This is a genomic window from Bacillus mycoides (genome assembly GCF_001757995.1).
In the GTDB taxonomy this organism is placed as follows: domain Bacteria; phylum Bacillota; class Bacilli; order Bacillales; family Bacillaceae_G; genus Bacillus_A; species Bacillus_A mycoides_B.
The window spans coordinates 1-230,686 of sequence record NZ_LXLV01000023.1; the positions used below are offsets into that span (position 1 = coordinate 1).

Below are 230,686 nucleotides of genomic sequence, written 5' to 3' on the forward strand. Positions count from 1 at the left end.
AATTCTTCTGAATATGTAATAAATATTGAACCTTTTTTAGTCATGAAAAATCCCCTCCAAGTAATAGTGTAACATCCATGTATGTACATGGTCTTTTTACACTGTCTACTTAAAGGGGATAATATCATAGGCAGTCTCTTTTTGTTAAGAATTAGTAACGAGTAACGCATGGGGATGCTGCGTTTTATATTCATCTTTCCACGGAATATTTAGTTGTTCCCACGTTTCGCCGCTATCTACAGATTGGAAGATGCCGTTGTTATTTAAAGTGTAAAATGTATGTGGCTCTGCTGGATTTGTCGCAAACATCGAAATGACTGTACCGATTGCAGATGGTAGTCCTTGCTGTACTTGCTGGAAAGGAGTATCTTTCGTTTTTCTATAAATATAAGATTCATAAGGAATACGGTGATGAGCGAGATCAGCACTCGGTGCGGCAGAAACGAGAATCGTATTACAATCAGCTGGATCGATAGCCATGCTGTATAAATAATGATGTTCAAGTCCTTCACTACATGAGATCCAGCTGTTTCCACTGTTATAACTTTCAAGATATGCACGATCAGGTCCGCCCATAAACCCATCACCGCATGATGCATAAAGGCGATTTGGGGCATCAGGGTGCATAAGTAACTGATGGGCGTCGATAGGAGCACCGAATTTTTTATCAATCCATGTATGCCCTTTATCGTTACTTTGAATAACAGCACCAGCTTCGATTGAAACGTGAATTGTACGTTGATTGTTTGGATCAACTGTAATCCAGCGCACGTGATGGGTAAAAGGTCTAGGCGGAAAGGCCCACGTATAGGAAGATAATAATGATTTCATATTTTTAAGTTCAGTCCACGTTTCTCCGCCATTTTCTGAACGGAATAAAGCACTAGGTTCTGTGCCTGCATAAACGACGCCATATCCGTTAACTTGTTCATTAGAGCTTACCGTTATGGAAGTGATAGAAGAATGTAAAATGCCATCTTCTTTCGGGAAATCAAAATAACGATAAGAGTCCCCAATTGGTCGCCATGAATCCCCACCATCATCGCTTAACCATAAACCTCGTCCAAATGTCCCGCAATATACACGATTCTTTTGAAATGGATCAACTGCAATACAGGTAGGTTGCATATTTTGTAAGTGATATGTGGTTTCATAGTTACCATGTTGTTCTTTTACTACAACAAGTTCACGTTCCATACAGAGGAATAATCTTTTCAATTTAGTACCCTCCTTAAAATTTCTTTCAATAGTAAACAATATGAAAATAGAAAAGAAGTAGTCTTGTTTTTTGTTGAGAAAAAGGAATTGCTGAAAAAGTAGCGAAGGTTGTGTATAGAAGGAAGCGGGATAAAAATGGGGAATTTGTTGCATACTAACATACAGATATTGCACTTAAAGGAGTATAAGTATGGGACATTCACATGATCACGGTCATTCAAAAAATAAAAAGGCGTTACTAATTGCCTTCCTATTAACGACAAGCTTTATGATTGCTGAAGTTATTGGCGGATTTGTAACGAATAGTTTAGCACTATTATCTGACGCGGGGCATATGTTAAGTGATGCAGTATCTCTCGCTTTAAGCTTACTTGCCTTCAAGCTTGGAGAGAAAACAGCAACGGCTGCAAAAACATACGGGTATAAGCGTGTCGAAATGTTAGCGGCATTATGTAACGGTGTCGTTCTTATTGTCATTTCAGTATACATTTTTATTGAAGCAATTCGTCGTTTTAAAGAGCCAGTGGAGATTGCTAGTAATGGGATGCTCATTATCGCTGTACTTGGTTTGCTTATTAATATTCTATCCGCTTGGATATTAATGAGAGGCGGAGATGTGAAAGGTAATTTGAATTTAAGAAGTGCTTTTTTACATGTACTCGGTGATTTATTAGGTTCTGTAGGAGCGATAATTGCAGCACTGCTTATTAAATTTTTCGGATGGACTGCTGCAGATGCGATTGCTAGTATTCTTGTGTCAATTTTAGTCATTATAAGTGGATGGCGTGTAACACGTGATACAGTTCACATATTAATGGAAGGTGCACCGCAGCACATAGATGCTGAAGAGGTGAAAAATACATTATTAAATATTACTATTGTAAAAGAAGTTCATGATTTACATATATGGTCTGTAACATCAGATTTTCAAGTACTAACTTGTCATCTTATTATCGAAGGTAATGAAACGCAAAGTGTATTGAAAGAAGCAACGGATGTATTAAAGGAAAAATTTCATGTAGAACATGTCACCATTCAAGTTGAAATAGAAGATGAATTTAACCATAGTGAGACAACTTGCAAAGTATGAAAGAAAAAAGGTATGAAAAAGTGTCATAACATTTTTCACGTGGCATACATATATATAATGTGGCCACAAATACTTTGTAAGGTAAATATTTCATAAGGTTACTTTACTTATTAAGAATCATCTTTTATAATCAAAAGTGGTAATTGATAAGGATTATCATTTTCAATGATCGTAGAAAGGAGTTTTTTAAAAGATGAGTAGTCAACTCCGTTTTGCTGTTGAAAATCGTAAGAGGCACTTAATTGATGAGTTAATTGGAGCAGGGGTGTTTAAAGTTCGTGATCAGCAATTATACGAGCTTTCTTTAGAGGAATTGGAAAAAGAGTACGAGCATATTGAAGAATTTGCAGACATTCAGGCATAGCCATATAGAGTAGTAAAGAAAGAGCATGTTACATAAAAGTGTAACATGCTCTTTTTTGATTATAGAAAAATATTGTAGAGCGGTTGGTGTTAAAATGCTAGCAGGATTTTTAATTTGATTTTTTTAAGCTGCAGGTAATGCCGCAATCCATTCACCAGCACCTTGTATTGTAATAAATGATGTGTGTTCTTTTGGATAAGGGGAAATATAGTACTACATATGAGCTGAGAACAGCAGTGGAAATTTTTGTTGTGGCAAATATTAAAAAGTTATTATTAGATAATTTTTTCAAAAGAAATAAAAATATAACATTTTTTATATTTTTCATTGCGAAAAGCACAATCTACTTTTACAATAGAAAGGGTTGTGAATATATTATACTGAAAAAATAAATCGAAATAATATGAAAATTTTGTTTTGTCTTCGCAAATTGTATACTACATACACGTAAGACGACATACATCATGTTATCGACTTGTAAGGAGAGAAAAAAATGAAAAGTGTAAGATTACCCTCGATGCTAGAAATCATCATTCTTTTATTCCTATTTCTTGCTGTCGTCTTTTCCTTCCAAACGATTTTTGATCTCCCAATTCAATTAGCGCTATTTATTTCATGGTTTTTAGTTATTGCGCTTGGATTAAGGTTAGGATTTCGTTATCAAGAATTGCAAGATGCAATTACAAAAGGGATTTCTAATGGATTAGAAGCAATTCTTATTTTAGTTGCAGTTGGAGCTTTAATTGGAACATGGATTGCTGGTGGGGTTGTACCTACATTAATTTATTATGGATTAGAATTCATTCACCCTAGCATATTCTTATTGGCAACTTTAATTATTTGTTCAATAACTTCTATTGCGACAGGAACATCATGGGGAACAGTTGGAACAGCTGGTATTGCTATGATGGCGATTGGTGAAGGGCTTGGATTACCACTGCCGCTTGTTGCAGGTGCAGTTCTTTCAGGAGCTTACTTTGGAGACAAATTATCACCACTTTCTGATAGCACAGTTCTTGCAGCTTCTATGGCGAAAGTAGATGTTATTGCCCACGTTCGAGCTATGCTCGTATTAGACGTTCCGGCTTATATTATTACCAGCATTATGTTTACTGTTGCTGGTTGGATGTATGGCGGAGATAATGTAGATTTAAATAGAGTAGAGTTTTTAAAAGAGGCTTTATTAAAGGAATTTGATATTAAAATATGGATGCTTGTTCCTGCTGTAATGGTTATTGTGCTATTGGCGCTGAAGAAACCTTCTATGCCAACAATTGCTATGGGAGCTTTAATTGGTGCAATTTGGGCAACTCTTTTCCAAGGGATGCACTTTGGAGAGGCAATTGGAACAGCATATAACGGATTCTCAATTCAATCTGGTGTCGAGTTTGTCGATAAGTTATTAAACCGTGGTGGAATTAACGGTATGCTTGGTTCAGTAGCCGTTATTATTTTCGGCTTAGGTTTTGGTGGACTACTTGAAAAGCTAGGTGTTTTAAAAGTAATCGTATCAAAATTTGAGAAGAAATTAAATTCTGCAGGTAATGTAACAGTGTCTACATTAATCGTGGCATTCTTAGCTAATATATTTGGTTGTGCGATGTACGTATCACTTATTTTAACACCGAAAATTATGGAAGATAGCTATGATAAATTAAAAATAGACCGCCGTGTATTAGCGCGTAACTCAGAAGTAGGTGGAACGTTAACTTCTGGTATGGTTCCGTGGTCGGATAATGGTATTTTTATGGCTGGTATTTTAGGTGTAGCAACGTTCTCATACGTTCCGTTTATGTGGTTAAGCTTTGTTTCATTAATTTTGGCAGTTATTTACGGATATACAGGAAAATTCATTTGGTATGTAGATGACGTTGAAAAAGGAAAGCAAGCATCATAAAAAAATACCTTCTGCGATGGCGGAAGGTATTTTTTTTATATATACGAGTGAGAATTCTTATCATTTGGATGAAAGTCTGTTAAAATGAGAAATGTAGGTATTTTATTTTCAAGGGGATGAAAAAATGGAGTACAGAATTGAAAGAGATACATTAGGAGAAATGAAAGTTCCAGCTGATAAATTATGGGCAGCACAAACACAGCGTAGTAAGGAAAACTTTCCGATTGGAACAGAGCATATGCCGCTTGAAATTGTAAAAGCATTTGCGATTTTAAAGAAGAGTGCAGCGATTAGCAATCAAAAATTAGGAAAGTTATCAGAAGAAAAAGCACAAGCAATTGTGGAAGCTGCTGATGAAGTTATCACAGAAAAATGGAATGAACATTTTCCGCTTGTCGTATGGCAAACAGGTAGTGGTACACAATCGAATATGAATGTAAATGAAGTAATTGCAAACCGCGGTAATCAAATTTTGAAAGAAAAGGGATCTGACGTTCATATTCATCCGAATGATGACGTGAACATGTCTCAAAGTTCAAATGATACGTTCCCAACAGCACTTCATGTAGCGTGTGTAATTGCGGTAGAAAATCATGTATTGCCAGCTATTACGAAATTAAAAGAAACATTAGCAGAAAAAGTAACTGCATTTGAACATATTATTAAAATCGGTCGTACACATTTACAAGATGCAACACCGTTAACGTTAGGACAAGAAATTAGCGGATGGCACCGTATGCTTGAAAAAACAGAGCGTATGATTGCAGATAGCAATACATATATGAAAGAATTAGCAATTGGTGGTACTGCGGTTGGAACTGGAATTAATGCGCACCCTAAATTTGGTGAGATGGTAGCAGAAGAAATTAGTCTGTTTACAGGTAAACAATTTGTTTCTGCACCAAATAAATTCCATGCGTTAACGAGCCATGATGAAGTTGTATTTGCACACGGAGCATTAAAAGCATTAGCTGCGGATTTAATGAAGATAGCTAACGATGTGCGCTGGCTTGCAAGTGGTCCGCGTAGTGGTCTTGGAGAAATTATTATTCCTGCAAATGAACCAGGAAGCTCTATTATGCCAGGGAAAGTAAATCCAACGCAAAGCGAAGCACTAACAATGGTTGTAGCACAAGTTATGGGGAATGACACAACAATCGGATTTGCTGCGAGCCAAGGTAATTTTGAGCTAAACGTATTCAAACCAGTTATTGCTTACAACTTCCTGCAATCTGCTCACTTATTAGCTGATGCAACCGTTTCATTTAATGATAAATGTGCAGTTGGTATTGAAGCAGATGAAGAAGTAATTAATGAAAATGTAAATCGTTCATTAATGCTTGTAACAGCGCTAAACCCACATATCGGGTATGAAAATGCCGCGAAAATTGCGAAGCATGCCCATAAAGAAGGGTTAACTTTAAAAGAAGCAGCATTGCAATCGGGATTACTAACAGAAGAGCAATTTGATGAAATTGTAGACCCGAAAAAAATGATTGCTCCGAAAGAATAATAGAAGAGGCCAAGGTTCTTACTTTAGAATCTTGGCTTTTTTATTGCATATTAATTTTTAATTCCTTGTAGAAAAGTAAATACACATAAAGGGTCATATTTTTTATTGATTTTTCTTAATTTGTTCGCGTGTGTCCCGTAATAAGCGTTCATATAATCTTTCAAATTGCTGTATGGGAAATTGACGAATGAGCCTTCTGTTATGGATTCTATATAGTCAAATCGTTTTTCTAACCATTGGGAATTATCCTTTTTAAAAATCGGATCTTCCCATATAGTTTGGATGCCTAGAATATAATGTGAATCGCGGTAATAAAAAGCGGTCGCATCTTTATCTACATCCTGAATTTTCCCTCCAAGGGGATAGAGACTTATTGCTGCAAAAATACTGCCGGAAGCCTTATCTTTAAGAAGACTAATAATCTTATCGATTTCTTCTTCGTTATACTGTCTCTGAACGAACCGGCCTGTAGATTTAAATTGTTCAGACGGTGGATATGAAGATTGTACAATGGTCATTGCTTCAAGAAAATCGATATATTGTAAATTCATCTTCACACCGTTTATATGGAGTAAATCTTGTAAAATGAATGCTGAGTCTTCAGGGGTACCGTAATACAAACCTCGTCCAAATATTGCTAGTCCTTCCTCGGCGGAGTTGTATACGCTTGCGCCGATTGTCATTTTACTATTCAAATTTACTAACCATTTTTGCCATGTATGAAGAAATTTCTTTTGGATGTCTACTGAAGTGTTAGGCCAATATAGTTCAACTAAAGTAACTTTATCAACTTTTGGAGGAAGCTTAAAAGTTAGTGAAACGACGATACCAAAGTTTCCACCACCTGCCCCGCGACAAGCCCAAAATAAATCTTTATGGCAAGTTTCATTAGCTGTAATTATTTTACCTTAACTCTATTAAATTGTCGTAACCAAGGCCGAAATACCTACTAGAATAGCCCCAACCGCCGCCTAAAGTGTATCCACTTACTCCAACAGTTGGACAAGTTCCTCCTGGAAATGGATAACCTTTTGAAGAGATAAAGTCATAGATTTGTTTGTTTTGAGCACCACCTTGAATTACTAATGTGTTTTTATGTTCATTAAGCTGCATAGAGTTCATTTTACTTATATCAATTACGAGGACGTTGTTTCCGACAGAATATCCTTCGTAATGGTGTCCACCAGAACGAATGCGAATAGTAATTTCATTTTTTCTTGCCCAAATAATTGCATTACTAACATCCCATTTCGTAAAACAATAAATGATAGATAAGGGAAACTTTTGAATAGCCCGATTCCATTCTTGTCTAGCTTCTTCATACTCACAATCATATCTTGTAATAATTTCACTTGTTAATCCTTCATAACTTAACTCATACATAATAAGCACCTTTCATTCATTTTGTGTAGTAGTTTGTTTTTCTAGAAATAGTGTATGTTCGTATCGTTTGTTTGTGATGGAGGGGTAGTATCTTTATGTAATAAAAAATAGACTAACTATTGAGTAGTTAGTCTGAGGGGAGAATAACTATGTAAACGGCGGTTTTGCTTGGGGAGGATATTCAATTCTTATATAGTTATCCTAATAGCACCTCAAACAAAATTATTCATTTGAGGTGCTATTGATTATTTTCACATTTGGCCAGTTTTCTTTTAAGAGTGAAATAAATTTTTCCTCTTCCTGTGGTACAAAAGTTGTTACTGAATCAAATAAATTATAATGAATTTCTAATTGCTGTCTTGTCCATTTTTCTGAATGAAGTTTTTTGCCTGTGTATTTTATGTGGCGTAAATCTTTAAATGGAATTTCCGTTTGGAGTATGAAACCATGTTTCACAACAAGAGACGATTCCGTTATTTTGTAATGAGAAAAATAGAAAGAAGAAAGATTCACGATGTTTAGGAGCATCATGAAAGTGAAAAAAATAGAATTCTCATTTTGTAAGAATAGTGAAATGAAAAAAATAATTATAAATAATGTAATGAAAATGACGTGAAATGGATTTTTTTTCGCTTTAAATTTCAAGTTAGTCACCTCGGTATACGTGTTCTTTAAATAAATTAAATCACAACATCGTAATAAACCGAAAGAATATGCAACATTACATATTTTTGTGTGTCATTATTCGTGTAAACTTTTTTTGATGGGGTAAATTTAAATGAAGTTTTTCAAAAGTGGAGTTGCATAAAATGATTTGCAGAAAAAGCATTAAAGTAATAGTCCTAATTAATTGTATGATGATGATTAGTGGTTGTTCAAATAGATTCGTTGAGGATGGAAATCGAAAACATGTATTTGTACAAGCAAGTAAAGTTTTAGTAGAGGTTGTTTATAAAATATATAAAAGGTAAAAGGTGTTTCCATATATGGAAACACCTTTTTTGTAGTTAAAATTGAATGCTGGAAGGATCTTGAATAGTAGTCATGTTTTGTTTCACATCCCATAATAATTAGTTTGTTAAAATACATTCGCTTTTCGGTGTGATAAGTCCTATTTATTATATTTAGACAAACATTTTTATAAAGGTTTATAAAATAGGTAAACGAAACATTGAAATGTTTGCTTTATTTATGTTAAGATGGTGAGGTCATAATAAACGAAAATATAATTTGTTTGTATTTAAAATAAACTTTTTGGAGGAATGTTTAGTATGAGTGATATTTCAGAGAAGTTTTGGGATGCGTCGGTAGAGGAATTAAAGAAAGGGTATGTATTTGACGAGGCAGCAGAGGAGTATATTTGTTTAGCTTGTGGAGAAACGTTTATTAAAGGGGTTATTTATCAAGAAAATCAAGTTTTGTATGAAGCAGAGAAGTTTGTACAGTTGCATATTCAAAATGAACATACGTCTATGTTTGAATATTTATTAAATCTTGATAAGAAGTTTACAGGTTTAACTGATTTGCAAAAGAAAATGGTTCAGTTTTTCCATATGGGACTTAACGATAAAGAGATTGTAAAAGAAATGGATGGCGGGAGCACGTCGACGATTCGCAATCATCGATTTACATTACGAGAGAAAATGAAGCAAGCGAAAGTATTTTTAGCGTTAATGGAATTGTCAGAAGAAAAATCCAAAGTTCAAACTAAATTTGTACCGATTCATAGAACAGCTACGATGGTGGATGATCGATACAATATTACAGAGGAAGAAAATGCTGAAGTTTTAACAGCGCATTTTACAGAAGGTTTGGATGGACCGCTTTCTAAATTTCCGAAAAAGCAAAAGCGTAAATTAATTATATTGCGTCATTTAGTGAAGAAATTTGATAGCAATGAAAAGTATACGGAAAAAGAAGTAAATACAGTTTTAGAAAATGTATATCCGGATTTTGTAACTTTAAGAAGATATTTAATCGAGTATGGTTTTTTAGATAGAACAGCTGATGGAAGCCAATATTGGGTGAAGTTATAAGTGCTAAGCAAAGAAAATGAATAGAAGCACAGAATAAAAACAACTATACAAAGAGATAGGGATTGAAATATGTAGCGCATTATAAATACAAAAAAATGTATGATGAACTTGAAGCATCAGAGGTCTCAAAAAGAAAGGGACTGGGCATTTCAATATCGAAAGTAGAATTGGAAAAGTTGGAACAGTACGGAGCGCACAGATATAACCGTGCAGAAATTAATAAAAGGAGAAATGAAATTTGAAACCACCTACAGATAACAATAAAGAGGGTGTAGAGTCACAGAAGTCAGAAGCGGATCATAAACCGATATGGAAATCGATGTCCATGTTTTTAGTGCCGTTACTTTTAAGTAATGTATTACAATCGGTTGGACAGTTATTTGGAATGGTAGTAGTAGGGAGATGGCTAGGCGTAAATGATTTAGCAGCTATATCAGCGTTCTTTCCATTATTTTTCCTACTCGTTTCATTTGTAATTGGAATTGGTTCTGGTAGTTCAATTTTAATTGGTCAGGCATTTGGTGCTAAAAATGAAGAGCGCTTAAAAGCTATCGTTGGTACGACGCTTACGTTTACTTTTATTATCGGAGTCGTGTTGGCGATAATAGGCAGTATTTTTGCGATGGATATTATGCGCCTTATGGGAACGCCCGAAAATATTATTGAAATAAGTGTGCATTACGCAAGAATTTTATTTATATCTATGCCAGTATTATTTTTATATTTTGCATACACAACATTTATGAGAGGTACAGGAGATTCTAAAACGCCATTTTACTTTTTAATCGTAAGTACAGCGCTAAATATGATCTTATTACCAATTCTTATTTTTGGCTGGTTAGGAGCTCCGAAATTAGATGTTTACGGAGCAGCCTATGCTTCAGTTATATCTACAGTTATTACGTTTATTGTCATGCTAGTGTATTTAAAGAAGAAAAATCATCCACTGCAATTAGACGCTACAGTAAGAAAATATCTTCGTATGGACTGGGAGTTATTAAAGTTATTGTTACGGCTTGGTATCCCAGCGAGTATTAATATGATATTAGTTTCATTATCAGAAATTGCGGTAATCGCATTTGTGAATCGTTACGGTTCGGATGCAACAGCGGCGTATGGTGTTGTGAACCAAGTTGCAAGTTATGTACAAATGCCAGCAGTTAGCCTCGGCATTACCGTATCAATTTTTGCAGCGCAATCAATTGGTGCAAACCAATTTGATCGATTACAGAAAGTTGTTAAGGCCGGAATTATCATGAATTATATCATTGGTGGTGTATTAATATCGCTTATTTACTTATTCTCAAGAGATATTTTAGCACTATTTTTGACAAGTCAAACTACAATTGAAATTGCTCATAGTTTAGTAATGATTACTTTATGGAGTTACTTAATTTTCGGTCATGCACAAATTATTAGTGCGACAATGCGAGCAAGTGGTACGGTACTTTGGCCAACTGTGATTGGTGTTGTATCAATCTGGCTTGTTGAAGTACCTGTGGCGTATTACCTGTCTTATCATACGAGCCTTGGTATAGAAGGAATATGGATTGGGTATCCAGCGGCATTCATCGTCAGCTTAATATTACAGTATGCATATTATAAGCTTTCATGGCAGAAGAAACGAATTACACGATTAGTGAGTTAAAAGATAAAAATGTCCCTAAGTCATTATACTTAGGGACATTTTTCGTTAATGAATGCTTATAAATAACTTTTTAAAGTTATGTCAAAATGTTGTCTAATGAGTTTTCCATTATTCATATAAAACTCCCAAGCTGTATCTGGCTCACCGATAATTTCAAATGAACCTTCTGTAATATATAAAGCGCAATTATCTTCTAATGCAATGCCCTCTATATTACCTTGGTGAGTTTGTAAAAACGTATGGAAGGCATTCATTCTATTTAATTGATTGTAATGGGGGCAAAATCTTTTGTTAACAATACTCCAGCCACTACTTTCTATATAACCGGAACCTTCATAATCTGAACGTAGGCTAGATGTGAACCAGCACATAGCGCCGGCACTATATCCTGCAATAAGTGTTCCACGTTTTAAAGCAAATAGTAACTTTTCATCTAGTTTATGTTCTTTCCATTGTTCAAGCATGTGAACGTAATTTCCACCGCCAAGATAAATTAAATCGGCAGAATGAATCATCTCATCTATTTCATATTTAGTAGGTGTTTCGGTTATAATGCGTAAAATTTGAACCTCACAATGTAATTGCTTTTCAAACGTTTCTAAAAATAACTTTATATATCCTTCATCATCACGACTAGCTGTTGGAATGAATAATACTTTTGGGTATTGTTTATTTGTTAATTCTATAAGTCGTTCATTAATATGCAAGTGATTTGGATCTTGTAAATCACCGCCACCAATGACAGCTAATTTCATAGTAAAGCACCACCTAATAATATTTGTTATGTAAAAATTCGATAGCGGGGAGTTACATTCCTTCTGTGATTTAATGACTAAGGGGAAATAAAGTGAACAATATATTGGAATAGCATAAGGAGTCGGTAGCTGTGGATAGAAAGGAATTAGAAGCAGTTTATTGATATATAATACTGGATAATATTGTTTTAAAGTACGGAAACAATATGTTTAAATGAATATAACGACGTACTAATTAATATTGAAAGAGTGTTTATATTTAAAAAGTGCTGGAGTACCAGAGGTTTTACAATAGTGAATTTTACTTTTTATAGGAAGTTATTTTATAATATGGTTAAATTATATTAATATATTTATTAGCGTAGACTGAAAAGAGGGAGCGTGAAAGAGTGGATTTTCGATTTGAGTTCGCAGCGAAGGTGAAAGAATATTTAGATGATGAAAAAGATGAAAAAATAATAAAAGATGGACACAGAGATATAATTTATAAATATTTATATCCGTTGGAGAGTGAAATTGGAATTTTTAAAAATCCTAACTTTACTTTTTTTGCATCAGGAAGACGTTCACATATAGTATTAGAAAATATTGAATTTAAAACAGAAGTAAACGTAGAAAGTAATATAATTGAAATTACAAAAATAGTGGATAATGTGGTGATTCCATTAGATACTATCGTAGCTAAAGATCGGGAATTATTTGCACTCGGGCGTAATGAGAAGTTTAGTGTGCAAATATTAGAGTATTATCTCTTTGATACATTTGGAGAGAAGTTAGGCTTACAATGAATCGAACGCGGTACAGATAACTAATTAGTGGAGATTAGGATCCATTTAAGTATCAGTTAATATCATTCATGTTTGACCTTCTATATATTTTATACTACAATCTGTAGTGTGAAAGGGGCCATACGATGTTTACTCAAAACTATAAGTTAAATGAGCAAGGGTTAAATCACTTTTTCGGACCGCTTGAAGCGAAAATAATGGAAATTGTTTGGGCTACTGAGGGTATTACCATTAAAGATGTGCAACAGAAATTAAGTGAAGAATCCCCGGTGAATTTTAATACTGTAATGACAGTTATGAACAGATTAGTAGAGAAAGCACATTTAGAAAAGCATATCGTGAAAAGAAGTGGTATGTATCGTACTACACAAACGAAAGAAGAATTTTTATCTAATCAAACGAAGAAAATGACAAAGGAATTAATGGGTGAATTTGGAGATCTTGTTGTGAACCATATGATAGATGAGTTAGAACAAGCTGATCCATCTTTAATAAAAAAATTAGAAGCGAAATTAAGTCAGCTAAAAAAAGAGGACCGATAAAATGAAGTGGCAAATGCGTAAAATCGTTTTGTTAGCAGTGACTATTAGTGTTCTTTTTTTTAGTATGTTAGTATACTACGTCACATACCCATTTCTTTTTCAAAATAAAGCATTTTTTCTTTCACAATTTTGTTTATTTGAATTGCAACAACATATGAGAGAACTGTCAACACTCCGCATTATGATAGCAGGATTACTGTTGTTTACTGTAATCATTATAAGTAAAAGAATTTGGAAGCAGTTTTTTTATAGTAAAAAATTGAAAAGAAATCTCGTGTCTATTACTAGAAAAGGAAAGCAAGTGTACGTATTATCAACGTTACAGATTACGGCATTTACAATTGGATTATTTCGACCGAAAATTGTTATTTCAGAAGGAATGTTTCAGGCGTTTTCAGAGGAAGAAATTGATGCGATTGTATTACATGAGGAATATCATCAAAAAAATCGAGATCCATTAAAGTTATTTTTCTTTACATTGTTAGCTGAAGGAATGATGTACATTCCTATATTAAAAGGAATGCTGCAGCGTTATCATGTGTATCAGGAGCTAGCAGCTGATAAATATGCGATGCAAAAAATGAAATCTTCATTTGAGCTAGGTAGTGCATTATTAAAATTAATTAAAATAAAGACGATGGAAAATCAATGTATTACAGCTTCGTTTGCGAAAACTGCAATTAATTTACGGATTGAGCAAGTGTTAAATGAGAAAGTTGTTAAGCTGAATATACCATTACATACGAATTCAGTATATGTAACGTTAGGGCTATTTTGTATGTCGATTGTACTTATTGTTGGAGAGTGCATATAGCCTCTTTTTTTAATAGTTAACACTACGCATTGTAGTGTTTTTAGGAGGAATAAAATGAATGCGGCGGATTTAACAATTTGGCTAGTAGTAGGGGCGGGGATACTTTCATTTATATCACCATGTTCTTTACCGCTATATCCATCTTATTTATCATATATTACAGGTGTGTCTATTCAAGATTTAAAAGAAAATCGTGGAATTATGCAAAAGTCAGCGATTATACATACAGTATTTTTTATGATCGGTTTTTCGGTTATTTTTTATGCGTTAGGTTTATCAGTAAGCTGGATTGGGATCACTTTTTCATCTAATCAAAGGCTGATTCAGCAAATTGGTGGGATATTTATTATTTTGATGGGGCTATTTATGACTGGATTGATTCAGCCTAAGTGGCTTATGGCAGAGAAAAAAGTACAATATAGAAGTAAATCGACAGGATATATTCGCTCAGTTTTGGTCGGCATGACATATGCAGCAGGATGGACACCGTGTGTTGGACCGATATTTTCTGCAGTGCTTATGCTCGGTGCGACCAATCCTGAAAGTGCGCTTCTGTATATTACAGCATACACCCTTGGATTTGCAGTTCCGTTTTTCGTGATGGCATTTTTTATCGGAAAGGTAAAATGGATTGTTACATATGCCAATGTCATGATGAAAATTGGCGGTGGAATTATGATTGTAACAGGGGTTTTATTATATACAAATCAAATGACGAAAATTACAGCGTTCTTTATTCGTATATTTGGTGGATTTACAGGATTTTAGAAATGAGGGGGAAGAAAAGTGAAGAAACTAATTGCTATTATACTGGTCGGGGCACTAATTTGGGCAGGGGTTAACTTTTATAATACAAAGAAAGAAGAAAAAGAAAGAAAAGCGAAACAAGCGGAGCTACAAGAGAAAGAAGTATTACCACAAGTGGGATTTAAAGCGCCGAACATAACATTAAAAGGATTGGACGGGAAGCTTTATTCGTTAAATGATGCAAAGGGAAAACCATATATTATTAATTTTTGGGCATCATGGTGTGGCCCATGTGAAATGGAGGCTCCTGACTTAGTTCGTTTGTATGATAAATATAAAAAGGATGTTGAAATCTTTGCGGTAAATGCAACAATTGGGGATCCAGTACAAGAAGCGAGCGCATTTGCAGATCGTCACGGATTTAAATTTCCTGTTCTATTAGATATGGATGGAGTAGCTGGAATAGATTATAAAGTATTCTCTTTACCAACGACATTTTTTGTTAATAAAGATGGAATTATTGTAGATCATGCACGAGGTGTATTACCTCCAGATCAATTAGAAGAGAAGTTTAAGAAAATAATTGAGAATTAAGAGGGGATTTCATAGTGATGGAGTGGATGGTGAGGTTACAACCAGTTTCTCTTATAATAGGAAGTCTATTTGGATTTACTCTGATGAAACTAAGGATGAAAAAGCAAAATATTCAATATGAAAAAATGATGGATGCAGTAACGAATGGTCTTCTCATCATTGTATTCATATGGAAATTCGCACCAGCAATTTTAAATCCGGTATGGGCCATTGGGGCGCCAATGCAAGCATTATTAGCTGTAGGAAGTATCCAGCATATTATAGTAGGTTTTATTATGGCTAGTATATACATTGTTTGGAAAAGTAAAAAAGAGCAATTTTCGCTTTGTATTTTACTTGATGCATTACCTTTTGGATTGTGTGTGAGTATCATCTTTTATTTTCTATTCCATCAAGAGGTAGGCATACAAACGGCACTGCCATGGGGGATGAAAATATATGAATCTAAATTTTCATATCATCCTATTTTCGTGTATGAGATTATACTTGCACTCGGTATAATTGGCTCGTTATGGATTAAAAATGAAAGATTAGGAAATGGAAAGAATATAAGTGTTTTTCTAATTTGCGAAGGAATTGCTCATATCATTATTTCGCTTATTAGTGAACAAAATTCAGTTCTATTTGGTCTTTCAATACAGCAAATACTCAGTTTTTTTGTTATTAGTTTAGGGATTTTGTTAGTACCAAAAAAATAAAAATAACCATGTACGGAGAGCATCCATGCATGGTTATTTTTTTATCATCACATGAATTAAAAAATCGGCGGAGTAACAGAAAATAAAACAATTGCATTTTTCTCGAAGTAATTCACCCATTTATGCTTTAAATAAGCTGGTATTTTTACACTATCACCAGTTTCTAATATGTATTCTTCTTCATTTAAATACAATGTAATTTTCCCGTCTAATACAAATGCTAATTCTTCTCCTTTATGCTCTAGAAGATTTTCTGATGAAGAAGTATTTGGAGGAACAGTCATAATTGCTGTTGCTAAATTTCCTGTGAAATCAGGTGATAACAATTCATATGATAAATTATCGATAATCATTTTTTTTCGTTTATTAGAACGCACAATTAAATCGTCTGTATTTGTTTCGTCGAGCAAAAAACTAAATGTTGGAACATCGAGAGCTTTTGCGAGTACCTTTAATGTTTGAATGGAAGGGTTAGCAGAACCACGTTCAATTTGACTTAACATAGATGGTGTAATTTCAGCCATCTTTGCTAGTTCTTTACTAGTTAAACCTTTTTCTTTTCTTTGTTTTTCAATTTTTTTACCAATATCTATATTTTCCATAGAACATTCTCCTTAATAATTATTAAATTATATTTAAATAAATTAAATTAAAATTAACTAAAACTAAAATGTATGTTAAACTGTATTAAAATTAATTCAATTATAATTTATTGTATGGCTAGCTACAAGGATATGAGGAGGAAGAGGAATGAAGGAGATAGAGGTATTAAAAGAACGATTTCCATTAGTAAACAACCTTATTGCAACGGAAGAAGTATTTTGGGTAAATCCGAATATAGAAAAGTACGAAACAGCAATAAAAGGTTCACCACTTAATGAAGAAAATGTAAAAGACGCGGAAGAGAGATTAAAGCGCTTTGCACCATATATTTCGAAAGTTTTTCCTGAAACAAAAGAAATGAGTGGCATTATAGAATCACCTTTAGTGAAAATACCTTCTATGAAACAATCTTTAGAGAAAAATTACGGACAGCCAATATTGGGAGAACTATTATTAAAGTGTGATAGTCAACTTCCGATATCAGGTTCAATAAAAGCTAGGGGCGGCATATATGAAGTGTTGAAACATGCTGAGCAATTGGCACTTCAGCACGGAATGTTAACGGAGGAAGACGATTACTCCATTTTAGATAGCGATACATGTAGAGAGTTTTTTGCAACATATTCTATTGCGGTAGGTTCGACAGGGAACTTAGGACTAAGCATCGGGATTATGAGTGCGAAACTAGGTTTTAATGTGACTGTTCATATGTCAGCAGACGCGAAACAATGGAAAAAAGATTTATTAAGAAGTAAAGGTGTAAACGTTATTGAATATGAGGCTGATTATAGTAAAGCAGTAGAAGAAGGACGAAGACAAGCTGATGCTGATCCTAGCTGTTATTTTGTAGATGATGAAAACTCACATGATTTATTTTTAGGATACGCAGTAGCAGCATCACGTTTACAAAAGCAATTAGAAGAGTTAGAGATTGTAGTAGATGAAGAACATCCTTTATTCGTTTATTTACCATGTGGTGTCGGGGGAGGACCTGGAGGAGTAGCATTTGGCTTAAAGTTATTGTATAAAGACAACGTAAACTGTTTCTTTGCGGAGCCTACGCACTCTCCATGTATGTTACTCGGTTTAATGACAGGACTTCATGACAAGATTGCCGTTCAAGATATTGGTATTGATAATGTAACAGATGCGGATGGACTTGCGGTAGGAAGACCATCTGGGTTTGTTGGGAAAACGATGGAACCATTTTTGAGCGGGAATTACACAGTAAGTGATGAAGAGTTGTATAGATTGTTAAAGGAACTGGTTGATACTGAAAATATTTATTTAGAGCCTTCTGCATTAGCGGGTATGATAGGTCCGCTGAATGTATGTAAAGCTGAAAATGAGTATTTACAAAAACAACAGTTAACAGAGAAGGTGAAGAAAGGTACTCATATTGTGTGGGGAACTGGTGGGAGTATGGTTCCAGAAGACGTGATGAATGGGTATTATAAAACAGGTGTGGAATTAATGTTAAAATAAAAATGAGGCTATTTACAGCCTCATTTTTTTCATGTACATAAAATTCTTTGTTATTTTCGCACTAGTTCTTTATAGTATAGTTATAAAGGATTGCTAATATCGAATAAATATAACAAAAAAGCTTTATTTTACATAATTAAGAGGATGTGTGTATACGATGTCATTACAGACAAAATATATAGCGGGTATTTCGCTTGGGGTTATGGGCGTAGGTTTTGCGGCTTCAATCCCTTTTCAAGGAACGGTAGCTGGGGAGATTATTCAAGGGGGATTTGAAGCTGGGTTAGTTGGTGGACTTGCGGATTGGTTTGCGGTTACAGCTTTATTCCGTCATCCGTTGGGAATCCCAATTCCACATACAGCATTATTACCAAAAAATCGTAAGCGGGTAACAAAGGGGCTCGTTTCTACGTTAGAAAATGAATGGCTGACGAAAGACAGCATTACAAGTAAAGTAAAAGAAATGCAGCTAGCACAAATGATACTGCAAATTGCTGAGAAAGAGTTACAGTCTGATGCTGTGAAAAAAGGAATTGTAACAATTGCTGAGAAAGCGATTCTTCAAATAGATACGGAAAAATTAGCAGTTATAATTGAAAAAGAATTAAAAACGTATTTGCATACAATTAACACAAGTAACATATTACAAGTTCTCGTTGATCAATTAGTAGTGCAAGAATATGATGAAAAAACACTTGATTACATATTAGTAAAAGTGAAAGATTGGACAGCGCAAGATGAAGCTCGTTACCAGCTCGGAAGCTTAGGTATGAAGGCAATGGAGAATATAAAAGTAGATGGATTCCTACAGTTTACTTTGAAATCGTTTATGAATATTGTTGATGAAGATAAAATTGGCGGCATTTTGCAGAAGTTTATTATTAGCAATATTAACAGCTTGCAAGATGCTGATAATAGCACAAGACAACTTATATTAGCGAAAATTCGTCAAGAAATTATAAATGTAAAAGAAAATGAATCTTTATTACAGGAATTAGAGAATTGGAAAGAAAAATGGATTGCCAACTGGAATGCTACTGACAAAATAAAAGAAATGCTAGAGCAAGTACAACAAAGGGCAGTTACCTTTGTGAAGAATGAAGAATTTGCCGATAAATATGTTGTTCCATTCTTACAAACACAAATGAATAAAATAAAAGAAGATGAACTGACTGTTCAAAAAATAGAAGATTGGTTACAAAAACAAGTTGTTACTATTGTTGAAAAAAATCATTCAAAAATTGGAAAGCTCGTGCAAGAAAACCTTGATAAGTTAGATGATAAAACATTAATCGAAATGATTGAAAATAATGTCGGTAAAGATTTGCAGTGGATTCGTGTGAACGGGGCTGTTTGTGGCTTTATGATCGGATTAGTTTTAGAAGGAATAAAAGCGATTATATGAGAAAAACCTTCCACAATTGTGGAAGGTTTTTTATTTTTCAATAATACTCATATTTATATTATAAGCTTTCTCAATATTTAACTTGTACGTCCCATTTCCTGTTTTAATCGAGTTTTTATACCAATGTTCTTGCCCGTTGAATTCTGGATTTTCTTCTGAAGTATTATCTTCTTTTTTCGTTAAATCTTCAACTTGTTCCCAAGGTGTGTTTCCGTGCGCTTCTTTTTTGTTTGTTATGGCGATTAAAGATACATCGCTTTCTTTTGTTAAATGGACAGATACATTTGAACTTTCTTGTACAAACCAATTATTTTGTAATTGACCTGGATAAAGGGATAGTTCGTTATTTGAAGCACGAACTTCTACATTTTTATTTTGAGGAAGAACGAGTGTTGGTTTTACCTGTGGTGCTGAATTCCATAACGTATGTTGAACTGGTAATGGTTTTAATGTGATATACATCGTTTCCCCAGCTGTTTGAACTGAAAGGAAATCCTCTTGTTTTAAATTGAGTTTTTCATTATCTTTCGTTGTCATTTCATATGTTCCAAGAAGGTGAATTTGATTTGTATTATTACCCTCTATCGTTAGAGGGTAATGCCCTGCATCCACTACAATTTTTTTGATAGATTCAGGTATATCAAGTTGTCCACTTGGAATATTACTCGTTTGCCGAGTGGTATTAATAGAATGACGAACTTCATCTAGTAATCCAGTTGATAATAAACAGTAAAAAGCAATTCCGACGCTTCCTAAAACGCCGATAAAGAAAATACTAAAAATATCATATTTAATAAATGATTGTTCCTTCTTAGAAAATAGAAGGTATAGTAAAATTTCCACGCCAAGAATAATAAGTAAAACCGGCCACCATGCTGTTAATGTATCCAATACTTGAGTGCCTTTAATGACTGAAAATAGTAAGAAACAACCTAATGTAATAATGGAAAGCCCCATTGAAAATGTTCCAACGCGCCATGTTCTCATTCTTTTGTACCACCTTTGTTTTCTTTATTTCCAAGTAACAATTTAAAGCCGCCACCAATTAGAAGGAGAGCAACGATAGATGTTTGGAAATAACGATAATATAGTTCGCTAAGATGAATATTAAATATAGTTGCAAAATAATCATTCAAAATAGGAAGGACTGTTTGATTTAATAAATAATAACCACCTAATGCAATTAATCCGATACCGATCCATCTTTGATGATTTATGAAATAATCGATAATTGGTTCGTCATTTACGCGTTCTTTTCCATATTTTGCTGTTTGTTGTAACGCATCAAAAAAGCTATAAAACCAAATGATTGGTACTAAAAATAAAAACGCAGAAAGTCTTAATAAGTCGAGTAAATAAATTGATAGTAAAAAGGCTGCCATAAGCTGAAGACCACGGCGCTGTAAGCCTAAATACATATGTCCTGCTCCAGGAAACATTGCTAAAATGGAAGCGAATGTTTTATTTTTCTTTCCTTGTTCACGGTGCTCTTCAAAGTCTTCAAAAATAGTACGATCAATTAGTTGCTCACCACGTTCTTTTTTCTGGAGTTGTTGAACAACATCGAAGAAATTATAAATCCATAAAACAGGTAGCGTAATAAGGAAGATAAGGAAACTCTCTTGAGATGTTAAGAGTGCAACGAATATAATCATACTCCCGATTCCTGTGCAAGCTACTAAAAATGTAAGGCCACGCTGCATAAGTCCTAATTGGAAATGACCAAGTCCAGGGATGATTGATAAGAGAATGATATAAAATCGTTCGCTTTCTTTAGCAGATTCTTGATCTTCCCCAGTTTTCGGCTTCTGTGATTGCTTCATTATTGTAATGATTAAGTCTATTATATTTATCACCCATAGTACTGTTAATAGAAATAAGGGGAGAAAAATAATTTGGTGATTTCCTAGAACGGTAAACCCTACTGCTGCAATAAATAGTAATAAAGCCCCTCCGCTATATAAAATAAACCGTCCTATCTTTTTTAAATATAAATGTCCAAGCCCAGGAATTAGCCCTAACACAAGTGCTAAAAAGGGATTTTTATTCATGCTTCAAACCTCCGTCCTTTTTGGATGTGTGAATCGTTTTGTTTACAAGTTGTTGTGATATAGAAGTCTCATTGTATTTCGAAGATTTTTCGAAATTTGATGTCGCTGTAAAAATATAATGGAATAAACCACTTACCATAAAAATAATTGTAGCCGCCGTCGCAATTATGTAGTGAATAATCGTACGCTTTAGTTGGTTTGTTTTTATATTTTCATTAGAGTCTAGCGTTTCAAAATTAATTTGCGCTATAACTTCGTTCGTAAATGAATCATCAATTATCATTGGAAGGTTTTCATGTTGTTCATCAATATTTTCCATATAAAGTGCTAAACAATGATCACATTTATAAAGGTGTTCTTCCATAAATTCACGTTCATTGCTTGCTATAACATCTAATGTATACTTGTGCCAATCTTCTTTTGAATAATGCATCATAGAAACTCTTCCTCCTTCCAATGTTTTTTAATCCATTTTCTTGCCCGATACAGTTTCATTTCGACCGTTTTCACTTCGATGTTTTCCTGGAAAGCAATTTCTTGATAGCTTTTTTCTTCTAAGTAATGTGCGAGAACAACATCACGGTAATTTTCCGGCAGTTCTCTTAGTTTTTGAGCAATGAGTAATTTTTGCTCTTTCGTCAATAGTAAAGCTTCAATGTTATGAGAGGATTTTATACTTTCCTCAGTTTCTTTACATAAGGAGAGTTCTTCGTTTTCTCTAGCTTTCTTCCTCTTATAATCAATAGCGTGATTGGTAGCAATACGTGCCATCCACGTTTTTAATCCGCGAAATTGATAATTAGGGAGAGAGGTGTGAATTTTTACGAATACTTCTTGTGTAACATCTTTAGCATCTTCTTCATGTCTTAAAATAGAAAAGATAACTTGAAAAATATAATGACGATATGTTTGTACAAGGATACGAAAAGCATGTTCGCTTCCTTGCTGTGCTTTTTCAATTAATTGTTTTTCCTCAATCGGTCTCTCCCTCCTTTTTGACGCATTCTATTATATAGACGTCAGAAACGATAAGTCACCCTACACATGTTGTAAAAAAAGAATAATATATTTTTAGCAGGAGGGCTATATGAAAAAGGTGTGAAAAAATGGTAGAGAGAAGTATATAATGAGCAAAGAGGAAATGCTACATGGAGAAAGGATGTGAATGTTAGTAGGGGGATGTCCATACTAACAAACATGAAAATTAAAATATTAATAGCCGATGATAATTCATTTATAAGAGAAGGCATGAAAATAATTCTAAATACATACGAAGAGTTCGAAGTATTAGATACTGTAAATGATGGGAAAGAGGCTGTAGCGTATTGTAAAAAGCATGAAGTAGATATTGCACTTTTAGATGTTCGTATGCCAAACATGAACGGGGTAGAGGCGACGAAAATAATTTGTGAAGAGACAAAAACGAAGCCGCTCATTTTAACGACATTTGATGATGATGAATATATTTTAGACGCAGTAAAAAACGGAGCAAAAGGTTATTTATTAAAAAATAATGATCCAGAGCGTATTCGTGATGCAATAAAAGGAGTGTATAATGGTCAAACTGTTATGCAAGATGTCGTTCTTGATAAAATTAAGTCTAATTTAATGGAAAGTAAAGAGGAAGAATCTAAAATAGATAAGAGTCTTTTTACAGAAAGGGAGCTTAGTATTATCGCGTTAATTGCAAAAGGGTTCTCAAATAAAGAAATTTCAAAGCAACTTTTCATATCAGAAGGAACCATAGCAAATTATATTACATCAGTTTTAGGGAAAACTGGACTAGAACATCGCACGCAAATTGCGATTTATTACTTAACAGGGAAAGTAGATTAATGTTATGGAATTTTGGTTAACTGTAAGTAAATTAATTGTATTTATATATATTGTGTGTAGTTACATTCACTCAAATATTGCAAACTTATCGTGGGTTATATTTACTTTGCTTTTGTATCTTTCTGTAAACGTGCTGATCTCTATATTTAAAAAAGATTTATACAAAAAAATATTAATCTGCGTGTCAATTGGCGTAGTTATGTTATTTACATGGAAGGTTCATCCATTTTTTATTTTGTTTTTACCTTTGAATTTATATGAAATTGCAAATTATTATATAGAAAAGAAATGGTTAATCTTTTTCATTATGATCCTTCCTATTATTTTTATAGGTGAAGGTATTCAAATGACGTATGGACTTATTAGTGCATTTTGTTTTTTTTCCTTAACGATAGCCCACCGCTATATAGCACGATTATTAAAACTCGAAATGCAAAATGATAAAATGAGAAAAGACATACAAAGACTTACGAAAAGCTTAAATGAAAATAAAGAGTACATAAGACAATCTGAATACACATTCAAGTTAGAGGAAAGGAATCGATTATCTCAAGAAATTCATGATAAAATTGGTCACTCGATGACAGGTGCACTAATTCAAATGGAAGCAGCAAAGAGATTAATGGAAATAGATAAAGAAAAATCTGCGGAGTTATTGCAAAATGCCATTCATATTTCAAAAGATGGAATTGAAAGTATTCGTATTACATTAAAAAATATGAAGCCACCAACAGAGCAAATTGGCATCCATCGTATGAAATTATTCATAGAGGAATTTGCTAGTAAGCATGATGTGAATATTCCTTTCGTCTATAAAGGGAACTTAGATATGATTTCTCCCATTCAGTGGAAAATTATCGGTGAAAATGTTACAGAGGCACTTACAAATACGCTGAAATACGCTGATGCTACAGTCATTTCAATAGATATTCATGTACTTAATAAGATGATTAAAGTACAAGTGAAAGATAATGGAAAAGGTGCAGCTCTTGTTAAGAAAGGTCTTGGTATTATGGGGATGGAGGAGCGAACAGCATCTGTAAACGGAAAAATTATTGTAGATGGGACAAGTGGTTTTTCAGTGACAATGTTGTTGCCGATATAAGGAAATGGGACGAGGATGAATCATCTCATATGAAAAAAGTGAATAATCTCATGTGAAAAGAATGAACTTCTGCACTGAGCAGGTTCATTCTTTTTGTTTATAATAAAGTGAAACTTCAATCAGTGGGGGGGGTGTTCATCCCACACTGATTGTTAGTTGAACCAATCGGGCATTTACGGGCAGCCCGACTCCCGCCTAACTTCTTCGCTTCAGCTGAATTTTGAGGCGGGAGTCTTACTGACCGCAAATAGCGGGATAACAGCAGAGAAACCGAAATAGGGGTGAAATGATGAATACATTAGAAATTAAAAATTTAACGAAAAAATTTGGTGACTTCATTGCAGTAGATAATATGTCTTTATCTATTAAAGAAGGAGAAATATTTGGATTTTTAGGATCGAATGGTGCTGGTAAGAGTACAACGATAAATATGATTGCTGGGTTGTTAAGAAGTAATGAAGGTGAAATCAGCATACTAGGAAAAAATATAAAGAAACATAATCGATTTGCGAAGATGAATATCGGTATCGTTCCGCAAGATATTGCGATTTATGAAGAGTTAACTGCCTATGAAAATGTGAAATTCTTTGCCGGATTGTACGGATTAAGAGGCGCTGAACTAAAAGCGAGAGTAGAGGAAGCCCTTCAATTTGTAGGGCTTAGTGATAAGCATAAAAGTTATCCGAAAAACTTTTCTGGCGGGATGAAAAGAAGATTGAATATAGCTTGTGCAATTGCACATAGACCGAAATTAATTATTATGGATGAGCCGACAGTTGGAATTGATCCGCAGTCAAGAAACTATATTCTCCAGTCTGTCCGGAAATTAAATGAAATGGGAAGCACAATCATTTATACAAGTCACTACATGGAAGAAGTAGAAGAGATTTGTACGAAAATAGCAATTGTAGATCATGGTAAAGTGATTGCAGAAGGAACGAAAGAACAGTTAAAAGCGATTATTACAGATACGAAAGATATTTGGATTGAAGTGAAGTCAGTAGAAAATTTAGACGTAGAAAAATTAAAAGAGATAAACGGTGTGAAAGCTGTTCAAATTGAAGAGAGCGTAATTAAAGTGAATTCTGATGCAGGATTAAATAATTTAAATAAAATTATTCAACACTTTATTAATCATGACATTGAAATTCGTTCGTTAGAGGAGCAGGCTCCGAACTTAGAAACTGTATTCCTTACGTTGACTGGAAGAAACTTACGAGATAAATAAAAGGTAAATGAAGAAAAGGTAAAGGGAGGTTCATCAATTGAACATCTTTAATATTGCAGTGATGCACATTAAAAGAGATTTCAGGGACGTAAGAACTTTAGTTTTTATGTTAGCATTTCCGATTGTGCTTATGCTTGTGTTAGGAACAGCGTTAAGTAATGCTTTTAATAGCGATAGTCAATCGATTAAGGATATACAAGTGCTCTACAAAGATGAAGCAAGTAGCGCATTTTCTAAATCATTTGAAGCATTTACGAAAGAAGTTGATAAAGCAGGCATTCATTTTCAGAAAGCTTCCGAAGGTATAGATGGGAAAGAGGAAGTGAAGCAAGATAAATATGCTGCATATGTAGAATTGAGTAAAGATGGTGCGAAATTTTACGGAAGTGACAGAAGTAGTATTGAAGGAAGTATTGTTGAAGGAATGCTTACGACATTTGTTGATAAGTACAATGTAGCGACCGAAGTTGCAAAAGTAGATCCAAGTAAGGTTAGCGCAGTTATTTCAAATGGAAATCATAATAATTATATTAAAGAAACATCTTTACAAGCTGCTAAAAAACCAGGTTCTATGGATTACTATGCGGTTGTAATGACGACAATGATTGCACTGTATGCTGCAATGGGGGCGAGTTTTTTAATTCGAGGAGAACGAATACGTAAAACAGGAGATCGTTTAATTGCAGCACCTATAAGTAAGGCAGAAATTTTCATTGGGAAAGTGCTCGGTAGTCTTGTAGCAAATGCACTTTGTCTATTACTCGTTGTTTTATTTAGTAAATTTGTTTTTCAAGCGAATTGGGGCGACCATCTTGGAATCATATTTATTATTTTACTAACAGAAGTCTTTCTAGCAATTAGCTTCGGTTTAGGGATCGGATATATTACAAAGACAGGTGAGGCATCTAGAGCAATTATTATGGTTGTTGTGCAATTAGCTTCTATTTTTGGCGGTGCTTATTTCGTAGTGGAAGAAAATGTCGTTACGAATTTATCGCCATTAACGTGGGCCAACACAGCCATTATGAAAATTATTTATGCAAATGACATAGGGGCGGCGCTTCCGGTAATATCTTTAAACCTAGGAATTTCAGCACTCTTTTTATTAATTGCGATTATTGCATTACGTAGACGGGAGGGGCTATAGTATGAAAGATATTTTATGGCTCATACAAAAAACGTTATCTGTACTTCTGAAAAATAAAAAAGGGTTACTCATTATTATTAGCTTGCCGATAATAGGAACACTCATCTCCTTTTCGATATACGGAAATGTAGGGCAAGGAACGTTAAATATCGGGGTTATAAATAAAGAAAATCAGCCAATAGCAAATGATACAGTGAAATTTTTAGAAGGATTAAATCATGTAAATGTAAGTAAAGTGAAGGAGTCTGAAGTAGAAGATAAACTTACTTCAAAAAAACTTGATGGTGTTATTACATTAGAGTCCGGTTTTTCGGAAAGTGTTCGAGAAGGGAAACCGAGTCATATTGAAATTTCATCGATTAAAGGCGATCAAGTAACGGGGTTTATAAAATCATATTTATATAACTATGTTGATAATATTGCCGCAATTAGTAAAGTGGCAGGGACGGATCAAAGTACGTTTGATAACATGTATGCAGGGTATCAAAAAAGTTCATTTAAAGTAAAGGCTGAGACACTTGAAGATACTTCGAAAAATAAGGATATGACAAACCAAACTATGGGTTACCTTATCATGTTTATGCTATTTTCAGCAGTGAACTTATCAGGATTTATTTTAAAAGAAAAAGAGAATAGAACGTATTTTAGATTATTATCAACACCGATAGATGGAAAGAAATTTATATTATCTAATGTTGCAGTAAATATGATGATATTAACAGTGCAAATTGTCATTGCAGTATTATTTATGACGAATGTTTTTCACACAAATATAAATATGCCTTTCATAGTGATGATTGGTGTGCTTATGATATTCGCTTTAATCGCAATTGGTTTATCATTAGTCATTGTGTCCTTTTCAAAAAGTTCAGCTGCTTCAAATGCGATGCAAAATATAGTGATAGTACCAACATGTCTACTTGCTGGATGTTATTTTCCATATGACATTATGCCAAAAGCGGTACAAAAAGTAGCTGATTTCCTTCCGCAGCGCTGGTTACTAGACACGATTTCAAAACTACAGCAAGGAATTCCATTTTCAGAGTTGTATTTAAACATTTTAATCTTATTCGCCTTTGCGATAGCGTTCTTCTTAATTGCTATTTATAAGTTTGGAAGAAATAATGATGCGAGGAACTTCATTTAATGAAAAAAAGTGTGGCGTAATGCCACACTTTTTTTGTTTATAATTTAGAGTAGCTTTTGAAGTATCTTATATCAAGATTAAACAGCTATATTTTTAACCCCGTCCTATATTTAGAGCGGGGTTTTGCTTGTTTGAGCTTTTATAATTAAATAACTTTATTGTCCTTTTATAAAAATATCAAACTTTTTTATAAAAGGATGCTTCAATTGAATATAGCAAAAGCGTGTTTTGATCAATCTTTTTTCAAAACACGCTTTTGCTATTTGCTATTTTATTAAGGTTTATTAAGTTAATTTAATTAAACTTTATTCCAAGGCTACAGTAGATAGGTAGGTTTCTTGTTTATATTTATCATATCTGTCAGGATATTTTTTTCAGATTAGCCCCTCATAATCAGAATCGTTTCTATGCTCCTTATTGATTTACTGCTTTTGCTACAAGGGCAGCATATGCTTCTGCACCTGCTTTCGTTAAATGTACGCCATCTGGTTCAAAGTATGCTTGATTTCCGGCACTTGCTGCATACCAATCGACTAACACCACATTATTGTAAGCTGATGCTGCTTCTTTTAACTTCTCATTCACCAACGATTCCCACGGACGTGGTACTCTCGTATTAATTAATATAATTTTTCTTTCATTCCCAATCACTTTTATTAATTCTGCTAATTGCTCCTTGGTAAAGGCTCCATTTGTACCTAATCCAATAATGACATGACTTCCTAAATTCCCCTCATTCTTTAGCTGTTCCACGGCAGGGATTGCTTTTGACATTTGCCGCCCTATTTTTGCATCAATTCTAATATTAGGAAAAGTATTTTTTAAATACGGAGCAATATCAATCATGATTGAATCGCCTACAGCTGTAACTGTTATAGGATCTTTAGGTTGTGCGGAATTCGCTTCTTTTTGTTCTTTTTTATTTTGAGGTGGTTCACCGTCTGGTTTTTCCCAAACTGCAACTGGATGTTTAGCCGGCTCTTCTTGCACTGCTTCCACCTTATCTTTTTGAGGATTCTCCTTTGCTTTACTAGCTGTTGTTAATCCAAAAGTAGCTATCGAAGAAATAAATACTGCACATATTAAAGCTAACTTACCACTTACAGTTAAGTTTCTTATTTTCAAGTTCTTAATCTGAATATTCTTCAATGCGCCTTTTCGTATTGGATTTTCAATAAACTTCCACGAAATTTGTGCAACAATTATAATTAGGAGAAATTGAAGAATTGCTCTTGTAATCGAAAACTCCCCAGCATTTACCTTCGGAGTCGTCAATGTAATAATCGGATAATGCCAGAGATATATTCCATATGATCGTACACCCATCCAACGTAGTGGTCTAAATCTCAAAAATTGTGCGATTCTGCTCGCCGGATGCGCAAGGTTAGCGACTAATAAGGCTGTAGCAAGTGATAAAAGGACCATTCCCCCACGATATAGAAACGGCTCATATTGATTCGTCTTCCAAAACATAATGAGAATGATGCTAAGAGCAATTCCCCCAATAACATCAAGAATAAGACGTGCTTGCGGAATAATTTTTTTCGCAAGCCTACTGCTTGGCCAAATTAAGGCAAGTGCCGCCCCAATTAATAAAGAAAAAGCCCGTGTATCAGTACCGTAATAAATTCTACTTGGGTCAGAGCCTGGTTCATATAGAATTGCCATTGCTAAAGCGGATACAATTGCTCCTATACAAATAAACAAGATCATGCGTGATTGTTTTTTTATGTAATAAAATCCTAAACTAATGACGAACGGCCAAACCACATAAAATTGTTCCTCAACAGCTAACGACCAAAAATGATTTAGCGGAGAGGGCTGACCAAAGCTATCAAAATAAGATAATTTATGATAAATATACCACCAATTACTAACATATAATAAAGCGGCTAATGAGTCTCCTCGCATCTTTACAAGTAAAGAACTATGAAAGATTGTAATCCATGCTATGATGACGATGAGCATGATCAGCATTCCGGGAAGTAATCTCCTTGCCCTACTGATCCAGAATTTCTTTAAGTCAATTCTCTTATTATTCTTCCATTCTATAGCTAGAATATCTGTAATTAAATAACCGGAAAGTACAAAAAATACGGTGACACCTAAAAATCCACCGGGCATCCAATTAAAATTGATATGATATAAAATAACACCTAGTATGGCTAGGCCCCTTAGACTGTCCAATCCAACCATATAGCGACTATTTTTCTTTAATGGTTCGGGCATTCACAGTCACCCCCTATGTTTCTCTAAAAATCCGGTAAATACTTGTACTATAAAAATCTATTCATTTCACATCATTTGAAAATTATGAATTATTCATGAAATAAAAATATTGCAAAAATATTACAAAACTCATTAACAAAGACACTTATTTTTTTGATTACAAACACAGTAACTAGCATTTTATCACGTTATCTAGTTTCATAAAATAGATTTCACTAGGAAACGTTTCGCCCTCCCCAAGTATTTGCACCAGAACCTGTCTAATAAGGTATCTACACTGTACATTTAATGGTTGACTAGAACTTGTACGCATTTGAAACTTGATCTCATCAGAACTCAATGCAATACCAGTGCACAAAACACCTTCCATACTAGCTCTTCCTGTTCTTTTATTAACAGAACCATCTAGTATTGTGATTTTTTCTGTTGTGATACTAGTTTTTGCATATGAGAAAATTTTTTTTTTATAAAATCTACAACTACCTCCTGTTCAACTCTTGAACGCATAGTGTTTGCAGTATAAGGGATAAATTCACGTAAATCATCTTCGAATTGAATTATATTACCCGTTTGAGTATCCTTCATAGGTTCTCAGTCCAAGACATTTGAATAAATATACTTACTTTAATTTTAACAATGTGAATCATTGAAATACTATATTGCGTATAGTACAATGAGCTTCGTGCAAAGTCAACCTGATTGACTTTATTCAAGGAGGTTTTATACATGAATAAACGAGAATTTAGTGATTTAGATCTTACATCACTTTTTTCATTATCCTTTCGTACGGTGATTGATGAACTACATGACAGATTGAATGAATTGGGGTTTGGAGATATTAGACCTGCACATGGTTTTATGTTTAAATGTATCACCCCTGATGGAGCAACCGGTATAGAATTGGCGGAATACTTAGGAATTACAAAACAAGCTGTAAGTAAAATGGTGGATTATCTTGAGAAAAGTGGTTATGTAATGCGCCAAACTCATCCCACTGATAAAAGAGGGAAGATTATCGTTTTGACCGAACGAGGTTGGTTAGTATTGAAGGCAAAAGAAGAAATACTAACTGATATTGAGAGGCGCTGGATTGAAAATATAGGTGCTGAGCGCATGCAAATGCTCAAAGAAGATTTAACAAAATTAGTTTATGAAACAAATGAAGGTAAAATGTCATTGAGGTCTAGACCGGTTTGGTAAATATAGCGTGTCTCAAAATATTAGATTAAAGGGTTTACGGTGAGGAAACTACCATTATCCAGTTCGTTACATATTTCTTGAACCAACATTTTGAAGCGTTCTTCTACTTTTGTGTTTAGAAAAATCTTTCTTCTGTATCGTGGACAAAACACAAAATGATAGTTAATGAATGATACGGTTGTTTTAGTTCTTCTATAATCATTTATCATAGTTACGTTGTATCAGTTTCTTTACTAGACTGATACAAAAAGGATGAAAAATAAAAGATACCAACACTTTGGATACTTTAAGTACCACAAATCTTCCGATTTTTAGTGATACTCCGTATCTAACCTCACTTTCATCCCATGCCTAAAGGCGATAGGCTTTCTCGTTCGGAAAGGGCTGTAACAGACTCCATTAGGAATCATCCATTATTCTTTTTCAATTTATTATCTTTTTGAATCAGAATCACTATTTTTGTAATCCGATAAAAAATGTCGAAAAATAGCTATAATTGTCTAATTTTGATTGCTATAAGACCTGTTCGATGTTAAGTGAACTAGCAATAATACGTCGAAATAAAATCTTGGATTTTGGTGCGGAAAATTCAGCTGACTCGAAAATAATCTCTAAAACATAGACATACTGATACTATCAATCTAGAAAAGAGATGGTGTTCAGTGTGAAGAAGAAAAACTCATTCAAAATGAGCTTGATATTAAGGGAAATGGAAACCAAAATATACTTCTATTAAGGATATTATCGCTACAGCATGGAAATGGCATCAAAGTCATTCAGAAGGGTATTAAAACATTCGAAAAAGAACTGCACTAAAGGAGGTGAAACTTCTAGTGCAGTTTTATCTTTTTATAAATAATACTCAAATATTTTTGCAACCTTTTCCTTCATTTTTTCTTTTATAGATAATTGATTGACGTCAGAGGATGTTACTCGCTTTGAATTTTGTAAGTCTGCATTAATGACAGGCTTTATTTTTGAAATATAGACAGGGTCATGGATATAACAGTTTATTTCTTCATTTAAGTGAAACGAACGTGAATCAAAATTTACGGTCCCAACCATCAATACGCGTTCATCAATTAAGAATGATTTAGCGTGTAGCACTCCCTTTTTATAACCATATACTTCTATTCCCTGTTTTAATGCTTTTCGGATATATGGATACGCTGCTTCTTTAACTAACAGTGCATCTGAATGAGGTGAGAACAGAATTTTGACACGAACTCCTCTCTTTCTTGCAGCTACTAATGCGTTCCAAATAGTTCTATCTTTTGGTATAAAATAAGGTGTTAATATAATGATGGACTCTTTTGCTTGTTGAAACAGCATTGCATAATCTTGCCCAAGTTTTTCTCCGCTATAATATGCAGTAAATCGATGCGAGGTTGCTCCCTTTTCCTTTACCGAACTGTGTATCGGAATCGGTTTTTCTGAATTTTTCTTCCAGTCTAATACAAATTGGTGTTCTAGATCTTGAACTCCTTCTCCTCGTATTTGAAGATGATAATCTCTCCAGTAACCAAGTTTTTCTTTTTCTCCTAAATACTTTTTGCCAATGTTAAATCCGCCAATGTACCCAATCTTTCCATCAATAACTGAAATACGGCGATGATTCCGATGATCCAAAGAAGAAAAAAGATAAGGGAAAGCAGGTTTATTGTAATACGTAAAATGCACGCCTTTTTTAACTAATAATTCTCTTTCCTTTTTCTTTAGTAAAATTCCACCTAGCCTGTCCAATGCATAGTATACTTCTACACCTTCTTGACTTTTTTGTCTCAATAACTCTAGAAACTGATGACTTACTTTATCATCAGCAATAGAGAAAAAGTTAATATGTACATAATCTTTTGCTTTCTTTATATCTGAGAATAATTGATTGTTTAACTGTTTCCCGTCTGCATACATAGTAATATCACTTTGACGAATAGGGTATTGGCTAGACTGCTGGATAAATCCCCCGTTTTTTCCAGCTGTTGTTCTTTCGATTTCACCCCAAACAAGCAAAACAAGAAATACGCCGATAAATACAAAGAGGAGTACTCGGAAAATTTCCCCTATCTTTTTCAGCATATTTAATCTCCTTTATATATTATCGTTTTCTTTCTGTTAGTTTTTGTTATCGGGAAAAAAATATTCCATAGCCATTCATGAAGTTAATCTTTACCATAGGATATATAAATAAACTACGTTCTTAAAGGGTAGATTTTTCTTATGAATACTCTATTTACATCAAGTTAACATAACACCACTTAACGGTATTCCATGTATCTATTAGCTAAAAAAAATCATCCTCGAATAATTAACTGTAAAATTTCTCATTCACATAACCCTAAAATTGGAAATCGTACTGTGATAACAAAATAGGCATTCTATATTTTGAAGTACTTTTACAGGGAGGAAATACTACATGACAGTAAGCACTAAACTTAAACAAACTATCGCTGGTTTAAAGGGTGCTCAAGCATGCCTAGAAGGATTTGTTCTTGATACTGATAATCAGCAAGCAAAACAATTATATAAAGATGCAGCACAACAAACTCAAGAAATTATTGAATCTTTGAATCCTCGTCTTCAGCAAATTGAACAAGAAGAACCTCAGTACAAGTAATAACACATAATACCTTTCACATAGAATGCCGTCCACATGGAAGGGTGTTCAGCTTAGATAGCGATTATCAAAATGATGATTACAATTAAAGCGTCTCACCACATCACTATCAAAATAAGAAAAGCAAGTATCCCAAAACAAAAAAATGTTCATTTTTTTGTTTTGGGGCATTTTGAACTACTCACCATTTAATATCCTCATGGACTGTTTGAAGTGAAGTCTACAAATGAGATAAATAGATTTGATTTAAAGAACATCGCATAGCATCATCAGAATCGTTTCCGTACCCCAATTTTTCTCTTGACTTAGAGTATACTCTAATCGTTATAATCAACTCATAGTTCAACCAAGAAAGATACGGAAAAAATGCGATTTAGATAGTGAAGGAGATTTAAAATCATGGATAAATTTCAAGCAAATCAAGCGTTTAGCGAGGCAATAGTAAAATCATTAAGAGGAGAACGAGGACATCTTCCCATCAAGAATGCTTTGTCGGATATAGACTTGGCGCTTGCGGGAAAGCGTAGAGAGGAACTGCCTTATTCTATTTATCAATTAGTGAAACACATGACCTACTGGCAAGATTTTCTCTTATTATCCGCTCAGGGCAAGAAGCCAGCATTGCCTGCCCATGTGAGTGAGAGCTGGCCAGAAGAAGAATGTCCTGGCAGTGAGGAAGAATGGAAACAGACTATTCAGTATTTTCTTCAGGGGATCGATCAGGCATGCACGATTGCCCAAAATATTCAATTGGACATACCATTGGAGAGTTGGCCTGGTGAAACCCCAGGTGGTGTGCTACGCAATATTGCATCTCACAACTCCTACCATTTAGGAGAAATTGTACTGATTCGCAGATTATTTAGTGCTTGGCCACCGCCAACAGGCGGATATCCGGTCTAAACAAGGTTATGGATTGACCCCTTTCTTCTGAATTGATTCAATAGGTGACTACCCAGTTCCATTGTCCCCCTCTTTAGGTGGTAGTGATGCTCTAAGTTGCCAAATAGATTTGTTAGAATATATACAGTAACTGACGAATTTTATACTACAAATGTGAGAGAGACGTTTATCTATTTTTAAAATGGATTTGCAAGTGTAGTGGATAATCTGGATAATGATGAGAAATTTGATATATACATATCAAATTTCTCATCATTATTAGTAGGAGCCGTAGGTTTAAAAACGCTTCTTCATGTTGGACTAGCTCATATAGCTAACCACAAATATGTTAAATTAAGATTGAATTATTATAAAATTAGTATAATGAATATAATTACATTTTTGAAAGAAGGTATTCCCTTGAAGAAGATTCACGTTATTCATGAAAACACAGAGTGGATAAGACATCTAACGAAAAGATTAGAAGAACTCGATCTTCCTTATGAAGAATGGCATTTGGACAAAGGAAATGTTGATCTTTCGTCTGTTCCGCCGCAGGGCGTATTTTATAACCGTATGAGCGCTTCTTCTCACACAAGAAATCATCGCTTTGCATCAGAGTTTACGGGTGCTGTCCTTGCTTGGTTAGAGATGCATAATCAAAAAGTGTTCAACGGAAGCAGAGCATTGCAGCTTGAAGTAAGTAAAGTTACGCAATATATGGCACTGAATGCAGAAGGAATCCGGACACCTAAGACAATTGCAGCTGTTGGTAAGGATCATATTATAGAAGCGGCAACGCAATTTGAAGGACGCCTGTTCATTACGAAGCATAACCGTGCTGGAAAAGGACTAGGTGTTCAACTGTTTCAGTCTGTTGCTTCTTTACAAGAATACGTAGAAAGTGCAGCATTTGAAGAACCAGTAGATGGTATTACATTAATTCAAGAATACATTCAATCTCCTGAGCCTTACATTACACGTTGTGAGTTTGTAGGCGGGAAATTTGTTTATGCAGTTCAAGTCGATACATCCAAAGGCTTTGAATTGTGCCCAGCTGATGCTTGTCAAATTGGCGATTTGTTCTGTCCTGTTGGAGAGAAAGCCCCTGAAAAACCGAAGTTTCAAATTATTGAGGGCTTTGATGACCCAATTATTAAAAAATATGAGGCTGTTTTGGCTACAAATGATATCGCCATAGCGGGCATTGAGTTTATTCGAAATGCCGATGGTGAAATTTTTACTTATGATATTAATACAAACACGAACTACAATGCTGACGCCGAAGCAGTTGTTGGGAAATACGGTATGCTAGAGATTGCGAAGGTTCTTGGTAGTGAATTAGAGAAAATATAATAGATAGGAAGAAGGCTGCTGATGAAGCAGTTTTTTTTTGTATGTTCAATTTGAACACAAATTGTTAATTTTATATATAAAACTACATAAAGGGAGGACCATACATGTGTAAAATAAATTGCACCACATCATTTTCATATTCTTCACTTTGAACGTAAGAACGTGCAAGAAGTCCACCCATCCTATGACAAACTAAATTTAGTTTGTCGCACCCTGTAAATTTTTTAACATAGGCAATTGTTTTTAATAAATATTTTTGAGTGGAAAAAGCAATACGCTGACGCCAGTCATAAAAACAGATAAACAAGTTTTTATTTCGTTCATAGCCGATACTTTCTAACATTATAATGAATGGTTCATAAATAAACGAAGAAAGCCCAAAGTTCCAATTACCGGTACCAGGAATAATAATATTACTCATTGAACCGAAAAGACCTGGTATAAAAATAATAGGAGTTTTTGCTCTTTTCATAGTCTGCTCTCCTTTAAGTTTTTAACATCCGACAAAAAGTAAGAAAGACATTTCGTATGAAAAAATAATTTAATGAAACACTACGAAATAGTAAGTAATATGAGCGGAAGGAAATCAAAATGATTAAAAAGATATTGCGAGTTACTTCTATTATTATTGCTATTTTCGTTTTTATTTTAATTTGGATGCATATCGATGTTACTGTAGGCAGGAAAATGGAAGCTGGGAAAAATATGCCGACAGAGTATGCACCTCACTATAGTGACTTTCAATTATATGTAGAAGGGAAGTCGTTTTATAAACAGTTATTTACTGATATAAGAGAAGCGAAAAATTCCATTTACACGTATTTTTTTATTTTGTCGGATGATAAAAGTAGCCACACTTTTTTAAACTTATTAAAAGAGAAGGCGAAAGAAGGAGTAAACGTATATTTATCGGTTGATTTAATTAATGATTTATCATTTGAAAGAAAGATGAAAAAAGAATTACAGGAAAGCGGTGTTCATTTTACATATAGTAGAAAACAAGAATTGCTATTCGGATTTTATTCCCTTCATCATCGTAATCATCGACGCATTACGGCAATAGATGGAGAGATTGGGTATACGGGTGGCTTTAATATAGGGGATGAGTATTTAGGAAAGGATAAGCGGTTTGGATATTGGCGTGACTATCATGTGCGGTTAAGAGGAGAAGGAGCAAAAGATTTAGAAGAACAGTTCGCTTTAGATTGGAAACGAGACACGAAAGAAGATATAAAAAGAAGTACAAATAAGGCTAGTAAAGGGAATACATTACATACTATGGCCAGTTACAATGGGCATCATGTTGCTGAAAAATATATAGAGTTAATAAAACAAGCGAAGCATTCGATTGTCATTACAACACCATATTTTATAGCGAAAAATAAAGAATTAATGAAAGCTTTAATTGGAGCGCAAAAACGCGGTGTCACAGTAAAAATACTTTGGTCATATAAACCAGATATTCCTCTTATTAAAGAGGCGGCATATCCTTACATCCGTCAAGCTGTTAAAAACGGGATTACTGTGTATGGTTATAAAAAAGGGATGTTTCATGGAAAGTTAATGCTGATTGATAATGAATTAACTGTTATCGGTACAACAAACTTTACTGCACGTAGCTTTTATATAAATGATGAGATGAATTTGTATATTCACGGTGGACCTATTATAGCGCAAGTGAATGAGGCGTTAACGCAAGACATTGATGATTCGAAAGAAATGACAGAAGCATTTTTTGACAACTTATCTTTCTGGGAGCGTTGTAAGGAGAAAGTAGTTGGATTAATTGATTTTTATTTGTGATGATTAACGAAGAAAGGGTGTCTATAAAAGACACCCTTTTGTTAATGAGAAATAACTATTTTTCATGCACAAGCATCGACGCATCGTCATTAATCAATGTCCCAACATGCTCACCTAAACAAATTCTTTTCATCACTCCAGGTTCATCAAAGTTAAAGACGTGTGCCGGTAAATTATAGTCCCTGGCAAGTAATAAAGCCGCTTGATCCATTACTTGTATGTTTTGCCTAACAATATCGTTATAGTTCAGTTTACTGTACATTTTCGCTGATTTGTTATGTTTCGGATCACTTGTAAAGACGCCGTCGACCCCTTGTTTTGCGACTAAAATGGCGTCGCTATTCATTTCAATTGCTCTTTGTACACTTGGGTAATCTGTTGTAACGAATGGTTGCCCGTTACCACCACCGAATATGACAACATAACCGTTATCTAAATGATGTACTGCACGTAGGCGAATATAAGGTTCAGCTACCGCATTAAATGGGATAGAAGTCATTACGCGTACTTCTTTATTTGTTTTACTTGTTAGAACGCCGCGAAGCATTAAGCTGTTAATAATTGTACCTAACGTACCGATATTATCAGCTTCTACACGATCAATTCCCCATTCCTCAGCTAGATGACCTCTGAAAATGTTACCGCCTCCGATGACGATGGATACCTCGATATCTAAATCAACAATGGATAAAATTTCGTTTGCGATATGTTCTAATCGTTTAGAGTTGAAGCTATTTCCTGATTGATCGGCAAGTGCGCCACCGCTTAGCTTAATTAAAACGCGTTTATATGGTTTCATAACAATTCCCCCTATATAGATCGCAATAAAAAAGGAACAAAGGCGAATGCCTTTGTTCCTTCGTAAGAAAATGAAATAGAAAAGAAATAGATATGATGAACTTCTTCGCATGATTTTTCATAACATCCACTCCTTTTCATCCCCATTTATTTTGAATACGTATATCTTTTTGATTATACGAAATAATCTGATGTTTTATCAAGTTTATTTTATTTCTTTTTTTAGAAAAGGTGTCAATGAATAAGGTGAGAAAAATTTTCGAATTTTTTGTGACAAACTTGTAGGTTTTTGTATGATTTTGTAGGTTCGCTTATATGATGTGTGAGTAAGCTTTTATAAATACGAAATGAAAGCGTTCGCATAAAGGGGATGAACATAAATGAAAAAATTCGGATTGGCAACACAAATTTTTGTCGCACTTGTTTTAGGGATTGTAGTAGGGGCAATCTTTTATGGCAATAAAACGGCGATTTCTTATATCACACCAGTTGGGGATATATTTATTCATTTAATTAAGATGATTGTAGTACCGATTGTTATTTCAGCATTAATTGTTGCGGTAGCTGGTGTAGGTGATATGAAAAAGCTTGGGAAACTGGGCGGTAAGACAATTCTCTATTTCGAAATTATTACGACGATTGCTATTTTAATGGGATTACTTGCAGCGAATATATTCCAACCAGGTACTGGCGTTGATATGAGTAATTTACAGCAAAGTGATATTTCTTCTTATAAACAAACTGCAGATGCAACAGAGAAGAAAGGGTTTGCTGAAACGATTGTTCATATCGTACCGAAAAACGTATTTGAATCTATCTCACAAGGTGACTTATTACCGATTATATTCTTCTCAGTACTATTCGGTTTAGGAGTTGCAGCAATCGGTGAAAAGGGAAAGCCTGTTTTTAACTTTTTCGAAGGTGTACTCGAAGCAATGTTCTGGGTCACAAATCAAGTTATGAAGTTTGCACCATTTGGTGTATTCGCATTAATTGCTGTTACGGTTGCAAAATTTGGTGTAGGCACACTACTTCCTTTAGGAAAACTAGTGCTAGCTGTATACGTAACTGTTATACTATTCGTTGTGATTGTATTAGGTATTAATGCACGAATGGTCGGAGTAAACATTTTTACATTAATGAAAATTTTAAAAGAAGAACTTATTCTTTCATTTACGACAGCAAGTTCAGAAGCTGTTTTACCTAATATAATGAGAAAGATGGAAGAGTTCGGTTGTCCAAAGGCAGTTGCCTCTTTCGTAATTCCGACAGGTTATACATTTAACTTGACTGGATCAGCTATTTATCAGGCGTTAGCGGCATTGTTTGTTGCACAAATGTACGGTGTTCACATGTCACTGACGGAGCAAATAACGCTATTATTCGTTCTCATGTTAACATCCAAAGGTATGGCGGGAGTTCCGGGTGCATCATTCGTTGTTGTATTAGCAACGTTAGGATCAATGGGATTACCGTTAGAAGGCATCGCATTAATTGCGGGAATTGACCGTATTTTAGATATGATTCGCTCATCTGTCAATGTATTAGGAAATGCATTAGCTGCCATTGTTATGTCGAAGTGGGAAGGCGAATTCGATGATGAGAAAGCAAAACAATATGTAGAAACAGTCAAACAAACAAAAGCAGCATAAGAAATCGTTTAGGAGTGAAAAGTCATGGCAACATTAACTGAAGTTAAAAATGGAGTGCGAATTGAAAAAGATTTTTTAGGTGAAAAAGAAGTGCCAAATTATGCGTACTACGGCGTACAAACAATGCGTGCAGTAGAGAATTTCCCAATTACAGGATACAAAGTCCATGAAGGCTTGATTAAAGCGTTCGCAATTGTTAAAAAAGCAGCAGCACTTGCTAATACAGATGTAGGAAGATTGGAATTGAAAAAGGGTGGTGCTATCGCAGAAGCATCACAAGAAATTCTTGATGGGAAATGGCATGATCATTTCATCGTCGATCCAATCCAAGGCGGTGCAGGTACTTCAATGAATATGAACGCAAATGAAGTCATTGCCAATCGTGCCCTTGAATTATTAGGAATGGAAAAGGGAGACTATCATTATATTAGTCCAAACAGTCATGTGAATATGGCGCAATCAACAAACGATGCATTCCCAACAGCTATTCATATTGCAACATTAAATGCATTAGAAGGCTTATTACAAACGATGGGTTATATGCATGATGTATTTGAATTAAAAGCAGAACAGTTCGACCATGTTATTAAAATGGGTCGTACGCATTTACAAGATGCTGTGCCAATTCGTCTTGGACAAGAATTCAAAGCATACTCTCGCGTACTTGAGCGTGATATGAAACGAATTCAGCAGTCTCGTCAACATTTATATGAAGTAAACATGGGAGCAACTGCAGTTGGTACAGGCTTAAATGCAGACCCAGAGTATATTGAAGCAGTTGTAAAACATTTAGCTACAATTAGTGGATTACCGCTTGTTGGTGCTGAAGATTTAGTAGATGCAACGCAAAATACTGATGCGTACACTGAAGTATCTGCAGCGTTAAAAGTATGTATGATGAACATGTCTAAAATTGCGAACGACCTTCGATTAATGGCATCAGGTCCACGTGTTGGATTAGCAGAAATTATGCTACCAGCTCGTCAACCAGGTTCATCTATTATGCCAGGTAAAGTAAACCCTGTTATGCCAGAAGTAATTAATCAAATTGCGTTCCAAGTAATTGGTAACGACCATACAATTTGCCTTGCTTCAGAAGCAGGACAATTAGAATTAAATGTTATGGAACCAGTACTTGTTTTCAACTTACTTCAATCTATTAGCATTATGAATAACGGTTTCCGTGCCTTTACAGATAATTGCTTAAAAGGAATTGAAGCGAATGAAGATCGCTTAAAAGAGTATGTTGAGAAAAGTGTAGGAATTATTACAGCCGTGAACCCCCATATCGGTTATGAAGCAGCAGCTCGTGTTGCAAAAGAAGCAATTGCAACAGGTCAATCCGTTCGAGAACTTTGTGTGAAAAATGGTGTATTGTCACAAGAAGACTTAGAGTTAATTCTAGATCCATTCGAAATGACACATCCAGGGATTGCAGGAGCAACTCTTTTAAAGAAAAATTAAAAGAAGAGGGGGACAATCCCCTCTTTTTTGTTTACAATATAGAAATGCTATATATGAATAGAGGTAGGGATGTTATGAGTAAGTTTACAGTGGCTTCTAATGGTTCATTAGAAACAACATTAAGAGGAGTAGAAGTATTATCAACACCACTTTTAAATAAAGGGGTAGCTTTCACACAAGAAGAAAGAGAAGAGTTAGGCTTAAAAGGGTTATTACCGCCAGCGGTTTTAACGTTAGAAGAACAAGCGCGCCGAGCATACGAACAATTTTGTTCTCAGCCGGATGATTTATTAAAGAATGTATACTTAACAGCGTTACATGATCGAAATGAAGTATTATTTTATCGTATATTAACAGATCATTTACGTGAAATGTTACCGGTAGTATATACACCAACTGTAGGTGTAGCAATTCAAAGATATAGTCATGAATACCGTAAACCGCGTGGGGTTTATTTATCAATTAACGATCCATCAGGTATTGAAGAAGCATTTGCAAATATCGGTGCAACAGCTGAAAACATTGATTTAGTCGTTGTAACAGATGGAGAAGGTATATTAGGAATTGGTGACTGGGGTGTTGGTGGAATTAACATCGCGATCGGGAAATTAGCTGTATATACGGCCGCAGTTGGAATCGATCCTAGCCGTGTATTACCGGTAATTTTAGATGTAGGTACAAATCGTGAGGAGCTATTAAACAATCCATTTTATATTGGAAATCGTCACCCTCGTATAACAGGTGAATCTTACGATGAATTTATTGATACATTTGTCCAAGCGGTAAATAAACAATTCCCGAAAGCACTTTTACATTGGGAAGACTTCAGTTCTCGAAATGCACGAAAAATTTTAGATAAATACCGTCATGACGTTTGTACATTTAATGATGATATTCAAGGTACAGGTGCAGTTTCACTTGCTGCAGTATTATCGGCAGTAAAAGTTTCTGGTGTACCGTTAAGTGAACACCGTGTCGTTGTGTTTGGTGCTGGTACGGCTGGAATCGGTATCGCAGATCAAGTAAGAGATGCAATGGTTCGCGTCGGATTATCAGACGAAGAATCTCATAATCGTTTCTGGTGTATTGACCGTAATGGATTAGTTACAGATAATATGGAAGATCTTCTTGATTTCCAAATTCCATATGCAAGAAAAGAAGCTGAAGTAAGTGAGTGGAAACAAAATGATGTGATCGGACTTGCTGAAGTTGTGAAACATGTAAAACCGACAATTTTAATTGGTACATCTACTGTTGCGGGTGCATTTAAAGAGGAAATTATTAAAGAAATGGCTTCTCACGTAGAAAGACCAATCATATTACCGATGTCGAATCCAACGCCACTTGCTGAAGCGAAACCAGCAGATTTAATCGAGTGGACAGAAGGAAGAGTGTTAGTTGCAACAGGAAGTCCGTTTGAACCGGTTACATATAACGGTGTAACGTATGTGATTGGACAGTCAAATAACGCACTTATCTTCCCAGGACTAGGTCTTGGTACAATTGTTGTTCGTGCAAGCGTAATGACAGACGGTATGTTTGCGGCAGCAGCTGAAGCAGTTGCAAGTATGGTAGATACAAGTCAGCCAGGAGCACCTATTTTGCCAGAAGTTGAAGAGTTACGTAATATTTCTGAAATGGTTGCAATTGAAGTAGCGAAAGTTGCAGTTGCAGAAGGTGTTGCTAGAGAGAACTTAAGTGATAACGATATTAAGATTGCAGTAAAAGAAGCAATATGGGAACCGGAGTATCGCCAAATAAAAGCGGTAGAAAAGGTTAGAATATAGAAAAAAAGCCCGTTTATAATAATAAGCGGGCTTTCCTTGTTTATTTTTGAAAAAATACATAGGAAGTGGCAGCTTTGAATTGGAATCAATTATGGAAGAAAGATATGTCTCTTTTAATTATTTTAATGGTTGTTGTTCCGATTGCTGGAGAGCTGAATTTTCATCCTTTTAATGATACGTTTCGCGTTAGCTTCGGGACACCGCTTTTCTTCTTTTTGTTATTATTTTTAAGAAAAATACCAGCAGCTGCTGCAGGTATTCTTGTCGGTATATCTGTAGTCTTATTCCGTGTATCTCTTGATTGGATCATGCAAGGTTCATTTCATATGACAGAATCATTTTATTTGCGCTATCCTGTGTTCTTTTATTATTTTATTTATGGAAGTCTTTTTTCGCTTTGTAGGGTGAATAAGTTTCATCAGAAGCCAATCGTTATTGGTTGCCTTGGGATTACAATTGAAATTATCGCAAGTATGTCAGAACTTGCGTTTTATCATATGTTAGTGCTCGGTACAACAATAACCGATTCTGAAGTGAATAAACTCATCATTATTGCTATTTTTCGTAGTTTCTTTGCGCTTGGTTTTTTAAATATGATGAATTTGTATGAAACGAAATTAAAAGAATCACAAGTGCGAAAAGAAAATGAAAAAATGTTGATGCACCTTTCTAATTTATATGTAGAATCTGTTCATTTGAAAAAAACGTTACAAAATGCGGAGTTAATTACACAAGAAGCGTATCAATTATATCGTAATTTACAAGCGAACGATGATTCGAGCAGTAAAACAGCATTGAAAATAGCGGGGGAAGTACACGAAATAAAAAAGGATAATCAAAGGATTTTTGCAGGATTATCTAAATTGTTATTAGATAAAAATGTGGCTGAGTATGTAGAAGGTCATGAGCTTGCGGAAATGATTGTGAGAATAAATGAGAAGTACGCTGAAATGTTAGAAAAAGATATACGTTTTTCTGAACATATAGAAGGTGAGCATGCAGAATATCATGTGTATACGGTCTTATCCATTTTTAATAATTTAGTTGCCAATGCAGTCGAAGCAATTGAGAATAGTGGGGCTATTATTATTAAGCTATATAAACTTGATAAACATATATTCTTTGAAGTAATTGATGATGGCCCTGGTATTGCGCAAAAATATAAGAAATTAGTATTTAAACCGGGATTTACTTCAAAGTATGATCAAACGGGAACACCATCAACTGGAATTGGACTTTCTTACATAAACGAAATGGTAACAGAACTCGGAGGAGAAGTAAGATTAGAAGACCGAGAAACTGGCAGAGGGTGTAAGTTTGTCGTTTGTTTACCGGAGTGCAGTTTAAAGCGGGAAGGGGAATAAAGTTGTTTTATTATATCGTAGATGATGATGAAGTTTTCCGCTCTATGCTTTCGCAAATTATTGAAGATGGCGATCTTGGGGAAGTAATTGGAGAATCGGAAGACGGAGCTTTTATTGAAGCAGATCAATTGAATTTTAAAAAAGTAGATATTTTATTTATTGATTTATTAATGCCAATGCGAGACGGGATTGAAACAGTTCGCCATATTGCGTCCTCCTTTACAGGGAAAATTATTATGATTTCTCAAGTTGAATCGAAACAGCTTATTGGTGAGGCGTATACACTTGGAGTGGAATATTATATTACAAAACCATTAAATAAAATTGAGGTTGTATCTGTTGTAAGAAAAGTAATGGAACGTATTCGTTTAGAGCGGTCTATACATGATATTCAAAAATCATTGAATAACGTTTTCAAGTGGGAACAGCCGCAAGTTCGAAATGAGCCAATGCAAGAAGGGAAAAAAATAGCGGATTCAGGACGCTATTTATTATCAGAACTTGGTATTGCGGGAGAGAATGGAAGTAAAGACTTACTTAGTATGCTGGAATATTTATATGGGCAAGAAAAAGAGCAAACGTTTGAATTTGGATTTCCTGCGCTAAAAGATATTTTTCATCATATTACGATAAGGAAATTAGGGGCTATAGCTTTAGATACGGATATAGATAAAGAGAAAAAAGCATCTGAGCAAAGGGTACGTAGAGCGATTTATCAATCGTTAAATCATTTAGCTTCCTTAGGATTAACGGACTTTTCGAATCCGAAATTTGAAAGCTATGCTCCGAAATTTTTTGATTTCACTGTAGTTAGAAAACGGATGACAGAAATGACAAAGGAAGAAGTAGCAACTTCTGGACATACACGCATTAATACGAAAAAGTTTATTCAAGTATTGTATTTTGAGGCGAAACGGTTGATGGAGATAGAGTGAAAAAAGGTGCTTATAAATGAGCATCTTTTTTTATTAAATCTACATTTTATATTTTCTCGTAGAGCATGTAAAATGTTAGTTAAGAGAAACTGGTTTTAAATTAAGGAAGTGTCAAAACAATGGGTTTTACATTAAATAAATCGATTATTAAAGAAGTATGTGGAGAGACCTCATATAAAAGAGGCGAAGCTTATTATAAATCAAATAAAGTGATAGTAAATCATTATGATGAAAATAAAGAAATTTGCGAGGCGACGGTAAAAGGGAATGAAGATTTTCATGTTACAGTAGAAAAAGCTAAAAAAGGTGATGTTGTTGCGAAATGTAGTTGTCCTTCATTAGCTTCTTTTCAAACGTACTGTCAACATGTTGCGGCAGTATTGATACAAATAAATTATAATCAGCAAACCGGTGGAATGTTGCCTGTTAGTAGCGGAAACATGAGCAAAAATGAACAATTAACAAGCGGGATGTTTCAGTTGTTTGCAGAACAACCACTGAGGCCAAAAAGTAAAAAACACCGTTTTGATACACGTGAAATACTTGATATTGAGTTTAATTGTACACCAGTAGTTACGAAAAATGGTGGGGCACTTCTAGGAATTCAGTTGAAACTTGCCAAAACGTATTTCGTAAATCATATTAGAGAATTTCTTTCTAAAGTGGAGAAAAGAGAGTCTTTTAATTGTTCGAATGAATTTACATATACACCGGATGTACATAGCTTCAGGCAAGAAACGGATGCGATTATTCAGCAACTAATTAAAATTTATCATAACGAAAAAATGTATGAAGATACGCTGGAAGTACACGCAAAACAAGATGATAGTATGATTTTAATACCGCCAGCTTCATGGACGGATATGCTTTCTTTACTTTCTAAAGTTGAGTGTGTGAGACTTAATCAAGGTGGACAATCGTTCCATGGTTTGCATATTTCAAAAGGACTACTTCCTTTGCATTTTGAGTTTAATAAAGGCAGTAACAGTGGATTTACACTTTATATTGATGGGTTACAACAAGTTGAGGTAATGGATACGTATGGCTATGCTCTATTCGAAGGGAAACTGTATCAGTTGAACGCCGAGGATTGCAAGCGGCTTATTGAATTACAAAAAATGATGAATCGTTCTAGTAGTAATCAATTGTATATTCCGGCGGATAAGATGGAGCACTTTGTAGCGAAAGTTGTTCCAGGTTTAATGAAGCTTGGAACTGTGCGAATAGATGAGATAATATCCGATCGTGTTGAAACGCCCGCACTAAAAGCGAAATTATATTTAGATCGAGTGAAAAATCGTTTATTAGCAGGTCTTGAATTTCACTATGGAAACGTCATAATTAACCCGTTAGAAGAGGATGGACAACCATCTGTTTTTAATCGTGATGAGAAAAAGGAAAAAGAGATTTTAGACATTATGAACGATAGCGCCTTTGCAAAGACTGAAGGTGGTTATTTTATGCATAATGAAGATGCTGAATATAACTTTTTATATCACGCTGTTCCAACGTTAAAAGGTTTAGTTGATATTTATGCGACGACAGCCATCAAATTACGAATTCATAAAGGGGACACTGTTCCTCTTATAAGAGTTAGAAGGAAAGAAAGAATTGATTGGTTATCATTCCGCTTTGATATAAAAGGTATTCCAGAGGCAGAAATTAAAGGGGTATTAGTCGCGCTTGAAGAGAAGCGTAAATATTACCGACTAGCAAATGGTTCTTTATTATCACTTGAGAGTAAAGAGTTTAATGACATTAATCAGTTTATAAAAGAGTCGAGTATTCGAAAAGAATTTCTAAAAGGTGAAGAAATTGATGTCCCTCTTATTCGTAGTGTGAAATGGATGAATTCATTGCAAGAAGGAAATGTTTTAAGTTTAGATGAATCCGTTCAAGAATTGGTAGAGAACATTCAAAACCCTAAAAAGCTGAAGTTTGCGGTGCCAAGTGGCTTAGATGCGATAATGAGAGAGTATCAAACATACGGATTTCAGTGGATGAAAACACTCGCTTATTACCGTTTTGGTGGTATTTTAGCAGATGATATGGGACTTGGGAAAACGCTGCAAAGTATTGCTTTTATAGACTCTGTTTTGCCGGAAATTCAAGAGAAGAAATTGCCTATATTAGTTGTTTCTCCGTCTTCCCTTGTTTACAACTGGCTTAGCGAGTTAAAAAAATTCACTCCGCATATTAGAGCTGTTATTGCAGATGGAAATCAAGAAGAGCGCCGAAAAATTTTAAAAGATGTAACGAAATTTGATGTAGTAATTACGTCATATCCTTTACTGAGAAGAGATATAAGGTTATATGCGCAGCCATTTCATACGCTATTTCTTGATGAAGCACAAGCATTTAAAAATCATACGACGCAAACTGCAAGAGCGGTAAAAACAGTTCAGGCGGAGTACCGTTTTGGATTAACAGGAACACCTGTAGAAAATTCATTAGAAGAGCTATGGTCTATCTTCCACGTCGTCTTCCCAGAATTATTACCAGGAAGAAAAGAGTTTGGCGATTTAAGACGTGAAGATATTGCGAAGCGGGTAAAACCTTTCGTGTTAAGAAGGTTAAAGGAAGATGTATTACAGGAGCTACCAGAAAAAATTGAGCACTTACAATCATCAGAACTATTACCGGACCAAAAAAGGCTCTATGCCGCTTATTTAGCAAAGTTAAGAGAAGAAACGTTAAAACATTTGGATAAAGATACGTTACGTAAAAATAAAATTCGGGTTTTAGCTGGTTTAACGAGGCTTCGGCAAGTTTGTTGTCATCCTGCTTTATTTGTTGACGATTACAAAGGAAGTTCAGCTAAATTTGAACAACTTCTAGAAATTTTGGAGGAATGTAGAAGTACAGGAAAGAGAATTCTTATCTTTTCTCAATTTACGAAGATGCTTTCAATAATCGGACGAGAATTAAACCGTCAAGCCATTCCGTACTTTTATTTAGACGGGAGTACACCAGCGCAAGAACGTGTAGAGTTATGCAATCGTTTTAACGAAGGAGAAGGGGATTTATTTCTTATCTCGTTAAAAGCTGGTGGTACCGGTTTGAATTTAACAGGTGCAGATACGGTAATATTGTATGATTTATGGTGGAATCCAGCTGTTGAACAACAAGCAGCGGATAGGGCGTATCGAATGGGACAAAAAAATACAGTGCAAGTTATTAAGTTAGTAGCCCACGGAACAATTGAAGAAAAAATGCACGAGTTACAAGAGAGTAAGAAAAACTTAATCGCTGAAATTATCGAGCCAGGAGAAGAGAAGTTATCTTCTATTACGGAGGAAGAAATCCGTGATATTCTTATGATTTAATATGGAAAAAGCTATGCTTTCACAGAGATGAAAGCATAGCTTTTTTGTTGTAATAATTATATTTTGTTTTGTACAAAGTAAAGAGATAAAGTGAAACTTTAATCAGTGGGAGTTGTTCATCTCCCACTATTTATTTTATTTCTTTGTACCTTTACTTTTGTATGGTTTTGCAGCTTTCTTTTTCGCACTTGATTGCCAACGGTTCCATCCTTTACTTCCTGTACCTTGTCCTACACCTTTTTTCGGTTTTGCTTTCGTTTTACTCATATGATCACTCCGTTATATAAAAAATCTGATTTGATAATAGCCAATGTTTTAGAAAAATACTATCGATAAATGACTATGCTTGCTTTAAGTAAAAACAAACTGCTTGAATGCTATAGTATATCATGAAATTGCGGGTAAACTGAAAGGAATTACAAATAAAATGAAAATAATAAGAAATACTGCGGATTCTATTTTTCGAACAATCACACTAGTTGTTGTATATATGTTAGTTTCAATTAGTGAAATGTTTTTTGGATTGAAGAGACAAAGGAAATAAAAATGTTATATTAAGAACAGTCGGTAAAGGCATAAAATAAAGAATTGAAAAATATTTTAAAACTTTTTGTTGACTTTATCTATTTTTTGTATAGAATAATCATTAATAAAATGTTTCAGAGATGTGACAACAAAACGACTATGAAAGGACGAGTAGTAGTAGGATGTAGTTTAAGCGAGTCAGGGACGGTGTGAGCCTGATACGAAGCCTATTATGAAGAACCTCCTGGAGTCGCTAACCGAAATCCTTTATAGGAAAGTAGACTTAGCCGGGAACTTCGCCGTTACAAGAAGAACAGTATCGAGATTTTTTAATCTCCGTACTGTATAAGTGAGCAACCTCTGTTGCTAATTTGGGTGGTACCGCGGAACCAAAGTCTTTCGTCCCAGTTTTTTGGGAAAGAAGGGCTTTTTTTGTTGGCTTCTTTTCACAACATCCAAACATTTTAGGAGGAAACCACCATGTATCAATCATTAATGACAGTAAGAGAGACTCAAATCGCAATTAAGGAAGTTAAAACATTTTTCGAGGACCAATTAGCAAAACGCCTTGAACTATTCCGCGTATCTGCACCATTATTCGTAACGAAGAAATCAGGATTAAACGATCACTTAAACGGTGTAGAACGTCCAATTGAATTTGATATGTTACATTCAGGAGAAGAATTAGAAATTGTGCATTCACTAGCGAAGTGGAAAAGATTCGCATTACATGAATACGGATATGAAGCTGGTGAAGGTTTATATACAAACATGAACGCGATTCGTCGTGATGAAGAGCTTGATGCAACACATTCCATTTACGTTGACCAATGGGATTGGGAAAAAATCGTTCAAAAAGAATGGCGCACTGTAGATTACTTACAAGAAACAGTACGAACAATTTATGGAATATTCAAAGAGTTAGAGGATCACTTATTTGAAAAATATCCGTTCCTTGGAAAATATTTACCAGAAGAGGTTGTTTTCATTACTTCCCAAGAACTAGAAGACAAATATCCAGAGTTAACACCGAAAGATCGTGAACACGCAATTGCGAAAGAACATGGTGCAGTCTTTATTATTGGAATTGGTGATGCACTCCGTTCAGGTGAAAAGCACGATGGACGCGCAGCTGATTACGATGATTGGAAATTAAACGGTGACATTTTATTCTGGCACCCAGTACTACAAGCTTCATTCGAATTATCATCAATGGGAATTCGTGTTGATAGTAAATCACTTGATGAACAGTTAACGAAAACTGGTGATGACTTCAAACGTGAGTATGATTTCCATAAAGGTATATTAGAAGACGTACTACCATTAACAATTGGCGGTGGTATTGGACAATCAAGAATGTGCATGTACTTCTTACGTAAAGCACATATCGGTGAAGTTCAATCTTCTGTATGGCCTAACGATTTACGTGAAGCTTGCAAGAAAGAAAACATTCATTTGTTTTAATAGAAGTGAGAGTAGCTCAAACACGGAGCTTCTCTCACTTTTTTGTTGTGTAAACGAATAGTTTACAGTGAGTTTTACCAATGGTTACTTTCTTTTCTTGCTCCTTTTATGTAATAATTTGTTAAAGGAGGGAACGTTATGAGCGTAGGGCAACAACTAAAAAAATTACGAGAATCAAAAGGGTTTTCACAAGAAGATGTCGCTAAGAAAATCGGTGTAACGAGGCAGGCTGTGTACAAGTGGGAAAATGATAAGAGTTTCCCTGATATTGATAATTTAATTTTACTGAGCGAAATGTTTAATATTACGCTTGATGAGTTAATAAAAGGTAATCAAAACTTTAAAGAGAAAATACATATTGATGAAGAAGATGAAGATTTTGAGAAAGAGAATGAGTTTGGTTTTTATATTGGCTTTGGTTTGCTAATTATGAGTGCTTTCATTGATTATGAAGGAATTCAAGAGGTTTTATTAGGAATTGCACTATTCATGATGGTTTTTTACTCTGATGTGAAGAAAGTTATTTTGAATGAATTCAGGTCGTTTTTTCAAGGGAAAGAGCGAAAGGATATATGTGATAAGAAGTAAGAAGAGTCATTTATATTTCCTAGGAAAGGGTATAATGAATATTTCAATTGTTTTATAATGATTTTTGGATATTGATAACAAGATAAAAAGCTGTCTGCATAGAGTTTTAAAATTCTATGTAGACAGCTTTCTATTTATATAGGAAGGAATTAGATTAATATAATTTATTGTAAATTTCACCAGCGGAAATTAAATCATTTGCACTAAAGGCTCAATTTTCGCCATAAATGATTGATGTAGTGCTTCAACACCATCTACTAAGTGAATACGGTCAATTACAACTGACACTTTAATTTCAGATGTACTTACCATTTTAATATGAATACCGCCTTCTTTTAAAGTAGTGAACATATTCGCAGCGACACCCGGGTTAGATACCATACCAGATCCTACAATTGATACTTTTGCTAAATGATTTTCATGTTCTACAGATTCATAGTGAAGTGCTTCTTGATTTTGTTCTAACACTTCTAATGTTTCTCTTAAATCATTAGAATGGATCGAGAAGGAGAGGTGAACAGTTCCTTCATTTGTAATACTTTGAATAATAATATCTACATTAATATGTGCTGCTGCTAATGTAGAGAAAACTGTTGAAAGTGCACCTTGTTCTAATCCTTTAATTGTGACGCGTGTAATATTATCCTCAAATGCAATACCTTTAACGATTGATTGTTGTTCCATGTTACATTCTCCTTTTACAATTGTTCCGTTTTTTTGTTCCATGCTTGATCGTACTTCTAAAACTACATTATGATTTTTAGCAAACTCAACAGCGCGTGGGTGTAATACGCCAGCACCGAGGTTGGCAAGCTCTAACATTTCATCGTAAGAAATTTCATCTAATTTATAGGCATCTTGTACTATGCGTGGATCGGTCGTATATACGCCTGTCACATCTGTATAAATATCACATTTTTTCGCTTTTAGTGCAGCGGCTAGTGCGACAGCAGTTGTATCGGAACCACCACGGCCAAGAGTTGTAATTTCATTTTCTTCACTTATTCCTTGGAAGCCAGCTAATATAACAATCGTGCCATCAGCAAGATAGGATTGGATACGGCTTGTGTTAATGTCAGTAATCCGTGCACTACTATGTACAGATTCAGTCGTAATACCAGCTTGCCATCCTGTTAATGAAATTGCGTTATAACCTTTTGTTTGTAGTGCCATCGTTAATAAAGAAATCGTTACTTGCTCTCCTGTTGTTAGAAGCATATCCATTTCACGTTTACTTGGATTTTCTGTAATAGCATTGGCGAGTGCTACAAGTTCATCTGTATTTTTTCCCATTGCTGAAACGACAGAGACAATACTATGTCCTCGTTCATATTCTTCAATAATTAAATTTGCTACATGTTGAATGCGTTCAATACTTCCGACAGAAGTACCACCAAATTTTTGTACAATTGTTTCCATTACGAATTCCTTCTTTCGTCCATTTTTAAGAATAGGTTAGGACATATATAAATCCCAATATTCCTGTAGTTACCAGAGAGAAAAACAAAAAACACCATCTCAAATAAGTGAGGATGGTGCTGTTACAGGAAAAGGGAAACAGAAAACGGAGCTAATAAAAAAACCGCCAAAAAAGGAATATCATAAAAATGATATCTCTTTTTTGTAGATAGCTCTTCATACGTACACGTCTGTACATATGACAGTTCTGTTTCTATTCGAAAACAGCCCCAATCGATAAATGCAGAGAAATTTATCGATTTCGGCAACACTTCCTTTCCTCTAAGATCATAGACATCTCTGTGTCTCCTTTAGAATACTTATAAGCGTTGCAACCTCTATCTCACGTTTTAGGCGAGAGTGTATGATTTATGAAGTTGTTGGTAACATTTGTTTTATAATAATTTAAATTTTTCAGGGAATCAAGTGTTTTGTATATATTTTTAAAATACTATCTTTTATTCAGATTAGTTTGTGAAAAATGTAGCAAAATCAATTCATTGCATGTACATTAAAAATATAGCGCTTGGGAGGTGGAAGGATGGAGAAGAAAAAGCCTATTTATGTAGCAACAGAAATGAACACAACAATGGAAAAACTGTGGGAATATACACAAGAGCCTGATATACATACAGAGTGGGATGCTCGTTTTACGGAAATTTCGTATTTAGAGAAAAAAGAAGGAGAACCACAGAAGTTTTTATATAAAACAAAGATTGGATTTGGGCTTGAAATATCCGGAGAAGGAGAATCGATAGGTGAAATAAGAAAAGAAACTGGAGAACGCATTTCCTCATTGAAATTTTGGACAGACAATAAGTTATCACTTATACAAATAGGACGAGGTTATTGGAAGTATACACCGAATGGAGAACATATTCATTTTGAAACGCAATATGATTATGATACAAGGTTTGGTCTCATAGGGAATGTGATAGATTCATATGTTTTTCGGCCTTTATTAGGTTGGGCGACAGCATGGAGTTTTGATGCTTTAAAATTATGGTTAGAAAAGGGACTTCATCCTAAGTTGCTAATTAGAAGAACGATGACGTATTGGCTCGTTTGCTTTTTATTTGCCTTCGTATGGTTATATCAAGGGATTGTACCGAAATTGATGTTTACTCATTCAGAAGAAGTAAAGATGCTTTCTGCACTAATCGGATCGAATGAAAGTAGTATTTTTATACTTAAAATAGTTGGATTTTTAGAAATAATATGGGGTGTTATGTGGCTATTGCCACTTCAAAAGCGAAAGTTGTTTATAGTACATATTGTTATGTTAATAGGCTTAACTATAGTGGCAGGAGTTACGAATATTACAAGTTTTACGCAACCGTTTAATCCGATTACATTAAATTTTCTTCTAATAGGGTTATCGATTGTCGGTTATATGAATAGCACTAATTTGCCGAGCGCAAAAAATTGTAAGAGGACGAGAAAGGGATAAGTATATGGTTAATATTTATGAAAGATTATTAGGGGATTCTTATAAAAGGCTTCATCCAAAATTGCAGGAACGATATGCGATAACAAAGGAAAATAGCTTTATTGGGGAAGGGGAAATGGATGAAATTTACGGTGGCTCTTTTTTCGTTAAATTGATTTTGAAAATTGCATCGAAGTTTCGAATGTTTTTCTCTGAGCGAGGAAAGAAAGTGCCATTTACGATACATAATACCGCTGAGCGAGATGAACAGGGGAAAGAATTTGTACGGTGGAATCGTACTTTTTATTTTCATAATAAGAAAAGATATTTTAACGCCGTTATGCAGTTGGATGAAGAGAATAATGAAATTGTAGATTATTTTGGTGAGCCACATTTACTCGTTTCTACATTGAATTTTTATATTGATGAAAAAGGCGGGATGCATATTTCTTCAAAGAAACAATGGTTTTTTATGTTTGGAAGAAAAATACCGTTACCTAGATTTTTATACGGAGATGCAAAAATTGTAGAAAGTTATGATGAAACACTACAATGTTTTCGAATTCATGTACAAGTACGAAATCCGTTAATTGGTTCATTATTTTCATATAAGGGAACATTTGTGGAAAGGGAATAAACGAGATGAAAAATATAATATTTGGACTTGCTTGCTATACTATTTTTCTAATATGTGAGTGGTCAAATGTAAACCCAGTTGAAGCAATTATTTTATTATCTATTTTGTTATTTATACCGATGTCTTTTTGTATGATTGACAAGAAAAAAAGAAATGGATCGTATGTATTATTTTATAAATTTGTATCGTTTTTATATCCAATCGCAGCAATCAGTGCAATGCTAGCTTTCGTAACAAATCACTATTTCTTTGCGCTACTTTGGTTTGCATATACAGGAATCATTGCGTTATTTGGTGTAAGTAGATTGTTAGAAAGAGGATGGAAACCGATAGAAGAGACGGCTATCGATAGTGCGTTTATTTATTTGTTTTTAGGTGGTTTTTGGTTTTTTGCTTCATTAGCAAAGGTTTCAATTATGCACTTTAGTTCTGACATTGTTTTACTTACAGCGGCACACTTTCATTATTCGGCGTTTTTATTACCATTATCAGCGGGTTTAATAGGGAGGAAAAGAGAAAAGAGAAGTAAAGTATATGATGCTATTATGTTTATCATAGTTATTTCACCTATGACAGTTGCGATAGGAATTACATACTCAAGGATATTTGAATTTTTTGTAGTGTTCATATATTTATGTGCGATTTATGGATATGGAGTTTACATGTGGAGAACGAAATTCAATACTATAAGTGCGAAGGTACTTTTAGTTCTTTCTTCTAGCACACTTATGGTAACAATAATGTTTTCACTCATATATTCATACGGAAATTTCAAACAAGTAATGACGATTACAATTGCACAAATGGTTTGGATTCACGGTGTTGTAAATGGAATTGGAGTAGCGTTACCAGCTTTTCTCGGTTGGATGATTGAAAAGAGTACTCCGAAATATAAGTATTATGGGAAAACAATGAGTAAATTAAGAGGGAATGTAACAGTCGGAGAGCGTTTTTTACATAGCCGAGGATTAGTAGATAGTAAGGAATATAGTGGACTAGTTGATAAAATGAGTAATTTTCATAGTGATACCTTTGATGAAACGAAAATACCTTTAAGTATTATTCACTTTTATGAGCATACGAAAGAGTATCATTTACAAGCAAACATTAACTGGGCTCGTTGGTTTCGGCCATTTGCATTTTGTTATGCAAAAATGAGTAAGCGTGTAGGGCAAATACATTTAGGGATGGGTGGTAAGTGGGAAGCAATGCAAGGGTCTATCGTTAGTGTAAAAGATGAAAGCGATGGTAGGGAAAACGTGAGGGCATGGCTAAGAAAGAATGAAGAGGGACAAATAATTTTTGTAGCCCTCTATTCAAAGCATGCATACAAAAACGAGACATATATGAATATCGCATTGCCTTTACCATACTCGAATATGACTGGTATTTTGAAGTTGTGCAATGATACGAACCAGTTAATAATTACAAGTAAGCTAAGAAAGAGTCGTAAGGGAGATGAAGGGATTTACTTACATACTCGCTTCTTTACAATATGCTTACCATTAGCAGAGACTTTTATCATCAAAGAGGGAACGGATCAAATGTTAACAGCTAACCATAGAATGTGGATATTTGGAGTTAAGTTTTTAGAAATTGATTATGAGATTAAGAAAATAGAGGGAAAGTAAGAAAAGCTTGGAGAGATTCCAAGCTTTTTTACGTATGGGTAATTGTCATAGCAACTTGTTTATCCAAGTCTCGGTCCCAAACACGTTGAATTTCAAACTTACCTTTTTCAAAAAATAATGGGAATCTCTCTTTAAACCAATCTTGCATAGGAAGATTGAGTGCTGTATCAATTGGCACCCATAATAATTCGCCTTCAGGAGGATTCAAAAGGAGTTCACCTTCAAATGAATCTGTCCAATAGTTAAATACCATATATCGAACATTTTCTTTCGGATTTACGTATTCATCTAATCCCTTAAAAGTTAAATTTGAAACAAGTAATCCAGTTTCTTCTTTTACTTCTCTTATAGCGGCTTGAACGATACTTTCTGGGAAATCTACTTTTCCGCCCGGAGCGATGTAACCAGGGAAGCCTAGATGATCGGGGCGCTGTATTAGCAATACTTCGTTATTCCGCTGAATCATACACATTGTATAAATACGGTGTTCTATATTTTTCCAATTCTTTCTCATACGAATCTCTCCTCTTATAAAGTGAAACTTTAATCAGTGGGGGGTTCTTCATCTCCCACTGATTATTAGTTGAACCAATCGGGCTTTTACGGGCAGTTGATCACCCACCTAACTTCTTTGCATTCGCTGAATTTTGAGGTGGGGGTCTTACTGCCCGTTAATGCGGGATATAATAAGAATCTTATAGTTTTTAACTATAGATATTTGTTCCAAAAAATACAATAATAAGACAAAATTATACAAAATAAAATTGACTATTACTAATTTTCAGAACTATAATTACTCTGTTATATAAAAACTTGTACTTGAGAGGGGAATATATTCTATGAAAAATAGAATAATCGCAGCAGGAGTAATAGCAGCTAGTATATTATCTTATTCATCTAGTAGTTTCGCACAAACAAAAACGTTTCCAGATGTCCCAGCAGGGCACTGGGCAGAAGATTCTATTAACTACTTAGCAGAAAAAGGCGCAGTTACAGGTAACGAGAAAGGAATGTTCGAGCCTGGAAAAGAGATCACTCGTGCAGAAGCAGCTACAATGATGGCTAAAATCTTAAACTTACCATTCGATAAAGATGCTAAACCATCTTTCGGTGACTCTCAAAACGGATGGTATACCCCATACATCGCAGCTGTAGAAAAAGCTGGTGTTGTTAAAGGGAAAGGCCCAGGCGTATTTGATCCAACTGGGAAAATTGACCGAGTTTCAATGGCCTCTCTTATTGTAGAAGCTTACAAATTAGATTCTAAAGTAAATGGTACTCCAGCAACTAAATTCAGTGATTTAGAAAAAAGCTGGGGTAAAGCAAAAGCTAACATCCTAGTTGAATTAGGGATTTCTGTTGGTACTGGTGATAAATAGGAGCCTGAAAAAATTCTAACTAAAGCAGAGGCAGCTCAATTTATTAAAAAGGCAGATTCTCTTAAAATAGGTAACCCTTTAGTAGAAAAGGTAGTTATTATTGATCCTGGTCATGGAGGATTTGATCCAGGGAATCCAGGACAAGGTGTAGAGGAAAGTGAAATTGTATTTGATACATCTTTAAGATTACAGAAGTTGTTAGAGAAAAATACACCTTTAAGAGCTTTGTTAACACGTGAAGAGAACGGAAATCCAGGAAGTAACAAAAATGAATCTCTTGCGAATCGAGTGAAATTTGGTCAAGAGAACAATGGAGATATATTTGTAAGCATTCATGCAAATGCTTCTGAAAATCATGATGGTTATGGAACAGAAACGTATTATTATAAAAAATCCAAGCGTGGAGAAGAGACACAGATTGAAAAGGATAGCGAAGTATTAGCGAAGAAAATTCAAAAACGAGTAGTAGAAGCACTACATACAAGAGATAGAAATATAAAAGACAATCATTCACTTTATGTAGTAAATAATAATACAGTACCAGCAGTTTTAACAGAGCTTGCTTTTATTGATAATAATATAGATAATGGTAAATTAGCTACTGAATCAGGAAGACAAATTGCTGCAGAGGCAGTTTATGCTGGGATTTTAGATTATTATGAGTGGAAAGGTTTCGATGTTTCAAAATATCGTTTAGCTAAATAAAAAATATTAATTGTTAAGTCCATCATCTATATAGAGATGATGGACTTTTTATATGAGTTTATATAATTTTGTATCGAAATAAAAAGATATATCGTATTATGCTGATTATAAATAAAATAATGGTAGATTAGTTTATTTGTATCACGTATACTTTTACTGTTGACTAATTAAGAGTTTGTTAGTTTGATAGGGAAAATTTTATTATAAAGGGAGGCAAGTTAACACGGGACAAGCATATACATAACGTGTTAAAAAAATATGAAAAAAGTTATTTCTAATGTGTTAGCAGTGACAGTCGCACTTCAAGTAGTGATGGCTCCAGCAACTGCATTTGCAGCTGAAAAAGAATTTCCAGACGTTCCGAAAGATCATTGGTCGTATAAAGCAATTACTAATTTAACGTCAAAAGAAATTATTGCAGGATATGATAATGGTAAGTTTGGATTCGGGGATGTTGTAAATCGTGAGCAAGTAGCCGCATTAATATATCGTGCATTAAAGCCAGAAGCGAAAAGCGAATATAAAAATCCCTACTCTGATATTAAAGAAGGGACAACAATGTTCCAAAATGAAATTTTAACTTTAACAGATATGGGGATTTTCGTAGGTGATGGTAAAGGAACATTTAGACCGAAAGAATCTTTAACTCGTGCTGAAATGGCTGTAATTTTACAGAAAGCCTTTAAACTAAAAGTAAAAGCTAATCATACATTTAATGATGTTCCGAAAGATCATTGGGCAAATGATGCGATTAGTGCATTAGAGTCTAACGGCGTTGCTGCTGGTAATGGAGCAGGTGCATTTAATCCAACTAGTGTTTTAACACGTGAAGAATATGCACAATTTTTATTTAATGCTATGGCATCATATATCGATTTAGATGTAACATTACCTTCTAATGTAACAGCTCAAGAGATTGATAATTATATTAAAAGATATCATCCCGATAGTCCGCTTGTTGGAGTTGGACAAGACTTTATTAAAGCGCAAAACGAGTATGGCGTGAACTCTTTATATTTAGCAGCACATGCAATCTTAGAGTCTGGATACGGGAAATCAGAAATTGCATATCGTAAACATAATTTATTTGGACTACGAGCGTATGATTGGGACCCATTCGCACATGCAAAATATTTACCATCTTATGGATTAAGTATTTCATACAATGCTGATTATGTGAGAAAGAATTACTTAGAACAAGGTGCTAAGTATTTCAAAGGTTACACATTACCTGCGATGAATGTAATGTATTCAACTGATAAAGAATGGGCTGGCAAAATTGCTAATATTATGGAGCGTATTAAGCCTTTCAATAACAAAGATTATCAAAATGTAAAACGATTACCGAAAAACCCTAATACATTAAATGTAGATGCATTAGGCGAAACAATTCCATATAAAGATTACGCAAAAGATGCGAAAGCTACTGTTCAATCAGTAGGATCTTACTATCAAGTTCCATTCCCGTTTAACAACCCAATTAAGAGTGTACCAAACGTTACACAAAATGAAGTTGGAAAATTAGAAAATGGTACAAAAGTAAATGTATATCGTGAAGATCCAAATGGCTGGGTAGAATTCTCACTTGAAAATGCTCCAGAAAAATATTGGACATTGAAGAAGAACTTAAAATTATAAAGTGGAAAGGTGTTTTCATATATGAAAACACCTTTTTAATTTATATTCAACGTGTAATATTTGTAGATTCATTATAAATTTCTTTTTTATATTTTTACCAATAATTTAACAGTTTCATATATAATTAAAGGTATAAAAGATTGAATTTTCTGTTTTTGTCACCGGATATTAACTTAATTTGAAAAGAGGAGAGAGCTATGCAAGGAGAAATACCAACAGAGAAAAATTTAGGTTATGTCGGTAAATTATTATTACCAGTTAAAGTATCACCACACTTTAAGTTTTTATGGATCGGACAATTACTCTCGACATTAGGCAGTTCAATAACGATGGTTATTCTGCCTATCGTTGTTTATTCATTAACTGGTTCAACAGTTGTAATGGGAATGACTATGGCAATGTACATGCTTCCTAATATTCTTGCGTTACCGTTTGCTGGATTAGTCGTAGATCGAATTGACCGGGTGAAATTGATGTTATTTACAGATATAATCCGCTGCATATTAATGCTATTACTTGCTATATTTATATTTATGGATTTGTTAACGATTACGCTATTATATGTACTTGTTGCATTATATGGACTTATGGAAGGGATATTTCAGCCGGCGTATGCGGCTGTAAGAGCAAAAGTATTTGTACCGGAAATTCGAAATGCAGCTAACGCATTAACGCAAATGAGTAATCAAGGCATACGATTAATTGGCCCAGCGCTTGGAGGATTAATCGTTTCAGTTACATCCGCCGGAATAGGATTTGGATTGGATGCAGTAACATATTTGCTATCATTTTTATGTTTATTATTTTTAAAAGAAATAAAGTTTAATAAAGTACAGAAATTTGAAAGAAATAAAGTCAATTACAAAAAAGATTTTATGGAAGGGATTCTTGTTCTAAAAAGTCATCCGTGGTTGTGGATTACTATTCTAGTCTTTTCTTTCGTTAATATTTGTTATGCAGGCATTATCGTTGTATTAATTCCATGGTTGTTTAATGTTCATCATCATTTTGAAGCTTACGTGTATGGATTGGGTATGGCTTCTTCTGGTGCTGGAGCTGTAATTGCAGCACTAATTTTTGGTGGGAGGCAGCAGTGGCATAAGAGAGGATTATTTGCGTATGGTGGTGTTTTAATTAGTGGAATGGCGTTATTAATTAAGCCTTTCGTTTCTTGGGCGCCTGCCTTAATAGCTTTAATGGCAATTGAAGGATTCGGTATTATGATATTTGGGCTCATTTGGGAAACAAGTTTACAAGATCTTGTACCAGAAGAAGCATTTGGAAGAGTGGCAAGCCTTGATATGTTAGGTTCATTTGCTTTATTACCATTAGGATATGTGGTTGTAGGCTGGTTAGCTACTGTAATAGGTGGAAAGATAACAATTATAATGCTAGCTATTTTAGTACTCATAACAATTGGAATGGCATTGTCTGTACCAAGTATTCGGCGATTCGATTGATTATGTAGGCTAAAAGGGGGATATGGTATATGACTATAGAAAACCTAAATGATTTAGTAGTAGCAGAGTTGAGATGTAAATACGTTTTGGAAGAAAAGGTATTTGAAGCAAAGAATTTTACGGTGTATATTGCTACTCCTATAGAAAATAAAATGACATATAATCGATTCATCTTAATTAAGCATTTGTCTAATGAAGAGTCTTCCGTACACGTTTGGGACAAAAAAATCTGTGTAGACGCTACAAAAATACATATTGCAAAAGAAGTGACAGAAGCAATTCAATCGGGTTTTGTAAATAAAGAGTAAGCCCTAATCAAATTAGGACTTACTCTTCATTAAACACAAATGTTTGCTTCATTTTTTTACCCTCATTTACTGGATGACCGTTGTAAGAGAAATTCTTTTCTTCCCAAGTAATGACAACTTTGAAATTATGGCTATTAAAGTCTAATGGGAATACCATGTAGTCAAAGCTTGTATGACTTTTTGAAACGTTGTTATTTATTGTAGTAGGATTAAAAGTAGCTTTAGATGTAGGGTTATTATCAAGTATTTCCACTGATACATTTGAGACATCATTACCGATGTTTTTTACGAATAAACTATATGTATCATATACACCGTGTTTTGGTTGCGCCGCTTGCTTGTTTGAGTTATGAGATTTGTCAATTTCGATATACCACTGTTTAGACTTTGACGCAATTGGTAGTGAGTGAAATGTGTATGCGCTAGCTTGCATTGGTAGTGCTAAACATATAAGCGTAAAGAAAGTTATTATTTTTCGTTTCATTTTTTGAGAGCTCCCATTCTTTAATGGATTTAATTGTTATTATCTTCTCTTTTTGAGATAATATACCACGCGATTTAAGGGGAAGGTATATTGAAAGAACTAGTAAGTATGGGAAACGGCATTTTTCTACAACTGTTATTTTTGTATATATTTATTTCTGGTGTATTATTGGAGCTCAATCCATGGTGTGCGGTAGTGGTTTATGTGGCTAATGCTATAATAAGTCTTCTTCTAGGAATATACTTGATGTTTTTTTCTATGAAGAGAAGATCGAATACTATTTTTCTAACACTACCAGGTGGAATTGGAATAACATTATTTTCAATATTAATTATTGGATTTACAGTGTTTGCTTACTTTTTACCAGAAGGAGGTATTCCGCCTGTCATTCGTTTGTAGTATAAGTAACTCGATAGAGCCCCTATTTTTTCGTTATTAATCTTCCTAAGTATGCCACACGCACATAAAAACAAAACAAGGAAACTGTGTAGAGATTTTTCGGCATAGTTTCCTTGTTTTGTGATTAATAATAAGTGCTTGCTAATGGATACTAAAAAGCATATCAGGAGGATTAATTTATCAATATAAAGAAGAGAGTCCAACTTACAAAGGATAGATACAGGTGGAGAGGTACGAGTATTAATCAAAAGGAATGTGAATATGAAAAAATTTCCAATAAGTATGTTAAAATAACATTGTCATATAATAAGGGGGATTTATTTTATGAAAAAAGAGCATCTTGCTAAAGTAGATTTAACGAAAAGAATTGATTCGAAATCTAAGTACAATAAGAAACTTGAAAAATATCAAATGCGTTTATTAGCACTACAGCAAATTTTAAAAGAAGAAAAAATCGCGGTTATGCTCGTTATGGAAGGTTGGGATGCAGCAGGTAAAGGCGGAGCGATTAAGCGAGTGACTGAACATCTTGATCCGCGTGGATTCCAAGTGAATCCAATTGGCGCGCCTGCGCTTCATGAAAAACGTTATCATTATTTGCAACGTTTTTGGCGGAAAATTCCTCAGTACGGGCAAATTACTATATTCGATCGTTCATGGTACGGCCGTGTATTAGTTGAACGTGTAGAAGGTTTTGCTACAAACGAAGAGTGGACGAGAGCGTATGGTGAAATTAATGATTTCGAAAAATTATTAACAGATGATCATTACATAATAGGGAAGTTTTTCTATCATATTAGTAAAGACGAACAGTTGAAGAGATTTAAAGAAAGAGAGAATAATCCTCTTAAAAGATGGAAAATTACAGATGAAGACTGGCGTAATCGGGAAAAATGGGATGAGTACGTAGAAGCAATGGAAGACATGTTTGAAGAAACAAATAAGCCGAATGCAAAATGGCATATTATTGCGAGTAATGATAAATTATACGCTCGTTTGAAAACATTGAAAGTGATTATTTCATTAATTGAGGATTATTTCTTAGAACATAATATAGAATTACCTTCGTATTATTATGAAATAAAAGAAGGTAAGAAAAAGGAAATTGAATCTGTGCAAGATGCAGGAGTCAAATAGTAAAAAGGTTTGTATAGGAAATATGAAGGGAAGCTGTCTTGTAATTTGATTTTACCAAATTACAAGACAGCTTTTTAGTTGGAAGTATTTTATATATTTATATAAAGCGAGTGTACCGATTATTTTAGTTTGTGCTTTAGTAAGTTTGTTGTTTTGGGAAGGGGAAGCTTTAAGAAAGAGAAGAGGGGAAAGAGTAGTAGGGGAATTGTAAGGGGAATAGGCTAAATATGAATCGCATTTTAATTATGGAACGTTAGCTGTCAAAAAAATTTATAGAGTTATTTTGGGAACTCCTCGGTAATGGGCGAAACGTAAACCGTGGAGTTCTTTATTTTGTGATTATAGGCATATGTATCACTGTCATTAAGTATTTGCTTTCATTCATTATCCGTCAAGATCAAGTTTTCGAAGTTTAGAAAGATAAACTGAATAATATTAATAAGTTGTATAATTGTTTTTTACATGTCATGAATGGGCACGTATCAAGTTCAAATAACGGATGCATAATATTATTTTCATAGGATTTTAAACATATTTTTCAAAGGGGTGTTCTTTAAATGTTTATAAAACCTATAAATTTAACGATTCGATTTTTTCTAGAATTATGTGCTCTTGCATCACTATGTTATTGGGGCTTTCAATTTTGGGAAAGTGTATATGTGAAATTTATTTTTTGCATTGGCTCACCACTACTTTTTGCGACAATATGGGGGATTTTCATTGCACCTAAAGCATCATTAAAACTGCCAGAACCATATAGGTTTATGTTGGAAATCATATTGTTTGGAGTTACCTCAGTTGCTCTATATGTTGTTGATCAAATAACCTTAGCTATTATTCTTGGAATGGTATTTATAATAAATCGCACTTTAATCATTATTTGGAAACAATAATTTTTTTGCTAAGTTTCTTCACGAAAGGAACTTAGTATTATTTAAGGTGTAGGAGTAACGAAATATGGATAAATTTAAGCGCTTTAAATTTTGGGATTTTGTTGTTTTATAGTACATTAACAAGAGATATTAGTTTCATAGGGAGGGTGAGGAAATGATAGATACAGCAGATACTTCAATAAATAACCATATGTATACAGAAGAAGAGCAACAAAAATTATATAAACGAACGTTAATAATCGTAAGTATTTCACAAATGTTTGGCGGGGCGGGGTTAGCTGCTGGAATTACAGTAGGTGCACTTCTTGCACAGCAAATGCTTGGGACAGATGCATATGCAGGATTACCGGCTGCTATGTTTACAATGGGATCTGCGGTAGCGGCTTTCTTTGTAGGGAAGTTATCGCAAAAATATGGTCGCCGAATAGGACTTGCAACAGGGTTTATAGTAGGGGGACTAGGGGCTATTGGAGTTGTATTGGCTGCGTTAACAAATAGTATTATTCTATTACTAGTTTCTTTACTCATATACGGTGCAGGTACAGCGACGAATCTACAAGCTCGTTATGCTGGTACCGATTTAGCAGATAAGAAGCAGCGAGCAACTGCTATTAGTATTACGATGGTTATGACGACTTTTGGTGCGGTAGCTGGTCCGAATTTAGTAGGCGTAATGGGAGATTTTGCCGATTCAATTGGAATTCCTAACCTTGCTGGTCCGTTCATATTATCAGCAGCGGCATTTATACTTGCGGGTCTTGTCCTTTTTATTATGCTTCGTCCAGATCCGTTAATTATTGCTAACATAATAGAAAGATATAAACAGGAACATACATATAAAGGGCAACCAGTAACAGAAGAAATGATAGAAAATAAGCGTGGTGTTATTGTTGGAGCAATCGTTATGATACTTACTCAAATAGTGATGGTTGCGATTATGACGATGACGCCAGTTCATATGGGACACCACGGTCATGGTTTAAGTGCAGTAGGCCTTGTGATCGGTTTTCATGTAGGTGCAATGTATCTTCCATCTCTCGTTACGGGAATGTTAATTGATAAAATTGGCCGAACTACGATGAGTATAGCTGGTGGGGTGATTTTACTTGCAGCGGGTGTAATAGCTGCGATAGCACCAAGTGATTCTTTACTATTATTAATTGTTGCTCTTTCTTTACTTGGATTAGGATGGAACCTCGGTTTAATAAGTGGAACAGCACAAATCGTTGATTCCACAACTCCTTCTACACGTGCTAAAACACAAGGGAAAATAGATGTTTTTATTGCGTTAGCCGGAGCTTCAGGTGGAGCGATGTCAGGAATGGTAGTAGCTAATTCCAGTTATGCCGCATTATCATTAGCGGGAGGAGTGTTAGCATTATTGCTAATCCCTGTTGTGATATGGTCCCGGACAGGTAAATAAAATTTAGATAAAAGAAGCGGCGTTCAAAGGGAGATAATCAATCTTTGAATGCCGCTTCTTTGTGATTAACTAATAGTCTAACTGGAATCGTTGATATATTATGAGTTGTGATAGATATATTCGAAAAAACATTAATATGATTTCATTTACCGTAATGTTAGTTGTATAAAAGGAAATTTTAGTTTAAATCCCGCTCTACAATAAGCCCTAAATGCGAAAATCCATCGCCAAATCCGTACAGTAAAAGTGTATCTCCATTATTTAATTTCCCTTCCCTTCCTTTCTAAATCGTTATTAGACAATATTTGATCTGGAACATAAGTACCAATTGCAGTAATGAGAGATTGAGAATTCATAAGAACATCTCCTGTATTTTTTGTAATCTGATACTAATATTAGATTATGAAAATGTCGATAAGAATTTTTACTGTATTGAAACGATAATGTTTAATTCACTATGGAGGAATTTGGCGAATGACGTAAAAATAATATACGAAAAGCTTCTAAAATTGATAATGAAGGAGTTTGAGATTCTTGAAAAGAATCGTATATGTATTGTCTCTTGTTTTAATTTGTAGCTTTACTTATTTTATTTTACCAGAGAAGTCTTATGCTTGTGATTGTACTAAAGCATCACCAGAAGAGAGGTTACAAAAAAATGATGTAGTGTTTGAAGGTAAGGTATTAGAAGTTCAAGAGAAAGATGGAGAAATGAAAACATTATTTGAAGTGAAGAAAATTTGGAAAGGGACAAGCTCTTCGCAAGTTATTATATATACAAGTTTTAGTAGCTGTGCATTTCGTTTTGCAGAGGGAGGAGAGTATCTAGTCTTTTCTTCTTATAGAGGAGAGAAAAAGTTAGAGACATCTATCTGCAGTGGAACGAAGAGATTAGATGAGGCAGAGATGGAGAGAAATACTTTAAGTCATATTGCGAAGGAAGCTATTCCGACGAAGAAAGTCGATTTGAAAGATGAAATGGTGAGCGGTTTAAGTTGGTGGCAAATGACTATCATTTCTATAGGTGTGTTATTAATAATTGTTGTTGTTGTTATTTTCATTGTGAGAAGAACTCGCGAAAAATGACGATTAAAGTAAAAATACAAAGATTTTCTTTCTGTTTCTATAGGTGGTTTAATCTTGTGAAAGCGAATTACTTATGCTACACTTTATGTAACTTAAAATGAACGGAGGGGCTTCCTTTGATCTTAATCAGATTACGTCTCAATACTTTGTGCCGATAATTGAATAGCGCTCAAAGACTCTGTCTGTGTACAGAGTGAACGGGATTGGTCTGCCTATTTTAAAGGAACCCTTTTTATTAAGCTTATATGTGAAAAAGAGGGAGGGACGAATACGCCCTCTTTTTGTTTTGCCTTTATAAATAGAACGGGATAGTATAGGCGAACACTTGTTGGATACGTATACTATCTTGGGACTTTTTGACCATGTTATAGGACGAAAGCACTGCTTTCTTCTATTTCTTTGGTGAACCCTTATCCGTTTACGAAAACACAGGCAGTGACCTGTGTTTTTTATTTTGCGTAATCGAAATGGAGGAATAAATATATGGAAGAATTATTACAAAGAGCAATATTAGTTGGAGTAAATTTAGGTAATGAAGCTGATTTTGCATATTCGATGGAAGAGTTAGCAAATCTTACGGAAGCTTGTGATGTGGAAGTAATCGGTCAAGTGACGCAAAATTTACAGCGAGTAAATCCGTCGCATTATATTGGAAAAGGGAAGATTGAAGAAGTAGCAGCGTATGTGAAAGAAACAGATGCAAATATGGTCATCTTTAATGATGAATTATCTCCTTCACAAATTCGAAATTTAGAAGAGGATTTAGATTGTAAAGTAATTGATCGTACTATTTTAATTTTGGATATTTTTGCGCAACGTGCGAAAACGAAAGAAGCGCAGTTGCAAGTAGAAGTGGCACATCTTCAGTACATGATGCCTCGTTTAATCGGTCTTCGTGAATCTTTAGGAAGACAGAGCGGGGGAGTTGGCACGAAAAATAAAGGTGTCGGTGAGAAGAAGTTGGAATTAGATCGTCGTAAAATTGAAGAACAAATTGCAGCTCTAAATAAAGAATTAGAGGCACTTGTTGCACAGCGTCAAACGCAGCGTAAACAACGAAAGAAAAATGAAATTCCAGTTGTGTCATTAGTAGGATATACGAATGCAGGTAAATCAACAATAATGAATACAATGCTTGAAATTTTTAATGGTACTGTAGAAAAACAAGTATTTGAAAAAGATATGTTATTTGCTACGTTAGAGACATCTGTACGAAATATTGATTTACCAGATAATAAATCATTTTTATTAACGGATACAGTTGGATTTGTAAGTAAATTACCGCATCATCTTGTGAAAGCATTCCGTTCAACGCTAGAGGAAGTGGCGGAAGCAGATTTACTCATTCACGTCGTAGATTACTCAAATCCCAATTATGAGCAATTAATTGATATTACAAATGAAACGTTAAAGAAAATTGGCGTGGAAAATATCCCAACGATTTATGCATATAACAAATCAGATATGGTAGATGTTGAAATTCCGAAAGTGCAAGAAGATCGCGTTTATCTATCTGCGAAGAAACATGTTGGAATTGAAGAGCTTGTAGAAATGGTTCGCTCACACATTTATAAAGAGTATACGAAGTGTGAAATGTTAATTCCATATGATCAAGGGCAGGTAGTTTCGTATTTCAACAATCATGCACACGTTTTATCTACGAGTTATGAAAATGAAGGTACGAAAATGGCACTAGAATGTAAGACGAGTGATTATGAGAAGTATAAGCGTTTTTCTATTTAATAAAAAAAGACGATCCTAATATGTTTTAGGATCGTCTTTTTCTTCATAGTTGCAAGCCTTCCTTTCGTCCTGTCCCAGTATAAAAGAAAATACAAAGAGTTCATATAAATAAATCCGACAAAGCATATAGAAAAAATATATTTTTTTTAGAAGTTGAATTTCTGGAAATAGAAACGAAACCAGTATAGAATAGAAATGTTTCAAAACTCAGAATTTATTACACTTACTGTAATAAAAATATATTTTGTACAGGAAGGAGAGATTCGTATATGCAGGCGGTTTCAAAAAAAAGTGCAGTGGAAACACCGACGATATATCGAATATTATTTGCGATTAGTTTCGGACATTTTTTGAACGATTCGATGCAAGCAGTTGTGCCAGCATTGTTTCCTATTTTGGAAAAAACGATGAATTTATCCTACATGCAAGTAGGGTGGATAGCGTTCGCGTTAAATATGACGTCATCGATTATGCAACCGGTTTTTGGTATGTATTCAGATAAGAAGCCGTCACCATTTTTATTACCACTTGGTATGTTTTCGAGCATGCTTGGGATGATTGGGCTCGCGTTTGCCCCGAATTTTATTATTGTTATTATTTCTGTTTTATTTATTGGATTAGGTTCCGCAGTCTTTCATCCAGAAGGTGCCCGAGTTGCTTATATGGCGGCAGGTGCCAAACGTGGTTTAGCACAAGCGATTTATCAAGTGGGAGGAAATACAGGGAATTCGCTAGCACCAATTTTTACAGCGCTCATTTTCGTTCCGCTAGGTCAAATTGGTTCTCTAGGTTTTACTGCTTTCGCAGCGATAGGGATTGTATTGTTATTTTTTGTTTCAAATTGGTATAAAAATGAATTAGCGACTGGTGCTGTAAGAAGGAAAAAGAGGGCTGCACTTGAGGCTGAAAATGCGATTGTAAGTACGCACATTAAATTTGTTATTATACTTCTTGTTTTTCTAACATTCGTACGTTCTTGGTACGGTGCTGGTATCGGGAATTTCTATCAATTTTATTTAATAGAGCATTACGGCTTATCTATAAAAAACGCACAGTATTTCGTCTTCGCTTTTATGATTGCTGGTGTATTAGGTACTTTCTTTGGTGGTCCGTTAGCAGATAAATTCGGTAAGAAAAAGATAATTGTATTTTCAATGCTCGGTTCAGCGCCGCTAGCACTATTGTTACCTCACGTTTCTCTTATGTGGGTTGTACCGTTATTTTTATGCATTGGATTTATTAGCTCTAGTAGTTTTAGTGTAATCGTTGTATATGCACAAGAACTTGTTCCAGGGAAAGTTGGAATGGTGTCTGGTTTAATTGTCGGCCTTGCGTTTGGACTTGGAGCATTAGGTGCTGTAGTCCTTGGGAAATTGGCTGATATGTATAGTCTTCAGTTTATTATGCTATTATGTAGTTGTTTACCATTAATTGGACTGACTTCATGGTTACTGCCAAATGACAAGAAAACGATAGAATAGGGGATGTGCTATGAAAGTATGTGAAAACGTTACAGAATTAATAGGAGATACACCTGTCGTTCGATTATCTAAATTTATTCCAGAAGACGCAGCTGATGTGTATGTAAAACTGGAAATGTTTAATCCATCTCGCAGTGTGAAAGATCGTGCTGCTTATAATTTAATTCATATTGCTGAGGAACACGGTCTCATTAAGCCGGGTGATACAATTATTGAACCGACGAGCGGAAATACAGGAATTGGTTTAGCGATGAATGCAGCTGCTAAAGGATATAAAGCTATTTTAATTATGCCAGACAATATGTCCAAAGAGCGCATTAATTTATTGAAAGCATACGGAGCAGAAGTAGTTTTAACACCAGCGGAACAAAGAATGCCAGGAGCAATTGCGAAGGCGATAGAATTACAAAAAGAAATTCCAAATAGTTTTATTCCGCAGCAATTTGAAAACCCAGCAAATCCGAATGTTCATCGTTATACGACTGCGCTTGAAATTTATGAGCAAATGGATGGAGAGCTTGATGCATTTGTAGCAACCGCAGGAACAGGTGGAACAATTACAGGGACAGGTGAAACGTTAAAAGAGAGACTACCAAACTTATATATTGCAGTAGTAGAACCGAAAGGATCACCAGTGTTATCTGGTGGTGTTCCAGGCCCTCATAAACTAGTAGGAACAAGTCCTGGTTTTATTCCAAAAAACTTAAATACAGAAGTGTATAACGAAATTATTCAAATTGCGGATGAAGAAGCGTTAACTACAATGAGAAACTTAGCAAAACAAGAAGGCTTATTAGTAGGGCCATCTTCAGGAGCTTCTGTTTACGCAGCAATTATGATAGCGAAGCGTCTAGGTGCTGGTAAAAAGGTTTTATGTATTGCACCTGATACAGGGGAACGTTATTTAAGTATGGGGCTATTTGAATAAAAGTGATAGAAGCACCTTAATAGTAGGATGAAAATCCGCTATTAAGGTGTTTCTTTTAGAAAAATAGAGAATGGGTGAGTGGAGAGAATGACAATGAAACTATTGAAACCAACATATGAATATAGCGAACAAATTATGGAGTATCGGCAGGCATTTTTAAATTCAGGAGAACAACCGCACGGTAGTTGTTCTATACAAAATTTTGATTCTCTTGATGAATGGTTTGAAAAAGTGAGTATACAAGAAGCAGGCGAAAACTTACCATTTAATCGAGTGCCGTCTAGTCAGTTTTTAAGTTTGGAGAAAGGAAAATTAATAGGTTTTGTGAATATTCGACATCGGTTAAATCCAGAATTATTGCTGGAAAGTGGTCATATTGGTTATAGTGTCCATCCGAATAAGCGTCGCCAAAGTTACGCTACGAAGCAACTGCAACTTTCATTGGCTGAGGCGCAAAAATTAGGATTGAAGAAAGTTTTAATAACTTGTGATAAAGCAAATATTGGTTCGGCTAAAACAATCCAAAAGGTTGGCGGTGTGTTAGAAAATGAAGTAGTTTCTTCTAATTCTGGCGAAATTGTTCAGCGTTATTGGGTAGAAATTTGATTAAGTGAATTTCAAAAAAGTGAAAGTGGTCAAGGGAATACAAGATGCAATATCGAAATAAATAAATGTAAATAAAGGAGAAGGGTATAGTTATAGGGGGAAATGAAATGGGATTAAAAGAGAAAGCGATAAAAATGTCGGAGATTTATAGGCAAAACCCGAAAGTCGAAGCTATTATTTTAGCAGGATCTGTAGCAAGAAAGTTAGAAGATGAACATTCAGATATTGAATTACATATTTTATGGTCAGCACCACCAGAGGATGAAGATCGTCTAGGTCCGATTAACAATATTGGTGGAACAATTTTGTCATATCATCCATACGAGGAAGAAGAATGGTCGGAAACGTATTTGACGAAAGAAGGAATTAAACTAGAAATTAGTAATTTTTTAACAGTGACAGTAGAAAAGGTTATTTCAGAAGTTGTAGAGCAGTATGATATAAATTATGAGAAACAATGTATTGTATCATCGGTTCATGATGGTATGAGTTTGTATGGAGAAGTGAAAGTACATGCTCTAAAAGATAGGGTTGAAGCATATCCAGAAGAACTGGCGAAAAGGATGATCTCAGAAAATCTTTGGTTTAGTAATCGTTGGCATAATCGAGCGGCGCTTTTAAAACGGAAAGATTGGCTTATGCTATATGATGTCATTTGTGAAGTGCAAAGGGATTTATTCGGTGTTTTATTCGGTTTGAACCGAATGTACGTGCATCATCCTGCATTTAAATGGATGCCATATAATGTGGAACGAATGAGTATTAAGCCTGAAAATTTATATGAGCGTATGGCGAATACGTTAATAGGGAAACCGGAGTATAGTGTACAGGAGTTAGAAGTGTTAATCGAAGAGGTATTACATTTAGTAGAACAATATGCTCCGGAGTTAAATATTGCTGAACAACAAAAGCGTATTCAATATGCGAAGTGAAAAAACAAGAGATGTAACAACGAGTTACATCTCTTGTTTTTTTATTTTACTAACTTTCCTAATACAGGCAAACGTTGAATACGATTACCGAGAATATGCGAAGCAAGTCCACTCGTTAATACGAATAAAAGATAAACAAGTCCTCCTGCTGATGCGCATATAAACACAATAACCAGTGATTCTATATAAGATTGGCCAGGAATAATCCAGCTTATAAATGCTCTTAATGCGATTACAACAGCAGACATTGCCGCGGAGTAAACCGTAATAAGAAATACTGTTTTTGCTGTTTCGCCAATGTTAAATTTCGCAAATTTAACGATGCAGTACAACATAATAATGTTTGAAACGAGGTATCCAAGAATTGTTCCAAGCACAGCGCCATGTCCACCGAATAAGTGTAAAAGTGGTGTGTTCAACAGAATTTTAACGAGAATACCGACTGAGAATGCAATCATTGTTTTTCTTTGATAATCAATTCCTTGTAATATAGCTGCTGAAACGGTGAAAATCGCACTTAATATAGCAGACGGTGCAAATGAAATTAAATATTGTGATCCATCAAGTGCAATTTCAGGATTTACATAAACCATGCGGAATGCATCGTAAGCGATACTAGCTAAACCGAATGCTGCTGGGATGGTGAAGAATAGCAATACTTGAAATATCTTTGAAATTTGTCCTTGTAATTCATCTAGCTTCCCGCTTGTATAAGATTTCGTAATAGCTGGAATTATCGTTAATGAGAATCCAGTTGCAAGTGAAGCCGGAATCATAATTAACTTTTGTGCATAGTTCGTTATATAAGCGAAAACGGCATTCGCGGTTTCTAAAGGCTCACCCATTGCTCTAAGGACATCAGCAACGGTATATTGATCTACTAACGTATAGAGAGGGATTGCAATGCCTACAAATACAATCGGAATTGCATAACGCAGTAATTCCATATAAATACTTCTTAACGGAATGTTTGATGATCTTGTTTTTAGCTCACCTTCAGGAGGTTTTAATCCATTATATTTTTTCCAGTACATCATTAAAATAGAGATGCTTGCAAGTGCCCCGATAACAGCACCAAACGTAGCAACTGCAACAGAAGAAGCTACTGAACCTCCTAATAGTTTTGAGACGATAAAACTACCAACTAAAATGAAAACAACGCGTGCGATTTGTTCTACAACTTGAGAAACAGCACTTGGTTTCATATGTTGAAAACCTTGGAAATAACCACGTGTAACACTCATAGCTGGTACGATAATAAGCGCGAAACTTAATGCTCGCATCGTAAGTGTTACGTCGGCGATAAATTGTGGATCTGGCGTTTTCGAGCGAATAATAAATTGTGATATGTACGGTGCTCCAATAAATAAAGTTAAAAATCCTAAAAAGCCCATAAACAACATCAATTTTACGCTCGAGTTATACAATTTTTTACTTGTACTATAATCACCAAGCGCATTATGTTTTGCAACAAATTTTGAGACGGCAATGGGAATACCAGCTGTTGAAAAGCTTAATAAAATACCGTACCAAGAGTATGCATATCCGTATAAAGCGACTCCTTGCGTTCCAACTAATAATTGAAAGGGGAAAAAGTATATAAAACCTAAAATTCGTGAAATCATTGTTGCACCGCTTAATAAAGCAGTACCTTTTAAAACTTTTGAAGTAGACAAAATTCTTTCCTCCTACTCGTGCTGCCTTGCATTTATCGTATACTACTATAAACCTGTTAGAGAAGTTAATACAGTATAAACCATAAATGTTCTAATACTATTCATTTAAAAGTCATATTTTGAATTTTAAAATAGAATGTAATACATAAAAATTCAAAATATAAGTTGACACTATTTTTAATGTATGATAAAAATGATAGTAATCAATTCGGAAAATAATATTTGAGCAATGAAAGGGTATAGTAGTGAAAATCTCCCTATTTCAGAGAGCTGATGGTTGGTGTGAATCAGTATATAGATTATTCATGAAGTTCGTCCTGGAGCATCTTTCATAAATTTCACATTGTGAGGAAATGAAAGACGGTAGTTCATACCGTTATCAAATAAAGTGGTGAAGATTTTTTCACAACTAGGGTGGTACCGCGATATATATCGTCCCTACGTATTTTACGTAGGGACGTTTTTTATTTAGGTCCTAACTTTGTTGTGGCTTCATAACTAGGGTGGTACCGCGATATTTTATCGTCCCTACGTATTTACGTAGGGGCGTTTTTTATTTAGGTCTTACTTTTGTTGTATCTTCATAACTAGGGTGGTACCGCGATATTTTTTGTCGTCCCTACGTATTTGCGTAGGGGCGTTTTTTATTTGAGAGGAAGTGGTTGGATTAGAACGGGCTAGTAATAGAACAATATGAACATAGAGCGAATTATAGTGAAAAGAAATAGAAAAAGAGAGGAGATAAAAAGATGAATTCACAGCAATGGACATCGAAATTAGGTTTCGTATTAGCTGCAGCAGGTTCAGCGATTGGTCTTGGAGCGATTTGGAAGTTTCCGTATATGGCCGGAATTGGAGGGGGCGGCGCGTTCTTCCTTATTTTCATCGGTTTCACATTATTAATTGGTTTACCGCTATTATTAGCTGAATTCGTTATCGGAAGAAGTACACAAAAAGAGGCTGTTGATGCGTATAGAGAGATTGCTCCTAAAACGTTATGGCCGTGGTTAGGTAAATTAGGGATTGTAACATGTTTCATATTACTTTCTTTCTACAGTGTTGTAGGGGGATGGATATTATTATACTTATGGAATGCAATTACAGGTAGACTATGGGAAGGAACTGGAGCATACGAAGCTACGTTTGGTGAAATCATTTCCAATCCGTATTTAGCAGTTGGATCACAGCTATTATTCATCCTTATTACTATTTTTATCGTAAGTAAAGGTGTACAAAATGGTGTTGAAAAAGTAAATAAATATTTCATGCCAGCACTATTCGTTTTATTCTTCGTATTAATTGTTCGTGCACTTACGTTAGACGGTGCTGGAGAAGGAGTTCGATTCTTCTTACAACCTGATTTCTCAAACGTAACATCAGAAATCATTTTATATGCAATGGGGCAATCGTTCTTCTCGCTATCTGTCGGTGTAGCCGTTATGGTAACGTATAGCTCATACTTACCGAAAGAAGAAAGTTTACCGCGTTCAGCATTTTCTATCGTAGCTTTAACACTTGTTATTACATTACTTGCAGGACTTGCGATCTTCCCAGTTGTGTTCGCATTTGGAATGGAACCATCTCAAGGACCAGGACTATTATTTATCGTATTGCCAGCTATTTTCAGTAAAATGGCGTTCGGAAAATTATTCTTCATCGTTTTCTTATTACTATTCTTCTTTGCTACTGTTACATCAGCAATTTCGATGTTAGAAATTAGCGTTGCATCTTTAACTGCAAAAGGTAAAGGGAAACGTGAAAAAATGGCCTTAATCGTAGGATTATTAATTTTCGTTGTTGGGGTACCATCAGCATTATCATTCGGTTTGTTAAGCGATGTGAAACCATTTGGGAAAACAATTTTTGATTTAGCAGATTATGCGGTTAGTAACATACTAATGCCGCTTGGTGTTTTATTAGTTTCCATCTTTGTTCCGTTGAAAATGAAGAAAGATGTATTAATGAAAGAGCTTGGTGTAAGTAAAAATAAAGGCTATAAACTATTCGTATTATGGTTATTCTTACTTCGTTATATTGCACCAATTGCGATTATTATCGTATTCCTAAATGTACTTGGAATTATATGAAAAGAAAGGTAGCGTATCGTGGTATGATACGCTACCTTTTTATTTTGCTCTTTTTTGCAGTTCATTTACTGTCACGAACTGATACCCCTTTTTAGATAAAGAGTCTAAAATACCTTCAATGGTTTGCAGATTTTCATTAGATTCATCGTACATAGAGTGCAATAAAATGATAGAACCAGGTTTTATATTCTTATTGACGTAGTCAACTTTATCAGCCGCGGATTTATAAAAAGTATCAGGCTCAAGATTCCATGTGATAGTTTCAATATTATTTTTGTTTAAATAGTATGATAGTCCTATTAGTTTCTTACCGTTGGGTGGCCTAAAATCAATTTGGTCGGTAAATCCTGTTTGGCGAATTAATGAATTTGTTTTTTCTATTTCTTCTTTAATAAAAGAAGGTGATTTAAAAACCATTCTGTTATGAGAATATGTATGGTTTCCAAGTTGGTGTCCAGATTGAACAATCGCTTTACCTATTGGTAAATTGTTTTCTAATTCGTTTCCGATAACAAAGAAAGTAGCTTTAGCATTGTACTTATCTAGCAGTGGTAGTATTTGTTCTACATTTTTTGTAGGGCCATCATCAAAAGTTAAGGCAACTATCTTTTCATTTGTTTCAATGCGATTTGTCAGCTCGCCAAATAATTGAAAGCTTCTTGCGTTCATTAATTTGTACGTGCCGAATAATGATATAACAATAATAAGTAGTGTAACTAATGTAATGATTATTTTTTTCTTCATAATACAACCTCACATTTATTTTTGATTTGATTAAAAAGTATTATATCAAACTAAGTAACTTGGTGCTTTGAAAAGGGATGAAGATGCAAGGAGAGGAAATTTATCATATAATAAAATGCAAAAGGTATATTAGGAGGTGTTTATATGGCGATTACAATTCAATTGCCAGACACTGCAGCGTCTCATGCAAAGCCAAGTATGGAAATGGCGATACTTTGCGTGAGGTAGACAAGTAATATACAATCAATCGCCAAAATGAGCTCGTATCATTTTTTATATTTGGCTTTGCACCTTATTGAAATGAACCATAAAAAATAAGGGGCGAGCAGAAATGAAATACGTAAAAGCTACGACTGTTTTACCGGAAAGTTTAATTGCTGAAATTCAAAAGTATATACAAGGTGAAACAATTTACATTCCAAAACAAGAAACAAAACATTATAAATGGGGTACACGATCTGGCGGAAGAAAACAACTGGATGAAAGAAATAAAGCAATTAAAGACGCTTTTAAAAGTGGAATTGCAATTCATCAATTAGCAGAAGAATATTTTCTTTCCGGAGAAACGATTAAAAAGATTGTGTATTCTAAATGAAAATAAAAGAGTCTGGTTCAAATGTTATTTTGAACCAGGCTCTTTTTACTTTGTACTTATAGGATATATTGGGTATGAATGGGCATGATAATAGCAAAAATGAATCGTAATTGTATCGTATAGGGGTGTGAATGGGAAATAAAAACGTTATATTTCATATGACAGAAAGGTGAACATATATGAATCATATCGGACAAATAACGATAGAGCTTTTAGTTGGTTTTTTTGCTCTATTGGTTGCTACTAAAATATTAGGGAAAACACAAATATCTCAACTAACTCCCTTTGATTTTATTTCTGCTATTGTCCTTGGAGAGCTTGCTGGAAATTCAATATATGATCCTGAGGTGAAAGTATGGTCTATTTTATATTCGGTATTTGTTTGGGTGATCTTAATTTACACAATAGAAGTGTTAACGCAAAAAATAAGAGGAACAAGAAGGTTTTTTGAAGGATATCCTTCTATTATCATTCGTAATGGATATATTGACAGAGAGCAATTAAGTGCAAATCATTTGGATATTAACCAATTACAACAAATGCTGAGACAGCAAAAAGATATTTTTTCAATCCGAGAAGTTGAATATATGATATTGGAACCTAACGGAAACATAAGCGTTCTGAAAAAAAGTAAATATGAAACTCCCAATATAAATGATTTAAGTTTAAAACATAAGCCAGTATACTTACCCATTTCATTAATTAGTGACGGAAAAGTAGTTAAGGATAATTTGAGGGAAGCAGGTTTTGATGAGGGGTGGCTTTATAAGCAAATTAAGCAAAAAGGGATTACTAAATTTGAGGATGTATTATATGCGGAATGGAAAACAGATGATGGATTTTTTTGTCAGGAGATGAAAAGATTAAAATAGTAATAAAAAAACAATTCCTAGAGGCATGTCTATGCAATATTCATTTCTAAATTATTTTTTACATATCAAAAAACTGAATCATTGTATACAATAAAATTAATTCAACAATTTGTATGGAGTGATAAAGATGGAAGCTTTTATTAGAAGTGATCAATACAATTTTATAAAGTCACAAGCATATATTTTAGCAAATGGACATGCGACGGCAAATGATAGAGGAGTAATTCAAGCGTTAAAATCACTTGCAATTGAAAAGATAATACATGTATTTGAGAATTTAACGGATGAACAGAAAGAGTTAATTGATACGGTATTAACAGTTGAAAATAGAGAAGATGCAGAATCGTTTTTACTGAAAATAAATCCGTATGTAATACCGTTTCAGGAAGTTACAGCACAAACGTTAAAAAAATTATTTCCTAAGGCGAAAAAATTAAAACTTCCTGATATGGAAGAAATTAATATGAAAGAAACGTCTTATTTAAGCTGGATTGATAAAGGAACAAGCAGGAAATTTATAATTGCAAAAAATAATAATAAGTTCGTTGGTCTACAAGGAACGTTCCAAAGCATAAATAAAAAAAGTATTTGTTCATTATGTCATGGGCATGAAGAAGTAGGGATGTTTTTAGTTGAAATAAAAGGAAAAATCCCAGGAACGTTTGTTAAAAAGGGCAATTATATTTGCAAAGATGGTGTTGCTTGTAACCATAACATGAAATCGCTTGATAAATTACAGGATTTTATTGAGCGATTAAAGAAATAACATAGAAGACCTCTAGTACTTAAACTGGAGGTTTTTATTTTTGAAGAAGTAGTAATAGGTTTCCTTTGTAGATGTAGATTAAAAATAAAGTTTGATAAAAATATCTATTTCGATACAGTTGCTTATTTTGAAGGAGGTAAAACATGGATTACATTTCACCGAAAGATGAGGTGTTAAAGGTGAAACGATGGCCTAAAGATACGATAGCGGTGGCGGCGGGGAATGTTCATATGGCGACGAACACAGGTAATGCTCATACAATCGGTCTTACAACTGACAGTACTGTGGTAGCTGTGGGTTGGAATAAGCATGACCAATGCGATGTAAACGACTGGAATAATATTATAGCAGTGGCAGCGGGCTGGCGGCGTACCATTGGTCTTAAATCGGATGGCACGGTGGTAGCGGTGGGGCGAAATAAAGAAGGTGAATGTAATGTAAGCGGTTGGCATGCTATTGTGGCGATCGCGGCGGGTGACTGGCATACAATTGGTCTTAAATTGGACGGCACTGTGACGACTGTGGGGAATAATCGGTATGACCAATGCAATGTAAGTGGCTGGAGGAATATTGTGGCGATCGCGGCGGGTTATCTTCATACAGTTGGTCTTAAATCGGACGGCATGGTGATGGCTGTGGGTAATAAAAAACATGGCCAATGTGATGTCAGTGGCTGGCGTGGTATTGTAGCGATTGCGGTGGGTAGTAATCATACAATCGGTCTTAAATCAGACGGCATGGTGACGGCTGTGGGTAATAATAAACATGGTCAATGTGATGTGAGTGATTGGCGCGATATTGTAGCGATAGCGGCGGGTTGTGCCCATACAGTCGGTCTTAAATCAGACGGCACGGTGGTAGCAGTGGGTGATAACGAATATGGCCAATGCGATGTAGGCAGTTGGCGCGGCATTCGACTGCCTTGTAATTAGTTTTAACAGCGATTGTTCTTTTAATTGTATGGTACTTTTCTCAAAGATAAAAACGCATCGTGCTTTTAAAAGAAAGCACGATGCGTTTTTATTATTTTTTTTGCCAATTTTCTTTAATAAAATCTTCACGACCAGATTCTTTTTGCTCGGTAGCATATTTCTCTGGATTCTTTTTATAGAAATGTTGATGGTATTCCTCTGCTTCATAAAAAGGTGCTGCTGTACGAACTTCTGTTACGATAGGATCTTTAAACATACCGCTTTCCGCTAGAGTTTGTTTTGATTGCTCTGCAAGCTCTTTTTGTGTTTCGTTATGATAAAAAATAGCAGTGCGATAAGACGGACCACGGTCAAAGAATTGTCCGCCGTCATCAGTCGGATCAATTTGTGGCCAATATAAATCTAGTAATTTTTGATACGGGAAACTAGAAGGATCGAATGTAATTTGAACGACTTCTAAATGTCCTGATGTTCCAGCTTTTACTTGTTCGTATGTCGGATTTTCTATATGACCTCCTGCGTAACCAGAAATGATTTTTTGAATACCAGGAAGTTCATCAAATGGCTTTACCATGCACCAAAAGCATCCACCTGCGAAGGTTGCGAGTTCGTATGTTTTTTCGGACATTGCTGTAATCCTCCTAAATGTATATGTTTTATACAGTATTATATAAATTGTTTTATTGCGCAATAAAAAAGATTTGAAAATATATGTTTTTTATAAACAAGATCCTCCGCTCACATCGATCAATTGTCCAGTAACCCAGCGGCTATCAGGAGAAGCGAGAAATGCAGCGGTATCGGCAATGTCTTCTACTTCACCTAATCGATTGAAAGCTGAAATGTTAGTAGCGTACTGTTTCATCATTGGATCGCTCAAGAGTTCCGCATTCATATCTGTTTTAATGAAGCCTGGAAGTATTGCATTTACAGTAATACCTCGTGCGCCAAGTTGTTTTGCTAGAGTGAAAGTCATTGTGTTAATTGCACCTTTCGTCATACTATATGCAACGAAATCAGGTAAAGAAATGCGAGTTGCGGCTGATGAGATATTAACAATCCGGCTATTGTCACGTAAACGCGGTAGAGCTTGTTGGATGATGAAGAATGGTGCTTTTGCATTTACTGAAACGATTCTATCAAAAAATTGTTCAGTCGTTTCTTCAATAAAAGCACCAGGTCCAATTCCAGCGTTGTTTATTAAAATATCAAATTCCGTTCCGCCAGTTCGCTTTTGCAATTCAGTATCTAAAGAATTATATAGGTTTTCTACACCGTGTAAAGATTCAAGATTTGCACCGATAGAAAAAGCTGATCCGCCATTTGATTGAATTTCATGAACAGTTTCTTCAGCATCTTCTTTTCGATTTCCATAATGAACAGCAACTAATGCACCGTCATTTGCTAAACGTTTTGCGATAGCACGTCCAATTCCTCGGCTTGCTCCAGTAACTAATGCTATTTTACCTTTTAACATAGTTCCCTCATCTCCTCATGAAATTTTTATATGTTTTAAGTTGTTTTTCTTTATGTAGAAAAGCAAACATACTTAAGTAATATATGAGTACGTGTAAGAAGTTCATTCCAATTTTGTTTTGAGAAAAAATAAATAACTTTTTAGTATATGAATTGAGATTGAAAAATAAATTTTCGGAAAATATATTGACAATGAAAAGAAGAAAGTCCTATAATACGTTTAATAAATAAAAGTTAATTGAGAATTTTCTGACTTTATATTTTGTATATGCAAAGAAGAGGAAAGTAGATGATTATGATCGTTTCAGAGAGCTACTCCAAGGCTGTGAGAGTAGTAACCATCGAATCATTGAATATCACCTCGGAGCATCGCTTGCGAAAGGGAAACTGAGTAGAGGGCGGCGGCATCGTCTCCGGTAAAAGGACGGGGGTCTGGTTGGACCTACAGAGCTTATATTTCGTGAGAAGTGTAAGGAAGCTGAGTGGTAACGCGAAACTCTCGCCTCAGCAATCAAAGCTACTATTAAGTAGTAGTTGATTGCTGAGGTGAGAGTTTTTATTTTAAAAAATATATTAAGTAAGAGAAAAAATGTGTAAGAAGGGATTTGACAAGATGAGAAGTGACATGATTAAAAAAGGTTTTGATAAAGCTCCGCATCGTAGTTTATTAAAAGCAACTGGTTTAAAAGATGAAGATTTTGATAAACCGTTCATAGCAATTTGTAATTCTTTTATTGAAATTATTCCAGGTCATAAGCACTTAAATGAGTTTGGGAAACTTGTTAAAGAAGCAGTACGTGCAGCAGGCATGGTTCCATTTGAATTCAATACAATCGGAGTAGATGATGGAATTGCGATGGGGCACATCGGTATGCGTTACTCACTTCCGAGCCGTGAGATCATTGCAGATTCAGTAGAAACAGTTGTAAATGCGCATTGGTTTGATGGAATGATTTGTATTCCAAACTGCGACAAAATTACGCCAGGTATGATGATGGCTGCACTTCGAATAAACATTCCAACTGTTTTTGTTTCAGGTGGACCGATGGCAGCTGGGAAAACATCCAAAGGGGAAGTTGTCGATTTAAGTTCTGTTTTTGAAGGGGTAGGAGCCTACCAATCCGGGAAAATTTCAGAAGAAGAATTAAAGGATATTGAAGATCATGGCTGTCCATCTTGTGGTTCTTGTTCCGGTATGTTTACAGCGAACTCTATGAACTGTTTATGCGAAGTGTTAGGTTTAGCTCTTCCTGGTAACGGGAGTATTTTAGCAATTGATCCAAGACGTGAGGAGTTAATTAAACAAGCAGCAGAAAAATTAAAAATTTTAATTGAAAGAGATATTAAACCACGCGACATTGTAACAGAAGAAGCAATTGATGATGCGTTTGCACTTGATATGGCGATGGGTGGATCAACGAATACAGTATTACACACGTTAGCACTCGCACAAGAGGCAGGGTTAGATTATGATATGAACCGCATTGATGCAGTTTCAAGGCGTGTACCGCATTTATGTAAAGTAAGTCCAGCTTCTAATTGGCATATGGAAGATATCGATCGAGCAGGTGGGATTAGTGCAATTTTGAAAGAGATGAGCCGAAAAGAAGGGGTACTTCACCTTGATCGTATAACTGCTACTGGGCAAACGTTACGAGAAAATATCGCTCATGCAGAGATTCAAGATAAGGAAGTGATTCATTCTCTCGAAAATCCTCATAGTGAAGAAGGGGGATTACGTATATTAAAAGGAAACCTTGCGAAAGACGGCGCGGTTATTAAAAGCGGAGCAACCGAAGTAAAACGATTTGAAGGGCCTTGCGTTATTTTTAATTCACAAGATGAGGCGCTTGCCGGCATTATGCTTGGGAAGGTTAAGAAAGGGGATGTAGTTGTTATTCGATATGAGGGACCAAGAGGCGGACCTGGTATGCCGGAAATGTTAGCACCAACATCAGCAATTGCTGGTATGGGATTAGGAGCAGATGTTGCGCTTTTAACTGATGGTCGCTTCTCTGGTGCTTCACGTGGTATTTCAGTAGGGCATATTTCACCAGAAGCAGCTGCTGGAGGAACGATTGCACTTCTTGAAAAAGGAGATATAGTTTGTATCGATGTTGAGGAACGCTTATTAGAAGTGAGAGTTAGCGATGAGGAATTAGAGAAGCGTAAAAAAGAATGGAAACGACCAGAACCAAAAGTGAAAACTGGGTGGCTTGGACGTTATGCACAAATGGTAACATCGGCGAATACAGGTGCAGTTCTGAAAATTCCGAATTTGGATTGAGCCAATATAAAAAGAGATAAGGATGATATGAAATGGTGCAAAATGTAAAGGAGAGAGTGAAAATTGAAGATATCTTAATGGCTCATAATTGCATGAAAGATATCGTTATTAAAACACCGTTACAACGAGATTCAGTTTTATCTGAGAAATATGAATGTGACGTATATGTTAAGCGAGAAGATTTACAAGTTATTCGTTCTTTCAAAATTCGTGGTGCATATAATTTAATTCAAAGTTTACCGAAAGAAAAGTTACAAAATGGTGTTGTTTGTGCAAGTGCTGGTAATCATGCACAAGGAGTTGCTTATACGTGCAATTTATTGAAGATTCCGTCAAGGGTTTTCATGCCGACAACGACACCTAAGCAAAAAGTATCACAAGTTGAATTTTTCGGTGGTGATTTCGCAGAGATTGTATTAGTTGGTGATACATTTGATAGTTCTTTCCAAGAGGCGCAGCGTTATTGTGTGGAAAATAGGATGACATTTGTACATCCGTTTGATGATCCGTATGTCGTTGCTGGTCAAGGAACAGTCGCTGTTGAAATTATGCATGATATGGAGAAACCAGTTGATTATATCTTTACAGCAATTGGCGGTGGTGGATTAGCATCTGGTATTGGTACATATGTAAAGGGGGTTAGTCCTACTACAAAGGTAATCGGTGTAGAACCGATGGGAGCTGCATCTATGAAAGAAGCTTTTCTTCAAAATGAAAATGTTGCATTAGAAAAGATTGATAGTTTTGTTGATGGAGCAGCTGTTAAGAAAGTAGGAAAGTTAACATTTGAAACATGTAAAGATGTAATTGATGACATTGTTTTAGTACCGGAGGGAAAGGTTTGTACAACGATTTTAGAATTGTATAAGAAAAATGCGATTGTAGCAGAGCCGGCTGGTGCACTTTCTATTGCGGCACTTGATCTATACAGAGATGAAATAAGGGGAAAAACAGTTGTATGTACGTTAAGTGGTGGAAATAATGATATTGATAGAATGCAAGAAATGAAAGAACGATCTCTTATTTATGAAGGGTTAAAGCATTACTTCATCATTGAATTTCCGCAACGTTCAGGGGCACTGCGAGAGTTTCTTGATAAAGGATTAGGACCGGAAGATGATATTACTCGTTTTGAGTATATTAAGAAACATAATAAAGAAAATGGTCCAGCTTTAGTGGGGGTAGAATTAAAACATAGGGAGGACTATGAAGCTTTAATTACTCGTTTTCAAGAAAATAACATTCAATTTGTGGAGCTTAATAAAAATCCTGTGTTGTTTGATTTACTTATTTAATAAAAGAAAAGAGTTAACATACAATTCTACTTGAAATAAAAAAGATAGATACAAGCGGAAGGGAATCCTGCTTGTTCTATCTTTTTTATTCTTTGAAAGTTAAACGAAATATGCTCCATATTCAAGAAGGATAAAACTAGTTAACCAAAAAAGTATTGCAATACGAATGATTACGTACATTGTAAATTCAAAGGGAGTAAGTTTCCTCTCTCGCTTTATTTTTCTTAGAAGTCTAACAGAAAAAACTGAACATAAAAGCAGGATCGCTATAGATATTTCATATACGTTTTCTAACAGACTTATATTTTCTAATAAGTTTTTCAGCATATTCATCACCTATTCCGTAATGTATGTTACAGAGAAATGAATCTCGCGCTGTTTAGTTGCGTTTGTTAATTATTTTCCCAGTATCATCAATTTCTACGTCAGTTGAAACCGTTTGTAAATATTGTAGTGCTTTTTTCTTTTCTTCTTCATTTACAGGGGAAACTTGATTGTTGCGAATGATGTAAGGATTGAATGACATTTGGACATCATTTCCTTTGAAAGTTAAAGTTAACACGCCAGTTTCGGCGCTTTTTCCATTCACATAACTTGGGAATAAAAAGTTTCCTAACGAGTAAGCGATAGGAACTTTATTATAATACTCAAACCCTTGTAACCAATGTGGATGGCTTCCAACGATTGCATCAGCACCCGCTTCTACCATTTTCGGAACATATTGTTTCTGGTATTCTATTGGGCGATTTGATTTTTCAACGCCCCAATGCATATAAACGATTACATAATCAGCATCTTTCTTTTGCTCTTGAATCGTCTTTGTTACAAGATCTAGATCATATCCGTTTGCAACGCCGGGTTTATTGTCACCAGCTACCCAATTAAAGTTAGGCATAAAGCGTACAAAGGAAAGAAATTTAAACTTTTTTCCTTTTACAGTTAGTTCACGAGCGGTATAAGCATCTTCAGCATTTTTTCCGGCTCCAGTGTAAGGTAGTTTTAATTTTTCGACGTGAGAAATGGTGTCTAGTAGTCCATCTTGCCCATAATCAAGCGTATGATTATTCCCAATGTTCACGATGTCATATCCGGTGTTTTTAATGGCTTGTAGTGTGGATGGATCACTTTTTATCCAAAATTGTTGCCCAGGTACTTTTTTTTCTCTCGTTGTAAATGCTGACTCTAAATTAACAAAAGAAATATCAGCTTTTGTTATTTCTTCTTTTACATGTTGGAATGGATAATCAGCCCCATTTTTTTCGATTACGGGACGTAATTGCCAATCGAACATTGTATCACCAGAGAAGGTGAGTGTAATTTCAGGGTCTTCGGTTTTCTTTTCGGTCGTTGAATTTGCTTTGCTTGATGTGTTTTGTACATCTGGTTTATTTTTTGCTTTTGAAATGTAAGTGTAATTGATTAATAAAACAATTGGTGTAATGAAAAAGGCTATTAAAATAAGTCGTTTTAATAAAGTTTTCATAGCTACCGTCCCTTTTGGTTTTATCCCGCTTTGTTCAACTGATAAAAATCTATCACTGACTAAAGGTTCCCTGTATACCGTAATCGTGAACTTCCACAATGAATGTAGTGAAAATAACGCATAGACAGATTCATAGATGTTAAAAAAGCGGGTTTTTAGTAATAGAAATCATTTGTTAATATTCTCAATATTAAGTTAACATATAGATAACCTTTAAATCAATGTGTAATCCAGAATGTAGTAATAAAGAACTCAGAGGGTGGAGAATGTAAATGGTTATATTAGGAGCAGTTGTAAATGGGATTTGTATTATATTTGGTACTTTACTTGGTAAATTATTTAGTGCGATTCCAGAAAGTATGAAGGGAACAATTATGCATGCAATCGGTTTAGCGGTTACTGTACTTGGACTTCAAATGGCATTAAAAAGTGAAAATTTTCTTGTTGTCATACTAAGTTTAGTTATTGGTACGGTAATCGGGGAATGGCTACAATTAGAAGAAAAGTTAAAACTGTTAGGGGATTGGCTAGAAAATAAAGTTGGATCGAAAGGGAAAGGGAGCATATCAGAAGGCTTTGTAACAGCCACGCTTATTTTTGCAATTGGTGCGATGGGGATACTTGGTGCATTGGACAGTGGGATTCGCGGAAATCATGATATTTTATTTACAAAGGCGATTATCGATGGATTCATTTCTATTATATTAACGACAACTCTAGGAATTGGCGTAGTATTTTCAGCGATTCCAGTGATTTTATATGAGGGAGGTATTGCAGTTTTTGCAACACAAATTAATAGTTTTGTTCCAAAAGAATTAATGAATCAATTTATAGTGGAAATGACGGCTACTGGCGGTATTATGATATTCGCAATCGGATTAAACTTACTTGGATTTATTAAAATTAAAGTGGCAAATTTACTTCCAGGCATATTAATGGTTGGAGTAATTGTTTCTATTATATATGGTTATGCTTTGATAATAAGTCATTAGGGGAAGGGATATAGATGGTGGAATTCCAATTTACAAAACGTGCATATAAAATATTGGAGATCGCAGCAGAAGAGGCTGAGTGTAGTAAAGGTATTATCCATCCAGTTCATCTATTTATAGGAGCTTGTAAGGAAGGTACTGGAGTTTGCGCGGAGTTACATATGTATTTATTTCACACGGTGGGTATGGATTTTTTAGCAAAAATATCGTTGCTCCAACAATATTATGCAAATGAAATAGAATACATAAATGTTGGGGAGTTTAAAGTTTCAAATAAGACAATAGAAGTTTTAAAAGTAGCAAAGAAACGGATGGACCGTTTTCAGCAAGTATTAATAAATGAAGGGCATGTTTTATATGCACTGTTTCAAGTTGATACAGTTATTGAAAAGGTTATAAGTAAAAACGTGCAAAAAGAGGTATTGCAAATTACATCTGAGCCAAGAGACTTAACCGTTGCTTTAAAAAGATTTAATCCTATTTATAATAATTTAAGCTGTAATATTAGAAGAGCGATCTTTTCTGATTTTGAAAAGTTAGCACGTTTTGTTAAGGATGAATTTGGTGAGCGTTGGTTAAAATCTTTAGACTATGGATTTCGGACATATAAAGAGGAGTTACCTATTTTTATTGCTGAGCAGGAAGGAGCAATCATTGGTTTCGCTTGTTACGATGTTGTGAGAGGAAAAAAAGGGTTGTTTGGCCCGATGGGTACAGCGAAACATAATCGTGTGAACTGTGTTGGGAAGACGTTATTGAATCATTGTTTATATAACATGAAGAAAAACGGATATGAGTATGCAATTATAGGACAAGCAGGTCCGGTTGAGTTTTATGAGCGATGCTGCAATGCACGTTTAATACCTATAGGAGATAATTAACTCTAACCCTTTGCTAAGAATGCAAAGGGATAGAGTTTTATTATGTATAAAGCAAATTACTAAACTTTTTCTAGAAAACGGTGTAGAATGGGTATCGAATGAAAGAAGGTGTGAAAATGGCCAGCTGGAAACGAAATTTAATGATTTGTTGGCTAGGTTGTTTTACCACTGCAGCCGGTATGAGTTTAGTAATTCCTTTTTTATCTTTTTATATTGAGGAATTAGGAGTGACTGGCACTTCGAGTATTGCACAGTGGTCGGGACTTGCATTTGGTGTAACATTTTTAATGGGTGCGATCGTATCACCAATATGGGGCAAGCTTGGTGATATACATGGACGGAAATTGATGCTTATACGTGCTAGCCTTGGTATGGCGGTAATTATGACGCTTATGGGGTTTGTGACGGACGTGTATCAACTAGTCGCACTTAGATTTTTGATGGGAGCAGTATCTGGTTTCCTTTCAACCGCGATGACATTTATTGCAGCAGAAACTCCGCAAGAACATTCAGGTTGGGCAATTTCCACAATTTCAACTGGTGGCGTGAGCGGCTCATTACTTGGGCCATTACTTGGAGGTTATTTGTCTGAGTTAATTGGAATGCGTCATGTCTTTCTTGTTACAGGAGCTTTTTTATTCCTTTCCTTTCTCATCGTCTTTTTCTTCCTACATGAAGAAAATCACTCTGCTCAAGCAAAAAAAGCACAGCCGAAAAAAGTATGGACGATGGTCCCAGCTAAGAATTTAATTATTAGTTTATTTGTAACAACATTTATTATTCAACTTGCGAATATGTCAATTCAACCTATTATTACATTGTACGTAAAGAATTTGGAAGGAACAGGAACATCTCATATCGAAATGATTGCAGGGGCAGTCATGTCTGCGACAGGATTAGCAGTTATTTTGGCAGCACCAAGACTTGGCAGATTATCCGATCATATCGGTCCTCAAAAAACGTTAGTTGTAGCGTTGTTTGCTGCAGGAATTATTTTTATTCCACAAGCATTTGTAACCTCAGCTTGGCAACTATTAATTCTTCGATTTTTATTAGGTATCGCACAAGCAGGATTATTACCTTCCGTACAAACTCTACTAAAACAACATACGCCAACCCCTATAACGGGACGAATATTTGGATATAATCAGTCTTTTCAGTTTTTAGGAAATATGATTGGTCCAGTGCTCGGGGGGCAAATTGCAGCTCATGCAGGCTTCCAATATGTTTTCTTCTCTACATCATCACTATTATTTATTGCATGCATTTGGGTTTATTTTCATAATAAGAACGAAGAGATATCAGAGAAACAGTATTTGGAAGTTAGTTAACTAAGTGAATGAAAAAGAAAAAGGATGAAGCAACGATTGCTTCATCCTTTTTCTTTAAAATTGAAGGCAAAGATAACTTAATGTACCAAGTTCGTAACTACGGTGAATGACTTTTCCGTCACTTTCACCACTGCCCATAGCGATAAATAAAGGAACAAAATGCTCTGCTCTTGGTACTGCTAATTGTGCATGAGGCGCATTTTTCTCCCAATTAAACAATGCATTTTTATCATTAGTCTGCATATGGTTAATAATCCAATCATCAAATTCAATTGCCCATTTTTCAGGTGTGGTTTGATTCCATTTCAATGCTCGTAAATTATGAACAGTAACTCCGCTACCGATTACTAAAATATCTTCTTGTCCAAGTCCTTTTAGTGCCTCTCCAATTTCAAATTGTTCTTTTGCAGGAAGGAATGGATTTACTGATATTTGTACGACAGGAATATTTGCTTCTGGGTACATACGGTGCAGGAGTGTCCATGAGCCGTGATCTAAACCTCTTGTCGTATTTTTATTGACTTGAATTCCTTTGTCTTTAAATTTTGTTTCCAGCATAGTTGCAATGCGAGAAGAACCTTTAGCTCGATATTTTATTTCATATAATTCAGGGGGGAATCCTCCAAAGTCATAAATTGTTTCATATTCTTCATCTGATGAGGAAATCGTTAATACTTCACTTTCCCAGTGAGCGGTAAAAATAACAATTGCTTTCGGTTTATATGTTTCTCCAAGTGTTTTTAAAAAACGTGTATAATCTGTATCTTGAATAGCAAGCATGGGTGAACCATGTGCTAAAAATAATGATGGCATCATAATAGAAACCTCCTAAAATTATATAGTTACTTTATGTAAGTAACTATATAATTTTATTTATTGTTCGTCAACATAATAGTTTGAGAGCTAATTGGAAAAGTGCGGCATTTGTCATAATGAAAGCTATTGCATATAATACATAATAAGAATAATGAATGCATATTCATTATTTTAGAGATACATAATAGATTTGGGGGCTGTCGGAATGAGCATACAGGAAAATTTCGTTACGGCATTAGATAAATCGGAAATTTATTTGCGTAAGTGGTTACCAGAAGGAGATCCGCGAGGGATTATTCAAATTGCACATGGTATGACAGAACATGCAGGTGTTTATACAGAATTTATTGATGCTTTATTAGAAGCAGGATATGGTGTTTATGCTCATGATCATAAAGGGCATGGGAAAACAGTGAAAAGAGAAGAAGACTATGGTCATTTTGAACCAAATGTAGGTTGGAATCAGGCTGTGTCTGATGTTATCTTTGTTTCGGAAATGATAAAAGAAGAGCAGACAGGTCCATTGTTTTTACTTGGACATAGTATGGGCTCTTTTTTATCTAGACGAGCTGTACAACTTAGAGGCGAATTATATGATGGATTTCTTATTTCAGGAACTGGTGGAAATCCAGGGTTTTTAGGAAGTATTGGTCATAAAGTAGCGACAATTGAGATGAAACTACGCGGGCCCAAAACGAAAAGTCCGATGCTGAACTTCTTATCTTTCGGAAACTTCAACTCACACTTTAAGCCAAATCGTACGAAATTTGATTGGTTATCTTCAGATATTCATCAAGTTGATAAGTATATTGCGGATCCGTTATGTGGATTTATTTGTACGACGAGTTTTTATCGAGAATTATTTCATGGTGTACTTGAAGTAAACAAATTAGAAGAATATGAGAAGACACCGAAAGAACTTCCAATACATATTTTCTCTGGAGATCGTGATCCTGTTGGGGATATGGGGAAAGGTGTAAAAGAAGTATACGAAAACTATAAAAAATGTGGTGTGAAAGATGTAACACTTCGTTTATATGAAAATGGTAGACATGAAATGTTCCATGAAGTGAATAGAGATGAAGTATTTAAGGATTTGATTTCGTGGTTAGATGCGCATAATAAATAAAAGTGAAATGTAAGTTTTTAAGTCCAAACTGTATGTGGTTTGGGCTTTATATATATAACGATATTTTCGCTAAATATGAATATAGATAATATTAGAATATATGTTAAAGTTCGTGGATATGAATGACGGTATAGAGAGGGGAACGCATATGAAAAAAATATTACGTATTACTATCATTTTTACATTAATTATTATAGGTGTATCATTCATTATATTAAAATCAATGATTCCGTTATCTGTTGGGGCGATAGCTTATTCGGGAGATAGGAAAGTTGTAGTAGTTGAAGTCGGAAACAAAATGAAATTTGGTGACATCCAAGTTGAAAGTATTTTAATTAATAATGATGATGAGCCGAAAACTACAAAAATACAAGTTAGTAATTTAGGAAAAGGTTTTACGGTAGGAGATGATAAAGAAAATGAAATTATTTTTCGAGATTTACATGCATTTCATCTTCCTTATAATACAGATCCACAAAAACGCTTAGATAGAGTGAATGAAGGCACAGCAACGAAGAAAGAGAAAATCTATGCTGTTACAGTGTGGGATAATAAAGAGATTGATAAAGTAATAGTAAAGTACCGTTACTTTTGTATGGAATATGAAGAGGAGATAACAATCAATTAAAATAAGAGTACGAAAGGGTATTATATAAAAATGGGAGAAAAGTTAATCGGAGAAACTTCATCAACTTTATATAAAGTTTGGTCTTTACCACTTTTACAAAACGATGTGTAAAACTGCAAATGTCAGGAGATGCTGAATATGGATAGCATAAAGATTAAACAACTATATGAAGCATTAAGAAAATCTTGGTCAATAGAAACGAGTTCTAAGTGGACGAGCGAAAGCCCAGCAAAGGGACAATGTGGTGTAACGGCCCTTATTGTTCAAGAATTATGCGGGGGAGAGATAAAAAAGACGAAAGTAGGAGAAGTATGGCATTTTTACAATATAGTAGATGGGAAAAGGTATGATTTTACTTGGAGCCAATTTCATGAAAAAGTAAATTATATGGACATAAAGTCAATCCGTGAAGAAGCATTTGCAGATACGAATGAAATACAATATGACATTTTAAAGGAAAAGGTAATGAAAGAGTTAAAATTATCTTTTGACTCTTAATCTTTAATAAGTTACTATAATGGTGGTAACTTATTAAAGGGAACTTCATAGAGTTGAAAGGGGAAATACTTTTGAAAACAACTTATGTAAACGCTACAATCGTAACGATGAATGAACAAAACGAAGTGATAGAAAATGGATATATCATTGTAGAAAATGATCAAATTATAGATGTGAATATCGGAGAATTCGCTAATGATTTTGAAGTAGATGAAGTAATTGACATGAAAGGAAAGTGGGTTTTACCAGGGCTTGTAAATACACATACACACGTTGTAATGAGTCTCTTAAGAGGTATTGGCGATGATATGTTATTACAACCATGGCTTGAGACGAGAATTTGGCCACTCGAAAGTCAGTTTACTCCAGAAATTGCGGTCGCTAGTACGGAATTAGGATTACTTGAAATGGTGAAAAGTGGTACAACATCATTCTCTGACATGTTTAATCCAATTGGAGTAGATCAAGATGCAATTATGGAAACGGTATCAAGGAGTGGAATGCGAGCTGCTGTTTCAAGAACTTTATTTAGCTTTGGAACGAAAGAAGATGAAAAGAAAGCAATTGAAGAAGCTGAGAAATATGTGAAGCGTTATTATAAGGAAAGTGGTATGTTAACTACGATGGTTGCACCACATAGTCCATATACATGTTCTACTGAACTGTTAGAAGAGTGTGCACGTATTGCAGTAGAAAACCAAACGATGGTTCATATTCACCTTTCGGAAACAGAGCGTGAAGTACGTGATATTGAAGCACAGTACGGAAAACGTCCAGTAGAATATGCAGCAAGTTGCGGGTTGTTTAAACGCCCAACAGTTATTGCACACGGTGTAGTATTAAATGAAAATGAGCGTGCATTTTTAGCAGAACATGATGTTCGAGTAGCTCATAATCCGAATAGTAATTTAAAACTAGGATCTGGTATAGCGAATGTAAAAGCGATGTTAGAAGCAGGAATTAAAGTAGGGATTGCAACAGATAGTGTTGCGTCTAATAATAATCTAGATATGTTTGAAGAAATGCGCATTGCAACTTTATTACAAAAAGGTATTCATCAAGACGCAACAGCATTACCAGTGGAAACGGCGCTATCTCTAGCGACAAAAGGGGCTGCGGAAGTAATTGGTATGAAACAAACGGGATCACTTGAGGTTGGTAAGTGTGCTGATTTTATTACGATTGACCCATCTAATAAGCCGCATTTACAACCAGCAGATGAAGTGTTATCACACCTTGTATATGCTGCTAGTGGAAAAGATATAAGCGATGTAATTATTAACGGAAAACGTGTCGTTTGGAATGGTGAATGTAAAACATTAGATGAAGAGCGTATTATATTTGAAGCGAGTCGTTATAAACGAGGTTTACAAAGATAGGTATGTACATGTTGGGTGAAAAAAGCTGTCCTTTTTTAAAAAGGGCAGCTTTTTTCTTGAACGAATAAATATTCAATATAATGTCGCATCTTTCTGTTAATATTTCTGTTATAATATATAACGTTTATAATATTTTATTTTTAAGGAGAACAATTCATGAAGCGAAAAAAGAGCCATTTAATGGTAATGGCACTTGTTACATCTTTATTATTAACAGCTTGTAATAATAAAGCGAATAAAAGTGATACAGAGGCTAAAAAACAAGTGTTAAATGTAACGGTATCAGAAGAAATTCCTTCTCTTGATACTGCTAAAACGATGGATGGTACATCAGCACACGTCATGCAAAACATATTTGAAGGGTTATATGTACTAGATGATCAAGATAATCCTATCCCCGCTGTAGCAAAATCGTTTGAAAGAAGTGAAGATGGTAAAAAATATACATTTCATTTGCGTAAAGATGCAAAATGGTCAAATGGAGACTCAGTAACAGCAAATGACTTTATGTTTGCATGGAAACGTGCAGTTAACCAGCAAACGGCATCTCAATATGCAGACATGCTCTTTCATGTGAAAAATGCGAAAGAAATAAATAAGGGAACAATGTCACTTGATGAACTTGGGGTTAAAGTTATAAATGATTATAAGTTAGAAGTTGAACTTGAACAGCCAATTCCGTATTTTTTACAGTTGTTAGCACTGCCTATATACTTACCACAGCATGAATCATTTTTGAAAGAACAAGGAAATAAATACGGATTGGAACCTAGTAATCTCATATATAACGGCCCATTTGTATTAGAAAAATGGAAACATGAACAAGAGTTCCAATTAAAGAAGAATGCTACATATTGGGATCAAAAGAAAGTGAAATTAGACGAAATAAAATTTCATATCGTAAAGGATACAATGACGGCTGTAAATTTATATGAGGCTGGCGATTTGGATCGAGTACCTATTAATTCTCAAGTTGTAGACAAGTATAAAGGGAATAAGGAATTACATATGTCAAGTGATCCTGGAATCGCTATGCTACGTTTTAATGAGAAAAATAATGCGTTAGCCAATAAGAAAATACGTCAATCTATCTCATTAGCATTAAATAAAGATGATTTCGTTGCCCACTTTATTAATAACGGGGCAAAACCTGCAAGTGGACTTGTACCAGTTGGTCATATGAATGAAGGGACTGGCAAAGATTTTAGAAGAGAAAACGGAGATATTTCTTCATATGATTTGCAAAATGCGAAAAAGATTTGGGAAGAAGCGAAAAAAGAACTTGGAGTAGAAGAAGTAAAACTCGAGTTTTTAACGTTTGAACAAGATAACGCAAAACGTATGGCGGAATATATAAAAGGTGATTTAGAAAAGCATCTGCAAGGATTAACGATACAAATTAAACAACAGCCATTTAAGCAAAAATTACAATTAGAACAAACAGGCGATTACGATATATCTATGGCAAATTGGGGACCTGACTATAAAGACCCAATTAGTTATTTAGAGTTATTTACGACGGGTAATCCGAATAATAAAATGAATTATTCTAACCTTCACTACGATGAACTAATAAAAAAAGCTAAAAGCGACCTAGTACAAGATCAGAAGAAAAGGTGGGAAACTCTGCAAGAGGCTGAACATATCCTATTAGAGGACGCTGCGGTAGCACCGCTTTACCATATTGGTTCAGCTTATGTACAAAAGGATTATGTAAAAGGAATTGAAAAGCATCAATTTGGTGGCGTTTATACTTATAAAAATGCTTATCTTGATAAGAAGTAAATAAAAAAACCTTACTTTTAAAAGTAAGGTTTTTTTACAGAGTGTTGGGAAACCCTTTAGGGTTGTTCCCAGCACATGGAATACAACAATGCACCAACTATTAAGTGACGATATTGAAATTCATTTTGTAGAGATACCGAAATTGGTAAAACAATGGCGTGAAGAAAAAGTAAACCCGTGGGAAATACATTTGTTCGTTGGATGTTATTATTACTAGCACCTGAAGATGAAAACACTCGAGTTAAAACTATATACTAATTAGATTGCACAAGTAGTTCTGAAAGGTTTTAATCTTCTTCCTCTTGAGCTAAAGATAAAGAGATATCATCACGTACAATAGACAGTCTCTTCCTTTCACCATTTGGATACACGATACTCCACAATGCATATCCATTGTAACGATCTGTGTAATTTTCATCACCTTTAACATAGTTTACTGCGGCAATGGCAGCAGCCGAAGGACTACTATATTCTTTTCCTTCAAAAAGAATCTGGCCACTTGTTAAGTCGATTTCTGCCTTTGTTACGGCGTTTCCATAAGTAGTCTCTAGGTATTTTTCGTCCTCGGTTAGTCTTGAATATACCTCTTTCCAAGAAATATTTGATTTACGGATTGGAGATGATGTTTTGACCTTTCTGTCTGCAGGTGTTTCATTTTTAACCGCATCGAATATCTCATCTAATACGTCCTTATACTTATCATATATGGTTACACACAATTCATCGTTTACTCTTGCCATCGGCTTATTCACTCCTTTATAGACCATGCGAAGATTATGGATATATTCCTCTAAAATATTTTTATTTGCTGTTGTAATTTTGGGGTGATTCAAACAAGGCAATATGACGAAATCATATAGTCCTTGGTAATCAATTTGAATAAATTCAGGACATTTTGGTTTTACTGTGGTATCTGGAGACAAAAAGATCTTAAGTTCATGTTGATACGAGTCATCCATCTGATTTAAGATTTTTGTATAGGTTTCAGTTTGGTCTTTGTTTTCTCTTGCGAACACCTTATTCTCCACAATGATTCTCATCAAATCATTCGTCATATATAAATCAAATCGAGCCCGTAATTCCTGGTTTGTTTCAGGAATAACTACAGACGCCGCTACCTCAGTTGCAACTTCTAATTCCTCTAGTTGAAGTGAGCCCGATTCGATTAAATCAAAATCAACACTTGTTTTCTTACTTGATAAATTCTCCTCACTAATATAGTAAAGAAAACGCTTCAGTGGGAAAGTATCTAAATTCAACGAAGACATTGGTGAAAGTAACCAACTGATAAAAGAACTATGCATCGTTTCGCGGTGTCCAAAACCCAATAATTGAAACAAACTTTCTTTTTCAAAAGATTCTTGTAAACACAAGAAATCCGGATCACTAATCAACTTATTCAGCTGAGTTTTCAACTCTTTTTCATTTCTTATCATCTTTTAACCTCCCGATCTCATTATATATAAATATTGTAAACTAACGTTAATGGAATAATCAAATTTTTTTGTAAAAAAATAAAGCGATATGAAACTTATCCTTAATCGTATAATCAATTTTTTCAAAACACGTGTTTTTCTTCTATTTTATCAGATATGATTTAGTACTTTCTTAGTTTTGGTTAGGAAAATTTATATACTTAAAGTAAAGGGATTAATTCCAACAATAAAATATATGGATGTTAATGTTTGTTATTGGAACAAATGTAAGAGTAAATAAAGAATAAGAATTAAAAAAAGTATTTAAAATGATAAACAGACAGGGGAGAAATAGATATAATTAAAATGGTTATCCATGAATATATATAGCCCGTATCATCGAGGGGGAAATGTGATTACGGGCGTTAGGGTAATGCGAGGATATTGATTATATATGGGGGTAAATAAGTTGAAAAACATTGAAGTTCTAAATAAATACATTGAAGGGTTTTCTGATGCTCTCCCTACGTGGTTAAAGCATCTAATCGAGGCAGAGGAGATACATCAAAACTATGAGAATGTACAGGTACTTGGTGCATTAAAGACAGATGCGGTGTTGTACTATGTACACCGTACGCTGCAAGTGTTAGATGGGTTGTCTTTAGATGAAGAAGCGTATCGCATTATTGAAAAGGTACTAACGCATAGTGAGCTTGCAAAGGTAGGCTCTTTAAAACAGCGGGAGCAATGGAAGAAAAACGGGATTAACCTATTGGTACATAACGAGGGTTCTGCTGATATCTTTAGTGATATTCAGTTTATCGAACGTATAGAGACAAACTTAAACTCTACTGAGTATTTGTTTGTTCGAGACTTAATTAGAACACATGGATTAATCGGGCAGTATATCCGCGGGGAGGCTCGTTTGGACTCTCATGTTGATTTGATTAACACGTATAAAGAAGAGTACGGGGACGTTAGGTTAAAGGAGATTCTATACTATCTTAACCAATGTATTATTGAGGGCGTATCAAAATCCTTGTGGAGTGAAGTAAAGAACGATGTGAAGATTACAATTGATGGTCTATTTGATGGCTATGTGGAGCCATTTACTTCTCGCATACATAGACTCACGCCAAAACATAAGGAGTCAGCATTTGAAAAAGATATAATTATGGGGAATGAGAAGAGTGGCGTTCAAACCTTCTTATCTGATAAGGATTTGTGGTATGTAGAACCGTCTATGCATGCTCTTAGCTTCGAGGATATTTGGACAGTTTTTGTTATGTTAAAGAACGAGATAGGCACTGGAAAGGTTCAGCATATCCATTTCGAGAAATTGATGCAGCAGTTGCACTATGATTTCAAAGGCGAGAAGAAGGACAACGTATATCGTAAGCGGGTTATTGAGAAGTATCTACGGGAGTACCGTGAGAACGAGAAGCCGGATACAACGCATGTTTCTTTTGAGGTTAAAGTCGATGAAGATATGAAGACTGCGTATGTGTCGTTTCAGTTTTCTGCTGTAGGTGAGGCGTTAATTACCTTCTGTGTAGAGGCAGAAAAGATAGATATGATGCATGCTCGGGCAAATGTGCTGCTGTTTGATTTCTTCGGGTTACGTAAGGATGCGTATGATAGATTCCATAACGAAGAAGTGTATCTGGAGCATATGAATAGTTCGGCTGATGATAAACGAATTATTCTTGATTATATAAAGGGAGATACGGTTGTAGATGTCGGAGCCGGTGGTGGTGTCATGCTAGACATGATTGAAGAAGAGACCGAGGATAAACGAATCTACGGTATCGATATTTCCGAAAACGTGATTGATACGTTGAAAAAGAAGAAGCAGAACGAGGGTCGCTCTTGGGACGTCATTAAAGGGGATGCAATCAACTTAAGCAGCTCGTTTGATAAAGAATCGGTTGATACGATTGTATATTCTTCTATCCTTCATGAGCTGTTCTCTTATATCGAGTATGAAGGTAAGAAATTCAATCATGAAGTAATTAAAAAGGGGCTGCAGAGTGCCTACGAGGTGTTAAAGCCAGGAGGTCGTATTATCATTCGTGATGGCATCATGAATGAAGATAAAAGGTTAATGCGTGTGATTCGTTTTAAAGATGCGGGCGGAATGAAGTTCTTAGAGCAGTATGTCCATGAATTTAAGGGGCGTATAATCCAGTATGAGGTACTTGCAGACAATACAGTCAAAATGCCTGTTAACGATGCGATGGAGTTCTTATATACGTATACCTGGGGCGAGGATTCCTTCGTTCATGAGGTGCAGGAGCAGTTTGGAATCTTTACACCAAACGACTATAAGGATTTCGTAAAGGGTATCTTTGGAGATCAAGTAAACATCATTCAAGCTATGAACTATTTGCAGGATGGATATACAAATCATCTAGACGAGAAAATTGAGTTTAAAGATGAGTCTGGGAATGCAGTTGCGCTACCGGATAGTACGTTCTTTATGGTTTTAGAAAAGAGGTAATGATGTTGAAAGTTTTTAAAAATACAATTTTATTTGTTTTATGTTTAGTAGTTCTTAGTGGTTGTTTTACAAGAGAGGGAACTATCGTTGGTGGTAAAGTCCATGGTGCTTCAGATGGTATATCTGGGAAGTATAAAAAATTTACTGGCTCTGCGACTCAAGATATGAAAGTTAAAAAAGGTGAGAATTGGATATTTTCTTTTGACGATAAAACGAAACAAGGAACTATAACTGCTTATGTTGTAGATTCAAATGATAATACAATATTAGAGTTTAATAGTGGAAAAGGCGAAAATAATATTAAAGTACCTAAGGATGATACATATAAGGTTAAAATTAAAACGGAAGAACATGGTGGGGAATTTCAAATATCATGGAAAAAAGAAAAATAGTTTTCTCATTTTTAATTAAATTGTTTTGAATTTATATTATGGTGGAATATATATTGACATTCCCACCCCTAAAAAGGCAAGCTGACTAACGTCAGTGGGATTCTTACTACCGAAGGTGAAGTCCATTTTTGGTATTGCTGACGTGCAATATTGCGGTGTGCCATCACCAGTATTTTGGAAAAACCCACGCTAAAAACATGCAGGATTTTATAGAGTTTTTCGGCTAATCCAGTAACAAACGAGAACCCACACTATGATAGGAATGTATAAAAAATTGCATGGATTGATAGAAAGAGAAAGAGGTAGATTCTTTATGAGAGTAGGATCTGCTTTTTCCTTGCTACCGATAAGTGGAGTTATGTAAACCTCACATATATAGAATATACATTATTTTTTACTTATCTAACGAACCGTTTTGTTAAGGAAAACTTGTTATAATATTCTCAATTGGAAAGTGCAATTTATGGGAGGATAGACCACAATGCCTGAACCGAATATGAAAATAAAAAGAATATGGGAAGATACCGATTTTTTTGAATTGAATTTTGATTTTACTGGATTTTATGGCACTGCGAACATTAATATATATACCACCAATGAAGAACTTGAAGTTTTAAAAGAGGGAATAATCAAGCTTTCCACTTTTAAACTACATGAGTTTCAATGGGTTTCAGGTGAGGATATAGACAATGTAACTCATTTCTTATCTATGAGATTCTTCTTACATGACAAAAGAGGAATTGTAGGTATTGAGGTAGTAGCTGACAATAAGCAATCAAAACCTTATTGGATGCGTTCAAATCTGTTTATTCTTACGGAACTTAATCAAATTGATGATTTTATAAAAAAAATAGAGCAGTTAATTAGTGAGGAAATTACTGAGTTGGAAGGCATAATTCCAGTCGGATAGTGATAATTTTTGTAGTTGAAGTTTTCCAAATAATAAGTTACATTTTTAAAGTTCAAGCAACTTTATGACATTACAAAAAGGGGAGAAATATTGTTATTATGCAAAAAATGAAATGGAAGAACTATGTATGTTATTTTGTAATTCTTATGCTTCTTGTAACAGCAGTAACAGTCAAACCAGCTATCTCTAAAGCTGAGGAATCTGATGTTAATATTACATTGTTGGGTACTGCAGATATTCATGGTAGATTTATGCCTTGGGATTATGCGCTTGATGGTGCAAATATGAGTGGAAGTTTAACGCAGCTTTATACGGTTATAAAGAAGGTACGTCAAGAAAATCCAAATACCATATTAGTAGATGCCGGGGACACAATTCAAGGAAACTCAGTAGAATTATTCAATGATAAGCCACAATCGCCAATGATGGTAGCGATGAATGCAATGGGATATGATGCTTGGGCATTTGGAAATCATGAATTCAACTTTGGATTAGATACATTGAAAAAAGTTAGTGAGCAATATAAGGGAAAGACGTTAGCAGGAAATATTTACAAGGAAAATGGAGAGCGTTTTCTTCCTGCATATACGATTGTTGAAAAAGATGGAATTAAAGTCGGGATTATTGGCATGAATACACCAATGATTAGTGATTTTGAAAAAGGGACAAATCATTTGGATGGTTTAGTGGTGAAAAATCCAGTAGAAGAGACAAAAAAGGCAATTAAAGAATTAGAAGGTAAAGTAGATGTAATGGTAGGAGTTATGCATATGGGCCTCGAAAATGAGAATGGCATCCCTGGTACTGGGGTTCAAGATATTGCGAATGCTTGCCCGGAACTTAGCGCTATTTTTGCAGCTCATATGCATAAACTTGTAAAAAAAGAAGTTGTAAATGGCGTAATTATTACAGAACCAGATAAATATGGAACACATATCTCACGTATTGACCTTACTTTTACAAAGCAAGATGGAAAGCTGGTTTTAAAAGATAAAACTGCTACCGCTATACCTGTAAAAAATGCTGATGGAACAACGGTATTATCTGATCCTACACTTGAAGAAACACTAACACCTTTTCACGAGTATGCGAGAGGAGATGCAAATGTTGTAGTCGCTCAATTAAAGGGTAGGAACCTTGTTCCTGAAAATGAAATAAAGGGTATTCCAAGTGTGCAGATTCAAGAGACACCTTTATCAGATTTCTTTCATGAAGTCATGCTTTACTACAGCAAAGCAGATGTAGTAGCCCATCAAATTGATAATGATTATGCCCGTTTGGATATAGGTCCTATTAAGAAAAAAGATATTGCGTACAATTACCAATATGCCTTGGGAGAAATTACAGTATATAAGATAACTGGAAAAGATTTAAAAGACTATATGGAATGGGCAGCAGGATATTTTAACTCATCTCGTGCCGGAGATGTAACAGTTAGCTTTGATAAAAACCGCCGTGCGTCTAAATACAGTACGAACGATTTCTTTGGAGGCGTAAAATACGAAATTGACTTAACAAAACCATATGGAAGTAGAATTACAAATTTACGCTCTATTCGTACAAATAAACCAATCAAAATGAGCGATGTTATGACGCTGGGAATGAATGCATATAGAATGGAGGCTCTTCAGGCAAAAGGGGGAGCTTTAGAGGGGCGTAAGTTTGAACAAATTTGGTCATCTAAACAAGAGAATGCATTCGGAGAAACAGGTGGAACCATTCGTAACCTTGCTATTACATATTTAAAAGAGGTAAAGAACGGTGTATACACGCCAAAAGTTATGAATAATTGGAAAATTACTGGAATAGATACACATTCTTCAGAGCATAAGGCTGTAGTTGATCTTGTAAATAAAGGGATTTTAGAAATTCCAAAAACAGAAGATGGAAAATATACAACTATAGCATCTATAAATACTAAAGATTCAATTACAAAAGAAGAGATTGTAGCACTCTCACAAAAAGCTAATATTAATCCGAATCAGTTTAATCATGTAAAAACAAAAGGTGAATTTTACAAAAAACTTAATAGGATTATTAAAAAAATATAAGAAAAATGGTTCTGGTGCAAAAAATCTATCAACCTTGGACATATTGATACTACTACTCTACAAAAGTGTGTGATCGGTATGGAAGCAAGTTATACGAACAACTACTTTGAGTTTGGCGTTGTAAAGAAAATCCTTAATTTAATAATCTTCAGCTAAAGAAAGTGTTTTTAGAGTAACGAACAAAGCCCAATTTCTTAATTTAAATACTGAGAAACTGGTCAGTTATCAAAAAAATTACGGTATATTAGCGGGGGAATGGAGGAAACTCCAGAAGTATTTAACAGCTTTTTTAAGGCTAGAAAGTATGAGTTTAAAAAATATCAAAATGATTTACTTTTTGATTATGACGGATTTTTGGGGAGGAATTTATCAGCATCCTATGCTCCGAAAAAAATGACGAAGAGTATAAAAGTTTTGTTTTTCTCCTGTCAGAGTTATTCGAAAAACACAGTAAGAATGGGAAAAATTGTTCTCCAAAACATTACGCGAAGCTATCTAGGAAATGTCTAAACAGCCGAACATAAAGCGGCTTTAATCGAAGTTCCCATTTGAATTTTAGATTATCATTTGCTAATTAAGATCTTCAACAAACGGGCGCGATCTTTTCCTCTTTTTTATCACTGTTGACACATGAAAAGAGGTTCAGACACAAAAATAGGCTGTGGAGAAGATTTTCTTCACAGTCTGTAAAAAACCCTTACTTTTAAAAGTAAGGGTTTTTTACACATAAATTCTATTAAACCGATTTTAATAAAGAATAAAAATTCGTATCATATGGAATATCATCTTGATACATATAATTTTTCAGAACACCTTCTTTTTCAAATCCTAATTTTAAAAGCACTTTATTTGACGCTTCGTTTTCAAGAAAGACAATTGCACCGATTCGTTTTAAATGTAGCGTGTGGAAACCATATGATATAACTTCAGAAACCGCTTCAGTAGCATAGCCATTTCCCCAGTGTTCAGGGAGAAAGGCATAACTTATATTTGCTCGTTTATGCTCAGAAGACCAATCGTGAAAACCAATTGTGCCAATGAGTTCTTTCTTATCTTTTAATTCGATTCCCCATTTTATACCATTTCTTGCATTGTAACTCAACTTGAAATTATTAAGGATTTGTTTTACTTGATCCAAATTTTGCAATGGTTTTTGGCCATAATGGCGCAGGACATCGGTATTAGAAAAGCAATGTAATATACTCGGTGCATCTTCTTCGGTAAGTTCTCTTAATACAAGTCGCTCAGTTTTTAATATAGGAAACATGTCTTCACTCCTGTTCATATGAAACTAGAATGTATTTGTTATTATATAATTTAATCTGAAAATAAAGATTATTCAAGGTGTAATGATGATTTTAATTTATGTTAAAATTGATTGTGGAATATATTTCAAAAAGAGGTTTAGATATGGAGAAAAACTCAATTTTAATTGTAGATGATGATCAAGATATTATTCAATTTATTAATGTGAATTTAATACGAGAAGGTTTTACGGTTTTCACTGCTGACAACGGAAAAGAGGCATTAGAGATAATAAATAATAACAGCATTCAACTTGCTATCCTTGATATTATGATGCCGCAAATGGATGGGATAGAATTGTGTAGAAGAATTAGAGAGAAACATAGTTTACCAATTATGTTTTTAAGCGCTAAATCATCAGATGTAGATAAAGTAATTGGATTTAGCACTGGGGCAGATGATTATATTGTGAAGCCATTTAGCACGATTGAATTTGTAGCCAGGGTGAAAGCTCAATTAAGAAGATATACATATTTCAATCAAAATAATGTCCAAGTAATTGAAAAAAAGATAAACATTAGAGGTTTAGAAATAGATGAAGTGTCGAGAACAGTAATGTTATATGGAGAAACAATCAATCTTACGAAAACTGAATATGATATTTTGTACTTAATGGCAGTTACGAGGAATCGTGTGTTCACTATTGAAGAAATATATGAGAGCGTTTGGAAAGAAAGGGCCTATGAAAGTAATAATACAGTAATAGTTCATATCGCAAGATTAAGAAATAAAATTGAAGAGAATCCAAAAGAACCGAAGTTTATTCAAAATGTTTGGGGAGTCGGATATAAAATTGAAGATTAAATCATTACAAGGCATTAGGGCTAAGTTTTTTATAGCATTCATATGTAGCATCTTGTTAGCAACTGTAAGTATAATAGCGTTTCAAATTTTGATTGGAAATATATATAGTCACGCTTCTGCGTTAGAGGAAAAATATTCATTTTTATATTTTATAGTTTTTTTGATTTTTACTACGACATACTTTGCATTCATGACAAAAACAATGATGAGAAGGTTATCTGAAATTAATAAGAACGTGAAGGAAGTAAGCAATGGTAATTTAGAAATACATATACCTATTTCGAAAAACGATGAGATTGGTGAGTTAGCGACGAATGTTAATAGAATGGCCAAAAGTTTAAAAGAGTCTATCGAGAATGAAAAAAAATCACAGAAAATGAAAAATGAAATGATTAGTAATATTTCTCATGACTTACGAACACCTGTAACATCTCTAATCGGTTATGTTGACCTACTAGAAAATAAGCTTCATTCAAATGTAGTAGAATGCGAACAATATGTAAGTGTATTAAAGCGAAAAAGCTATGAATTAAAAAATCAAGTTGATGATTTATTAGAATACTGTCAAATAAACTATAGAGAGATCGAATTACATAAAAATGTAGTAAATATAAAAGCATTAATTGAACAAATCATGATTGATTTTGTACCACAACTAGATAATGCCAATATGAAATTTTATATTAAAAGTGATGAGGAGCTACATGTAAAAGTTGATGTAGCACTTATAGTGAGACTATTTGAAAATGTAATTAGTAATAGCATTATGTACGGGAAAGATGGAAAAGAAATTTCAATTAGAATTTCCAAAAGAGAAAGGAATGTTGAAGTAGAAATTAAAAATTTTGGACAATGCATTCCGAAAGAGAACCTTCCTTACGTTTTTGAGAAGTTTTATCGTATTGAAAAATCACGCAGCTCTCATACGGGTGGAAAAGGGATGGGACTTGCAATTGCGAGAAGTATAGCGCAGCTCCATAAAGGAGATATAACTGTACGTAGTAACAATAAAGAAACGGTTTTTACTGTGATTTTACCGCATTATACATAAATGTAAGAAAGTCGTAAGTATTTCTTTCATATGTCGTAATTTTTACTTTGTATCATGGAGAACAAAGATATGAGAGTAGGGGTACAATATGTGGAAGAAATATTTGTTAGCAATTTTAGTTGCTTTTTTAATTATAAGTTGGAGTGTAGTTTATTTAGCTAATGGTGTTATATCAGTCTTTATTTGGTGGAGTATACAAGCTTTTAGCTTAATTTCAGTTTTTATTTTAATAGAGTCAGTAGTAATGTTTGTTTGGAAAGGTATTTTTAGAAAGCGGATAGATAGAACGCTACTTTTAACAGTTCTTTTCTCTTTCATTGGAGCTTGGCCCGTGGGGTGGTTTGCTAATATAGGTGGAATTGCTTATCCAGCAGATGTACAGTCTATGAGTCCTAAAATAGTCGTTCGTTTTCCCTTGAATGAACGAGCGCTAGTAGGATGGGGCGGTAATCAATTAGAAACGAACTATCACGTTATAAAACCAAATGAACGATGGGCATACGATCTTCTCATTCCACCTGCAGAAGTGAAAAGTAGTAATTTGGAGGATTATGGAATATATGGAGCGAAAATAATGGCACCTGCTTCTGGGACAGTTGTATCAATTAATAATGATGAAAAAGATTTAGTTCCGGGATCGGATAATTTTCAGTCAATGGCGGGGAATCATATTTATTTAAGGTTAGATGAAACAGGGACATTTTTGATTCTCGCTCACTTAAAGAAAGGGTCAATTAAAGTTAAAGAAGGACAATATGTAAATGAAGGGGAAGTTCTTGCCCAAGTCGGTAACTCAGGAAGTTCAAGTGAACCACATTTACATATCCATCATCAAAGGCAGGATCCATCCAAGGTGAGTATGTTTTTTACAGAAGGATTACCACTTTACTTTAGAACTGAAAAAGGAGCGACGATGCCAGAAAGAGGTACATACATAAGTGGAAATTAGAAGAGAATCATTTCGTTAAAAAAGGTATTCCAAATTAAAATTGGAATACCCTTCTTCATTAACCAACAAATGTTTGATACAGCAAGAAAATATTTAAAACGATAACGAGAGCAGCGATTAACCATGCGATGAATGTTGTAATGTTATGGTTAACGAGTGCGCCCATAATCTTTTTATTACTTGTAAACATGATGAGTGGTACTAATGCAAAAGCAATACCGAATGATAATACAACTTGGCTCATTACGAGAGCGTAAGTCGGATTTACGCCTAAAGCGATAATAACAAGCGGTGGAATCATCGTAATAAATCGGCGTAAGTATAACGGAATATGCATTCGAATGAATCCTTGCATAATAATATCACCCGACATTGTACCGACAGAAGAGCTAGATAATCCCGCTGATAAGAGTCCGATTCCGAATAAAGCAGCGGATGCAGGGCCGACTAAGTTGCTGAATTGGTTAAAAGCAACATCTAGATCTTCAACGTGTAGACCATTTTTAAAGAATAGTGCAGCGGCAACAATTAGCATACTTGCGTTAATAGCTCCCGCGATAACCATTGCAATAATAATGTCGATGAATTCGAAGCGGAAAATCTTTTTCTTTTGCTCATCATTTGTTCCGACTACACGGCGCTGCGTTAAGGCCGAGTGTAAATATATCGCGTGCGGCATTACTGTCGCACCTAAAATTCCAGCTGCTAAAAGGATGCTATCTACACCTTGGAATTTTGGAGTGAAAAGTCCTGAGAGTAGAGGGCTTAATTCCGGTTTTGCGTAAAAGACCTGGATACCAAAAGCGATAACAACGATAAAAATCATCCCTGTAATGATAGCTTCTAATGGACGAAAGCCTCTGCGTTGAAATTCAAGAATAATAAATGATCCAACTGCTGTAATTAAAGCAGCTGGTAACATCGGAATTCCAAATAGTAAGTATAAGCCAAGTGCTGCCCCGATAAATTCAGCTAAATCTGTAGCCATAATAACGAGTTCCCCTTGTATCCATAAACCAATGGAAACTGGTTTGGGGAAGTTTGCGCGAGCTACTTCAGGAAGATTTTTCCCAGTAGCGATTCCTAATTTAGCTGATAAAGTTTGAATTAATACAGCCATTAAATTAGAAGCGAGTATTACCCAAAGCAATAAATACCCATATTGTGACCCAGCCGCGATATTTGTAGCGAAGTTCCCAGGATCAATATAAGCAACTGATGCGATAAAAGCAGGTCCTAAGAATGGTAACAGTCTTTTAAAGCCTTTTGTTTGTCCACTTAACGCTAAATGGGCTGATTGAACTGTTGTACTTTGAGAAGAGACTTGTTCATCTTTTGTTATATCTTTATTCATAATAGTATTCCCCTTTGAAATCTTAACTTGATGAAATTATTGTATTTATTCTTACTCATTATTTCAATACATTTAGATATATTATGTGGCAATTTCATTTGAACATAAAAGTTTCCTTAATGCAAATTATATGACTTCGTGCAAAGAATGGTGTGACGATGTAAAAATATTTTGGGAGTTTATGGCTGCTGAATAAGGGGGAAGATAATAAATTAAAGGGCTGTTTTTGAAATTTATGTGAACATACAGCCTATATTACAGCATATTAATTGATGGAAATGAAATTGTATGATATATAATATATTGGGATTACAACTTAACCGTAGTGTTTTGTTCTGTAATCTTGTTTTTATTTCTGTTAACTTATAGAAAAAATTGTAAATAGAAGAAAATAGGCTAAGTACAATTTTGTATATATTTTCTTATTATATATGTTTTGATATGAACGTTAACTTATACATGATTTTAAAATTTAGATAGGTGGTAGAAATACATTGGCAATTACAAAACCATATAGAGTATTACTATATTACATGTACACAACAATTGAAAACCCAGAAGAATTTGCTGCAGAGCATTTAGAATTTTGTAATTCACTTGAGTTAAAAGGAAGAATTCTTGTAGCAACAGAAGGAATTAACGGAACTTGTTCTGGAACTGTTGAGCAAACAGAGAAATACATGGAAGTAATGAACAATGATCCACGTTTTACTGGAATCGTTTTTAAAATTGATGAGGCGGATGAGCATGCATTTAAGAAAATGCACGTACGTCCTCGCCCAGAGTTAGTTACACTTCGTTTGGAAGACGACATTAACCCAAAAGAAATGACTGGGAAATATTTAGAACCAACAGAATTCTATGAGGCAATGAAACAAGAAAATACAGTTATCATTGATGCACGAAATGATTATGAGTTTGATTTAGGACACTTTAAAGGTGCGATCAAACCAGATATTGAATCATTCCGTGAATTACCAGATTGGATTAGAGAAAACAAAGAAACACTTGAAGGTAAAAAGATTTTAACGTACTGTACAGGTGGAATTCGCTGTGAGAAATTCTCTGGTTGGTTAGTTCGAGAAGGCCATGAAGATGTAAGTCAGCTTCACGGCGGAATTGTAACGTACGGAAAAGACCCAGAGGTACAGGGTGAACTTTGGGATGGTCAATGTTACGTATTCGATGAGCGTATTGCTGTACCAGTAAACCAAAAAGAACATGTTATCGTTGGTAAAGATCATTTTACAGGAGAGCCATGTGAGCGCTATGTAAATTGTGCAAATCCAGAATGTAACAAGAAAATTTTATGTTCTGAAGAAAGTGAAGCAAAACATTTACGTGCATGTTCTCATGAATGTCGTGTACACCCACGTAATCGTTATATAGTGCAACATGAATTAACAGAAGAGCAAGTAGCTGCTGCATTAGAAAAAATCGAAGCAGGGAAGTAAGCATAATAGAAAACAGATGGTAGCATCATGCTGCCATCTGTTTTTTTATTTACTTTGTACCATCTTTCTCTTTCACAGCAGATAATACAGTTTGTTTTACCCATGCTTTTCGATTTTTATGTTGTATAGCCCATTGGTATAAACCTTGTACACCTAAAATAAGTGAAATGACTATGCCACTACTAGCTATTAAAAGAGCAAAATACTCAAAGGGTGAAGCTATATGATTCGAATCGGTGTTTTTTAAAAGGTCAATCATAGTAAACCCTAACATTTGGCCCACTACAGAGTAGAGAGTTAAAATTAATAATAAAAGGCTATCTTTTTTAGAGGCAACATTTTCTTGATATTTAAACAAACTATCAAGATTTTGTTTAGCGTTCGTGTATAGTATTTCAATGTTGAAAAGTTTTCTTAAACGAAAGAAAATATCTTCACTTTGTGATTGAGATACTAACTCTAAGGAAAAATAATTAGCTGTAAACGAATTGATAGAGTAGATTAACTTCTCTATTTCATTTGTATCTTGTTCAATATTTAGTTCAGCATAAGCGTTTGCCATTTTTAATAAAACAATTTTATGAAATAGGTTTAATAATAAAGCGTAATAAAACTCCCCATACATTTGACTAGCAAGTTTAGTTATTTTACTCTCATCTTCGTTCGTTACACATGTAAAAATATGTTCTTCCATTATGAAATAACGATTAGGAGCCCATCGTTGGTAAGCATGTTGTTTTAAATAATCGTGAATATAAGGAAGATTATTTGCGCTCACATACGGTTTACCATCACTTGTTAATCCAGAAAGACTGGAAGTACGATAAACATCAATTACATTAAGTTCCATACTTTCTTTTAGGGATAATAAAGTTTGTACGTACATTCTTTGGTCTTCGAAAAAGGGGAAGGTTTGAAAGTATGAACTTCTTACTCTTTTCTTCTCAAAAAAGTCCGTTAAACCGTTAAATAAATAACCAAAAATGAACTTTTCAACTTGTGAATACCTAATTCCGTTACATTCTATACAAATGGTTTCGTCCTTTTCATTTCGCGTTTCAAGTACGCGAAAGCGAGCAGCGAATTCTATTGCTTCTGATAATGTCATATTAGGAGAAATGTTAACTTCTGTTCGGATTGTTAGAAACCCAAGTTCATAAGGGCATAATGTTACATCGATTGAGTGCACTGTGAACGGGACGGAGATAAGATTTGTTGTTAAATGTCCGTTTAAATTAAGATCTTTAGAATAGCGTTGTAATCCTTTTTGATGCTCTGAAGGAGGAAAGAGAATTTTATTTGTAAATGAAAGATAGTATGCTTCCATGTTTTGATGTGAAACTTTAAACTGTCCATAATATGTATTTTCATCTTCGAGATGATCGAGTCGAAAAGGCCGGAAATCGTTTTTTTGTAAGAAAGGGAACATATTTTGTTCATATCCACTTTTGAACGAAAATGGGAAAATAAATTGAAAAATAGCTGTTGTTACAGATTTTTCTTCGATCGTTTGTATTGCCTCCATTCACATAGTTTCCTTTCAATTTAAGCTATAGAAACAACATGCCCCAATCTACTAAAAAATAACCACTGAATTTTCATATAAGTAAGAGTGAAAATCCAGCTTATTCATTAGGGGACATGTATAATATTATGTATACTAAAAATAGTATAATTGTGTTTGGAAAAAGGGGGATGTAATATGCGTATTTTAGTATTAGGAGCTGGAGGCGTTGGCGGATTTTTTGGCGGACGATTAGTAGAAAAGGGAGAAGATGTAACCTTTCTCGTGCGTAGTAAACGGAAACAGCAATTAGAGGAAAAAGGTCTTGTTATCCGGAGTATTAACGGTGATTTTTCATTTCAACCGAAACTAATAACGAAAGAAGATATTACCACTCCATTTGATGTAATTTTATTCTCAACAAAAGCGTATCACCTAAATGAAGCAATAACAGATTTGAAACCATTTATAGGAGAGAATACAGTAATAATCCCATTATTAAATGGTATCGCTCATTTAGCACTATTACAAAAGGAATTCGGTGAAGAAAAGGTAATTGGTGGTTTATGCTTTATTGAAACGACATTAAATAGTGAAGGAGATGTCGTGCAAACTAGTGCTGCCAACAGACTTGTATTTGGGGAAATTAAGCCTCAAGATGCAGAGAGAATGCAACGTATTTCGAAAGTATTTGCGGGTACGAAAGCTAGTTTTGTATTAAGTGAAAATATTACACAAGATATGTGGCACAAATATTTATTTATCACTGTAATGTCAGGAGTGACCACATTAATGCGTGCGCCAATAGGACCAATTCGTGAAAGTGAAGGTGGACGTGAATTTATCCGAAATGTATTTGAGGAATCCATGCAAATCATGAGGGCATTTGGGGCTCCAGTTAAGGATAATATTGTTGAGGAACATATGAAAACAATTGATAAAATTTCTTATGATATGAAGTCCTCTATGCAGCGGGATATGGAAAAAGGTTCGTTCATTGAAGGGAAACATTTGCAAGGATACTTGTTGGAACTAGCAAAGCAACTTCATATAGATACTCCATTATTGGAAGTAGTATATCAAAACTTAAAAGTATATCAAGAAATGTTTTTAAATAAAGAATTGGTATAGTTTATTTGTAGTAGTGAAATGAAAGAAGTATAGAGAAAGCATTATTGCTTTTTCTATACTTCTTTCTATTTTTACTTGTTTACAATCGTTTTCATAATATGTGTGGAAACGATATCAGAATATAGCAAAAACAATACTTCTCACGTATTGTTTCTTTTTTTTGTCAAAAATCCTCTGTCCCATTCAAAAAAATATACAAATGAAAGAAACTTTTACAATGGAAACAATTCCGTAGATGTAAGGATGCTTCGGATATGCAGCATTTTCTTTCTATAGGAACGAACTAATACTGATACCTTATACTGATTCTTCAGCAAGCAAAACCTTTAGGCTTTTGCCTAACCTCCATTCATCTCCCACCTACTCATTGGACAATGTCCTATCCATTCCTTGAGGTGGGAGTTTTCTATCGGAAAATAATAAAAACAGCATTTGGTGAAATTGGATGTTTGCTCTTAATACATAGATAAATAAGTGAGTTCTAAAAATGGTGTTTATTGAAATATAAATATGATGGAAAGGAGAGGAGAGCATGACTATAATTACTTTTTTAGGTTTGTTTTGGGGCTGGATTATATTAATTGTATCCGGAATTCTTTTTATACGGCCATCCGTGTTACGCGAATTGAAAAGGCTAGTTGTGGAAGATAGAGGTTCTGGAATTATGTATGGATTTTTATCAATTTTCTTAGGCGTAAGCACAGTTATTTTGCATAATGCATGGGAGTTCAATTGGCAAGGCTTTGTAACACTTATAGGGTGGTTATCACTTTTAAAAGGAATCTATATTATTGCATATCCTGAACCATCAAAAAAGACAAATTTTGAAGTACGTGTACTATCTACTCGTATAGTACTTGCAGTTATTTCTGCTTTAGCCATTTGGATGCTTGTTGTAATTTATACGCAATAGATTTATCGGTGTTTAAGAATAAAAAAGTCTGTTTTAAGTTACATTATGTAAAAACAGACTTTTTTAATGTTGTAACTTAGTTCAAATCAATTATCGATTCCTTTTATTTTCTTGTGTAATATCTCGTTCTTTTTCCATATTACCGTATAGATGGTTGATTTCTTTTCTAACTTCATCTAAAAAAGAATCTGATAAGATTGGTTTCTTTTTCTTTGACATATGAGCCTCCTAAATGGATGTAATATTATTAATTATGATTATTTATTCTGGAATCATACATAATCATCATAATTTTTTTAGCTTTTTAAAATTTGAGTTATTTTATGAAAATTTTTATTTACTTTTTAAAAATAAAGGAGTAATATAATCCACAGTTTCAATTTTCTAAATCGCTGAAACCGCATGGTGCGGGGGACCCGTTTTAATGAATTAGTGCATAATTCAATGGGGTGAATCCTTGAAAAAAGGTAGGGCTACTCAAAGGCCCGAATCCGACAGCTAACCTCGTAAGCGTTATATTGAGAAGGAAGGTGGAGCTTGTGCGACAAAAAAAATAATGTCTACAAGTCTATTTCGTTATGGCTTGTAGACATTTTTTGTTTTCTGAAGAAATAGTTTATCCGCTGTAATTAGCAGAAAAGTTCGTACAAAATTATTGGAGAGTGGACAGCAGTGGTTTCATCTATTAAAAGATTTTTAATTGGAAGACCGTTAAAATCAACTGAGTTAGGGGAGCAAAAGCTCAATAAAACGAAGGCGCTAGCAATTTTGTCTTCTGACGCATTGTCATCAGTTGCATATGGTCCAGAACAAATATTAATTGCTTTAGCAGGACTTGGAGCAATAGCTTATTGGTATTCCATTCCGATAGCTGTAGGGGTATTAGTATTATTGACAGCTCTTATTTTATCTTATCGTCAAATTATTTTTGCTTACCCTCATGGTGGGGGCGCATATGTTGTATCAAAAGAAAACTTAGGGATGAATCCAGGCTTAATAGCTGGTGGATCTTTATTAGTCGATTATATTTTAACTGTTGCAGTAAGTGTATCTGCAGGTACAGATGCGCTCACATCTGCTTTTCCTAGCTTACATGCACATAATGTAATCATTGCGATTATATTTGTCATATTGATTACCATCTTAAATTTAAGAGGCGTAACGGAATCAGCTTCCGTTTTAGCATATCCGGTTTATTTATTCGTTTTAGCATTATTTATATTAATTGGTGTAGGAATATATAATATTTTAACTGGGCACGTTTCACCTACTTTACATGCGCCAATTGGAACACCAGTTGCGGGAATTAGTTTGTTTTTACTGTTAAGAGCATTTGCTTCAGGAAGCTCTGCTTTAACAGGTGTTGAAGCGATCTCTAATGCAATTCCAAACTTTAAGGATCCTGCACCTAATAATGCAGCAAAAACATTGCTTGCAATGGGTGCATTACTTGCGGTTTTATTTTCAGGAATTGTTTTTTTAGCTTATTATTACGGAATTACTCCAAGTAAAGAAGTAACAGTTGTTTCACAAATTGCTGAACAAACATTTGGACGTAATTTCATGTACTATTTCATACAAGGTACAACAGCTTTAATATTGATTCTTGCTGCTAACACTGGTTATTCTGCATTTCCATTATTAGCGGTTAACCTTGCGAAAGATAAATTCATACCAAGAATGTTTACGATTAGAGGAGACCGTCTAGGTTATTCAAACGGTATTATTATACTTGGAATTTCTTCAATTATTTTAATTGTAGCTTTCCAAGGGAGAACAGAACATTTAATTCCGCTATATGCGGTAGGGGTATTTATTCCGTTTACACTTTCTCAAACTGGAATGGTATTAAAATGGCTTCGTGAAAAACCTGAAGGATGGGCTTTAAGATTAACGGTTAATTTAATTGGTGCAGTCATTAGTTTTATCGTAATGAGCATGTTCTTTTTAACTAAATTTGCACAAGTTTGGTCGATCCTTATTTTCTTACCTGCTATTATCTTCTTGTTCCATCGCATTAAGAAACATTATGATGCAGTGGGTGATCAATTAAGTTTAAAAACTTGTGAACGGATTGTTCCGATAGAGGGGAATGTAATTGTCGTTCCTGTAGCTGGTATGACTCATGTAGTAGAAAACTCATTGAACTATGCTAAAGCTCTTTCAGCAGATCAAGTTATCGCTGTATATGTTGCTTTTGACAGAGAAGAGGAAAAGAAATTTGAAGAGAAATGGGAGAAGTGGCAACCTGAAGTAAGGCTTGTTACATTACATTCTCATTATAGAAGTATTATTCAGCCGCTAACAAAGTTTATTGATACAGTGCAATATAAAGCGAGTGAATCAAATTACCGAGTTACGGTCGTTATACCACAGTTTATTCCGAAAAAAGGTTGGCATAACATTCTTCATAATCAGTCTAGTTTACTCATTCGTGCGTATTTACTCTATAAAAGAAATGTTGTTATTACGACAGTACCATATCATTTGAAAAAGTAAGGAAATTTTTTAAGGATAACTTCACAAAAGTGAAGTTATCCTTTTTGTATGTATACTATGCATAATTGCATACGGTTCTAAAAGATATATTAGTATAATTTTATTAATTATGAGTAAGTAGTGTTTTCTGTTGTAGTATATGGATATTTTAATTGAGAAAGTTAAGTGGATTTTATTTTGGAATAAAGACATGAGAGCTTGAAAATAAAGGGAATGAAAATACTTCTTTACGGTAGATGAATAGCTGTGTTTAAATGACCTTACAGTACAAAATTTACTTGAAAACAAAACGAAATTTCATACTTTTATACGTGAATTAGTTTAAAATGAATAATATTTTTATGTAATATATTCACTGTACGAATGTGGAAATTGCAATGGGATAGAAAATTTATACAACCTTATTCATACTAAGCATATATGAAAAGTTATGAAATGTTTTATAACAATAAGTAAGTACTGTAGAAAAAGTTAGGAGAGATGGTTCGTACATGAATCACGGTGAGAATGTTCTCTATTTTAACCATCTCCAATCAATTGCAAGAAAATAGAATAATAAAATGCGATAGTAATAGTTGCTAATACATAGGAGGAGTTAAAGTGAAAAAGACTTTAATTACAGGGTTATTGGTTACAGCAGTATCTACGAGTTGCTTCGTTCCTGTAAGCGCTTACGCTAAGGGGGGGCAAACAGAAGTGAAAGCAGTATATGCGCAAAATGTAATTGCTCCAAATACATTATCTAATTCAATTAGAATGTTAGGATCACAGTCACCGCTTATACAAGCATACGGATTAGTTATTTTACAACAGCCAGATATTAAGGTAAACGCTATGAGTAGTTTGACGAATCATCAAAAATTTGCAAAAGCGAATGTAAGAGAGTGGATTGATGAATATAATCCGAAGCTAATCGACTTAAATCAAGAGATGATGAGATATAGTACTAGATTTAATAGCTATTATAGTAAGCTCTATGAACTAGCAGGAAAAGTAAATGAAGATGAACAGGCAAAAGCAGATTTTACAAGCGCATACGGAAAATTACAATTGCAAGTACAAAGCATCCAAGAGAGTATGGAGCAAGATTTATTAGAGTTAAATCGATTTAAAACGGTATTAGACAAAGATAGTAACAACTTGTCAATTAAAGCTGATGAAGCAATAAAAACATTGCAAGGATCAAATGGGGATATTGTGAAATTAAGAGAAGATATTAAAAGAATTCAAGGGGAAATTCAAGCTGAACTAACTATTATTTTGAATAGACCTCAAGAAATTATTAAAGGTTCTATTAATATCGGTAAACAAGTATTTACAATTACAAATCAAACTGCACAAACGAAAACAATCGATTTTGTATCTATCGGTACTTTAAGTAATGAAATTGTAAATGCTGCAGATAGTCAAACGAGGGAAGCAGCTCTTCGTATTCAACAAAAGCAAAAAGAGCTGTTACCACTTATTCAAAAGTTATCACAAACTGAATCAGAGGCGACTCAAATTACATTCGTTGAAGATCAAGTAAGTAGCTTTACAGAACTAATTGATCGTCAAATTACAACTTTAGAGACGTTATTAACGGATTGGAAAGTTTTAAATAATAATATGATCCAAATTCAAACAAATATTGAAGAAGGCACGTATACAGACAGTAGTTTACTTCAAAAACATTTCAATCAACTCAAAAAAGTAAGTGATGAAATGAATAAGCAAACAAATCAATTTGAAGATTACGTTACAAACGTTGAAGTACATTAAACAGAAAAATAATTAACGATATAGGGAGAGAAGAGAAATGACGAAAAAACCTTATAAAGTAATGGCTCTATCAGCACTTATGGCAGTATTTGCAGCAGGGAACATTATGCCAGCACATACTTATGCAGCTGAAAGTACAGTAAAACAAGCTCCAGTTCATGCTGTAGCAAAAGTTTATAATGACTATGAAGAATACTCATTAGGACCAGAAGGCCTGAAAGATGCAATGGAAAGAACAGGTTCAAACGCTTTAGTAATGGATCTGTACGCTTTAACAATTATTAAACAAGGTAATGTTAACTTTGGTAATGTATCGTCAGTTGATGCAGCTTTAAAAGGAAAAGTGATTCAGCATCAAGATACAGCTAGAGGAAATGCGAAACAATGGTTAGATGTAATGAAGCCACAGCTTATTTCAACGAATCAAAATATCATTAACTACAATACGAAGTTCCAAAACTATTATGATACTTTAGTTGCTGCGGTTGATGCAAAGGATAAAGCAACTCTTACGAAAGGTCTAACTAGATTATCAAGTAGTATTAATGAAAATAAAGCGCAAGTAGATAAGTTAGTAGAAGACTTGAAGAAATTCCGAAATAAAATGACTACAGATACTCAAAATTTCAAGGGAGATGCAAATCAAATTACATCTATCTTAGCTAGTCAAGATGCTGGAATTCCGCTCTTACAAAATCAAATTACAACGTATAATGAAGCAATTAGTAAATATAATGCAATTATTATCGGTTCATCTGTTGCGACAGCTTTAGGCCCAATTGCAATTATCGGTGGTGCGGTTGTAATTGCTACGGGAGCAGGAACTCCGCTAGGAATCGCATTAATTGCAGGTGGAACAGCAGCAGTAGGTGGTGGAACAGCAGGAATCGTATTAGCGAAGAAAGAGCTTGATAATGCACAGGCAGAAATTCAAAAGATAACAGGACAAGTTACAACTGCCCAATTAGAAGTGGCAGGACTAACGAACATTAAAACGCAAACTGAGTATTTAACAAACACAATTGATACTGCAATTACAGCGTTGCAAAACATTTCAAATCAATGGTATACAATGGGATCAAAATACAATTCTTTACTTCAAAATGTAGATTCAATTAGTCCAAACGACCTTGTTTTCATTAAAGAAGATTTAAACATTGCGAAAGATAGCTGGAAGAACATTAAAGACTATGCAGAAAAAATTTATGCTGAAGATATTAAAGTAGTAGATACGAAAAAAGCATAATAGCGGCTAAACTTTTACAACATTATGTATAGATAATTGATTATCATAAAATAGAGAGCTCCTGTTCAGTAGTGAGCAGGAGTTCTTTTACCTCTAACGTTTCATATCCTCATAAAAAGAATAGGTGATAAGTATGCGTAATAATTTCTATAAAAAATGCCTTTTAACGATAATGATTGCTGGAGTGGCAACGAGTAATGCGTTTCCTTTACATCCTTTCGCAGCAGAACAAAACGTAAAGGTGCTACAAGAAAATGCGAAAAATTATTCTCTCGGACCAGCAGGATTCCAAGATGTAATGGCGCAAACGACATCGAGCATATTTGCGATGGATTCATATGCAAAATTAATTCAAAATCAGCAAGAGACTGATTTGAGTAAAATAAGTTCAATTAATAGTGAGTTTAAAGGAAATATGGTTCAGCATCAAAGAGATGCAAAAATTAATGCGGCATATTGGTTAAATAATATGAAGCCTCAAATTATGAAAACGGATCAAAATATTATTAATTACAATAATACTTTTCAAGCGTACTATAATAGCATGCTAGTAGCGATTGATCAAAAAGATAGCGGTAAATTAAAAGCGGATTTAGAAAAGTTGTATGCGGACATTTTAAAGAATCAAAATGAAGTAGATATTTTATTAGGGAATTTAAAAGCATTTCGCGATAGAATGGCGAAAGACACAAACAGTTTTAAAGAAGATACAAACCAATTAACCTCGATTTTGGCGAGTACGAATGCTGGTATTCCAGCATTAGAGCAACAAATAAATACATATAACGATTCGATTAAAAAGAGTAATGATATGGTTATCGCTGGTGGTGTACTTTGCGTAGCATTAATAACATGTCTTGCTGGCGGACCGATGATTGCGATTGCGAAAAAAGATATCGCAAATGCAGAAAGAGAAATAGCCAATTTAAAAGATAGAATTTCTGGAGCGCAAGCGGAAGTCGCAATTTTGACAGATGTAAAAAATAAAACAACAAATATGACAGAAACAATTGATGCAGCAATTACAGCATTGCAAAACATATCGAATCAATGGTATACAGTAGGTGCAAAATATAATAATTTACTACAAAACGTAAAAGGAATGAGTCCAGAAGAATTTACGTTTATAAAAGAAGATTTAAATACAGCGAAAGATAGTTGGAAGGATGTAAAAGATTATACAGAAAAATTACATGAAGGCGTGGCGAAGTAAACAGTGGACTAGTTCTGCTGTTTATTTTTTTATCTTGTTTCATATCTAGTAATTGATAGAAAAATAGGCATACTAAAGAAGCTTATTAAAATGTAATTTGGTTTTGTTTCACAATTTTATAATCAATTTAAGGTAGGAAATTTGATGTTTTTCTCAGATGATTGGCATTATTAATCTCTTATATCAAAGTTGATATTATTTATATAATAAAGAAGGAACCTATCATACTTCCTGATAGGTTCCTTCTTTAAATGCAAAAACTTCAAGTGTGTCAGGTTATGCTTCAAATCGTTTCCGTTTCCATAAAGATCTTATAAAGTTAAATTTCTTATTTTATTTTAGCTGGATGCTGATAAGATACTAGCATCCAAATTTTTTATGATTCAAATTAGGATAAATATCTACTGTCGTTTAATAGGCAATGCAGAATAGCCAAAAGCTAAATCCAGCAAAGCACTTGCTTCTTGACGCAGTAACAGGTCTTTCGGACGGAACATAAAGGATCCGTCAGCATTAATGGAAGTATCAGGGTCTAGAATTCCTTGGGAGGCAAGTGCCTGAATCGATTGGACTGCCCAGTCATCTGCGGCATCCAGTAATTTAACTTTAATAGCTTTGTCAGGTTGAATCGTTTTCAAGTCTTGAATTTGCTTTACGTTTTGAATCATGTTTGCTGCGAACTGTCGGGTAATCGGAGTAGCACGGTTATACTCTGGAATTCCATTCATAATTTTTTCCCTTGCCTCTTTTGATTCGTCTGGAAAACCGTTCCATCCATGAGCAAGTAACAACGTATCCGCAAACTCTCCTTGTGTCATGGTTTCCATCGGATTGAATAGATTACCTGTTTTAGCACCCATAATATTTAGGGCATGAAGATTATCAATGTGACTTCTATAGTTACTCTTTTGTGGAACGTCATCAAAAGGTGGTTTGTTGTTAATTCTCTGGGCATCTGCTACAAAATCAAGGCTTTTAGGAGAATCGTAGTGAAAATATGTGATTTCTCCAGCTGAATTCTTTTTGAAAGCAACTTTGTTGCCTTCCGAATCTTCAAATAACAACGGATGAATCATTTTGAGAACTTGTTTTCCAGTTATTCCACCCTCCATGACTAAATTCCCATTTTCATAAGTAAAATGAGTGCGAATTGCAGCGAAACGCGTATTTTGGAATAAGCCCAAGTATTTATGAGCTTCTTTTTCCTCTAACGGGAGATAACTTGTTTTTACTTCATTCTTCTTAGCAGGGAAATAGTGATCCATGAGAGCTTCATATACGTCTATACTCATCATTGAATCATTATTATAAGACATGAAGAATGCTGTTTTTTGTTCAGGCACTAAAATCATCAGTGATTGATGTCCAGGCATACTTCCCCCTTTCATTACAACGTGTTGACCGTTAGCAAATTTATTAAAAGGCGTTTCAAATCCAATTGTCGCAACAGGGCTGGTCTTATCATCAAAAACTTGATAGGCATGCATCATATCTATGCTTTTTTTACTTATAATTTCTTTGTCTTTAAACTTTCCTTTCTGTAGTTGCATAATCATGTATTTTGACATGTCTTCTGCAGTAGATAAAATGCCTCCTTGTGGTGTATCCCTTAAACCGCTCCCACTTGTTGGGATCGGTTCGCCAGTGGGACCATAATGTGTAGCCATTCTTTCTAGAAGTTCAGGCGTAAAGCTCATACTTGTAGATTTCATATCTAATGGTTTGAAAATATTATTTTCCATATATTTGGAGAAAGGGCTGTTAGTAACATTCTCTACTGCAAACCCTGCGAGCGCAAATGAGACGTTGTCATACGTATAAACTTCACCCGGTGGTCGTACCACAGTTGGCATATGTTTAGAGAAAAATTCTTTCATTGGTATACTATCATTAATATATTCAGGTCCGGTTATATTTGTGAGATCGGGAAAATCTACCCCGCTGGTATAAGTGAGCATATCAAACAAGGTAAGGGGTTTTCCTGTTTTATTAGGTATTTGTAATCCACCAAGGTATTTTTGTACGTCTTGATCAAGTTTCAGCTTTCCTTTATCGACTTGCTGCATCACAGCCAAAGCAGTAAAAGTTTTCGAGACGGAACCAATTTGAAAGACCGTGTCCTTAGTGACGGGGATTTTCTTTTCTTTATCGGCATATCCATACCCTTTATTGACAACGACTTTTCCATCATGAACGACGACAAAACTAGAACCGTTCACATTGTACTTCTTCATTTTTTCTTCAAATAACGGATCAGCAAAAGATTCTATTTCTTTTTTATTATTAGGTCCTTTCGTCATTTGGATATTAGTCGTGGATGCCGATGGTTTTGATTTTCCTGCTTCTAACGATTGTTGGGAACACGCAGAAATCATGGTTGAAGAAGAAAGAAGAATTGCAACGATCCCCAATTTGTTAATTGCTTGTTTCATTTTTGTACGCTCCTTTATTTGGTTGGAATTTTTTTGTTAGCGCAACGAGTTAGCGGCTCGTTAGCGTATGAAAAGAGTGTAGCAAGCGGCGAGTCATAGTCGATAGTGAACTTTTGTCATATTTATAAAGAACAACAAAAATTGAGTGGGATACGGCTGTATTAATAGTTATGTCATAGAAACCATGACATTTTGACACTACCGTATGTGACAGAAAAATACTTAGAATCAAAAAGTAGCTTTTAACGCATTAACAATGAAAGAGGAGGAGAGATTTTAATGACGAAAGCATCAGTTCAAAAAACTTTGCAAGATTTTTATTTCTTGTTATTTACCTTTGTATCCGGATTCTTTTACTTTTGTTTCTATCTGGTCAGCATTACATTTGCATTAGTAATGACGATTATCTTTTTGGGTATTCCCTTGTTGGCTTGGGTGCTACAAACAACTCACACGTTTGTTCAGTATGAACGTATTCAGACAAAGGTTTATACAGATATATCAATATGGTTATTCGAACCAAGAAAAAAAGAGGAGGGAGATAAATGGATTAAAGCGAGAGATACAATCCTTAATAATAGCAACTGGAGAGCTATTTTTTGGCTCATGCAGAAAATTTTTATCGGAATAATAAGTCTTATATGTGCTGTTTTACTGTATGTAATGCCGCTAGTATGTATCGTTACACCCTTACTTTTTCGATATTTTAATATATACTTATTGGGCATTGCTGTGAATTCATGGGAGACAGCAATTTTTGTCATGATTGTTGGTTTCATTCTCATCTGGATACATAATCTTATTGGAAACGGCTTAGTTCGAATTATTGGAATGTACACGCGTTCCATGTTTAAAGCTATAAAGGAGTGATAATTTGTTTAATACTTTGAAAATATGGTTTTGGTATGATTGGGCCTTACTTTGTATACGTTTTATTATTTGGCTATCATTGATATCGATGACTATCCAACAACAAGATTATTTGACAGTACCACTTGGGATCATTATTCTTTGGGAAATAGTTTCATTTTCAGTACCTTGGATTTGTTTAATGTTTAGTTATCGCTATTATTTGTTTACTGAAATAATATTATTTGGCGGAGTGTGTTTCTATTTAACTTTATTATTTCCGTCAGCATATCTTGCTTTTTTAATGCCAACTTTTATGATTGCGGCAAATAGTGCTCATAAATCTTACCGTTGGTCGGGTCCTATCACAATTATTTTATTCCCATTGCTCATTGCGATATTTTCCAAAGTAACAGATTTATGGGGAATCATCCTACAAATCAGTTTAGCTTTTGCTATGGGCTCTTTCTTTCGTTTACTGGCTACTAATTACCGTCAAAGTGAAACTATTCGGAACCAGAAACATGTATTGGAACAATACGTATCCCAAGTTGAGCGGATTACATTACTCGAGGAACGTGATAGGCTCTCAAAAGACTTACACGATACGATGGGGCATTCCTATACCTCAATTATTATGGGGATGGAAACATTACGTATGGAATTAAAGTCTAAAGAAGGAGAGCAACAGCTCGATTTGTTATTACAATTGGCCCGTAACAGTATGGAGGAAGTAAGACTGTATTTACATCAATTGGATTTATCACAAGAATCGCTTCCCTTAGCTGTCACATTACAACAATTGACAGAGGAATTTAAGAAACATGCAAAAGTAAATGTACGTACTCGAATAATAGGGGAAGAGTATATGGCCTCCAAACAATCAAAAATGACACTATATCGGAGCTTGCAGGAATCACTAACAAATGCTGTTCGCCATGGGCATTCCACAGAAATCATTGTGTCACTTCACTTTGAACCACAACAGATAAGATTGGATGTACAGGATAATGGCTGTGGGGTAGAAGAGTGGAAGGATGGCTTTGGATTAACTGCAATGAAAGAGCGTATGAGTCAGTCACAAGGAAGAGTCATTGTTTATTCCAAAAAGGGGGAAGGGACGTTAATTTCATGTGTTTTACCGAAACAAGTACAACTGTCTAATGAACAAATCCGCATGTGTATTGTCGATGATCATTCATTTATTCGAGAAAGTCTTCATACAATTTTGGATGGACAGGAGGATTTACAAGTAGTGGGAATGGCTGAAGATGGAGAACGGGCTATGGAATTGTGTGAAAGACTAAAACCAGATGTAGTATTAATGGATTTAGAGATGCCTAATTTGGATGGAATTCATGCGACTAAAATGATTAAGGAAAAATGGCCGGACATTCGTGTACTCATTCTGTCAACCTTTCAGAATACAGAAAGGGCAAAAGAAATCATACGAAATGGTGCGGATGGATATTTATTGAAGTCCATAGATTCGCGTGAACTAGCTGAATCAATTCGTCTAGTCTATCGAGGAGGCACGATGATTAATCATGACTTGTTCCATAGAATGTGGGAAGAAAATGAAGAGACAGGATCATTTGAATCACGATCAGATGGAAAAGAGTATGGATTAACGAAACGAGAATTAGAGATTTTGGAACTATTATCACAAGGAAGCCGTTATAAAACAATAGCTTCGAAACTTTACTTGTCAAATGGAACGGTAAGAAATTATGCCTCCAATCTCTATGAGAAGCTAGGAGTTAAAAATCGAGAAGAAGCCGTACAAAAGGCAAAAGATACAGGATTACTTTCTTGACACTCTCACTTGAACTAGTTAGCTGAAGTCAATGGGAAACTTACAGATAATGCAGGGCATCACTACCCAATACTACATTTGAAACTACAATGAAAAATAAAGAGTTGGAAACCCCCTGCTTTTTTGTGAATATAGTCTAATATAATTTAGTTGTTTAAAATGGGTATTCGGATTTTTATATCGAAAAGGTAAAACACTATGGAATAAGATGTCGATGACTATAAAAATTGTAGACTATAACCGAAATCGGGAAAAGGTAGATGAATATTTTATTAAGACCTATCTTCACAGAGGACTGGTAAATAGTTTTCATATTCGCTAGTACATCGGTCCTAAATCTGAAAGTAAAATAGATATTTTGGTCAATAACATCTGTGATTTAGATGTTATTGACCCCATTTCGAAAATATCTATTACGTTTCCATGAGTGGTTTTGGAATTGAAAGAGTTACTTCCGTAAAGTCGGGGATAATAGCACTCACTAAATTCAAGTTCTCTATAAAGAGAAGAATTTAGAAACTAAAGAAATTAGTGTGAGGGTACTTTATTGTAGTCAAATTAAAATATGTCGTTTTGAGTTGAAGTAAAATGTGTAATATAATTCTAAAATTAAAATTATATTAGAATGATGCAAAAGATAATCTAAAACTGAAGTATACAAGTAGGTCTGCGCAACCAGCCTTAAGATGGCCATCCTATTGCTGGATTTCATAATCCGATACGGAGTTCAATTGGATTCAATATGAGAAAGATAACAGGTTAATATATTTCTAATCATTTAAAGGGAAGGGTATGTGATTGAGGTGAATAATACATATAATGAAAAGACGCATACATCGATTAAACAATTATTAAAAAAGTTTTCATCAAAAGCTCCTGGCTTTGCATATATTGCTAGTTTCGATAGCGGAATAACTTATAAAGGTGCAGTTGGCTTAGCTTCTATAGAGGGGGATCTACCAATAAATACCAAAAACATTTTTAATGTTGCTTCAGTTTCTAAACAATTTACAGCATTTTCTATATTGCTCTTAGAACAAGAGGGGAAATTAAGTTTAGATGATTCAATTGTAAAGTTTGTTCCGTCTATAGGAGCATATGCTGAACCTATAACATTGAGACAACTAATTCATCACACTGGCGGAATAGTTGATTATATGGAATTGGCTGAAGCAGCAAATATTAAATATACTGATACATTAACTGTGGAAGAATCGCTAGAACACCTTAAAAATCATCAAATTGCAAGGTTCCCAGTTGGAACAAAATTTGAGTATAGCAATACAGGATATTTTTTATTATCACAAGTGATAGAGAAAGTAAGTGGCAAGTCTCTACGTCAGTTTAAAAAGGAGCGTATTTTTGACCCTTTAAATATGAGGGCCACAACAATTGTGGATTACTACCCAACTACTATATCAATTGCTAGCGGATATTCGAAGAATGAACAAGGGACATATAAAATCTATGAAAGCCCTTGGGAACATACAGGGGATGGGGCAGTTCATACAACAGTTGAAGACCTGGTAAAATGGGGAGAGAATTTAACAACAGGTACCGTTGGTGGAAAAGACCTTGTTAAAAGAATGAGCGAAATAGGTCCGAAAATTTCTCCAACTGGAGAAATGATTATTGACAATGAAGATTATGCTTTTGGATTGAGAGTTGCAGAAGGTTTTAACTGTCGATACTTGGAACATTCAGGAGGTTGGGCAGGTTATCGTTCACACTTCATGCGATTTCCAGAAAAATATTTGTCTGTTGCGGTACTAAGTAACTATGATGAATTTGACTCTAAAAAATATGCTAATGAAATAGTAGCAATTGTTTTAGAAAAGTAAAAAAATAGAGCGTAGAATACAGTATTTGGATTTGGTTTATCCCACGTTGTTTTATATTGTTTAAAAGAATTCACCTTAAACTTTCTCAAAATCCAATCAAAAAAACGGAAATAACCTTAGAATTAGATTGGTATTTTTAATATTCGGAATAATCACTACGATTGTTGCGGTAATATTACAAATCGAGTATCCCTGCATTCTCATTTTTATTTAATAAGAATGCAGGGATATAATAAATACAAAATTTGCGTTTTGGGGGGAATAGCTTTTCTTAGCTTGATGTGGTATCGCCACATGCCTATCAAGCTAAGGTTAGGTCTTTCATGAACTTCCTTCGGTGTTGCCTACATGCTTGATAACTTGTTTATCTTTTTTTGAAAATAATACCTATCTAATTTTATTTGGCATGCTCATTTTTAAGGAGAAAAAGTGTTTTAAGGGTTTTTTAGTTTATTTAAACGAAAGTTCACTTTGTTTTCATTCTAAGCTGATGGGAATGGGATCACCATCAAAATGCGAATTTCGCACGCTAAGGAATTTCTATGTTAAAAAACTTGATTTTACCGTACAGTAAGGAAGTTCCATAAATGATATCTAATGTTTGTTATTGAACGGCTTTGTTATCGTTACTACAGAAAAAGCAAAAAAGAATGAATTAAATATAAATTGATTTACATGCTTCAGGAGCATCTGTATTGAGTTTATGAAGCTACACAATAAAGTTTCATTGTATATACTAAGTTGAGTAGAAGTTTAGGTGGATAAAATTCGGTAGTCGAAATTTCTTGCATAAAGCTGTATAATGCTTGTAACGAAAGGAAAATACAGGAAAGGGTTTGTAATAAGTTACTATGGAAAAAGATAAACAACAATTAAGCGTTGAAGTTGCACGATTATATTATCAATCAGATTATAGTCAGCAAGAAATTGCTAATAAATTAAATATCTCAAGACCGACAATCTCTAGATTATTAAAGTACGCGAAAGAAAAAGGATTTGTTCAAATTAGTATAGCGGATCCATTTGCTGATTTAGATAACGTTGGGAACTTACTTAAAGAAAAGTACAACTTGTTAGAGGCGCATGTTGTATTTTCTCCAGTGCCAGAATATGCAACGATTACTGAGTATATTAGTAAATATGCAGCTGAGTATATGGAAAAGACAGTGAAAAACGGTGATATCGTCGGTGTAAGCTGGGGAATGACGATGTATGAAATCGCTAGGAAAATCGTACCGCAACATGTGAAAGGTGTAGAAGTTGTCCAGTTAAAAGGTGGTATTAGTCATTCGAGTGTAAATACATATGCGAATGAGACCATTGCTTTATTTGCAGAGGCTTTTCAAACGACACCAAGAAATTTACCGCTCCCAGTTATATTTGATAATGCGGTGACAAAAGAGTTAGTAGAGCAGGATCGACATATTCATCACATTATTGAAATGGGGAAACAAGCAAATATTGCAATTTTCACTGTTGGAACAGTGCGTGATGAAGCGTTATTATTCCGATTAGGATATTTAGATAAGGATGAAACGAACATTCTGAAACAACAAGCTGTCGGTGACATTTGTTCACGTTTCTTTGATGGAGACGGAAATATTAGTAGCGAAGAAATTAATAAGCGTACAATTGGAATTGAGTTAGAGGAACTTAAATTAAAGAAACGTTCTATTTTAGTTGCAGGTGGTAATAGAAAAGTAAAAGCAATTGATGGTGCGTTACGTGGCGGGTATGCAAATGTATTAATTATTGATCAGCATACGGCGAAGGAATTGTTACATTATCAAAAAGGTTAGAAATAAAAGGCTTTCTCAAAATATTAATTTTGAGAAAGCCTTTTATTTTAGTTGTGTATGAATGAAGGTGTTCCTGCTTGGGAAAAAATTTCTTTTTTAAAAAATAATTATGGATATTGAGATACATACTACCATTATTCACATAAAAGTTTTGATTTCATATATGAATTGTTTCTTAGTTAGAATGTGCTTCATGTACTAAAAGAAAATACCTTTCGAAAAAGAATGAACAAAATTTCAAAAGTATATTTACATTTGTTCAACTAAGAGTTAGAATGAAGTTGTTAAAAGATATGAGGAGTGAAGATAATGAACATTGCAAAATTAATTGATCATACAATTTTAAAATCAAATTCTACTAAAGAAGATGTTATGAAAGTAATCGAAGAGGCAAAGCAATACAAATTTGCTTCAGTTTGTATTAATCCAACATGGGTAAAACTAGCTGCTGAAGAATTAGCTGGACATGATGTAGACGTTTGTACTGTAATCGGTTTCCCATTAGGAGCAAGCACTACTGAAACAAAAGCATTCGAAACAAAAGATGCTATCGCAAAAGGTGCAACTGAAGTTGATATGGTAATCAATGTAGGCGCTTTAAAAGATGGCGACAATGAGTTCGTTGAAAAAGATATTTATGAAGTAGTACAAGCAGCAAAAGGAAAAGCTCTTGTAAAAGTAATTATTGAAACTTGCCTTCTAACAGACGAAGAAAAAGTTCGTGCTTGTGAATTATCAGTAAAAGCTGGTGCTGATTTCGTAAAAACTTCAACTGGATTCTCAACTGGCGGAGCAACTGCTGAAGATATCGCGTTAATGCGTAAAACAGTAGGACCAAACGTTGGTGTAAAAGCATCTGGTGGAGTTCGTACACGTGAAGATGCAGATAAAATGGTAGCTGCTGGAGCTTCTCGCGTTGGAGCAAGTGCTAGTGTTGCAATCGTATTAAATGATGCAAAAGGTGCTACAGATAACTACTAATCAATAATGAAGTCAAGAGCAATAGATACACGTTTAAAATAAAGTGTATCTATTGCTTTAACAATTGAAAAAGATGTAAGCGGATACGAATGGGAGGAGACGGCTTATGAAATACTTAATCGGTGTTTTTGGCCTCGTATTGATTTTAGGTATCGCTTGGCTTGCTAGTAATAATAGAAAGAAAGTCAAATATCGTCCAATCATAACGATGGTTATATTACAATTCATTTTGGGGTTTTTATTATTAAATACAAGTGTAGGGAATATATTAATTAGCGGAATAGCAGATGGTTTTGGTGAATTGTTAAAATATGCCGCTGATGGTGTGAATTTCGTATTTGGTGGATTAGTAAATCAAAAAGAGTTTTCATTCTTTTTAAGTGTATTAATGCCAATCGTATTTATTTCAGCTTTAATAGGTATTTTGCAACATATTAAAGTATTACCTATTATTGTGAAATCTATCGGTTTAGCATTAAGTAAAGTAAATGGAATGGGGAAACTAGAATCATATAACGCAGTAGCTTCTGCGATTTTAGGACAATCTGAAGTGTTTATTTCAGTTAAGAAACAACTAGGATTATTACCAGAGAAAAGAATGTATACATTATGTGCATCTGCAATGTCTACTGTTTCTATGTCTATCGTTGGATCATATATGGTGTTATTAAAACCGCAATATGTTGTAACCGCTTTAGTGCTTAACTTATTCGGTGGCTTCATCATAGCTTCTATTATTAACCCGTATGAAGTTACAGAAGAAGAGGATATGTTAGAAGTACAAGAAGAAGAGAAAAAGACCTTCTTTGAAGTATTAGGGGAATATATTATAGATGGATTTAAAGTTGCGATTACAGTAGCAGCTATGTTAATCGGTTTCGTTGCTCTTATCGCCTTTATTAATGCAGTATTTAAAGGTGTAATCGGTATCTCATTCCAAGAAATTCTTGGCTATGTATTTGCACCATTTGCATTCATTATGGGTGTTCCATGGCATGAAGCAGTTAACGCAGGTAATATTATGGCGACAAAACTTGTATCAAATGAATTTGTTGCGATGACAGATTTAGCACAAGGAAACTTTAATTTCTCAGATAGAACGACAGCGATTATATCTGTCTTCTTAGTTTCATTTGCAAACTTCTCTTCAATTGGAATTATTGCTGGGGCAGTTAAGAGCTTAAATGAAAAACAAGGGAATGTAGTCGCAAGATTTGGTTTGAAATTACTTTTCGGTGCAACGTTAGTAAGTTTCTTATCAGCAACAATCGTTGGCTTATTATTTTAACAGATTCATATAATATAAAAAGGAATGGTGATTACAATGAGAATGGTAGATATTATTGCGAAAAAACGTGATGGAAAAGAATTAACGACTGAAGAAATTAACTTCTTTATTAACGGATATACAGATGGAAGTATTCCTGATTATCAAGCGAGTGCACTTGCAATGGCAATCTTCTTTAAAGATATGACAGATCGTGAACGTGCAGACTTAACGATGGCAATGGTTGAATCTGGAGAAACAATCGACTTATCAGCAATTGAGGGCATTAAAGTAGATAAACATTCAACTGGCGGTGTTGGTGATACAACAACATTAGTATTAGGACCATTAGTTGCTGCTTTAGATGTACCAGTAGCAAAAATGTCTGGTCGTGGCTTAGGACATACGGGCGGGACAATTGATAAATTAGAAGCAGTGGAAGGATTCCACGTTGAAATTACGAAAGAACAGTTCATTGATATTGTAAACCGTGATAAAGTGGCTGTTATCGGACAAACAGGAAACTTAACACCTGCAGATAAAAAGATTTATGCATTGCGTGACGTAACAGGAACAGTAAACTCAATTCCTTTAATCGCAAGTTCAATTATGAGTAAAAAAATTGCAGCTGGTGCTGATGCAATCGTACTTGATGTAAAAACAGGTGCTGGAGCATTTATGAAAACCGAAGAAGATGCAAAAGAATTAGCTCATGCAATGGTACGTATCGGAAATAATGTTGGACGTCAAACGATGGCAGTAATTTCAGATATGTCACAACCTCTTGGTTTTGCAATTGGTAACGCTCTAGAAGTGAAGGAAGCAATTGATACTTTAAAAGGCGAAGGTCCAGAAGATTTAACAGAATTAGTACTTGTATTAGGTAGCCAAATGGTTGTACTTGCGAAAAAAGCAAATACATTAGAAGAAGCTCGTGAAATGTTAATTGAAGTTATGAAAAACGGAAAAGCAACTGAGAAGTTTAAAGAGTTCTTAAGCAATCAAGGCGGAGACAGCTCGATTGTAGACAATCCAGAAAAAATGCCACAGGCGAAGTATGTAATTGATGTACCTGCAAAAACTTCAGGTGTTATTTCAAACATTGTTGCAGATGAAATCGGTATCGCAGCTATGTTACTTGGTGCAGGTCGTGCGACAAAAGAAGATGAAATCGATTTAGCAGTAGGCTTAATGTTACGTAAAAAAGTTGGCGATGCAGTAAAAGAAGGCGAGCCGTTCGTAACGATTTATGCAAATCGCGAAAATGTAGAAGATGTAAAAGCAAAAATTTATGAGAACATTTCTATCGCTGAAACAGCAGTGGCTCCTAAATTAGTTCATACAGTTATTACTGACTAATCAATATTACATTTATTTTGAGGAGGAAATAATATGGATAAGAAAAAATATATTGAAGAAGCAAATAAGATGTTATCGAAAGCGTATATTCCGTATTCTAAATTTCCTGTTGGTGCAGCATTAGTTACGAAAGAAGGTAAAATCTATACTGGTTGTAATATAGAAAACGCTTCTTACGGTTTATGTAACTGTGCAGAAAGAACAGCAATATTTAAAGCAGTATCAGAAGGTGAGCGCGACTTTAGTTACTTAGTCATTACAGGCGAAACGGACGGACCTATTTCACCATGTGGTGCTTGTAGACAAGTGATTGCTGAATTTTGTAATCCGAAAATGCCAGTTTTACTAACGAATGTAAAAGGCGATGAAAAAGAAGTGACTGTGGAACAGTTACTGCCTGGCGCCTTCTCAATTGAAGATTTAAAATAAGGTGAAAAGCTCTTCCGCAACTCATAGTTGTGGAAGGGCTTTTTTATGTATAAAAATTGCAATGTAATCTTCTGTTCATATTCCGTTCATAAACTTTGCGTAAAATGATTGCAGTGAATAAAGAAAATGACAATATGAATTGTCGTTCTACAGCAGGAGGAATATAATGAAGAAATTATATAATGCAGCATTCATTTACTTAATTATTGGTTTATTATCAGGTGTATTTGCAAGAGAGTATACAAAAGCACAAGGAATTAAAGGATCCACTATGTTGCAATTAGTGCATACACACGTATTAGTGCTCGGCTTCGTATTCTTTTTGGTCGCTTTGGCTCTATTTAAAGTATTTAATGTCCGTGAAACAAAAAGTTTTCGTCTATGGTTTGTTATGTATAACATAGGATTAATTTTTACAATCGCTACAATGGTATTTAGAGGTATTTTACAAGTAAATGGAACAGACTTTAACGGTTTAAGTCATATGGCTGGATTAGCTCATGTCATTATAAGTGTCGGGCTTGTTTGGTTTATGATTTTGCTCAAAAAGTCTTTTAAATAGATAGGAGTGGAGAATATGAGTGTAGCACTTTTATCAAGTATCGTAGCAGTTTGTATGGCCGTTGGAGTAATGTTTCTTCGATTTAAGTCAGCGAAAAAACCGGTATCGAAAAAGAAAATTATATTACCGCCAATCTTTATGAGTACTGGCGCATCGATGTACTTCTTACCAGAGTTTCGGTTAACATCGTTAGAAATAGTAGAGGCAATTATTGTCGGGCTTATTTTCTCTATATTTCTTATTAAAACAACTAAGTTTGAAATAAGAGGCGAACATATATATATGAAACCGTCAAAAGCGTTCATATTTATTTTAGTTGGTTTATTAGCTGTACGGGTAGCATTAAAATCATATTTAAGTCAGTCGATTGATTTAACCCAATTAAGTGGAATGTTTTTCTTACTCGCTTTTGCGATGATTGTATCGTGGAGAATTGCGATGTATCGCTCGTTTACTAAATTAGAAAAGACAATAAAAAGAGCTGAAATTTCTAAATAGGAATTCCGGCTCTTTTTATGTTTTATACGATTGTTTTTTTAGCCTTGATTTCATTTGCTTAATTTCAAACGAATTTGAGCATCTTGTAATGCAACTGGTGTAACGTTAATACCAGTTGAATCGACAATTTTTGTATTTAATAAAATGGAATCTAAACTTCCACGAAATACTTTCATATAGTTTATTCTTAACATTTGTTGCTCTTGTTTTTCATCAACAGTTAATCCAGATGTTCTTTCTTTTTTTGATAATTCGTTAATACGGAATAAAATGTTTTGCATTTTGTTCACCTCTTATTTTAATTTAAATTAGTTACTTACTAATTTATAGTTATTTTAACTTTTTTATTTGACTATGTCAAGAAGTGTAAAAAAGTAGACACCCGTATTAAAGTAAGCGGGTGTCTACAAGGTAGATATAAGATTTAGCTTAATTCATGTAAGTGATTAACAAGTTCTGTTGTTTTAGAAAAGAATGGTGAATGATCAGCTTCCAAAGTAATTATTTTTGTGCAAGAAGTTTCTGTATGCATTCGGCGCTGAAAATCAATCGGAATCGCTCTATCTAGAGTTGTTTCGATATAAATACGATTTACAGTTCCAAAGTTCTCTTCTGATATTTTTAGCTCTTGTTGGAACGGTCCTAGTGGTTGAGGACGCATTTGATTAAAAGATGCTCCTTTAATAGAACCGTCTTCTGTAGCATTTAAAAATGTTTGTTCAATCAACTCTGGTATAAGTTCTGCAGTCAAGTCATTCTCATTTATAGAGAATTGTGGTCCGGTTTCTCCATTTAATTTACTACCAAGACTTTCACCGTTTTGTGGTAAGAATGCGCAAAGATAAACTAATTTATCGATTTTATTTGGTATATATTCAGCTGTTTGTGTAATAACAATGCCACCCATACTATGTCCAACGAGAATAACATTTTCATTTTGTTGATGTATCGCATCTGTTACTGCATCAACATAGGAATCTAACGTGATATTTTGTGAGGGAGTTACATCTTTCCCGCTTCCAGGTAAGTCTAGTGTAATAACTGTATGTCCGAAAGCCTCTAGCTGAGGTTTCACTAATTCCCATGCCCATTCACCTTGCCATGCTCCATGCACTAAAACGTAAGTACTCATTTAATCAACACTCCTCTAATGTTTATATGCTTTATTTTTTGTAAAATTGATGATGTATACTTAGTGTATAGGAAGTGGTTTGATAAATATAATGAAGGTTATTTATAGATGATATAAATATCTTTTATATAAGGAGAACAGAATGAACGTTTTTGATTTTAAAGTTTTTAAAAATGTGGCTCGGTTGAACAGCATTAGTTTAGCAGCTAAGGAATTACATATGACGCAACCAGCAATAACCCATATTATAAACAAATTAGAGAAACGATATGCTTTAACTTTATTTGATCGCTCTAGACAAGGAACAATGTTAACTGAAAATGGAAAAGAATTTTTAGTTTGTGTAGATCGACTTCTAATGGAGTATGAAAATCTTGAAGAAACAGCTTTACAATTGAAAAATAAAAGTTTGTATAAGATTGTATTAGCTACGTATCCTTCCGTTACTGTATATTGTTTGGCGGAGTGTATCCAATTAGGTAATATTAATCAAAGTCAGTACGTGCTTGCAGTTAGAGAGGGAAGCTATCAAGAAGTTTTAGATTGGCTGTCTGCTGGAAGTGCTGATTTTTCTATTTCTATAAAAGAAAATCTAATACCAGGATTTCACTATGAAGTTATTGGTGAAGATCCTTATGTTATAGTTTCTTCAAAGACTATTCCACCTAACCTTACTAGTAAAGAGTTGAAAAATTATCCTTTTATTATGCCACTTTCTGGTTGTAAAGAAGTACTTGAACCATATTTGATGAAAAATGAAATAACAGTTAATAAAGTGATGGAGTCAGAGTCAATTAGCTCGGCATTAGCACTTACTTTACAAGTTAACGGTATAACAATCGTTCCGTTATCAGGACTTCATAAACAAATCATTCATGACTTTATCGTGCAACCGATAGAAATTAAAATCTCGCGACAACTCATTATGCAGTGGTCGCCTAAAAAAGAGAAAGATCCATTGTTTCTCGCATTTGTTACGAATTTGTTAGCGCAATTACAACAAAAGAAAAATGAATAAAATGATACAAAAGGTAAGCTCATTTCACTGAAGCTTACCTTTTGTATGTATTACCAATATAGAGCGGTATCATAAAGTCCGATTAAAATGAGAAGTACACCAGCTATACGCTGAATATTTTTTCCTATTTTTCGGCTCTTTTTAAGTAGTGTCCCATTTAAGCCTAGGTAGGAGATGATGGACATTAATACAACGATAGGTAGACCAGTTCCTATAGAGAAAAAGGTAGGATAAAAATACCCGTAATTAGATGTTAAAGAGAGTGGTATTAATGTTCCGAAAAATAGCACAAACATAGTAGGGCAGAAAGCTAACGAAAAGAAGAACCTAAGCAAAAATGAGCTGACTTCATTTTGTTTTCGTATAAATGTGATAGGGAAGAGGGTAGAGAAGAAATTTCTTCCTATTATCATGCCTGATAATATTAGCCCCATTAAAATTAATAAAGGTCCGATTAGTTTGCGTAATCATGGGAAATACAAAGTTAATGTTTGCTGAATTTCTTTTCCTAACACCCATACTAATAGTCCAAGCGCTAATGTTTCCTGTTAATTGGCAAGAAGCAAGGGTACCTACTATGCCTAATAAAAACGCAAATAAAAGAGGAATTGATTTCGTAGCATTCGCGACATCCATTAAAGGAGACATGAGTTGATAACTCCACTCGCTAATTGTTGAAAACACGTTATATTCACCTTTCTAATTAAATTGTAATGTGCCATTTTTAGTAATCTGTTTCCACGTTTTACCGTCATCTGTGGAAAGGAACACATTTGTTTTCATTGTAGCAAATACCATTTTAGATGAATTTTGAGGGTTTTGTGATATATACATAATTTTATCTTTAGGATCTAAAGATGGAGCTTGTATGTTTGTCTCTTCATTTGTAGCGATAGATTGCTTCGTTATCATTTGTTTGTTTTCTTTATTAATAGAGGCATAAACAACATCTTCATTACTTAATGTAACTGCGGTTGATTCAAGTGATTTAGAAAATAATTCAAACGTATTCCCGTAATCTGTAGATAAATAAACGCCGTCTTTAGCACTTACTGCGACTACACTAGATTGATCCGGATGCACTGAAAAGGAGTGGATTGTACTTGAAAGCCCCTGTAACTTACTATTTTTCCATTCTTGTCCGCTGTTCGTACTGAAATAAAAACCTTGTTGTAATTTAGAATTTGGACGCTCGTTATATAAATAAATTGCTTCCGTATTATATCCGACAGCAAGGTTATGAAAATCAGATTCTCCATAAAAGGCTAGCTTTTCAAGGGTATTTCCGCCATCAGAACTTTTCATTAACCCTAAAGGATTTTTTAAATTTGCACCTGGTTCAGGATGACCGCTGGCAACAAATCCATTCTTTGTTGCTTGAAATCCCATATAATCATGTAGCTCATTCGTAGTTTCAAACCATTTGCCATTTTGATAAACTTTTATACCACTGTGAGTTGCGATAGAAACCCCAGGCATATTTCCTGCATAACCAATTCCATGAATGTGTTCGATTTTTCCAGATGTAATTTCTTTATAGAAGTTTTGCGGAATCGTATTTGCTGTTTCTTTATTTTTTGGCTGAGATTGAACTGTTTCTTTTTTTGTTGGTTGTGTTTCTACATTATTAGAGCATCCTGTAATTATAAATAATGAAGTAATGGCTAGTCCTACGTAATGTTTCACGTTTGTAGGCTCCTTTCCTATATGTATGAGATTTTAAGTATATGGAATAAATGTCAAGAAATTGTGGAGTGGTATGCATAATCTCAAGTGGAATAGTAATGAAGATTTTATCCCGCATATATGCGTGGTAAGAAACCCGGTAATGAAAGTTTTATTTTCAAAATGAACACTATTAATTGACGAAAAATTATAACAATAATAGAATGAATTGTATTGGATAATTAGTTTGAAAAACATACATAGAACGCAAGGGGGATTATTATGAAGTCAACATTTTTTTCTCAAAATAGAGAACGATTAGCGAAAACATTACATGATGAATCTATTACTATTTTATTTGCTGGACAGGCGCCACATATGTCAGCCGATGCACATTATAAATTTGTACCGAATCGAAATTTTTACTACTTAACGGGAATCGATGAGCCAAATGTTATTTTCATGTTAAAAAAGTTTGGTAATAGTGTAGAAGAGACTCTTTTCATTGAAAAATCAGATCCAGTGCTTGAAAAGTGGGTTGGAAAAACAGTTTCTAAAGAAGAAGCAGAGAAATTATCAGGTATAAAGAAAGTTGTGTATTTAGATAGCTTTGAAAAGACGATGACGAATACGCTTTTCGTAGAAAATGTGAAACATGTGAATTTAGACTTGGAACTTCGTGAGTGGAACGGTACTGAGACGAAAACGTTAGCGTTTGCTAAACATGTAAGAGAACAATATCCACACATTACAATCGGTAATGTATACCCGGACATTTGTGAATTACGAGTGTTTAAAACAGAGGAAGAAATTGAAATCATTAAAGAAGCGATTGCTGTTACTAAAGAGGGTATTTATAACGTGCTGAAGCATGCAAAAGCAGATATGATGGAATATGAGTTAGAAGCTCATTTTGATTTCACATTGAAATCATCTGGAATTAAACATCATGCGTTCAATACAATTTTGGCAAGTGGGAAAAATGCTACCGTCCTTCATTATGAAGACAATGATGCACAAATTCAAAATGGCGATTTAGTACTGCTTGATTTAGGTGCTCAAAAAGACTATTACAACGCTGATATTAGTTACACATTCCCAGCTAGCGGAACATTCTCTAGTCGCCAAAAGCAAATGTATAATATCGTGTTAAAAGCATTGAAAGAAACAACGGAGCTTATTAAGCCAGGTTTGAAATTCGCTGCATTAAATGAGCATACAAAAAAAGTACTAGCAGAAGAGTGTAAAGCAATTGGTTTAATTCAAGAAGACGAGGAACTATCTAAATATTATTATCATGGTGTGAGCCACTTCCTTGGTTTAGATACGCATGATGTAGGTACATACAAAGATAGAGTATTAGAAGAAGGTATGGTCATTACGATAGAACCGGGTCTTTACATCGAGGAAGAATCAATTGGTATTCGTATTGAAGACGATATTCTTGTAACGAAAGACGGGTATGAAAACTTGTCAAAAGATATCATTAGAGAAGTTGAGGAAATCGAAGAGTTTATGAGCGAAAATAATGAACATATAAAGGGAAATCAGGTTGTAGTTAAATAATAAGAAAAAAGGTAAGCACTAATTTATTTGAACTTTACCTCGAATCGTGGATACTTAAAAAAGTCCATGATTCGGGATAGAGTTCTATGCTACCTTGGAAATACTAATCTTTAATCACTAGTCCCAATAAAGTTGCGAACTGAACAGCTTGATATGTTGATACTTTACATCCTCTTAAATCGTTCACTGAAACTGTAAGTGTATCAAAATTAGAAGAACTAATATCTATCCCCTTCAGTGATGTTTGATCAAAATTAGCTTCGTCAAGGCTACATAATTGGAATTCAACTTTTTTTAGTTTACAATCAAAAAAATCTGCATTATTTAATGAAGTTGCATTAAATATAATTTTTTCTAGCTTAGAATTTCCAAATGCCGCTAAATTTAAAATTGAATTCTCAAATTTAACATTTCCTAAGCTAGATTCTGTAAAGTTAACTCCAATTAATTTACTATTTTTAAATTCAACTCTGTGAACAGAAGAATTGCTTAAATTAACATTTGATAAATCGCAGTTTTCAAAACATACATCTGTGATATCAATATTGCTAAACTCTGTATTAGTGAATTTACAATTCTTTATTACTGCATTATATAAGCGCACTTTATCTACAGATTCATTTTCGAAAGTGGAGTCTATAATTTCACACATTTCTAATGTTGGATCTTCTTCATAAAAAATATCTTGAAAATTCCTTGAAGATAACTCTGGTGAAATTTTTGGTCTATCAATTTTCATAGTATATCAATCCTCTTCTTTTTGATATATGAGTGTAATTCAGGTTTAGTGTCTTTCTAGAAAGAACATTAGTTCTTATTATACACAAACCTACCTTTTTTTGTGAAGAGCATTTATGATAAAAAACAAAGACCAAAAACATCCTGTATGCTTCAAACATGCAGGATGTTTTTGGTAGCTCATATTATCAACTAGATTAATATAGGTAGTAACAAATGTATGATGTTACTGTACAAAAAAGCTCAACCCATACATATAAATTTTTAGCCCCCCTCAGTTATCTTTCTTCGATTGCTGCAGACAAATTAATAGTAAAAAACCGATTATCCCTTAGTGTACGTTATCAAGACCTAAATCCACAAAAAACCTAAAATATCAAGCTCCTAACATATTATATATGACTAATATGTTAGGAGCTTTTATTTTTGTTAATGAGTTTTGAAACTGAATGTGAATAGTATTTTTCTCTATTTGGGTACTTTCCTTGTTTCTTTGTAGGTTTAAATTAAAGCTCGATCAAAAACATGTATTAGAAACATATAATTTTTCTTATTTAATTAACAGCGGATAGGTGTCTGCAAATAAATTATATCAATCAGAAGTTGTCTACAAAGAAATATGTGATTCTAAAATTGTTGCGGAACTAGCCGTTGCATACCGAAAGACGAATATAAAACCAGAGTTACAAGAGTTTTTGAAAATAGCGAAAGGCAAGGCGATGAACACATTTACAAAGTGACGAGAAAAATGACAAAACTGTAAGAATGCACGAATGTATGTAAGAAAGTTCGATGTTTTCCTTTTTCTTTTTTTATTATAGTGAAAAAGAAGAAAGAAGAAAGAAGAAAGAAGAAAGAAGAAAGAAGAAAGAAGAAAGAAGAAAGAAGAAAGAAGAAAGAAGAAAGAAGAAAGAAGAAAGAAGAAAGAGATGTCATACTCATGCTGATACCTATTTTTATGAAAGTAAAAATAGCGTGGGAGGGGAAGGAAGATGACGTTTTCTCAGCCCGCGTTTAAAAACGTTAGTCGAAATATACGCACGTATGCCTCTTATTTTTTAAGTGAAAACGTCATGTTAGAGGAAGAGACAGTACATTCACATAGTTAAGAAGTAGTTAAGTCCCATTTAAACCTTTTTTCCCATAATAAAATTATAAGCGTACAAGAAGGTTGTTATTTTTAGATGAGTACAATAATCAAAACTATTCATGTAATGAAGGTATATGGAAATCAGTTAAACACCTTACTATAAAGGAGGGATTTGAAAATGTCTTTTTCTCAATTCAATATTGATATTTTTCGAGCAATTAATGATTTAGGTAAACAATATTCATTCCTAAACTCAGCCATGGTATTTTTTGCAGAATATATAGTATATATTTTTGGTTTAATTATTATAGCTTATTGGTTTAACAGGTCCAGAAAAAGTAGGATGATGGTTATTCAAGCGATGGTTGCTTTTGTGATTGCTGAGGTGATTGGAAAAATAGCAGGGAAATTTCATTTGAATTATCAACCTTTTGCAGTATTGCCTGATGTTAATAAACTTGTCGACCATGCTGTAGATAATTCATTTCCTAGTGACCATACGATTCTCTTTTTTTCGATTTGTTTTTCGTTTTGGCTTGTTCGTAAAAAGACTGGATGGTTATGGCTTATACTTGCATTTTGTGTAGCGATCTCTCGTATTTGGGTAGGGGTTCATTATCCTTTTGATATTGCGATAGGGGCTTTAATAGGATGTGTTTCAGCGTTATTTTCGTATTGGTTAGTACCGAAATTTTCTTTTATCAAGCAATTGCTTACTCTATATGAAAGAGTAGAGAAACATGTTTTACCATCCAAAAACAAATTAAAGGGATTTTGAGTATACAAGTATAAAAGTTAGCGTGAAAGATACAGATGCTGATGACCTATATATGGAATGTATTCATGTTGCAGCTATTGCTGAACAAATTAAAGAGCAACAACGAATGAAGAAGGCCTCTTAATTGTGTATGTTTGTGGATGTGATAAGCGCCCCAGGTTTTAGGCAGTGTTGCGGTTCTCTTTCGTTGCAAAGTAAACGTCAAGTAACTCTAAAATATACAATAAAAGTTGATTTTGGAGTTATTTTTTGTTTGCTTCATTTTTTTCGGCACTCTGCAGCTAGATGGTATTACTGACAAGTACAATCGATCAACAATCTTTATGTTGAATGAATCTTAGCGTACGAAATTCGCGTTTTGTTGGCGCTGCCCCATCGCTATCAAGCTAAGGTTATGAAGTCCCCCTAAACAAAAATTTTTATCTCTTTACAATTATTTATGATCATTCAGCTCATTTTTGTCGTTTTGGGGAACAACCAGTTTTTAATTTGATAGCGATGTGGTGCCAAATTTTTAATATAGATTTTCAATTACATTACTGTCCTTTGGTTCAGCTTTACGAAACATATAACTACCTACCTTTTGCATTTAATATATCATGGTAAAGACAAAGATCGATTATGACTATAACTCTATATAGGTTTTTTCCCCACCCGGAATCTTAAATTTATTTACATCATATTCTTTAATTATATATACCTTTATCGCTTCAAGATCTTTACCAAAAGCAAGAATTGGATTTTTTAAGAAATATAGTATTTCTTCCTCGTCATAAATTCGGGCTTTAATTATTTCTTTGTCAGAGTGAAACGATAAATCGATTCCTTTGTAAAAATATTCGTAGTATCCCTCGTCGTCCTGTTCACTCTTATCTTCAAAAGGAACACATTCAATTTGATATATATTCCCATTTACATTTATTGATTTCATACAACATTACTCCCTTTTCAAGAATATCCATCAGAAATTAAATAGTCTCTGTCCATCATACCAAAAATAGGGAATTTACTTTTAGAATTTATAAAAAATATAATTAGGATAAAATTAATATCTTTATATTATTTTTTAAACGACTTTATTGTAAATTAAACAACTTTATTATCTCTTCACAATTGTTTAATGTGTTACTGCAGTAGACGCATTACATTGAAATGTAATGAAGAATAATACCATTTGAGAATATAAAAGAAGATCAATCTAGAAAAACTATCTAGTTTGATCTTCTTTTATTGGATTTTTAATTAATGCATTTTTACTCTTAAACCAAAATATTTCAAGTTTGGATTATTCTTTAAGTCCTCAAATTTTGGCCTGATTTTAAAATCAAATTCATTAGTTATATTCTTCAATGAATAAAGGTTTGTTCCATCTACGCTTGTATGAGGAGCAATATATCCTCTTTGATCCCAGTTTCCTTTGAAATCTGATGGCATTGTACGTGAAGGAAAGATTTTAATTTACTATGATGAAATATGTAATCAAGGTAAAATCTAAGAAGGAGGTTTAAATACTATAAAAAATGTTTTGTAGAATGAATGTAAGGGAGGAGAACTAACTTGGAAATCACAACAGAAAGATTAATAATTAGACCTTTTAAGAGTACTGATTTACAGGATGTATTTGTTATTTATAACAATGATGATACATGTAAGTTCCTACTACATAATAAGTGGACTCATGAAGATATGCAAAAAAGATTTAATAAGAAGCTAGCAAACAATGTACTCACTAAAGAATCAATATTAAGTTTGGCAGTTATATACAAGACTAAAGTAGTTGGTGATCTATCCGTATGGTACACAGATATGAAAGACACTGTTGAGATTGGTTATAGTTTTTCAAATGAAGTAGCTGGGAGAGGTTTGGCAACAGAAGCAGTAAGTAGTTTGGTATTTAAATTATTTAATGAATTTAATGTACATCGTATACAAGCTAATCTTGATGCACGTAATACAGCTTCACAAAAATTGTGTGAACGAATAGGCATGAGAAAGGAAGCCCATTTCATACAAGATTTTTGGAATAAAAATGAATGGACAGATAGTATTGTATATGGAATGTTACCCTCCGATTTGTAGTAATAGACTTAGTGATTTTATTATGCTAACGGGTGCGTTAGTTGAATAACAAAGGGCATAACATATTATATATGACTAATATGTTATGCCCTTTAAATTATTTACTTTTTTTAATTACAGTACAAATTTGTTTTAAATCGACAATAAAACCACAAAAAGACACGTGAAATTGCTGATTAACAACACCTTTCAAAAGAATCGTTATAACAAAAACATACATTATTGTTACAATATAATTACCCATTAAAATAAAGAGAAAACAAAATATATATTTAGGAGGAGAAATACTTTGGAAATAGATCAAATAAAAAATGTCCTAAGAAAAAGAGCAACTATCTTTCAAACAGGTGGAAAAAGACCCGATTTATCTATAAATGAAAGTTGGATTGGAAAGATTCCCTATTCATTACCAAATGAAATTTACCCAATCGACCGCTATCAAGACAAAATGTATGCAATCATGATGCTTAATTTAACTCAAATACCTTTTGTTCCAGAAGCGGTAAAAGATATGAAAGCCATCGCAGTATTTCTTTCTCCAAACTTTGCTAAAGATTTGTCCAACTTATCAGGAAATTTTTGTATTAGAGAATATGATACTTTAGAGGAACTAGTACCGAATGAAATGTCACTTACGTTTCCAAAACTAAAACCTTTTCCTTTAATACCAAAATTAGTAACTGATGAGTTTCCACAATGGGATACGGAAGATTTCCCCAATAACATGCAAGATAGAATTGTTGAACTTGAAAATACTATTGAGATTGACTACTATGAGGATATTTTTGAAGAAAATCATTACATACACAAATTAGGAGGCTATGCTTGCTTTGCACAATCAGGTATCCAATGGCCCGCGGATTATGAATTTGTTTTTCAAATAACAGACGATCCAAAAGCACATTTAAAGATTATTCATGGTGGCGGAATTTACTTTGCTAAAAATAGTAAAACAAATGATTGGATCGCACATTGTGACTTCTTGTAGGAATAGAATATAAAGTGACGTCTTCTCATGTCAAATCTTGTTTAGCGTATATTTTCGTTAAAATGTTGGCGGTACGCATATAACTACACGCTTTAATGGATTAAAAGGAAAAAGAGGATTTACAGTGAGAAAATATGCCAAATTACAGGTGTGAGTCAGGTCGCCCTGTATCGTAGATTAAAAGAACTTGAATAAAGTTCTTTTTTAATTTGTAATTAAATCCCGGAGTGGCCCCCTCGTACCCAGAATCGTTTCCGTACCCCCATAAGCCAGTTTTTTTTAGTGTTCCTTAATCAACTAATGCACTCTTTAGTTCAATAAAAAAGTCTAATCAAAATGGATTAGTTACTTTTTAAATAGACATATAATTTTATAAAAAGTTTAATCATAACACGTTTAGAATTATTTAATTGAAAAGATAAAGCATCGCATCTATTTTATAAACGTCGCAACTTTATTCAAAACTTCGTGTCTTTTTTTGCACTTTCGGGCACAGAGGTTCCTACAGCACTATTATAAAAGCGATTTCGAATGTAAGGAATTTGTAAGGAATAGGTAAGGGAAAAGAGATTTTCATTGTATATGATAAAAATATAAAGTGGCGCGAAGGGGGAAACAGGTACGACTTATATATGAAAAACAAACCAGTAACAAGAGTGTTTTAAAGAAAAGAAGTAATTTCTAGAGTTAACATACATGTGGAAAAAGAGGGAGAAGGCATTTTATATTGAGTTTTGTTTATAATAGCTTTTTAACCTGTTAGTGGGGATCGTAAATTAGATTATTAATCGCCTTGAAAATTTCTATTTCCGTATAGTACTAGGCATGCTGTATTAAAAATTTTAATTGTGAAGGGAGAATTAATAAATATGAGCACGAAAAAAAGAATAGGGAGTAAGTTATTACTTGCCATTGCAATTTGTGCAATAGCTATTCCTTCAGTTTCATATGCGGAGGAAGTAATTTCACCTAAAAATTTCGAGGATTATTCAAACTTGTTTGAGGGACGGAATAAGGACATATTGAAAACAAGTTTATATCCAAATACATATAATAATTCGTTCAGCCACCAATTTAAATCGAAATTAAAGGAAACAAACACAAATATAAAAAAAATAGACAATATTAACGATGAAAATCCTGTTATATCTAGTACTCTTTCATTTATCCATTCTATGCATACTGAAGATTATAAATTTGCATTTGATTTAACTTCTCGATCATTACAGAAAATAATATCTGAAAAATGGCTGAAGAACTATTGGGAGGAACTTCCTACGCAGTTACAAGCAGGTTCTTTTATAGAAATTGGAGAGGTTACACAAAAAGAGATAAATTCTGTTCATACAAATGTAGAGATTAAATTAGTTTTCGAACAAATTACTGTACCTTTACTAATAAAACTAGATCCATCTGGAAAAATAGATGATTTTCAACTCAATATGCCGTTTAGTCCTGTTGCAGATCGGCCATCATATAGTAACCCTGAATCATTTGTTGATAAAGAAGTAGTAGTTGGAAGTGGTGCATTTCCATTACCAGGAACATTATCTGTTCCAAAGGGGAAGGGTCCTTTTCCAGCGGTTGTTCTTGTTCATGGAGCTGGAGCAGCCGATCAGGATTCAGCAACGTATGCTTTGAAACCATTTCGCGATTTAGCTGAAGGTCTTGCCTCGAAAGGAATTGCTGTCCTTCGCTATAATAAACGAACCTATGAACATGGATTGAAAACAGAACTTAGTCCTTTTTATACTGTTGATAAAGAGACAACAGATGATGCTCTTCTTGTGACTCATTTTCTTCAAAATGAACCTATGATAGATAAGAATCAAATTTATATTCTTGGTCATAGTCAAGGTGGAATGATGATTTCGAGGATAATTGAAAAAAATCAAAATCATAATATTGCTGGAGCAATTGTGATGGGAGGAGCGGCCCGGGCATTTACAGACAATGTTTTAGATCAACTTGAGTACCGTCTTTCTATTGGAGAAATGAAACCAGAAGAATATAAATTTTACAAATCGCAATTTGAATTATTAAAGGATCCTAATTTCTCTAGTCAGAATCCTCCAAAGGATTTTTCTTTAGGACCACCAGTATATTGGGATTCTATCCGTAAAATTAAAGCAGCAGAAATGTCAAAAGAACAAAAAACACCGCTTCTTATTCTTCAAGGAGAAAGAGACTATCATGTTCCATCAAAAATTGAAATTCCTTTTTGGAAAGAACAATTAAAAGAGCGAGATAATATTGATTATCGACTATATCCAAAGTTAAATCACTTCTTTACAGAAGGAGATGGAGAATTAAGTCAATCGGATGAATATTATAGTCCTGCTAATATCCCTGAGTATGTTATAAATGATATTGCTACTTGGGTGCAAGGAAGATTGAAATAAAATTAGCATCCTTCTTTGTGCCTCCACCATGTTTCAAATGCGCCAATTACTCTTCCCCAAGAAGAAACGAGAATTAAGCGAATATAAAGCGATTTATATCATAAAAGAGTACTTTCTACTTATTTATCATTCTTTACAAAAAGAAGCCAAAGAATTAACAAAGATATTATTTCGTCTCTTCAATCTCTTACATAAAAACAGACAAAGATCTCAATAGGTATGAGAAGTATTGTTTGGCTTCGATATAGTAATAATAAAGATGTTTAATTTTGATATAGAATATAATAGCCTTACTACATATTGAATGTAGTAAGGCTATTTAAAGATTTAAAAACAGGGTGAACCTATTCAAAATTACCTACCAAAAATGATGAAAAAATAGATTCATAGTTTTATTCCTTACTGCATCTTGTAACTACAGCTTAGCTAGATCTAAAGAAATAACAAACCGTTTTCTCATTCGATAATTCCAATTTCTAGAGCTTTCTGGGCAGCTTCTTCCTTGTTACGCACTCCTAACTTTGTGTAAGCCGAGGAAGCATAGTTTCTGACCGTACCATTCGATAAATATAGCCTTGAAGCTATCGTATTGTATCGAAGTCCTTTTGCTACTAGCTGCAATATTTCTATCTCTCTGGCTGTTAGTTCATAAGCAGTTGCTTTTGATTGTGGTGTCTCGTTTTGCTCATCAAACTGCTCAAATATTTTGTGAGATATACCCTGATCAATCAGCGTCCCACCGCTATGAATAAGTCGGATCGTATTAGCTAGCTCTAACGTTTCAATGGATTTAAGTAAAAAACCATCTGCACCGTTACGAAGCGAGTCCAACGCCTGTTTCGTATCATGAAACGTTGTAAAAATCAATACGCGGATATGTGGCCATTGTTGCTTAATTTTTTTTGTCGCTTCGACTCCATCCATTTGCTGCATATCTAAATCCATGAGTACAACGTGAGGTTGAAGGCGCCCACACAAGTCGATGGCTTGATCGCCATCTTCAGCCAAACCGACTACATTTAAATCTTCATATCTGTCGAGTAGTGTACTTAAACTTTCCCGAACAAATGGCTGATCGTCGACAATTAACAAACGAATAAGTCTATCTTTTATTTCAGTTTGTCGCGGTATGGTACATGTAACAAGCATTCCTTCCTCTGGCTTTGTATATACAGACAATTGACCTTGCAAATTCATTGCTCGCTCTTTCATCGTATTCATACCGAAGCCTTCCTGCCATTCTACATTTCCCTTTCCATTATCTTGCACTTCTAGCCTCGTATATTGTTGTTCAAACTGCAATGAAACTATAATTTCAGTCCCCTGACCATGACGTACCGCATTCGTAAGGGACTCTTGTAAGCAACGAATGAATGCTATCTTCGCTTGTCGAGACAGTTGATATTCCTCTCCGAATGTTCGGAAGCTTACATCCACCTGAGCGTGCTCCTGAAATTCAGCTCCAAGATTTTGTAGAGATTGAATCAAGGAAGACGATTGACACTGAGGGTCCATTTGATGTAGGTAACCTCTCACGTCCTCGATGCTTTTACGTCCCATTTCAAGCAGGGAATCTAGCCTCTGTACACCCATTTCGGTAGCAAGATCGGTCCGCAACGTTTCCATCCCCATAATAATGGAAGTATAGGCGTGCCCAACTGTATCATGAAGCTCACTAGAGAGCCTGTTTCGTTCCTCGGCCAGTGTAATGCGTTCGATCTGAGACATATATTGCTCAAGTACTGCGTTTTGTTTACGAATTGCTTCATTTTGTTTATGATTGATGATTAATAAATGAAAAGCGAATCCCATTACATAAGCGAATCCGTAGTAGGTGACCATAATCCAATAACTATTACTTGGCGAAACCGCATAGAAAATTCCAGTTATTACAAAAATTGTTGTTGGAGCTGTCCAATAATAGGACAAATGCTTACTATTTGCTGCGATAAGAAACACCGATATAAGAAAAATATTGTAAGCTTCTGGAAATAAAGAGGTTAAATATATACATAGTCCACCATATAGCAATATTTCTGTGAATAAGTAATATTTGTAATTGAACAGTAAGGCTACCCATGGAATAGAGAAGGCAATAATTTCCCAAAGAATAATAATCCAAAGTGGTAATGTTAAACCATCCTGAAAATTTAATGTTGCTAGGATGGTAGACACACTAACAAGTAGACGGATTCCTAACATAATCCAATCATACCAAAACCAATATTTAACCATATCAAACAATTCATTTACCCCCTAAGTAGCCTTCTTTCTCATTTCCTATATTATAGAATAACCTTTCTTGCATTGTTATATTTTTAAGTTTAAACTGCCTACTATTCGTAGACTACAAACTTCTATCGATTTAGTTGCTGAATCATAATGCGTGTATAACCTCCAAATTTTTTCGTTAAACCATCTACTATTTTAATACTTATGGCGGTAAACACTATACCCATAGACATTACAAGGAGTGACTTGGGAAAAGTATCTATCTGTATGAAAATAATATTCATATCGATGTACCGATACAATAGTGGTGATAACAGGAACATAAGTGGCATTACATAAAAAATGATTGTACTAATGAGACTGAAAATGCCAATCACAAATTTCTGCATTAACCAAAAGACAGCAGACCAAGTGCGGCGATCCGTAAGTCCTAATTTCACTTGAGCCCAGTCCGATGTATCCGTTGTTACACTTCTATCGTAAGAGTCTGTCGAAATATCAGTATAAATTTTCGTTTGTATGCGCTCGAATTGGATAAAGGGTGTGGTAGTTTGTAGTACGCGTATAACTAATGGAATCCCAACTACCGTAAATGAAAGGGTGAAACTGAATAGCAGAGCTATTAAGTAAAAACAAAAATAAAACAAACCTGTAATGAAAGTTAGTAATAAAAAATAACCATTCTGGATGAATCTTGATCTCATAAAGTGCATCACTCCTATCTATGTAATAACCGAATCATACTGCTTTTTTTGTCAAACTCACCAGTGTAAAAATGTCATATGACATTTTTACACTGGTGATAAAAGGGGGATTAGCCTATTCCTAGTTAAATACAAGATGATTTTATTAATCCTCTACAAAACAATCCCGTTCTTGGATCTGCAAGAAGGGATTGTTTTGTACTCTTATTTAATATGAGATGGACTTGTTTTTCGGATATGAAAAATAATATCGAATTGCTCAAGCAATGAAGTATCAAAGTATAACAAACCGTCCGGGAGGAGTTGTCCCCCTATACTTAGTAATGGCCTTTTTGCTCTAACCCATTTCTCTGCGTGTCCTTTAAGGTGACGGTTATCCAACAAAAACATTTTATATGGTACTTTTCCGAGAGTATAATTGAAACTATTTACATCTTGTGGAATAGTATCCGTTGCAATCTTACCTCCGGTGGAAGGGTTATATTCGCTGTATAAGGTGAAATTCCCCTCCGTAGTTGTACTACCAATTGTGACATAATTATTGTCTAAACGTTCCTTCAAAAACTGCCCCGCAACATCAGGGTATAATTTCTCATCGATAATTCCTTTTGCTATGTGAATATTGTGTGCCCATACCATAGTTTTACCACCAAATGTTTCTTGTGCCCACATTGCATGATCGGCCAAGTATTGCTCGTGTAGCTTTATTACATTTGGGTAGTCATTAGAAAGCAGCATTGTGGTAAATTTCTCTATTGCATTCGCTGTTGCTTTGACCCAGATGTACTCGGATGAACCTACATCTTTGTTTGCCTGTTCCTTCTCATCTTTTAGTAATTGGGCTACTTTCTCAGCGTTTGCCTTGAACTTTTCTTTCATTTCAGGAGCAAGATTCATATATTCCTGTATACTTCCAGTGAAAGAAGAAAGGTCTTTATAGTTTTCTTCTACTTCTGCCCGCAAATCTGGTCGATGCTGCTTTACATAATCAATTACTTTATTAAAGACACTTTGGTCCATTGTTTTTAAGTCAAGTCCGATAAATTGGATTTTCTTTTTATTGGATGGATCAGCATTATAATCTTTCATCCACTCAATCATGGCTATAATTTCATCAGTAGGATATAACAATTTCAAAAATTCCCTAGGGTTTCCTTTTCCTGTTTGTATATATTCATTTAGCTTTAATCCGTTTCCCCAATCTTCTTCCATTCCGAAATTCGTAAAGCCCATCTCAGTAACCAAGTATTTCACAAGGCGAAACTTCATGGTGAAAATTTCAGAACTTCCATGAGTAGTCTCTCCTAATCCTACATATTGTGCGTTCCCAATCATATTCTTAAGTGGTTTTAAATCGTCAAATGATTTTGATGGTTCTATCGTTTTTAATGGATGCGCCTGTGATTGTATTGATTTAACGATATTTTTTTGGATTGATTGAGCTGAATCTTCAACTGCTACCGTTTGTGCTTTTCCTACTTCTCCACCTCCTGCGACTAATATAGCTGTACTAACCATTGCAACCATTCCACAATACCTCTTTTTTTTATTCATTTTTTTCACCTCAATTGAATTATTTTCAAAAGCAAGATTGATTCATGTACTTGCGCGAATCAATTGCCTTAATTCAATTTTTATTTATTCCATATCATATTTTCTAGTTACATATTGTCACAAGATTATTTGACACAGGTCATAGGTTAATCATTACATTTTCTTACTATCGGTTATGACAACTTATGGAGAATAATTACATTATTGAATCGTAAGTAAGACTAGATTATGAATTTAAGAGGGGGAGATTGATTAATCTATATGCAAAAACATCTTCATTCTGTGTTGTATTTCTCGAAATGACAGGAAGTTGATTAGATAAACAAATTAATAAAAGGGGAAGGACGGATTACAATGATATTACATGCAAAATCATTCCACAATAAGGATAAAGTCCAACGTGCTAAAAAAGGACTTCAACTGTTTTTAAGTATCTTGTTCATTACTTCTATTATCTTAAATTTAGTAATAATGATTACTAAAAGCATGCCGCTAATTGTGGTATATATGTTTACTCCTGCAATTTCTTCTATTCTGACTCGTATCATACTGCGAGAAGGGTTTAAAGATGTATCTTTTAGTCTAGGTAACTTAAAGATATGGAAGGGGATTGCTTTGGCCCTGTTAATACCTATGATAATATGTGGAATTACTTATTCGATTGCCTGGTATAGCGGATTTGCGAGTTTTCAGCTCCCGCAAGGTGGTATGCTAGAACCTATCTACAATATACTTGGACTTCAGTATCTACCGACACCATTACGTTTCATTTTTATAGTAGTATTGAGTGGGATTTTTGGAAGCTTGCTTAACTTAATCCCAGTTATGGGAGAAGAGATGGGTTGGCGGGGTTATATGCTCACAAGGCTAGTCGATGCGAAATTTTCACGTCCAATCCTTATTAGTGGATTAATATGGGCAACATGGCATGTCCCAATTGTTATTGCTGGTCTATATGTAGAGGGAACATCTGTCTTTCTCTCTGTACTTGGCATCTATTTTTGTATTGTACCATTCAGTTATATTACAGCTTATTTACGACTTATCACAGGTAGTGTTTGGCCGTCGGTTATCATCCACACCACTTGGAATGCTATTATTCAAGGACCTTTTGCACGTGCAACTACAGGATATCAATTAGAGATTTGGATTGGAGAATCTGGCTTGATAACCGCTCTTATTATTTCGATTACTGCAATAATTGTGAATCGGATAATAAGGTTTACTAAACATGTATAACTTTGAAATAAAAGTATGATATTTTTAAAAATGTAATTTTGTTACTTTTAATAGAGCGTTCACAGCAGGGGATAGATTAGGAGAGTCCTCAACCCATATTTTAAAATCTTGAGTAAATCAAACCGTCTCGCTCCAAACATAATTATGTTTGGAGCGAGACGGTTTCTTATATGAGAACTAATCGTAATATCAAATTACTTCAAGGATATATGGAAAAGAGAAGATATCTCATCTTTTGAAATGTAGTAGATAATTTAGACGCGAATAGATTTAGAATTATTTATAAAATCATGAAATCTAGAAATGCCAATTAGAATGTTACGAAAGACGAATGAAGAGAGGATACTTGGATAATGCAACTCTCCCTATTGTGAAGCAATAAAGAAAAAGCGTATAATATTATAGGTCTCCTATTTGTGAGATAAACCGCGAATGATAAATAAGATTGTTGTTTTATCATCGCTTCTAAACATATAGACAATGAAAGTAACACTGGAATACAGATAGGGAGTTATACAATGAAATTAATCATCGCCGAGAAACCAGATCAAGGTTTGGCTCTTGTTTCACAGTTTAAATATCGCCGGAAAGATGGATATTTAGAAGTAGAAGCAAATGAGTTATTTCCAAATGGAGCGTACTGTACATGGGCAATTGGTCATTTGACGCAGTTATGTAATCCAGAACATTATCATGCAGAGTGGAAAAAATGGTCACTTAATACGTTACCGATGATTCCAGAGCGTTTTCAATTTGAAGTAACAAAGTCAAAGTATAAGCAATTTAATGTAGTGAAACAGCTGTTACATAATCCTCAGGTAACAGAAATTATTCACGCGGGCGATGCTGGTCGTGAAGGGGAATTGATCGTACGAAACATTATTAATCTTTGCAACGTGCAAAAGCCAATGAAGCGTCTTTGGATTTCATCTTTAACGAAGCAAGCTATTTATCAAGGATTTAAAAACTTACTTGATGAATCAGATACGATTAATACGTATTATGAAGCATATACAAGATCTTGCGCCGACTGGGTGGTTGGGATGAGTGCGACACGTTAGATAGTGAAAAGCTATCTTATCCGTATGTGTTATGAAATTAAAACAAATATAGGATAAAGTCTTATTTCGAGGAGTGGAATGATGAGGTAACGCTCTGAAACGCTCCCTTTAATACTCCGACATGCGATTTCCTATGTGCATATGGGAATGGTGTGAAGCTCGGTGAAGTCGAGTGAAATATACCGTAGTATTCAATGAATAACCGAAAGGGCAATAGAGGTATTGTCTGTATATGATAGCTCGGAAGTCGTTAAAAACTTAGTATGGTGAGAATGTGGTAAAACACTGACGAACTGGCGAATGTACGCTCCAACGATCTGGCTTGGAGAAATCTAAGTTAATCATTCTGTGGTTGAGTAAGAATTCATGCTATGAAAAACCATGCAACGTTAAAGGCGTTGGATAGAATGATGGGGTATAGTCAGCACCTAACCTAATGTAATCTTGATAGAAATAAGGCAACGTGGAAAGCTGAGAACGTGGAGAGAGCACACTCAATGAAACGTTATAAGGAAAAGCGTGAATAACGAATAACCTTATTTTATCTCAGTGAGAGTAGTGGCGTGACCGTTGAAGTTCTTGTAATGAGGACAGAGGAATAGCCACAAGTCAATGTTAGAAACAAATCGGAAACCCTAATCATTTTCATAGGTTCGTGTAAGACAACTAGCAACACGTCCGTTAGGAAGTGATTAACTATGAGTAATGTAGTTCAAGAGGAACTGAAAGATAGCAAGTTACGACATGCTGAGTATTATGGTATGACGCCAACGTTGGATTTGCTGTTCAAGAATAGTTCCGAGAATGCGATATTCAAAAATCTAATGCGATATATCATATCTGATGATAACTTGCTACTAGCGTACAGAAATATTAAACGTAATAAAGGAAGTTACACAGCAGGTATTGATAAATTGACAATCAAGGATATTGAAAAATTTAGTACAAATGAATACCTATCTATAATGAAGAAAAGGTTTTCTTGGTACCAACCAAGGCGTGTCAAAAGGGTAGATATTCCTAAACCAAACGGAAAGAAAAGACCACTAGGTATAGCATCCATTTGGGATAGGTTGACACAGCAAAGCATTCTTCAAGTGATAGAACCTATCTGTGAAGCAAAATTTAATACCCATAGCTACGGATTTAGGCCTAATAGGTCAGTGGAACAAGCAATCGTTGATTGCGGTAACAGGATTAACTTTAATCAATGTCGTTATGTGGTTGATGTGGATATCAAAGGCTTCTTTGATGAAGTATGCCACAGCAAACTCATGAAACAACTTTGGACTATTGGTATCAGAGACAAGCAACTACTAGCAATTATCGGGAAAATGCTGAAATCACCTATTGTCATGCCTAACGGCAAAGTGATAGTTCCAACAAAGGGAACACCACAAGGTGCAGTTCTTTCTCCTCTACTAGCAAACATCAATCTAAATGAGTTTGACTGGTGGATATCAAAGCAATGGCAAGGACGTCGCTGTAAAGAAATTATTAACCAATATGCCAAAGGTAAAGGTGAAGTTAAATCAAATCATTATCGCAAACTAAGGTCAAGCACAACACTCAAGGAGTTCTACTATGTCCGGTACGCTGATGACTTTAAAATATTTTATAAGGACAAGGAAACTGCTGAACGCATTTACCATGCAAGTAAACAGTGGCTTGAAGATAGGTTACGTCTACCAATTTCAGTAGAAAAATCCCAAATAACTGATTTGTGGAATGAAAGAAGTACATTCCTAGGTTTTGAGTTGAAGGCTGAAAGGAAAGCTGATAGATATGTTATGCACACTTATGTATCACAAAAAGCAATAAAAAGTATAAGACATCAGCTTAAAACCCAAATACGAGCCATTCAGAAAAGTCCAAACTCAAAAGAAACAGTGGCTGAAATTAGTAGATACAACGCATTGGTATTAGGTATTCATAACTACTATAATATAGCTTCGCATGTAGCAATTGATTTTAGTGGCATCCATTATTCTGTAATGCTAAGCCTTAAAAATCGACTACGTGGATTGAGTAAAACAAGCAATTATAAGACAAAAGACAAAGGTATTATGAAATATATGAAGTCGAAAAATATGAGGTATTTGCTGGACATGCCAATTATCCCTATTGGCTATGTTAAACAACGAAAACCATTAGGCAAGAAAAGTTCGATTAACAAGTACACTCCGCAGGGGCGTGTAGGAATTCATAAAAACCAAAGTCTTGTGTCTGAATATATGCTCCAATGGTTAAGAGAGAATCCTGTCATAAATGAACGTGCTACAGTTGAGTACAATGACAATCGCATTTCAAAATTTGTCGCTCAACATGGAAAATGTGCTATCACAGGCAGAGAACTGGCTTTCAATGAAATTCACTGTCACCATATTATTCCGCATCACGAATCAAAAGATGATAGATATGTAAATTTAGTGGTTATTCATCATGATATACATTGGCTTATCCATACAAATGACCCTAAAAATATAAGAAAGCTCTTAACCCTGTTTGATCTCAACGAGATCCAACTTGAAAAACTTAACAAACTAAGAAAGAAAGTTGGAAACAAAGCTATATAGCAATATTGAATGATATAATCGCATTCTTGAGAACTAATATTATAAAGATTAGGGAAAACAAAGATATGTTTAAATTGATGGAACGCCGTATGCGGTGAAAATCGCACGTACGGTGTGGAGCGGGGGAAAAGTTGGAGAGATTATCAAAAACTTACCTATCGCTATATGCATCGCGTGTCTTTAGTATTTTGCTAAAGAAAAAGGGAATGAATGATGTATTTTCCGCCGGTCGTGTGCAAACACCAACTTTAGCATTGATCGTAAAGCGTGAGAAGGAAATTGAAAACTTTAAATCAGAGCCGTTTTGGGAAGTATTCGCAACCTTTAATATTGAAGGGAAGAAATATGAGGGGAAATGGGAGAAAGATAATGAGTCCCGTTTAAATGATCCTGATTTGGCAAATAAAATTGCAGCGTTTTGTCAAAATAAACCGGCTGTAGTAAAAGAAATGAAAACGGAGCGTAAAGAGTTTCAGCCACCATTTTTATTTAATTTATCCGCACTGCAAGCGACAGCAAACAAAGCCTTTAAATTTTCGCCGAAAAAGACGCTTGATATAACACAAGCACTATATCAAAAAGGGATAGTCTCTTATCCACGTTCGGATTCTAACTATGTTACACAAGGAGAAGCAGCGACGTTCCCTGATATTTTACAGAAGTTAAGTCAGTTTGATGAATATAAAGGTTTATTGCCAGCACCAATTGAATCGGTTATGAACAATAAGCGTTATGTGAATGAAAAGAAAGTTACAGATCACTACGCAATTATACCGACAGAACAAGTTACAAATCCAAGCAAACTATCAGGTGATGAAAAGAAAATTTACGATATGATCGTAAGAAGACTCATTGCGGCGCATTATGAAGTAGCGATCTTTGACTACACAACGATTACAACTCTTGTAGACGAACGTGCTGCGTTCATTTCGAAAGGAAAACAGCAAATACAAGAAGGTTGGCGTAAAGTTATTTTCCAAGACGATAAAGATGACGAAACGATTCTTCCAATTGTAGCTGAAGGTGAACAAGGAAAAGTTGTAAAGGTGAAAGTGAAAGAAGGAAAAACCCAGCCACCGAAGCGTTATACAGAAGGACAACTTATTACGTTAATGAAAACGGCAGGTAAGTATTTGGAGAATGAAGAGCTGGAGAAAGTATTAAAGAAAACAGAAGGTTTAGGTACGGAAGCGACTCGTGCCGGTATCATTACGATGCTGAAAGACCGTAAATATATAGATGTGCAGAAAAACCAAGTGTATGCGACCGATAAGGGAAAAGTATTAATTACAGCAATCGGCGACAAAATACTAGCTTCACCGGAAATGACTGCAAAATGGGAACAACGTCTTGCGGAAATTGGTGAAGGTACCGCTTCACCAGCTACATTTATGGAACAGACGAAAAAGTTATCAGCTAAAATTATTGAAGACGCGGTAGAAATGTCGGAGAAATGGGATTTCACTGGATTACATGTTGAATCGATTGAGCGAAAAGGATCGAAATTTACAACTGGTAAAAAGGTTGGAAGTTGTAAAAAATGTGATGGTGATGTAATTGATAAATCTACGTTTTACGGCTGTTCAAACTACAATACAACACAATGTGACTTTACCATCTCGAAGAAAATATTAAGTAAAACAATTTCGCAAAAGAATATAACAAAGCTCTTAAAAGGTGAGAAGACCGATTTAATTAAAGGCTTTAAAAAGGGCGAGAAGACCTTTGATGCGAAGCTAGAGTGGAAAGATAATAAGATTAATTTTGTGTTTGAGAATTAAGTGGTGTCAACAAATAAAAAAGTTCTTTACTGAATAAAAAAGTACTTTCCCGTGTCAAAGTTTCTGTAACAGGTTAGGTTTGAAAAAAATATTGATAGAAAAGAAAAAGCATGACAATTTTATGTCATGCTTTTTTATTTTATAATTACAGATTTATGTGTACTAATACTAAAAATTATTTAAAATAATTGTTTGAAAAGATGGTATGAAATAGTGTTAAGTAGCAATAAAGTTATTTAATTTACAATAAAGTCTTTTAAGATATAAAAAAGGTGTTTAAAGATCCTTCTTTAACTAAACGGCAGGTTAGTTTTAATACAATGTTTGTTTTATCATTTAACCAAAGTGATAGAAGGTCAAAGAAAAGGCAGTAATAAAGAAATGCCATTCCTAATGTGGACTGGCACTTGGTAAGGTGCAAAATTCATTATTTGATTTCGGCTGAGGAATTTGATTCATCTATTTTCCCTGTACTTTATTATGATTCCTTAGGCAGCCTTCTCTGTTTTAAATACCCATTGTTGGAGAGTTGGTTGATAATACGGTATCATCCACCCTAAAATTTTGCCGATAAAATAGGCGGCAATTAGTGTGCCGATTCCGATTGAGCCTAATGATTGAATGAAAACTATACAGATTGCACCAGCCACACAAATGTTTATTAAATCGCTCAAAATTTTTGCTTTACCGAATTTTAAATTGAATTTTTCACTAATTGCATAAGTTAACGCATCATACGGCATTAATGGCAGTTTCGCTGTTGTATAGCCCATTAAACCGACCGCTATAACAAATAAACTAACAATCAAATATACACTTCGAGCAAGGAGAGTTTCAGGTGCAGGGAAAAGTTGTACAAGGAAGAGTGTTGCATCCATGAAAAAACCAAATAAAAACGAAATAATGAATTGACTCACAAATTCATTTAACTCCATTCGTTTACTTAATATCACTTGAATAATAATGTATAAAACATTTGCAAGCGCCATTGTCACACCAACCGATAAACCAATCGTTAGCGTACTTGCATATGCTAATGATGACACAGGCGATACACCAAATCCTGCTTGAATCGACATGCTAATGCCAATCGACATAAAAAATAACCCGAGCACGTATAAGATGATGCGCTTCAAGGTTCTGTTCCAATGATTCATAGTATCTCTCACTTTCTAGTTAATATTATCAATATAAAGACTATAGCTATAGAATTAAATATAACGTCAAATTCGACATATGAAAAATATATATATGATAAACTAATCATATCAAAAAACATATGACGGAGAGATACAATGGATTTCAGGCAATTATATTACTTTAAAGAAATTGTGAAACAAGGAAGCATTTCTAAAGCAGCAGAAGTGCTCCATATCGCGCAGCCCCCACTTAGCCAATTATTAAAAAAGCTTGAAACTGATCTTGGCACAACTTTAATTCATCGATATCGTCAAAAATGGGAGCTTACAGCAACAGGTGAAATACTATACCAATATGCCAATCAAATGTTAATACAAATTCAAGATGTAAAGCAGCAAATTCAAGAAATTGAACAAGGTATAGGAGGAACAGTAAGTATCGGTGTATCATCTGCATGTTCGAATATGCTCATTGACTATGTTAGTACGTTTAGAACACAATACCCTAATGTTAAAATAAATATAGTAACTGGAAATTCAGAAGAATTATTAAAAAGACTAGAACAAAGAGAAATTGATGTTGCCTTACTTTTACGATTGGGCAATAGTGAACAATATGAGATGAAAATATTAAAAAAACAACCAACCGCTGTGATTATTCCATCAAGTTGGGCAACATCGTTTTCATCACAGCATGTGACGATTGAACAGATTGCCCAGTTCCCATTCATTATGCTAGGAGCAATGGAAGGACTCTCCTTCAATGAAGACCTTTTCAAAGTGTTTGATGAACATCAAGTCAAGCCAAATATCATTATCGAGTGTAAAGATATAAGGATGGTTGTAGCACTTGTTAGTAGAGGACTAGGATTATCCGTTATTCCAAGAATGGATTACACATCATCATTTTTAGAACATACAACGCTTTTTGAATTGAAACAATTTGATTTTCATTTAGAGCCTGTAATAGTAAAATTAAAAGACCAAAGAATTTCCAAAGTAGCATCTCAATTTTGGGAAATGGTTGATTAGGAGATATGAACAAAGCAAAAATAGCCTTCAATCAAGTAATATAGACATCTTACGAAAAATTGAGCCGGGATAAAAAAGTTCTTTACTAATTTGAAAAACGCAGTAATTACACTACTTATTAGTAAAGAACTTTTTTATACAAAGACAAAGTGGTTTCAACAAATAAAAAAAGCTCTTTCGTTCTGTAACAGGTTAGGTTTGAAAAAAATATTGATATAAAATAAAAAGCATGACATAAAATTGTCATGCTTTTTATTTTATAATTACAGACTTTTGTGTAATAGCACTAAAAATTATTTGAAATAATTGTTTGAAAAGATGGTATTAAATAGGACGTTTATATCATCTCTATCATTTCTTTTATATAAAGGAAAAATAAGAGATTAGAAAATGAAAACAAGCAATTAAGAGAGCAACTGAAAGTAGATTAAGCCGATGTTTATAAAAAGTTATAGAGCATTTCTTTGAATGAGGAATGCTTTTTATTTTCGCTTAAAACAAAATATACAATAAAAATATTATCTTAATTAATAAAAATTTATTGTAAAACAATAAAATTTATATTAAAATCAAAATCAGAATAAATAAGTGAGGTGCTTTTTATGGGAAAAGTAACAACGTTGTTTTTAAAAATAGCTGTTATTCTGTTAGGAGTCCCAGTTCTTGCTCTGTGCATCTTTTTGGTGCCTGAGATGGCGAATCTTGCAGCAAAATTGCTTCCACAGTTTGCTATTATAAAATATCTCGTTTTCATCGCTTTTGATGCATCGGCTATACCTTTTTACTTTGCTTTGTATCAGGCCTTCAAACTCTTAGGCTATATTGACAAAAATAAAGCTTTCTCCGATTTATCTGTAAAAGCTTTAAAGAAAGTCAAATACTGTGCCATTACAATCAGTATGTTGCATGTGCTAGTTTGGCCGCTCTTCTATATCTTTGCGGAAGTAGACGACGCACCAGGAGTTATCTTTGTCGGATTAGTTGTTCCTTTTGCTGCGATGGTTATCGCAGTCTTTGCGGCTGTTCTCCAAAAACTTTTACAAGATGCAATTAATATCAAATCAGAAAATGATTTAACGGTCTGAGGTGAATAACAATGGCAATTATAATTAATATTGATGTGATGTTAGCAAAAAGGAAAATGAGCGTAACAGAACTTTCGGAGAAGGTTGGAATAACAATGGCGAACCTTTCTATATTGAAAAATGGAAAGGCAAAAGCGATTCGCTTATCCACTTTAGAGGCAATTTGTAAGGTTTTAGAATGTCAGCCTGGAGACATTTTAGAATATAAAAGTGATGAAGACAGTTAAACATTGTCGAGGAAACTTAATATAACAATTATTAGGGGAGGTATAACTATGGACATTAACAATTTGATTATTGAAAATATTGATAACCCTCATGAGCTGGAGAGAATGTATAGAAAAGACCCGAAAGCTTTTAAAAAGTCATTCTCACACGCATGGGAACAAAATCCGGATTCTCAGGTTCTGGGTATTTGGTATGAAAGATTACATTTCAAGGAGATGGAAAATATAGGGGGAACCTCCTTGTTTCAAAAAGGTTTCTTATTCATGGGCATTTTAGCTATTCTGGCCGGGATAAGCACCAGAATCATTTTCCATTTTGTCGAACAGGAAGCAATTGCTCCAATTAACCTGGCTTTTGGTATAATTCCCTTTATTGCTGCCTATTTTGTTTACAATAATACTCCGAAAAAAAGTATTATTTATTCTCTTGCAGCGTTGTTCCTAATTTCCGGGTTTTATCTTAATTCGCTGCCATTAAATTATAAAGACAGTATTATCCTTGCTTATTTACACTTTCCCATATTCTTATGGATATTGGTAGGGCTTGCATTTACAGGGAATGAATATTCAAAAGGCAGTACAAGATTAGCCTATATTAAATTTAATTTGGAGTATTGTATTCTCTACGCCAGCATGGCAGTTAGCGGAATGGTACTAGCAGCATTAACCATGCAGTTATTTAGGTTTGTTGACTTGAATATAGAAGACTTCTATTTTAGTAATGTTATTTTATTCGGTGCTGCCGCTCTTGCTATTGTGGCTGCATACCTGGTATCAATGAATCTGAAACTGGCTAAGAATATTACACCATATATAGCTAAAATTTTTAGTCCTCTTGTCCTGATCACATTGTTGCTCTATCTAATAACGGTTATATGGGTCGGAAAAAATCCATTCTTGGACCGCAATTTCCTGATAGTCTTCAACGGAATACTCCTTGGTGTATTGGCCGTTACTATATTTTCCATTATCGAGAGCGACTCAGACGAGAAAAAGAACATTTCAGATTATATAAATTTTGCCTTAATTGTTCTTGCACTTATCATTGACAGTGTGGCTTTGTCAGCAATCGTGTTCAGACTTTCTTCTTATGGGATTACGCCAAATAGACTTGCTGCTTTAGGAGTAAACATACTTATCTGGGCAAATCTAATTTGGATTATGCTCGCCTATATGCGTTTTCTACAAAACAAATCCGGTCCTTCAACTATCCAAGATGCAGTTACTAAGTATTTGCCGGTCTACGGACTTTGGGCAGCTTTCGTTATATTTACTTTTCCTATAATGTTTAATTAGAAAGGCTCTTTTAATGTAACGAAAAGTTAATCTTCTATTATATCATTTTTATTAATGAGTAAGATGCGATAATTATTGTTAATTCTATAATTTCTCGATAATAAAAAACGTCCCGCAGTGGGACGTTTTTTATTATGTGTATTGCTGTTTTTTCTTAATAAGCAGCAACACTTGCGAAATGCTAGCAAGCACAGGCAATTCAATTAACGGCCCAATGACCAAGGCAAGTGCAATAAGAGGTTCGTCTGGAAAAGCAGTCACAGCAATCGCGAGTGCAACAGGCGAGTTTCTCGCTAATGTTGTTAAGCTTAGGCTTACGGTGTCTTCATAGGATAAATGCATCATACGTCCTAAAAATTGTCCTAGTATAAAGTTAATCATGAAGAACAGTAGTACTGGTATAAGTAACAATAAAACAACATTCATATTTTGTAATAAGTACTTACCTTGTGAGGCAAACATCGCTACTATTGCTAAACTTAAAAATAAGATTTGAGCAGAACTGAAAAATGGAATTAATTTTCCTTCTAATATAGTTGTCTTTTTTAGTTTATTCATTATCCATTTTTTACCATGTGCTAAGACAAATGGTAAAACAAGTACAATAACGATACTTTCTACTAAAACAGAAATTTCTACTGCTTTCATTACACCAGCAAATAAAAATAAATACACCGGCAGCAATAATACTTGTAAAATTAAATTTACCGGTAGAATTGATGTAGATAATGCGACGTTACCTTTTGCGATCTCTGTGAAAATTAAATACCAGTCTGTACACGGAGTAACCATTAACATAATAAAGCCAACCCAAAGTGCTGGGTGATCTGAAAGAAATAACGCGCCTAATCCCCAAGCGAGAAAAGGTGTCCATATAAAATTAATACCTAGGCTTGTTCCAGCGAATTTTAAGTTGCGGAATCCATTTTTTATATCCTTTAAGGGGATGCTGAGGAATAATCCATAAAGCATTAAAAATAAGAAGGGGACAATAAATTTTTCTGAATACATATGTATCATATTAAATTGTCCTAATATAACCCCGAATATAACAGCTGCAAGAATGATAAAGGTTTGAATCTTTTCTAAAGTACTCATTAATAAATCCTCTCTATAGATGAATTTCCCTCTCTAGTTGTATTATACAAGGTATTTCACTTATGTGTTTTTGAATTTATCATTTTGACTGAGGAAATATCTTTGTTTAATATTTTTAATTCGAGATGTTTTTCTTTTTGTAAAGTTACTTGACTTAAGTAAGTTAGTATACTATACTCACTTACGTAAGGTAATTAAATAAAGAAAAGTTAAAACTTCGGTTTAGATAATGTATTTAAATGAGATAGTTTCAACAGTATATGATGAAACCTTTTCTTGGAATAAGATTTTTAATGCTGATGAATAATGAATATGATAAGAAAGTTTAGGTGAAGAGAATGGGATTATTTAGCTCATTATTTGGTAAAAAAGAAGAAAATACAAAAGTAGAGGAGAATAAAACTATGTCAAAAGTATTATTTGTAAAAGCGAACGATCGTCCAGCGGAGCAAGCAATTAGTTCAAAAATGTATGAAACATTTGTAAGTGCTTATAAGGAAGCAAATCCGAATACAGAAATTACGGAGTTAGATTTATTCGCATTAGATCTTCCGTATTACGGAAATATCGCTATTTCAGGTGGTTATAAACGTAGTCAAGGAATGGAGTTAACAGCTGAAGAAGAAAAGGCCGTTGCTACAGTAGATCAATATTTAAATCAGTTTTTAGAAGCTGATAAAGTTGTATTTGCGTTCCCATTATGGAACTTCACAGTACCCGCACCATTAATCACATATATTTCATACCTTTCTCAAGCCGGAAAAACGTTTAAATATACAGCAAATGGTCCAGAAGGTTTAGCTGGTGATAAGAAAGTAGTTGTACTAGGTGCTCGTGGTTCAGATTACTCTTCAGAGCAAATGGCTCCTATGGAAATGGCAGTTAATTATGTAACAACTGTACTTGGATTCTGGGGAATTACAAATCCAGAAACAGTGGTAATTGAAGGACACAATCAATATCCAGATCGCTCACAACAAATTGTTGAAGAAGGTTTAGAAAACGTTAAAAAAGTAGCTGCGAAATTTTAACTAATGATAGTAAATGGAAAAACCAACATGGATGACCATGTTGGTTTTTTAGTCTATATTCTATGTTAAAAAATGTATATTTATAAAATAAATGAAAAGTTTGAAAATAGTATTGCAAAATATTATATATCAAACTATAATGAGTTAAAGAATAGTTGATACTCAAATTAAATATTCAGAAAATTCAATTAGTTAAAATTGGAAAATGAGATAAGGAAATTTGAATGGGGGTTATATTATGGCGAATAAAGTACCGTTTTCGTTCATAGTAGTTATTGGATTAATGTTGTTTGCACTATTTTTTGGAGCAGGGAATTTAATTTTCCCAGCGATGCTTGGTCAATCAGCAGGTGAAAATGTTTGGATTGCTAACGCTGGATTTTTAGTAACAGGAGTGGGGTTGCCACTACTTGGTGTATTAGCATTTGGGATTTCAGGTAAAGACGATTTACAGTCATTAGCAAGTCGCGCTCACCCAGTATTCGGGATTGTATTTACAACAGTTTTATACTTAGCGATCGGTCCGTTATTTGCAATACCAAGAACAGGGAATGTATCTTATGAAATTGGTCTTAAGCCTTTTATGCCAGAAGGACTAGGTTCTACACCGTTAATTCTTTTTACAATTATATTCTTTAGCATCACTTGTTTTTTTTCGCTAAATCCTGCGAAAATTGTCGATATTGTTGGAAAAATATTAACGCCAATTAAATTGACATTCATCGGTATTTTAGTAGTCGTTGCTTTTATTAATCCGATTGGAGAAATGCAAGCACCAGTTGAAGGGTATACATCACATGCATTTTTCAAAGGGTTCCAAGAAGGATACTTAACAATGGATACGCTCGCATCATTCGTATTCGGAATCATCATCATTAATGCAATTAAAGAAAAAGGTGCGAAAACGAAAACACAAATTATGGTCGTTTGTGCAAAAGCGACAATCATTGCAGCATCTATTTTAGCAATTATTTATACAGCTCTTTCTTATATGGGAGCTTCAAGTGTTGCGAAGCTTGGACATTTAGAAAACGGCGGAGAAGTATTAGCAAAAGTTTCTAACTACTATTTCGGATCATATGGTGGAGTATTATTAGGGTTAATGATTACAGTTGCTTGTTTAACAACTAGTGTGGGACTTGTATCAGCATGTTCGTCATTCTTCCATAAGTTATTCCCGAATATTCCTTACAAAGCAATTGCAATCACTCTATGTGTGTTTAGTGCTATCGTTGCAAATGTTGGATTAACGCAATTAATCGCAGTTTCTGTTCCAGTATTAACAGCAATTTATCCACTAGCAATCGTGCTGATTTTCTTAACATTCTTCCACTCATTATTCAAAGGAAGAGCTGAAGTTTATCAAGTGAGTTTAATCGTAACATTTATCATCAGCTTATTTGATGGATTAAGTGCAGCTGGAGTTAACATTGAAGTGGTAAGCCAAGTGTTCACTAAATTCCTTCCGATGCAGGAAGTAGGATTAGGCTGGATCTTCCCAGCGATTATCGGTGGATTTATCGGCTATGGTATTAGCGTTGTAAAAACGAAAAATGGAGTGCAACCAGCAGCTGATGCAAATAAGAAAATAAGTTAAATGAAAAAAGTTATAGAATTTGATTCTATAACTTTTTTTGTTACTATTAATAATGAGAAAAAATAAAGTAGTAGGGGAAATGAAATGAAAAAAACAATTGATCATATCGGCATCGCAGTTCGTGATATAGATAGTACGATACAGTTTTATGAAAAGGTTTTATCAGGGACTTTAATAGATCGATACGTAAGTGAAGCACCAGGTGTGGAAAGCGAAGTAGCTATTCTTGAAGTTGATGGTGATAGAATTGAATTACTTGCACCGACGAATAATACGACATCTCCAATAGCCCGATTTATTAAACAAAAAGGTAAAGGTGTTCATCACGTTGCGTATCGTGTCGATGATTTAGATGTAGCTTTAGAAGAGCTAAAAGAACAAGGTATTCGAACGTTAGAGCATACACTTCGAATTAATAAGCACGGTAGAAGATTAATTTATCTTAACCCAGCGGATACAGAGGGAACAATCATTGAGTATTGTGATTATCCGGAAGAGAAATAAAAGAAGGATATTTTGGAGAAAGGTGTTACGTAATAACGTAACGCCTTTTTAATTTGTGTATTTCTCTTTATATGGGAGGTTATTTCACACTTTTTTCACAAATGATTCACGATAACTTTTCTTCTTTAGAAACTTACAAAAATATATTTTGTGCTATAATAATAATCGGCTTTAAAAATGTAAGTTGTATCTATGATGGTAGTTACTAATATATTGAAAGTTTAGAGGTGAGCGATAAACAGAGAGTAATACGGTATAGATCCTTATACTTAATCAGGTTAATATTTTATCAAGAAATAAAACTTGGGAAGTAAAAAGTAATGAAAGTGTAGTGACGAAAAAGAAAGAAGTGAAATGATTGTGAAAGTAATGAGAAGGTTAGTGGCATGGCTATTAATAGCGTGCGTGTTTATCATATTGATACCAAAAAGCATATCCGCTCATGCGTATGTTGTGAAATCAAACCCTTCTGAAAATGAAACGTTGAAGAAAGCACCATCTGTTGTGAAAATTGAATTCGATGAGGACATACAAGTTTCAAGTTTTAATACATTGTTCGTAAGAGATACCTCAGGTAAAAGAATAGATTTAAAAGATGCTCATATTGATAAGAAAAACAAAAAATTATTAGAAGCTGGGTTAAAAGAGAATCTCAAAAATGGTCTCTACTCTATTCAGTGGAAAGCTATTTCAGCTGATGGACATCCAATTCAAGGAGTTATTCCATTCCGTATTGGGTCAGCAGAAGCGGGAACAGACGATATACAAGTAGAAGAGATGGGCTATGTTCCACAAATCGATATGATTATGGAACGTGGGATTCTATATACAAGCTTCTCACTATTTTTAGGAGTTCTATTCTTTAATCTCATTATGTATAAAGGGAACACAATAGAAGTTCAATCAAGGAGTAAAAAAATAATATGGATATCATTATTTGGGATATTCATTAGTTTACTATTCAATTTACCATTGCAAGCGAAAATAAATGCTGATGTTTCATGGCTAGAAGCATTCGATCCTATATTATTAAAAGAAACATTACAGCTATCTGTTTTTGGTTATGTATGGATAACTCAAATAGCTCTTATTAGTATGCTTATGATTGTTACATATTTTGCGGTGAAGCGTGAGAAGCTTTCGTCGTTTAAAGTATGGAGCATTCCGATTGTATTGTTTATTGGCTTACTTGTTATGAAAGCCTTTAATAGTCACGCATATGGTATAAGGTTTAAAGACATTGCTGTCGTTATGGACTTTCTGCATTTATTCGCAGCTTCGTTATGGATTGGGGGGCTATCATCGATTGTTCTTCTTTTACGTAAAGCGGATGACAAGTGGACTATGTATTGGGATGCGATTAAGCGTTTTTCGCCATGGGCAACAGGTGCTGTCATAGTGATTTTATTAACGGGTCTTTTTAACAGTACATTTTTTATTCCCACGATCCATTCCCTATTTGATACGAAGTATGGATTGGCCTTATTAGCAAAGATACTTTTATTCGTGTGTATGGGGATATTGGGAATTATTCATTATGTGAGAGGGAGAATGCGAGCGCAGCAAAGGTTAGGAGCTACGGTGAAAGTAGAGTTTATCATTGGAATTATCGTTTTTGTAATCGTAGCTTTTATGACAAATGTACAAACGCCGCCGATGCCTCCTACGGGACCTTTTACAGAGAGTAAACAATTAGATAATGGATATGAACTTACTTTACATGTAAGTCCTAATAAGGTAGGACAGAATACATTTCAGATTACTTTGAAGGATGAGAATGGACAGCCTGTTACTGATATGGAACAAATTGTATTGACGACTCAATCTTTAGATATGAATATGGGCAAAGGTTCATTTAAAGTTTCGGCAGTGTCACCGGGAGAATATGAAGCGGAAGGTATGTATATTAACATGACGGGAAACTGGAATATACATGTTCATGGATTAACAAAATCTCTTGATAGCTTCGATGTAGATTATAAATTTATTGTAGGTGGCAGATAAAGGGAAGTTATAGATGAAAAGGAGTTATAAGAAAATGAAACGTATAAAAAAATTAGGAACAACAATGATAGCAACAATAATTGCAATGGGAATTTTTTCGTTACCTGTTAGTGCTCACGTAACTGTAAAACCAGCAACTTCTGACGTTAGCTCTTGGGAGACGTATACAATAAAGGTACCTGTTGAAAAGAATATGGCAACAACAAAAGTCACACTAAAAATACCATCTGGAGTTGAGTTTCAACAGTATGAACCAGTGCCAGGATGGAAAGTAGAAGAACAAAAAGATGCAGCTGGAAAAGTTAAAACTGTAATATGGGAAGCAACAGGAGAAGGGATTTTACCTGGCCAGTTCCAGCGATTTACTTTCGTTGCTAAAAACCCAGATAAAGAGCAACAAATAGCTTGGAATGCATATCAACAATATAAAGATGGAGAAATTGTTGAATGGACAGGCCATGAGAAAGCTGAAAAGCCGCATTCACTTACTACGATTGCAAAAGGTACATCACATACAGGAGAACATGGAGAAGTATCTAGTATGGAAAAGAATGAAGGTACAAGTAATATGCAAACAATAGCAATTGTCTTATCTATTTTGGCGATTGTATCGTCGATTGGTACGTGTATTTTTGTAGTACGTCGTAAAAAGTAGGGAACATTGAAAGGTCTCATTGAAAGTAATGAGACCTTTGTTAATAAATTTTTGAGATTAAGCAGCTTCGAGGGGGGATTAGAGCTACAAATACAACATGGTTTATTAAGATAAGGAACTCAATTGACTGTCATTACTTCCTCGGGTAGGTTATCATGTTCGAGCCAGTTTTCAATTAAAGTATTAAATAGTTTGGGATTCGCTAAAGGGATTCCATGACCGACTTTAGGAATAATAATACCTGTGCAATTAGGATTGCCTTCAAGGATTTCAGTCATCGAGCCTTTCATGATTCTTTTTTCGTTTTCTCCAACAGTTACTAATATATTACTACTAGCATTCTCGAAGCTTTTTGGTATTGTAAACGACATATTTTCTTCTAATATCCTCACAAATGTATTTTTACTTATTTGACAACTCTCATGATAATAGTTTTCAAAGTTTGTTTCATTTATGTACATTGATTTTGCTTGTATTTTGGAAAACGTCTTACTTTTTATAAGGGAGTAGGTTAAACCAAGGGAGCTTATTAATGTTTTAGTAAAAGGAATTGGTTTAACTAATGCGCTATTTATCATAGCGTATTGAATTAAGTTTGGTTTCATGCTGAGCATAGTAATTAATACTTGAGCACCTAACGAAAAACCGATTACTATAACGGTTCTGCCTTCTCCTTTTTCTTCAATTAATTCAATGATTTTTTGAGCACTAAAGTTTATTGAGAAATGATCCTTACTTCTGTTTTTCCCTTGCTCGGGTAAATCAGGAACAAGGCAGTGAAAGTTAGTAAAATGTTTAACTTGTTTGTCCCACATCCATCCACTGACTCCGCCCCCATGAATAAAAACCATAAGTGGAGAGCTTGCATCTCCAAATTCTCTATAATGTAAAACCATATAATTCCCCCTTATGATTGGAATTGTAAGTCCATCCATGTGTACTAGAGATAGTATTTTTACTACTTAATTATTATCATACAATAAAAAAGAAAAAATTTCCTTTTGCTAAGGTTCTAAGTGACTGTACTGATAAAATGTTAAAAAAGAAAGAGCCTACAAGCAGTAGACTCTTTCTCATATCTATTTATTTCACTTCAACTTGCTGCCTTACAGCAAGTGTTTTCGGCTTTATATTTACAAAACAAATACTCACCACAATAAATAAAAGTCCGATGAATAAGCTAATTGTAATGGCTTCATGTAAGAAAATTGAACTTACAATAATAGCGATAAGAGGGATAAGGAATGTATAAGCCCCAACTTTACTTGCCTCACCAGCTCCTACAAGTGTAAAGTAAGCGAGCCATCCCATTGCAATAACGAAGAATGAAATAAAGAGTAGTACACTTACAAATGGTATACTCCAAGCGATGTTAGACCAGCTCTCAAATTCTGAGCCGAATCCGATTAAGCAAAATCCGCCAATAATAAGCTGAAGTGTTACCATCCAAATGGCATTAACGCGATGTCCAGTTTTCTTAATAAATACTGTGCCGAGTGCCCAGCCGATAGCGCATCCTAAAGCAAGTAGAACACCGATAATAGAAATATGTCCAGTTAAACTACTAGAGCTAATAACCCCTACACCAATAAATCCAAGAATAAGTCCGAAAATTTTCAAGCCATACATTGCCTCTTCAAGCCAAATCCATGAGAAAATGCCGAGTAAGACAGGTTGGAGAAATACGATTGCGGAGAATAGTCCGGCGGGCATGTATTGAAGTCCGACAGTTTGTAATCCGTAAAATAAAATAATATTGAGTAAAGATGAAATAAAGTATAGATGCCAAGTTTCCTTTAAATTTAACTGTTTGTATTTCGGTAATGCGAAAATAAGTAGGATAAATCCTCCTATTAAAGTTCTAATCCCTGCAAAGAGTACGGGTGGTGTGTAATGCAGAGCGAATTTTGATAACGGCCAATTAATTCCCCACATAATAACGAGAAAGGTAAGAATTATTGTCGCTTTAGTTCGAGAAAGCTGTGTCACTGTAAGACCTCCTTGTTGTTATTCATTTCACTATGATATGATATCGACTATGATAAATAAAATGAATCTTTTTTATAAGGAGTATAAGTGATTAGTTATGACCATTACACAACTGCAAGTATTAATAAAAACTGTTGAGTTAGGTAGTTTTACGAAGGCTGCTAGGGTGTTAAATATGACACAGCCAGCTGTAAGTCATGCGATTTCAAGTATTGAGTCAGAGTTAGGAGTTACCATTCTTATACGCGATAAACGAAAAGGGCTAATTGTTACGGATGTTGGAAATAGAATTCTTGTACATATTAGAGAAATCTTAAACGGCGTTGAGAAGATTGAACAAGAAGTGGCGATGGAGAAAGGGCATGAAGTCGGAACAATTCGAATCGGGAGTTTTCCGAGTGCCTCGGCATATTTTTTACCCAAAATGATTAATATCTTTCGTGAAAAGTATCCGAATTTAGAATTAGTTCTTTGCGAAGGTACACTTAAAGAAGTAGAAGATTGGCTAGTATCACGAGTAATTGATATCGGAATTGTTATTTTGCCTAATAAAGATATGGAGATCGTGCCCTTAACGAAGGGGAAAATGGTTGTTGTCTTAAGAGAGGATCATCCTTTGTGTAAGAAGAAATCTATTACAATAAGTGATTTAGAGAATGAACCAATCATATTATGTAAGGGTGGATATGAACCTCCCATTATTGATATGTTTAAACAAGCGAACGTACCACTTCGGGCTGAATATGTAATTTCGACAGTTACAACAGCTTTAAATATGATTCAAGAAGGATTGGGAATCGCAATTTTGGCTGAGTTATCTTTAACGAGTTTACCAAAGAATGTACAAACGAGAGAATTGGAACCACAAGTATGGAGAGAAATTGCTTTAGCTGTTCCTTCATTAAAGGATTCTTCACTCGCTGTACAGCTATTTATTGAAGAATTCCAAGAGTTATTTGCAGAATAAAAAGAGGTGTCTCATATATCATAATGGGACATTTTTTTAATTTGCTTATAAAAAATCTATAAAAAGGATTGACTTATTTTTTGGTTGTAACTATAATGATTACATCAGGTGGTGATTACGATGAAAATTAGTAGCCGCTTTTCTATAGCTGTTCATATTTTATCTATTTTGAAAAACAATCCATCATCAGTTTGCACCTCGGACTATATAGCCGAAAGTGTAAATACAAATCCGGTAGTAATTCGTAAAATAATGTCTTACTTGAAACAATCTGGATTTGTTTACGTAAATCGTGGACCAGGTGGCGCGGGGTTATTAAAGGATTTACATGAAATCACATTGTTAGATGTGTACCATGCAGTGAATGTAGTAGAAGAAGACAAACTATTTCATTTTCACGAGCAACCGAATCCAGATTGCCCAATTGGAGCGAATATTCAAGCGGTGTTAGAAGTTATTTTAATTCAAGCACAATCCGCGATGGAAGAAGTTTTGAGAAGTATTACGATGGGGCAGTTATTTGAATCTTTGCAACAAAAAATGAATGCATAATATGATAATCGCAAGTCTCTAAAAGAGAATGCATATTTTTTTTCTTAAAATTGTAACCATTATGGTTACATCTTAAAATAAAAAGAAGGTAAGGTGCAAATAATATGGCTGTGAAAATGAAAGTATACTCAGATTTTATATGTCCGTTTTGCTTTTTAGCAAAAGGTCCATTAGATGAAGTAGCGAAAGAGAAAGATGTAGAAATTGAATGGATGCCATTTGAATTACGTCCAAGTCCATATTCTAAAATAGACCCTTGGAACGAGCCAGATAAGTTAGGTTCATGGGATTCTTTCATTCTTCCTACTGCAAAAAAATTAGGAGTTGAAATGCGTCTGCCACGTGTTTCTCCGCATCCATATACACATTTAGCTTTTGAAGGATGCCAATTTGCGAAAGAGCGTGGACTTGGAAATGAATATCATCACCGCGTATTTACAGCATTTTTCCAAGAAGAACAAAACATTGAGGATATTGATGTTTTAACAAAATTGGCGGTAGAAGTAGGGATTCCTGAAGCTGAATTTAAAGATGCTTTAGTAACTCGTAAATATAAAGAAAAGCATCAAGAAGCAATTCAGCATGCATATGATGAAGCGAATATTATGGCTGTACCAACTGTCATGATTGGTGACGAAGTCATTCAAGGGCTTGCTAGTAAAGAAACGCTAGAAAGAGTAATTGATAAAGAAATGGAAAAGGATAAAACAAATTCATTTGAAGGAATGCAATGTAATACGGATGGATATTGCTAATTCGTTTTGCATGAAAGAATCGAATTGATTTGTTTAAATAAAAATAATAAAACATATATTTGGAGGAATTAAAATGTCAGCAACTACAACAAATTTAAAAGAAGCAATCGTGAACCGCCGTTCAATTCGTAAAGTAACAAAAAGCGATGCAATTACGAAAGAAAGAATTGAAGAAGTTTTAAAAACAGCTTTACATGCACCAACATCTTTCAATATGCAAAGTGGCCGTATGGTCGTATTAATGGATGGAGAGCATGAAAAGTTTTGGGGTATCGTAAAAGAAACGCTAAGAGCCCGTGTACCAGCAGAAAACTTTGAAGCGACTGTAGAAAGACTAAAAGGCTTCCATGCAGGTGTAGGAACAGTACTATTCTTTGAAGACCAAGCAACAGTAGAAAAAATGCAAGAAAATGCACCATTATATAAAGACCAATTCCCATTCTGGTCTCATCAAGGAAATGCAATGTTACAACATACTGTATGGATGTTATTATCTGCTGAAGGAATTGGAGCGTCATTACAACATTACAATCCAATCGTAGATGCTGAAGTAAAAGAGACTTGGAACATTCCAGCAGAGTGGAGCTTAGTAGGACAAATGCCATTTGGTGAACCAAATGAAGAGCCAGGAGAAAGAACATTCTTACCTACTGAAGATGTAGTGAAATTTTATTAAAAAATACAATTAAAAATCAAAATTAAAAAAAGTTAGATAAATGAAAGGACAGTATATATATTATGTACTGTCCTTTCTTATTTAATATTCACACCCAATCGTGGAAGATCTTATTTAAGATAAGCATCCTTTTAGCTTAATAATAAAAGGGTTACTGCGAGAACAATTTCTTTAATATTGATGAAGTACAATTAAAAATCTATTATGTTTATTTTTTTGAAATGACAGTAAACATCCCCGTCATGTTTGGTGAGTAATCTTTAAAATCATATTTTTCATAGAACGATTCTTTACCTTGTGATGCAAACAAGCCGACAAACGCCTTATCTGGGGCATTTCGATTTAAGTATTCAACCAAAATATGCATTATTTCTTTCCCAATACCATTTTTCTGATAATCTGGATGAACCACTATATCTTGAATATAGAAATAGATAGCCCCATCACCAACAATCCTTCCCATGCCCACAATTTGTTCATTATCCTTGACTGTGATGCAGTGAATAGAATTCTTCAGTGATGTTTCCACCACTTCAAAATTCATATAATTAGTCCATCCAACAGATTCGCACAAATACTTGTACTCTTCTAATGTTGGAATGTTATTTTTAAACTCATATTTCTTCAAAATGTATCCTCCAAGTCCTCAATTTCAACAAGTATATAAATTCGACATTTTTTTATCTATTCCTCTTATGCAAATAAACTCCATTTAGCTATTAAACATAATATCCTCTGTTTAGTTTAGTCTATTTAATTTAGTACAGCTTCTTTATTTGTATTTGTGTTAATTTATAAGAGTTTAGGGAAGAAATATAAGAAATGATCTGGTGAAAAAGGGAGTGGAAATATGAGTGATGAGAAAAAATATACAGTGGTAGGTACTGATGTCGAGGAAGTAAAACGTTTAAATAAAAATTCAGGTTTAACGTATAACCAAGTGAAGGAATTGTTAGCGAAGCGAATGCAAAAAAGAAATGATTAGATTGAAATAATTACACTTTGCATTTAGCATTTTTCTAGAGAGAGTTAAGTAATAGATAACTCTCTTTTTTCAATATGAAAAATCTACTAAGGAGCAATTTTTAGAGTGGAGGAAACAACATGAAAAAATGGGTAAAGGTAACGTAGGATATGCGTATGAACAAAAGTCTAAAAATAGACGTTCTCCTAAAATATAGAGATGAAAAATCCGACATTAAAAAAGAAAAAAAGGATTCTTTCCAATTAGTAAGAAAGATTGTCTATAGAAGTTCATAAAATGTAATATATTCAATTTCCATCCATTGAAGGGGGAGGTTAATTTTTAATGAATGAAGTGAAAAATTTCTTTCGAAGTAGAGGGTTTCAACGGTTTCTCGTTTTAATAATATTAGTGCTTGTATTATATGGATTAAAAAGTATGATTAATTTAATATTAATTACGTTTATTCTCACATTTTTGATGGATCGATTTCAAAAGTTTATTTCAAAAAAATTGAAAGTAAATAGGAAAGTGGTTATTGCTGGTTTATATATTATATTAGTGTCGTTTATTGTTACAACGTTATATAAATATTTGCCTGTACTAACGATACAAATTTCACAATTAATTTATCAATTTAAATTGTTTTTTCAAAACCCACCTGATAATGAAATGATTAGGTATGTACTTTCAACAATTAATGGAATGGAAGTATCGAAATATATCGAACAAGGTGTAGATGTCATTTATCAATCGATAGCAAATATAGGAAAAGTCAGTATACAAATACTACTTTCTCTTATTTTAAGCTTATTTTTCTTATTAGAAAAAGAACGCATTATAGCATTTACTTCGAAATTTAAAGATAGTAAGCTGAAAATTTTTTATGAGGAGATTGCATATTTCGGTGAAAGATTTGCAAGATCGTTTGGAAAGGTGATTGAAGCACAGTTTTTAATTGCGGTTGTCAATTGTGTGCTCACTGTAATCGCACTTGTCATTTTAGGATTTCCACAGCTCCTTGTATTAGCTGTCATGGTCTTTCTACTCGGTTTGATTCCAGTTGCTGGTGTTATTATTTCCTTGTTTCCACTTTGTATAATTGCCTATAATGTCGGTGGAGTTATGTATGTTGTATACATACTAGTCTTCATTACAATAATCCATGCTCTTGAAAGTTATTTTTTAAATCCAAAATTTATGTCTGCAAAAACGAATTTACCTGTTTTTTTTACATTTATGATTCTTATCTTTTCAGAACATTTCCTCGGAATATGGGGGCTTATTATCGGGATTCCAATCTTTATCTTTTTATTAGATGTACTTGACGTAAATAATGATGAACCGGTTAAAAATAATAAATGATAGAAAATAACCGATGTTTTCTCTGAGTGAAAACATCGGTTATTTGTTATCTTTTCTTTGGAGGAGGTAGCTTAATAAATTTATTTGCAATTAAAGCTATAATAACAGCAGCAAAAATAAACAATGCAATTACACCAACTCCCATACCTGCCCATCCGCCTATAAGGAAGATACTTATCGGTATTGCTAACAAGCTTAAAATAATTAGAATCAATCCGAGATTCTTATCATATTTTTTAGTTGGAAATAGCGTTCTGATGATTAAGAAGAGGAAAAGTATTAAGGATGCTACAGCTAGCAAGAGGATTGCAATCGTCCAAGAATCATTCATGAAATCACTCCTTTTTATAGATAATATTACCGTTTAAATTGAGGGGGAACTATAAAAATATAAAAAAGCAATCCAATATAAATCGGATTGCTTTTTTGATTGAAAAATATGATTAAAGAACAGGAGCCATTGTTTCTTTCAATACTTGAACAGAGTGATCGAATTTTAATTCTTCTTCTTCACTTAGTTCAACTTCTAAAATTTCACGAACACCGCCGCGGTTTAAAACAGCAGGTACGCCGATATAAACATCTTGTTGGCCGTATTGACCTTCAAGATATGCTGATACAGTTAATACACTGTTTTCATTGTTTAAGATTGCTTTTGTAACACGTAGAAGTGACATGCCGATACCGTAGTATGTAGCACCTTTTCGTTCAATAATGTGGTAAGCTGCATCACGAACGTTTATAAAGATTTCATCTAAATCTTTTTGGTTATGCTTGTTATCTTTTTCAAGGATAGTTTGTAATTTTTGAATACCAATTGATACGTGACTCCACACCGGAAGTTCTGTATCACCGTGCTCTCCGATAATATAAGCATGAATGTTATGAGGTCCAATATCGAAGTACTCACCTAACATATAGCGGAAACGAGCAGAATCAAGAGTTGTACCAGAACCGATTACGCGTTCTTTCGGTAATCCAGATTCTTTCCAAGTTACGTAAGTTAAAATATCTACAGGGTTTGTTGCGATTAAGAAGATACCGTCAAAGCCGCTATCCATAATGCTACGAACAATTTGCTTGAAAATTTTAGCGTTTTTCTCAACTAAATCTAAACGTGTTTCACCTGGCTTTTGTGGTAATCCAGCTGTAATTACAACAAGATCTGCGTCTTTACAATCTTCATAACTACCTTTCCAAACCTTTGTTGGAGCTGGTGCGAAAGGAACGGCATGGCTTAAGTCCATTGCTTCTCCTTCAGCTTTTGCTTCATTTACATCAACTAAAACAAATTCTTCAGCTACAGCTTGGTTAATCATACAGTAAGCATAACTACATCCAACTGCTCCTGTTCCTACTAATACAACACGGTTAATACCTTTTTTCATTTCAAAATTCCTCGCTATTTCATAAATTTTATTATGTAAGATAATACGTCTTACTTCTATAGTTTCATATCTATTTTATTACATTTTATAAAAGATATTCAAGTGATTGAAAATGTATCCACTCAATTACTTGAATGAAACATAGGAATTCTGTTAAACGAATATAATTCAGTAAAATCCTTCGTAAAAGGGGAAGTGGCATGGGGAATCCATTATCGATGGAAAAAATGCTTCAAATTATTCATGAAGGGCTTGCCAAAACGAATAACCCCAAACGGATTACAGTTGCCGGTGCAGGGATATCTGGTTTAGTTGCAGCATCTTTATTAAAAGAAGCTGGGCACGAGGTAACGATTATAGAAGCAAATAACAGAATAGGTGGCAGGGTGTATACGATTCGTGAACCATTTAGTGCAGGGTTATATTTTAACGCAGGTCCTATGCGTATTCCGGATACTCATGATTTAACATTAGCCTATATTCGTAAATTTAAACTACCGTTAAATCTTTTTATTAATAAAACTTCTTCAGATATAATTTATACGAATAACATTAGAACGAGATTGAATATTTTTGAAAATGATCCAAGTGTACTTGGTTTTCCGGCTTTAGAAAAAGAGAGAGGGAAAACGGCAGAAGAATTAATGCTAAAGGTATTAGAACCGATACTTAATTATATTAAGAAAGATCCTAATAAAAACTGGATTGTTGTTGAAAAAAAGTATAAAGCATATTCGCTCGGTTCATTTTTAACCGAGTATTATTCAGATGGAGCAATAGATATGATCGGAGTACTTCTTGATATGGAAGCATACATGGGAATGTCATTAATTGAAGTATTACGTGAAATGATCTTTTTCACTTCAACGACGAAATATTATGAGATAACGGGCGGGATGGATGCATTACCAAATTCATTTTTACCAGAGCTAAAGGATAATATTTTTATGTCTTATAAAGTAGAAAAAATTATACAGGAAGATAATAAAGTAATGATGCAAGTAACACATGAACAAACGTTAAATTCATTTATAGTAACTGGTGACATCGCTATTGTCACAATTCCATTTTCAGCTTTGCGATTTGTAGAAGTCCAGCCATATCATTTATTCTCTTATTATAAAAGGCGGGCGATTCGTGAATTAAATTATATTGCTTCAACTAAAATTGCGATAGAGTTTAAAAGTAGATTTTGGGAAAGAGAAGGACAGTGCGGTGGGAAATCAATTACAGATTTACCTATACGATTTACGTATTATCCGAGCTATGGCATTCATACACAAGGGGCGGCTATCGTTTTAGTGAGTTATACGTGGGCAGATGAGGCATTAACATGGGATAGTCTCTCGAATAGAGAACGTATTCGTTACGCATTAAAAAATTTAGCGCAAATATATGGTAACGTGGTCTATAGTGAGTTTGTAACAGGTGCATCTTTTAGCTGGAGTCAAAACCCATATTCTTGCGGAGCATTTACAGCTTTTGATCCGGGCCAAGAGCTAGAATTATTTCCGTATATTACGCCGCCAGCTGGCAAAGTACATTTTGCAGGTGAGCACACGACATTAACACATGGATGGATGCAAGGAGCAATTGAGTCTGGAGTTAGAGTTGCTCATGAAGTGAATGAAAAATGAAACGATAATCTAGCAGTTTTGTTTACAAATACTGATTCTTTTAATAAAATGATAAGTATAAATCGTAATTATTACGCTTTGAAGAAATTTGAAGTAGAGAAATGGATGGTCGGTCGTATGAGTAAAGTAGAGATTCATATATTAGGTGGTTTTTTAGGTAGCGGAAAATCAACATTGCTGCAAAATTTATTATTAGCAGAAAAGAAGAAAAATCGAAAAGTTGCAGTTTTAATGAATGAAATAGGTGAATACTCGGTAGATACAGATATTATTGGGAAAGAAAACGTTTTAAGAGAACTTCTAAAAGGATGTATTTGTTGTACGTTAAAAGAAGAGCTTGAAATACAATTACATTCTTTATATCAACAAGAAAGGCCAGATGTAATTTATATAGAAACAACAGGCGTCGCACATCCAATTGAAGTGTTAGATGCATGTGTATCACCAATTTTGGCACCTTTCCTTGAAGTGAAATCTATAGTAGTCGTATTAGATGCAGTGAGATGGTTAAACCGAAGTATATTAAGTGCAAATGTACAACAGCTATTACATGAGCAAATGAAATATGGAAGTCATATTCTTATTAATAAATCAGATTTATTAATAGATGAAGATAAAAATAAAGTATTTGAAGATGTAAAAGCAATAAATAATCATGCGAAATTGTTTGAAACAAAGTATTGTAATATATCTTTAAATGATATAGAAGAAGCTGAATTTGCGAGTGGTGGAGAACACGAGACACTTCATGTTAAACAGCATTTACATATACAGACAATGACGTATCAATTTACGAAATCGATTGATCAAGACAAATTATATGAATGGCTTTCGAATTTACCAGATAGTATTTATCGTGTGAAAGGTTTTGTGAAATTCCATGGAGATAAATACCCTCACCTATTCCAATATTCGTTTGGGGTACCGACTTTATTGGAACAAGACTTCGGTTTCCCGACAAACTTGGTAGTAATAGGGGAAGGGTTAGATAAGAAGCAATTGGTTGAAGGATTAGAGAAAGTCGAAAATAATTAATCAGTTTTTCTAATCGTTTTTTTAGGTAAGCTGCAAATAATTGACTTAATGAATTAAGTTAATTATTTGCAGCTTTTTGCGTGAGGATTACTGTAATGAAACAGTAATTTCATTTGAACAACGGAATATATATTGATTGTATGTCCGTTTCCATTTAATAGGAAGGTGATTATAGATTTGTGCCGAATGTAGAGGTTACTACAAGAGTTTTCCATTACCAATTTTAAAGACATGATTACAGACAAGGGAATTTGTCGTGTTTGATTCTATCAGAAAGTAAAGTATGGGGAGGATCACAATGTCGATGAAAAAACGTAAATGGCTAAGAACGGTGGTTACTGGTTGTGTTTTAGGGTCGTTATTAGTAACAGCAGCTTGTTCAGGAAAGAAGACAAGTACAGAAGATGAAAAAACGATTAAGGTAGGGGTTCTTGCTTCGTTAACAGGTCCACTAGAATCGTATGGAAAACAAACGGTAAATGGATTTGAATTAGGGTTAGACTATGCAACTGGTGGAACAGGAAAAGTAGAAGGAAAGAAGATTAAGTTTGTTGTAGAAGATACGGAAACGAAAGCAGATGTAGCGGTTAAGAAGGCTACGAAATTATTAGAAGAAGAGAAAGTTGACTTTTTAGTCGGATCATCTAGTTCAAGTGATACATTAGCAGTTTTACCACTAGCTGAAGAGTATAAAAAGATTATGGTTGTAGAACCGGCAGTTGCTGATAGTATTACCGGGAAGAACTGGAATAAATATATTTTTAGAACAGGAAGAAACTCTTCGCAAGATGCGATTGCTGGGGCTGCCTCAATTGCTAAAAAAGATGTAAAGATTGCGACGTTTGCTCCAGATAATGCTTTCGGTCGTGAAGGAATTGCAGCATTTAAAGCGGGAGCGAAGAAATTAGGTGCGAATATTGTAAACGAGCAATATGCGGATACGAATTCAACTGATTTCACTGCAAATATTCAAAATATTATTAGTTCAAAACCAGATTATTTATTTATCGTTTGGGCAGGTGCGAATTCACCGTGGAAACAGTTGAAAGATATGAATGTGGAAGCGCAAGGTATTAAAATTTCTACTGGTGCACCTGATATACCAGCATTAAAAACGATGGATGCGCTAATAGGGATGCAAGGGTTTTCTGTTTATTATCACTCCCTTCCAAAGAATAAGGTGAACGATTGGTTAGTAGAAGAACATAAAAAACGTTTTAATGGTGCTGTTCCAGATCTGTTTACAGCAGGAGGAATGTCAGCAGCAATTTCTATTGTGGAAGCTTTAAAGAAAACGAAGGGTGATACAGATGTAGATACACTTATTAAGAAAATGGAAGGGATGGAATTTGAGACACCGAAAGGAAAGATGAAATTTAGAGAGAAGGATCATCAAGCATTACAAACTCTATATTCTATAACGCTGAAAAAGCAAGATGGTGTTGATTATCCAGTACCAGTGTTAGAGAGAGAATTAACGATGAAAGAGACCGAACCATCAATTCAGAATAAATAGACTGAATTTTCTGTTGTTTTTTGTATAAAGAGGGGATACCCTCTTTATACTTATTTCTTTCATAAACATGGTTTTCAGTGGGAGGGATTTCATGACACATTTGTTAGAGACGAAAAATCTTTGTGTATCTTTTGGGGATCATCATGTTATTAAGGATGTTAATTTAACGGTACAAAAAGGAAAGCTCATTTCAATTATTGGACCGAATGGTGCTGGAAAGACTACTTTATTTAATTTGCTAAGTGGGCAAATTTCTCCGACGAAAGGTGAAGTTTATTTTAAGGGGCAGGATATTACAAAGCTATCGATTTCAGATCGAACGTGCTTAGGAATTGGTCGTTCTTTTCAGTTGACGAATATTTTCCCAGAGCTTACAGTACTTGAAAATGTACGTTTAAGTGTTCAATCATTCGTTCAAGATTATTATAGTTTCTTTCCGAGTTCAGCTAAGTTAAAGCAGCAAACTGGAGAGGCGAGACGTCTTTTAAAAACAGTACTACTTCACGAGAAAGGAGAAGTATTAGCTAAGGATTTAGCTCACGGGGAAAAAAGAAAGTTAGAGCTTGCTATGTTGTTAGCATTAAAGACAGATGTATTACTACTAGATGAGCCGACGGCAGGTATTTCAGTTGAGGAAGTTCCGGCTATATTACAAGTAATCGAAAATATTAAAAAGAATCCAGAGAGCACAATCGTACTTATCGAACACAAAATGGATATGGTGCTAGATTTGTCAGATCATCTTATCGTTTTATTTCATGGCGAGTTATTGGCTGAAGGATTGCCGGAAGAAATGATGAAAGACGAGCGAGTACAAAGTGCTTATTTAGGGGGATTATATAGTGGCACTACTACAAGTGAATAATATAGAGACGTATTTAGATCAGTTTCATATTTTACAAGGAGTGTCCCTTTCGGTTGAGAAGGGAACGATTACAGTATTGTTTGGAAGAAATGGAGCTGGAAAAACAACAACATTGCGCTCAGTTATGGGGTTTCATCGAATAGCAAATGGAGAAGTTCATTATGATAACACAAAAGTAAATGGATTATCTACACATTTAATTTCCAGAAAAGGTATAGGTTATGTACCAGAAAATCAAGGTATTTTTCATGATTTAACAGTAGAAGAGACATTCGCACTTGCTAGGGGAAAAAATGGGGAAGAAGCTGAAGAGAAGATAGAATGGATGCTCGAACTATTTCCAGATTTAAAGCAATTTTGGTATAAAAAAAGTGGGCTATTAAGTGGGGGACAAAAACAAATGCTGGCAATTTCAAGAGCATTTATTAATAGTGATGGACTATTGCTTATTGATGAGCCGAGTAAAGGGCTGTCTCCAATTATGATAGAAAAATTAATGGTAGCTATTTTGAAAATGAAGGAAAAAACGACTGTTTTACTTGTTGAACAAAATTTTATGATGGCTAGTCAAATCGGTGATTATTTTTACATTATGGATAATGGGCGTATTGTGCATAACGGTTTCATGGAGGAACTGCGAGAGGATAAGGAAACATGTCATAAATATTTAGGTATTTCTTAACATTGATACGGGGGGATAGAACGTGGATGTGCTAATTAATTTATTTGTAAACGGCGTTTCGACAGGGATGCTTATTTTTTTATTAGCGTCGGGTCTATCACTTATTTTTGGTTTAATGAGCGTACTAAATTTTGCGCATGGCGGTTTATTTGCATGGGGAGCATTTACAGGCGTTTGGTTATTTAATATGACAGATAGTTATTTATTAGCGCTAATTGGCGCAGTCGCTATGGGTATGTTTCTCGGTTTCATTTTAGAAAGATTTCTTATTAGACCAGTGTATGGAAACCATGTTCGGCAGCTTCTCGTTACACTCGGAGGAATGCTCGTTCTTAGCGAGTGCATCAAAATATTTTGGGGCCCTAATCCAATTGCTGCAAAATTACCGTTATGGCTTCAAGGAAGTTTTACATTTGGAGGAGTTATCTTAATAAAATATCGCCTATTCGTTATTTTAGTTGGGATACTAATTTACATCGCTTTACTATTGCTGCTGAAAAAAACAAAGGTAGGACTTATGATTCGCGCTGGTGTAATGGATAAAGAGATGGTTCAAGCTCTCGGAATTAACGTAAAAGCGATATTCTCCTTTGTTTTTTTATTAGGAGCAGGGATGGCGGCGTTAGGTGGTTTTCTACTAGCACCATATTCAGGAGTTATTTTCGCTGAGATGGGCATGCAGTATGCAATTTTAGCTTTTATAGTAGTTATTATTGGCGGATTAGGTAGCGTACAAGGTTCAGCGCTAGCATCTTTAATTGTCGGATTAGCCGGTGCTTTTACAGCGTATTATATGCCAGATTTATCGCTTGCAATCAATATGTTAATGTTACTATTTTTCTTAATAGTGAAGCCAACGGGACTCGTTGGTGAAAAGGGGTGACATGGTGAACAGCATATCGAGTCGAATTAAAGTATACTTCGGAGTTTTTATGCTCATTTGTTTAAGTGTATTTCCATTCGTAAATGATTCACGGAGCTTGTTAATTTTGTTCACTCAAATCTTCATCTTTGCTATTTTCGCTATGAGTTTTGATGTTCTCCTTGGATATACGGGTATTGTTTCATTCGGTCATTGTATGTTCTTTGGAATAGGGGCGTATGGGGTGGCACTCTTATTTGATCGGCAAGGGGTGTCTATAATGAACTTTTTTATAGGAATAGCAGCCGCTATTATTATATCAGCCATCGTTAGTTATATAATTGGTATGCTTTCATTACGCTTGAAAAGTCATTTTTATGCAATGTTAACGCTCGCTATTTCTCAGCTGTTTTTTGTACTTGCTGAAAAATGGCGTTCGCTGACTCACGGAGGAGATGGATTTACATTTCGTGTACCAGATATATTCCGTGATCGTTTTACGTATTATTACGTAACACTTATATGTTTAATCAGCATCTTCATTTTGTTACGTCTTTTCACAAAGTCTTCTATTGGAAAAGTATTAAAGGCAATTTCACAAAATGAACAACGTGTTGAAGCGCTTGGATATAAAGTTCTCCATTATAAAATTATCGCAAGTGTAGTGGCAGGAGTAGTAGCGGCAATTAGCGGTGGTTTATTCGTTATCACATTGCGTTTTGTAAATACGACGGTATTTTCAATTGAAATGACGTTAAATGCATTATTGATGACAATGATTGGGGGAGTTGGAACGTTAATCGGAGCTATTGCTGGAGCGGGGATTATTGAATCACTGAAATACTATTTATCAGAACTAGCGACGGAGTATCCGATTTTTGAAAGATGGACGATTATTCTTGGTTTATTGTATATTATCGTGTTACTAGTTTTTCCGAAAGGATTAGTTGGAACGATTAAGAAGTTGAAGAATTTTAAAAGGGGTAAGAAGGAGAAGAGTGCAGGAGTGGAGCAAAACGTGTGAAAAATCGATAGAAGAGAATGCAAGTGGAGTAAGAAAATAAAAATCCCTCCTTTAAGTAAAAGGAGGGATTTTTATTTTCTAGAAAAGTTATAACATATATAATTCGTGAAATTGTTATTTTGTAAAAAAAACATTGTTCTAGTTGAATAGTTCAATTGGAATCTTTTTATCTAACTCTCGATTTGTAAAAAAATGAACAGCTAATTTCTCTATTGGTACATCTTCAATTGGAACTAGTTTATTATTTCTAATTGGTAAAAAAGCTATTCCATTTCCGTCACTAATAAACTCTTCAATAAGCGAATAAGAATCTAACTGTTGAAGTTGATGCTGAGATAGATTGTTTTCTTTTAAAAATTGTATTGTCTTATTTCTAAAAGGACACTTCTTGTCATTACTAACGAAAAAAAGTTCTTTTGAATAGTCAATGGTACACTTTTCTTTCGCTTTTAATAAACCTACAGAAATTGAAGTGGTGAATACTTTTTTAAACGCTGCGTCAGGATAATCCTCATAAGTTATGACCATATCAACTTTTTGTTGCTGTAGTAGTTTTTGTAAATGGCTACTACTTTCTATGTGTATTTGATAATTCCTGAAATTTTCTTTAATACGCATACTTAAATAATTAGTCAAAATAGATTGTGACGTCGCTATTCGGTAAGAAGAGCCGTTCGTTTTAATCTCATTTCTAGCTTCCTCTAATAAATTCAATATTTTATTTGTATATTCTAGCAAAATGTCACCTGAAGGTAGCAGTGAAACCCCTTTGTTATCTCTATGTAGTAAAGGTTGTTCTAATTCTTGTTCTAATTTTTTGATTCGCTCAGTTACATTTGGTTGCACATAACCTAACTCTTTGGCAGCTTTACTGATAGAGCCTTCATTTGCTACGGTTTTAAATATAATAAGATCACTTATTTCCATCCATTTCAACCCCTTACTGGGTATCATTATAAATGATATCAAGCATAATTTATACCTATTTTACACGGATTAAACATCGATTTATCATTATGTATATAATATCGAAAGCGAGTGATAAATATGATTGGGATGCAATATAAGGTCAGTTTGCCAAAAGATTATGATATGGAGATTATTAGAAAAAGGGTGAAAAAGAATGGGTATAAAACAGATGGTTTTCAAGAACTGAAATTTAAGGCCTATTTAATTGCTGAGGCGGGTAAGAATGGGAATTTCTATAATTGTTATGCACCTTTATATATTTGGAATGAGCATGAAGGTATGAACAAATTTATCTTTGAAGGCTATTACGATAATATTTTACAATCGTTTGGATGGCAACAAATAAATATAGGCGTTCCTTTAGTTGTTAATCTAAGTGATGATTTTAAGAAAAGTATATATGTTGTTGAATGTGCAGGAAGTATTTCTCAAAGTAAATCATTAGTTGGGACTCAGTTAAATACAATGAACCAAAAGGTACAAAATACAGAAAAATGTGTAGGGAATGTAGTAGTTTATAATCCAGATAAATGGGGTTATAGTCAATTCAGCTTTTATGAAGAGAAGCCTGAAGTTGAAGCGATGAAGGATGTTACAATATATGAGATTTTACACATTTCACAATAAAATCTTGTTGAATGCTAAAATAAGAAAAGGAATGAGAGTATATGCCTTTTGTGAACGTTTATTATCCTGAAAATACATTAAATAAAGAAGAGTTTAAAAAGATAAGTGAATGTATCCATCTTTCATTAATTGATCATTTTAACATCCCTGAAAATGATTATTTTCAAATGTTTTTATCTTATCAGCCAAACCAATTTTTTTTGATGCATGTTATTTGCTAGAACGAGAAGAAAAGAGAACAGAGAACATAATCCATGTTTCTATTACATGCGGACCGGGAAGAACGATAAAGCAGAAAAGGGATTTGTATCAATCGATATCTTTGGGGATTTCTAGGTGTTTAAATGTGAGAGATGCTGATATTTTTATTACACTAAATGAGACACCTGCTGAAAACTGGTCATTTGGTCAAGGGGTGGCACAACTGGTGAAGATAAAGGGGTAGCAAAATGATGAATGAGCGTATCGAATTTCATGTTCAAAAGGAAATGAGGGAAATCGCACCCGATTTTGTTAATTATAGTGAAAATATTTTATTTGAAGAGGTGTGGCGAGATCCCACTTTAACATTAAGAGAAAGAAGCTTGTGTACAGTTTCTGCACTAATTAGTATTGGTAATACAGAACAATTACCATTTCATCTGCAGTTAGCTAAACAAAATGGAATTAAGGAAAATGAAATAACGGCATTAATAACACATACGGCATTTTATGTTGGGTGGCCTAAAGCTGTCGCTGCTTTAAATATAGTGATAAATTCAATTTCAAGGGTCGAAAAATAATTGTAAGGAAAAAAATCCATTGTAAAATGGATTCTTTCTACTATAGCTTAGAGTTAAGCTTTTTGGGATTAAATATCTTTACTTGCTTTATTATCACTTGAGTGGTAAAGTGATAATGAGATTCACGATAGGAAGTGACAATATATGCGTGAAAATACGATAGGATCGTTAATCTGGTTACGTTTAATACGATTTACGAACCAAAGTAATCAAATGTCAAATGAGTTTTTGAAGCGTTTTGATTTGACGACAGCTCAATTTGATGTACTTATGCAAATACGGATTTATCAGCCACTTACACAAATGGAGTTAGCGGAAAAAGTTACTGTGACGCAAGGTGGTATTTCTAGAATGTTAACACGCCTTGAAAAAGAAGAGTATATAGTACGTAAACAAGATTGGAAAACGAAAATGATTAGCCTTACTGAGAAGGGTGAAGCAGTGTTAGAAAGAGCATTGCCAGAGCAACTTGCATTCCAATCATCTTTTTTTGATGATGTATTAGATGAGGAAGAACAGAAAATACTATACGCGTTAATGACAAAAGTTCATAAGCATAGTGAAAAAAAAGAATTACCACATGAGTAATTTTTTTTACACAATCAATTGACTAATCAAGTGATAATTAGAGGAGGAAATATTATGTATACAATTCCAGGACATCACCACATTTCTATGGTGACTAAAAATGCGAAAACGAATAATAATTTTTATCGAGATGTTTTAGGATTACGCCGAGTGAAAAAGACAGTCAATCAAGATAATTCATTTATGTATCATTTGTTTTATGGCGATTTAACAGGGAGTGCCGGAACTGAATTATCATTTTTTGAGATGCCGAATGTAGGAAGAACAATCCGTGGCACAAATGCAATAACGCAAATAGGTTTGCTCGTACCTTCAATAGAAAGCCTTACATTTTAGAAGAAACGTTTTGAGTCGCTTCAAGTGGCGCATGGAGAAATTACAACTTACGCCAGCCGAGACGCACTGCACTTTGAAGATCCAGATGGCCTACGGTTAGTGCTACTAAATAATAACGGTGAAGAGGTGCCTGAATATTGGACTGCATGGGATGACTCTTCTGTAGAGCAGAATCATCGTATTTTAGGCATGGGAACAGTTGAAATGACAGTACGGAGTTTAAATAAATTATCAAAAACATTAACAGAGTTGTTTAGTTATAAAGAAGTATCTCGTTCAGATAATGAGGGGATTTATCAATCTATTGCTGGTCAATCTTTTGGAGAAATTTTGGTGAAACAGCAAGAGGGAGAGAGTGAAAGACCGGGAAAAGGAAGTATTCATCATTTAGCTATTCGTGTGAAAAATGATGAAGAACTTAGTTATTGGAATGAAGCGGTGAAAGATAAAGGGTTCCAATCAACAGGCATTATCGATCGCTTTTATTTTAAAAGTTTATATTTCCGTGAGTCAAATGGCATTTTATTTGAGATTGCGACGGATGGACCAGGATTTACAGTAGATTCAGCAGTTGAAAAATTAGGAAAAGAACTGGATTTACCACCATTTTTAGAAGAGAGAAGAAAAGAGATTGAAGAGAAATTAATACCACTTGATTAAAAGGGAGAGAGCAACTATGGAAAAATACCGTATTGATACAAGTAAAGGAATTGAATTTGGATTATATTCAATTGGAGATCATATTTTAAATCCACATAATGGTTCGAAAATAAGTGCAGAAAAAAGAATTCATGAACTAATTGAAACAGCTAAGTTAGCAGATGAAGCTGGAATTGATGTGTTTGCTGTTGGTGAAAGTCATCAAGCGCATTTTACAACGCAAGCTCATACAGTTATTTTAGGAGCTATTGCACAAGCTACGAAAAATATTAAAATCGCGAGTTCTGCAACAGTATTAAGTACGTCAGATCCGGTTCGTGTATATGAGGACTTTGCCACAATCGATTTAATTTCTAATGGTCGTGCTGAAATCGTTGCTGGTCGTGGATCTCGTATTGGAGGATATAGTTTACTTGGTTACGATGTAAATTATTATGAAGAACTATTTGAAGAGAAGATGGATCTTTTATTAAAAATAAATAAAGAAGAAAGTGTAACATGGAAAGGGCAGTTTAGAACGCCACTTGAACATGCGGCAATTATACCGAGAGCTAAAAATAACAATATGCCAATTTGGCGTGCTGTTGGAGGGCCACCTGCTAGTGCAATTAAGGCAGGACATGCAGGTGTACCAATGATGCTTACGACACTTGGTGGCCCAGCTATTAATTTTAAAGTTTCAGTTGATGCATATCGTGAAGCTGCTCAGCAAAGTGGTTTTGATCCAGCGACATTGCCAATTGCGACAACAAGTTTATTTTATACAGCAGAAAATTCACAAGATGCACTTAGTGAATATTATCCTCATATTAATGCTGGTATGCTTGCACTACGCGGTGGTGGGTATCCGAAACAACAATTTACAAATGCAGTAGATTACCGTGACGCGTTAATGGTTGGTAGCCCACAACAAATTATTGAAAAAATGCTTTACCAATATGAATTATTTGGACAGCAACGTTTTATGGCACAGATTGATTTTGGCGGTGTACCATTTGATAAGATTGAGAAAAATATTGAATTAATTGCTACTGAAATTATGCCGGCTGTTAGAAAATATACAACGAAATAATGATAAAAGTACCGGGAATATAATCTATTCTCGGTACTTTTTTTATTTAGTCAGTTTGGAAAAATGACAAAAAAACGAATTTTTAGTCTAGAAAAAGGAAAGAATTTTTCTATTTGTGAATAACAATATTCTTGATTTGAATTTTGGAAATAAATTTTTCTCTTGACAAAAAAATAGCGTATTTTCGGATTTGATTCGAGGGCATTTTTCGAGATGAAAGTCAAGCGTATGAAGAGAAAAACGTAATAATAATTGATATAAGAGTATGTTATATGTTTGAAAAATACGTTTTTTAAATGTGAGAAATCTAATTCGAAAAAATTACAAAAGACATATTTCAGACAAAATCCTGTCAATAATACGTCAAAAATCACCTGAATTTATTATGTAAGTATATTATACAATTCGATTAGCGAATAAAACACTACTGAAATAGTGAAAAGGTAAATCGTATGAAGAAAGTTCTTTTGTAATTATCGAAAAAACTGACAATTTATATTTTCAAAAAGTACATAAACGAATTTATCTTTTGTATTTCCAAATGATTGAATTATTCATTATGAAGTGAATTCATACAATTCAATCGATATTACGATATAAAAATTATGAAGGAAGTGAGTTTAGCATGGATACACTCGAATTGGCACGAATACAATTTGCATCTACAACGATTTTTCATTACTTTTTCGTTCCGCTGTCTATTGGCTTGGCTTTTATCATCGCGTTAATGCAAACGTTATATGTGGTAAAGGGACAAGAAGTTTATAAGAAGATGACAAAGTTTTGGACACAAATATTCCTTGTTAACTTCGCAGTAGGAGTTGTAACAGGTATTTTACAAGAATTTCAGTTTGGTATGAACTGGTCAACGTATTCACGTTTTGTTGGTGATGTTTTCGGACCATCACTTGCAATTGAAGGTTTATTAGCATTTTTCATTGAGTCTACATTCCTAGGTTTATGGGTATTCGGTGAGGATAAACTTCCGAAGCGAATTCACCTTTTATGTATTTGGCTCCTTTCAATTGGAACAATGTTATCAGCATTTTGGATTTTAACTGCAAATGCATTTATGCAAGCTCCAGTAGGATATGAAATGGCAGCAGATGGGCGTGCGCAAATGAATGATTTCTTGGCGATTATTCAAAATCCACAATTATGGGTGCAGTTCCCACATACAATTACAGCGGCACTTGCAACAGGTGCATTCTTTATTGCTGGTGTTAGTGCATGGAAAATTGCAAAACAACAAGAGACGGAAGTGTTTAAAAAGTCTTTCCGAGTTTCTATCGTTGTTGGAACAATTTCGACAGCATTGGTATTATTTTTCGGTCATGCACAAGCGCAAAATTTAATTAAGACACATCCGATGAAAATGGCTGCAGCTGAAGCATTATGGAATACGAGTGAGGACCCAGCGCCATTTACAGTATTTGCGAAAATTGATACAGAGAAGAAAGAAAATTCGTTTGAAATTCAAATCCCTTATATGCTAAGTCTATTGTCATACGATAAATTTAGTGGTCAAGTAGAAGGTATGAATCAAATTCAAAAACAATATGAAGAAAAATATGGACCTGGGGATTATATTCCTCCAGTACACACAATGTTTTGGAGTTTTAGAGCGATGGTAATGAGTGGAACGTTCATGTTGCTTCTTGGAGCGTACGGCTGGTTCTTATCAAGAAAAGATCGCTTAACTGAAAATCCTTGGTATTTAAAAATAATGGTATATGCAATTGCACTACCGTTTATCGGTAATACAGTAGGATGGATTATGACCGAAATGGGACGTCAGCCTTGGGTTGTCTTCGGTGTTATGAAAACAGAAGATGCAGTATCTCCAAACGTTTCATTTGGAGAAGTATTATTCTCTCTTGTTTCATTCACATCACTATATGTAATTATTGGAGGCATTACTGTTTACTTATTCGTTCGTATCATTAAAGGACATGCGAATAAGAAAGCGAAAAAGGATTATCAGAGCCATGATCCATTTGATAAGGAGGAAGAGTATGTTATCTCTTAATGAATTGTGGTTTCTAATTATCTCAACCTTATTCGTTGGCTTCTTTGTACTTGAAGGTTTCGATTTTGGTGTAGGAATCGTTTCAAGGTTTTTAGGGAAAAACGATTTGGAAAAGCGTATATATTTAAATACAATTGGACCGTTTTGGCACGCAAATGAAGTATGGCTTGTTTGTGCTGGTGGTGCTATGTTTGCGGCATTTCCGCACTGGTATGCAACTTTATTTAGTGGGTTCTATATTCCGTTTGTGTTTATGCTTCTTGCTTTAATTATAAGAGGCGTTTCCTTTAAATTCCGTGCGAAAATAGAAAACCATAAGTGGAAAAGTTTCTGGGATTGGGGCATGTTTATTGGAAGCATGCTACCTCCTATACTTTGGGGAGTTGCAATCGCAAACTTTATGACAGGTGTACCAATTGATGAAAGTAAAAATATGGTAGGCGGATTTATGAAATTACTTCACCCATTTGCGTTACTTGGGGGAGTTATGTTTCTTCTTCTATGTATTGTTCATGGTTTGCAATTCCTTACTATACGTACAACAGGAAAATTACGAGAACGCGCACGTATTGCCGCGACAAAGATTGCACCTTTTGCATTAATAACACTTCTTGTTTTTGCAGCTGTAGGGTTATGGAAAACAGATATTTTCACCGCACATGGTTCAGAGTGGCTAATGGTTCCAATTGGAGCTTTTGTAGCGCTATTTGTTTCTACTTTATTAAATAAAAGAAGAAGAGATGGTTGGGCTTTCTTTATGACGAGTTTAACAATCATTTTGCTAAGTGCAAGTGTGTTCATCGGTATGTTCCCGCGTGTCATGATTAGCTCATTAGGAGCGGTAAATGATTTGACAATTTATAATGCGGCATCAGGACCTTATGCATTAAAACTGATGAGCTATTTTTCTCTTGCTATTTTACCGTTTGTTATCGGTAGTCAAATATGGAGTTTCTATGTATTTAGACAACCTGTTAAGTCAGACAAAGATTTGGAGTACTAATGAAAAGAAAAAGAGGACTTCCGTCGTATCCTGGTAGCCGAGTTTTATATGTGACTTTAAGTCTTATTAGCATTTTAGAGGCGTGTAGTATCATTGCGCAGACAGTGTTTTTAGCACGAGCAATCACATTTTTATTTCATGGAGAAACAGTGCAGGCTGTGCTAAATGAAACTGTTTATTTTGGGATCACGTTTGCAGCACGCCAAATGTTGGTGCGAACATCGCAAATATTGGTTGAGCGTTTCGCTGAAAAAACAGGATTTGCATTAGGTAAACAGTTAATAGAAGCATATTTTACATTAGGACCTAGATTTGTCCAAACGAATGGGACTGGTCATCTGGTTACTTTATCGATAGAAGGTATTGAGAAATTCAAAACTTATATTGAATTAACAATTCCTAAAATGATTAGAAGTAGTATCGTACCAGGACTAATTGTTCTATATGTTTTTACACTGGACATTAAGTCTGGAATCATTTTAGTTGTAACGATTCCGATTGTGATCATATTTATGATCCTTCTAGGATTAGCAGCGCAGAAAATGGCGGATAGCCAATATGAGACATATCGTGTACTTTCTAATCATTTTGTAGATACGTTAAAAGGATTAGAAACATTAAAGTATTTAGGGAAAAGTAAACAGCACGAAGGAAAGATTGAAAAAGTAAGTAAACGATATAGAAAAGCAACGATGCGTACTTTGCGAGTTGCTTTTCTTTCTTCTTTTGCATTAGATTTCTTTACGAGTTTATCAATTGCATTTGTAGCAGTTGGATTAGGGATACGGTTAATAGATGGGACAATTATACTGTTACCAGCTCTTACGATTTTAATTTTAGCGCCGGAATATTTTCTGCCGATTAAGCAAGTTGGAGCGAATTATCATGCTACATTAGATGGACAACTTGCAATAGAGCAAATAGAAGAAATTTTACAGAAACAAAAAGAAATAAAAAAGAAAGATTCAAATGTAGATATAGTATGGAATTCTTCTAGTAGTTTGAAATTACAAGATGTAAAAGTAAATAATGATGAATCTGAAAAGGCTATATTAGAGGGAATTGATTTTACTTGGCAAGGTAACGGTGCTATAGGCATTATTGGTGAAAGTGGGGCAGGGAAATCAACGTTAATCGATGTGTTAGCAGGATTTCTACCTCCTTCCGGTGGGAAGATGCTAGTAAATGGTGTGGAAATTGGTGAATCTACTCGAGAAGATTGGCAAAAACATATTGCTTATATTCCGCAGCAACCTTATATTTTTCCACTTTCATTAAAAGATAATATTTGTTTCTATGAAACGAATACAACTGATGAAGAAGTTGAGAGAGTTATTAATGAAGTAGGTCTTCGTTCGCTCGTTGCATCATTACCACATGGGATGCACGAAAGAATTGGAGAAGGTGGACGTATGCTTAGTGGCGGACAAGAACAACGTGTCGCTATGGCACGTGCACTTTTAAGTAAAAAGCCAATTATTTTATTAGATGAACCTACAGCACATCTTGATATTGAAACTGAATTTGAAATAAAGCAATCGATGTTACGTCTGTTTGAAGGTAAGTTAGTATTTCTTGCAACGCATCGTCTGCATTGGATGAAGCAAATGGATCATATTCTTATTTTAAATAAAGGGGAAATTAAAGAAAGTGGAACATATGAAGAACTTTTAAAGAATGAGACATTACATTTTCATAGGGAAGAGAGGGGAGAGCGATGAGTAACTGGATTAAACCTCATATACAACAAAATAAAGGTAGAATGACGTTGACTATTTTCCTTGGGCTTCTTGGAGTTAGTTCAGGTGCGATGTTACTTTTCATTTCCGGTTATTTAATTTCTAAATCTGCTCTCAGACCAGAAAATGTAATGGCTGTATATGTTCCTATAGTTGCAACGCGTGCGTTTAGTATAGGGCAAGCTGTCTTTCATTATTTAGAACGTTTAGTAGGGCATGACGTCGTTCTACGAATTTTAGAAAAAATGAGGACAAAACTATATAGAATTGTAGAACCACAGGCGTTATTTTTACGCTCTCGATTTCAAACTGGTGATGTATTAGGTGTATTGTCTGATGATATAGAACATTTACAGAATCTATATTTACGTACAATATTCCCTAGTATACTAGCGTTAGTTGTATATGGCATTTTCGTACTTGTTATCGGTGCATTTGACTTAGTATTTGCACTTATCGCAGCTTGTATGTTAGCTGTTATTGTTTTTCTTCTTCCATTCGTATCACTACTTTTGATGAAACGACATCATGTTGCTCTGAAGCGAGGAAGAAATCGTTTGTATCAACAATTAACAGATGCTGTATTTGGGTTATCTGATTGGCAGGCAAGTGGTAGAAAAGATGAATTTATTAATGCGTATGTAGAGCAAAATGTCCAGTTGTTAAAGACAGAAAAGAGAGTGAAACGCTGGTACCACATTCGAGACAGTATCATTCATTTAATAGTCGGCATTGTAGTTATTTCAATGATTATGTGGACTGGAAATCAATCAGCAAGTGAGCAAATTGCACCTACAGTTATCGCAGCCTTCGTATTAATGACGTTATCAGTGACAAATGCGCTTATCCCTATATCAGATGCTATTGATCGAATTCCATCTTATGTAGAATCTGTTCACCGGCTTAATGGCGTAGAAAGTGATAGCGCTTTGGATGATAAGGAGTTACCTGGAGATAAAGAATACGTTGTACCAAAACATGTAGATATTGAACTGAGTAATGTGTCGTATAATTACCCAAATAGTAATGAATCTGTATTAAAAGACGTATCATTGCAAATAAAGGCAGGAAAGAAAATTGCTATTTTAGGTAGAAGTGGAACAGGGAAATCTACTTTACTAAAACTGTTAACTGGGGCGCTACGTCCGGTGAGTGGCCAAATTATATTGAATGGTGAACAAGCTCATACGAATCTTTTGTCAAAATATATTTCTGTATTAAACCAAAAACCACATTTATTCGATACGACAATTGGAAATAATGTGCGGATCGGTAAACCAGAGGCTAATGATGAAGAGATATGGAAAGCTTTAGAGAAAGCACAGCTAGCACCACACATTGCTTCTCTTCCTGATGGATTACAAACAAAAATGCATGAAATGGGAAAGAGGTTTTCTGGCGGAGAAAGGCAAAGGGTAGCATTTGCAAGAACTCTTATGCAAGAAGCATCGATCATTGTCCTTGATGAACCGACTATTGGTTTAGATCCTAAAACGGAATTGGCCTTAATAGAAACAATGTTTTCTGCAACAGAAGAAAAGACTGTTATTTGGATTACACATCATCTTGTAGGAATTGAACATGTAGATGAAGTTATTTTCCTTGATAGTGGTCAAATCGCTATGCAAGGTAGCCATGAACAGCTACTGAAAGAAAATGAGAAATATCGTAGGTTATACGAGCTTGATAAAGGTATATAAGAATGAAATGCAAAAAAACACAAATTCTTGATAGTTCAAGGTTTGTGTTTTTGTATTTGTGGTGAAATCATATAGGTCGTATAAGCTAGTTGATCATGAATTGGTTATATATTGTTAGAAAGGGTGTTTAAAACCTATCCTTTCAAGGCAATACTTGAGCCATAGTGAATGGATTGTTGGAAGGCGTGATTATATGTTTGAAGAGGATGGCATTGTTTTAATTCTGGAGCCTGCTGATGAGCGGAATATGAGGAAATTTATTTTTACAGTACCGAAGTCAGTTTATGAAAAAAAAGAGATTTTATTACATTACGGAACACCTTTAGGCCAAGGATATACGGACATTATAGAAGATATTATTAGTGTACATATAGACATAGATATTGTAACAGTAATAGGGCATGTGAGAGGATAAAGAGAAATTTTAATTAGTGGGAGTCATACTGACCTTAAAAACAGACGTACTTAAAATAAGTATGTCTGTTTTTATATTTAAATGAAGATAGTTTCGAGGTGCATGTTGAACAGGATAATAATGATTTTTCTAGAATGTATAAAAGGAAGATTAAAAAATAAGATATGATGTGATAAGGTGTATAAGCAGAAAACAAAGTGTTTATAAATGAATAAAAGTATGACAATTATTTAGGAGGTAAAAATGAAGTTTACAAAAACAATGTTACTTTCAATTGTAGTTTCAATTGGTTTGATGGGATGTTCGCTAGTAGAGGAAGGGAAGAACTCCATAGATTACGCTCAAAAAGCGACAGACTATGTAAATGAAATAAGTGCATTTGCAAATGAAGCGCCAGCATTAGCTGAAAAGGCTGTTAATGATGGAGAAGCTCGAAAAGAACTAGAAACGAAACTTACTGAAATTAAACAAGATATACCAGCTTTTAATGAATTAACACCACCGGATGTAGCGAAGGATCTTCACCAGCAAATCGTCGGGTATAATGAAAAGTTAAATACATTAATTGATACCTCTATGCAAAAGATAGAGGAAGGGAAAATGAATGTAGAGCAGTTTAAAAACTCTGAGCTTATGCAGACGATAGAACAAGTTCAGGATTTGAAAGATAAGGTTCAAAATTTAGGGCAATAATAAAAAGATCCGTTTATCATAAACGGATCTTTTTATTATTGTATACAATAGATGATTACACCAATGACAATAATAATGTTGCCAATGATTTTTCGTTTCGTTATTTTTTCACCTAGGAAGTACCAACTGAAAATTAATATAATAATATAACTTAATGATTCTAATGCAGATGCTTGCTTTAATGCCAAGCCCTTTAAGGCGATCACATTTAATCCGGCATTAATTACAAATAAAAAGTAGCCGATGATAACATAAGGATTCACATATTCTTTTATTCTAGAATCGTATTGTTGTAAAGTAGCCTTTTTTAATAATATTTGTGAGTAATTGGCTAAAATTATCCCGAAAATCAATAATAACATATAACTATTCATCTTTTGTCACCACCACAATTCCGACGATAATAATAGCCGCGCCAAGTATGTGATTCCACTGTATCGTATCTCCAAATAGGAATACTGACCAAAGCATTGACCATAGTATTATAATTCCACGGTGTGAATATGCTCTAGAAATTTCAAAATTCTTAATGACTTGTTGCCATAGAATTGCGTATCCGAATAAAAGTACAACAAGTCCGAAGTAAGCAATAAAAAATGAAATTGATGCAATAGGGAATTGAGCTGCCCATTTCATGTAGACCATAATGATAGAATATATCAAGAAGGCCACATGTAAAAATACATAGTTTTTAATAGTTGGTTTCATATATTCACTCTCTTTTACTTTATATACACGTATGTAAACTCGATGTATATAATCAATAGCTTCTTATAATATATAAGGCATATTGAAATGATTTTTGTTTATTTCTTCACATTCCAAAATATATAGTATCATGTCTTCTAATGTAAAACAATAGAAGGCAATATGTAGCTTTAGAGCTGAAAATAATAGAGTTAGTAGAGTTAGATTTTCCACTGTTCTATAATTTGTATCGTTTTATTTGTTGCATTCATCTCTACTTGAATACCTATTGGCAAAGTAATCATTGGATGAGTATGACAACAGTCAAAATCGGCTAGAAAAGGAAGTTTTTGATTTTGTAATGCTTCTAATAATATTTCGTAAGGTTTTCTATTTGTACCACAATCATCAAATTGCTCATGTTTTCCAAGGATGATACCTGAAACTTTATCAAAAACGCCGTTAATTTTAAGTAATGAAAAACTTCTTTCGATAGTAGCTGCATCTTTTGAGCTATCTTCAATAAAGAGAATGTCACCTTCTTGAATATGTGGCATATAGGGGCTGCCCCAAATACCTTGTAAAGTGTTTAAATTCCCACCAATAATACGTCCAGTAGCTTTTCCACCAATTACTGAAATCCAATTGTTCGGTCGAAGATCTTTTTCTTTCGTTTTTTCTTCCCAATTAATAAATTCATCTGACCAAAATAACGGCTGGTTTATGTTGTAAGGAAGGTGTTGATCAGTTAATAAAGTATCCGCAAAATATTTGTATGTGCAATCTACGAAAGGCTCAAATTCACCAAAAGAAGGAACGAGTGCTGGACCATAAAATGTAGGAATTCCTGTTTTTGCATAAATTCCTAGTAATAATGCTGTTGCGTCTGAATAGCCAATCATTATTTTAGAGTTTTTTTGAAAAGAAGCATAATCAATATAAGGTAATAATGAATTTGAATTCATTCCCCCAATTGTCGACATGATACAAGAAACGTTAGGGTTTCTAATCAATTCATTTAGTTCCTCAGCGCGATCTTTAATGCTCCCTGAACGATAATAATCATATTGACCTGTTAGTGAACCTTCTAATATATGAAATCCTTTCTTTTGTAAGTATAATTTTGCTCGCTCAAATCTCTTTGGAGAAGTATGGGTTACTGGTGAAGAGGGAGAGTAGATGCCAATTGTATCGCCATATTTTAATGCTTTTGGAAGTATCATTTGTATAAATCCTTTCTATTATATAGCGTTTTTGCGTCTAGGTGTTATTGAATATTCTTATATTTCGTTATTTTTAGTGTAACACATATGAAAAAGAGAAAGAGGTTGAAATTATAATTGCTGTAGATGAATAAATATGCTTTTTACCTTGACGATATAAAGTAATTGTTGTTATGGTTAAACATGAGTGTATAAAAGGTTTGCTAAAGGAGTTTTAGAATGAAGTGGTTAAAATGGGGGAAATTAACAATCCTATTAGTAGTAATTCTAGGTATATGTTGGTTCTTTTTCCAAGGAGTTCAAAAGAGTGAAACAAATGTAGATACTCAGCCTTTACAAGTGGCAGAGCTACCTAAAACAGGGCTATCTGAAAAAGTAGTTCCACCAAAATATATACCACCAGAAATTGATGCAAAAGCAGCTATTATTATCGATGCGAGTAATGGAGAAGTTATTTATCAAAATAATGAAAATGAAGCTGTTGCCCCTGCTAGTATGTCAAAAATGATGACAGCATATCTCGTTTTAGAGAGTATACATAATGGGAAAGTCCACTGGGAAGATCCAGTGAAAATAAGTGCAAAATCGGCACAAACAGAGGGTGCAAAAATCCCAATGCAAGTAAATGATACATTGACTGTTAAGGACTTATATCATGCGTTAATGATTGAATCGGCTAATAATTCGGCTGTCGCTTTAGCGGAACATGTAGCTAAGACAGAAAAAAACTTTGTTCAACTTATGAATGAAAAAGCCCAGCAGTTAGAAATGTCAGATAAAGCTAAATTCGCGAATGCTTCCGGATTACAGGAGCCCGACGGAAGTGAAACAAAAATGACAGCAGCTGACGTAGCGAAATTAGCGTATCATCTTATAAAAGACTATCCAGAGATATTAGAAGTGACTCACTTACGTCAAAGTCAGTTAGCATTTAATAATGTTAATGTTACAAGCACAAATGAGATGTTAAACAAAAATAATAAAGCTTTATATATAGAAGGAATAGACGGATTAAAAACAGGATTTACAGATAGCGCAGGGTATTGTTTTACAGGTACTGCAAAACAAGGCGATAATCGTATTATTACAGTTGTTATGGGGACAAAAAGTAAAACAAAACGTTTTACAGAAACACAGAAGCTGATGTCCTATGCTTTTCAATTGGTTAATTAGGTGAAGAAGTAAGTTAATTGCTATAAAAAAGACAGACAGTTTATTTGAACCTTGATTTTGGTGATAATAAGCTGTTTTTTAAATTTTGGGAGTATGGGGAGTGAAAACTCAAGTGATATCATTTGAGTTTGTTTTTGTTTGTTGATATTATTAAGTTAAGAACTTATTAATAATAAGTTCAAGGGGCATTATATGCTTCGTACATATGATACTGCCTCAAATGAAAAATTGGAGGGAATTGTAATGGCAAAAGATTTTTACTCAGCAATTGAAGACAGAAGATCTATTTACGCGATTAGTAAAGAGCAAGTAGTTTCTGATGAAAGAATTCAAGAAGTGATTTATCATGCTGTGAAACATACACCTTCGGCTTTTAATTCTCAAAGTGCAAGAGTTGTTGTATTACTAGGTGAACAACACGACAAATTATGGAATGTTACGAAAGAAACGTTACGAAAAATTGTACCTGAAAATAATTTTGCACCTACTGAAGAGAAAATGAATGCATTTAAAAGTGGCTATGGAACAGTTTTGTATTTCGAAGATAGTAAAGTAGTAGAAAGTTTGCAAGAGAACTTTGCACTATATAAAGATAATTTTCCTACATGGTCTCAGCAATCTTCTGGAATGTTGCAATTTGCGATTTGGACAGCATTAGAGATTGAAGGTTTTGGTGCTACACTACAGCATTATAATCCGTTGATTGATGAAGAAGTAAGGAAAGAATGGGATGTACCTGGAAACTGGAAGTTAACGGCGCAAATGCCATTTGGTAAACCAATAGTTTCTGCAGGAGATAAAGAATATCAGCCATTAGAAACTCGTGTGAAAATTTACAAATAAAATAAAAAATAGAAGGTGAACAGAGATATAATCTGTTCACCTTTTTATACATGGTATGGGTTTTTATGCTGAATTGTTTTCATTTGCTCTTTTAGTTCGTTTTTCTTTGTTTCAATGATTGTTACCTTTTTAAATGTTGTAAACGATAATAAGTGAGTAAGAGCAGAGTAAAGTTCGATATTATTATTTATGTGATCGTCTATTATTTTTTCCACAAATGCAACTCCTCTTTTTATGTGATTATACATATTCTATCAATAAAACCCTAATAATTCCATATTTAGTAGAGAAACAAAATAGTCAATTGTGTTTTTGGGATGGGAGTGCTATCGAGTGGGGGGCGTGAAATCTTACAAATCATCACGTTGTTTAAAATCATACATAGTATAGAGAATTCATTTTCTTAAAATATTATACTATTGATAAATAAAGTGTTTTTTGTCATGATAAGAGTGTACCTCATGAAAAAGAAATTTCTAGAAAAACATATTGTGTTTATGTATTAGATTAATGGAATTTCTATATTAGATAAAAAGTGTAAAATCTATATTGAAATAATTTATGGAATTTTAAATTTTGATGTAATACATAAGAAATTTGAAAAAATCGTTGCAAAAACACACAGTTTAATGGTAAAGTTCACATGAAGTTCACACGGAAGTCACTTCAATCGTTTAAAATAAACGACGTGTGAAAAATAAAACTCTTGCTAAAAAATGGAACTAGATGAATATTTTACTTTGATAATATTGTAAAGTACTAAGTTTATAGTTTTTCTCAAGAGGATAGTAGGGAAAGGAAGTAAAGACAACTTATGAAAAAAGTAATCGCAGGTTTAGCAGCAGCATCTGTAGTAGGTGTAGCAGTTCCAGGAATGGATTCTGCTCATGCACAAGTTTCAAATGATGCGCTAAAAGAAATTAATGGACAAACACAAACTCAAACGACTGTAACTGAAACAAAAAAGGTAGAAACAACTTCTGAATTAAAATACACAGTAACAGCTGATGTATTAAATGTACGTTCAGGTGCTGGTACAGGACATAACGTTATTTCTAAAGTGAAAGAAGGCCAAGTACTTCAAGTAACTGGACAAGAAAACGGTTGGTTCAAAGTTAGTGTAAATGGTCAAACAGGTTATGTAAGTGGGGACTTCGTAACAAATGGTGGCAATAAAGGAACTACTGTTCAACAAGGAACAGGTACTTACACAGTAAACGTTTCTTCACTAAACGTACGTACAGGCCCAAGTGCATCTCATACTGTTTTAGGTTCTGTAAATAAAGGAAAAACAGTTCAAGTTGTAGGTGAAGTTCAAGATTGGTTTAAAATTAACTTCAATGGTGGAACTGGATACGTAAGCAAAGACTTCGTAACAAAAGGTGGTTCAGCTGTATCTAACGAAACACAGCAACCAACTACAAACAACAACAACAACACTACTACAGTTCAAACTGGTGGTTCATATGTTGTTAATACAGGTGCTTTAAAAGTACGTACAGGTCCAGCTACATATAACCCTGTAATTGGTGGGGTAACAAACGGTACAGTATTAAACGTTACTGGTGCTGAAAATGGTTGGTATAAAATTAACCATAACGGCCGCACTGGTTACGTAAGTGCAGACTTTGTGAAGTTTGTAAAAGGCGGAGTGAACAATGTAGTTACTGGTGGTAACCAAGGTACGAACCAAGGTACGAACCAAGTACAAAAACCAACAGCGCCAACAGGTGGAGATACATCTTCAATCGCTGGATTCGCTAGATCTTTAAATGGTTCACCATACAGAACTGCTGGTACAACACCTGCTGGTTTTGACTGCAGTGGATTCATTCACTACGTATTAAATCAAACTGGTCATTCAGGCGCTCGTCAAACAGTTGCTGGATACTGGAGCTCTAAAACAAAAACTAGCAATCCACAACCAGGTGATTTAGTATACTTCCAAAATACTTATAAATCAGGTCCTTCTCACATGGGCGTTTACTTAGGAAATGGACAGTTCATCAGTGCAGAAAATGATGCAACTGGTGTACGCATTAGCTCTGTAAGCAACTCTTACTGGAGTAAGCATCTATTAGGTTACACAAAAGCATACTAAGAAAAAGTATTTTATATACTTTTTGTATAGAGAAAAGGCTTTCCAGGGAAACTTGGGAAGCCTTTTTCGTAGTTATATAAACTAGAAGTATAGTAGTATTTATGTCAATTTCCCATGCAAAAACTTAGCATATAAATCATGAAAATAGTTTGGACGGAATAAGTTTGCTGCATGACCTGCTAATGGAATTTCTTTATATAAAACGTTCGGAAGAATGGACTTCAAATCAAAGAGACACGATTTATAGAGATGATCATGTTCTCCCATCACCCATAATATAGGATGGGGAAGTGCTTTTAATTTAGATTTCAAGTCGAATTCTAAGCGGTGTCGTAATGACTCAGCAATAATGGACGAGTGTAATTGTAACCCGAAACGGTAATAAATATTTCGTGAAATAACAGCGAACGGATTTGCCCTTAGTATTCCACTTGGAAAAATAGTACTAGCATACTGAGAAAGCCAAGATGAATATTCATCACCACGTTTTTCCCAAAATTTTTGAAAAACATTATATAAACGGGAAGGGTTATTATAATGTCCACCAATATGACAAATGCTCAATACTTTTTCTGGATGCATTTGTGCAAATGTCGTAGAGATATAACAGCCATAGCTTAGAGCACAAATATGAGCCTTTTTAATTCCCTCTTTTTCATACAAGTTCAATAATTGATCTACGAGGCGCTGTATTGAAAAGTCGATAGCTTCTCCTTTATCGTCGCCGTGACCTAATAAGTCATAAGTTATAATGTTGTAGGAGGCAGAAAATCGTTTATGCTCTTTTTTGAAGGCGCGGCGATTTCCAACTAATCCATGAATAAAAATGATTGTTTCCTTTTCGGAATGTTTATTTGTTTGCAAAAAGGATACTCCTTTCAATGCTGGAGATTTATATAGTATTTTAAATTAGCTAATTGATAAAATCAGTTATTATTATTCTATGCGTAGTCTAGCATTCACATAGAATAATATTAAGTACCAGGTAATAATATCAGATGTTTACACTTGTTGTAAAGATGAGTTTATATGTATATTTTGTAAAAATAGAAAAAGTGTGTTTACATTCAGTTTACATTTATAGCGTATTCTAGTTTTAGAGAGAATAGTTTTGTTTATAACGAGGAGATGAACGACAATGGAAATTAGGAATACAGAAAAGAAAAAAGGGAATTGGAGGCAGTTTTTACTCCTTATTCAAGATACAAATCCACCGAAAGGCATTCTTATTTTTGCATTAATAATGAGCTTACTTTCTACTGGAGCGAGTTTGTTTATTCCAATGCTAACAAAAGGTTTAGTTGATAATTTTTCACTTTCCTCAATTAGTACGGGACAAATTGTTGGATTAATTGCATTCTTTATTATTCAAACAATTGCTGCGGGATTGTCTATTTATTTACTGAATTATATTGGACAAAAAATTGTGGCTGGACTTAGGGAACGATTGTGGAAAAAGGTACTTATTTTACCAGTGTCTTATTATGATCAAAACAGAACGGGAGATACAATTAGTCGTATGACAAATGATACAGGTGTTGTTAAAACATTAATTTCTGAGCATTTGTCAAACTTATTAACAGGCGGTATCTCAATTATTGGGTCATTAATTGTATTATTTGTTTTAGACTGGAAAATGACAATTTTACTTTTAACGGTTATTCCATTATCGGTACTAATTTTAGTTCCACTTGGACGGAAAATGTATAAGATTTCAAAAGCACTTCAAGATGAAACAGCTTCGTTTACAAGTGTGTTAACACAAGTGTTATCAGAAACTCGTTTAGTGAAATCTTCAAATACGGAAAAAAGAGAATATGAAACAGGGAATACAGGTATCCAAAAATTATTGCAATTTGGTTTGAAAGAAGGAAAAGTGCAAGCATTAATTTCACCAGTTATGTCGTTTGTTTTAATGGCATTACTTGTTATTATCGTAGGGTATGGTGGAATGCGAGTTTCTAGCGGTGCATTAACAACAGGTGAACTTGTAGCATTTATTTTGTATTTGGTTCAAATTATTATGCCAATGAGTCAGTTATCTATGTTTTTTACTCAGTTCCAAAAAGCAATTGGTGCAACCGAAAGAATTAATACGATTTTAGAATATGAAGTAGAAGATCATGAGACAGGTATGAATGTTACAAATGCGAAGCAGTCGATCATTATTGAAAATGTACATTTTGAGTATAACGAAGAAGAGAAAGTGTTAAAAAATATCGACTTCACGATTGAATCTGGAAAAGTAACAGCGATTGTAGGACCAAGTGGTAGCGGAAAAACAACTTTATTCTCGCTGTTAGAACGTTTTTATGAGCCAACTAGTGGTTTCATAAAATTAGGGAAAGAACCAATTACAGCATATTCATTACAGTCATGGCGACGTCAAATTGGTTACGTTTCACAAGATAGCCCGTTAATTGATGGAACGATTCGTGATAATATTTGTTACGGTGTTGAGGGTGAAGTGACTGACGAAGCAATTGAAAGGGTAGCAGCAATGGCTTATGTTGATGCGTTTATTCATGATTTACCAAGCGGATATGCAACAGAAGTTGGAGAACGTGGTGTGAAGCTTTCTGGAGGGCAAAGACAACGAATTGCGATTGCTCGAGCGTTACTACGAAATCCGCAAATCCTTATGTTAGATGAAGCAACTTCAAGTCTTGATAGTAAATCGGAATCGGTTGTTCAGAAGGCGTTAAATAACTTAATGAAAGGTAGAACAACTTTAGTTATTGCGCATAGACTTTCTACTGTTGTAGATGCAGATAAAATTATCTTTATTGAAAAAGGGAATCTTACAGGAAGTGGCTCACATGATGAGTTATTACGGACACATGACATGTACCGTGAATTTGCAATGCAACAATTGAAAATTAAAGAAGGAGCATTATAGAATGAAAACAATCAGTGAGGGAGCACTTCACTGATTGTTGATTTTTGAGAGTTGTAATAAGTACGTTAAGCAGAAAGGATATGATTCCTTGATACCTAAAATATTAATTGTAGATGATGATCCGCACATTAGAGAACTTGTTTCTGTATTTTTGGAACGAGAAGGTTTTCAAACATATGAGGCCGTTGATGGACTAGATGCTCTTCGAAAAATAGAAGAAGTGAAAGTCGATATGGCGATTCTTGATATTATGATGCCAAATATGGATGGATTTGATTTATGTTATGAATTAAGAAAATACTATGATATCCCGATTCTTATGCTGACTGCTAAAGGTGAAACATCTCAAAAGATAAAAGGGTTTCATCTCGGAACAGATGATTATCTTGTAAAACCATTTGACCCTTTAGAATTAGTTGTAAGAGTGAAGGCGTTATTGAAACGTTATCAAATTATAGTATCGCAATCTATTCAAGTTGGGAATGTACTGTTAAATCGTAAAACATTTGAAGTTATCGCCGAAGAACAAACGGTCACGTTGCCGCTAAAAGAATTTGAGTTTCTCTTTACATTAGGGTCAAAGGCAGGAAGAACTTGTTCAAGAGAGCAATTAATTGAAGACGTATGGGGATATGATTTTGAAGGGAATGAACGTACGCTAGACGTTCATATTAATCGGTTGCGTGAAAAGTTTCAAGAAGAGCAATCGAAGTTTAGTATAAAGACGATAAGGGGTTTAGGGTATCGCTTAGAGGTAAGTAAATGAGACGAAGAAAACGAATGAGTAAGATGAAGATGTTAAAAATAATGGGGGCGATAATAGCGCTCTTTACTTTTCTTACTATAATTTGGTCTATAGCCTTTTTTGTATCGTCTAGTGTAATGAAAGCTTTGGAAATAAACGTATCGCCTTTTGTTACGTTTCTAATTAGTGATATGGTCGGCTTTGTATTTATTGTTCTTATTTGGGTATTGATTGGAATATTAATGAGGCCGAAGCGAGAAGCGATGATTTGGACGATCATTGAACCTATACAAAAAATTGCAAAAGGAGATTTCTCCGTAAAAATACGAAACGAAGAAAAGTATGATGGAGAAATTGGAGTACTCGTAAAAAGTATAAATGATATGACAGATGAACTGAATGCGATGGAGAAACTGCGCCAGGAATTTGTATCGAATGTTTCTCATGAAATACAGTCACCATTAACTTCTATAAAAGGATTTGCTAGAGCGCTACAAGATAATAATCTTTCTGAGGAAAAAAGAAAGCATTATCTTACCATTATTGAAACTGAAACAACGAGATTATCTAAATTGAGTCAAAATTTATTAAAGCTAACACTTTTAGAATCAGAAGAGTATATACCAGAAAGAGTGACTTATCGATTAGATCAACAGTTAAAGCAAGTTGTATTAAATAGTGAACCACTCTGGGCTGAAAAAGAAATTGAGTTAGACCTTGATTTAGAAAAAGTGCACATTACTGCGGACCAAGAAAGTATGAGTCAAGTGTGGATTAATTTAATTCATAATAGTATTAAATTTACTCCAAGCGGTGGTACGATTACAATTCAGTTAAAAGAACATGAGACAGTAGTGGAAGTGCGTATTCGTGATTCGGGAATTGGGATATCAGAAGAACAGAAACAACATATTTTTGAGCGTTTTTATAAAGCGGATTCTTCACGAAACCGTACGCATGGAGGAAGTGGCTTAGGTTTAGCCATTGTAAAAAAAGTACTCGATCTTCATCAAGGAGAAATAAAGGCCGAAAGCGTGGAAGGGAATGGTACAGAATTTATTGTGCGTATTCCGAATCATGAAGAAAAATAGTGTTAGGAGGGGAACCTTCTAACACTATTTTTCTTTTCATACTCATGCACTCTCCCATTCAGATGTACTCTTTATTTTACATTAGTAATGAAATATACGTGATTTTTTTATTGTGAATTTTCTATAGTTACCTACAAGTAACCTACGCACATGAAAGTGCATCATTGCCTTTTTACATAAACATAGATACACTTTTAATATAATAAACAACTGAGAAGATTAAGGAGTGTTATACTTGGCAGAATTATTACAAGGTAAAAATGCTTTAATTACAGGAGCAGGTAGAGGTATTGGTCGTGCTGTAGCGATCGCATTAGCGAAAGAAGGCGTAAATGTAGGTCTTTTAGCACGTTCAGAAGAAAATTTAAAAGCAGTTGCGAAAGAAGTAGAAGCAGAAGGCGTAAAAGCTGTTATTGCGACTGCTGATGTATCTTCGTATGAAGAGGTAACGACTGCAATTGAAACGTTAAAAAACGGTTTAGGGTCTATCGATATTTTAATTAATAACGCTGGTATTTCTAAGTTCGGTAAGTTTTTAGAATTAGACGTTGCTGATTGGGAAAAAATCATTCAAGTAAACTTAATGGGTGTATACTATGCAACTCGCGCCGCTTTACCAAGCATGATTGAACAACAATCTGGTGATATTATTAATATTTCATCTACAGCAGGACAAAAAGGTGCACCTGTAACAAGTGCATATAGTGCTTCTAAATTTGGAGTTCTTGGATTAACAGAATCGTTAGCGATGGAAGTTCGTAAACATAATATCCGTGTAACTGCTTTAACACCAAGTACAGTAGCAACTGATATGGCAGTAGATTTAGGATTAACTGATGGAAATCCTGATAAAGTTATGCAAGCAGAAGATATTGCAGAGTTTATCGTAGCACAGTTGAAATTAAATAAACGTACATTTATTAAATCAGCAGGACTTTGGTCTACTAATCCGTAAGGGATAAATATAAAATACAAAGAAGGGACATCTATTCTGTAATGGAGTGGATGTCCCTTCTTTATTTTTGTGTATGAAACAGAATTTTCGGTATAATTAAATGTGAATGGTAGAAAAGTATTAAAAACTTTAAGGGGATGGTATTTACATGAGTACGATTGAGAAATGGACGGCTGTGGATCAATATATGAGTGCCGTATTAATACCGAAAGATTCTACATTAGAAGAAGTTCTTCTAGCAAATGCTGCAGCTAATTTGCCGGCACATGATGTATCGTCAACTCAAGGGAAGTTTTTACAACTATTAGTACAAATTCAAGAAGGAAACAACAGTAAGTGAAAACACAGACAAATATGTATATCTATATTAAAATATAAATATTAAATGATATATATATCGAAAGAGTTTTCAGAGATGATTAATGTGTCTGTTAAGACATTAAAAAGATGGGATAATCAAGGTGCTTTAATTGCTTACCGAAACCCAAAGAGAAGAAGATACTATACAGAAGGACTGTATAGAGAATATATGGAAAATAAAGTAGGTAAAACAGTTATTTACACAAGAGTATCAAACCAAGGACAAAAAGATAAATTAGAGAATCAGATTGAGTTTTTGAAAACATTCGCAAATGCATGAGGGATGATAGTAGATGAAGTTATCAGAGATAGTGGTAGTGGATTAAACTACAAAAGAAACAAGAGGAATAAATTGCTTGCTGACTGCATGGAGAGAAATGTTTCAACCATCATCATCGCACACAAAGATAGGTTTGTTCGTTTTGGTTACGACTGGTTTGAGAGATTCCTTCATAAGATGGGAGTCGAAGTTATCATTGTTACTAATGAAAAGTTGTCCCTACAAGAAGAACTTGCTCAGTATTTTATATCTATCATTCATGCTATAGATTGAGGAAATACAAAGAGAAAATGTCGGAGGATGAAGAGATATGAAAAAAGCCTATCTAATAGAGATTAAGCCGACAAATGAACAAATAACCAAGATTAATCAAACGATTGGAGTGTGCAGGTATGTTTACAATCTATACCTATCTAAAAACAAAGAGATATATGAATCCGAGGGGAAATTTCTTAGTGGCTATGACTTTTCTAAATGGCTAAACAACATTCATACGAAAGAGTGCGACCAGTGGATAAAAGAAGTATCAAGTAAAGCCGTAAAACAAGCGATTATGAACGGTGATAAAGCTTTTAAGCGATTTTTTAAGGGTTTATCTAAGTTTCCACGCTACAAGAAAAAGAAAAATGAAGATGTAAAATGTTATTTCCCTAAGAACAATAAAACAGATTGGACAGTGGAAAGACATAGAGTAAAAATCCCTACGATTGGATGGATGAGATTAAAAGAGCATGGATATATCCCGAAAGATGCGGTTGTAAAAAGCGGAACGATATCTAAAAGAGCAGGAAGATACTTTGTATCTGTGCTTTGCGAATTGGAAGAAACAAAAGCGAAGTCAACACTTAATTCAACAGGTTTAGGGATTGATTTAGGGGTGAAAGATTTCGCTGTACGTAGCGATGGAAAAACTCACAAAAATATAAATAAAACAGGGAAAGTAAAAAAGATAGAAAAACGGTTAAGACGTGAGCAACGTTCTTTATCACGTAAATTTGAAAATATAAAAAAGAGAGGTGAACAATCAGTTACTAATAAAAGAGCGAATATAGATAAAAATATTCTTAGGGTACAAAAGTTGCACGCTCGATTAGCGAATATTCGACTAGAGTATGTAAAGTCTATTGTAACAAATGTGGTGAAAACCAAGCCAATGTTTATTACAGTGGAAGATTTGAATGTGAAAGGTATGCTGAAGAATAAACATCTATCTAAAACAATTGCCAAGCAGTCTTTTTATGCTTTTAAAACGTGGCTTTTGACTAAATGTGAGGAATATGGAATTGAATTACGTCAAGTAGACCGGTTTTATCCATCGTCAAAGTTGTGCTCATGTTGCGGTCAAAAGAAAGTAGACTTAAAGCTATCCGACCGAGTATATGAATGTGACTGTGGAAATGTAATGGATAGAGATTTGAACGCGTCAATCAATCTGTTACAAGCAAAAGAATATACAGTACTAACGTAAATAGACTGTATATATGTACGGTGGGCTACATCGGAATTTACGCCTGTGGAGTGTTAAATCAAACTGTAGTAGCAAGTAATTAGCGAAACAGGATACATAGAAGCAGGAATACTCTAAGAATATATATTTGTCTATATTTTTAGTAGCAGCTCGTAACATTTTAGAAATTGGCACTCTAGGCGGATATAGTACAATATGGCTTGCAAGAGCATTGCCATCTGGAGGGCGAATTGTTACATTAGAAGCAAGTGAAAAGCATGCTGAAATTGCACGGAGCAATATTGAATGTGCCAATTTGAATGATAGAATAGAAATACGAGTAGGATTAGCGTTAGATTCTTTACAGAAAATAGAAAACGAGAAGTATGAACCATTTGATTTTATCCCGCATTAACGGGCAGTAAGACTCCCACCTCAAAGGTCGGCTGGAGCAAAGAAGTTAGGTGGGAGATCAACTGCCCGTAAACGCCCGATTGGTTCAACTAATAATCAGTGGGGATGAACAAAACCCCCCCACTGATTAAAGTTTCACTTTATTTTCATAGATGCTGATAAACAAAATAATCCGGCTTATTTTGAATGGGCAATGAAACTATCACGCCCTGGCACTATAATTATTGGGGATAACGTAGTACGTGAAGGTGAAGTTATTGACAATACTAGTAGCGATCCTCGTGTACAAGGGATACGCCGATTCTATGAATTAATAGCTGCTGAGCCGCGTGTAAGTGCTACAGCGCTTCAAACTGTCGGAAGTAAAGGGTATGATGGATTTGTAATGGCAGTCGTTAAAGAATGATGTAAGGAGATAATTGGAATGAAAAAGATGTTTCAAAAATTATAACATGTATCGTGTGTAACAAAGTTAGCCCGTGGACCTCCAACATACATAATAATATAAGTTTATATAAAAAATTGGAGGTTAGGAATAGATGAGAACTGAAAAAGAAATGCTAGACTTAATTATAAATACAGCAAAAGAGGATGAAAGAATTCGAGCAGTCATTATGAATGGGTCACGTGTGAATCCAAATGTGAAAAAAGATTGTTTCCAAGACTATGATATTATTTATGTTGTAAAAGATATACAATCTTTTACGTGTAATCATAGTTGGATTCATAGATTTGGAGAAATAATGATTGTGCAAATGCCGGAAGAAATGTCGTTAGTTCCAGCGGATGAAGACGGGAAATTTCCGTATTTAATGCAGTTTATGGATGGAAACCGGATTGATTTAATGCTAGTTCCAGTGGATTTAATAAATAAATTTATTGGACAGGATAGTTTAAGTAAATTGGTACTTGATAAAGATAATTGTATTGGCGAGTTTGCGCCAGCAAACGATAATGATTACATGATAAAAAAGCCTACAGAAAAAGAGTTTTTGGATTGCTGTAATGAATTTTGGTGGTGCAGTACAAATGTAGGAAAAGGATTGTGGCGCGAGGAACTTTCTTATGCGAAAGGGATGCTTGAAGGCCCTGTACGAGATATGTTGGTTGTAATGCTAGAGTGGCATATTGGTATGAAAACAGCGTTTACAGTTAATGCTGGGAAGTTTGGAAAGCATTTCGAACAATATGTTGAAAAAGATGTGTGGGAGCAGTTTAAAAGGACATTTTCAAATGCAGAATATGAAAACATTTGGGATTCATTTTTCGTAATGGGTGATTTATTTAGGAAAGTTGCGAACGAAATTGCTAACACTTATGAATATCAATATCCGCAAGATGACGATGACAAAGTGTCGAGTTATTTAAAGCATGTAAGAAAATTACCGAAAGATAGTAAAGTAATTTATTAAGTATATAAATCAGTAAGACTGTCCTAATTATGGACAGTCTTATTTTTGTTCAGGAATAAGAATTTCTCTAACAAAGTGCAGATGAATCACATATGAAATTTTAGGGAGGTTTTTATCATGTATTATTTTTATTCACCAGAAATGTTCGTTCCATTTCCTTTGGGGCTAGAACGCAATATTTCGTATGCTTATATGCCATATCATTCATTTTATTATGGAGACTATGTAAATGCGATGCCATACGCATTACATGTTCCTCAAAATTATGAAGCCCAAATGAAAGAAGCGGATCGAGGGTCATGGACACCATTTTCATGGGTCGAAAAATATGCGTATGCATTTTCAGGATCATACAATAAAGCAGAAGTAGCTCTTACATTTGATGATGGACCAGATTTAGTATTTACTCCAAAAATTTTAGATAAGTTAAAACAACATAATGTGAAAGCTACATTCTTCTTGCTTGGTGAAAATGCAGAAAAGTTTCCGAATGTAGTAAAGCGTATTGCGAATGAAGGGCATGTAATTGGTAATCATACGTATAGTCATCCGAATTTAGCGAAAGTAAATGAGGCTGAGTACCATAATCAAATTATAAAAACGGAAGAAATATTAACTCGTTTAGCTGGTTATGCGCCGAAGTTTATACGCCCACCGTACGGTGAAATACTTGAAAATCAATTGAAGTGGGCAACAGAGCAAAAATTTATGATTGTACAATGGAGTGTCGATACAGTTGATTGGAAAGGTGTAAGTGCTGATACGATTACAAATAATGTGTTAGGGAATTCATTTCCAGGTAGTGTTATACTTCAGCATTCAACTCCAGGTGGACATTTGCAAGGATCTGTAGATGCGCTAGACAAAATCATTCCACAGTTGAAAACGAAAGGAGCACGCTTTGTAACACTTCCAAGTATGTTCCAGACATCTAAAGAGAGAAAATAAAAATGTTAATAATTAGGATTTGTAAGGTTGTAGAGTATAATGAAAGTATAAGTTAGGAGGTGGATATGATTGATGTATGCACTAGTAAACATAGGAATGAGCATATTGATTGGTATTATATTTATACTTGCGGCACTTATACTTCAAAAAAATCCACCGACAGATATTAACGCGGCATATGGTTATCGTACGAAACGATCTATGAAAAATAAGGAATTATGGGATGCGGGTAATAGGTATAGTGCAGAAGTGATGAAGCAAAACGGATTCATCATGATGTTAATTGGAAGTGTTATTAGTATACTGTTTAGATATCCGCATACAATGATAGCGATTATGATTGTTATGCTGTTGTTAATCATTCGCTTATTTATGCGAGTAGAGAAAAGATTGAAGACACTTGAACAATAATGATAAATAAAATAGGACTCCCGGGCAATATAAGCTAGGAGTCCTATTTTATCCCGCTATTTGCGGGCAGTAAGATACCCACCTCAAAATTCGGCTGGAGCAAAGAAGTTAGGTGGGAGATCAACTGCCCGTAAACCCCGATTAGTGAGGGCTGATTAAAGTTTCACTTTATTTACAAACTATTATTTTTTAGCAATTCTTTTCCTTGTTCTACAACAAATTCATAGTATTCAAGATCATACGGATAAATATCTTCAAATGTTATCGTTATCGGTTTACTGTTTAGAGCAGAAATAGTCGTTATAGATGAAATATCCCTTTTTAATAGTTGTAGAAAAGAAGTTGCATGTACTTTCATCACATCGTCTACTTCTTCACCTGGTGCAAATGGAAGTGGTTGTATTACATTGTGAAAATACATATGACAAAACTCACGATCAGTAAGATTTGAAATTTCATAATCTATTTTATAGATTCCTTTGTATGTTAAATCAGTCGTATGAAAGGAAAGCCCCAATTCTTCTTTAATTTCACGAAGGCCGCCAAGTTGTACATCTTCATCATGCATAATGTGTCCAGCTGAAGTAATATCCCATATACCTGGAGCTTCTTTTTTATTTTTAGAGCGTAATTGGAAATATAAGAACATATCTTCATCAGCTTTTTCTACAAACCAGCAATGGAATGTTTCGTGCCAATCACCGTCACGATGCACTTCATCACGTAATTTCTTTCCAAGTGTATTTTTTTCAGAATCAAATATCGTTAACCACTCTGTCATTTTAATTCCCCTTTCTGCAAATTTTATTATACAATATTTGTATTGAATTTTGGGAAAATAAAGAAAAAGGAGTGATTATTATTGAAGATAGAGAGTAAGGAAATAAAATCAATAATTTCAACTGAGGAAGAATTACGACAAGTATTGGGGCAACCAAGTGAACGGGCTTTGAAAAAAGTTATTTCATCACTTGATCATCATTGTGTAGATTTTCTGTCTAAATCTCCTTTTCTAGTATTATCTACTGCAAATAAATTAGGAGAGTGTGATGCTTCGCCGAGAGGAGACGCACCTGGATTTGTATATGTATTAAATAAAAATAAAATTATCATTCCAGAAAGGCCGGGCAATCGTCGTATAGATTCAATTTTAAATATTATTTCAAATCCGCACGTAGGGTTAATCTTTTTTATTCCTGGTCTTGGGGAGACGCTCCGAATAAACGGCCGAGCATACATTACAAACGATGAAGAAATTTTGAAAGAAATGCAGGCGAATGGACGTAATCCGTTACTTGGAATTGTTGTTGAGATAGAGGAGTGCTATATCCATTGTGCAAAAGCTTTTATACGTTCAAAAATGTGGGATCCAGAATCGTGGTTAAATAAAAAAGAGCTACCTTCAGCAGCGAAGATGTTATTAGAGCATGCGAAAGTGAATGCTTCAGAAGAGGACGTTGCACGTTCTTTAGAAGAAAGTTATACGAAAAGATTGTATTGAAAAATTCTTTATTGATATAGTGTTAGAAAGTGGAGATCTTCTCGATTTAAAATGGAATATTTATATATGAACCGTTGATTTACAAGTTAGTAAATTGCAAAAAAAGTAATAAGAGTAGTCATTGTAAAATGTTATTGTGAAATATAATAAAAAAGTATCTTTAAAATAGTGAGTGAAAATAGGCTTGCTTTTTAAAATTTTCATAACTATAATAAATTAACAAATAGACATGAACGAAAAAGTAATGACAAGGACACGAAATCATTTTTACGGTTTACAGAGAGGGAAGCCAAGGGTGCGAGCTTCCTAACACGAGAAATGGTTTTACCACCTTTGAACTTCAATAGTGAACGAGAAATCTAGTAATTATTGACGGTATCAGCCGTTATCTGAACTTGAGCAATCTAGAAGGAAGTAAGTCTAGGTTGGAACAAGGGTGGAACCACGAAAACACATTCGTCCCTTTCCTAGGGATGATTGTGTTTTTTTTATAGATTTTGAGATTGAAAATTTAAAATAATTAAAAAATATATTGATTTTGTTTTTTATGCGAGTATAATGAGTTAACAAATATATATGAACGAAAAAGTAACGATAAGGACATGAAATCATTTTTACGGTTTACAGAGAGGGAAGCCAAGGGTGTGAGCTTCCTAACACGAGAAATGGTTTTACCACCTTTGAACTTCAATAGTGAACGAGAAATCTAGTAATTATTGACGGTATCAGCCGTTATCTGAGCTTGAGCAATCTAGAAGGAAATAAGTCTAGGTTGGAACAAGGGTGGAACCACGAAAACACATTCGTCCCTTTCCTAGGGATGAGTGTGTTTTTTTATTACTTTGAAAGGAGGTGCTGTAACATGAAACGATTAGTACGTACGGAAATAACCACCACCTGCATGATTAAAAAGCGGAGTAAGGTGATTCAGAGGTGTAACAATTAAACTATTTAGGAGGAGATTAGAAAATGAATAATGTTATTAATGTTGGGGTATTAGGGTTAGGTACTGTCGGAAGTGGTGTTGTTCATATTTTGAAAGAACATTATAAAAAAATCGCTCTTGATACAGGATATGAAGTGAAGGTAAAGACAGTCGTTGTACGTGATTTGGAAAAGGAACGTGATGTTTGCATTGATGGAATCGTAGTAACAAGTAATGTCGATGAAGTTCTAAATGATTCAAATATTGATATTGTAGTAGAGGTAATGGGCGGAATTGAAGAAGCAAAACAGCATATTGTTACGGCTTTACAAAATAAAAAACATGTTGTAACAGCAAATAAAGATTTAATGGCTGTATATGGTGCGGAGCTTTTACAATTAGCAAACAAAAATGAATGTGACTTATGTTACGAAGCGAGTGTAGCGGGTGGGATTCCGATATTAAGAGGATTAACAGACGGGCTAGCGTCAGATCAAATTGAAAAAATAATGGGAATTGTAAATGGAACAACAAATTATATGTTAACAAAGATGAGTCAAAATGGATGGTCTTACGAAGAGGCCTTACAGGAAGCGCAAAAATTAGGGTTTGCAGAATCAGATCCGACAGCAGATGTAGATGGGCTAGATGCGGCGAGAAAGGTAGCAATTCTTGCAAATTTAGGATTTTCGATGAATGTTGCATTAGATGATGTGCAAGTAAGAGGGATTCGAAAGGTCGAAAAAGAAGATTTACAAATGGCTGAAAAGTTAGGATTTACTATGAAGTTAATTGGTAAAGCAGAGAAACAAGGATCGGCCATTCATTTAAGTGTAGAACCGACTTTATTACCAAACCATCATCCGTTATCAAATGTTAATAATGAATTTAATGCGGTGTATGTTCACGGTCAAGCAGTAGGGGAAGTGATGTTTTACGGACCTGGAGCTGGGAAGTTGCCGACTGGTTCTGCTGTAGTAAGTGATATTATTTCAATCGTTAAAAATATGAATCAAGTTCCGAAAAATAAAAGTGTGTTAAAAAAACCAGAGCCGTACGAATTACAAGGAGATGAAGAAGTAGTTTCGAAATATTTCTTACGTATTTCATTACGAGATGAGCCTGGGATGTTGCAAAAAATAACAGAATGTTTCGTTAGTTATTCTGTAAGTTTAAAAGAGGTTATCCAATTACCTTTGAATCGTGAACTTGCAGAAGTCGTTGTTGTGACACATCACACTTCAAAATATCAATTCGAACGAGTTTTAGGAGCGATAGAAGCTGTCGCAAGTGAAATAAACAGTTACTACATTATTGAGGAGGAAAAACAATATGTATAAAGGATTATTAAACCAGTATGCTTCTTATTTACCAGTGAATGAAAACACACCTGATGTTAGCTTAATGGAAGGGAACACACCTCTTATTCCATTATTAAATATATCAAAACAATTAGGGATTCAGTTATACGGTAAATATGAAGGAGCGAATCCGACAGGTTCTTTTAAAGACCGTGGCATGGTAATGGCAGTTGCAAAGGCGAAAGAAGAAGGGGCAGAGGCAATCATTTGTGCATCTACAGGTAATACATCGGCATCAGCTGCAGCTTATGCGGCACGCCTCGGGATGAAATGTATTATCGTAATACCAGAAGGGAAAATTGCGCATGGGAAATTAGCGCAAGCAGTTGCTTATGGAGCGGAGATTATTTCAATAGAAGGGAATTTTGATGATGCACTTAGAGCTGTAAGAAATATTGCTGCAGAAGAGCCGATTACATTAGTAAACTCAGTGAATCCTTATCGAATTGAAGGGCAAAAAACAGCAGCATTTGAAATTTGTGACCAGTTGCAAAACGCACCAGATGTTCTGGCTATCCCTGTTGGGAATGCTGGAAATATTACAGCATACTGGAAAGGGTTCTGTGAATATGAGAAAGAAAAAGGTTATAAGAAACCAAGAATTCACGGCTTTGAAGCGGAAGGAGCGGCGGCAATTGTAAAAGGACATGTAATTGAGGCGCCTGAAACGATTGCAACAGCGATTCGCATCGGTAATCCGGCAAGTTGGTCGTATGCAGTAGATGCTGCCGAACAGTCTAATGGTGAAATAGATATGGTGTCAGATGAGGAGATTTTAAATGCGTATAGATTGTTAGCAAAAACTGAAGGAGTTTTCGCAGAGCCAGGATCAAATGCTTCATTAGCGGGTGTAATTAAACATGTTCAATCTGGAAAAATCAAAAAAGGTGAAACAGTGGTTGCAGTTTTAACTGGAAACGGTTTGAAAGATCCTGATATCGCAATTTCTTCTAATAAATTTGATATTGCAAGTGTGTCAAATGATATAGAACAAATTAAAGAACATATTAAAGGGGTGATTATGTCGTGATACCATTAAGAGTTCGTGTTCCTGCTAGTACAGCGAATGTTGGACCTGGATTTGATTCTGTTGGAATAGCTTTGTCATTATATTTAGAAGTGAGTGTAAAGGGAGAAGCTGATAAGTGGCAAGTGATACATTCTTTTGACGATTCAATTCCAAAAGACGATAAAAATTTAATTGTTAGCACGGCATGTAAAGTATGTCCTTCTTTATCACCCCATATAATAGAAGTTACTAATAATATTCCGCTGACAAGAGGGCTAGGAAGTAGCGCATCAGCGATTGTAGCAGGAATAGAGCTTGCGAATCAACTTGGAAATTTATATTTAACAACTGATCAAAAGGTTCAAATTGCTACAAATTTTGAAGGACATCCAGATAATGTTGCTGCTTCTATTTTAGGTGGAACTGTAATCGGAGCACTTGATGGAAAGAATGTTTCGGTTGTAAGGATTGAAAGTAAGGAATTAGGCGTAATTTCTCTTATTCCGAATGAAGAGCTAAATACGGATGAGAGTCGATCTGTATTACCAGAGACGTTTCCGTTTCACGAAGCGGTTAAGGCTAGTGCGATAAGTAACGTATTAGTAGCTGCGTTATGCCAAAAGAAGTGGGAAGTTGTAGGTGAAATGATGGAAAGAGATCATTTCCACGAGCCATATCGTTTAGAACTTGTACCGTTATTACCATCAATTCGTAAATGTGCAAAAGAATTCGGAGCATATGGCACAGCGCTTAGTGGTGCGGGACCATCCATTTTTATTTTAACTCCGTATGAGAAGCGTCAAGAAATTGCTGACCAATTAGCGAGAGTATTTGCAGCTATGAAAGTATGTGAGCTTGAAATTGATCATAAAGGGATTACTGTAAATAAGGAAGAACATATTGGATTATAAAGAAAGCTAGCATCGCTAGCTTTCTTTAAGTTATGGAGAATCTATTTTCAACTGGAATTTTTCAGGAGAAATAATGTTTTAAAAAGAGAATACAAAATGAATATTCATTTTGTATAATTGAGTAAAGAGCGGTTTTTGAGGTGATTATATGAATTCAAAAGAGTCACCAGAAGAAAAAAGAGAACGTATGAGACAAAGTGAATTAAAAAATAATCCTACCGGTTCTTTGAATGATGGACTCAACAGGGCGGAATCAGGTAACCCCGTTGATATGGCAGGTGGTATGAATTGGAAAGGTACAGGGATATTAATTTTAGTGTTAGTTTTAGGATATATTATATACAGTTACTTTTTCAGTTAAGGGGATATTGTTAAAATTTTGATTTGTTTGAACTCATAATTAGTGAAAATGAACTTATTTTTATACTTTGAAGAGGGCCGTCCCAAAGGTTTTTTTGGACGGCCCTCTCTTGTTAATAGGTAGGATATGATTGTCATATTTTGTAGTTAAGTCGATATATTTCAATTTGCGTCAATATAAGTAGAATTGTGTTTGATATAATTTCATGTACTGTTGCAAATTTACTCAATAAGAACATGACTCCATTTCAAAGTTCGGCTTTTGGTACAGGCCCTATTATTTTTTGCCACATTCCTGTAACAAAGCCCCTGTATATTCAGTGGTGGAGGTGCAGAAGATGAAAAAAATGATAGCAATATGTCTTCTTACAACTATGTCATTTTCGACTTTAGTTGGGTGTAATGTAAAAGGTAATAATGCTGTACAAGAGTCTAAAATAAAGAAAGCGACGTATAAAGATTTTACTTACGATGTAAATCCAGAGACTTTCGCGTTAACTGTAGAACATGATGGCGTAAAGGAACAGGCATCACAACCGTTACCGAAAATGAAAGTATCAAATGTAAAAAAAGACAAGGATCGCACATCGTGGGAATATCCAGATGAAAAAGTAAAAATAAACTTAGAAAAGAAAAAAGACCACTTAAATATTGAAGTAGAATCGACTGGTGCAGAAAGCTTTACATGGCCGAAAGTACAAGCTGAAAATTATATACTTCCGTTATGGGAAGGTAAGCAAATCCCAAGTAATGATGAGAATTGGAAGAAGTTTTTGAAGGATGATGCATATTCATTTGCTGAATCATTTTCCATGAAGTTTTTCGCATTAAATGGGGCGAAATATTCGCTTGTATATATTGCGAATAATATGTTTAATAATGAATTGAAATTTCATTCGGATCCGAAAATAGGGTTTGATTTTATACATGAATTCCCGAGTGTAAATAAAAATAAAACATATGGCTTTCAATTATATGTGACTAATAATGATGCAGTCAGTATTGCTAAACTGTATAAGGATAATATTGCTCGAAAAGGTGAATTTAAAACATTACAAGAAAAGGCTAGAAAAAATAAAGAGATAGAAAAGCTATACGGAGCGGCTCATTTTTATTTTTGGAATCAAAATGGTTTATCAGAAAGTAACGTAAATTGGCCGAAGTTAAGAGAGCAAATAAATAGTCCGGTGTTTAGCCATATAAAAGAGCTTATTCAACAGAATAGTTCAGAGCCTGGAGAACTGAATGTATTTGAGCAAGTAAGTAAACAAGATTTCATTGATAAGTATCAAAAAAATGTCATTTTACGTTATATAAATGAAGTATTATCTATGAAAGAATTATATAAAGAGGATATTTTTCTGAAAGTTAATCAGGAAGCTAGTGCACTATTAAAGAAGGGGATAGATCACTTATCTAAGACGGAGTTGTATAGCTTAAATAAGCATTTGTTAAAGTCAGTACTCGGTGATGCGGTTGAAGAAGTAAGTAAATGGGGTAACGCAGATGGAACAGATATTTTAAAGGAAATGAAAGAAGCAGGAATAGACAATGCGTGGATTGGTCTCCCGAACTGGGAACAAGGATATATGCAGCCTAATTTTGTTACAGAAGCTAAGAAAATGGGATATTTAGTTGGTCCGTATGATTCTTATCATTCCATTCACGAAAAAGGTGATAAAAATTGGAACACAGCTTCCTTTAATGATCCATCGTTATATGAAGAGGGTACTGTAACGAAGAAAAATGGAGAAAAGGTGCAAGGGTTTTTAGGTAGAGGGCGAAAACTAAATCCAACATTATCACTGCCTAGTGTAAAAGAACGAATGAACGATATATTACAAAATGGCCCTAAATATAATTCATGGTTTATTGATTGTGACGCGACGGGTGAAATTTATGATGATTATTCAACAAAACATTTAACGACACAAGAACAAGATTTAAAAGCACGATTAAAACGAATGGATTATATCGCGCAAGAAAAAGGGATGGTAGTAGGTTCTGAAGGTGGAAATGATTTTGCAAGTAGTACAATTGCATTTGCTCACGGAATTGAAACGCCTGTAATTAAGTGGGACGATGAAGATATGAGGAAAAATAAAACAAGTCCGTATTATGTTGGTGGGTACTGGTCACCAAATCAAAATGTTCCCGAAAAATATGCAAAACAAGTACCCTTGAAAGAAGAATATAAACAAGTATATTTAAATCCAGTATATTCGGTACCGTTATATAAATTAGTATACAATGATGCAGTTATTACAACACATCACTGGGAATGGGGAAGTTTGAAAGTAAAAGATGAGGTAGGAAATCGTATGTTATATGAATTATTGTATAATGTTCCTCCATTGTACCATTTAGATGAAGTAGAGTGGAATAAGCATAAAAAAGAAATTACAGAGCATTTGAAAGTTTGGAATGAAGTTCATAAAAAGGCAGTAAAAGAAGAAATGACGGACTTTGCATATCTGTCAGAAGATAAGTTAGTACAATCTGCTTCATATGGAAAAGATATTAAAATTATTGTGAATTTCTCAAATGAAGATGTGGAAATAGAAAAAACGAAAATACAAGCAAAATCAGCTTTAATTAATAATAATGGGAAGCAAATGATATACACACCAAATGAGAAATAATAAAGTGAAACTTTAATCAGTGGGGGATTTATCCCTCACTGATTATTAGTCATCACCAATCAAGATTTCACGGCACAAACTTGACTCTTTTATTCCTGCTAAATTGTGAGGTGAAATACTACCCACAAATAACAGAATGATAAATCTGTAAATTCGAATGTTTTGAAGTGTTAAATTTTTGAAGTTGATAAGTAGTGACTTGCCAAAAATAAGCACGAGAGTATAATGTGAAATGGAATACATATTGGATTTATGATGTAACCTTACAAAAATGTAAGGTGATTGAAAGGAAATTCAATATGAAGATTACTAGACATACATTATACTAGGAAAAGAGAAAGAGAGGAGAATGAACATGAGCTCTGAATTAGAACAAAATACGAGAAGCAGTAAAAAACGTTCTAAAAGAAAATCAATAAAATGGTTCATTATAATTCCATTTTTCCTACTTGTTTTTGGAGGAGTAGGATATGGATCGTTTATATATAACAAAGCAAAAGCTGTTGTAAGTGATGCATATGCAAAAATTGATAAGTCATCAAAACGGGACAAAGAAGTGGAACCTTTAAAGGATAATATTTCGATTTTAATCATGGGTGTCGACGGAAGTGAAATGAGAAAAACCCAATATGGCGAAGCGGTTCGAACAGATGCACTTTTATTAGCGACAATTAATAAAGATGATAAATCCGTGAAATTAGTAAGTATTCCTCGTGATTCACGCGTTTATATTCCATCTAGAAAGAAATTAGATAAAATTACACACGCACACGTATTTGGTGGTGTTGAAAGTACAAGAGATACAGTGGAAAGATTTTTAAATGTTCCAGTTGATTATTATGTGAAGTTTAACTTTGAGTCATTTGTACAAATTGTAGATTCAATTGGTGGTATTGATATTGATGTACCGGTTGCTTTCACTGAACAAGATAGTAAAGACCAAGCAGGTATGATCCATTTAGAAAAAGGTTACCAACATTTAAATGGAGAACAAGCACTTGCACTTGCGAGAACGCGTAAAATTGACAGTGATGCAATGCGTGGTCAAAGACAACAACTTGTAATTGAAGCAATTGCGAAAAAAGCAATGTCTGCTCAATCTATTAGTAAAATGGGCTCTTTACTTGATGCAGTTGATAAAAATATGAAAACAAACTTAACGTTTGATGATATGCTTGCTATTACGAAAAATATGGCAGGCTCTGATCTGCAAATGGAAAAGATGCAAATAGAAGGAACGGATAAACGTATTGGTGGTATTTATTATTACATTCCAAATGAAAAGAATGTAAAAGATATTTCCCAAAAATTAAATGACCATTTAGGTATAACACCAAAACCAGCTCGAAAAGAATAGTAAAAAAGATTGGCCTTCGCCAATCTTTTTTTATAGGAATATATTTGTAACTTTTCTGTAACGATTTTTTATATTAGAAAAATTATACTCATATGTATGAGAATATTGGAGAAGCAAAAAGTATAGAGAAATACTTAAAATTTGTAGTAAGGAAAGATATCATATGCAGAAATGGATAAGCATTTTGGGAATCATTTTTATATTGACTGGATGTAAAATGTCTGAAGCTCCAACAAGTTTAATGGGAGCTCCTGCAAATGAAAAATGGATTAATGAATTAAAAGAGCAAATAGATAAAGATTTGCCTGTTAATTATCGGTTGCTTACTCCAATGTCTAATAAAGATAAACAGATGATTTGGTCAATGGATTTTAAACAAGATAATAAGAAAGAAGCGATCGTATTTTATAAAGTACCGAATGAAGATCGGAGTATATATTTAGCTATTTATGCGGAAAGCAGCAATGGCTGGAAACTAAAGTCCACTCATACATTTGATGGTGAGAATATAGATATCGTTAAAGTCGGTGATTTTACAGGGAACGGGAAGCGAGAGTTATTAATTGGAATCTCTGTAAGTCGTGAATCTTTAGAACATGTAATGTATGTTTTTTCGGAAGAAAATGATGATATGAAGGAGATTTATAATCGGCAATATACGAAGTTATTTATAGAGGATTTAAATGAAAATGGCCTTAATGATATAAGCCTTGTTACTTATAAAAAAGATGAGCAATTGAAAGTTGAGTTCATTGAACAGTTTAAGACTATGTCTGAAGTTACATTTGATCCATATATAAATAGTATTCAACGAATACAAATGGGGCGTATTTCTAACATGTCAAAGGCAGTTGTAATTGATTCAGGAGTTGGGGCTCATTCAGGTATAACATATGTAGCAAAATTCGATAAGGATCATTATGAGGGATTACTTATAGACGGGAAAGAAGATTTATTCAATGATTATGTTGTGGAAAGTAAAGACGTTAATGAAGACGGCATTATTGAATTTGTTCGTACTGTGCGTCCGAAAGGCTGGGAAGAGGTATCGTACGGAGAGAGCACGATGTTTGAACGTTATATACAGTGGAGTGAAGAGGGGATTAAACCGATAGAAGAAAGATATATCAATATAGAGAAAGGTTATTTTGTCAAAATCCCTCAAGCGCTAATTGGAAAAATAACTGTCCCAGTTCAGCAAGAAGCACCGGATGTTCAAAAATTTATAGATGCAACTACAAATGAAATATGGCTTGAAGTCCATATTTTTAAGCGGAAAGAATGGTTCAAAATAAAAGGATACGAGGCAGCAGTTAAAACGGCTTCTCATGTATATGCAGTACCGAAGCAATCAAAATTTGAAAAAATGAAAGCATATATAAAACCGCTAGCGGATTATCAACAAGAGTAGGGAGGTGGGAATTATGTCAACAATTTTAGTTTTAGAAGATGAAATACCAATCCGTAGCTTTATTGTCTTAAATTTGAAACGTGCCGGATTTTATGTATTAGAAGCTAGTACTGGAGAAGAAGCGTTACAGATTTTAAGTGACCATACTGTTGATGTAGCGTTACTTGATGTTATGTTACCGGGGATCGATGGTTTTCAAGTTTGTAAAGCTATCCGGGAAGAAAATGAAAAAATGGGTATTATTATGTTAACCGCACGTGTACAAGATGAAGATAAAGTACAAGGGCTAGGAATTGGTGCAGATGATTATATCGCAAAGCCGTTTAGTCCAGTAGAATTAACTGCACGAATACAATCTTTATTAAGAAGAATAGAAGTACATGGAGAAAAAACGAATACAATCACATCTGGTCCGTTTTCGTTAAATATCATAGAAGAAAGATTATATAAAGGTGGACAATTAGTTGATTTAACCCCTACAGAGTACATGATATTACAGTATTTAATGAATCAGGCTTCGAAGCCGGTTTCGCGTGATGAAATTTTAAATATGATTTGGGGAACCAATTACATAGGCGAGACGAAAGTCGTCGATGTAAATGTGAGACGGTTACGTCAAAAGATAGAATGTAATCCGTCAGAACCAGAGTTTATCCATACTGTGTGGGGAAAAGGATATGTGTGGAAGGAAACTATAAGATGAGACGGAAAGTGACTTTATATTTTATGACGGTCATTACACTAATGCTTGTATTATTTGAAGTAGCATTTTCAGTTTCTATTTATCGATATTATTATAACGGCATTGTGCAATATGTTGAATCTCATGCAAAGACAAGTACACGTTTTTTCTCGGAATACAATTCACTATATTTTATTCGTTTGCAAGAATATAGCGGAGAAATAATTGAGAGTTTCCAATTAGAAGGAACTGAATTACAATTGATTGATCGGCACGGTACAATTATACAATCGTCAAGCGGGCAAAAGGTTGAAGGTAAAGTGAGTATTCCCTATTCTTTACTAGAGGGGGAAATGTATCACCAAGTTATTACTACGAAAGATAATGAAAAACAATTAGAAGTATTAAGTCCACTCGTACATCAAGGGCAAACTATCGGTGTTTTAAAATATACGACTGTTTTAACACATGTAAATGCAAAGATTATTGAAATTATTATGTTTACTATTTCAGTTGGAATTGTCATTTCAGGTATCGTATTCTTAATCAGTAGACGATTGGCGAATTCGTTTGTGAAACCTATCGAATCTATTATTCATGCT

At 34.4% G+C, this 230,686-nt stretch carries 205 protein-coding genes, 18 pseudogenes, 2 riboswitches and 5 other annotated features (1 of these 230 cut by a window edge); of the genes and pseudogenes, 165 read left to right on the top strand and 58 right to left on the bottom strand.

Annotated elements, in window-relative coordinates:
- Window positions 1-144: 144 nt before the first annotated feature.
- Window positions 145-1,218, bottom strand: a complete 1,074-nt coding sequence (locus BWGOE10_RS08255) for a glycosyl hydrolase (protein ID WP_070141649.1) — start codon at window positions 1,216-1,218, stop codon at window positions 145-147.
- Window positions 1,219-1,408: 190 nt separating this feature from the next.
- Between BWGOE10_RS08255 and BWGOE10_RS08260 the strand changes: the two genes are divergently transcribed.
- From BWGOE10_RS08260 to fumC, 4 genes are all read left to right on the top strand, one after another.
- Complete coding sequence (locus tag BWGOE10_RS08260; protein ID WP_070141650.1) at window positions 1,409-2,308, top strand: cation diffusion facilitator family transporter; 900 nt, start codon at window positions 1,409-1,411, stop codon at window positions 2,306-2,308.
- A 193-nt stretch (window positions 2,309-2,501) separates the two neighbouring features.
- On the top strand, window positions 2,502-2,672 hold the full coding sequence (gene fbpA, locus BWGOE10_RS29680; RefSeq protein ID WP_081338091.1) for a Fur-regulated basic protein FbpA: 171 nt from the start codon (window positions 2,502-2,504) through the stop codon (window positions 2,670-2,672).
- Between the two features lie 493 nt (window positions 2,673-3,165).
- Window positions 3,166-4,569 (top strand): Na+/H+ antiporter NhaC, encoded by a 1,404-nt coding sequence (gene nhaC, locus BWGOE10_RS08265; RefSeq protein WP_070141651.1) that lies wholly within the window; start codon window positions 3,166-3,168, stop codon window positions 4,567-4,569.
- Window positions 4,570-4,693: 124 nt separating this feature from the next.
- Window positions 4,694-6,082, top strand: a complete 1,389-nt coding sequence (gene fumC, locus BWGOE10_RS08270) for a class II fumarate hydratase (protein WP_070141652.1) — start codon at window positions 4,694-4,696, stop codon at window positions 6,080-6,082.
- A gap of 50 nt (window positions 6,083-6,132) precedes the next feature.
- Here fumC and BWGOE10_RS08275 read toward each other — a convergent pair.
- Window positions 6,133-7,465, bottom strand: a pseudogene (locus BWGOE10_RS08275) (FAD-binding protein).
- Between the two features lie 222 nt (window positions 7,466-7,687).
- Window positions 7,688-8,110 (bottom strand): PH domain-containing protein, encoded by a 423-nt coding sequence (locus BWGOE10_RS08280; RefSeq protein WP_070141653.1) that lies wholly within the window; start codon window positions 8,108-8,110, stop codon window positions 7,688-7,690.
- 164 nt (window positions 8,111-8,274) lie between these two features.
- Here BWGOE10_RS08280 and BWGOE10_RS32805 point away from each other — a divergent pair, with 164 nt between their 5' ends.
- The 4 genes from BWGOE10_RS32805 to BWGOE10_RS08295 all read left to right on the top strand — a co-directional run bounded on the left by BWGOE10_RS32805 (window position 8,275) and on the right by BWGOE10_RS08295 (window position 11,149).
- Window positions 8,275-8,436 carry a hypothetical protein gene (locus BWGOE10_RS32805; protein WP_171903102.1) on the top strand — a complete coding sequence of 54 codons (162 nt, stop codon included), beginning with the start codon at window positions 8,275-8,277 and terminating at the stop codon, window positions 8,434-8,436.
- Window positions 8,437-8,736: 300 nt separating this feature from the next.
- Window positions 8,737-9,501: a DUF2087 domain-containing protein gene (locus tag BWGOE10_RS08285; protein ID WP_070141654.1), complete on the top strand. Its 765-nt coding sequence runs from the start codon at window positions 8,737-8,739 to the stop codon at window positions 9,499-9,501.
- A 62-nt stretch (window positions 9,502-9,563) separates the two neighbouring features.
- Window positions 9,564-9,743: a hypothetical protein gene (locus tag BWGOE10_RS08290; RefSeq protein WP_070141655.1), complete on the top strand. Its 180-nt coding sequence runs from the start codon at window positions 9,564-9,566 to the stop codon at window positions 9,741-9,743.
- On the top strand, window positions 9,740-11,149 hold the full coding sequence (locus BWGOE10_RS08295) for an MATE family efflux transporter (RefSeq protein ID WP_070141656.1): 1,410 nt from the start codon (window positions 9,740-9,742) through the stop codon (window positions 11,147-11,149). The genes BWGOE10_RS08290 and BWGOE10_RS08295 overlap by 4 nt, the downstream gene beginning before the upstream one ends.
- 56 nt (window positions 11,150-11,205) lie before the next feature.
- Here BWGOE10_RS08295 and BWGOE10_RS08300 read toward each other — a convergent pair whose 3' ends face one another.
- Window positions 11,206-11,904: a peptidase E gene (locus tag BWGOE10_RS08300; RefSeq protein WP_002149007.1), complete on the bottom strand. Its 699-nt coding sequence runs from the start codon at window positions 11,902-11,904 to the stop codon at window positions 11,206-11,208.
- Between the two features lie 389 nt (window positions 11,905-12,293).
- On the opposite strand from BWGOE10_RS08300, the gene BWGOE10_RS08305 reads away from it, so the two are divergent.
- The 6 genes from BWGOE10_RS08305 to BWGOE10_RS08330 all read left to right on the top strand — a co-directional run bounded on the left by BWGOE10_RS08305 (window position 12,294) and on the right by BWGOE10_RS08330 (window position 16,087).
- Window positions 12,294-12,692: a DUF3942 family protein gene (locus BWGOE10_RS08305; RefSeq protein ID WP_070141657.1), complete on the top strand. Its 399-nt coding sequence runs from the start codon at window positions 12,294-12,296 to the stop codon at window positions 12,690-12,692.
- A gap of 125 nt (window positions 12,693-12,817) precedes the next feature.
- The gene (locus BWGOE10_RS08310) at window positions 12,818-13,234 is read left to right on the top strand and encodes a BlaI/MecI/CopY family transcriptional regulator (RefSeq protein ID WP_070141658.1); all 417 of its coding nucleotides are present in this window, start codon (window positions 12,818-12,820) and stop codon (window positions 13,232-13,234) included.
- Window position 13,235: 1 nt separating this feature from the next.
- Window positions 13,236-14,048 carry a M56 family metallopeptidase gene (locus BWGOE10_RS08315; protein ID WP_070141659.1) on the top strand — a complete coding sequence of 271 codons (813 nt, stop codon included), beginning with the start codon at window positions 13,236-13,238 and terminating at the stop codon, window positions 14,046-14,048.
- A gap of 54 nt (window positions 14,049-14,102) precedes the next feature.
- On the top strand, window positions 14,103-14,816 hold the full coding sequence (ccdA, locus tag BWGOE10_RS08320) for a cytochrome c-type biogenesis protein CcdA (protein ID WP_070141660.1): 714 nt from the start codon (window positions 14,103-14,105) through the stop codon (window positions 14,814-14,816).
- Between the two features lie 18 nt (window positions 14,817-14,834).
- Window positions 14,835-15,389, top strand: a complete 555-nt coding sequence (locus BWGOE10_RS08325; protein WP_070141661.1) for a TlpA family protein disulfide reductase — start codon at window positions 14,835-14,837, stop codon at window positions 15,387-15,389.
- A gap of 14 nt (window positions 15,390-15,403) precedes the next feature.
- Window positions 15,404-16,087, top strand: a complete 684-nt coding sequence (locus BWGOE10_RS08330; RefSeq protein ID WP_070141662.1) for a prolipoprotein diacylglyceryl transferase family protein — start codon at window positions 15,404-15,406, stop codon at window positions 16,085-16,087.
- Between the two features lie 56 nt (window positions 16,088-16,143).
- Here BWGOE10_RS08330 and BWGOE10_RS08335 read toward each other — a convergent pair whose 3' ends face one another.
- On the bottom strand, window positions 16,144-16,689 hold the full coding sequence (locus BWGOE10_RS08335) for a helix-turn-helix domain-containing protein (RefSeq protein ID WP_070141663.1): 546 nt from the start codon (window positions 16,687-16,689) through the stop codon (window positions 16,144-16,146).
- Between the two features lie 148 nt (window positions 16,690-16,837).
- On the opposite strand from BWGOE10_RS08335, the gene BWGOE10_RS08340 reads away from it, so the two are divergent.
- Window positions 16,838-18,175, top strand: a complete 1,338-nt coding sequence (locus tag BWGOE10_RS08340) for a D-serine ammonia-lyase (RefSeq protein WP_070141664.1) — start codon at window positions 16,838-16,840, stop codon at window positions 18,173-18,175.
- Window positions 18,176-18,332: 157 nt separating this feature from the next.
- Window positions 18,333-19,580: a DUF445 domain-containing protein gene (locus tag BWGOE10_RS08345; RefSeq protein ID WP_070141665.1), complete on the top strand. Its 1,248-nt coding sequence runs from the start codon at window positions 18,333-18,335 to the stop codon at window positions 19,578-19,580.
- Window positions 19,581-19,610: 30 nt separating this feature from the next.
- On the opposite strand, the gene exsE is transcribed toward BWGOE10_RS08345, so the two are convergent.
- The 4 genes from exsE to BWGOE10_RS08365 are packed head-to-tail and all read right to left on the bottom strand — an operon-like array spanning window position 19,611 to window position 22,609.
- A complete protein-coding gene (gene exsE / locus BWGOE10_RS08350) occupies window positions 19,611-20,567 on the bottom strand; it encodes an exosporium protein ExsE (protein ID WP_070141666.1) in 957 nt (318 codons plus the stop codon).
- A complete protein-coding gene (locus tag BWGOE10_RS08355) occupies window positions 20,564-21,631 on the bottom strand; it encodes a hypothetical protein (RefSeq protein WP_070141667.1) in 1,068 nt (355 codons plus the stop codon). The genes exsE and BWGOE10_RS08355 overlap by 4 nt, the downstream gene beginning before the upstream one ends.
- Window positions 21,624-22,067 (bottom strand): hypothetical protein, encoded by a 444-nt coding sequence (locus tag BWGOE10_RS08360; protein ID WP_070141668.1) that lies wholly within the window; start codon window positions 22,065-22,067, stop codon window positions 21,624-21,626. Before BWGOE10_RS08360 ends, BWGOE10_RS08355 begins: the two co-directional genes overlap by 8 nt.
- A complete protein-coding gene (locus BWGOE10_RS08365) occupies window positions 22,064-22,609 on the bottom strand; it encodes an RNA polymerase sigma factor (RefSeq protein ID WP_321969981.1) in 546 nt (181 codons plus the stop codon). The genes BWGOE10_RS08360 and BWGOE10_RS08365 overlap by 4 nt, the downstream gene beginning before the upstream one ends.
- A gap of 219 nt (window positions 22,610-22,828) precedes the next feature.
- Between BWGOE10_RS08365 and BWGOE10_RS08370 the strand changes: the two genes are divergently transcribed.
- From BWGOE10_RS08370 to BWGOE10_RS08390, 5 genes are all read left to right on the top strand, one after another.
- Window positions 22,829-23,467 carry a response regulator transcription factor gene (locus BWGOE10_RS08370; protein WP_070141670.1) on the top strand — a complete coding sequence of 213 codons (639 nt, stop codon included), beginning with the start codon at window positions 22,829-22,831 and terminating at the stop codon, window positions 23,465-23,467.
- 4 nt (window positions 23,468-23,471) lie between these two features.
- Window positions 23,472-24,572, top strand: coding sequence for a sensor histidine kinase (locus BWGOE10_RS08375; RefSeq protein WP_070141671.1), 1,101 nt, complete (start codon window positions 23,472-23,474; stop codon window positions 24,570-24,572).
- Between the two features lie 289 nt (window positions 24,573-24,861).
- A complete protein-coding gene (locus BWGOE10_RS08380; RefSeq protein ID WP_002158411.1) occupies window positions 24,862-25,800 on the top strand; it encodes an ATP-binding cassette domain-containing protein in 939 nt (312 codons plus the stop codon).
- A 37-nt stretch (window positions 25,801-25,837) separates the two neighbouring features.
- Window positions 25,838-26,947: an ABC transporter permease gene (locus BWGOE10_RS08385; protein ID WP_070141672.1), complete on the top strand. Its 1,110-nt coding sequence runs from the start codon at window positions 25,838-25,840 to the stop codon at window positions 26,945-26,947.
- A 1-nt stretch (window position 26,948) separates the two neighbouring features.
- Window positions 26,949-28,094: an ABC transporter permease gene (locus tag BWGOE10_RS08390; protein ID WP_070141673.1), complete on the top strand. Its 1,146-nt coding sequence runs from the start codon at window positions 26,949-26,951 to the stop codon at window positions 28,092-28,094.
- Window positions 28,095-28,508: 414 nt separating this feature from the next.
- Here BWGOE10_RS08390 and BWGOE10_RS08395 read toward each other — a convergent pair whose 3' ends face one another.
- The 3 genes from BWGOE10_RS08395 to BWGOE10_RS33950 form a co-directional block, all read right to left on the bottom strand.
- A complete protein-coding gene (locus BWGOE10_RS08395) occupies window positions 28,509-30,323 on the bottom strand; it encodes an acyltransferase family protein (protein WP_070141674.1) in 1,815 nt (604 codons plus the stop codon).
- A gap of 172 nt (window positions 30,324-30,495) precedes the next feature.
- Window positions 30,496-30,780, bottom strand: coding sequence for a DUF3238 domain-containing protein (locus BWGOE10_RS33945; protein WP_415858226.1), 285 nt, complete (start codon window positions 30,778-30,780; stop codon window positions 30,496-30,498).
- Window positions 30,729-30,908 (bottom strand): DUF3238 domain-containing protein, encoded by a 180-nt coding sequence (locus tag BWGOE10_RS33950; protein ID WP_410254618.1) that lies wholly within the window; start codon window positions 30,906-30,908, stop codon window positions 30,729-30,731. The genes BWGOE10_RS33945 and BWGOE10_RS33950 overlap by 52 nt, the downstream gene beginning before the upstream one ends.
- 141 nt (window positions 30,909-31,049) lie before the next feature.
- On the opposite strand from BWGOE10_RS33950, the gene BWGOE10_RS08410 reads away from it, so the two are divergent.
- On the top strand, window positions 31,050-31,523 hold the full coding sequence (locus tag BWGOE10_RS08410; protein WP_070141676.1) for a MarR family winged helix-turn-helix transcriptional regulator: 474 nt from the start codon (window positions 31,050-31,052) through the stop codon (window positions 31,521-31,523).
- A gap of 56 nt (window positions 31,524-31,579) precedes the next feature.
- Here BWGOE10_RS08410 and BWGOE10_RS29695 read toward each other — a convergent pair.
- Together BWGOE10_RS29695 and BWGOE10_RS08415 are read right to left on the bottom strand one after the other, a co-directional pair.
- A pseudogene (locus tag BWGOE10_RS29695) lies at window positions 31,580-31,732 on the bottom strand (transposase); the annotation flags it as partial.
- A 640-nt stretch (window positions 31,733-32,372) separates the two neighbouring features.
- Window positions 32,373-33,599: a phospholipase D-like domain-containing protein gene (locus BWGOE10_RS08415; protein WP_070141677.1), complete on the bottom strand. Its 1,227-nt coding sequence runs from the start codon at window positions 33,597-33,599 to the stop codon at window positions 32,373-32,375.
- 337 nt (window positions 33,600-33,936) lie between these two features.
- Between BWGOE10_RS08415 and BWGOE10_RS08420 the strand changes: the two genes are divergently transcribed.
- The 3 genes from BWGOE10_RS08420 (at window position 33,937) to BWGOE10_RS08430 (ending at window position 36,375) form a co-directional block, all read left to right on the top strand.
- Window positions 33,937-34,137, top strand: a complete 201-nt coding sequence (locus BWGOE10_RS08420) for a DUF1657 domain-containing protein (protein WP_070141678.1) — start codon at window positions 33,937-33,939, stop codon at window positions 34,135-34,137.
- A gap of 399 nt (window positions 34,138-34,536) precedes the next feature.
- Complete coding sequence (locus BWGOE10_RS08425) at window positions 34,537-35,040, top strand: DinB family protein (protein WP_070141679.1); 504 nt, start codon at window positions 34,537-34,539, stop codon at window positions 35,038-35,040.
- Between the two features lie 399 nt (window positions 35,041-35,439).
- Window positions 35,440-36,375, top strand: coding sequence for an ATP-grasp domain-containing protein (locus tag BWGOE10_RS08430; RefSeq protein ID WP_070141948.1), 936 nt, complete (start codon window positions 35,440-35,442; stop codon window positions 36,373-36,375).
- Between the two features lie 109 nt (window positions 36,376-36,484).
- On the opposite strand, the pseudogene BWGOE10_RS08435 reads toward BWGOE10_RS08430, so the two are convergent.
- A pseudogene (locus BWGOE10_RS08435) lies at window positions 36,485-36,847 on the bottom strand (esterase/lipase family protein); the annotation flags it as partial.
- Between the two features lie 119 nt (window positions 36,848-36,966).
- On the opposite strand from BWGOE10_RS08435, the gene BWGOE10_RS08440 reads away from it, so the two are divergent.
- A complete protein-coding gene (locus BWGOE10_RS08440) occupies window positions 36,967-38,178 on the top strand; it encodes a phospholipase D-like domain-containing protein (protein WP_070141680.1) in 1,212 nt (403 codons plus the stop codon).
- Between the two features lie 55 nt (window positions 38,179-38,233).
- Here BWGOE10_RS08440 and pyrH read toward each other — a convergent pair whose 3' ends face one another.
- Entirely contained in the window at window positions 38,234-38,977 is a 744-nt protein-coding gene (pyrH, locus tag BWGOE10_RS08445; protein WP_070141681.1) for a UMP kinase, read from the bottom strand.
- A 379-nt stretch (window positions 38,978-39,356) separates the two neighbouring features.
- On the opposite strand from pyrH, the gene BWGOE10_RS08450 reads away from it, so the two are divergent.
- From BWGOE10_RS08450 to BWGOE10_RS08475, 6 genes are all read left to right on the top strand, one after another.
- On the top strand, window positions 39,357-40,628 hold the full coding sequence (locus BWGOE10_RS08450) for a cation:dicarboxylate symporter family transporter (RefSeq protein ID WP_070141682.1): 1,272 nt from the start codon (window positions 39,357-39,359) through the stop codon (window positions 40,626-40,628).
- Window positions 40,629-40,652: 24 nt separating this feature from the next.
- Entirely contained in the window at window positions 40,653-42,092 is a 1,440-nt protein-coding gene (gene aspA / locus BWGOE10_RS08455; protein ID WP_070141683.1) for an aspartate ammonia-lyase, read from the top strand.
- 74 nt (window positions 42,093-42,166) lie between these two features.
- Window positions 42,167-43,879, top strand: coding sequence for an oxaloacetate-decarboxylating malate dehydrogenase (gene malS / locus BWGOE10_RS08460; RefSeq protein ID WP_070141949.1), 1,713 nt, complete (start codon window positions 42,167-42,169; stop codon window positions 43,877-43,879).
- A gap of 65 nt (window positions 43,880-43,944) precedes the next feature.
- Window positions 43,945-45,243: an ATP-binding protein gene (locus tag BWGOE10_RS08465; RefSeq protein WP_098786156.1), complete on the top strand. Its 1,299-nt coding sequence runs from the start codon at window positions 43,945-43,947 to the stop codon at window positions 45,241-45,243.
- Window positions 45,244-45,245: 2 nt separating this feature from the next.
- Window positions 45,246-46,178, top strand: coding sequence for a response regulator (locus BWGOE10_RS08470; protein WP_070141685.1), 933 nt, complete (start codon window positions 45,246-45,248; stop codon window positions 46,176-46,178).
- 119 nt (window positions 46,179-46,297) lie between these two features.
- Entirely contained in the window at window positions 46,298-49,504 is a 3,207-nt protein-coding gene (locus BWGOE10_RS08475; RefSeq protein ID WP_070141686.1) for a DEAD/DEAH box helicase, read from the top strand.
- A 135-nt stretch (window positions 49,505-49,639) separates the two neighbouring features.
- On the opposite strand, the gene BWGOE10_RS08480 is transcribed toward BWGOE10_RS08475, so the two are convergent.
- Entirely contained in the window at window positions 49,640-49,771 is a 132-nt protein-coding gene (locus BWGOE10_RS08480) for a DUF3934 family protein (RefSeq protein WP_000047589.1), read from the bottom strand.
- Window positions 49,772-50,179: 408 nt separating this feature from the next.
- Window positions 50,180-50,439, top strand: a binding site (T-box leader).
- Window positions 50,440-50,509: 70 nt separating this feature from the next.
- Here BWGOE10_RS08480 and asnA point away from each other — a divergent pair.
- Window positions 50,510-51,493, top strand: a complete 984-nt coding sequence (gene asnA / locus BWGOE10_RS08490; protein ID WP_070141687.1) for an aspartate--ammonia ligase — start codon at window positions 50,510-50,512, stop codon at window positions 51,491-51,493.
- Between the two features lie 138 nt (window positions 51,494-51,631).
- Window positions 51,632-52,081 carry a helix-turn-helix domain-containing protein gene (locus tag BWGOE10_RS08495; RefSeq protein WP_070141688.1) on the top strand — a complete coding sequence of 150 codons (450 nt, stop codon included), beginning with the start codon at window positions 51,632-51,634 and terminating at the stop codon, window positions 52,079-52,081.
- Between the two features lie 189 nt (window positions 52,082-52,270).
- Here the strand turns inward: BWGOE10_RS08495 and BWGOE10_RS08500 are convergent, their stop codons facing one another.
- The gene (locus BWGOE10_RS08500; RefSeq protein WP_070141689.1) at window positions 52,271-53,500 is read right to left on the bottom strand and encodes an aspartate kinase; all 1,230 of its coding nucleotides are present in this window, start codon (window positions 53,498-53,500) and stop codon (window positions 52,271-52,273) included.
- A 201-nt stretch (window positions 53,501-53,701) separates the two neighbouring features.
- Window positions 53,702-53,888, bottom strand: a riboswitch (Lysine riboswitch).
- Window positions 53,889-54,080: 192 nt separating this feature from the next.
- Here BWGOE10_RS08500 and BWGOE10_RS08505 point away from each other — a divergent pair.
- Genes BWGOE10_RS08505 through BWGOE10_RS08515 form a run of 3 tightly spaced genes read left to right on the top strand, consistent with a single transcriptional unit; the run spans window position 54,081 to window position 57,236 of the window.
- On the top strand, window positions 54,081-54,989 hold the full coding sequence (locus BWGOE10_RS08505) for a DoxX-like family protein (protein WP_070141690.1): 909 nt from the start codon (window positions 54,081-54,083) through the stop codon (window positions 54,987-54,989).
- A 4-nt stretch (window positions 54,990-54,993) separates the two neighbouring features.
- On the top strand, window positions 54,994-55,605 hold the full coding sequence (locus BWGOE10_RS08510) for a DUF4166 domain-containing protein (RefSeq protein WP_070141691.1): 612 nt from the start codon (window positions 54,994-54,996) through the stop codon (window positions 55,603-55,605).
- A 5-nt stretch (window positions 55,606-55,610) separates the two neighbouring features.
- Window positions 55,611-57,236 carry a YndJ family protein gene (locus BWGOE10_RS08515; RefSeq protein ID WP_070141692.1) on the top strand — a complete coding sequence of 542 codons (1,626 nt, stop codon included), beginning with the start codon at window positions 55,611-55,613 and terminating at the stop codon, window positions 57,234-57,236.
- 28 nt (window positions 57,237-57,264) lie between these two features.
- Here BWGOE10_RS08515 and BWGOE10_RS08520 read toward each other — a convergent pair whose 3' ends face one another.
- Window positions 57,265-57,750, bottom strand: a complete 486-nt coding sequence (locus BWGOE10_RS08520; protein ID WP_070141693.1) for an 8-oxo-dGTP diphosphatase — start codon at window positions 57,748-57,750, stop codon at window positions 57,265-57,267.
- 325 nt (window positions 57,751-58,075) lie between these two features.
- On the opposite strand from BWGOE10_RS08520, the pseudogene BWGOE10_RS33800 reads away from it, so the two are divergent.
- The 4 genes and pseudogenes from BWGOE10_RS33800 (at window position 58,076) to BWGOE10_RS08540 (ending at window position 62,726) form a co-directional block, all read left to right on the top strand.
- Window positions 58,076-59,320 (top strand): annotated as a pseudogene (locus tag BWGOE10_RS33800) (N-acetylmuramoyl-L-alanine amidase).
- Window positions 59,321-59,578: 258 nt separating this feature from the next.
- A complete protein-coding gene (locus BWGOE10_RS08530; RefSeq protein WP_070141694.1) occupies window positions 59,579-60,958 on the top strand; it encodes an S-layer homology domain-containing protein in 1,380 nt (459 codons plus the stop codon).
- 197 nt (window positions 60,959-61,155) lie between these two features.
- A complete protein-coding gene (locus tag BWGOE10_RS08535; protein ID WP_070141695.1) occupies window positions 61,156-62,418 on the top strand; it encodes an MFS transporter in 1,263 nt (420 codons plus the stop codon).
- 29 nt (window positions 62,419-62,447) lie between these two features.
- Window positions 62,448-62,726, top strand: a complete 279-nt coding sequence (locus tag BWGOE10_RS08540; RefSeq protein WP_070141696.1) for a hypothetical protein — start codon at window positions 62,448-62,450, stop codon at window positions 62,724-62,726.
- Window positions 62,727-62,745: 19 nt separating this feature from the next.
- Here BWGOE10_RS08540 and BWGOE10_RS08545 read toward each other — a convergent pair whose 3' ends face one another.
- Window positions 62,746-63,210 carry a hypothetical protein gene (locus BWGOE10_RS08545; RefSeq protein WP_070141697.1) on the bottom strand — a complete coding sequence of 155 codons (465 nt, stop codon included), beginning with the start codon at window positions 63,208-63,210 and terminating at the stop codon, window positions 62,746-62,748.
- Window positions 63,211-63,300: 90 nt separating this feature from the next.
- Between BWGOE10_RS08545 and BWGOE10_RS08550 the strand changes: the two genes are divergently transcribed.
- From BWGOE10_RS08550 to BWGOE10_RS08565, 5 genes and pseudogenes are all read left to right on the top strand, one after another.
- The gene (locus BWGOE10_RS08550) at window positions 63,301-63,609 is read left to right on the top strand and encodes an alpha/beta hydrolase (protein ID WP_070141698.1); all 309 of its coding nucleotides are present in this window, start codon (window positions 63,301-63,303) and stop codon (window positions 63,607-63,609) included.
- A 324-nt stretch (window positions 63,610-63,933) separates the two neighbouring features.
- Window positions 63,934-64,746, top strand: a complete 813-nt coding sequence (locus BWGOE10_RS08555; RefSeq protein WP_070141699.1) for a polyphosphate kinase 2 family protein — start codon at window positions 63,934-63,936, stop codon at window positions 64,744-64,746.
- A gap of 88 nt (window positions 64,747-64,834) precedes the next feature.
- Window positions 64,835-64,957, top strand: a pseudogene (locus BWGOE10_RS33110) (MFS transporter); the annotation flags it as partial.
- A 346-nt stretch (window positions 64,958-65,303) separates the two neighbouring features.
- The gene (locus BWGOE10_RS08560) at window positions 65,304-65,639 is read left to right on the top strand and encodes a YrdB family protein (RefSeq protein WP_070141700.1); all 336 of its coding nucleotides are present in this window, start codon (window positions 65,304-65,306) and stop codon (window positions 65,637-65,639) included.
- A 154-nt stretch (window positions 65,640-65,793) separates the two neighbouring features.
- Complete coding sequence (locus tag BWGOE10_RS08565) at window positions 65,794-67,062, top strand: MFS transporter (protein ID WP_070141701.1); 1,269 nt, start codon at window positions 65,794-65,796, stop codon at window positions 67,060-67,062.
- 257 nt (window positions 67,063-67,319) lie between these two features.
- Here BWGOE10_RS08565 and BWGOE10_RS08570 read toward each other — a convergent pair whose 3' ends face one another.
- The gene (locus BWGOE10_RS08570; RefSeq protein WP_070141702.1) at window positions 67,320-67,418 is read right to left on the bottom strand and encodes a 3-oxoacyl-ACP synthase; all 99 of its coding nucleotides are present in this window, start codon (window positions 67,416-67,418) and stop codon (window positions 67,320-67,322) included.
- 178 nt (window positions 67,419-67,596) lie between these two features.
- Here BWGOE10_RS08570 and BWGOE10_RS08575 point away from each other — a divergent pair, with 178 nt between their 5' ends.
- From BWGOE10_RS08575 to BWGOE10_RS08600, 6 genes are all read left to right on the top strand, one after another.
- Window positions 67,597-68,148: a cobalamin biosynthesis protein CbiN gene (locus BWGOE10_RS08575; protein WP_070141703.1), complete on the top strand. Its 552-nt coding sequence runs from the start codon at window positions 67,597-67,599 to the stop codon at window positions 68,146-68,148.
- Between the two features lie 483 nt (window positions 68,149-68,631).
- A complete protein-coding gene (gene hflX, locus BWGOE10_RS08580; protein WP_070141704.1) occupies window positions 68,632-69,891 on the top strand; it encodes a GTPase HflX in 1,260 nt (419 codons plus the stop codon).
- Between the two features lie 269 nt (window positions 69,892-70,160).
- Window positions 70,161-71,372 (top strand): MFS transporter, encoded by a 1,212-nt coding sequence (locus tag BWGOE10_RS08585; protein WP_070141705.1) that lies wholly within the window; start codon window positions 70,161-70,163, stop codon window positions 71,370-71,372.
- A 10-nt stretch (window positions 71,373-71,382) separates the two neighbouring features.
- Window positions 71,383-72,300: a cysteine synthase A gene (gene cysK, locus BWGOE10_RS08590; protein WP_070141706.1), complete on the top strand. Its 918-nt coding sequence runs from the start codon at window positions 71,383-71,385 to the stop codon at window positions 72,298-72,300.
- Window positions 72,301-72,393: 93 nt separating this feature from the next.
- Entirely contained in the window at window positions 72,394-72,906 is a 513-nt protein-coding gene (locus BWGOE10_RS08595; protein ID WP_070141707.1) for a GNAT family N-acetyltransferase, read from the top strand.
- A gap of 107 nt (window positions 72,907-73,013) precedes the next feature.
- Window positions 73,014-73,838 carry a DUF4037 domain-containing protein gene (locus BWGOE10_RS08600; RefSeq protein ID WP_070141708.1) on the top strand — a complete coding sequence of 275 codons (825 nt, stop codon included), beginning with the start codon at window positions 73,014-73,016 and terminating at the stop codon, window positions 73,836-73,838.
- A gap of 41 nt (window positions 73,839-73,879) precedes the next feature.
- Here the strand turns inward: BWGOE10_RS08600 and BWGOE10_RS08605 are convergent, their stop codons facing one another.
- Complete coding sequence (locus BWGOE10_RS08605; protein ID WP_070141709.1) at window positions 73,880-75,514, bottom strand: polysaccharide biosynthesis protein; 1,635 nt, start codon at window positions 75,512-75,514, stop codon at window positions 73,880-73,882.
- 220 nt (window positions 75,515-75,734) lie between these two features.
- Window positions 75,735-75,957 (top strand) — a binding site (T-box leader).
- Between the two features lie 306 nt (window positions 75,958-76,263).
- On the opposite strand from BWGOE10_RS08605, the gene BWGOE10_RS08610 reads away from it, so the two are divergent.
- Window positions 76,264-77,601, top strand: coding sequence for a sodium-dependent transporter (locus BWGOE10_RS08610; RefSeq protein WP_070141710.1), 1,338 nt, complete (start codon window positions 76,264-76,266; stop codon window positions 77,599-77,601).
- Window positions 77,602-77,640: 39 nt separating this feature from the next.
- Here the strand turns inward: BWGOE10_RS08610 and BWGOE10_RS08615 are convergent, their stop codons facing one another.
- Window positions 77,641-78,345, bottom strand: a complete 705-nt coding sequence (locus BWGOE10_RS08615; RefSeq protein ID WP_070141711.1) for a polysaccharide deacetylase family protein — start codon at window positions 78,343-78,345, stop codon at window positions 77,641-77,643.
- Window positions 78,346-78,676: 331 nt separating this feature from the next.
- Here BWGOE10_RS08615 and BWGOE10_RS08620 point away from each other — a divergent pair, with 331 nt between their 5' ends.
- The 4 genes from BWGOE10_RS08620 to BWGOE10_RS08635 all read left to right on the top strand — a co-directional run bounded on the left by BWGOE10_RS08620 (window position 78,677) and on the right by BWGOE10_RS08635 (window position 81,510).
- Window positions 78,677-78,940, top strand: a complete 264-nt coding sequence (locus BWGOE10_RS08620; RefSeq protein WP_070141712.1) for a CD3324 family protein — start codon at window positions 78,677-78,679, stop codon at window positions 78,938-78,940.
- A gap of 179 nt (window positions 78,941-79,119) precedes the next feature.
- Complete coding sequence (locus tag BWGOE10_RS08625) at window positions 79,120-79,812, top strand: DUF421 domain-containing protein (protein WP_070141713.1); 693 nt, start codon at window positions 79,120-79,122, stop codon at window positions 79,810-79,812.
- A 127-nt stretch (window positions 79,813-79,939) separates the two neighbouring features.
- Window positions 79,940-80,578: a FusB/FusC family EF-G-binding protein gene (locus BWGOE10_RS08630; RefSeq protein WP_002200929.1), complete on the top strand. Its 639-nt coding sequence runs from the start codon at window positions 79,940-79,942 to the stop codon at window positions 80,576-80,578.
- A 143-nt stretch (window positions 80,579-80,721) separates the two neighbouring features.
- Complete coding sequence (locus BWGOE10_RS08635; RefSeq protein WP_070141714.1) at window positions 80,722-81,510, top strand: RCC1 domain-containing protein; 789 nt, start codon at window positions 80,722-80,724, stop codon at window positions 81,508-81,510.
- Window positions 81,511-81,601: 91 nt separating this feature from the next.
- On the opposite strand, the gene msrA is transcribed toward BWGOE10_RS08635, so the two are convergent.
- Together msrA and BWGOE10_RS08645 are read right to left on the bottom strand one after the other, a co-directional pair.
- Window positions 81,602-82,138 (bottom strand): peptide-methionine (S)-S-oxide reductase MsrA, encoded by a 537-nt coding sequence (gene msrA, locus BWGOE10_RS08640; protein ID WP_070141715.1) that lies wholly within the window; start codon window positions 82,136-82,138, stop codon window positions 81,602-81,604.
- Window positions 82,139-82,228: 90 nt separating this feature from the next.
- Window positions 82,229-82,987: an SDR family oxidoreductase gene (locus BWGOE10_RS08645; RefSeq protein ID WP_002141274.1), complete on the bottom strand. Its 759-nt coding sequence runs from the start codon at window positions 82,985-82,987 to the stop codon at window positions 82,229-82,231.
- 263 nt (window positions 82,988-83,250) lie between these two features.
- Window positions 83,251-83,496, top strand: a binding site (T-box leader).
- Window positions 83,497-83,599: 103 nt separating this feature from the next.
- Here BWGOE10_RS08645 and ilvD point away from each other — a divergent pair.
- On the top strand, window positions 83,600-85,273 hold the full coding sequence (ilvD, locus tag BWGOE10_RS08650; RefSeq protein WP_070141716.1) for a dihydroxy-acid dehydratase: 1,674 nt from the start codon (window positions 83,600-83,602) through the stop codon (window positions 85,271-85,273).
- 32 nt (window positions 85,274-85,305) lie between these two features.
- Window positions 85,306-86,568 (top strand): threonine ammonia-lyase IlvA, encoded by a 1,263-nt coding sequence (ilvA, locus tag BWGOE10_RS08655; RefSeq protein WP_070141717.1) that lies wholly within the window; start codon window positions 85,306-85,308, stop codon window positions 86,566-86,568.
- 99 nt (window positions 86,569-86,667) lie between these two features.
- Here ilvA and BWGOE10_RS08660 read toward each other — a convergent pair whose 3' ends face one another.
- Together BWGOE10_RS08660 and BWGOE10_RS08665 are read right to left on the bottom strand one after the other, a co-directional pair.
- A complete protein-coding gene (locus tag BWGOE10_RS08660; RefSeq protein ID WP_070141718.1) occupies window positions 86,668-86,895 on the bottom strand; it encodes a hypothetical protein in 228 nt (75 codons plus the stop codon).
- Window positions 86,896-86,947: 52 nt separating this feature from the next.
- Complete coding sequence (locus BWGOE10_RS08665; RefSeq protein WP_070141719.1) at window positions 86,948-88,051, bottom strand: CapA family protein; 1,104 nt, start codon at window positions 88,049-88,051, stop codon at window positions 86,948-86,950.
- Between the two features lie 272 nt (window positions 88,052-88,323).
- Between BWGOE10_RS08665 and BWGOE10_RS08670 the strand changes: the two genes are divergently transcribed.
- The 3 genes from BWGOE10_RS08670 to BWGOE10_RS08680 all read left to right on the top strand — a co-directional run bounded on the left by BWGOE10_RS08670 (window position 88,324) and on the right by BWGOE10_RS08680 (window position 91,255).
- Window positions 88,324-89,043, top strand: a complete 720-nt coding sequence (locus BWGOE10_RS08670) for a DUF554 domain-containing protein (protein WP_070141720.1) — start codon at window positions 88,324-88,326, stop codon at window positions 89,041-89,043.
- Window positions 89,044-89,057: 14 nt separating this feature from the next.
- A complete protein-coding gene (locus tag BWGOE10_RS08675; RefSeq protein WP_070141721.1) occupies window positions 89,058-89,924 on the top strand; it encodes a GNAT family N-acetyltransferase in 867 nt (288 codons plus the stop codon).
- A 116-nt stretch (window positions 89,925-90,040) separates the two neighbouring features.
- Window positions 90,041-91,255, top strand: a complete 1,215-nt coding sequence (locus tag BWGOE10_RS08680) for a multidrug efflux MFS transporter (RefSeq protein ID WP_070141722.1) — start codon at window positions 90,041-90,043, stop codon at window positions 91,253-91,255.
- A 54-nt stretch (window positions 91,256-91,309) separates the two neighbouring features.
- Here the strand turns inward: BWGOE10_RS08680 and BWGOE10_RS08685 are convergent, their stop codons facing one another.
- On the bottom strand, window positions 91,310-92,071 hold the full coding sequence (locus tag BWGOE10_RS08685; protein WP_070141723.1) for a DODA-type extradiol aromatic ring-opening family dioxygenase: 762 nt from the start codon (window positions 92,069-92,071) through the stop codon (window positions 91,310-91,312).
- 205 nt (window positions 92,072-92,276) lie between these two features.
- Between BWGOE10_RS08685 and BWGOE10_RS08690 the strand changes: the two genes are divergently transcribed.
- The 6 genes and pseudogenes from BWGOE10_RS08690 to BWGOE10_RS33320 form a co-directional block, all read left to right on the top strand.
- A complete protein-coding gene (locus tag BWGOE10_RS08690; RefSeq protein ID WP_070141724.1) occupies window positions 92,277-93,200 on the top strand; it encodes an alpha/beta fold hydrolase in 924 nt (307 codons plus the stop codon).
- Window positions 93,201-93,348: 148 nt separating this feature from the next.
- Window positions 93,349-93,828: a hypothetical protein gene (locus tag BWGOE10_RS08695; protein ID WP_070141725.1), complete on the top strand. Its 480-nt coding sequence runs from the start codon at window positions 93,349-93,351 to the stop codon at window positions 93,826-93,828.
- A 138-nt stretch (window positions 93,829-93,966) separates the two neighbouring features.
- Window positions 93,967-94,326 (top strand): hypothetical protein, encoded by a 360-nt coding sequence (locus tag BWGOE10_RS08700; RefSeq protein ID WP_070141726.1) that lies wholly within the window; start codon window positions 93,967-93,969, stop codon window positions 94,324-94,326.
- A gap of 53 nt (window positions 94,327-94,379) precedes the next feature.
- A complete protein-coding gene (locus tag BWGOE10_RS08705) occupies window positions 94,380-95,705 on the top strand; it encodes a bifunctional S-methyl-5'-thioadenosine deaminase/S-adenosylhomocysteine deaminase (protein WP_081338095.1) in 1,326 nt (441 codons plus the stop codon).
- A 156-nt stretch (window positions 95,706-95,861) separates the two neighbouring features.
- Window positions 95,862-97,490, top strand: coding sequence for a peptide ABC transporter substrate-binding protein (locus BWGOE10_RS08710; protein WP_070141728.1), 1,629 nt, complete (start codon window positions 95,862-95,864; stop codon window positions 97,488-97,490).
- A 73-nt stretch (window positions 97,491-97,563) separates the two neighbouring features.
- A pseudogene (locus BWGOE10_RS33320) lies at window positions 97,564-97,724 on the top strand (Rpn family recombination-promoting nuclease/putative transposase); the annotation flags it as partial.
- A 53-nt stretch (window positions 97,725-97,777) separates the two neighbouring features.
- On the opposite strand, the gene BWGOE10_RS08715 reads toward BWGOE10_RS33320, so the two are convergent.
- Window positions 97,778-98,926 carry a PD-(D/E)XK nuclease family protein gene (locus BWGOE10_RS08715; RefSeq protein WP_070141729.1) on the bottom strand — a complete coding sequence of 383 codons (1,149 nt, stop codon included), beginning with the start codon at window positions 98,924-98,926 and terminating at the stop codon, window positions 97,778-97,780.
- Between the two features lie 433 nt (window positions 98,927-99,359).
- Between BWGOE10_RS08715 and BWGOE10_RS08720 the strand changes: the two genes are divergently transcribed.
- The 5 genes and pseudogenes from BWGOE10_RS08720 to BWGOE10_RS08740 form a co-directional block, all read left to right on the top strand.
- Entirely contained in the window at window positions 99,360-101,405 is a 2,046-nt protein-coding gene (locus BWGOE10_RS08720) for a class I SAM-dependent methyltransferase (protein ID WP_081338096.1), read from the top strand.
- Between the two features lie 2 nt (window positions 101,406-101,407).
- On the top strand, window positions 101,408-101,797 hold the full coding sequence (locus BWGOE10_RS08725) for a hypothetical protein (protein WP_070141731.1): 390 nt from the start codon (window positions 101,408-101,410) through the stop codon (window positions 101,795-101,797).
- 481 nt (window positions 101,798-102,278) lie between these two features.
- Entirely contained in the window at window positions 102,279-102,707 is a 429-nt protein-coding gene (locus tag BWGOE10_RS08730) for a hypothetical protein (protein ID WP_070141732.1), read from the top strand.
- A gap of 98 nt (window positions 102,708-102,805) precedes the next feature.
- The gene (locus tag BWGOE10_RS08735) at window positions 102,806-104,758 is read left to right on the top strand and encodes a bifunctional metallophosphatase/5'-nucleotidase (protein ID WP_070141733.1); all 1,953 of its coding nucleotides are present in this window, start codon (window positions 102,806-102,808) and stop codon (window positions 104,756-104,758) included.
- Between the two features lie 246 nt (window positions 104,759-105,004).
- A pseudogene (locus BWGOE10_RS08740) lies at window positions 105,005-105,268 on the top strand (SAM-dependent methyltransferase); the annotation flags it as partial.
- A gap of 226 nt (window positions 105,269-105,494) precedes the next feature.
- Here the strand turns inward: BWGOE10_RS08740 and BWGOE10_RS08745 are convergent.
- Window positions 105,495-106,025 carry a GNAT family N-acetyltransferase gene (locus BWGOE10_RS08745; protein WP_070141734.1) on the bottom strand — a complete coding sequence of 177 codons (531 nt, stop codon included), beginning with the start codon at window positions 106,023-106,025 and terminating at the stop codon, window positions 105,495-105,497.
- A 143-nt stretch (window positions 106,026-106,168) separates the two neighbouring features.
- Between BWGOE10_RS08745 and BWGOE10_RS08750 the strand changes: the two genes are divergently transcribed.
- The 3 genes from BWGOE10_RS08750 to BWGOE10_RS08760 all read left to right on the top strand — a co-directional run bounded on the left by BWGOE10_RS08750 (window position 106,169) and on the right by BWGOE10_RS08760 (window position 108,867).
- Window positions 106,169-106,867, top strand: a complete 699-nt coding sequence (locus BWGOE10_RS08750; protein WP_070141735.1) for a response regulator transcription factor — start codon at window positions 106,169-106,171, stop codon at window positions 106,865-106,867.
- Window positions 106,833-107,918 (top strand): sensor histidine kinase, encoded by a 1,086-nt coding sequence (locus BWGOE10_RS08755; protein ID WP_081338097.1) that lies wholly within the window; start codon window positions 106,833-106,835, stop codon window positions 107,916-107,918. The genes BWGOE10_RS08750 and BWGOE10_RS08755 overlap by 35 nt, the downstream gene beginning before the upstream one ends.
- Before the next feature lie 88 nt (window positions 107,919-108,006).
- Window positions 108,007-108,867: a M23 family metallopeptidase gene (locus tag BWGOE10_RS08760; protein WP_070141738.1), complete on the top strand. Its 861-nt coding sequence runs from the start codon at window positions 108,007-108,009 to the stop codon at window positions 108,865-108,867.
- Window positions 108,868-108,925: 58 nt separating this feature from the next.
- Here the strand turns inward: BWGOE10_RS08760 and BWGOE10_RS08765 are convergent, their stop codons facing one another.
- Entirely contained in the window at window positions 108,926-110,221 is a 1,296-nt protein-coding gene (locus tag BWGOE10_RS08765) for an Nramp family divalent metal transporter (protein WP_070141740.1), read from the bottom strand.
- Between the two features lie 494 nt (window positions 110,222-110,715).
- Here BWGOE10_RS08765 and BWGOE10_RS08770 point away from each other — a divergent pair, with 494 nt between their 5' ends.
- Window positions 110,716-111,675: a rhodanese-related sulfurtransferase gene (locus tag BWGOE10_RS08770; protein WP_070141742.1), complete on the top strand. Its 960-nt coding sequence runs from the start codon at window positions 110,716-110,718 to the stop codon at window positions 111,673-111,675.
- A gap of 49 nt (window positions 111,676-111,724) precedes the next feature.
- Here BWGOE10_RS08770 and BWGOE10_RS08775 read toward each other — a convergent pair whose 3' ends face one another.
- Window positions 111,725-113,200, bottom strand: coding sequence for a hypothetical protein (locus BWGOE10_RS08775; protein ID WP_070141744.1), 1,476 nt, complete (start codon window positions 113,198-113,200; stop codon window positions 111,725-111,727).
- A gap of 177 nt (window positions 113,201-113,377) precedes the next feature.
- On the opposite strand from BWGOE10_RS08775, the gene panE reads away from it, so the two are divergent.
- Together panE and BWGOE10_RS08785 are read left to right on the top strand one after the other, a co-directional pair.
- Window positions 113,378-114,310 carry a 2-dehydropantoate 2-reductase gene (panE, locus tag BWGOE10_RS08780; protein WP_070141746.1) on the top strand — a complete coding sequence of 311 codons (933 nt, stop codon included), beginning with the start codon at window positions 113,378-113,380 and terminating at the stop codon, window positions 114,308-114,310.
- Window positions 114,311-114,842: 532 nt separating this feature from the next.
- Window positions 114,843-115,223, top strand: a complete 381-nt coding sequence (locus BWGOE10_RS08785) for a hypothetical protein (RefSeq protein WP_070141748.1) — start codon at window positions 114,843-114,845, stop codon at window positions 115,221-115,223.
- Between the two features lie 90 nt (window positions 115,224-115,313).
- Here BWGOE10_RS08785 and BWGOE10_RS33695 read toward each other — a convergent pair whose 3' ends face one another.
- Window positions 115,314-115,442, bottom strand: a complete 129-nt coding sequence (locus BWGOE10_RS33695; protein ID WP_255295617.1) for a hypothetical protein — start codon at window positions 115,440-115,442, stop codon at window positions 115,314-115,316.
- A 161-nt stretch (window positions 115,443-115,603) separates the two neighbouring features.
- Window positions 115,604-115,751: riboswitch (cyclic di-AMP (ydaO/yuaA leader) on the top strand.
- Between the two features lie 144 nt (window positions 115,752-115,895).
- Here BWGOE10_RS33695 and BWGOE10_RS08790 point away from each other — a divergent pair.
- From BWGOE10_RS08790 to BWGOE10_RS08805, 4 genes are all read left to right on the top strand, one after another.
- Window positions 115,896-117,722, top strand: coding sequence for an APC family permease (locus BWGOE10_RS08790; protein ID WP_070141750.1), 1,827 nt, complete (start codon window positions 115,896-115,898; stop codon window positions 117,720-117,722).
- 600 nt (window positions 117,723-118,322) lie between these two features.
- Window positions 118,323-119,483 carry a non-hemolytic enterotoxin NHE subunit A gene (gene nheA, locus BWGOE10_RS08795; RefSeq protein WP_070141752.1) on the top strand — a complete coding sequence of 387 codons (1,161 nt, stop codon included), beginning with the start codon at window positions 118,323-118,325 and terminating at the stop codon, window positions 119,481-119,483.
- A 37-nt stretch (window positions 119,484-119,520) separates the two neighbouring features.
- A complete protein-coding gene (nheB, locus tag BWGOE10_RS08800) occupies window positions 119,521-120,729 on the top strand; it encodes a non-hemolytic enterotoxin NHE subunit B (protein WP_070141754.1) in 1,209 nt (402 codons plus the stop codon).
- Window positions 120,730-120,862: 133 nt separating this feature from the next.
- Window positions 120,863-121,942 carry an HBL/NHE enterotoxin family protein gene (locus BWGOE10_RS08805; protein WP_070141755.1) on the top strand — a complete coding sequence of 360 codons (1,080 nt, stop codon included), beginning with the start codon at window positions 120,863-120,865 and terminating at the stop codon, window positions 121,940-121,942.
- Between the two features lie 401 nt (window positions 121,943-122,343).
- Here BWGOE10_RS08805 and BWGOE10_RS08810 read toward each other — a convergent pair whose 3' ends face one another.
- Window positions 122,344-124,374: a serine hydrolase gene (locus tag BWGOE10_RS08810; protein ID WP_070141757.1), complete on the bottom strand. Its 2,031-nt coding sequence runs from the start codon at window positions 124,372-124,374 to the stop codon at window positions 122,344-122,346.
- Window positions 124,375-124,653: 279 nt separating this feature from the next.
- On the opposite strand from BWGOE10_RS08810, the gene BWGOE10_RS08815 reads away from it, so the two are divergent.
- The 10 genes from BWGOE10_RS08815 (at window position 124,654) to BWGOE10_RS08860 (ending at window position 135,775) form a co-directional block, all read left to right on the top strand.
- On the top strand, window positions 124,654-125,244 hold the full coding sequence (locus BWGOE10_RS08815; protein WP_070141759.1) for a sensor domain-containing protein: 591 nt from the start codon (window positions 124,654-124,656) through the stop codon (window positions 125,242-125,244).
- Window positions 125,245-125,248: 4 nt separating this feature from the next.
- Window positions 125,249-127,039 carry a hybrid sensor histidine kinase/response regulator transcription factor gene (locus BWGOE10_RS08820; RefSeq protein WP_070141761.1) on the top strand — a complete coding sequence of 597 codons (1,791 nt, stop codon included), beginning with the start codon at window positions 125,249-125,251 and terminating at the stop codon, window positions 127,037-127,039.
- An 803-nt stretch (window positions 127,040-127,842) separates the two neighbouring features.
- Entirely contained in the window at window positions 127,843-128,880 is a 1,038-nt protein-coding gene (locus tag BWGOE10_RS08825; RefSeq protein WP_070141951.1) for a serine hydrolase domain-containing protein, read from the top strand.
- An 851-nt stretch (window positions 128,881-129,731) separates the two neighbouring features.
- Window positions 129,732-130,679 (top strand): sugar-binding transcriptional regulator, encoded by a 948-nt coding sequence (locus BWGOE10_RS08830; RefSeq protein ID WP_070141763.1) that lies wholly within the window; start codon window positions 129,732-129,734, stop codon window positions 130,677-130,679.
- A 309-nt stretch (window positions 130,680-130,988) separates the two neighbouring features.
- Window positions 130,989-131,660 carry a deoxyribose-phosphate aldolase gene (gene deoC, locus BWGOE10_RS08835; protein ID WP_070141765.1) on the top strand — a complete coding sequence of 224 codons (672 nt, stop codon included), beginning with the start codon at window positions 130,989-130,991 and terminating at the stop codon, window positions 131,658-131,660.
- A gap of 106 nt (window positions 131,661-131,766) precedes the next feature.
- A complete protein-coding gene (locus BWGOE10_RS08840) occupies window positions 131,767-132,948 on the top strand; it encodes a NupC/NupG family nucleoside CNT transporter (protein WP_070141767.1) in 1,182 nt (393 codons plus the stop codon).
- A 36-nt stretch (window positions 132,949-132,984) separates the two neighbouring features.
- Window positions 132,985-134,286, top strand: coding sequence for a pyrimidine-nucleoside phosphorylase (locus BWGOE10_RS08845; RefSeq protein ID WP_002165965.1), 1,302 nt, complete (start codon window positions 132,985-132,987; stop codon window positions 134,284-134,286).
- 33 nt (window positions 134,287-134,319) lie between these two features.
- Entirely contained in the window at window positions 134,320-134,715 is a 396-nt protein-coding gene (locus BWGOE10_RS08850; protein WP_002158324.1) for a cytidine deaminase, read from the top strand.
- Between the two features lie 166 nt (window positions 134,716-134,881).
- Window positions 134,882-135,277, top strand: coding sequence for a DUF2871 domain-containing protein (locus BWGOE10_RS08855; RefSeq protein WP_070141769.1), 396 nt, complete (start codon window positions 134,882-134,884; stop codon window positions 135,275-135,277).
- Window positions 135,278-135,292: 15 nt separating this feature from the next.
- Window positions 135,293-135,775: a CcdC family protein gene (locus BWGOE10_RS08860; protein WP_070141771.1), complete on the top strand. Its 483-nt coding sequence runs from the start codon at window positions 135,293-135,295 to the stop codon at window positions 135,773-135,775.
- 50 nt (window positions 135,776-135,825) lie between these two features.
- Here the strand turns inward: BWGOE10_RS08860 and BWGOE10_RS08865 are convergent, their stop codons facing one another.
- Both BWGOE10_RS08865 and BWGOE10_RS08870 read right to left on the bottom strand, forming a co-directional pair.
- Entirely contained in the window at window positions 135,826-136,056 is a 231-nt protein-coding gene (locus tag BWGOE10_RS08865; RefSeq protein ID WP_070141773.1) for a DUF896 domain-containing protein, read from the bottom strand.
- A gap of 143 nt (window positions 136,057-136,199) precedes the next feature.
- Complete coding sequence (locus BWGOE10_RS08870; RefSeq protein WP_070141775.1) at window positions 136,200-136,907, bottom strand: alpha/beta fold hydrolase; 708 nt, start codon at window positions 136,905-136,907, stop codon at window positions 136,200-136,202.
- 142 nt (window positions 136,908-137,049) lie between these two features.
- Here BWGOE10_RS08870 and BWGOE10_RS08875 point away from each other — a divergent pair, with 142 nt between their 5' ends.
- Entirely contained in the window at window positions 137,050-137,925 is an 876-nt protein-coding gene (locus BWGOE10_RS08875) for a LysR family transcriptional regulator (protein ID WP_070141777.1), read from the top strand.
- A 50-nt stretch (window positions 137,926-137,975) separates the two neighbouring features.
- Here BWGOE10_RS08875 and BWGOE10_RS33805 read toward each other — a convergent pair.
- A pseudogene (locus BWGOE10_RS33805) lies at window positions 137,976-138,609 on the bottom strand (sulfite exporter TauE/SafE family protein).
- 15 nt (window positions 138,610-138,624) lie between these two features.
- Window positions 138,625-139,611, bottom strand: coding sequence for a F510_1955 family glycosylhydrolase (locus BWGOE10_RS08885; RefSeq protein ID WP_070141780.1), 987 nt, complete (start codon window positions 139,609-139,611; stop codon window positions 138,625-138,627).
- A 261-nt stretch (window positions 139,612-139,872) separates the two neighbouring features.
- Between BWGOE10_RS08885 and BWGOE10_RS08890 the strand changes: the two genes are divergently transcribed.
- Window positions 139,873-141,156 carry an aminopeptidase P family protein gene (locus BWGOE10_RS08890; RefSeq protein WP_070141781.1) on the top strand — a complete coding sequence of 428 codons (1,284 nt, stop codon included), beginning with the start codon at window positions 139,873-139,875 and terminating at the stop codon, window positions 141,154-141,156.
- A gap of 103 nt (window positions 141,157-141,259) precedes the next feature.
- Here BWGOE10_RS08890 and BWGOE10_RS08895 read toward each other — a convergent pair whose 3' ends face one another.
- Window positions 141,260-141,895: a pentapeptide repeat-containing protein gene (locus BWGOE10_RS08895; protein WP_070141783.1), complete on the bottom strand. Its 636-nt coding sequence runs from the start codon at window positions 141,893-141,895 to the stop codon at window positions 141,260-141,262.
- 571 nt (window positions 141,896-142,466) lie between these two features.
- Between BWGOE10_RS08895 and BWGOE10_RS32810 the strand changes: the two genes are divergently transcribed.
- Together BWGOE10_RS32810 and BWGOE10_RS08905 are read left to right on the top strand one after the other, a co-directional pair.
- Window positions 142,467-142,634 (top strand): hypothetical protein, encoded by a 168-nt coding sequence (locus BWGOE10_RS32810; RefSeq protein WP_171903103.1) that lies wholly within the window; start codon window positions 142,467-142,469, stop codon window positions 142,632-142,634.
- 528 nt (window positions 142,635-143,162) lie between these two features.
- Window positions 143,163-143,762, top strand: a complete 600-nt coding sequence (locus BWGOE10_RS08905; RefSeq protein ID WP_070141787.1) for an undecaprenyl-diphosphatase — start codon at window positions 143,163-143,165, stop codon at window positions 143,760-143,762.
- A 625-nt stretch (window positions 143,763-144,387) separates the two neighbouring features.
- Here the strand turns inward: BWGOE10_RS08905 and BWGOE10_RS08910 are convergent.
- Both BWGOE10_RS08910 and BWGOE10_RS33325 read right to left on the bottom strand, forming a co-directional pair.
- Window positions 144,388-144,693 carry a hypothetical protein gene (locus BWGOE10_RS08910; RefSeq protein WP_070141789.1) on the bottom strand — a complete coding sequence of 102 codons (306 nt, stop codon included), beginning with the start codon at window positions 144,691-144,693 and terminating at the stop codon, window positions 144,388-144,390.
- Window positions 144,694-145,004: 311 nt separating this feature from the next.
- A pseudogene (locus BWGOE10_RS33325) lies at window positions 145,005-145,199 on the bottom strand (hypothetical protein); the annotation flags it as partial.
- A 120-nt stretch (window positions 145,200-145,319) separates the two neighbouring features.
- On the opposite strand from BWGOE10_RS33325, the gene BWGOE10_RS08915 reads away from it, so the two are divergent.
- From BWGOE10_RS08915 to BWGOE10_RS29730, 4 genes and pseudogenes are all read left to right on the top strand, one after another.
- The gene (locus BWGOE10_RS08915; RefSeq protein ID WP_070141791.1) at window positions 145,320-145,841 is read left to right on the top strand and encodes a GNAT family N-acetyltransferase; all 522 of its coding nucleotides are present in this window, start codon (window positions 145,320-145,322) and stop codon (window positions 145,839-145,841) included.
- Between the two features lie 289 nt (window positions 145,842-146,130).
- Window positions 146,131-146,829 (top strand): DUF1963 domain-containing protein, encoded by a 699-nt coding sequence (locus tag BWGOE10_RS08920; RefSeq protein WP_070141793.1) that lies wholly within the window; start codon window positions 146,131-146,133, stop codon window positions 146,827-146,829.
- Window positions 146,830-147,698: 869 nt separating this feature from the next.
- A complete protein-coding gene (locus tag BWGOE10_RS08925; RefSeq protein ID WP_070141794.1) occupies window positions 147,699-149,231 on the top strand; it encodes an alpha/beta fold hydrolase in 1,533 nt (510 codons plus the stop codon).
- Window position 149,232: 1 nt separating this feature from the next.
- Window positions 149,233-149,442, top strand: a pseudogene (locus tag BWGOE10_RS29730) (IS4 family transposase); the annotation flags it as partial.
- Window positions 149,443-149,687: 245 nt separating this feature from the next.
- Here the strand turns inward: BWGOE10_RS29730 and BWGOE10_RS08930 are convergent.
- From BWGOE10_RS08930 to BWGOE10_RS08940, 3 genes are all read right to left on the bottom strand, one after another.
- On the bottom strand, window positions 149,688-151,475 hold the full coding sequence (locus tag BWGOE10_RS08930; RefSeq protein ID WP_070141796.1) for a hybrid sensor histidine kinase/response regulator transcription factor: 1,788 nt from the start codon (window positions 151,473-151,475) through the stop codon (window positions 149,688-149,690).
- A gap of 113 nt (window positions 151,476-151,588) precedes the next feature.
- Window positions 151,589-152,167, bottom strand: a complete 579-nt coding sequence (locus BWGOE10_RS08935; RefSeq protein ID WP_070141798.1) for a sensor domain-containing protein — start codon at window positions 152,165-152,167, stop codon at window positions 151,589-151,591.
- Between the two features lie 204 nt (window positions 152,168-152,371).
- Window positions 152,372-153,694, bottom strand: a complete 1,323-nt coding sequence (locus BWGOE10_RS08940) for an erythromycin esterase family protein (RefSeq protein WP_410254619.1) — start codon at window positions 153,692-153,694, stop codon at window positions 152,372-152,374.
- A 381-nt stretch (window positions 153,695-154,075) separates the two neighbouring features.
- Between BWGOE10_RS08940 and BWGOE10_RS08945 the strand changes: the two genes are divergently transcribed.
- From BWGOE10_RS08945 to topB (BWGOE10_RS08960), 4 genes and pseudogenes are all read left to right on the top strand, one after another.
- Entirely contained in the window at window positions 154,076-154,960 is an 885-nt protein-coding gene (locus BWGOE10_RS08945) for a CPBP family intramembrane glutamic endopeptidase (RefSeq protein ID WP_070141802.1), read from the top strand.
- Window positions 154,961-155,478: 518 nt separating this feature from the next.
- Window positions 155,479-156,018 (top strand): annotated as a pseudogene (topB, locus tag BWGOE10_RS08950) (DNA topoisomerase III); the annotation flags it as partial.
- A gap of 701 nt (window positions 156,019-156,719) precedes the next feature.
- A complete protein-coding gene (gene ltrA / locus BWGOE10_RS08955; protein WP_070141806.1) occupies window positions 156,720-158,597 on the top strand; it encodes a group II intron reverse transcriptase/maturase in 1,878 nt (625 codons plus the stop codon).
- A 155-nt stretch (window positions 158,598-158,752) separates the two neighbouring features.
- A pseudogene (topB, locus tag BWGOE10_RS08960) lies at window positions 158,753-160,378 on the top strand (DNA topoisomerase III); the annotation flags it as partial.
- Window positions 160,379-160,866: 488 nt separating this feature from the next.
- Here topB (BWGOE10_RS08960) and BWGOE10_RS08965 read toward each other — a convergent pair.
- Window positions 160,867-161,535, bottom strand: coding sequence for a YczE/YyaS/YitT family protein (locus BWGOE10_RS08965; protein ID WP_002200884.1), 669 nt, complete (start codon window positions 161,533-161,535; stop codon window positions 160,867-160,869).
- Between the two features lie 138 nt (window positions 161,536-161,673).
- Between BWGOE10_RS08965 and BWGOE10_RS08970 the strand changes: the two genes are divergently transcribed.
- The 5 genes and pseudogenes from BWGOE10_RS08970 (at window position 161,674) to BWGOE10_RS08985 (ending at window position 165,157) form a co-directional block, all read left to right on the top strand.
- On the top strand, window positions 161,674-162,549 hold the full coding sequence (locus tag BWGOE10_RS08970) for a LysR family transcriptional regulator (RefSeq protein WP_002148786.1): 876 nt from the start codon (window positions 161,674-161,676) through the stop codon (window positions 162,547-162,549).
- 368 nt (window positions 162,550-162,917) lie between these two features.
- Window positions 162,918-162,980: pseudogene (locus tag BWGOE10_RS33955) on the top strand (DUF6262 family protein); the annotation flags it as partial.
- A 171-nt stretch (window positions 162,981-163,151) separates the two neighbouring features.
- On the top strand, window positions 163,152-163,634 hold the full coding sequence (locus BWGOE10_RS08975; RefSeq protein ID WP_070141808.1) for a DUF2975 domain-containing protein: 483 nt from the start codon (window positions 163,152-163,154) through the stop codon (window positions 163,632-163,634).
- A gap of 11 nt (window positions 163,635-163,645) precedes the next feature.
- Complete coding sequence (locus BWGOE10_RS08980) at window positions 163,646-163,861, top strand: helix-turn-helix domain-containing protein (RefSeq protein ID WP_070141810.1); 216 nt, start codon at window positions 163,646-163,648, stop codon at window positions 163,859-163,861.
- 48 nt (window positions 163,862-163,909) lie between these two features.
- The gene (locus BWGOE10_RS08985) at window positions 163,910-165,157 is read left to right on the top strand and encodes a DUF4153 domain-containing protein (protein ID WP_070141812.1); all 1,248 of its coding nucleotides are present in this window, start codon (window positions 163,910-163,912) and stop codon (window positions 165,155-165,157) included.
- A gap of 132 nt (window positions 165,158-165,289) precedes the next feature.
- On the opposite strand, the gene BWGOE10_RS08990 is transcribed toward BWGOE10_RS08985, so the two are convergent.
- Window positions 165,290-166,255 (bottom strand): arsenic resistance protein, encoded by a 966-nt coding sequence (locus BWGOE10_RS08990; RefSeq protein ID WP_070141814.1) that lies wholly within the window; start codon window positions 166,253-166,255, stop codon window positions 165,290-165,292.
- A 338-nt stretch (window positions 166,256-166,593) separates the two neighbouring features.
- On the opposite strand from BWGOE10_RS08990, the gene BWGOE10_RS08995 reads away from it, so the two are divergent.
- From BWGOE10_RS08995 to BWGOE10_RS09015, 5 genes are all read left to right on the top strand, one after another.
- A complete protein-coding gene (locus tag BWGOE10_RS08995; RefSeq protein ID WP_070141816.1) occupies window positions 166,594-167,286 on the top strand; it encodes an FMN-dependent NADH-azoreductase in 693 nt (230 codons plus the stop codon).
- Window positions 167,287-167,524: 238 nt separating this feature from the next.
- Window positions 167,525-168,883, top strand: coding sequence for a branched-chain amino acid transport system II carrier protein (gene brnQ, locus BWGOE10_RS09000; RefSeq protein WP_070141818.1), 1,359 nt, complete (start codon window positions 167,525-167,527; stop codon window positions 168,881-168,883).
- Window positions 168,884-168,967: 84 nt separating this feature from the next.
- Window positions 168,968-169,387 carry a VOC family protein gene (locus BWGOE10_RS09005; RefSeq protein WP_002126861.1) on the top strand — a complete coding sequence of 140 codons (420 nt, stop codon included), beginning with the start codon at window positions 168,968-168,970 and terminating at the stop codon, window positions 169,385-169,387.
- Window positions 169,388-169,741: 354 nt separating this feature from the next.
- Entirely contained in the window at window positions 169,742-171,391 is a 1,650-nt protein-coding gene (locus BWGOE10_RS09010; RefSeq protein WP_070141820.1) for a copper resistance CopC/CopD family protein, read from the top strand.
- A 34-nt stretch (window positions 171,392-171,425) separates the two neighbouring features.
- Window positions 171,426-172,046 (top strand): YcnI family protein, encoded by a 621-nt coding sequence (locus tag BWGOE10_RS09015; RefSeq protein ID WP_070141822.1) that lies wholly within the window; start codon window positions 171,426-171,428, stop codon window positions 172,044-172,046.
- A 119-nt stretch (window positions 172,047-172,165) separates the two neighbouring features.
- Here BWGOE10_RS09015 and BWGOE10_RS09020 read toward each other — a convergent pair whose 3' ends face one another.
- Window positions 172,166-172,942 (bottom strand): alpha/beta fold hydrolase, encoded by a 777-nt coding sequence (locus tag BWGOE10_RS09020; RefSeq protein WP_070141824.1) that lies wholly within the window; start codon window positions 172,940-172,942, stop codon window positions 172,166-172,168.
- 187 nt (window positions 172,943-173,129) lie between these two features.
- Window positions 173,130-174,035: a DMT family transporter gene (locus BWGOE10_RS09025; RefSeq protein ID WP_002148757.1), complete on the bottom strand. Its 906-nt coding sequence runs from the start codon at window positions 174,033-174,035 to the stop codon at window positions 173,130-173,132.
- A 97-nt stretch (window positions 174,036-174,132) separates the two neighbouring features.
- Here BWGOE10_RS09025 and BWGOE10_RS09030 point away from each other — a divergent pair, with 97 nt between their 5' ends.
- From BWGOE10_RS09030 to BWGOE10_RS09045, 4 genes are all read left to right on the top strand, one after another.
- Window positions 174,133-175,002, top strand: coding sequence for a LysR family transcriptional regulator (locus BWGOE10_RS09030; RefSeq protein ID WP_070141826.1), 870 nt, complete (start codon window positions 174,133-174,135; stop codon window positions 175,000-175,002).
- 120 nt (window positions 175,003-175,122) lie between these two features.
- Window positions 175,123-175,554 (top strand): Rrf2 family transcriptional regulator, encoded by a 432-nt coding sequence (locus BWGOE10_RS09035; RefSeq protein WP_070141828.1) that lies wholly within the window; start codon window positions 175,123-175,125, stop codon window positions 175,552-175,554.
- 104 nt (window positions 175,555-175,658) lie between these two features.
- Complete coding sequence (locus BWGOE10_RS09040) at window positions 175,659-176,309, top strand: DsbA family oxidoreductase (RefSeq protein WP_070141829.1); 651 nt, start codon at window positions 175,659-175,661, stop codon at window positions 176,307-176,309.
- A 73-nt stretch (window positions 176,310-176,382) separates the two neighbouring features.
- Window positions 176,383-176,985: a nitroreductase family protein gene (locus BWGOE10_RS09045; RefSeq protein WP_070141832.1), complete on the top strand. Its 603-nt coding sequence runs from the start codon at window positions 176,383-176,385 to the stop codon at window positions 176,983-176,985.
- Between the two features lie 208 nt (window positions 176,986-177,193).
- Here BWGOE10_RS09045 and BWGOE10_RS09050 read toward each other — a convergent pair whose 3' ends face one another.
- Window positions 177,194-177,613, bottom strand: coding sequence for a GNAT family N-acetyltransferase (locus tag BWGOE10_RS09050; RefSeq protein WP_070141834.1), 420 nt, complete (start codon window positions 177,611-177,613; stop codon window positions 177,194-177,196).
- 222 nt (window positions 177,614-177,835) lie between these two features.
- On the opposite strand from BWGOE10_RS09050, the gene BWGOE10_RS33700 reads away from it, so the two are divergent.
- Together BWGOE10_RS33700 and BWGOE10_RS09055 are read left to right on the top strand one after the other, a co-directional pair.
- Window positions 177,836-177,970, top strand: coding sequence for a hypothetical protein (locus BWGOE10_RS33700; RefSeq protein WP_098786149.1), 135 nt, complete (start codon window positions 177,836-177,838; stop codon window positions 177,968-177,970).
- 324 nt (window positions 177,971-178,294) lie between these two features.
- Window positions 178,295-179,314: an AI-2E family transporter gene (locus BWGOE10_RS09055; RefSeq protein WP_070141836.1), complete on the top strand. Its 1,020-nt coding sequence runs from the start codon at window positions 178,295-178,297 to the stop codon at window positions 179,312-179,314.
- Between the two features lie 46 nt (window positions 179,315-179,360).
- On the opposite strand, the gene BWGOE10_RS09060 is transcribed toward BWGOE10_RS09055, so the two are convergent.
- Together BWGOE10_RS09060 and BWGOE10_RS09065 are read right to left on the bottom strand one after the other, a co-directional pair.
- A complete protein-coding gene (locus BWGOE10_RS09060) occupies window positions 179,361-179,645 on the bottom strand; it encodes a YesK family protein (protein WP_070141837.1) in 285 nt (94 codons plus the stop codon).
- Between the two features lie 112 nt (window positions 179,646-179,757).
- Window positions 179,758-180,702 carry an L-lactate dehydrogenase gene (locus BWGOE10_RS09065; protein ID WP_070141839.1) on the bottom strand — a complete coding sequence of 315 codons (945 nt, stop codon included), beginning with the start codon at window positions 180,700-180,702 and terminating at the stop codon, window positions 179,758-179,760.
- A gap of 200 nt (window positions 180,703-180,902) precedes the next feature.
- On the opposite strand from BWGOE10_RS09065, the gene BWGOE10_RS09070 reads away from it, so the two are divergent.
- The 7 genes from BWGOE10_RS09070 to BWGOE10_RS09100 all read left to right on the top strand — a co-directional run bounded on the left by BWGOE10_RS09070 (window position 180,903) and on the right by BWGOE10_RS09100 (window position 188,323).
- On the top strand, window positions 180,903-182,339 hold the full coding sequence (locus BWGOE10_RS09070) for a flavin monoamine oxidase family protein (RefSeq protein ID WP_070141841.1): 1,437 nt from the start codon (window positions 180,903-180,905) through the stop codon (window positions 182,337-182,339).
- A gap of 117 nt (window positions 182,340-182,456) precedes the next feature.
- A complete protein-coding gene (locus BWGOE10_RS09075; protein WP_171903104.1) occupies window positions 182,457-183,374 on the top strand; it encodes a CobW family GTP-binding protein in 918 nt (305 codons plus the stop codon).
- A gap of 298 nt (window positions 183,375-183,672) precedes the next feature.
- A complete protein-coding gene (locus BWGOE10_RS09080) occupies window positions 183,673-184,890 on the top strand; it encodes a substrate-binding domain-containing protein (RefSeq protein ID WP_070141842.1) in 1,218 nt (405 codons plus the stop codon).
- 91 nt (window positions 184,891-184,981) lie between these two features.
- Window positions 184,982-185,755 (top strand): ABC transporter ATP-binding protein, encoded by a 774-nt coding sequence (locus BWGOE10_RS09085; RefSeq protein WP_070141844.1) that lies wholly within the window; start codon window positions 184,982-184,984, stop codon window positions 185,753-185,755.
- Window positions 185,733-186,437 (top strand): ABC transporter ATP-binding protein, encoded by a 705-nt coding sequence (locus BWGOE10_RS09090; RefSeq protein WP_070141846.1) that lies wholly within the window; start codon window positions 185,733-185,735, stop codon window positions 186,435-186,437. Before BWGOE10_RS09085 ends, BWGOE10_RS09090 begins: the two co-directional genes overlap by 23 nt.
- Window positions 186,438-186,459: 22 nt before the next feature.
- Window positions 186,460-187,320, top strand: coding sequence for a branched-chain amino acid ABC transporter permease (locus BWGOE10_RS09095; protein WP_002200862.1), 861 nt, complete (start codon window positions 186,460-186,462; stop codon window positions 187,318-187,320).
- A 49-nt stretch (window positions 187,321-187,369) separates the two neighbouring features.
- Complete coding sequence (locus tag BWGOE10_RS09100) at window positions 187,370-188,323, top strand: branched-chain amino acid ABC transporter permease (RefSeq protein WP_070141954.1); 954 nt, start codon at window positions 187,370-187,372, stop codon at window positions 188,321-188,323.
- A 138-nt stretch (window positions 188,324-188,461) separates the two neighbouring features.
- Here the strand turns inward: BWGOE10_RS09100 and BWGOE10_RS09105 are convergent, their stop codons facing one another.
- The gene (locus BWGOE10_RS09105; RefSeq protein WP_070141848.1) at window positions 188,462-189,250 is read right to left on the bottom strand and encodes a LysR family transcriptional regulator; all 789 of its coding nucleotides are present in this window, start codon (window positions 189,248-189,250) and stop codon (window positions 188,462-188,464) included.
- Between the two features lie 120 nt (window positions 189,251-189,370).
- On the opposite strand from BWGOE10_RS09105, the gene BWGOE10_RS09110 reads away from it, so the two are divergent.
- From BWGOE10_RS09110 to BWGOE10_RS09165, 12 genes and pseudogenes are all read left to right on the top strand, one after another.
- Window positions 189,371-189,919 (top strand): DUF4865 family protein, encoded by a 549-nt coding sequence (locus tag BWGOE10_RS09110; RefSeq protein WP_070141850.1) that lies wholly within the window; start codon window positions 189,371-189,373, stop codon window positions 189,917-189,919.
- 41 nt (window positions 189,920-189,960) lie between these two features.
- A pseudogene (locus BWGOE10_RS09115) lies at window positions 189,961-190,364 on the top strand (tautomerase family protein).
- A 7-nt stretch (window positions 190,365-190,371) separates the two neighbouring features.
- Window positions 190,372-190,701 (top strand): carboxymuconolactone decarboxylase family protein, encoded by a 330-nt coding sequence (locus BWGOE10_RS09120; RefSeq protein WP_070141956.1) that lies wholly within the window; start codon window positions 190,372-190,374, stop codon window positions 190,699-190,701.
- A gap of 144 nt (window positions 190,702-190,845) precedes the next feature.
- Window positions 190,846-191,289, top strand: a complete 444-nt coding sequence (locus BWGOE10_RS09125) for a MarR family winged helix-turn-helix transcriptional regulator (protein WP_002148721.1) — start codon at window positions 190,846-190,848, stop codon at window positions 191,287-191,289.
- Window positions 191,290-191,343: 54 nt separating this feature from the next.
- Window positions 191,344-192,285, top strand: a pseudogene (locus tag BWGOE10_RS09130) (ring-cleaving dioxygenase).
- A 16-nt stretch (window positions 192,286-192,301) separates the two neighbouring features.
- Window positions 192,302-193,357, top strand: coding sequence for an LLM class flavin-dependent oxidoreductase (locus BWGOE10_RS09135; protein ID WP_070141852.1), 1,056 nt, complete (start codon window positions 192,302-192,304; stop codon window positions 193,355-193,357).
- Between the two features lie 625 nt (window positions 193,358-193,982).
- A complete protein-coding gene (gene cydA / locus BWGOE10_RS09140) occupies window positions 193,983-195,386 on the top strand; it encodes a cytochrome ubiquinol oxidase subunit I (RefSeq protein WP_070141854.1) in 1,404 nt (467 codons plus the stop codon).
- A complete protein-coding gene (gene cydB / locus BWGOE10_RS09145) occupies window positions 195,373-196,389 on the top strand; it encodes a cytochrome d ubiquinol oxidase subunit II (RefSeq protein WP_002126907.1) in 1,017 nt (338 codons plus the stop codon). The genes cydA and cydB overlap by 14 nt, the downstream gene beginning before the upstream one ends.
- On the top strand, window positions 196,389-198,110 hold the full coding sequence (gene cydD / locus BWGOE10_RS09150) for a thiol reductant ABC exporter subunit CydD (RefSeq protein WP_070141856.1): 1,722 nt from the start codon (window positions 196,389-196,391) through the stop codon (window positions 198,108-198,110). Before cydB ends, cydD begins: the two co-directional genes overlap by 1 nt.
- Window positions 198,107-199,828 (top strand): thiol reductant ABC exporter subunit CydC, encoded by a 1,722-nt coding sequence (gene cydC / locus BWGOE10_RS09155; RefSeq protein ID WP_070141858.1) that lies wholly within the window; start codon window positions 198,107-198,109, stop codon window positions 199,826-199,828. The genes cydD and cydC overlap by 4 nt, the downstream gene beginning before the upstream one ends.
- Window positions 199,829-200,021: 193 nt before the next feature.
- Window positions 200,022-200,243, top strand: coding sequence for a hypothetical protein (locus tag BWGOE10_RS09160; RefSeq protein ID WP_033718184.1), 222 nt, complete (start codon window positions 200,022-200,024; stop codon window positions 200,241-200,243).
- Between the two features lie 243 nt (window positions 200,244-200,486).
- On the top strand, window positions 200,487-200,936 hold the full coding sequence (locus tag BWGOE10_RS09165; protein WP_070141860.1) for a DUF6376 family protein: 450 nt from the start codon (window positions 200,487-200,489) through the stop codon (window positions 200,934-200,936).
- Window positions 200,937-200,971: 35 nt separating this feature from the next.
- Here the strand turns inward: BWGOE10_RS09165 and BWGOE10_RS09170 are convergent, their stop codons facing one another.
- From BWGOE10_RS09170 to BWGOE10_RS09180, 3 genes are all read right to left on the bottom strand, one after another.
- Window positions 200,972-201,310, bottom strand: coding sequence for an EamA family transporter (locus BWGOE10_RS09170; protein WP_002165951.1), 339 nt, complete (start codon window positions 201,308-201,310; stop codon window positions 200,972-200,974).
- A complete protein-coding gene (locus BWGOE10_RS09175; protein WP_070141862.1) occupies window positions 201,303-201,644 on the bottom strand; it encodes an EamA family transporter in 342 nt (113 codons plus the stop codon). Before BWGOE10_RS09175 ends, BWGOE10_RS09170 begins: the two co-directional genes overlap by 8 nt.
- A gap of 200 nt (window positions 201,645-201,844) precedes the next feature.
- Window positions 201,845-202,846 carry a S66 peptidase family protein gene (locus BWGOE10_RS09180; RefSeq protein ID WP_070141864.1) on the bottom strand — a complete coding sequence of 334 codons (1,002 nt, stop codon included), beginning with the start codon at window positions 202,844-202,846 and terminating at the stop codon, window positions 201,845-201,847.
- Window positions 202,847-203,065: 219 nt separating this feature from the next.
- Between BWGOE10_RS09180 and BWGOE10_RS09185 the strand changes: the two genes are divergently transcribed.
- Together BWGOE10_RS09185 and BWGOE10_RS09190 are read left to right on the top strand one after the other, a co-directional pair.
- Window positions 203,066-204,019 (top strand): D-alanyl-D-alanine carboxypeptidase family protein, encoded by a 954-nt coding sequence (locus tag BWGOE10_RS09185; protein WP_070141866.1) that lies wholly within the window; start codon window positions 203,066-203,068, stop codon window positions 204,017-204,019.
- A gap of 243 nt (window positions 204,020-204,262) precedes the next feature.
- Window positions 204,263-204,862 carry a nitroreductase family protein gene (locus tag BWGOE10_RS09190; protein ID WP_070141958.1) on the top strand — a complete coding sequence of 200 codons (600 nt, stop codon included), beginning with the start codon at window positions 204,263-204,265 and terminating at the stop codon, window positions 204,860-204,862.
- Between the two features lie 44 nt (window positions 204,863-204,906).
- Here BWGOE10_RS09190 and BWGOE10_RS32815 read toward each other — a convergent pair whose 3' ends face one another.
- On the bottom strand, window positions 204,907-205,077 hold the full coding sequence (locus BWGOE10_RS32815) for a hypothetical protein (protein ID WP_098777605.1): 171 nt from the start codon (window positions 205,075-205,077) through the stop codon (window positions 204,907-204,909).
- Between the two features lie 599 nt (window positions 205,078-205,676).
- Between BWGOE10_RS32815 and entFM the strand changes: the two genes are divergently transcribed.
- The gene (entFM, locus tag BWGOE10_RS09200) at window positions 205,677-206,963 is read left to right on the top strand and encodes an enterotoxin EntFM (protein WP_070141870.1); all 1,287 of its coding nucleotides are present in this window, start codon (window positions 205,677-205,679) and stop codon (window positions 206,961-206,963) included.
- Between the two features lie 99 nt (window positions 206,964-207,062).
- On the opposite strand, the gene BWGOE10_RS09205 is transcribed toward entFM, so the two are convergent.
- Complete coding sequence (locus tag BWGOE10_RS09205) at window positions 207,063-207,827, bottom strand: alpha/beta fold hydrolase (protein WP_002086164.1); 765 nt, start codon at window positions 207,825-207,827, stop codon at window positions 207,063-207,065.
- A 274-nt stretch (window positions 207,828-208,101) separates the two neighbouring features.
- On the opposite strand from BWGOE10_RS09205, the gene BWGOE10_RS09210 reads away from it, so the two are divergent.
- From BWGOE10_RS09210 to BWGOE10_RS09270, 12 genes and pseudogenes are all read left to right on the top strand, one after another.
- Window positions 208,102-209,862 carry an ABC transporter ATP-binding protein gene (locus BWGOE10_RS09210; protein ID WP_070141872.1) on the top strand — a complete coding sequence of 587 codons (1,761 nt, stop codon included), beginning with the start codon at window positions 208,102-208,104 and terminating at the stop codon, window positions 209,860-209,862.
- 88 nt (window positions 209,863-209,950) lie between these two features.
- Window positions 209,951-210,628, top strand: coding sequence for an envelope stress response regulator transcription factor HitR (gene hitR, locus BWGOE10_RS09215; protein WP_070141959.1), 678 nt, complete (start codon window positions 209,951-209,953; stop codon window positions 210,626-210,628).
- Complete coding sequence (hitS, locus tag BWGOE10_RS09220; RefSeq protein WP_070141874.1) at window positions 210,625-211,698, top strand: envelope stress sensor histidine kinase HitS; 1,074 nt, start codon at window positions 210,625-210,627, stop codon at window positions 211,696-211,698. The genes hitR and hitS overlap by 4 nt, the downstream gene beginning before the upstream one ends.
- Before the next feature lie 235 nt (window positions 211,699-211,933).
- Complete coding sequence (locus BWGOE10_RS09225) at window positions 211,934-212,653, top strand: 3-ketoacyl-ACP reductase (protein ID WP_000818985.1); 720 nt, start codon at window positions 211,934-211,936, stop codon at window positions 212,651-212,653.
- A gap of 148 nt (window positions 212,654-212,801) precedes the next feature.
- Window positions 212,802-212,984: pseudogene (locus BWGOE10_RS09230) on the top strand (hypothetical protein); the annotation flags it as partial.
- A gap of 54 nt (window positions 212,985-213,038) precedes the next feature.
- A pseudogene (locus BWGOE10_RS32425) lies at window positions 213,039-213,607 on the top strand (IS607 family transposase).
- Window positions 213,604-214,761, top strand: a complete 1,158-nt coding sequence (locus BWGOE10_RS09245; protein ID WP_070141880.1) for an RNA-guided endonuclease InsQ/TnpB family protein — start codon at window positions 213,604-213,606, stop codon at window positions 214,759-214,761. The pseudogene BWGOE10_RS32425 and the gene BWGOE10_RS09245 overlap by 4 nt, the downstream one beginning before the upstream one ends.
- A gap of 127 nt (window positions 214,762-214,888) precedes the next feature.
- Window positions 214,889-215,155 carry an O-methyltransferase gene (locus BWGOE10_RS09250; RefSeq protein WP_216101140.1) on the top strand — a complete coding sequence of 89 codons (267 nt, stop codon included), beginning with the start codon at window positions 214,889-214,891 and terminating at the stop codon, window positions 215,153-215,155.
- 138 nt (window positions 215,156-215,293) lie between these two features.
- Window positions 215,294-215,560: pseudogene (locus tag BWGOE10_RS09255) on the top strand (O-methyltransferase); the annotation flags it as partial.
- A 133-nt stretch (window positions 215,561-215,693) separates the two neighbouring features.
- A complete protein-coding gene (locus tag BWGOE10_RS09260) occupies window positions 215,694-216,566 on the top strand; it encodes an aminoglycoside 6-adenylyltransferase (protein WP_070141882.1) in 873 nt (290 codons plus the stop codon).
- Window positions 216,567-216,683: 117 nt separating this feature from the next.
- Window positions 216,684-217,514, top strand: a complete 831-nt coding sequence (locus tag BWGOE10_RS09265) for a peptidoglycan-N-acetylglucosamine deacetylase (protein ID WP_070141885.1) — start codon at window positions 216,684-216,686, stop codon at window positions 217,512-217,514.
- 72 nt (window positions 217,515-217,586) lie between these two features.
- The gene (locus BWGOE10_RS09270) at window positions 217,587-217,925 is read left to right on the top strand and encodes an SdpI family protein (protein WP_070141887.1); all 339 of its coding nucleotides are present in this window, start codon (window positions 217,587-217,589) and stop codon (window positions 217,923-217,925) included.
- A 172-nt stretch (window positions 217,926-218,097) separates the two neighbouring features.
- Here BWGOE10_RS09270 and BWGOE10_RS09275 read toward each other — a convergent pair whose 3' ends face one another.
- On the bottom strand, window positions 218,098-218,706 hold the full coding sequence (locus tag BWGOE10_RS09275; protein WP_070141889.1) for an NUDIX hydrolase: 609 nt from the start codon (window positions 218,704-218,706) through the stop codon (window positions 218,098-218,100).
- Between the two features lie 81 nt (window positions 218,707-218,787).
- Between BWGOE10_RS09275 and BWGOE10_RS09280 the strand changes: the two genes are divergently transcribed.
- The 10 genes from BWGOE10_RS09280 to BWGOE10_RS09325 all read left to right on the top strand — a co-directional run.
- Window positions 218,788-219,426 (top strand): pyridoxamine 5'-phosphate oxidase family protein, encoded by a 639-nt coding sequence (locus BWGOE10_RS09280; protein WP_070141891.1) that lies wholly within the window; start codon window positions 218,788-218,790, stop codon window positions 219,424-219,426.
- A 235-nt stretch (window positions 219,427-219,661) separates the two neighbouring features.
- Window positions 219,662-219,893 (top strand) — a binding site (T-box leader).
- Between the two features lie 115 nt (window positions 219,894-220,008).
- Window positions 220,009-220,240 (top strand) — a binding site (T-box leader).
- A 155-nt stretch (window positions 220,241-220,395) separates the two neighbouring features.
- Window positions 220,396-221,691, top strand: coding sequence for a homoserine dehydrogenase (locus tag BWGOE10_RS09285; RefSeq protein WP_070141893.1), 1,296 nt, complete (start codon window positions 220,396-220,398; stop codon window positions 221,689-221,691).
- Window positions 221,684-222,742, top strand: a complete 1,059-nt coding sequence (gene thrC, locus BWGOE10_RS09290; protein ID WP_070141894.1) for a threonine synthase — start codon at window positions 221,684-221,686, stop codon at window positions 222,740-222,742. The genes BWGOE10_RS09285 and thrC overlap by 8 nt, the downstream gene beginning before the upstream one ends.
- Complete coding sequence (gene thrB / locus BWGOE10_RS09295; RefSeq protein ID WP_070141896.1) at window positions 222,739-223,632, top strand: homoserine kinase; 894 nt, start codon at window positions 222,739-222,741, stop codon at window positions 223,630-223,632. Before thrC ends, thrB begins: the two co-directional genes overlap by 4 nt.
- A gap of 148 nt (window positions 223,633-223,780) precedes the next feature.
- Window positions 223,781-223,993 carry a DUF6366 family protein gene (locus BWGOE10_RS09300; protein WP_070141898.1) on the top strand — a complete coding sequence of 71 codons (213 nt, stop codon included), beginning with the start codon at window positions 223,781-223,783 and terminating at the stop codon, window positions 223,991-223,993.
- Between the two features lie 337 nt (window positions 223,994-224,330).
- Window positions 224,331-226,634, top strand: a complete 2,304-nt coding sequence (locus tag BWGOE10_RS09305; protein ID WP_070141900.1) for a glycoside hydrolase — start codon at window positions 224,331-224,333, stop codon at window positions 226,632-226,634.
- A gap of 355 nt (window positions 226,635-226,989) precedes the next feature.
- On the top strand, window positions 226,990-227,991 hold the full coding sequence (locus tag BWGOE10_RS09310; protein ID WP_070141902.1) for an LCP family protein: 1,002 nt from the start codon (window positions 226,990-226,992) through the stop codon (window positions 227,989-227,991).
- Window positions 227,992-228,154: 163 nt separating this feature from the next.
- Window positions 228,155-229,402 (top strand): hypothetical protein, encoded by a 1,248-nt coding sequence (locus tag BWGOE10_RS09315; RefSeq protein WP_070141904.1) that lies wholly within the window; start codon window positions 228,155-228,157, stop codon window positions 229,400-229,402.
- Window positions 229,403-229,415: 13 nt separating this feature from the next.
- Window positions 229,416-230,105 (top strand): response regulator transcription factor, encoded by a 690-nt coding sequence (locus BWGOE10_RS09320; protein ID WP_070141907.1) that lies wholly within the window; start codon window positions 229,416-229,418, stop codon window positions 230,103-230,105.
- Window positions 230,102-230,686, top strand: the start of a protein-coding gene (locus BWGOE10_RS09325) for a sensor histidine kinase (RefSeq protein ID WP_070141909.1). The gene runs 777 nt beyond the window's last position; the window shows 585 of its 1,362 coding nt (coding positions 1-585); it begins with the start codon at window positions 230,102-230,104; its stop codon lies beyond the right edge, outside the window. Before BWGOE10_RS09320 ends, BWGOE10_RS09325 begins: the two co-directional genes overlap by 4 nt.

What these genes read in the sequence shown, in the direction of transcription:
- BWGOE10_RS08260 (WP_070141650.1), top strand. Translation starts at nt 1,409, where the DNA reads ATGGGACATTCACATGATCACGGTCATTCAAAAAATAAAAAGGCGTTA.
- fbpA (WP_081338091.1), top strand. Translation starts at nt 2,502, where the DNA reads ATGAGTAGTCAACTCCGTTTTGCTGTTGAAAATCGTAAGAGGCACTTA.
- nhaC (WP_070141651.1), top strand. Translation starts at nt 3,166, where the DNA reads ATGAAAAGTGTAAGATTACCCTCGATGCTAGAAATCATCATTCTTTTA.
- fumC (WP_070141652.1), top strand. Translation starts at nt 4,694, where the DNA reads ATGGAGTACAGAATTGAAAGAGATACATTAGGAGAAATGAAAGTTCCA.
- BWGOE10_RS32805 (WP_171903102.1), top strand. Translation starts at nt 8,275, where the DNA reads ATGATTTGCAGAAAAAGCATTAAAGTAATAGTCCTAATTAATTGTATG.
- BWGOE10_RS08285 (WP_070141654.1), top strand. Translation starts at nt 8,737, where the DNA reads ATGAGTGATATTTCAGAGAAGTTTTGGGATGCGTCGGTAGAGGAATTA.
- BWGOE10_RS08300 (WP_002149007.1), bottom strand. Translation starts at nt 11,904, where the DNA reads ATGAAATTAGCTGTCATTGGTGGCGGTGATTTACAAGATCCAAATCAC.
- BWGOE10_RS08310 (WP_070141658.1), top strand. Translation starts at nt 12,818, where the DNA reads ATGTTTACTCAAAACTATAAGTTAAATGAGCAAGGGTTAAATCACTTT.
- BWGOE10_RS08315 (WP_070141659.1), top strand. Translation starts at nt 13,236, where the DNA reads ATGAAGTGGCAAATGCGTAAAATCGTTTTGTTAGCAGTGACTATTAGT.
- ccdA (WP_070141660.1), top strand. Translation starts at nt 14,103, where the DNA reads ATGAATGCGGCGGATTTAACAATTTGGCTAGTAGTAGGGGCGGGGATA.
- BWGOE10_RS08335 (WP_070141663.1), bottom strand. Translation starts at nt 16,689, where the DNA reads ATGGAAAATATAGATATTGGTAAAAAAATTGAAAAACAAAGAAAAGAA.
- BWGOE10_RS08340 (WP_070141664.1), top strand. Translation starts at nt 16,838, where the DNA reads ATGAAGGAGATAGAGGTATTAAAAGAACGATTTCCATTAGTAAACAAC.
- BWGOE10_RS08345 (WP_070141665.1), top strand. Translation starts at nt 18,333, where the DNA reads ATGTCATTACAGACAAAATATATAGCGGGTATTTCGCTTGGGGTTATG.
- exsE (WP_070141666.1), bottom strand. Translation starts at nt 20,567, where the DNA reads ATGAGAACATGGCGCGTTGGAACATTTTCAATGGGGCTTTCCATTATT.
- BWGOE10_RS08355 (WP_070141667.1), bottom strand. Translation starts at nt 21,631, where the DNA reads ATGAATAAAAATCCCTTTTTAGCACTTGTGTTAGGGCTAATTCCTGGG.
- BWGOE10_RS08360 (WP_070141668.1), bottom strand. Translation starts at nt 22,067, where the DNA reads ATGATGCATTATTCAAAAGAAGATTGGCACAAGTATACATTAGATGTT.
- BWGOE10_RS08370 (WP_070141670.1), top strand. Translation starts at nt 22,829, where the DNA reads ATGAAAATTAAAATATTAATAGCCGATGATAATTCATTTATAAGAGAA.
- BWGOE10_RS08375 (WP_070141671.1), top strand. Translation starts at nt 23,472, where the DNA reads ATGGAATTTTGGTTAACTGTAAGTAAATTAATTGTATTTATATATATT.
- BWGOE10_RS08380 (WP_002158411.1), top strand. Translation starts at nt 24,862, where the DNA reads ATGAATACATTAGAAATTAAAAATTTAACGAAAAAATTTGGTGACTTC.
- BWGOE10_RS08390 (WP_070141673.1), top strand. Translation starts at nt 26,949, where the DNA reads ATGAAAGATATTTTATGGCTCATACAAAAAACGTTATCTGTACTTCTG.
- BWGOE10_RS08395 (WP_070141674.1), bottom strand. Translation starts at nt 30,323, where the DNA reads ATGCCCGAACCATTAAAGAAAAATAGTCGCTATATGGTTGGATTGGAC.
- BWGOE10_RS33950 (WP_410254618.1), bottom strand. Translation starts at nt 30,908, where the DNA reads ATGAAGGATACTCAAACGGGTAATATAATTCAATTCGAAGATGATTTA.
- BWGOE10_RS08410 (WP_070141676.1), top strand. Translation starts at nt 31,050, where the DNA reads ATGAATAAACGAGAATTTAGTGATTTAGATCTTACATCACTTTTTTCA.
- BWGOE10_RS08415 (WP_070141677.1), bottom strand. Translation starts at nt 33,599, where the DNA reads ATGCTGAAAAAGATAGGGGAAATTTTCCGAGTACTCCTCTTTGTATTT.
- BWGOE10_RS08420 (WP_070141678.1), top strand. Translation starts at nt 33,937, where the DNA reads ATGACAGTAAGCACTAAACTTAAACAAACTATCGCTGGTTTAAAGGGT.
- BWGOE10_RS08425 (WP_070141679.1), top strand. Translation starts at nt 34,537, where the DNA reads ATGGATAAATTTCAAGCAAATCAAGCGTTTAGCGAGGCAATAGTAAAA.
- BWGOE10_RS08440 (WP_070141680.1), top strand. Translation starts at nt 36,967, where the DNA reads ATGATTAAAAAGATATTGCGAGTTACTTCTATTATTATTGCTATTTTC.
- pyrH (WP_070141681.1), bottom strand. Translation starts at nt 38,977, where the DNA reads ATGAAACCATATAAACGCGTTTTAATTAAGCTAAGCGGTGGCGCACTT.
- BWGOE10_RS08450 (WP_070141682.1), top strand. Translation starts at nt 39,357, where the DNA reads ATGAAAAAATTCGGATTGGCAACACAAATTTTTGTCGCACTTGTTTTA.
- aspA (WP_070141683.1), top strand. Translation starts at nt 40,653, where the DNA reads ATGGCAACATTAACTGAAGTTAAAAATGGAGTGCGAATTGAAAAAGAT.
- malS (WP_070141949.1), top strand. Translation starts at nt 42,167, where the DNA reads ATGAGTAAGTTTACAGTGGCTTCTAATGGTTCATTAGAAACAACATTA.
- BWGOE10_RS08475 (WP_070141686.1), top strand. Translation starts at nt 46,298, where the DNA reads ATGGGTTTTACATTAAATAAATCGATTATTAAAGAAGTATGTGGAGAG.
- BWGOE10_RS08480 (WP_000047589.1), bottom strand. Translation starts at nt 49,771, where the DNA reads ATGAGTAAAACGAAAGCAAAACCGAAAAAAGGTGTAGGACAAGGTACA.
- asnA (WP_070141687.1), top strand. Translation starts at nt 50,510, where the DNA reads ATGTATCAATCATTAATGACAGTAAGAGAGACTCAAATCGCAATTAAG.
- BWGOE10_RS08495 (WP_070141688.1), top strand. Translation starts at nt 51,632, where the DNA reads ATGAGCGTAGGGCAACAACTAAAAAAATTACGAGAATCAAAAGGGTTT.
- BWGOE10_RS08500 (WP_070141689.1), bottom strand. Translation starts at nt 53,500, where the DNA reads ATGGAAACAATTGTACAAAAATTTGGTGGTACTTCTGTCGGAAGTATT.
- BWGOE10_RS08505 (WP_070141690.1), top strand. Translation starts at nt 54,081, where the DNA reads ATGGAGAAGAAAAAGCCTATTTATGTAGCAACAGAAATGAACACAACA.
- BWGOE10_RS08510 (WP_070141691.1), top strand. Translation starts at nt 54,994, where the DNA reads ATGGTTAATATTTATGAAAGATTATTAGGGGATTCTTATAAAAGGCTT.
- BWGOE10_RS08515 (WP_070141692.1), top strand. Translation starts at nt 55,611, where the DNA reads ATGAAAAATATAATATTTGGACTTGCTTGCTATACTATTTTTCTAATA.
- BWGOE10_RS08520 (WP_070141693.1), bottom strand. Translation starts at nt 57,750, where the DNA reads ATGAGAAAGAATTGGAAAAATATAGAACACCGTATTTATACAATGTGT.
- BWGOE10_RS08530 (WP_070141694.1), top strand. Translation starts at nt 59,579, where the DNA reads ATGAAAAAAGTTATTTCTAATGTGTTAGCAGTGACAGTCGCACTTCAA.
- BWGOE10_RS08535 (WP_070141695.1), top strand. Translation starts at nt 61,156, where the DNA reads ATGCAAGGAGAAATACCAACAGAGAAAAATTTAGGTTATGTCGGTAAA.
- BWGOE10_RS08540 (WP_070141696.1), top strand. Translation starts at nt 62,448, where the DNA reads ATGACTATAGAAAACCTAAATGATTTAGTAGTAGCAGAGTTGAGATGT.
- BWGOE10_RS08545 (WP_070141697.1), bottom strand. Translation starts at nt 63,210, where the DNA reads ATGAAACGAAAAATAATAACTTTCTTTACGCTTATATGTTTAGCACTA.
- BWGOE10_RS08555 (WP_070141699.1), top strand. Translation starts at nt 63,934, where the DNA reads ATGAAAAAAGAGCATCTTGCTAAAGTAGATTTAACGAAAAGAATTGAT.
- BWGOE10_RS08560 (WP_070141700.1), top strand. Translation starts at nt 65,304, where the DNA reads ATGTTTATAAAACCTATAAATTTAACGATTCGATTTTTTCTAGAATTA.
- BWGOE10_RS08565 (WP_070141701.1), top strand. Translation starts at nt 65,794, where the DNA reads ATGATAGATACAGCAGATACTTCAATAAATAACCATATGTATACAGAA.
- BWGOE10_RS08570 (WP_070141702.1), bottom strand. Translation starts at nt 67,418, where the DNA reads ATGAATTCTCAATCTCTCATTACTGCAATTGGTACTTATGTTCCAGAT.
- hflX (WP_070141704.1), top strand. Translation starts at nt 68,632, where the DNA reads ATGGAAGAATTATTACAAAGAGCAATATTAGTTGGAGTAAATTTAGGT.
- BWGOE10_RS08585 (WP_070141705.1), top strand. Translation starts at nt 70,161, where the DNA reads ATGCAGGCGGTTTCAAAAAAAAGTGCAGTGGAAACACCGACGATATAT.
- cysK (WP_070141706.1), top strand. Translation starts at nt 71,383, where the DNA reads ATGAAAGTATGTGAAAACGTTACAGAATTAATAGGAGATACACCTGTC.
- BWGOE10_RS08595 (WP_070141707.1), top strand. Translation starts at nt 72,394, where the DNA reads ATGAAACTATTGAAACCAACATATGAATATAGCGAACAAATTATGGAG.
- BWGOE10_RS08600 (WP_070141708.1), top strand. Translation starts at nt 73,014, where the DNA reads ATGGGATTAAAAGAGAAAGCGATAAAAATGTCGGAGATTTATAGGCAA.
- BWGOE10_RS08610 (WP_070141710.1), top strand. Translation starts at nt 76,264, where the DNA reads ATGAATTCACAGCAATGGACATCGAAATTAGGTTTCGTATTAGCTGCA.
- BWGOE10_RS08615 (WP_070141711.1), bottom strand. Translation starts at nt 78,345, where the DNA reads ATGAAGAAAAAAATAATCATTACATTAGTTACACTACTTATTATTGTT.
- BWGOE10_RS08620 (WP_070141712.1), top strand. Translation starts at nt 78,677, where the DNA reads ATGAAATACGTAAAAGCTACGACTGTTTTACCGGAAAGTTTAATTGCT.
- BWGOE10_RS08625 (WP_070141713.1), top strand. Translation starts at nt 79,120, where the DNA reads ATGAATCATATCGGACAAATAACGATAGAGCTTTTAGTTGGTTTTTTT.
- BWGOE10_RS08630 (WP_002200929.1), top strand. Translation starts at nt 79,940, where the DNA reads ATGGAAGCTTTTATTAGAAGTGATCAATACAATTTTATAAAGTCACAA.
- BWGOE10_RS08635 (WP_070141714.1), top strand. Translation starts at nt 80,722, where the DNA reads ATGGATTACATTTCACCGAAAGATGAGGTGTTAAAGGTGAAACGATGG.
- msrA (WP_070141715.1), bottom strand. Translation starts at nt 82,138, where the DNA reads ATGTCCGAAAAAACATACGAACTCGCAACCTTCGCAGGTGGATGCTTT.
- BWGOE10_RS08645 (WP_002141274.1), bottom strand. Translation starts at nt 82,987, where the DNA reads ATGTTAAAAGGTAAAATAGCATTAGTTACTGGAGCAAGCCGAGGAATT.
- ilvD (WP_070141716.1), top strand. Translation starts at nt 83,600, where the DNA reads ATGAGAAGTGACATGATTAAAAAAGGTTTTGATAAAGCTCCGCATCGT.
- ilvA (WP_070141717.1), top strand. Translation starts at nt 85,306, where the DNA reads ATGGTGCAAAATGTAAAGGAGAGAGTGAAAATTGAAGATATCTTAATG.
- BWGOE10_RS08660 (WP_070141718.1), bottom strand. Translation starts at nt 86,895, where the DNA reads ATGCTGAAAAACTTATTAGAAAATATAAGTCTGTTAGAAAACGTATAT.
- BWGOE10_RS08665 (WP_070141719.1), bottom strand. Translation starts at nt 88,051, where the DNA reads ATGAAAACTTTATTAAAACGACTTATTTTAATAGCCTTTTTCATTACA.
- BWGOE10_RS08670 (WP_070141720.1), top strand. Translation starts at nt 88,324, where the DNA reads ATGGTTATATTAGGAGCAGTTGTAAATGGGATTTGTATTATATTTGGT.
- BWGOE10_RS08675 (WP_070141721.1), top strand. Translation starts at nt 89,058, where the DNA reads ATGGTGGAATTCCAATTTACAAAACGTGCATATAAAATATTGGAGATC.
- BWGOE10_RS08680 (WP_070141722.1), top strand. Translation starts at nt 90,041, where the DNA reads ATGGCCAGCTGGAAACGAAATTTAATGATTTGTTGGCTAGGTTGTTTT.
- BWGOE10_RS08685 (WP_070141723.1), bottom strand. Translation starts at nt 92,071, where the DNA reads ATGATGCCATCATTATTTTTAGCACATGGTTCACCCATGCTTGCTATT.
- BWGOE10_RS08690 (WP_070141724.1), top strand. Translation starts at nt 92,277, where the DNA reads ATGAGCATACAGGAAAATTTCGTTACGGCATTAGATAAATCGGAAATT.
- BWGOE10_RS08695 (WP_070141725.1), top strand. Translation starts at nt 93,349, where the DNA reads ATGAAAAAAATATTACGTATTACTATCATTTTTACATTAATTATTATA.
- BWGOE10_RS08700 (WP_070141726.1), top strand. Translation starts at nt 93,967, where the DNA reads ATGGATAGCATAAAGATTAAACAACTATATGAAGCATTAAGAAAATCT.
- BWGOE10_RS08710 (WP_070141728.1), top strand. Translation starts at nt 95,862, where the DNA reads ATGAAGCGAAAAAAGAGCCATTTAATGGTAATGGCACTTGTTACATCT.
- BWGOE10_RS08715 (WP_070141729.1), bottom strand. Translation starts at nt 98,926, where the DNA reads ATGATAAGAAATGAAAAAGAGTTGAAAACTCAGCTGAATAAGTTGATT.
- BWGOE10_RS08720 (WP_081338096.1), top strand. Translation starts at nt 99,360, where the DNA reads ATGGGGGTAAATAAGTTGAAAAACATTGAAGTTCTAAATAAATACATT.
- BWGOE10_RS08725 (WP_070141731.1), top strand. Translation starts at nt 101,408, where the DNA reads ATGTTGAAAGTTTTTAAAAATACAATTTTATTTGTTTTATGTTTAGTA.
- BWGOE10_RS08730 (WP_070141732.1), top strand. Translation starts at nt 102,279, where the DNA reads ATGCCTGAACCGAATATGAAAATAAAAAGAATATGGGAAGATACCGAT.
- BWGOE10_RS08735 (WP_070141733.1), top strand. Translation starts at nt 102,806, where the DNA reads ATGCAAAAAATGAAATGGAAGAACTATGTATGTTATTTTGTAATTCTT.
- BWGOE10_RS08745 (WP_070141734.1), bottom strand. Translation starts at nt 106,025, where the DNA reads ATGTTTCCTATATTAAAAACTGAGCGACTTGTATTAAGAGAACTTACC.
- BWGOE10_RS08750 (WP_070141735.1), top strand. Translation starts at nt 106,169, where the DNA reads ATGGAGAAAAACTCAATTTTAATTGTAGATGATGATCAAGATATTATT.
- BWGOE10_RS08755 (WP_081338097.1), top strand. Translation starts at nt 106,833, where the DNA reads ATGTTTGGGGAGTCGGATATAAAATTGAAGATTAAATCATTACAAGGC.
- BWGOE10_RS08760 (WP_070141738.1), top strand. Translation starts at nt 108,007, where the DNA reads ATGTGGAAGAAATATTTGTTAGCAATTTTAGTTGCTTTTTTAATTATA.
- BWGOE10_RS08765 (WP_070141740.1), bottom strand. Translation starts at nt 110,221, where the DNA reads ATGAATAAAGATATAACAAAAGATGAACAAGTCTCTTCTCAAAGTACA.
- BWGOE10_RS08775 (WP_070141744.1), bottom strand. Translation starts at nt 113,200, where the DNA reads ATGGAGGCAATACAAACGATCGAAGAAAAATCTGTAACAACAGCTATT.
- panE (WP_070141746.1), top strand. Translation starts at nt 113,378, where the DNA reads ATGCGTATTTTAGTATTAGGAGCTGGAGGCGTTGGCGGATTTTTTGGC.
- BWGOE10_RS08785 (WP_070141748.1), top strand. Translation starts at nt 114,843, where the DNA reads ATGACTATAATTACTTTTTTAGGTTTGTTTTGGGGCTGGATTATATTA.
- BWGOE10_RS33695 (WP_255295617.1), bottom strand. Translation starts at nt 115,442, where the DNA reads ATGTCAAAGAAAAAGAAACCAATCTTATCAGATTCTTTTTTAGATGAA.
- nheB (WP_070141754.1), top strand. Translation starts at nt 119,521, where the DNA reads ATGACGAAAAAACCTTATAAAGTAATGGCTCTATCAGCACTTATGGCA.
- BWGOE10_RS08805 (WP_070141755.1), top strand. Translation starts at nt 120,863, where the DNA reads ATGCGTAATAATTTCTATAAAAAATGCCTTTTAACGATAATGATTGCT.
- BWGOE10_RS08810 (WP_070141757.1), bottom strand. Translation starts at nt 124,374, where the DNA reads ATGAAACAAGCAATTAACAAATTGGGGATCGTTGCAATTCTTCTTTCT.
- BWGOE10_RS08815 (WP_070141759.1), top strand. Translation starts at nt 124,654, where the DNA reads ATGACGAAAGCATCAGTTCAAAAAACTTTGCAAGATTTTTATTTCTTG.
- BWGOE10_RS08830 (WP_070141763.1), top strand. Translation starts at nt 129,732, where the DNA reads ATGGAAAAAGATAAACAACAATTAAGCGTTGAAGTTGCACGATTATAT.
- deoC (WP_070141765.1), top strand. Translation starts at nt 130,989, where the DNA reads ATGAACATTGCAAAATTAATTGATCATACAATTTTAAAATCAAATTCT.
- BWGOE10_RS08840 (WP_070141767.1), top strand. Translation starts at nt 131,767, where the DNA reads ATGAAATACTTAATCGGTGTTTTTGGCCTCGTATTGATTTTAGGTATC.
- BWGOE10_RS08845 (WP_002165965.1), top strand. Translation starts at nt 132,985, where the DNA reads ATGAGAATGGTAGATATTATTGCGAAAAAACGTGATGGAAAAGAATTA.
- BWGOE10_RS08850 (WP_002158324.1), top strand. Translation starts at nt 134,320, where the DNA reads ATGGATAAGAAAAAATATATTGAAGAAGCAAATAAGATGTTATCGAAA.
- BWGOE10_RS08855 (WP_070141769.1), top strand. Translation starts at nt 134,882, where the DNA reads ATGAAGAAATTATATAATGCAGCATTCATTTACTTAATTATTGGTTTA.
- BWGOE10_RS08860 (WP_070141771.1), top strand. Translation starts at nt 135,293, where the DNA reads ATGAGTGTAGCACTTTTATCAAGTATCGTAGCAGTTTGTATGGCCGTT.
- BWGOE10_RS08865 (WP_070141773.1), bottom strand. Translation starts at nt 136,056, where the DNA reads ATGCAAAACATTTTATTCCGTATTAACGAATTATCAAAAAAAGAAAGA.
- BWGOE10_RS08870 (WP_070141775.1), bottom strand. Translation starts at nt 136,907, where the DNA reads ATGAGTACTTACGTTTTAGTGCATGGAGCATGGCAAGGTGAATGGGCA.
- BWGOE10_RS08875 (WP_070141777.1), top strand. Translation starts at nt 137,050, where the DNA reads ATGAACGTTTTTGATTTTAAAGTTTTTAAAAATGTGGCTCGGTTGAAC.
- BWGOE10_RS08890 (WP_070141781.1), top strand. Translation starts at nt 139,873, where the DNA reads ATGAAGTCAACATTTTTTTCTCAAAATAGAGAACGATTAGCGAAAACA.
- BWGOE10_RS08895 (WP_070141783.1), bottom strand. Translation starts at nt 141,895, where the DNA reads ATGAAAATTGATAGACCAAAAATTTCACCAGAGTTATCTTCAAGGAAT.
- BWGOE10_RS08905 (WP_070141787.1), top strand. Translation starts at nt 143,163, where the DNA reads ATGTCTTTTTCTCAATTCAATATTGATATTTTTCGAGCAATTAATGAT.
- BWGOE10_RS08910 (WP_070141789.1), bottom strand. Translation starts at nt 144,693, where the DNA reads ATGAAATCAATAAATGTAAATGGGAATATATATCAAATTGAATGTGTT.
- BWGOE10_RS08925 (WP_070141794.1), top strand. Translation starts at nt 147,699, where the DNA reads ATGAGCACGAAAAAAAGAATAGGGAGTAAGTTATTACTTGCCATTGCA.
- BWGOE10_RS08935 (WP_070141798.1), bottom strand. Translation starts at nt 152,167, where the DNA reads ATGAGATCAAGATTCATCCAGAATGGTTATTTTTTATTACTAACTTTC.
- BWGOE10_RS08940 (WP_410254619.1), bottom strand. Translation starts at nt 153,694, where the DNA reads ATGGTTGCAATGGTTAGTACAGCTATATTAGTCGCAGGAGGTGGAGAA.
- BWGOE10_RS08945 (WP_070141802.1), top strand. Translation starts at nt 154,076, where the DNA reads ATGATATTACATGCAAAATCATTCCACAATAAGGATAAAGTCCAACGT.
- ltrA (WP_070141806.1), top strand. Translation starts at nt 156,720, where the DNA reads ATGAGTAATGTAGTTCAAGAGGAACTGAAAGATAGCAAGTTACGACAT.
- BWGOE10_RS08965 (WP_002200884.1), bottom strand. Translation starts at nt 161,535, where the DNA reads ATGAATCATTGGAACAGAACCTTGAAGCGCATCATCTTATACGTGCTC.
- BWGOE10_RS08970 (WP_002148786.1), top strand. Translation starts at nt 161,674, where the DNA reads ATGGATTTCAGGCAATTATATTACTTTAAAGAAATTGTGAAACAAGGA.
- BWGOE10_RS08975 (WP_070141808.1), top strand. Translation starts at nt 163,152, where the DNA reads ATGGGAAAAGTAACAACGTTGTTTTTAAAAATAGCTGTTATTCTGTTA.
- BWGOE10_RS08980 (WP_070141810.1), top strand. Translation starts at nt 163,646, where the DNA reads ATGGCAATTATAATTAATATTGATGTGATGTTAGCAAAAAGGAAAATG.
- BWGOE10_RS08985 (WP_070141812.1), top strand. Translation starts at nt 163,910, where the DNA reads ATGGACATTAACAATTTGATTATTGAAAATATTGATAACCCTCATGAG.
- BWGOE10_RS08990 (WP_070141814.1), bottom strand. Translation starts at nt 166,255, where the DNA reads ATGAGTACTTTAGAAAAGATTCAAACCTTTATCATTCTTGCAGCTGTT.
- BWGOE10_RS08995 (WP_070141816.1), top strand. Translation starts at nt 166,594, where the DNA reads ATGGGATTATTTAGCTCATTATTTGGTAAAAAAGAAGAAAATACAAAA.
- brnQ (WP_070141818.1), top strand. Translation starts at nt 167,525, where the DNA reads ATGGCGAATAAAGTACCGTTTTCGTTCATAGTAGTTATTGGATTAATG.
- BWGOE10_RS09005 (WP_002126861.1), top strand. Translation starts at nt 168,968, where the DNA reads ATGAAAAAAACAATTGATCATATCGGCATCGCAGTTCGTGATATAGAT.
- BWGOE10_RS09010 (WP_070141820.1), top strand. Translation starts at nt 169,742, where the DNA reads ATGATTGTGAAAGTAATGAGAAGGTTAGTGGCATGGCTATTAATAGCG.
- BWGOE10_RS09015 (WP_070141822.1), top strand. Translation starts at nt 171,426, where the DNA reads ATGAAACGTATAAAAAAATTAGGAACAACAATGATAGCAACAATAATT.
- BWGOE10_RS09020 (WP_070141824.1), bottom strand. Translation starts at nt 172,942, where the DNA reads ATGGTTTTACATTATAGAGAATTTGGAGATGCAAGCTCTCCACTTATG.
- BWGOE10_RS09030 (WP_070141826.1), top strand. Translation starts at nt 174,133, where the DNA reads ATGACCATTACACAACTGCAAGTATTAATAAAAACTGTTGAGTTAGGT.
- BWGOE10_RS09035 (WP_070141828.1), top strand. Translation starts at nt 175,123, where the DNA reads ATGAAAATTAGTAGCCGCTTTTCTATAGCTGTTCATATTTTATCTATT.
- BWGOE10_RS09040 (WP_070141829.1), top strand. Translation starts at nt 175,659, where the DNA reads ATGGCTGTGAAAATGAAAGTATACTCAGATTTTATATGTCCGTTTTGC.
- BWGOE10_RS09045 (WP_070141832.1), top strand. Translation starts at nt 176,383, where the DNA reads ATGTCAGCAACTACAACAAATTTAAAAGAAGCAATCGTGAACCGCCGT.
- BWGOE10_RS33700 (WP_098786149.1), top strand. Translation starts at nt 177,836, where the DNA reads ATGAGTGATGAGAAAAAATATACAGTGGTAGGTACTGATGTCGAGGAA.
- BWGOE10_RS09055 (WP_070141836.1), top strand. Translation starts at nt 178,295, where the DNA reads ATGAATGAAGTGAAAAATTTCTTTCGAAGTAGAGGGTTTCAACGGTTT.
- BWGOE10_RS09060 (WP_070141837.1), bottom strand. Translation starts at nt 179,645, where the DNA reads ATGAATGATTCTTGGACGATTGCAATCCTCTTGCTAGCTGTAGCATCC.
- BWGOE10_RS09065 (WP_070141839.1), bottom strand. Translation starts at nt 180,702, where the DNA reads ATGAAAAAAGGTATTAACCGTGTTGTATTAGTAGGAACAGGAGCAGTT.
- BWGOE10_RS09070 (WP_070141841.1), top strand. Translation starts at nt 180,903, where the DNA reads ATGGGGAATCCATTATCGATGGAAAAAATGCTTCAAATTATTCATGAA.
- BWGOE10_RS09075 (WP_171903104.1), top strand. Translation starts at nt 182,457, where the DNA reads ATGAGTAAAGTAGAGATTCATATATTAGGTGGTTTTTTAGGTAGCGGA.
- BWGOE10_RS09080 (WP_070141842.1), top strand. Translation starts at nt 183,673, where the DNA reads ATGTCGATGAAAAAACGTAAATGGCTAAGAACGGTGGTTACTGGTTGT.
- BWGOE10_RS09085 (WP_070141844.1), top strand. Translation starts at nt 184,982, where the DNA reads ATGACACATTTGTTAGAGACGAAAAATCTTTGTGTATCTTTTGGGGAT.
- BWGOE10_RS09100 (WP_070141954.1), top strand. Translation starts at nt 187,370, where the DNA reads ATGCTCATTTGTTTAAGTGTATTTCCATTCGTAAATGATTCACGGAGC.
- BWGOE10_RS09105 (WP_070141848.1), bottom strand. Translation starts at nt 189,250, where the DNA reads ATGGAAATAAGTGATCTTATTATATTTAAAACCGTAGCAAATGAAGGC.
- BWGOE10_RS09110 (WP_070141850.1), top strand. Translation starts at nt 189,371, where the DNA reads ATGATTGGGATGCAATATAAGGTCAGTTTGCCAAAAGATTATGATATG.
- BWGOE10_RS09120 (WP_070141956.1), top strand. Translation starts at nt 190,372, where the DNA reads ATGAATGAGCGTATCGAATTTCATGTTCAAAAGGAAATGAGGGAAATC.
- BWGOE10_RS09125 (WP_002148721.1), top strand. Translation starts at nt 190,846, where the DNA reads ATGCGTGAAAATACGATAGGATCGTTAATCTGGTTACGTTTAATACGA.
- BWGOE10_RS09135 (WP_070141852.1), top strand. Translation starts at nt 192,302, where the DNA reads ATGGAAAAATACCGTATTGATACAAGTAAAGGAATTGAATTTGGATTA.
- cydA (WP_070141854.1), top strand. Translation starts at nt 193,983, where the DNA reads ATGGATACACTCGAATTGGCACGAATACAATTTGCATCTACAACGATT.
- cydB (WP_002126907.1), top strand. Translation starts at nt 195,373, where the DNA reads ATGTTATCTCTTAATGAATTGTGGTTTCTAATTATCTCAACCTTATTC.
- cydD (WP_070141856.1), top strand. Translation starts at nt 196,389, where the DNA reads ATGAAAAGAAAAAGAGGACTTCCGTCGTATCCTGGTAGCCGAGTTTTA.
- cydC (WP_070141858.1), top strand. Translation starts at nt 198,107, where the DNA reads ATGAGTAACTGGATTAAACCTCATATACAACAAAATAAAGGTAGAATG.
- BWGOE10_RS09160 (WP_033718184.1), top strand. Translation starts at nt 200,022, where the DNA reads ATGTTTGAAGAGGATGGCATTGTTTTAATTCTGGAGCCTGCTGATGAG.
- BWGOE10_RS09165 (WP_070141860.1), top strand. Translation starts at nt 200,487, where the DNA reads ATGAAGTTTACAAAAACAATGTTACTTTCAATTGTAGTTTCAATTGGT.
- BWGOE10_RS09170 (WP_002165951.1), bottom strand. Translation starts at nt 201,310, where the DNA reads ATGAATAGTTATATGTTATTATTGATTTTCGGGATAATTTTAGCCAAT.
- BWGOE10_RS09175 (WP_070141862.1), bottom strand. Translation starts at nt 201,644, where the DNA reads ATGAAACCAACTATTAAAAACTATGTATTTTTACATGTGGCCTTCTTG.
- BWGOE10_RS09180 (WP_070141864.1), bottom strand. Translation starts at nt 202,846, where the DNA reads ATGATACTTCCAAAAGCATTAAAATATGGCGATACAATTGGCATCTAC.
- BWGOE10_RS09185 (WP_070141866.1), top strand. Translation starts at nt 203,066, where the DNA reads ATGAAGTGGTTAAAATGGGGGAAATTAACAATCCTATTAGTAGTAATT.
- BWGOE10_RS09190 (WP_070141958.1), top strand. Translation starts at nt 204,263, where the DNA reads ATGGCAAAAGATTTTTACTCAGCAATTGAAGACAGAAGATCTATTTAC.
- entFM (WP_070141870.1), top strand. Translation starts at nt 205,677, where the DNA reads ATGAAAAAAGTAATCGCAGGTTTAGCAGCAGCATCTGTAGTAGGTGTA.
- BWGOE10_RS09210 (WP_070141872.1), top strand. Translation starts at nt 208,102, where the DNA reads ATGGAAATTAGGAATACAGAAAAGAAAAAAGGGAATTGGAGGCAGTTT.
- hitS (WP_070141874.1), top strand. Translation starts at nt 210,625, where the DNA reads ATGAGACGAAGAAAACGAATGAGTAAGATGAAGATGTTAAAAATAATG.
- BWGOE10_RS09245 (WP_070141880.1), top strand. Translation starts at nt 213,604, where the DNA reads ATGAAAAAAGCCTATCTAATAGAGATTAAGCCGACAAATGAACAAATA.
- BWGOE10_RS09260 (WP_070141882.1), top strand. Translation starts at nt 215,694, where the DNA reads ATGAGAACTGAAAAAGAAATGCTAGACTTAATTATAAATACAGCAAAA.
- BWGOE10_RS09265 (WP_070141885.1), top strand. Translation starts at nt 216,684, where the DNA reads ATGTATTATTTTTATTCACCAGAAATGTTCGTTCCATTTCCTTTGGGG.
- BWGOE10_RS09270 (WP_070141887.1), top strand. Translation starts at nt 217,587, where the DNA reads ATGTATGCACTAGTAAACATAGGAATGAGCATATTGATTGGTATTATA.
- BWGOE10_RS09275 (WP_070141889.1), bottom strand. Translation starts at nt 218,706, where the DNA reads ATGACAGAGTGGTTAACGATATTTGATTCTGAAAAAAATACACTTGGA.
- BWGOE10_RS09285 (WP_070141893.1), top strand. Translation starts at nt 220,396, where the DNA reads ATGAATAATGTTATTAATGTTGGGGTATTAGGGTTAGGTACTGTCGGA.
- thrC (WP_070141894.1), top strand. Translation starts at nt 221,684, where the DNA reads ATGTATAAAGGATTATTAAACCAGTATGCTTCTTATTTACCAGTGAAT.
- BWGOE10_RS09300 (WP_070141898.1), top strand. Translation starts at nt 223,781, where the DNA reads ATGAATTCAAAAGAGTCACCAGAAGAAAAAAGAGAACGTATGAGACAA.
- BWGOE10_RS09305 (WP_070141900.1), top strand. Translation starts at nt 224,331, where the DNA reads ATGAAAAAAATGATAGCAATATGTCTTCTTACAACTATGTCATTTTCG.
- BWGOE10_RS09310 (WP_070141902.1), top strand. Translation starts at nt 226,990, where the DNA reads ATGAGCTCTGAATTAGAACAAAATACGAGAAGCAGTAAAAAACGTTCT.
- BWGOE10_RS09315 (WP_070141904.1), top strand. Translation starts at nt 228,155, where the DNA reads ATGCAGAAATGGATAAGCATTTTGGGAATCATTTTTATATTGACTGGA.
- BWGOE10_RS09320 (WP_070141907.1), top strand. Translation starts at nt 229,416, where the DNA reads ATGTCAACAATTTTAGTTTTAGAAGATGAAATACCAATCCGTAGCTTT.